The sequence below is a fragment of the Duganella sp. P38 genome (assembly GCF_050859475.1).
Classification (GTDB): domain Bacteria; phylum Pseudomonadota; class Gammaproteobacteria; order Burkholderiales; family Burkholderiaceae_D; genus Rugamonas.
Genome location: NZ_CP193936.1, coordinates 1 through 230,686 on the forward strand (window position 1 = coordinate 1; position 230,686 = coordinate 230,686).

Annotated in this window: 164 protein-coding genes, 6 tRNA genes, 9 rRNA genes, 12 pseudogenes, 1 riboswitch and 1 other annotated feature (1 of these 193 cut by a window edge); of the genes and pseudogenes, 67 read left to right on the plus strand and 124 right to left on the minus strand. The window is 62.4% G+C overall.

Annotated elements, in window-relative coordinates:
* Positions 1 to 9 precede the first annotated feature (9 nt).
* The 4 genes from rrf (ACRQ5J_RS00005) to ACRQ5J_RS00020 all read right to left on the minus strand — a co-directional run bounded on the left by rrf (ACRQ5J_RS00005) (position 10) and on the right by ACRQ5J_RS00020 (position 6,343).
* Positions 10 to 122: ribosomal RNA gene (gene rrf / locus ACRQ5J_RS00005) — 5S ribosomal RNA — on the minus strand.
* 158 nt (positions 123 to 280) lie between these two features.
* A 23S ribosomal RNA gene (locus ACRQ5J_RS00010) occupies positions 281 to 3,151 on the minus strand.
* 166 nt (positions 3,152 to 3,317) lie between these two features.
* Positions 3,318 to 4,851: ribosomal RNA gene (locus ACRQ5J_RS00015) — 16S ribosomal RNA — on the minus strand.
* The 16S, 23S and 5S rRNA genes sit together here, the layout of an rRNA operon.
* A 289-nt stretch (positions 4,852 to 5,140) precedes the next feature.
* A complete protein-coding gene (locus tag ACRQ5J_RS00020) occupies positions 5,141 to 6,343 on the minus strand; it encodes a YbfB/YjiJ family MFS transporter (RefSeq protein WP_432380582.1) in 1,203 nt (400 codons plus the stop codon).
* Between the two features lie 81 nt (positions 6,344 to 6,424).
* On the opposite strand from ACRQ5J_RS00020, the gene ACRQ5J_RS00025 reads away from it, so the two are divergent.
* Entirely contained in the window at positions 6,425 to 7,030 is a 606-nt protein-coding gene (locus ACRQ5J_RS00025) for a TetR/AcrR family transcriptional regulator (protein WP_432380583.1), read from the plus strand.
* Here the strand turns inward: ACRQ5J_RS00025 and ACRQ5J_RS00030 are convergent.
* Positions 7,020 to 7,292 (minus strand): SDR family NAD(P)-dependent oxidoreductase, encoded by a 273-nt coding sequence (locus ACRQ5J_RS00030; RefSeq protein ID WP_432380584.1) that lies wholly within the window; start codon positions 7,290 to 7,292, stop codon positions 7,020 to 7,022. The two genes, ACRQ5J_RS00025 and ACRQ5J_RS00030, sit on opposite strands and share 11 nt — an antisense overlap.
* Before the next feature lie 186 nt (positions 7,293 to 7,478).
* Here ACRQ5J_RS00030 and ACRQ5J_RS00035 point away from each other — a divergent pair, with 186 nt between their 5' ends.
* Entirely contained in the window at positions 7,479 to 8,375 is an 897-nt protein-coding gene (locus ACRQ5J_RS00035; RefSeq protein ID WP_432383552.1) for an AraC family transcriptional regulator, read from the plus strand.
* Here the strand turns inward: ACRQ5J_RS00035 and ACRQ5J_RS00040 are convergent.
* The 7 genes from ACRQ5J_RS00040 to ACRQ5J_RS00070 all read right to left on the minus strand — a co-directional run bounded on the left by ACRQ5J_RS00040 (position 8,361) and on the right by ACRQ5J_RS00070 (position 16,286).
* Positions 8,361 to 9,800 (minus strand): DUF3482 domain-containing protein, encoded by a 1,440-nt coding sequence (locus ACRQ5J_RS00040; protein WP_432380585.1) that lies wholly within the window; start codon positions 9,798 to 9,800, stop codon positions 8,361 to 8,363. The two genes, ACRQ5J_RS00035 and ACRQ5J_RS00040, sit on opposite strands and share 15 nt — an antisense overlap.
* Positions 9,797 to 11,161 carry a DUF2868 domain-containing protein gene (locus ACRQ5J_RS00045; RefSeq protein ID WP_432380586.1) on the minus strand — a complete coding sequence of 455 codons (1,365 nt, stop codon included), beginning with the start codon at positions 11,159 to 11,161 and terminating at the stop codon, positions 9,797 to 9,799. Before ACRQ5J_RS00045 ends, ACRQ5J_RS00040 begins: the two co-directional genes overlap by 4 nt.
* A gap of 61 nt (positions 11,162 to 11,222) precedes the next feature.
* Positions 11,223 to 11,335 (minus strand): 5S ribosomal RNA (gene rrf / locus ACRQ5J_RS00050).
* Positions 11,336 to 11,492: 157 nt separating this feature from the next.
* Positions 11,493 to 14,362, minus strand: a 23S ribosomal RNA gene (locus tag ACRQ5J_RS00055).
* Between the two features lie 169 nt (positions 14,363 to 14,531).
* Positions 14,532 to 14,607, minus strand: a tRNA-Ala gene (locus ACRQ5J_RS00060).
* A gap of 7 nt (positions 14,608 to 14,614) precedes the next feature.
* Positions 14,615 to 14,691: transfer RNA gene (locus ACRQ5J_RS00065), tRNA-Ile, on the minus strand.
* A 61-nt stretch (positions 14,692 to 14,752) separates the two neighbouring features.
* A 16S ribosomal RNA gene (locus tag ACRQ5J_RS00070) occupies positions 14,753 to 16,286 on the minus strand.
* Between the two features lie 295 nt (positions 16,287 to 16,581).
* Between ACRQ5J_RS00070 and ACRQ5J_RS00075 the strand changes: the two genes are divergently transcribed.
* Complete coding sequence (locus ACRQ5J_RS00075) at positions 16,582 to 17,946, plus strand: sodium-dependent transporter (RefSeq protein ID WP_432380587.1); 1,365 nt, start codon at positions 16,582 to 16,584, stop codon at positions 17,944 to 17,946.
* Positions 17,947 to 18,245: 299 nt separating this feature from the next.
* Here the strand turns inward: ACRQ5J_RS00075 and rrf (ACRQ5J_RS00080) are convergent.
* The 10 genes from rrf (ACRQ5J_RS00080) to ACRQ5J_RS00125 all read right to left on the minus strand — a co-directional run bounded on the left by rrf (ACRQ5J_RS00080) (position 18,246) and on the right by ACRQ5J_RS00125 (position 33,082).
* Positions 18,246 to 18,358, minus strand: a 5S ribosomal RNA gene (rrf, locus tag ACRQ5J_RS00080).
* A gap of 153 nt (positions 18,359 to 18,511) precedes the next feature.
* Positions 18,512 to 21,383: ribosomal RNA gene (locus ACRQ5J_RS00085) — 23S ribosomal RNA — on the minus strand.
* 195 nt (positions 21,384 to 21,578) lie between these two features.
* Positions 21,579 to 21,654, minus strand: a tRNA-Ala gene (locus ACRQ5J_RS00090).
* 7 nt (positions 21,655 to 21,661) lie between these two features.
* Positions 21,662 to 21,738, minus strand: a tRNA-Ile gene (locus ACRQ5J_RS00095).
* 62 nt (positions 21,739 to 21,800) lie between these two features.
* Positions 21,801 to 23,329, minus strand: a 16S ribosomal RNA gene (locus tag ACRQ5J_RS00100).
* A 247-nt stretch (positions 23,330 to 23,576) separates the two neighbouring features.
* Positions 23,577 to 24,332 (minus strand): DUF2135 domain-containing protein, encoded by a 756-nt coding sequence (locus ACRQ5J_RS00105; protein WP_432380588.1) that lies wholly within the window; start codon positions 24,330 to 24,332, stop codon positions 23,577 to 23,579.
* Positions 24,329 to 26,218: a DUF2300 domain-containing protein gene (locus ACRQ5J_RS00110; RefSeq protein WP_432380589.1), complete on the minus strand. Its 1,890-nt coding sequence runs from the start codon at positions 26,216 to 26,218 to the stop codon at positions 24,329 to 24,331. The genes ACRQ5J_RS00105 and ACRQ5J_RS00110 overlap by 4 nt, the downstream gene beginning before the upstream one ends.
* On the minus strand, positions 26,218 to 30,744 hold the full coding sequence (locus tag ACRQ5J_RS00115) for an alpha-2-macroglobulin family protein (protein ID WP_432380590.1): 4,527 nt from the start codon (positions 30,742 to 30,744) through the stop codon (positions 26,218 to 26,220). Before ACRQ5J_RS00115 ends, ACRQ5J_RS00110 begins: the two co-directional genes overlap by 1 nt.
* Complete coding sequence (locus ACRQ5J_RS00120; protein ID WP_432380591.1) at positions 30,741 to 31,496, minus strand: DUF1175 family protein; 756 nt, start codon at positions 31,494 to 31,496, stop codon at positions 30,741 to 30,743. The genes ACRQ5J_RS00115 and ACRQ5J_RS00120 overlap by 4 nt, the downstream gene beginning before the upstream one ends.
* A complete protein-coding gene (locus ACRQ5J_RS00125; protein WP_432380592.1) occupies positions 31,493 to 33,082 on the minus strand; it encodes a DUF2138 family protein in 1,590 nt (529 codons plus the stop codon). The genes ACRQ5J_RS00120 and ACRQ5J_RS00125 overlap by 4 nt, the downstream gene beginning before the upstream one ends.
* A 117-nt stretch (positions 33,083 to 33,199) precedes the next feature.
* On the opposite strand from ACRQ5J_RS00125, the gene ACRQ5J_RS00130 reads away from it, so the two are divergent.
* From ACRQ5J_RS00130 to ACRQ5J_RS00170, 9 genes and pseudogenes are all read left to right on the plus strand, one after another.
* On the plus strand, positions 33,200 to 34,681 hold the full coding sequence (locus ACRQ5J_RS00130) for a DUF4080 domain-containing protein (protein ID WP_432380593.1): 1,482 nt from the start codon (positions 33,200 to 33,202) through the stop codon (positions 34,679 to 34,681).
* 85 nt (positions 34,682 to 34,766) lie between these two features.
* Positions 34,767 to 35,879, plus strand: coding sequence for an MlaE family ABC transporter permease (locus ACRQ5J_RS00135; RefSeq protein WP_432380594.1), 1,113 nt, complete (start codon positions 34,767 to 34,769; stop codon positions 35,877 to 35,879).
* Between the two features lies 1 nt (position 35,880).
* On the plus strand, positions 35,881 to 36,723 hold the full coding sequence (locus ACRQ5J_RS00140; RefSeq protein WP_432380595.1) for an ABC transporter ATP-binding protein: 843 nt from the start codon (positions 35,881 to 35,883) through the stop codon (positions 36,721 to 36,723).
* A pseudogene (locus ACRQ5J_RS00145) lies at positions 36,723 to 37,662 on the plus strand (MlaD family protein). Before ACRQ5J_RS00140 ends, ACRQ5J_RS00145 begins: the two are co-directional and overlap by 1 nt.
* 42 nt (positions 37,663 to 37,704) lie before the next feature.
* The gene (locus tag ACRQ5J_RS00150; RefSeq protein ID WP_432383553.1) at positions 37,705 to 38,286 is read left to right on the plus strand and encodes an ABC-type transport auxiliary lipoprotein family protein; all 582 of its coding nucleotides are present in this window, start codon (positions 37,705 to 37,707) and stop codon (positions 38,284 to 38,286) included.
* Between the two features lie 161 nt (positions 38,287 to 38,447).
* On the plus strand, positions 38,448 to 39,563 hold the full coding sequence (locus tag ACRQ5J_RS00155; protein WP_432383554.1) for a VanZ family protein: 1,116 nt from the start codon (positions 38,448 to 38,450) through the stop codon (positions 39,561 to 39,563).
* A 27-nt stretch (positions 39,564 to 39,590) separates the two neighbouring features.
* Positions 39,591 to 39,908, plus strand: a complete 318-nt coding sequence (locus ACRQ5J_RS00160; protein WP_432380596.1) for a (2Fe-2S) ferredoxin domain-containing protein — start codon at positions 39,591 to 39,593, stop codon at positions 39,906 to 39,908.
* 4 nt (positions 39,909 to 39,912) lie between these two features.
* Positions 39,913 to 40,581: an alpha/beta hydrolase gene (locus ACRQ5J_RS00165; RefSeq protein ID WP_432380597.1), complete on the plus strand. Its 669-nt coding sequence runs from the start codon at positions 39,913 to 39,915 to the stop codon at positions 40,579 to 40,581.
* Positions 40,582 to 40,625: 44 nt separating this feature from the next.
* Complete coding sequence (locus ACRQ5J_RS00170; RefSeq protein ID WP_432380598.1) at positions 40,626 to 41,771, plus strand: D-alanyl-D-alanine carboxypeptidase family protein; 1,146 nt, start codon at positions 40,626 to 40,628, stop codon at positions 41,769 to 41,771.
* Between the two features lie 208 nt (positions 41,772 to 41,979).
* Here the strand turns inward: ACRQ5J_RS00170 and ACRQ5J_RS00175 are convergent, their stop codons facing one another.
* The gene (locus ACRQ5J_RS00175; RefSeq protein WP_432380599.1) at positions 41,980 to 43,251 is read right to left on the minus strand and encodes an EAL and HDOD domain-containing protein; all 1,272 of its coding nucleotides are present in this window, start codon (positions 43,249 to 43,251) and stop codon (positions 41,980 to 41,982) included.
* Positions 43,252 to 43,332: 81 nt separating this feature from the next.
* On the opposite strand from ACRQ5J_RS00175, the gene ACRQ5J_RS00180 reads away from it, so the two are divergent.
* Positions 43,333 to 44,244 (plus strand): aldo/keto reductase, encoded by a 912-nt coding sequence (locus ACRQ5J_RS00180; protein WP_432380600.1) that lies wholly within the window; start codon positions 43,333 to 43,335, stop codon positions 44,242 to 44,244.
* 6 nt (positions 44,245 to 44,250) lie between these two features.
* On the opposite strand, the gene pssA is transcribed toward ACRQ5J_RS00180, so the two are convergent.
* Complete coding sequence (gene pssA / locus ACRQ5J_RS00185; RefSeq protein ID WP_432380601.1) at positions 44,251 to 45,012, minus strand: CDP-diacylglycerol--serine O-phosphatidyltransferase; 762 nt, start codon at positions 45,010 to 45,012, stop codon at positions 44,251 to 44,253.
* A gap of 135 nt (positions 45,013 to 45,147) precedes the next feature.
* Here pssA and ACRQ5J_RS00190 point away from each other — a divergent pair, with 135 nt between their 5' ends.
* Together ACRQ5J_RS00190 and ACRQ5J_RS00195 are read left to right on the plus strand one after the other, a co-directional pair.
* The gene (locus tag ACRQ5J_RS00190) at positions 45,148 to 46,101 is read left to right on the plus strand and encodes a CAP domain-containing protein (protein WP_432380602.1); all 954 of its coding nucleotides are present in this window, start codon (positions 45,148 to 45,150) and stop codon (positions 46,099 to 46,101) included.
* Between the two features lie 49 nt (positions 46,102 to 46,150).
* Positions 46,151 to 46,774 carry an Hpt domain-containing protein gene (locus ACRQ5J_RS00195; RefSeq protein WP_432380603.1) on the plus strand — a complete coding sequence of 208 codons (624 nt, stop codon included), beginning with the start codon at positions 46,151 to 46,153 and terminating at the stop codon, positions 46,772 to 46,774.
* Between the two features lie 7 nt (positions 46,775 to 46,781).
* Here the strand turns inward: ACRQ5J_RS00195 and ACRQ5J_RS00200 are convergent, their stop codons facing one another.
* Together ACRQ5J_RS00200 and ACRQ5J_RS00205 are read right to left on the minus strand one after the other, a co-directional pair.
* Entirely contained in the window at positions 46,782 to 46,991 is a 210-nt protein-coding gene (locus ACRQ5J_RS00200; protein ID WP_432380604.1) for a hypothetical protein, read from the minus strand.
* Positions 46,992 to 47,031: 40 nt separating this feature from the next.
* The gene (locus tag ACRQ5J_RS00205) at positions 47,032 to 47,229 is read right to left on the minus strand and encodes a hypothetical protein (RefSeq protein ID WP_432380605.1); all 198 of its coding nucleotides are present in this window, start codon (positions 47,227 to 47,229) and stop codon (positions 47,032 to 47,034) included.
* A 29-nt stretch (positions 47,230 to 47,258) separates the two neighbouring features.
* Between ACRQ5J_RS00205 and ACRQ5J_RS00210 the strand changes: the two genes are divergently transcribed.
* Together ACRQ5J_RS00210 and ACRQ5J_RS00215 are read left to right on the plus strand one after the other, a co-directional pair.
* Entirely contained in the window at positions 47,259 to 48,239 is a 981-nt protein-coding gene (locus ACRQ5J_RS00210; protein WP_432380606.1) for a diguanylate cyclase, read from the plus strand.
* The gene (locus ACRQ5J_RS00215; RefSeq protein WP_432380607.1) at positions 48,236 to 49,171 is read left to right on the plus strand and encodes an SMP-30/gluconolactonase/LRE family protein; all 936 of its coding nucleotides are present in this window, start codon (positions 48,236 to 48,238) and stop codon (positions 49,169 to 49,171) included. The genes ACRQ5J_RS00210 and ACRQ5J_RS00215 overlap by 4 nt, the downstream gene beginning before the upstream one ends.
* Before the next feature lie 86 nt (positions 49,172 to 49,257).
* Here ACRQ5J_RS00215 and mnmE read toward each other — a convergent pair whose 3' ends face one another.
* The 5 genes from mnmE to rpmH form a co-directional block, all read right to left on the minus strand.
* Entirely contained in the window at positions 49,258 to 50,637 is a 1,380-nt protein-coding gene (gene mnmE / locus ACRQ5J_RS00220) for a tRNA uridine-5-carboxymethylaminomethyl(34) synthesis GTPase MnmE (RefSeq protein ID WP_432380608.1), read from the minus strand.
* A 67-nt stretch (positions 50,638 to 50,704) separates the two neighbouring features.
* A complete protein-coding gene (yidC, locus tag ACRQ5J_RS00225) occupies positions 50,705 to 52,468 on the minus strand; it encodes a membrane protein insertase YidC (protein ID WP_432380609.1) in 1,764 nt (587 codons plus the stop codon).
* 9 nt (positions 52,469 to 52,477) lie between these two features.
* A complete protein-coding gene (gene yidD, locus ACRQ5J_RS00230) occupies positions 52,478 to 52,753 on the minus strand; it encodes a membrane protein insertion efficiency factor YidD (protein WP_432380610.1) in 276 nt (91 codons plus the stop codon).
* Positions 52,750 to 53,187 carry a ribonuclease P protein component gene (gene rnpA, locus ACRQ5J_RS00235; protein ID WP_432383555.1) on the minus strand — a complete coding sequence of 146 codons (438 nt, stop codon included), beginning with the start codon at positions 53,185 to 53,187 and terminating at the stop codon, positions 52,750 to 52,752. The genes yidD and rnpA overlap by 4 nt, the downstream gene beginning before the upstream one ends.
* 36 nt (positions 53,188 to 53,223) lie before the next feature.
* Complete coding sequence (rpmH, locus tag ACRQ5J_RS00240) at positions 53,224 to 53,358, minus strand: 50S ribosomal protein L34 (RefSeq protein ID WP_040378179.1); 135 nt, start codon at positions 53,356 to 53,358, stop codon at positions 53,224 to 53,226.
* 389 nt (positions 53,359 to 53,747) lie between these two features.
* Here rpmH and dnaA point away from each other — a divergent pair, with 389 nt between their 5' ends.
* The 3 genes from dnaA (at position 53,748) to gyrB (ending at position 59,069) form a co-directional block, all read left to right on the plus strand.
* Entirely contained in the window at positions 53,748 to 55,151 is a 1,404-nt protein-coding gene (gene dnaA / locus ACRQ5J_RS00245) for a chromosomal replication initiator protein DnaA (protein ID WP_432380611.1), read from the plus strand.
* A gap of 189 nt (positions 55,152 to 55,340) precedes the next feature.
* Complete coding sequence (dnaN, locus tag ACRQ5J_RS00250) at positions 55,341 to 56,447, plus strand: DNA polymerase III subunit beta (protein WP_432380612.1); 1,107 nt, start codon at positions 55,341 to 55,343, stop codon at positions 56,445 to 56,447.
* Between the two features lie 129 nt (positions 56,448 to 56,576).
* On the plus strand, positions 56,577 to 59,069 hold the full coding sequence (gene gyrB / locus ACRQ5J_RS00255) for a DNA topoisomerase (ATP-hydrolyzing) subunit B (RefSeq protein ID WP_432380613.1): 2,493 nt from the start codon (positions 56,577 to 56,579) through the stop codon (positions 59,067 to 59,069).
* 528 nt (positions 59,070 to 59,597) lie between these two features.
* Here gyrB and ACRQ5J_RS00260 read toward each other — a convergent pair.
* The 24 genes and pseudogenes from ACRQ5J_RS00260 to ACRQ5J_RS00375 all read right to left on the minus strand — a co-directional run bounded on the left by ACRQ5J_RS00260 (position 59,598) and on the right by ACRQ5J_RS00375 (position 92,646).
* On the minus strand, positions 59,598 to 60,263 hold the full coding sequence (locus ACRQ5J_RS00260) for a hypothetical protein (protein ID WP_432380614.1): 666 nt from the start codon (positions 60,261 to 60,263) through the stop codon (positions 59,598 to 59,600).
* Between the two features lie 270 nt (positions 60,264 to 60,533).
* Positions 60,534 to 60,809 (minus strand): hypothetical protein, encoded by a 276-nt coding sequence (locus tag ACRQ5J_RS00265; protein ID WP_432380615.1) that lies wholly within the window; start codon positions 60,807 to 60,809, stop codon positions 60,534 to 60,536.
* 156 nt (positions 60,810 to 60,965) lie between these two features.
* Positions 60,966 to 62,264, minus strand: a complete 1,299-nt coding sequence (locus ACRQ5J_RS00270) for a hypothetical protein (RefSeq protein ID WP_432380616.1) — start codon at positions 62,262 to 62,264, stop codon at positions 60,966 to 60,968.
* Between the two features lie 473 nt (positions 62,265 to 62,737).
* Positions 62,738 to 68,689, minus strand: coding sequence for a CHC2 zinc finger domain-containing protein (locus tag ACRQ5J_RS00275; RefSeq protein WP_432380617.1), 5,952 nt, complete (start codon positions 68,687 to 68,689; stop codon positions 62,738 to 62,740).
* A 192-nt stretch (positions 68,690 to 68,881) separates the two neighbouring features.
* Positions 68,882 to 69,127: a helix-turn-helix domain-containing protein gene (locus ACRQ5J_RS00280; protein WP_432380618.1), complete on the minus strand. Its 246-nt coding sequence runs from the start codon at positions 69,125 to 69,127 to the stop codon at positions 68,882 to 68,884.
* 30 nt (positions 69,128 to 69,157) lie between these two features.
* Complete coding sequence (locus ACRQ5J_RS00285) at positions 69,158 to 69,679, minus strand: IS3 family transposase (RefSeq protein ID WP_432380619.1); 522 nt, start codon at positions 69,677 to 69,679, stop codon at positions 69,158 to 69,160.
* A gap of 57 nt (positions 69,680 to 69,736) precedes the next feature.
* Entirely contained in the window at positions 69,737 to 70,591 is an 855-nt protein-coding gene (gene mauJ, locus ACRQ5J_RS00290; RefSeq protein ID WP_432380620.1) for a methylamine utilization protein MauJ, read from the minus strand.
* A gap of 686 nt (positions 70,592 to 71,277) precedes the next feature.
* Positions 71,278 to 72,360 carry an HNH endonuclease gene (locus ACRQ5J_RS00295; protein ID WP_432380621.1) on the minus strand — a complete coding sequence of 361 codons (1,083 nt, stop codon included), beginning with the start codon at positions 72,358 to 72,360 and terminating at the stop codon, positions 71,278 to 71,280.
* Positions 72,360 to 73,946, minus strand: a pseudogene (locus ACRQ5J_RS00300) (restriction system-associated AAA family ATPase); the annotation flags it as partial. The gene ACRQ5J_RS00295 and the pseudogene ACRQ5J_RS00300, both read right to left, overlap by 1 nt.
* Before the next feature lie 199 nt (positions 73,947 to 74,145).
* Entirely contained in the window at positions 74,146 to 75,708 is a 1,563-nt protein-coding gene (locus ACRQ5J_RS00305) for a hypothetical protein (RefSeq protein WP_432380622.1), read from the minus strand.
* Positions 75,709 to 75,737: 29 nt separating this feature from the next.
* Positions 75,738 to 77,402: a type I restriction-modification system subunit M gene (locus ACRQ5J_RS00310; RefSeq protein ID WP_432380623.1), complete on the minus strand. Its 1,665-nt coding sequence runs from the start codon at positions 77,400 to 77,402 to the stop codon at positions 75,738 to 75,740.
* A 15-nt stretch (positions 77,403 to 77,417) separates the two neighbouring features.
* Positions 77,418 to 80,216: a DEAD/DEAH box helicase family protein gene (locus ACRQ5J_RS00315; protein WP_432380624.1), complete on the minus strand. Its 2,799-nt coding sequence runs from the start codon at positions 80,214 to 80,216 to the stop codon at positions 77,418 to 77,420.
* 68 nt (positions 80,217 to 80,284) lie between these two features.
* A complete protein-coding gene (locus ACRQ5J_RS00320) occupies positions 80,285 to 80,488 on the minus strand; it encodes a helix-turn-helix domain-containing protein (protein WP_432380625.1) in 204 nt (67 codons plus the stop codon).
* Between the two features lie 349 nt (positions 80,489 to 80,837).
* Positions 80,838 to 81,092: a hypothetical protein gene (locus ACRQ5J_RS00325; protein ID WP_432380626.1), complete on the minus strand. Its 255-nt coding sequence runs from the start codon at positions 81,090 to 81,092 to the stop codon at positions 80,838 to 80,840.
* Between the two features lie 126 nt (positions 81,093 to 81,218).
* A protein-coding gene (locus ACRQ5J_RS00330) for an IS3 family transposase (protein ID WP_432380627.1) occupies positions 81,219 to 82,465 on the minus strand; the annotation gives its coding sequence in 2 pieces (ribosomal slippage) (positions 81,219 to 82,177 and positions 82,177 to 82,465; 1,248 coding nt in all).
* Positions 82,071 to 82,187 (minus strand) — a sequence feature (AL1L pseudoknot). (Overlaps the previous gene by 117 nt.)
* 177 nt (positions 82,466 to 82,642) lie before the next feature.
* The gene (locus ACRQ5J_RS00335) at positions 82,643 to 83,605 is read right to left on the minus strand and encodes a T6SS immunity protein Tli4 family protein (RefSeq protein WP_432380629.1); all 963 of its coding nucleotides are present in this window, start codon (positions 83,603 to 83,605) and stop codon (positions 82,643 to 82,645) included.
* 110 nt (positions 83,606 to 83,715) lie between these two features.
* Positions 83,716 to 84,228 (minus strand): hypothetical protein, encoded by a 513-nt coding sequence (locus ACRQ5J_RS00340; protein ID WP_432380630.1) that lies wholly within the window; start codon positions 84,226 to 84,228, stop codon positions 83,716 to 83,718.
* 32 nt (positions 84,229 to 84,260) lie between these two features.
* The gene (locus tag ACRQ5J_RS00345) at positions 84,261 to 85,373 is read right to left on the minus strand and encodes an esterase/lipase family protein (protein ID WP_432380631.1); all 1,113 of its coding nucleotides are present in this window, start codon (positions 85,371 to 85,373) and stop codon (positions 84,261 to 84,263) included.
* Between the two features lie 18 nt (positions 85,374 to 85,391).
* Entirely contained in the window at positions 85,392 to 88,136 is a 2,745-nt protein-coding gene (locus ACRQ5J_RS00350; protein WP_432380632.1) for a type VI secretion system Vgr family protein, read from the minus strand.
* Positions 88,137 to 88,266: 130 nt separating this feature from the next.
* Positions 88,267 to 89,205, minus strand: a complete 939-nt coding sequence (tssG, locus tag ACRQ5J_RS00355) for a type VI secretion system baseplate subunit TssG (RefSeq protein WP_432380633.1) — start codon at positions 89,203 to 89,205, stop codon at positions 88,267 to 88,269.
* Positions 89,169 to 90,629, minus strand: a complete 1,461-nt coding sequence (gene tssF / locus ACRQ5J_RS00360; RefSeq protein WP_432380634.1) for a type VI secretion system baseplate subunit TssF — start codon at positions 90,627 to 90,629, stop codon at positions 89,169 to 89,171. The genes tssG and tssF overlap by 37 nt, the downstream gene beginning before the upstream one ends.
* On the minus strand, positions 90,584 to 91,000 hold the full coding sequence (locus ACRQ5J_RS00365; protein WP_432380635.1) for a type VI secretion system baseplate subunit TssF: 417 nt from the start codon (positions 90,998 to 91,000) through the stop codon (positions 90,584 to 90,586). The genes tssF and ACRQ5J_RS00365 overlap by 46 nt, the downstream gene beginning before the upstream one ends.
* Before the next feature lie 95 nt (positions 91,001 to 91,095).
* Positions 91,096 to 92,004 (minus strand): hypothetical protein, encoded by a 909-nt coding sequence (locus tag ACRQ5J_RS00370; protein ID WP_432380636.1) that lies wholly within the window; start codon positions 92,002 to 92,004, stop codon positions 91,096 to 91,098.
* Positions 92,005 to 92,097: 93 nt separating this feature from the next.
* On the minus strand, positions 92,098 to 92,646 hold the full coding sequence (locus tag ACRQ5J_RS00375; protein WP_432380637.1) for a type 1 glutamine amidotransferase domain-containing protein: 549 nt from the start codon (positions 92,644 to 92,646) through the stop codon (positions 92,098 to 92,100).
* Between the two features lie 129 nt (positions 92,647 to 92,775).
* Here ACRQ5J_RS00375 and ACRQ5J_RS00380 point away from each other — a divergent pair, with 129 nt between their 5' ends.
* The 3 genes from ACRQ5J_RS00380 to ACRQ5J_RS00390 all read left to right on the plus strand — a co-directional run bounded on the left by ACRQ5J_RS00380 (position 92,776) and on the right by ACRQ5J_RS00390 (position 94,772).
* Positions 92,776 to 93,468, plus strand: coding sequence for a substrate-binding periplasmic protein (locus ACRQ5J_RS00380; RefSeq protein WP_432380638.1), 693 nt, complete (start codon positions 92,776 to 92,778; stop codon positions 93,466 to 93,468).
* A gap of 213 nt (positions 93,469 to 93,681) precedes the next feature.
* The gene (locus ACRQ5J_RS00385; RefSeq protein WP_432380639.1) at positions 93,682 to 94,290 is read left to right on the plus strand and encodes an OmpW/AlkL family protein; all 609 of its coding nucleotides are present in this window, start codon (positions 93,682 to 93,684) and stop codon (positions 94,288 to 94,290) included.
* Positions 94,291 to 94,352: 62 nt separating this feature from the next.
* Entirely contained in the window at positions 94,353 to 94,772 is a 420-nt protein-coding gene (locus tag ACRQ5J_RS00390; protein ID WP_432380640.1) for a hypothetical protein, read from the plus strand.
* An 84-nt stretch (positions 94,773 to 94,856) separates the two neighbouring features.
* Here the strand turns inward: ACRQ5J_RS00390 and ACRQ5J_RS00395 are convergent, their stop codons facing one another.
* Complete coding sequence (locus tag ACRQ5J_RS00395) at positions 94,857 to 96,401, minus strand: methyl-accepting chemotaxis protein (protein ID WP_432380641.1); 1,545 nt, start codon at positions 96,399 to 96,401, stop codon at positions 94,857 to 94,859.
* A 233-nt stretch (positions 96,402 to 96,634) separates the two neighbouring features.
* Here ACRQ5J_RS00395 and ACRQ5J_RS00400 point away from each other — a divergent pair, with 233 nt between their 5' ends.
* On the plus strand, positions 96,635 to 98,281 hold the full coding sequence (locus tag ACRQ5J_RS00400; protein ID WP_432380642.1) for a M28 family peptidase: 1,647 nt from the start codon (positions 96,635 to 96,637) through the stop codon (positions 98,279 to 98,281).
* 9 nt (positions 98,282 to 98,290) lie between these two features.
* Here ACRQ5J_RS00400 and ACRQ5J_RS00405 read toward each other — a convergent pair whose 3' ends face one another.
* The 3 genes from ACRQ5J_RS00405 to nudC are packed head-to-tail and all read right to left on the minus strand — an operon-like array spanning position 98,291 to position 101,045.
* Positions 98,291 to 99,613 (minus strand): thioredoxin family protein, encoded by a 1,323-nt coding sequence (locus ACRQ5J_RS00405; protein ID WP_432380643.1) that lies wholly within the window; start codon positions 99,611 to 99,613, stop codon positions 98,291 to 98,293.
* A 4-nt stretch (positions 99,614 to 99,617) separates the two neighbouring features.
* Entirely contained in the window at positions 99,618 to 100,178 is a 561-nt protein-coding gene (gene folE / locus ACRQ5J_RS00410) for a GTP cyclohydrolase I FolE (protein ID WP_432380644.1), read from the minus strand.
* Between the two features lie 48 nt (positions 100,179 to 100,226).
* Positions 100,227 to 101,045, minus strand: a complete 819-nt coding sequence (gene nudC / locus ACRQ5J_RS00415) for an NAD(+) diphosphatase (RefSeq protein ID WP_432380645.1) — start codon at positions 101,043 to 101,045, stop codon at positions 100,227 to 100,229.
* 193 nt (positions 101,046 to 101,238) lie between these two features.
* Here nudC and ACRQ5J_RS00420 point away from each other — a divergent pair, with 193 nt between their 5' ends.
* The 6 genes from ACRQ5J_RS00420 (at position 101,239) to ACRQ5J_RS00445 (ending at position 108,713) form a co-directional block, all read left to right on the plus strand.
* Positions 101,239 to 104,442 carry a methyltransferase domain-containing protein gene (locus ACRQ5J_RS00420; RefSeq protein WP_432380646.1) on the plus strand — a complete coding sequence of 1,068 codons (3,204 nt, stop codon included), beginning with the start codon at positions 101,239 to 101,241 and terminating at the stop codon, positions 104,440 to 104,442.
* Between the two features lie 21 nt (positions 104,443 to 104,463).
* The gene (locus ACRQ5J_RS00425; protein WP_432380647.1) at positions 104,464 to 105,339 is read left to right on the plus strand and encodes a glycosyltransferase family 2 protein; all 876 of its coding nucleotides are present in this window, start codon (positions 104,464 to 104,466) and stop codon (positions 105,337 to 105,339) included.
* Positions 105,340 to 105,347: 8 nt separating this feature from the next.
* Positions 105,348 to 106,232, plus strand: a complete 885-nt coding sequence (locus ACRQ5J_RS00430) for a WxcM-like domain-containing protein (protein WP_432380648.1) — start codon at positions 105,348 to 105,350, stop codon at positions 106,230 to 106,232.
* On the plus strand, positions 106,229 to 107,347 hold the full coding sequence (locus ACRQ5J_RS00435; RefSeq protein WP_432380649.1) for a DegT/DnrJ/EryC1/StrS family aminotransferase: 1,119 nt from the start codon (positions 106,229 to 106,231) through the stop codon (positions 107,345 to 107,347). The genes ACRQ5J_RS00430 and ACRQ5J_RS00435 overlap by 4 nt, the downstream gene beginning before the upstream one ends.
* Positions 107,344 to 107,901: a GNAT family N-acetyltransferase gene (locus tag ACRQ5J_RS00440; RefSeq protein ID WP_432380650.1), complete on the plus strand. Its 558-nt coding sequence runs from the start codon at positions 107,344 to 107,346 to the stop codon at positions 107,899 to 107,901. The genes ACRQ5J_RS00435 and ACRQ5J_RS00440 overlap by 4 nt, the downstream gene beginning before the upstream one ends.
* Positions 107,902 to 108,059: 158 nt before the next feature.
* Entirely contained in the window at positions 108,060 to 108,713 is a 654-nt protein-coding gene (locus ACRQ5J_RS00445) for a hydrolase (protein WP_432379894.1), read from the plus strand.
* Positions 108,714 to 108,808: 95 nt separating this feature from the next.
* Here the strand turns inward: ACRQ5J_RS00445 and ACRQ5J_RS00450 are convergent, their stop codons facing one another.
* Complete coding sequence (locus ACRQ5J_RS00450; protein ID WP_432380651.1) at positions 108,809 to 109,213, minus strand: CBS domain-containing protein; 405 nt, start codon at positions 109,211 to 109,213, stop codon at positions 108,809 to 108,811.
* An 80-nt stretch (positions 109,214 to 109,293) separates the two neighbouring features.
* Between ACRQ5J_RS00450 and ACRQ5J_RS00455 the strand changes: the two genes are divergently transcribed.
* The 8 genes from ACRQ5J_RS00455 (at position 109,294) to ACRQ5J_RS00490 (ending at position 118,312) form a co-directional block, all read left to right on the plus strand.
* The gene (locus ACRQ5J_RS00455) at positions 109,294 to 112,122 is read left to right on the plus strand and encodes a glycosyltransferase (RefSeq protein WP_432380652.1); all 2,829 of its coding nucleotides are present in this window, start codon (positions 109,294 to 109,296) and stop codon (positions 112,120 to 112,122) included.
* 102 nt (positions 112,123 to 112,224) lie between these two features.
* On the plus strand, positions 112,225 to 112,998 hold the full coding sequence (gene rfbF / locus ACRQ5J_RS00460; RefSeq protein WP_432380654.1) for a glucose-1-phosphate cytidylyltransferase: 774 nt from the start codon (positions 112,225 to 112,227) through the stop codon (positions 112,996 to 112,998).
* Positions 112,995 to 114,188, plus strand: a complete 1,194-nt coding sequence (gene rfbG / locus ACRQ5J_RS00465) for a CDP-glucose 4,6-dehydratase (RefSeq protein WP_432383556.1) — start codon at positions 112,995 to 112,997, stop codon at positions 114,186 to 114,188. The genes rfbF and rfbG overlap by 4 nt, the downstream gene beginning before the upstream one ends.
* Before the next feature lie 129 nt (positions 114,189 to 114,317).
* The gene (gene rfbH / locus ACRQ5J_RS00470) at positions 114,318 to 115,409 is read left to right on the plus strand and encodes a lipopolysaccharide biosynthesis protein RfbH (protein WP_432383557.1); all 1,092 of its coding nucleotides are present in this window, start codon (positions 114,318 to 114,320) and stop codon (positions 115,407 to 115,409) included.
* Between the two features lie 4 nt (positions 115,410 to 115,413).
* Entirely contained in the window at positions 115,414 to 116,013 is a 600-nt protein-coding gene (locus tag ACRQ5J_RS00475; RefSeq protein ID WP_432380655.1) for a hypothetical protein, read from the plus strand.
* On the plus strand, positions 116,013 to 116,780 hold the full coding sequence (locus ACRQ5J_RS00480) for a hypothetical protein (protein ID WP_432380656.1): 768 nt from the start codon (positions 116,013 to 116,015) through the stop codon (positions 116,778 to 116,780). The genes ACRQ5J_RS00475 and ACRQ5J_RS00480 overlap by 1 nt, the downstream gene beginning before the upstream one ends.
* 6 nt (positions 116,781 to 116,786) lie before the next feature.
* Positions 116,787 to 117,374 (plus strand): dTDP-4-dehydrorhamnose 3,5-epimerase, encoded by a 588-nt coding sequence (rfbC, locus tag ACRQ5J_RS00485; RefSeq protein WP_432380657.1) that lies wholly within the window; start codon positions 116,787 to 116,789, stop codon positions 117,372 to 117,374.
* Positions 117,371 to 118,312 carry an NAD-dependent epimerase/dehydratase family protein gene (locus ACRQ5J_RS00490; RefSeq protein WP_432380658.1) on the plus strand — a complete coding sequence of 314 codons (942 nt, stop codon included), beginning with the start codon at positions 117,371 to 117,373 and terminating at the stop codon, positions 118,310 to 118,312. The genes rfbC and ACRQ5J_RS00490 overlap by 4 nt, the downstream gene beginning before the upstream one ends.
* A 97-nt stretch (positions 118,313 to 118,409) precedes the next feature.
* Here ACRQ5J_RS00490 and ACRQ5J_RS00495 read toward each other — a convergent pair whose 3' ends face one another.
* The 11 genes and pseudogenes from ACRQ5J_RS00495 to ACRQ5J_RS00545 all read right to left on the minus strand — a co-directional run bounded on the left by ACRQ5J_RS00495 (position 118,410) and on the right by ACRQ5J_RS00545 (position 140,435).
* Positions 118,410 to 119,195, minus strand: coding sequence for a glycosyltransferase family 2 protein (locus ACRQ5J_RS00495; protein WP_432380659.1), 786 nt, complete (start codon positions 119,193 to 119,195; stop codon positions 118,410 to 118,412).
* Positions 119,196 to 119,212: 17 nt separating this feature from the next.
* Positions 119,213 to 120,580, minus strand: a complete 1,368-nt coding sequence (locus ACRQ5J_RS00500) for an HlyD family type I secretion periplasmic adaptor subunit (RefSeq protein ID WP_432380660.1) — start codon at positions 120,578 to 120,580, stop codon at positions 119,213 to 119,215.
* Positions 120,553 to 122,703: a peptidase domain-containing ABC transporter gene (locus ACRQ5J_RS00505; protein ID WP_432380661.1), complete on the minus strand. Its 2,151-nt coding sequence runs from the start codon at positions 122,701 to 122,703 to the stop codon at positions 120,553 to 120,555. The genes ACRQ5J_RS00500 and ACRQ5J_RS00505 overlap by 28 nt, the downstream gene beginning before the upstream one ends.
* 189 nt (positions 122,704 to 122,892) lie before the next feature.
* Positions 122,893 to 129,213, minus strand: coding sequence for a heme utilization protein (locus ACRQ5J_RS00510; RefSeq protein ID WP_432380662.1), 6,321 nt, complete (start codon positions 129,211 to 129,213; stop codon positions 122,893 to 122,895).
* 717 nt (positions 129,214 to 129,930) lie between these two features.
* Complete coding sequence (locus ACRQ5J_RS00515; protein WP_432380663.1) at positions 129,931 to 130,317, minus strand: hypothetical protein; 387 nt, start codon at positions 130,315 to 130,317, stop codon at positions 129,931 to 129,933.
* A 162-nt stretch (positions 130,318 to 130,479) separates the two neighbouring features.
* The gene (locus tag ACRQ5J_RS00520; RefSeq protein ID WP_432378393.1) at positions 130,480 to 131,490 is read right to left on the minus strand and encodes an IS110 family transposase; all 1,011 of its coding nucleotides are present in this window, start codon (positions 131,488 to 131,490) and stop codon (positions 130,480 to 130,482) included.
* A 267-nt stretch (positions 131,491 to 131,757) separates the two neighbouring features.
* Positions 131,758 to 134,376 carry a polysaccharide deacetylase family protein gene (locus ACRQ5J_RS00525; protein WP_432380664.1) on the minus strand — a complete coding sequence of 873 codons (2,619 nt, stop codon included), beginning with the start codon at positions 134,374 to 134,376 and terminating at the stop codon, positions 131,758 to 131,760.
* A gap of 46 nt (positions 134,377 to 134,422) precedes the next feature.
* A pseudogene (locus ACRQ5J_RS00530) lies at positions 134,423 to 137,529 on the minus strand (efflux RND transporter permease subunit).
* A gap of 14 nt (positions 137,530 to 137,543) precedes the next feature.
* Positions 137,544 to 138,827, minus strand: a complete 1,284-nt coding sequence (locus tag ACRQ5J_RS00535; RefSeq protein WP_432380665.1) for an efflux RND transporter periplasmic adaptor subunit — start codon at positions 138,825 to 138,827, stop codon at positions 137,544 to 137,546.
* The gene (locus tag ACRQ5J_RS00540; RefSeq protein WP_432380666.1) at positions 138,820 to 140,040 is read right to left on the minus strand and encodes a TolC family protein; all 1,221 of its coding nucleotides are present in this window, start codon (positions 140,038 to 140,040) and stop codon (positions 138,820 to 138,822) included. The genes ACRQ5J_RS00535 and ACRQ5J_RS00540 overlap by 8 nt, the downstream gene beginning before the upstream one ends.
* A gap of 53 nt (positions 140,041 to 140,093) precedes the next feature.
* Positions 140,094 to 140,435, minus strand: coding sequence for a DUF2946 family protein (locus tag ACRQ5J_RS00545; protein ID WP_432380667.1), 342 nt, complete (start codon positions 140,433 to 140,435; stop codon positions 140,094 to 140,096).
* A gap of 155 nt (positions 140,436 to 140,590) precedes the next feature.
* On the opposite strand from ACRQ5J_RS00545, the gene ACRQ5J_RS00550 reads away from it, so the two are divergent.
* Complete coding sequence (locus ACRQ5J_RS00550; RefSeq protein ID WP_432380668.1) at positions 140,591 to 142,540, plus strand: phosphatase PAP2 family protein; 1,950 nt, start codon at positions 140,591 to 140,593, stop codon at positions 142,538 to 142,540.
* A 68-nt stretch (positions 142,541 to 142,608) separates the two neighbouring features.
* Positions 142,609 to 143,181, plus strand: coding sequence for a hypothetical protein (locus tag ACRQ5J_RS00555; RefSeq protein WP_432380669.1), 573 nt, complete (start codon positions 142,609 to 142,611; stop codon positions 143,179 to 143,181).
* A 42-nt stretch (positions 143,182 to 143,223) separates the two neighbouring features.
* On the opposite strand, the gene ACRQ5J_RS00560 is transcribed toward ACRQ5J_RS00555, so the two are convergent.
* Positions 143,224 to 144,234, minus strand: coding sequence for an IS110 family transposase (locus tag ACRQ5J_RS00560; protein ID WP_432380670.1), 1,011 nt, complete (start codon positions 144,232 to 144,234; stop codon positions 143,224 to 143,226).
* 176 nt (positions 144,235 to 144,410) lie between these two features.
* Between ACRQ5J_RS00560 and ACRQ5J_RS00565 the strand changes: the two are divergent.
* A pseudogene (locus ACRQ5J_RS00565) lies at positions 144,411 to 145,423 on the plus strand (IS110 family transposase).
* A 582-nt stretch (positions 145,424 to 146,005) separates the two neighbouring features.
* Here ACRQ5J_RS00565 and ACRQ5J_RS00570 read toward each other — a convergent pair.
* The 4 genes and pseudogenes from ACRQ5J_RS00570 to ACRQ5J_RS00585 all read right to left on the minus strand — a co-directional run bounded on the left by ACRQ5J_RS00570 (position 146,006) and on the right by ACRQ5J_RS00585 (position 149,745).
* Entirely contained in the window at positions 146,006 to 147,271 is a 1,266-nt protein-coding gene (locus tag ACRQ5J_RS00570) for a c-type cytochrome (protein ID WP_432383558.1), read from the minus strand.
* The gene (locus tag ACRQ5J_RS00575; RefSeq protein WP_432383559.1) at positions 147,268 to 147,768 is read right to left on the minus strand and encodes a GMC oxidoreductase; all 501 of its coding nucleotides are present in this window, start codon (positions 147,766 to 147,768) and stop codon (positions 147,268 to 147,270) included. Before ACRQ5J_RS00575 ends, ACRQ5J_RS00570 begins: the two co-directional genes overlap by 4 nt.
* Positions 147,769 to 148,072: 304 nt before the next feature.
* Positions 148,073 to 149,182: pseudogene (locus tag ACRQ5J_RS00580) on the minus strand (hypothetical protein); the annotation flags it as partial.
* On the minus strand, positions 149,071 to 149,745 hold the full coding sequence (locus tag ACRQ5J_RS00585) for a gluconate 2-dehydrogenase subunit 3 family protein (protein WP_432380671.1): 675 nt from the start codon (positions 149,743 to 149,745) through the stop codon (positions 149,071 to 149,073). The gene ACRQ5J_RS00585 and the pseudogene ACRQ5J_RS00580, both read right to left, overlap by 112 nt.
* A gap of 391 nt (positions 149,746 to 150,136) precedes the next feature.
* On the opposite strand from ACRQ5J_RS00585, the gene ACRQ5J_RS00590 reads away from it, so the two are divergent.
* A complete protein-coding gene (locus ACRQ5J_RS00590; RefSeq protein ID WP_432380672.1) occupies positions 150,137 to 150,619 on the plus strand; it encodes a DUF3016 domain-containing protein in 483 nt (160 codons plus the stop codon).
* A gap of 573 nt (positions 150,620 to 151,192) precedes the next feature.
* A complete protein-coding gene (locus ACRQ5J_RS00595; RefSeq protein WP_432380673.1) occupies positions 151,193 to 151,705 on the plus strand; it encodes a hypothetical protein in 513 nt (170 codons plus the stop codon).
* Positions 151,706 to 151,783: 78 nt separating this feature from the next.
* On the opposite strand, the gene ssb is transcribed toward ACRQ5J_RS00595, so the two are convergent.
* The 15 genes from ssb to ACRQ5J_RS00670 form a co-directional block, all read right to left on the minus strand.
* Positions 151,784 to 152,302, minus strand: coding sequence for a single-stranded DNA-binding protein (gene ssb, locus ACRQ5J_RS00600; RefSeq protein WP_432380674.1), 519 nt, complete (start codon positions 152,300 to 152,302; stop codon positions 151,784 to 151,786).
* A 94-nt stretch (positions 152,303 to 152,396) separates the two neighbouring features.
* A complete protein-coding gene (locus ACRQ5J_RS00605) occupies positions 152,397 to 152,744 on the minus strand; it encodes a (2Fe-2S) ferredoxin domain-containing protein (protein ID WP_432380675.1) in 348 nt (115 codons plus the stop codon).
* On the minus strand, positions 152,741 to 153,718 hold the full coding sequence (gene cobJ / locus ACRQ5J_RS00610; protein ID WP_432380676.1) for a precorrin-3B C(17)-methyltransferase: 978 nt from the start codon (positions 153,716 to 153,718) through the stop codon (positions 152,741 to 152,743). Before cobJ ends, ACRQ5J_RS00605 begins: the two co-directional genes overlap by 4 nt.
* Positions 153,715 to 154,122 (minus strand): cobalamin biosynthesis protein, encoded by a 408-nt coding sequence (locus ACRQ5J_RS00615; RefSeq protein WP_432380677.1) that lies wholly within the window; start codon positions 154,120 to 154,122, stop codon positions 153,715 to 153,717. The genes cobJ and ACRQ5J_RS00615 overlap by 4 nt, the downstream gene beginning before the upstream one ends.
* Positions 154,119 to 154,871, minus strand: coding sequence for a cobalamin biosynthesis central domain-containing protein (locus tag ACRQ5J_RS00620; RefSeq protein WP_432380678.1), 753 nt, complete (start codon positions 154,869 to 154,871; stop codon positions 154,119 to 154,121). The genes ACRQ5J_RS00615 and ACRQ5J_RS00620 overlap by 4 nt, the downstream gene beginning before the upstream one ends.
* On the minus strand, positions 154,868 to 155,665 hold the full coding sequence (gene cobI, locus ACRQ5J_RS00625) for a precorrin-2 C(20)-methyltransferase (protein WP_432380679.1): 798 nt from the start codon (positions 155,663 to 155,665) through the stop codon (positions 154,868 to 154,870). Before cobI ends, ACRQ5J_RS00620 begins: the two co-directional genes overlap by 4 nt.
* Positions 155,658 to 156,962, minus strand: a complete 1,305-nt coding sequence (gene cbiE, locus ACRQ5J_RS00630) for a precorrin-6y C5,15-methyltransferase (decarboxylating) subunit CbiE (protein WP_432380680.1) — start codon at positions 156,960 to 156,962, stop codon at positions 155,658 to 155,660. Before cbiE ends, cobI begins: the two co-directional genes overlap by 8 nt.
* Entirely contained in the window at positions 156,963 to 158,153 is a 1,191-nt protein-coding gene (locus ACRQ5J_RS00635) for a cobalt-precorrin-5B (C(1))-methyltransferase (protein ID WP_432380681.1), read from the minus strand.
* Positions 158,150 to 158,827: a precorrin-8X methylmutase gene (locus ACRQ5J_RS00640; RefSeq protein ID WP_432380682.1), complete on the minus strand. Its 678-nt coding sequence runs from the start codon at positions 158,825 to 158,827 to the stop codon at positions 158,150 to 158,152. The genes ACRQ5J_RS00635 and ACRQ5J_RS00640 overlap by 4 nt, the downstream gene beginning before the upstream one ends.
* The gene (locus tag ACRQ5J_RS00645; protein ID WP_432380683.1) at positions 158,824 to 159,927 is read right to left on the minus strand and encodes a sirohydrochlorin chelatase; all 1,104 of its coding nucleotides are present in this window, start codon (positions 159,925 to 159,927) and stop codon (positions 158,824 to 158,826) included. The genes ACRQ5J_RS00640 and ACRQ5J_RS00645 overlap by 4 nt, the downstream gene beginning before the upstream one ends.
* The gene (gene cobM, locus ACRQ5J_RS00650) at positions 159,924 to 160,709 is read right to left on the minus strand and encodes a precorrin-4 C(11)-methyltransferase (protein ID WP_432380684.1); all 786 of its coding nucleotides are present in this window, start codon (positions 160,707 to 160,709) and stop codon (positions 159,924 to 159,926) included. The genes ACRQ5J_RS00645 and cobM overlap by 4 nt, the downstream gene beginning before the upstream one ends.
* Complete coding sequence (locus ACRQ5J_RS00655; protein WP_432380685.1) at positions 160,706 to 161,560, minus strand: energy-coupling factor ABC transporter ATP-binding protein; 855 nt, start codon at positions 161,558 to 161,560, stop codon at positions 160,706 to 160,708. The genes cobM and ACRQ5J_RS00655 overlap by 4 nt, the downstream gene beginning before the upstream one ends.
* The gene (cbiQ, locus tag ACRQ5J_RS00660; RefSeq protein WP_432380686.1) at positions 161,557 to 162,291 is read right to left on the minus strand and encodes a cobalt ECF transporter T component CbiQ; all 735 of its coding nucleotides are present in this window, start codon (positions 162,289 to 162,291) and stop codon (positions 161,557 to 161,559) included. Before cbiQ ends, ACRQ5J_RS00655 begins: the two co-directional genes overlap by 4 nt.
* Entirely contained in the window at positions 162,281 to 162,784 is a 504-nt protein-coding gene (locus ACRQ5J_RS00665) for an energy-coupling factor ABC transporter substrate-binding protein (protein WP_432380687.1), read from the minus strand. Before ACRQ5J_RS00665 ends, cbiQ begins: the two co-directional genes overlap by 11 nt.
* Positions 162,781 to 163,464 (minus strand): energy-coupling factor ABC transporter permease, encoded by a 684-nt coding sequence (locus tag ACRQ5J_RS00670; RefSeq protein WP_432380688.1) that lies wholly within the window; start codon positions 163,462 to 163,464, stop codon positions 162,781 to 162,783. Before ACRQ5J_RS00670 ends, ACRQ5J_RS00665 begins: the two co-directional genes overlap by 4 nt.
* Before the next feature lie 112 nt (positions 163,465 to 163,576).
* A riboswitch (cobalamin riboswitch) is annotated at positions 163,577 to 163,766 on the minus strand.
* Between the two features lie 61 nt (positions 163,767 to 163,827).
* Here ACRQ5J_RS00670 and cobA point away from each other — a divergent pair.
* The 4 genes and pseudogenes from cobA (at position 163,828) to ACRQ5J_RS00690 (ending at position 169,287) form a co-directional block, all read left to right on the plus strand.
* A complete protein-coding gene (gene cobA / locus ACRQ5J_RS00675) occupies positions 163,828 to 164,547 on the plus strand; it encodes a uroporphyrinogen-III C-methyltransferase (RefSeq protein ID WP_432380689.1) in 720 nt (239 codons plus the stop codon).
* Positions 164,548 to 164,674: 127 nt separating this feature from the next.
* Positions 164,675 to 167,520 (plus strand): annotated as a pseudogene (gene uvrA, locus ACRQ5J_RS00680) (excinuclease ABC subunit UvrA).
* Between the two features lie 4 nt (positions 167,521 to 167,524).
* Positions 167,525 to 168,427: an AraC family transcriptional regulator gene (locus tag ACRQ5J_RS00685; protein ID WP_432380690.1), complete on the plus strand. Its 903-nt coding sequence runs from the start codon at positions 167,525 to 167,527 to the stop codon at positions 168,425 to 168,427.
* Positions 168,424 to 169,287 (plus strand): hypothetical protein, encoded by an 864-nt coding sequence (locus ACRQ5J_RS00690; RefSeq protein WP_432380691.1) that lies wholly within the window; start codon positions 168,424 to 168,426, stop codon positions 169,285 to 169,287. Before ACRQ5J_RS00685 ends, ACRQ5J_RS00690 begins: the two co-directional genes overlap by 4 nt.
* Here ACRQ5J_RS00690 and ACRQ5J_RS00695 read toward each other — a convergent pair.
* Entirely contained in the window at positions 169,235 to 170,107 is an 873-nt protein-coding gene (locus tag ACRQ5J_RS00695; protein ID WP_432380692.1) for a DUF1028 domain-containing protein, read from the minus strand. The genes ACRQ5J_RS00690 and ACRQ5J_RS00695 overlap by 53 nt on opposite strands.
* 132 nt (positions 170,108 to 170,239) lie before the next feature.
* On the opposite strand from ACRQ5J_RS00695, the gene ACRQ5J_RS00700 reads away from it, so the two are divergent.
* A complete protein-coding gene (locus ACRQ5J_RS00700; protein ID WP_432380693.1) occupies positions 170,240 to 171,673 on the plus strand; it encodes an aldehyde dehydrogenase family protein in 1,434 nt (477 codons plus the stop codon).
* A 3-nt stretch (positions 171,674 to 171,676) separates the two neighbouring features.
* Here ACRQ5J_RS00700 and ACRQ5J_RS00705 read toward each other — a convergent pair whose 3' ends face one another.
* From ACRQ5J_RS00705 to ACRQ5J_RS00720, 4 genes and pseudogenes are all read right to left on the minus strand, one after another.
* Positions 171,677 to 171,946 carry a hypothetical protein gene (locus ACRQ5J_RS00705; protein WP_432380694.1) on the minus strand — a complete coding sequence of 90 codons (270 nt, stop codon included), beginning with the start codon at positions 171,944 to 171,946 and terminating at the stop codon, positions 171,677 to 171,679.
* Positions 171,916 to 172,671: a hypothetical protein gene (locus tag ACRQ5J_RS00710; protein ID WP_432380695.1), complete on the minus strand. Its 756-nt coding sequence runs from the start codon at positions 172,669 to 172,671 to the stop codon at positions 171,916 to 171,918. The genes ACRQ5J_RS00705 and ACRQ5J_RS00710 overlap by 31 nt, the downstream gene beginning before the upstream one ends.
* A gap of 179 nt (positions 172,672 to 172,850) precedes the next feature.
* Positions 172,851 to 173,469, minus strand: a pseudogene (locus ACRQ5J_RS00715) (TetR/AcrR family transcriptional regulator).
* A gap of 94 nt (positions 173,470 to 173,563) precedes the next feature.
* Positions 173,564 to 175,429, minus strand: coding sequence for a phosphoenolpyruvate carboxykinase (GTP) (locus tag ACRQ5J_RS00720; protein ID WP_432380696.1), 1,866 nt, complete (start codon positions 175,427 to 175,429; stop codon positions 173,564 to 173,566).
* Between the two features lie 280 nt (positions 175,430 to 175,709).
* On the opposite strand from ACRQ5J_RS00720, the gene ACRQ5J_RS00725 reads away from it, so the two are divergent.
* Positions 175,710 to 176,714: a D-2-hydroxyacid dehydrogenase family protein gene (locus ACRQ5J_RS00725; RefSeq protein WP_432380697.1), complete on the plus strand. Its 1,005-nt coding sequence runs from the start codon at positions 175,710 to 175,712 to the stop codon at positions 176,712 to 176,714.
* Here ACRQ5J_RS00725 and ACRQ5J_RS00730 read toward each other — a convergent pair.
* Positions 176,671 to 177,438, minus strand: a complete 768-nt coding sequence (locus ACRQ5J_RS00730) for an L-asparaginase (protein WP_432380699.1) — start codon at positions 177,436 to 177,438, stop codon at positions 176,671 to 176,673. The two genes, ACRQ5J_RS00725 and ACRQ5J_RS00730, sit on opposite strands and share 44 nt — an antisense overlap.
* Positions 177,439 to 177,544: 106 nt before the next feature.
* Between ACRQ5J_RS00730 and ACRQ5J_RS00735 the strand changes: the two are divergent.
* Positions 177,545 to 178,029 (plus strand): annotated as a pseudogene (locus ACRQ5J_RS00735) (asparaginase domain-containing protein).
* A gap of 21 nt (positions 178,030 to 178,050) precedes the next feature.
* Here ACRQ5J_RS00735 and ACRQ5J_RS00740 read toward each other — a convergent pair.
* Both ACRQ5J_RS00740 and dinB read right to left on the minus strand, forming a co-directional pair.
* Positions 178,051 to 178,947, minus strand: coding sequence for a recombination-associated protein RdgC (locus ACRQ5J_RS00740; protein WP_432380700.1), 897 nt, complete (start codon positions 178,945 to 178,947; stop codon positions 178,051 to 178,053).
* Between the two features lie 69 nt (positions 178,948 to 179,016).
* On the minus strand, positions 179,017 to 180,165 hold the full coding sequence (gene dinB / locus ACRQ5J_RS00745) for a DNA polymerase IV (RefSeq protein WP_432380701.1): 1,149 nt from the start codon (positions 180,163 to 180,165) through the stop codon (positions 179,017 to 179,019).
* Positions 180,166 to 180,246: 81 nt separating this feature from the next.
* On the opposite strand from dinB, the gene ACRQ5J_RS00750 reads away from it, so the two are divergent.
* Positions 180,247 to 181,086, plus strand: a complete 840-nt coding sequence (locus ACRQ5J_RS00750; RefSeq protein ID WP_432380702.1) for a substrate-binding periplasmic protein — start codon at positions 180,247 to 180,249, stop codon at positions 181,084 to 181,086.
* Here the strand turns inward: ACRQ5J_RS00750 and ACRQ5J_RS00755 are convergent.
* Positions 181,083 to 182,345, minus strand: a complete 1,263-nt coding sequence (locus tag ACRQ5J_RS00755; protein WP_432380703.1) for an MFS transporter — start codon at positions 182,343 to 182,345, stop codon at positions 181,083 to 181,085. The genes ACRQ5J_RS00750 and ACRQ5J_RS00755 overlap by 4 nt on opposite strands.
* Before the next feature lie 124 nt (positions 182,346 to 182,469).
* On the opposite strand from ACRQ5J_RS00755, the gene ACRQ5J_RS00760 reads away from it, so the two are divergent.
* From ACRQ5J_RS00760 to ACRQ5J_RS00775, 4 genes are all read left to right on the plus strand, one after another.
* A tRNA-Val gene (locus ACRQ5J_RS00760) sits at positions 182,470 to 182,545 on the plus strand.
* A 19-nt stretch (positions 182,546 to 182,564) separates the two neighbouring features.
* A tRNA-Asp gene (locus ACRQ5J_RS00765) sits at positions 182,565 to 182,641 on the plus strand.
* A gap of 78 nt (positions 182,642 to 182,719) precedes the next feature.
* Positions 182,720 to 183,919 (plus strand): hypothetical protein, encoded by a 1,200-nt coding sequence (locus ACRQ5J_RS00770; protein ID WP_432380704.1) that lies wholly within the window; start codon positions 182,720 to 182,722, stop codon positions 183,917 to 183,919.
* Positions 183,910 to 184,515 (plus strand): ABC transporter ATP-binding protein, encoded by a 606-nt coding sequence (locus ACRQ5J_RS00775; protein ID WP_432380705.1) that lies wholly within the window; start codon positions 183,910 to 183,912, stop codon positions 184,513 to 184,515. Before ACRQ5J_RS00770 ends, ACRQ5J_RS00775 begins: the two co-directional genes overlap by 10 nt.
* On the opposite strand, the gene ACRQ5J_RS00780 is transcribed toward ACRQ5J_RS00775, so the two are convergent.
* The 11 genes and pseudogenes from ACRQ5J_RS00780 to ACRQ5J_RS00830 all read right to left on the minus strand — a co-directional run bounded on the left by ACRQ5J_RS00780 (position 184,512) and on the right by ACRQ5J_RS00830 (position 198,747).
* Complete coding sequence (locus ACRQ5J_RS00780) at positions 184,512 to 185,861, minus strand: aminotransferase class V-fold PLP-dependent enzyme (RefSeq protein WP_432380706.1); 1,350 nt, start codon at positions 185,859 to 185,861, stop codon at positions 184,512 to 184,514. The genes ACRQ5J_RS00775 and ACRQ5J_RS00780 overlap by 4 nt on opposite strands.
* Entirely contained in the window at positions 185,858 to 188,245 is a 2,388-nt protein-coding gene (locus tag ACRQ5J_RS00785) for a TonB-dependent receptor plug domain-containing protein (protein ID WP_432380707.1), read from the minus strand. Before ACRQ5J_RS00785 ends, ACRQ5J_RS00780 begins: the two co-directional genes overlap by 4 nt.
* Before the next feature lie 576 nt (positions 188,246 to 188,821).
* A complete protein-coding gene (gene ahpF, locus ACRQ5J_RS00790; protein ID WP_432380708.1) occupies positions 188,822 to 190,420 on the minus strand; it encodes an alkyl hydroperoxide reductase subunit F in 1,599 nt (532 codons plus the stop codon).
* 95 nt (positions 190,421 to 190,515) lie between these two features.
* Positions 190,516 to 191,079, minus strand: coding sequence for an alkyl hydroperoxide reductase subunit C (gene ahpC / locus ACRQ5J_RS00795; protein ID WP_432380709.1), 564 nt, complete (start codon positions 191,077 to 191,079; stop codon positions 190,516 to 190,518).
* Between the two features lie 86 nt (positions 191,080 to 191,165).
* Complete coding sequence (locus ACRQ5J_RS00800; protein WP_432380710.1) at positions 191,166 to 193,967, minus strand: EAL domain-containing protein; 2,802 nt, start codon at positions 193,965 to 193,967, stop codon at positions 191,166 to 191,168.
* 143 nt (positions 193,968 to 194,110) lie between these two features.
* A complete protein-coding gene (locus tag ACRQ5J_RS00805; protein WP_432383560.1) occupies positions 194,111 to 194,401 on the minus strand; it encodes a hypothetical protein in 291 nt (96 codons plus the stop codon).
* Positions 194,402 to 194,424: 23 nt separating this feature from the next.
* A pseudogene (locus ACRQ5J_RS00810) lies at positions 194,425 to 195,282 on the minus strand (RCC1 domain-containing protein); the annotation flags it as partial.
* On the minus strand, positions 195,209 to 195,571 hold the full coding sequence (locus ACRQ5J_RS00815; RefSeq protein ID WP_432380711.1) for a hypothetical protein: 363 nt from the start codon (positions 195,569 to 195,571) through the stop codon (positions 195,209 to 195,211). The pseudogene ACRQ5J_RS00810 and the gene ACRQ5J_RS00815, both read right to left, overlap by 74 nt.
* 185 nt (positions 195,572 to 195,756) lie before the next feature.
* Positions 195,757 to 198,090 carry a YgiQ family radical SAM protein gene (locus tag ACRQ5J_RS00820; RefSeq protein ID WP_432380712.1) on the minus strand — a complete coding sequence of 778 codons (2,334 nt, stop codon included), beginning with the start codon at positions 198,088 to 198,090 and terminating at the stop codon, positions 195,757 to 195,759.
* A gap of 163 nt (positions 198,091 to 198,253) precedes the next feature.
* Positions 198,254 to 198,529, minus strand: coding sequence for a DUF4404 family protein (locus ACRQ5J_RS00825; protein WP_432380713.1), 276 nt, complete (start codon positions 198,527 to 198,529; stop codon positions 198,254 to 198,256).
* A gap of 14 nt (positions 198,530 to 198,543) precedes the next feature.
* Positions 198,544 to 198,747 carry a VF530 family DNA-binding protein gene (locus ACRQ5J_RS00830; protein WP_432380714.1) on the minus strand — a complete coding sequence of 68 codons (204 nt, stop codon included), beginning with the start codon at positions 198,745 to 198,747 and terminating at the stop codon, positions 198,544 to 198,546.
* 170 nt (positions 198,748 to 198,917) lie between these two features.
* Between ACRQ5J_RS00830 and ACRQ5J_RS00835 the strand changes: the two genes are divergently transcribed.
* From ACRQ5J_RS00835 to ACRQ5J_RS00850, 4 genes are all read left to right on the plus strand, one after another.
* Positions 198,918 to 199,451 carry a PAAR domain-containing protein gene (locus ACRQ5J_RS00835; RefSeq protein ID WP_432380715.1) on the plus strand — a complete coding sequence of 178 codons (534 nt, stop codon included), beginning with the start codon at positions 198,918 to 198,920 and terminating at the stop codon, positions 199,449 to 199,451.
* Positions 199,444 to 200,655 (plus strand): hypothetical protein, encoded by a 1,212-nt coding sequence (locus tag ACRQ5J_RS00840; RefSeq protein WP_432380716.1) that lies wholly within the window; start codon positions 199,444 to 199,446, stop codon positions 200,653 to 200,655. The genes ACRQ5J_RS00835 and ACRQ5J_RS00840 overlap by 8 nt, the downstream gene beginning before the upstream one ends.
* A 190-nt stretch (positions 200,656 to 200,845) precedes the next feature.
* Complete coding sequence (locus tag ACRQ5J_RS00845) at positions 200,846 to 201,550, plus strand: hypothetical protein (RefSeq protein ID WP_432380717.1); 705 nt, start codon at positions 200,846 to 200,848, stop codon at positions 201,548 to 201,550.
* Positions 201,543 to 202,331, plus strand: coding sequence for a hypothetical protein (locus ACRQ5J_RS00850; protein WP_432380718.1), 789 nt, complete (start codon positions 201,543 to 201,545; stop codon positions 202,329 to 202,331). Before ACRQ5J_RS00845 ends, ACRQ5J_RS00850 begins: the two co-directional genes overlap by 8 nt.
* Before the next feature lie 4 nt (positions 202,332 to 202,335).
* Here the strand turns inward: ACRQ5J_RS00850 and ACRQ5J_RS00855 are convergent, their stop codons facing one another.
* The 3 genes from ACRQ5J_RS00855 to ACRQ5J_RS00865 form a co-directional block, all read right to left on the minus strand.
* Positions 202,336 to 204,462, minus strand: a complete 2,127-nt coding sequence (locus ACRQ5J_RS00855; RefSeq protein ID WP_432380719.1) for a M3 family metallopeptidase — start codon at positions 204,460 to 204,462, stop codon at positions 202,336 to 202,338.
* Between the two features lie 26 nt (positions 204,463 to 204,488).
* A complete protein-coding gene (locus tag ACRQ5J_RS00860) occupies positions 204,489 to 206,612 on the minus strand; it encodes a M3 family metallopeptidase (protein ID WP_432380720.1) in 2,124 nt (707 codons plus the stop codon).
* Between the two features lie 161 nt (positions 206,613 to 206,773).
* Complete coding sequence (locus tag ACRQ5J_RS00865) at positions 206,774 to 207,349, minus strand: TMEM175 family protein (RefSeq protein ID WP_432380721.1); 576 nt, start codon at positions 207,347 to 207,349, stop codon at positions 206,774 to 206,776.
* A gap of 182 nt (positions 207,350 to 207,531) precedes the next feature.
* Here ACRQ5J_RS00865 and ACRQ5J_RS00870 point away from each other — a divergent pair, with 182 nt between their 5' ends.
* Both ACRQ5J_RS00870 and ACRQ5J_RS00875 read left to right on the plus strand, forming a co-directional pair.
* Entirely contained in the window at positions 207,532 to 208,284 is a 753-nt protein-coding gene (locus tag ACRQ5J_RS00870) for a M48 family metalloprotease (protein WP_432380722.1), read from the plus strand.
* A 103-nt stretch (positions 208,285 to 208,387) separates the two neighbouring features.
* The gene (locus ACRQ5J_RS00875; RefSeq protein ID WP_432380723.1) at positions 208,388 to 210,064 is read left to right on the plus strand and encodes a TonB family protein; all 1,677 of its coding nucleotides are present in this window, start codon (positions 208,388 to 208,390) and stop codon (positions 210,062 to 210,064) included.
* Positions 210,065 to 210,069: 5 nt separating this feature from the next.
* Here the strand turns inward: ACRQ5J_RS00875 and ACRQ5J_RS00880 are convergent, their stop codons facing one another.
* Complete coding sequence (locus ACRQ5J_RS00880) at positions 210,070 to 210,519, minus strand: SRPBCC family protein (RefSeq protein WP_432380724.1); 450 nt, start codon at positions 210,517 to 210,519, stop codon at positions 210,070 to 210,072.
* 141 nt (positions 210,520 to 210,660) lie between these two features.
* On the opposite strand from ACRQ5J_RS00880, the gene ACRQ5J_RS00885 reads away from it, so the two are divergent.
* Positions 210,661 to 211,839 (plus strand): TonB family protein, encoded by a 1,179-nt coding sequence (locus tag ACRQ5J_RS00885; RefSeq protein WP_432380725.1) that lies wholly within the window; start codon positions 210,661 to 210,663, stop codon positions 211,837 to 211,839.
* On the opposite strand, the gene ACRQ5J_RS00890 is transcribed toward ACRQ5J_RS00885, so the two are convergent.
* Positions 211,836 to 212,975 carry a GGDEF domain-containing protein gene (locus ACRQ5J_RS00890; RefSeq protein WP_432380726.1) on the minus strand — a complete coding sequence of 380 codons (1,140 nt, stop codon included), beginning with the start codon at positions 212,973 to 212,975 and terminating at the stop codon, positions 211,836 to 211,838. The two genes, ACRQ5J_RS00885 and ACRQ5J_RS00890, sit on opposite strands and share 4 nt — an antisense overlap.
* 125 nt (positions 212,976 to 213,100) lie before the next feature.
* Here ACRQ5J_RS00890 and ACRQ5J_RS00895 point away from each other — a divergent pair.
* A pseudogene (locus tag ACRQ5J_RS00895) lies at positions 213,101 to 213,325 on the plus strand (heme-binding protein); the annotation flags it as partial.
* A 240-nt stretch (positions 213,326 to 213,565) separates the two neighbouring features.
* Here the strand turns inward: ACRQ5J_RS00895 and ACRQ5J_RS00900 are convergent.
* From ACRQ5J_RS00900 to ACRQ5J_RS00915, 4 genes and pseudogenes are all read right to left on the minus strand, one after another.
* Positions 213,566 to 213,718: a SlyX family protein gene (locus tag ACRQ5J_RS00900; protein WP_432383561.1), complete on the minus strand. Its 153-nt coding sequence runs from the start codon at positions 213,716 to 213,718 to the stop codon at positions 213,566 to 213,568.
* A 97-nt stretch (positions 213,719 to 213,815) separates the two neighbouring features.
* A complete protein-coding gene (locus tag ACRQ5J_RS00905; RefSeq protein WP_432380727.1) occupies positions 213,816 to 215,381 on the minus strand; it encodes a methyl-accepting chemotaxis protein in 1,566 nt (521 codons plus the stop codon).
* 17 nt (positions 215,382 to 215,398) lie between these two features.
* Positions 215,399 to 215,704 (minus strand): cache domain-containing protein, encoded by a 306-nt coding sequence (locus ACRQ5J_RS00910; protein WP_432380728.1) that lies wholly within the window; start codon positions 215,702 to 215,704, stop codon positions 215,399 to 215,401.
* 256 nt (positions 215,705 to 215,960) lie between these two features.
* Positions 215,961 to 218,031 (minus strand): annotated as a pseudogene (locus tag ACRQ5J_RS00915) (UvrD-helicase domain-containing protein).
* Positions 218,032 to 218,177: 146 nt separating this feature from the next.
* Here ACRQ5J_RS00915 and ACRQ5J_RS00920 point away from each other — a divergent pair.
* Positions 218,178 to 218,660 carry an SRPBCC family protein gene (locus ACRQ5J_RS00920; RefSeq protein WP_432380729.1) on the plus strand — a complete coding sequence of 161 codons (483 nt, stop codon included), beginning with the start codon at positions 218,178 to 218,180 and terminating at the stop codon, positions 218,658 to 218,660.
* Between the two features lie 295 nt (positions 218,661 to 218,955).
* Here the strand turns inward: ACRQ5J_RS00920 and ACRQ5J_RS00925 are convergent.
* Positions 218,956 to 219,789 (minus strand): annotated as a pseudogene (locus ACRQ5J_RS00925) (HD-GYP domain-containing protein); the annotation flags it as partial.
* A gap of 70 nt (positions 219,790 to 219,859) precedes the next feature.
* Positions 219,860 to 221,302, minus strand: a complete 1,443-nt coding sequence (locus ACRQ5J_RS00930; RefSeq protein WP_432380730.1) for a dihydrolipoyl dehydrogenase — start codon at positions 221,300 to 221,302, stop codon at positions 219,860 to 219,862.
* 91 nt (positions 221,303 to 221,393) lie between these two features.
* Between ACRQ5J_RS00930 and ACRQ5J_RS00935 the strand changes: the two genes are divergently transcribed.
* Positions 221,394 to 222,281 (plus strand): ArgP/LysG family DNA-binding transcriptional regulator, encoded by an 888-nt coding sequence (locus tag ACRQ5J_RS00935; protein WP_432380731.1) that lies wholly within the window; start codon positions 221,394 to 221,396, stop codon positions 222,279 to 222,281.
* 24 nt (positions 222,282 to 222,305) lie between these two features.
* Here ACRQ5J_RS00935 and ACRQ5J_RS00940 read toward each other — a convergent pair whose 3' ends face one another.
* Together ACRQ5J_RS00940 and hemE are read right to left on the minus strand one after the other, a co-directional pair.
* Complete coding sequence (locus ACRQ5J_RS00940; RefSeq protein WP_432380732.1) at positions 222,306 to 224,321, minus strand: primosomal protein N'; 2,016 nt, start codon at positions 224,319 to 224,321, stop codon at positions 222,306 to 222,308.
* A 733-nt stretch (positions 224,322 to 225,054) separates the two neighbouring features.
* A complete protein-coding gene (hemE, locus tag ACRQ5J_RS00945) occupies positions 225,055 to 226,140 on the minus strand; it encodes a uroporphyrinogen decarboxylase (protein WP_432380733.1) in 1,086 nt (361 codons plus the stop codon).
* Positions 226,141 to 226,268: 128 nt separating this feature from the next.
* Between hemE and ACRQ5J_RS00950 the strand changes: the two genes are divergently transcribed.
* The gene (locus tag ACRQ5J_RS00950; RefSeq protein ID WP_432380734.1) at positions 226,269 to 228,239 is read left to right on the plus strand and encodes a S9 family peptidase; all 1,971 of its coding nucleotides are present in this window, start codon (positions 226,269 to 226,271) and stop codon (positions 228,237 to 228,239) included.
* Positions 228,236 to 230,686 carry the 5' portion of a DEAD/DEAH box helicase gene (locus ACRQ5J_RS00955; RefSeq protein WP_432380735.1) on the plus strand. Its footprint extends 1,707 nt past the window's final position, so the window shows 2,451 of its 4,158 coding nt (coding positions 1-2,451); the start codon lies at positions 228,236 to 228,238; the stop codon falls past the right edge of the window. The genes ACRQ5J_RS00950 and ACRQ5J_RS00955 overlap by 4 nt, the downstream gene beginning before the upstream one ends.

Genomic DNA, 230,686 nt, shown 5'->3' on the forward strand with positions numbered 1-230,686 from the left:
TAATAACTAGCTTGACGATAACCTACTTTCACACTGGTTGCAGCACTATCATCGGCGTAGAGTCGTTTCACGGTCCTGTTCGGGATGGGAAGGGGTGGGACCGACTTACTATGGTCATCAAGCTTTGACTGGGAACAATCGGGAAGAAGTAAGGTGTGATGGGTCCCCGCCTTCGCGGGGACGACGATGCGTCGTCGTTCCCGCGCAGGCGGGAACCCAATTTCGTTTTATCAGAGTAGCACTCACCATCATAGTAAATGCGTATAACCGTCAAGGTTATAGGGACAAGCCGTACGGGCAATTAGTATCAGTTAGCTTAATGCATTACTGCACTTCCACACCTGACCTATCAACGTCCTGGTCTCGAACGACCCTTCAAAGAGCTCAAGGCTCTGGGAAATCTCATCTTAAGGCAAGTTTCCCGCTTAGATGCTTTCAGCGGTTATCTCTTCCAGACTTAGCTACCCGGCAATGCCACTGGCGTGACAACCGGTACACCAGAGGTCTGTCCACTCCGGTCCTCTCGTACTAGGAGCAGCCCCCTTCAAATTTCCAACGCCCACGGCAGATAGGGACCAAACTGTCTCACGACGTTTTAAACCCAGCTCACGTACCACTTTAAATGGCGAACAGCCATACCCTTGGGACCGGCTACAGCCCCAGGATGTGATGAGCCGACATCGAGGTGCCAAACTCCCCGTCGATATGAACTCTTGGGAGGAATCAGCCTGTTATCCCCAGAGTACCTTTTATCCGTTGAGCGATGGCCCTTCCATACAGAACCACCGGATCACTATGTCCTACTTTCGTACCTGCTCGACTTGTCGGTCTCGCAGTTAAGCACGCTTATGCCATTGCACTATTAGCACGATGTCCGACCGTACCTAGCGTACCTTCGAACTCCTCCGTTACACTTTAGGAGGAGACCGCCCCAGTCAAACTGCCTACCATGCACTGTCCCCGATCCGGATAACGGACCAAGGTTAGAACCTCAAATGAACCAGGGTGGTATTTCAAGGATGGCTCCATAGGAACTGGCGTCCCTACTTCAAAGCCTCCCACCTATCCTACACAGATTGATTCAAAGTCCAATGCAAAGCTACAGTAAAGGTTCATGGGGTCTTTCCGTCTAGCCGCGGGTAGATTGCATCATCACAAACACTTCAACTTCGCTGAGTCTCGGGAGGAGACAGTGTGGCCATCGTTACGCCATTCGTGCAGGTCGGAACTTACCCGACAAGGAATTTCGCTACCTTAGGACCGTTATAGTTACGGCCGCCGTTTACTGGGACTTCAATCAAGAGCTTGCACCCCATCATTTAATCTTCCAGCACCGGGCAGGCGTCACACCCTATACGTCCACTTTCGTGTTTGCAGAGTGCTGTGTTTTTATTAAACAGTCGCAGCCACCATTTTATTGCAACCTTTTCGCCCTATCACAGTAAAGTGACCAAGCTACCGAGGCGTACCTTTTCCCGAAGTTACGGTACCAATTTGCCGAGTTCCTTCTCCCGAGTTCTCTCAAGCGCCTTAGAATACTCATCTCGCCCACCTGTGTCGGTTTGCGGTACGGTCTCGTATGACTGAAGCTTAGAGGCTTTTCTTGGAACCACTTCCGATTGCTACGTGAACAAGTTCACTCGTCCCACTCCCTTGAATTACGTGCCCGGATTTGCCTAAGCACCTTCTATGAAGCAGAAACTGACTATTCCAACAGTCAGACAACCTTCCGCGATCCGTCCCCCCATCGCATCATACGACGGTGCAGGAATATTAACCTGCTTCCCATCAGCTACGCATCTCTGCCTCGCCTTAGGGGCCGACTCACCCTGCTCCGATGAACGTTGAACAGGAAACCTTGGGCTTACGGCGTGGGGGCTTTTCACCCCCATTATCGCTACTCATGTCAGCATTCGCACTTCTGATACCTCCAGCATCCTTTACAAGACACCTTCGCAGGCTTACAGAACGCTCTCCTACCATATCCTTGCGGATATCCGCAGCTTCGGTGACTGGCTTAGCCCCGTTACATCTTCCGCGCAGGACGACTCGATCAGTGAGCTATTACGCTTTCTTTAAATGATGGCTGCTTCTAAGCCAACATCCTGACTGTTTTAGCCTTCCCACTTCGTTTTCCACTTAGCCAATCTTTGGGACCTTAGCTGGCGGTCTGGGTTGTTTCCCTCTTGACGCCGGACGTTAGCACCCGACGTCTGTCTCCCAAGCTCGCACTCATCGGTATTCGGAGTTTGCAATGGTTTGGTAAGTCGCGATGACCCCCTAGCCATAACAGTGCTCTACCCCCGATGGTGATACTTGAGGCACTACCTAAATAGTTTTCGGAGAGAACCAGCTATTTCCAAGTTTGTTTAGCCTTTCACCCCTACCCACAGCTCATCCCCTAATTTTTCAACATTAGTGGGTTCGGACCTCCAGTGCGTGTTACCGCACCTTCATCCTGGCCATGAGTAGATCACTTGGTTTCGGGTCTACACCCAGCGACTATCGCCCTGTTCGGACTCGATTTCTCTACGGCTTCCCTATCCGGTTAACCTTGCCACTGAATGTAAGTCGCTGACCCATTATACAAAAGGTACGCAGTCACCCCTTGCGAGGCTCCTACTGTTTGTATGCACACGGTTTCAGGATCTATTTCACTCCCCTCCCGGGGTTCTTTTCGCCTTTCCCTCACGGTACTGGTTCACTATCGGTCGATTACGAGTATTTAGCCTTGGAGGATGGTCCCCCCATCTTCAGACAGGATTTCTCGTGTCCCGCCCTACTTGTCGTACGCTTAGTACCACCGGTCTGATTTCGTGTACGGGGCTATCACCCGCTATGGCTGCCATTTCCAGAGCATTCCACTATCAGTCCGACTATCACGTACAGGCTCTTCCCATTTCGCTCGCCACTACTTTGGGAATCTCGGTTGATTTATTTTCCTGCAGCTACTTAGATGTTTCAGTTCGCCGCGTTCGCTTCACACACCTATGTATTCAGTGGGTGATGACCCAGAGGGCCGGGTTTCCCCATTCGGAAATCTGCGGATCAAAGCTTGTTTGCTAGCTCCCCGCAGCTTATCGCAAGCTACTACGTCCTTCATCGCCTGTAATCGCCAAGGCATCCGCCATGTGCACTTATTCACTTGTCCCTATAACCTTGACGGCTATAGTTCTAAGCATTTACTACTATTGTGATGATGAGTTTTACTACCCTAAGTGTGTATTTCTACACGCTTAAATAAAACTTTACTTCTTCCAGATTGTTAAAGAACGGTACAGCAGATAAGTGTGAGCACTTGGAGCGTGCGACTCTAGAAAGGAGGTGATCCAGCCGCACCTTCCGATACGGCTACCTTGTTACGACTTCACCCCAGTCACGAATCCTACCGTGGTAAGCGCCCTCCTTACGGTTAAGCTACCTACTTCTGGTAAAACCCGCTCCCATGGTGTGACGGGCGGTGTGTACAAGACCCGGGAACGTATTCACCGCGACATGCTGATCCGCGATTACTAGCGATTCCAACTTCATGCAGTCGAGTTGCAGACTACAATCCGGACTACGATACACTTTCTGGGATTAGCTCCCCCTCGCGGGTTGGCGGCCCTCTGTATGTACCATTGTATGACGTGTGAAGCCCTACCCATAAGGGCCATGAGGACTTGACGTCATCCCCACCTTCCTCCGGTTTGTCACCGGCAGTCTCATTAGAGTGCTCTTGCGTAGCAACTAATGACAAGGGTTGCGCTCGTTGCGGGACTTAACCCAACATCTCACGACACGAGCTGACGACAGCCATGCAGCACCTGTGTAATGGTTCCCTTTCGGGCACTCCTCAATCTCTCAAGGATTCCATCCATGTCAAGGGTAGGTAAGGTTTTTCGCGTTGCATCGAATTAATCCACATCATCCACCGCTTGTGCGGGTCCCCGTCAATTCCTTTGAGTTTTAATCTTGCGACCGTACTCCCCAGGCGGTCTACTTCACGCGTTAGCTGCGTTACCAAGTCAATTAAGACCCGACAACTAGTAGACATCGTTTAGGGCGTGGACTACCAGGGTATCTAATCCTGTTTGCTCCCCACGCTTTCGTGCATGAGCGTCAGTTTTGACCCAGGGGGCTGCCTTCGCCATCGGTGTTCCTCCACATATCTACGCATTTCACTGCTACACGTGGAATTCTACCCCCTCTGCCAAACTCTAGCCTTGCAGTCACCAATGCCATTCCCAGGTTGAGCCCGGGGATTTCACATCAGTCTTACAAAACCGCCTGCGCACGCTTTACGCCCAGTAATTCCGATTAACGCTTGCACCCTACGTATTACCGCGGCTGCTGGCACGTAGTTAGCCGGTGCTTATTCTTCAGGTACCGTCATGAGCCGCAGATATTAGCCGCAGCCTTTTCTTCCCTGACAAAAGAGCTTTACAACCCGAAGGCCTTCTTCACTCACGCGGCATTGCTGGATCAGGGTTGCCCCCATTGTCCAAAATTCCCCACTGCTGCCTCCCGTAGGAGTCTGGACCGTGTCTCAGTTCCAGTGTGGCTGGTCGTCCTCTCAGACCAGCTACTGATCGATGCCTTGGTGGGCCTTTACCCCACCAACTAGCTAATCAGATATCGGCCGCTCCATGAGCATGAGGCCGCCAAGGCGGTCCCCCACTTTCTCCCTTAGGACGTATGCGGTATTAGCGTAACTTTCGCTACGTTATCCCCCACTCCTGGGTACGTTCCGATATATTACTCACCCGTTCGCCACTCGCCACCAGAGCAAGCTCCGTGCTGCCGTTCGACTTGCATGTGTAAGGCATGCCGCCAGCGTTCAATCTGAGCCAGGATCAAACTCTTTAGTTTAATCTCTGTTTGATGATCATTGCTGACCATGGTTCGCTCACTCAAAATACTGACAGTATTACTACTGTGTTATTTCTTGTTGAGCATTTAATGCTTTTTGTTGCAGCACCAAATGCCCACACTTATCGACTGTTAATTTTTAAAGATCGTTGTCTTGTGTTGCTTGCTGAAGAAGCGTTTTGTTCATCAGCACAGAAGCGAGATTATGAAGCATTTCGTTTATCTCGTCAACCCCTCGTTTTTTTCTGCATCGCTTTGTTAGTGATGCTGTGTTTCGCGAGGGGCAGAATCATACCAAGCCACCGGCTGGTTTGACAAGGGCTTTTTTCACGCCATCGGCCAGCAAGGCGATCAGCAGCGCGCCGGCGCCCATGCCCATCAGCAGGCGATAGTTGCCGCCGCTTTGCGTGAACACATAGGAATAGACATAGCCGGCCAGCGCCTGGAACATGGCAAACACCGTAGTCGCCTTGCTCCACACCACATTCTGCGCATGCACATCCCCCGGCAATATGCGCTGCACGCGGCCCAGCGTGATCGGCACGATGCCCGGCGGGAAGGAGCCGATTACCAGCGTCGCCGTCAACAGCAGCATATGATTGGTCGAGAACATCATCAGCGCGATCACTACCACCTGCAACCACATCGTCAGATGACTGGTCAGCGCCGGCCCGGCACGGTCGGACAGCGCGCCATACGCCATCGGCCCGATGCTCGCGCCGACGCCATACACGATCCAGAACAGCGAAGCGGTATGCGCGCCCCAACCCAGGCCGCGCGCCACGTAGTCGACCAGAAACACCATCATCGGCACCAGCCCCAGCGCCATCAGCGCGTATTGCAGGTACAGCAGATTGAGCTCGGCGCGCATCGATGCCCGCGCCGCCGCGCCCGGCTCCCCCTGCGGCACATGCGTATGCAGCGCATGCGGCCAGCACCGCCAGCTAGCCACGCTCAGCAACAGCGACAGCACGCCCAACCCCAGCCAGGTCGCCCGCATGCCCATGTCCAGCAGCAGCGGCACCACCGTGCCCGAGGCGGCAATGCCCAGGCCAACGCCAAGGAAGATGGCGCCGCTGGCCATGCCCTTGCGCTGCGCCGGCACGTGCGGCAACACCGTCATCGCCGCCAGCACCATGATGATGCCGCCTGAAACGCCCGACAGCAGGCGCCAGCCGAAGAACCAGCCGACCGACAGCGGGAAAGCACAGGCAAAGAATGCGGCCGAGGTCAGCAGCATCATGGCGCGCAGCGTCGGGCGGGCGCCATAGCGGCGCGCCGCCGGCCGCCCCGCCAGCGCACCGATCAGATAGCCGACCAGGTTGGCGGCGCCGAGATAAATCACATCGCTGGCGGCAAACCAGTGGGCGCCGATCATCGGCGGGATCAGCGGCGTATAGGCAAAGCGCGCCAGGCCAATGCCGACCAGGCTGGCGCATAGGCCGGCAAAAATAGCACGGGCGGTCATGCCGCGATCATCGGCGCTGGCCATGGCAACTCCTCAAAACTGTCATCATGTTTGACAGCATAGTCAAACTTGACAGACGTGTCAAACATGACGATAATTCTTGCCATGGCAGGCATAAAACAATTCAACGAAGACGATACGCTGGAACGGGCGATGCACGTGTTCTGGCGCCAGGGCTATGGCGCAACCTCCATGCCGGATCTGGCGAAAGCCACCGGCGTGCAGCGCGGCTCGCTGTATCACGCCTATGGCGACAAGCAGAACATTTTCCTGCTGGCGTTCGCCCGCTATCAACGGCACTATCTGGACATGGTGCGCAAGCACATGCAGCTGGACGACCCGGTGGCCGCGCTGCGTGCCTACTTCGCGTATGTGATCCGCTCGATGTCGGAGCCGGTGCCGCAGCTGGACGGCACGCCCTCAGCGCGCACGCGCGGCTGCCTGACCACCAAGATCGCCACCGATGAAACCGCGATGGACGAGCCGGTGCGCGTGGCGCTGCGCGGCATGCTGGAAGGATTGGCCGATGCGCTGGAGGAGCGCCTGTCGCAGCCGGACGCCAGGGACCGCCTGCGGCTGGCGCCAAAGGACGCCGCGCGCCTGCTGATGACCTTCACACGCGGCAATGTGGTGATGGAGCGTATTTACCAGGGCACCGAGCAATTAGAGGCGACGGCCGACCATATGATCGCACTGCTGTTCAAGCATTGATGATGACGTCGACGCGCTTGTGCACATCCTCGGCGAAGGCCAGGAACTCGCGCATCTCGTCCGGCTGATTCACATCCAGCGCAAACCATTCGGCCGAGCCGCCGGCCTGGCGGATTTCCGTCACCAGCGCATGCAGCTTGCTGGAGCGGCGCGCGCCCAGCACCACGTGATGGCCCTCGCCTGCCAGCTGACGGGCTGTCGCGGGTCCGCATCCCCGGCTGGCGCCGGCAATCAGAATTACTTTGCGATGAGCTTGAGTCATGATGCAGTCCTTTCCTGGCCATTAACACAGGCTGCATCTTACGGACGAATCGTCATGCTGCGAATGCACATGCCTATGTAGTTCTTGCCTAATCCTATGGATCGCATCGGCAATGGTAGCGATCCGCGCGTGAATCATGGATCATTCCTATTCATCACCGACAATAAGGAGTGCAGTGTGGACCGCATGATTGCCCTGCATATGCAGCTGGCGCGCACCGAAGGCTATACCGAAACCCTGGTGGACGACGTGCGCCTGACGCGCGCCAACCAGAGCGTGACCAAGTCGCCGGCGATGTACGATCCGTGCATCGCCATCGCGCTGCAGGGACGCAAGCGCACCTACTTCGGCAACGACATCCTGCAGTTCGACGCCGACCACTACCTGGTGGTGGCCGTGCCGATGCCGTTCACCGCCACCACCGAGGCGTCGGAGGAACATCCCTTCCTCGGCATCTCGGTGCGCATCGACCGCACCACGCTGGCCGACCTGATGTTCACCATCGACCAGACCGACAACGAAGTGTCCGCCATGCCCAAGGGCATGATGACCACGCGCATGGACGAACGCCTGCGCGAAACCGTGCTGCGCCTGCTGGAGGCGTTGAACTCGCCACTGGAAGCGAAAGTGCTGGGGCCGGGCATCGTACGCGAAATCTGCTACCGCGTGCTGATGGGCGAACAGGGCGCGGCGATGCGCGCGGCGCTGACCAGTCAGGGCCAGTTCGGCCGCATCGCCAAGGCGCTGCGCCGCATCCATGCCGACTACGCGGCCAGCATCGATGTCGGCATGCTGGCCGAGGAAGCCAATATGAGCGTGCCGGCCTTTCATGTGCACTTCAAGTCGGTCACGCACTGCTCGCCGATTCAGTATCTGAAGTCGGCGCGCCTGCACCAGGCGCGGCTGCTTATGGCGCGCAACGACATGACCGCGCAGGCCGCGTGCGCGCAGGTCGGTTACGAAAGCCCGTCGCAATTCAGCCGCGAGTTCAAGCGCTACTTCGGCCGCAGCCCGAGCGAGGAAGCCAACGCCATGCGCCGCTTCCTGCTGGTCAAGCCGGCCGAGGCCTCAAGACTGGTGTGAGCCAGGATACAGCTGTTCCAGCACCGCCGACATCATCTGCCGGACCAGCGGCTGCAACGGCGGCGCCTCCTGCAGGCGCGCCTGCTTCCACAATGCGGCCAGCGCGCCTTCATGCCGCGCCACCACCTGCTCCACCGCGCTTTGCCAGAACGCCGGCGCCTCGCCGTCGACAAAGCTGCCGCGACCACGCCCGAAGTGCGCCACCGCCAGATAGCGCAACAAGCCGGCCGCCACCAGCGTATGCATAAAGGCGTCGGAGAACTGCATGGTGGCCTGGTTGCGGTCGGTGCCGGAATTGAAGCCCCACGCTGCGCCGGCAAACGTCAGCGCGCCGGCCAGGCTGCCCAGGATGACGCCGCCGCCGAGCGTCAGGCCGCCGGCCATCAGGTCGGCTGAGAGGCCGGTAGCGGCGCCGGAAATCATTGCGCCCAGCAGGCCCGCCTGTGCCTTGTCGATCGGCGCGCGGACCGAGAAATGCTCGCGCACCTGCGCGTTGATCTCGGCGACGCCGGCCGGATCGAGCTGGTGCAGGACCAGCAGCTCACGCGTCATCTCGCCGGTGCGCAGGTTGAGCCGCGCGATCAGCTCGCCCATGGCCTGATCCTGCCGTTGCTGTTCGGCGTTTTTGCCGATGCCAACCACTTTCAGCGCCGACTTGATCAAGCTCTTGCCCTCGTCCGGCAACGCCTCGCTATCGCGCGCCGCTGCCAGCAAGTGCGCCGACAGCAGTTGCAGCGATTGCGCGTAGCGCTGCGCGTTGCGCGCCTGCCAGGCGGCGAGCAGGCGCGCATAGGCCGGCTGCTGTTGCGCGTCGAGCAATTCGGACAGGGCGTGATAAAACACCCGCTCGTGAACCCAGCTGCGGGCGAACGCATCCAGCGCAAGCACCTCGCGCACGGCAGGGTACTGGCGCAGGTAATCGCGCCAGCGCGCCTGGTCGGCCTGCTCTTCGGCCTGCGGGCGCGGGCGGCCGGTCTGGTTCAGGATCACCACCACCGGCTTGCCCAGCCATTCGAGAATCTTCATCTCGGCCGGCACATAGCCGGCGTCCTGCGGATCTTCCGCCGAATTCACCAGATAGAGCACGATGTCGGCGCTGTCGCGCGCCGCGCGCAACGCCTGTTGGCTCAGCCAGAACGGCCGATCCCGGTAGCGGTCCAGCACCTCGCGCAGAAACCAGCCGATCGGGTTGCCCGACTGCGCCAGGCGCTTTTGCAAGCGCACCGAATCGCCAAAGCCCGGCGTATCCCACAGCTGCAAAACATCGCCTTCCGGCGTGGTCAGCAAAGTGTGCGGTTCAGAGAGGATGGTGACGTGGGCGGCGTCGCGCACCTCGCCAACATCGACGCCCATCAGCGTACGCGCCAGCGTAGTCTTGCCGTTGTTAGTGTGGGAAATCAGCGCCAGTTGAATCGTCGCACTCATGCCGGCACCTGCAGGTTGACGACGCTGGCGGTGGTGCGGTGGAAGCGGCAGAACTCCTGCCACAGCGCGACGCGCTCGGCCAGGCGCTCGGGTCCCATGCGCTCCAGATACGCCGACTCATCCAGCAACACGGTCACGCCGCGCGGCAGCGCCTTCGACAGCGCATCGAGGAAGGCGCCGTGGTTTTCCTGCTCCGGCGTCGCGGTCAGGTTGAACAGCGCAGCGGTGCTCGTCACCTCGGCGTCGTCGCTGACCTGCGGCGCTTCGCCGTAGGCGGTGGACGGCCGCAGCATCAGTCTGCCCTGCTCGCCCAACATCTCTACCGCAAGCTGTTGCAGTCCGCGATGCCGCTGCTCGTCGATCGTGAAGCTGTATGGCAGCACGCGCAGCGTACCGCCTTGCGGCATGCCCATCGCATCCCTGAGCTTACGGAAATACGGCTGTTCCAGATCGAGCGGGAAATGGCGCATCAGTCGGGCCGCTCGCCATTGCGAGATGGCCGCCAGCAGCAGGCGCGGCGCGATCACCAGCAGCACAATCGTGGCCGCATACAGGTGCACCCAGCGCGCGCCGCCCGCCGCCGCCGTGGTTTGCGGGAAGCGCAGCGCTTCGATCTCCGCCAGTGTGAAGTCTTGCAGGTGCAGCAGCGCCGTGGCCGGCGCGAACAGTGTCGACAGCAGACTGTGCACCTGGCTGGCATCGAGGAACGTGCTTTCCCAGCCGGCCGCGTATTGCGACAGCAGGCCGCGCGCGTACAGCGAAGCGAGCGCGCCGGCGGCAAACGCGGCCGCACTCAGATGCACGCTGCGGCTCAGGCGCGCGGCGTTCAGCTTCGCACTAAGCTGCGACCACTCGCGCAGGAAGTCCATCACCGCCGTCGACAGCGCGGGCGGCAGTTTGCGCGGCGCCTTCAAACGGTGCGGCACGCGCGGGCGCGACGGAACAAACAGCCAGATCACCAGGCCCGCGTACACCAGCAGGTTCCAGCCGATAATCAACAACAAGGGCGCCGACAGCAAATCGACGCGGTGCGGATCGGTGATGCGGTCGAGGCCGGCGCCAAGCAGCAGGCCAATCAGCGGCAAGGCCCAGGCCAGCGGCTGCAATGGACTGCGTTGCTTGAGGAAGCCGGCAAACGTGGCATGGCGCTCGGCCAGGCGCTTGAGGATTTGTTCGGCACGCTGCTGAAGGAAATCGTCGCCGGTGGCTTCAGCCTTGCGGTCGGCGGCGCGCCACTGGGCCAGCTCGCGCGCGCTGCGGCTGGCATAAGTGCGATCGTCGTCGCTGAGGATTTCCTTGTTGTGATCGGCGGTCTCGATCGCGCGGACCAGCACGACGTCTCTTGCGGTGTGTTCGTTCATGCGAACGATTGTAAACGCAAAAAGGCCCGGTCACAGACCGGGCCTTCTCACTTAATAACTAGCTTGACGATAACCTACTTTCACACTGGTTGCAGCACTATCATCGGCGTAGAGTCGTTTCACGGTCCTGTTCGGGATGGGAAGGGGTGGGACCGACTTACTATGGTCATCAAGCTTTGACTGGGAACAATCGGGAAGAAGTAAGGTGCGATGGATCCCCGCCTTCGCGGGGACGACGATCCGTCGTCGTTCCCGCGCAGGCGGGAACCCAATTTGTTTTATCAGAGTAGCACTCACCATCATAGTAAATGCGTATAACCGTCAAGGTTATAGGGACAAGCCGTACGGGCAATTAGTATCAGTTAGCTTAATGCATTACTGCACTTCCACACCTGACCTATCAACGTCCTGGTCTCGAACGACCCTTCAAAGAGCTCAAGGCTCTGGGAAATCTCATCTTAAGGCAAGTTTCCCGCTTAGATGCTTTCAGCGGTTATCTCTTCCAGACTTAGCTACCCGGCAATGCCACTGGCGTGACAACCGGTACACCAGAGGTCTGTCCACTCCGGTCCTCTCGTACTAGGAGCAGCCCCCTTCAAATTTCCAACGCCCACGGCAGATAGGGACCAAACTGTCTCACGACGTTTTAAACCCAGCTCACGTACCACTTTAAATGGCGAACAGCCATACCCTTGGGACCGGCTACAGCCCCAGGATGTGATGAGCCGACATCGAGGTGCCAAACTCCCCGTCGATATGAACTCTTGGGAGGAATCAGCCTGTTATCCCCAGAGTACCTTTTATCCGTTGAGCGATGGCCCTTCCATACAGAACCACCGGATCACTATGTCCTACTTTCGTACCTGCTCGACTTGTCGGTCTCGCAGTTAAGCACGCTTATGCCATTGCACTATTAGCACGATGTCCGACCGTACCTAGCGTACCTTCGAACTCCTCCGTTACACTTTAGGAGGAGACCGCCCCAGTCAAACTGCCTACCATGCACTGTCCCCGATCCGGATAACGGACCAAGGTTAGAACCTCAAATGAACCAGGGTGGTATTTCAAGGATGGCTCCATAGGAACTGGCGTCCCTACTTCAAAGCCTCCCACCTATCCTACACAGATTGATTCAAAGTCCAATGCAAAGCTACAGTAAAGGTTCATGGGGTCTTTCCGTCTAGCCGCGGGTAGATTGCATCATCACAAACACTTCAACTTCGCTGAGTCTCGGGAGGAGACAGTGTGGCCATCGTTACGCCATTCGTGCAGGTCGGAACTTACCCGACAAGGAATTTCGCTACCTTAGGACCGTTATAGTTACGGCCGCCGTTTACTGGGACTTCAATCAAGAGCTTGCACCCCATCATTTAATCTTCCAGCACCGGGCAGGCGTCACACCCTATACGTCCACTTTCGTGTTTGCAGAGTGCTGTGTTTTTATTAAACAGTCGCAGCCACCATTTTATTGCAACCTTTTCGCCCTATCACAGTAAAGTGACCAAGCTACCGAGGCGTACCTTTTCCCGAAGTTACGGTACCAATTTGCCGAGTTCCTTCTCCCGAGTTCTCTCAAGCGCCTTAGAATACTCATCTCGCCCACCTGTGTCGGTTTGCGGTACGGTCTCGTATGACTGAAGCTTAGAGGCTTTTCTTGGAACCACTTCCGATTGCTACGTGAACAAGTTCACTCGTCCCACTCCCTTGAATTATGTGCCCGGATTTGCCTAAGCACCTTCTATGAAGCAGAAACTGACTATTCCAACAGTCAGACAACCTTCCGCGATCCGTCCCCCCATCGCATCATACGACGGTGCAGGAATATTAACCTGCTTCCCATCAGCTACGCATCTCTGCCTCGCCTTAGGGGCCGACTCACCCTGCTCCGATGAACGTTGAACAGGAAACCTTGGGCTTACGGCGTGGGGCTTTTCACCCCCATTATCGCTACTCATGTCAGCATTCGCACTTCTGATACCTCCAGCATCCTTTACAAGACACCTTCGCAGGCTTACAGAACGCTCTCCTACCATATCCTTGCGGATATCCGCAGCTTCGGTGACTGGCTTAGCCCCGTTACATCTTCCGCGCAGGACGACTCGATCAGTGAGCTATTACGCTTTCTTTAAATGATGGCTGCTTCTAAGCCAACATCCTGACTGTTTTAGCCTTCCCACTTCGTTTTCCACTTAGCCAATCTTTGGGACCTTAGCTGGCGGTCTGGGTTGTTTCCCTCTTGACGCCGGACGTTAGCACCCGACGTCTGTCTCCCAAGCTCGCACTCATCGGTATTCGGAGTTTGCAATGGTTTGGTAAGTCGCGATGACCCCCTAGCCATAACAGTGCTCTACCCCCGATGGTGATACTTGAGGCACTACCTAAATAGTTTTCGGAGAGAACCAGCTATTTCCAAGTTTGTTTAGCCTTTCACCCCTACCCACAGCTCATCCCCTAATTTTTCAACATTAGTGGGTTCGGACCTCCAGTGCGTGTTACCGCACCTTCATCCTGGCCATGAGTAGATCACTTGGTTTCGGGTCTACACCCAGCGACTATCGCCCTGTTCGGACTCGATTTCTCTACGGCTTCCCTATCCGGTTAACCTTGCCACTGAATGTAAGTCGCTGACCCATTATACAAAAGGTACGCAGTCACCCCTTGCGAGGCTCCTACTGTTTGTATGCACACGGTTTCAGGATCTATTTCACTCCCCTCCCGGGGTTCTTTTCGCCTTTCCCTCACGGTACTGGTTCACTATCGGTCGATTACGAGTATTTAGCCTTGGAGGATGGTCCCCCCATCTTCAGACAGGATTTCTCGTGTCCCGCCCTACTTGTCGTACGCTTAGTACCACCGGTCTGATTTCGTGTACGGGGCTATCACCCGCTATGGCCGCCATTTCCAGAGCGTTCCACTATCAGTCCGACTATCACGTACAGGCTCTTCCCATTTCGCTCGCCACTACTTTGGGAATCTCGGTTGATTTATTTTCCTGCAGCTACTTAGATGTTTCAGTTCGCCGCGTTCGCTTCACACACCTATGTATTCAGTGGGTGATGACCTAAAAGGCCGGGTTTCCCCATTCGGAAATCTGCGGATCAAAGCTTGTTTGCTAGCTCCCCGCAGCTTATCGCAAGCTACTACGTCCTTCATCGCCTGTAATCGCCAAGGCATCCGCCATGTGCACTTATTCACTTGTCCCTATAACCTTGACGGCTATAGTTCTAAGCATTTACTACTATTGTGATGATGAGTTTTACTACCCTAAGTGTGTATTTCTACACGCTTAAATAAAACTTTACTTCTTCCAGATTGTTAAAGAACGGTACTACTTTTACCTAAACACTGCTGCTTACGTAAAAACAGTAAGTGGTGGAGGATGACGGGATCGAACCGACGACCCCCTGCTTGCAAAGCAGGTGCTCTCCCAGCTGAGCTAATCCCCCAATGTCTTGGTGGGTCTGGTTGGGCTCGAACCAACGACCCCCGCGTTATCAACACGGTGCTCTAACCAGCTGAGCTACAGACCCTATGCTGTTCTCTAATCTCTTACAGTCGATAAGTGTGAGCGCTTAATGAAGCAAACTCTAGAAAGGAGGTGATCCAGCCGCACCTTCCGATACGGCTACCTTGTTACGACTTCACCCCAGTCACGAATCCTACCGTGGTAAGCGCCCTCCTTGCGGTTAAGCTACCTACTTCTGGTAAAACCCGCTCCCATGGTGTGACGGGCGGTGTGTACAAGACCCGGGAACGTATTCACCGCGACATGCTGATCCGCGATTACTAGCGATTCCAACTTCATGCAGTCGAGTTGCAGACTACAATCCGGACTACGATACACTTTCTGGGATTAGCTCCCCCTCGCGGGTTGGCGGCCCTCTGTATGTACCATTGTATGACGTGTGAAGCCCTACCCATAAGGGCCATGAGGACTTGACGTCATCCCCACCTTCCTCCGGTTTGTCACCGGCAGTCTCATTAGAGTGCTCTTGCGTAGCAACTAATGACAAGGGTTGCGCTCGTTGCGGGACTTAACCCAACATCTCACGACACGAGCTGACGACAGCCATGCAGCACCTGTGTAATGGTTCCCTTTCGGGCACTCCTCAATCTCTCAAGGATTCCATCCATGTCAAGGGTAGGTAAGGTTTTTCGCGTTGCATCGAATTAATCCACATCATCCACCGCTTGTGCGGGTCCCCGTCAATTCCTTTGAGTTTTAATCTTGCGACCGTACTCCCCAGGCGGTCTACTTCACGCGTTAGCTGCGTTACCAAGTCAATTAAGACCCGACAACTAGTAGACATCGTTTAGGGCGTGGACTACCAGGGTATCTAATCCTGTTTGCTCCCCACGCTTTCGTGCATGAGCGTCAGTTTTGACCCAGGGGGCTGCCTTCGCCATCGGTGTTCCTCCACATATCTACGCATTTCACTGCTACACGTGGAATTCTACCCCCTCTGCCAAACTCTAGCCTTGCAGTCACCAATGCCATTCCCAGGTTGAGCCCGGGGATTTCACATCAGTCTTACAAAACCGCCTGCGCACGCTTTACGCCCAGTAATTCCGATTAACGCTTGCACCCTACGTATTACCGCGGCTGCTGGCACGTAGTTAGCCGGTGCTTATTCTTCAGGTACCGTCATGAGCCGCAGATATTAGCCGCAGCCTTTTCTTCCCTGACAAAAGAGCTTTACAACCCGAAGGCCTTCTTCACTCACGCGGCATTGCTGGATCAGGGTTGCCCCCATTGTCCAAAATTCCCCACTGCTGCCTCCCGTAGGAGTCTGGACCGTGTCTCAGTTCCAGTGTGGCTGGTCGTCCTCTCAGACCAGCTACTGATCGATGCCTTGGTGGGCCTTTACCCCACCAACTAGCTAATCAGATATCGGCCGCTCCATGAGCATGAGGCCGCCAAGGCGGTCCCCCACTTTCTCCCTTAGGACGTATGCGGTATTAGCGTAACTTTCGCTACGTTATCCCCCACTCCTGGGTACGTTCCGATATATTACTCACCCGTTCGCCACTCGCCACCAGAGCAAGCTCCGTGCTGCCGTTCGACTTGCATGTGTAAGGCATGCCGCCAGCGTTCAATCTGAGCCAGGATCAAACTCTTTAGTTTAATCTCTGTTTGATGGCCATTGCTGACCATGGTTCGCTCACTCAAAATACTGACAGTATTACTACTGTGTTATTTCTTGTTGAGCATTTAATGCTTTTTGTTGCAGCATCAAACGCCCACATTTATCGACTGTAAATTCTTAAAGATCGTTGCGCTCGCCACTGTGTGGCTTGCTTGCTGCGAATCGTTGTGTCCGTCAGCGAAGAGATGAGATTATGCTGCACGGCATTCATTCCGTCAACCCTCTTTTTTCAACTGCTACAATCGCGTCCTCCAAAAACCTCAGCAAAATGCTATGAATAATAAGACGACAGGCCGCAGCGGCTTCAGTTCCAGCTTCGGCGTATTGGCCGCCACACTTGGTTCCGCGGTGGGGCTCGGTAATATATGGAAGTTCCCTTCTCTCACCGGCGCCAATGGCGGCGCCGGTTTCCTGCTGGTGTATCTACTGGCCACGCTGGCGATCGGCCTGCCGGTCATGATTGCCGAAATCACCCTGGGCCGCGCCGCCAAGGCCAACCCGATCACCACGCTGCAAACCCTGTCACCCAGGAAGAGCTTGCCGTGGTGGCTGGTCGGCGCCGGCGGCATGCTGGCGGCCTTCCTGATTCTGTCCTTCTATTCGGAGGTGGTGGCCTGGGTATTTGCCTATGTATTCAAGGCGATAGGGGGCAGCATCCTCAGCAGCGATCGCCAGGTGACGGAAGCCGCCTTTGGCGCGCTGATCGGCGACCCGCTGCAATCGCTGTTGTGGCAGTGGGGCGTGCTGGTGCTGATCGGCGGCATTTTGCTGATGGGCGTGACCAAGGGCATTGAAGGCATCACCAAGAAGCTGATGCCGGTGCTGTTCCTGTTGCTACTGCTGCTGTGCGCGGTCAGCCTGACGCTGCCCAAGGTGGCGGAAGGCATCGCTTTCCTGTTCAAGCCGGACTTTAGCAAGATTACTGCTGGCGTGATCCTGACCGCCATGGGCCTGGCGTTCTTCAAGCTGTCTCTGGGCATGGGAACGATGATGACCTATGGCTCCTACTTCCGCGATGATCAGAACATCCCAGCAACGACCGTGCGAGTGATGCTGGCCGATCTGTTTGTCTCCATGCTGGCCGGCATTGCCATCTTCCCTGCCGTGTTCAGTTTTGGCTTCGCGCCGTCAGCCGGGCCATCGCTGGTGTTCATCACCATTCCAGCGGTGTTCTCGCAAATTCCGGGCGGCCAGCTGCTGATGATTGCCTTCTTTGCGCTGGCGTCGGTGGCCGCGACCGGCGCCATGCTGTCAATGATGGAGGTGCCAGTGGTGATCCTGCACGAGCGCTTCGGCATGAGCCGCACCAAGGCGACCGTGCTGACTATCGCGGTGCTGGTGGTGATGGGTTCCAGCTGCGCGCTGACCAACAATGTACTGGCCGACTTCAAGCTGTTCGGCATGAATATATTCGATCTGTTCGATTTCGCTTCGTCCAACGTGCTGCTGCCGCTGGGCGGGATCGCCGTGGCCCTGTTCGTGGGCTGGGTGTGGGGGCGCGAGAATTTCCAGCGCGCCTTATCCAATCAGGGCGCGCTGCATAATGCAGCAGTCACGGGCGTGGTGTTTTTCCTGCTGCGCTACGTGTCGCCGCTGCTGATCCTGGTCGTGATGCTGAAAGGATTGGGCTTGTTCTGATGCGCGACCGGCGGCGCTGGCAATCGCTGGCGCCGCGCACCCTAACGCGCACGTGTACGGCCTGGCATTCCGCTGTGGCGGGCGGCCTCCTGATGCAAGCCTCAAGGGGGCGCGTAAGCCACCCCGATTCGCACAAACCTGGAAGTACGCGGTAAGGGCCCATGCCAGCGAGCCTGCCGCAGCGCGCCGAGCGTCGTCGCATCCAATGGCGTGGCCAACGCACTCATACGCGTGGCGATGAATCGCTCAAATGCAAAAAACCCCGCACAGTACGCTGAGCGGGGTTTTTCTAATAACTAGCTTAACGATAACCTACTTTCACACTGGTTGCAGCACTATCATCGGCGTAGAGTCGTTTCACGGTCCTGTTCGGGATGGGAAGGGGTGGGACCGACTTACTATGGTCATCAAGCTTTAACTTGTACTAGCATTCACGTCTTTCTCCGTGAAGCCATGAAATCTGGAAGACAGCATTATAAACGATTTATACCGTTTATCAAGTAATTGTTTAGGTAATGAGCGTAATCAACGCAACAATTCTAAAGCTATAACCTGCTAAGGTTATAGGGACAAGCCGTACGGGCAATTAGTATCAGTTAGCTTAATGCATTACTGCACTTCCACACCTGACCTATCAACGTCCTGGTCTCGAACGACCCTTCAAAGAGCTCAAGGCTCTGGGAAATCTCATCTTAAGGCAAGTTTCCCGCTTAGATGCTTTCAGCGGTTATCTCTTCCAGACTTAGCTACCCGGCAATGCCACTGGCGTGACAACCGGTACACCAGAGGTCTGTCCACTCCGGTCCTCTCGTACTAGGAGCAGCCCCCTTCAAATTTCCAACGCCCACGGCAGATAGGGACCAAACTGTCTCACGACGTTTTAAACCCAGCTCACGTACCACTTTAAATGGCGAACAGCCATACCCTTGGGACCGGCTACAGCCCCAGGATGTGATGAGCCGACATCGAGGTGCCAAACTCCCCCGTCGATATGAACTCTTGGGAGGAATCAGCCTGTTATCCCCAGAGTACCTTTTATCCGTTGAGCGATGGCCCTTCCATACAGAACCACCGGATCACTATGTCCTACTTTCGTACCTGCTCGACTTGTCGGTCTCGCAGTTAAGCACGCTTATGCCATTGCACTATTAGCACGATGTCCGACCGTACCTAGCGTACCTTCGAACTCCTCCGTTACACTTTAGGAGGAGACCGCCCCAGTCAAACTGCCTACCATGCACTGTCCCCGATCCGGATAACGGACCAAGGTTAGAACCTCAAATGAACCAGGGTGGTATTTCAAGGATGGCTCCACGCAGACTGGCGTCCACGCTTCAAAGCCTCCCACCTATCCTACACAGATTGATTCAAAGTCCAATGCAAAGCTACAGTAAAGGTTCATGGGGTCTTTCCGTCTAGCCGCGGGTAGATTGCATCATCACAAACACTTCAACTTCGCTGAGTCTCGGGAGGAGACAGTGTGGCCATCGTTACGCCATTCGTGCAGGTCGGAACTTACCCGACAAGGAATTTCGCTACCTTAGGACCGTTATAGTTACGGCCGCCGTTTACTGGGACTTCAATCAAGAGCTTGCACCCCATCATTTAATCTTCCAGCACCGGGCAGGCGTCACACCCTATACGTCCACTTTCGTGTTTGCAGAGTGCTGTGTTTTTATTAAACAGTCGCAGCCACCATTTTATTGCAACCTTTTCGCCCTATCACAGTAAAGTGACCAAGCTACCGAGGCGTACCTTTTCCCGAAGTTACGGTACCAATTTGCCGAGTTCCTTCTCCCGAGTTCTCTCAAGCGCCTTAGAATACTCATCTCGCCCACCTGTGTCGGTTTGCGGTACGGTCTCGTATGACTGAAGCTTAGAGGCTTTTCTTGGAACCACTTCCGATTGCTACGTGAACAAGTTCACTCGTCCCACTCCCTTGAATTACGTGCCCGGATTTGCCTAAGCACCTTCTATGAAGCAGAAACTGACTATTCCAACAGTCAGACAACCTTCCGCGATCCGTCCCCCCATCGCATCATACGACGGTGCAGGAATATTAACCTGCTTCCCATCAGCTACGCATCTCTGCCTCGCCTTAGGGGCCGACTCACCCTGCTCCGATGAACGTTGAACAGGAAACCTTGGGCTTACGGCGTGGGGGCTTTTCACCCCCATTATCGCTACTCATGTCAGCATTCGCACTTCTGATACCTCCAGCATCCTTTACAAGACACCTTCGCAGGCTTACAGAACGCTCTCCTACCATATCCTTGCGGATATCCGCAGCTTCGGTGACTGGCTTAGCCCCGTTACATCTTCCGCGCAGGACGACTCGATCAGTGAGCTATTACGCTTTCTTTAAATGATGGCTGCTTCTAAGCCAACATCCTGACTGTTTTAGCCTTCCCACTTCGTTTTCCACTTAGCCAATCTTTGGGACCTTAGCTGGCGGTCTGGGTTGTTTCCCTCTTGACGCCGGACGTTAGCACCCGACGTCTGTCTCCCAAGCTCGCACTCATCGGTATTCGGAGTTTGCAATGGTTTGGTAAGTCGCGATGACCCCCTAGCCATAACAGTGCTCTACCCCCGATGGTGATACTTGAGGCACTACCTAAATAGTTTTCGGAGAGAACCAGCTATTTCCAAGTTTGTTTAGCCTTTCACCCCTACCCACAGCTCATCCCCTAATTTTTCAACATTAGTGGGTTCGGACCTCCAGTGCGTGTTACCGCACCTTCATCCTGGCCATGAGTAGATCACTTGGTTTCGGGTCTACACCCAGCGACTATCGCCCTGTTCGGACTCGATTTCTCTACGGCTTCCCTATCCGGTTAACCTTGCCACTGAATGTAAGTCGCTGACCCATTATACAAAAGGTACGCAGTCACCCCTTACGAGGCTCCTACTGTTTGTATGCACACGGTTTCAGGATCTATTTCACTCCCCTCCCGGGGTTCTTTTCGCCTTTCCCTCACGGTACTGGTTCACTATCGGTCGATTACGAGTATTTAGCCTTGGAGGATGGTCCCCCCATCTTCAGACAGGATTTCTCGTGTCCCGCCCTACTTGTCGTACGCTTAGTACCACCGGTCTGATTTCGTGTACGGGGCTATCACCCGCTATGGCTGCCATTTCCAGAGCATTCCACTATCAGTCCGACTATCACGTACAGGCTCTTCCCATTTCGCTCGCCACTACTTTGGGAATCTCGGTTGATTTATTTTCCTGCAGCTACTTAGATGTTTCAGTTCGCCGCGTTCGCTTCACACACCTATGTATTCAGTGAGTGATGACCTAAAAGGCCGGGTTTCCCCATTCGGAAATCTGCGGATCAAAGCTTGTTTGCTAGCTCCCCGCAGCTTATCGCAAGCTACTACGTCCTTCATCGCCTGTAATCGCCAAGGCATCCGCCATGTGCACTTATTCACTTGTCCCTATAACGTTAGCTTCTCGCGACTAACGAGAAAGCGTTTATAGGTTAAGCATTATTGCTTGTTTGTTGATTTACAATCATTACCCATCCAAATGCGTATTTCTACATTTGGATCATAACAATTACTTTACTTCTTCCAGATTTTTAAAGAACGAGAACTACACTTACGAATAACTGCGCCATTCGTAAAGGCAGTTGGTGGAGGATGACGGGATCGAACCGACGACCCCCTGCTTGCAAAGCAGGTGCTCTCCCAGCTGAGCTAATCCCCCGATGTCTTGGTGGGTCTGGTTGGGCTCGAACCAACGACCCCCGCGTTATCAACACGGTGCTCTAACCAGCTGAGCTACAGACCCAATTGCTGTTCTCTAATCTCTTACAGTCGATAAGTGTGAGCGCTTAATGAAGCAAACTCTAGAAAGGAGGTGATCCAGCCGCACCTTCCGATACGGCTACCTTGTTACGACTTCACCCCAGTCACGAATCCTACCGTGGTAAGCGCCCTCCTTACGGTTAAGCTACCTACTTCTGGTAAAACCCGCTCCCATGGTGTGACGGGCGGTGTGTACAAGACCCGGGAACGTATTCACCGCGACATGCTGATCCGCGATTACTAGCGATTCCAACTTCATGCAGTCGAGTTGCAGACTACAATCCGGACTACGATACACTTTCTGGGATTAGCTCCCCCTCGCGGGTTGGCGGCCCTCTGTATGTACCATTGTATGACGTGTGAAGCCCTACCCATAAGGGCCATGAGGACTTGACGTCATCCCCACCTTCCTCCGGTTTGTCACCGGCAGTCTCATTAGAGTGCTCTTGCGTAGCAACTAATGACAAGGGTTGCGCTCGTTGCGGGACTTAACCCAACATCTCACGACACGAGCTGACGACAGCCATGCAGCACCTGTGTAATGGTTCCCTTTCGGGCACTCTCAAATCTCTCCGAGATTCCATCCATGTCAAGGGTAGGTAAGGTTTTTCGCGTTGCATCGAATTAATCCACATCATCCACCGCTTGTGCGGGTCCCCGTCAATTCCTTTGAGTTTTAATCTTGCGACCGTACTCCCCAGGCGGTCTACTTCACGCGTTAGCTGCGTTACCAAGTCAATTAAGACCCGACAACTAGTAGACATCGTTTAGGGCGTGGACTACCAGGGTATCTAATCCTGTTTGCTCCCCACGCTTTCGTGCATGAGCGTCAGTTTTGACCCAGGGGCTGCCTTCGCCATCGGTGTTCCTCCACATATCTACGCATTTCACTGCTACACGTGGAATTCTACCCCCTCTGCCAAACTCTAGCCTTGCAGTCACCAATGCCATTCCCAGGTTGAGCCCGGGGATTTCACATCAGTCTTACAAAACCGCCTGCGCACGCTTTACGCCCAGTAATTCCGATTAACGCTTGCACCCTACGTATTACCGCGGCTGCTGGCACGTAGTTAGCCGGTGCTTATTCTTCAGGTACCGTCATGAGCCGCAGATATTAGCCGCAGCCTTTTCTTCCCTGACAAAAGAGCTTTACAACCCGAAGGCCTTCTTCACTCACGCGGCATTGCTGGATCAGGGTTGCCCCCATTGTCCAAAATTCCCCACTGCTGCCTCCCGTAGGAGTCTGGACCGTGTCTCAGTTCCAGTGTGGCTGGTCGTCCTCTCAGACCAGCTACTGATCGATGCCTTGGTGGGCCTTTACCCCACCAACTAGCTAATCAGATATCGGCCGCTCCATGAGCATGAGGTCTTGCGATCCCCCACTTTCTCCCTTAGGACGTATGCGGTATTAGCGTAACTTTCGCTACGTTATCCCCCACTCCTGGGTACGTTCCGATATATTACTCACCCGTTCGCCACTCGCCACCAGAGCAAGCTCCGTGCTGCCGTTCGACTTGCATGTGTAAGGCATGCCGCCAGCGTTCAATCTGAGCCAGGATCAAACTCTTTAGTTTAATCTCTGTTTGATGGCCATTGCTGACCATGGTTCGCTCACTCAAAATACTGACAGTATTACTACTGTGTTATTTCTTGTTGAGCATTTAATGCTTTTTGTTGCAGCATCAAACGCCCACATTTATCGACTGTAAATTCTTAAAGATCGGGCCTTGCTTAACTGCTGCGAAGCGTTGTGTTCAGCAGCAGAGGAACGAGATTATGGGGGACGCTGCGCATCCCGTCAAGCCCTCGTGTTGTTCTTTCTTACGGAAAGACGAAAGACTTCACCAGCGTCAGTTCGCCGGCAGCGCGCATCGGCACCGGGAAGCTCTGCACTTTCTCGCGCGGCGTGCCTTCATTGGTGATGATCGAGATCCGCGCCACGGTCAGCGCCGAACTGTCCGCGCCGCTGCCGAAGTAATTGACGTAGACGTGGTAATTGCCCTTCGGCGGCGCCGCGCTCGAGTAAATCTCCGGTCCGTAGCCAGTGGTGACGTCGACATCCAGCGCCGAGCCATCCTTCAATACACGGTTGCCGTACCAGGCGTGACCGCCCTCGGGCGTGACCACGTGGAGGTCGAGGTCGGTGCCGGCACTGTCCCATGACAGCACCACGCGCAGCCGCGCCTGGGTCTTGCCCTGGTAACTGTCGACGAATTGCGTGCGGGCGCGGCTTTTACCATCCGGCGCGCGTACTTCGACGCTGTTGGAGCCGCTGCCAAATCCATAGGGCCGGGCAAACTGCCCGTCCGCCCCGACTTCCAGCGGCATGGCAACGCCGTTCACTACCAGGGTGGCTGGCTTGTCCTTCGGGCTGCCGGCGATGCGGCCGCGAATCTGCGCCGTTTCGCTCTGCCCCGGCTGCAGGTTGACCGAGGCGGCCGGGTAGTTGACCGGCTGTGAATACTGCTCCTGCGCGCCGGCCGAGTTGCGCCAGCCGCCCTTGGGCGCGTCGATGCTGACCTGGGCCTGCGCCCATGCCGATACCACAAATATAAATGGAGTCCAGCGCAGCTTCATGGTGAGAGTCTTTCCAGATTAATATCGATCAGCCGGCGCGCCAGGCGCTCGACGTAGTCTTCGTCCTGACCGCGCGGATGGCGCCGCAGGCCGAGGTGTAAATATTCATGGGCCAGCGTGATGCGGTCCTCGCGCGTGGCCAGCGGCCGCATGAAGATGCGGTTGCGCGCCTGCTCGGAATACGGCGCGCCGCTGGCCAGCGCGCAGACCAGCGGTGGCTGGGCCGGGGCTTCATAGCCATCTTCACGCAGCAGTACCCGCTGCCAGCGCGGCACGGCGGCGGCCAGCCAGGCTTCGTTTTGCGTCAGGCGCTGGCAGCGCACGCCGCTGTTGCCGGCCGTGCTGAGAGCGCCGCCGGGGTAGGCGTCGGCCAGCAGTTCGTCGTAGCGCTTGCCCTGGCGAGCGGCCGCCATCGCTTGCGTCCAGGCCAGCACGCCGGGGGCCGGCTGATCGCGGTGATAGCGCACCGGGACGCCATCGACGATCAGCTGATCGGTCCAGCGGGCGATGGCCAGCGCGGCCGGTGTCGCCGGGCTGGGGCTGACGCGCTGGGTGGCGCTGCTGTCGCTGATCTGCTGGCAGCCGGCGACGCTGGCGGCCTGCTGGTGCAGATAGGTGCGCGCGGCCACCGCCAGCGCTTTGGCGGCTTCCGGTTCGCTGGTGCCGGCTTCGCGGTCGAGTACGCGCGCCACGTATTCATTGTCGGCGAGGCGACCGCGCAGTTGCGGACGGCCGTCGGCGCCGGCCAGCAGTTGCAGCTCGCCGTTGCTGCGCAGGGCGAGGCTTTGGCCGTTTTCGAACCGGACGGCGTAGCGGCCGTTCAGCGATCCCGGTGTGGCCGGGCCGTTGGCGCCGCGCACGCTGCGGATCGGGTAGCGCTTGAAGTAGTCGACCATGACGCAGCCGTTGTCGCTGGCTTGCGCGGGCGGCAGGCTGGCGGCCAGGCGTGGCGCCCACTGTTGCAGGACCTTGCTGCTGCTGCCCAAGCCGCCGAACCAGACTGGCGTGCCGTCGGCCAGCCAGCCGGCGCCGCCGCCCAGCCGTTCGCGGCGGTTCTTGATGGTTTGGTGCCAGGAGTAGGTTTTGATGCGTAGCTGGCTACCGAACCAGCGGGCGGCGCCGGCGCCGCGTCCGTCCAGGACGACCCGCAGCAGGGCTGCTTCGGCGTCGGCGCGGCTGGCGGCGGGGATGCTGGCTAGCGCTTGCAGCAGGCTGTCGAGGCGGACCATGCGCTCGGGCGCCATTTGGTTGGGGTGGGCCAGCCACGCGAAGTCGCCCGCGGGCGTGGCGCCGAGGCGGCGGGTCCAGTAGTCGCGCCATGAGGCCGGGGCGATCATCAGGCGCTGCGGCGAGAAGAAGGGGCCGCAGGATTGGGCCAGGGCGATGTCGCGGCTGATTGTTTGGCCGGGGTCGCAGCAGTAGACCTCCTCCGGGTCGCGGCCGCCGCAACGGTAGTCGGGCATGGCGGTCTGGGTATCGGTGGCGTAGATGTAGACGAATAGTTTCCACAGGCTGGCCAGCGGCACCTGGCGGCTGGTGTCGAATGGTTGCGGTGCGGGGCCGCCCTGGCGCAACTGGGTGACGGTGACGTGACCGTCGCGCAGCCAGGCCACATCCAGCGAGGCGGCACGGGATGGCGCCGTCAGCGACAGGCCGAGCGCCCCGGCGGCCAGCATCAGGGCGCGGACGGACGGGCGGCACGACTGGCGGGGCCGCGGCACATCCGGCCCGGGGCGCATTTGGCCGGGACCGGACGAGGGCGCCGGGAAGGCTTCGGCTGGAAGCGCCGGGCAGGCTTCGGCCTGATGAGCCGAGCGGGCCTCGGCCGGCGGCGCAGGGCGGGACTCGATCGGCTGATGCGGGGCGCTGGGCGATGGGCGGCGCATTACTCTACCTTCAGCGTCCGGTTGGCTTTGCCGCCGCCTTCGAAGGCTTTCTGCTCCGGCTGGTACATGCGGTGGTAGCGGGTGGGCGGCAGCACGTAGCTGCCTTTCTGCGAAAAGCGCAGCAGGTGGCGCACCACCAGCTCGCCGCCAAGCGGGTCGATCGGCACCGCGTAGCCGTCGCGGCGCTCCGCGTGGCGCGCGCGTTCCAGCGCCAGCGGCTTGTCGCCCGCCAGCTTCATGCCCCAGGTGCTGGACTCGACCGCCGCGCCCGGCGGCAGCGCCACCTCAAGCAAACCGAAGCGATGGCGCGCGCCGGCCGCCGGCTTGAGCGTGATTTCATCGAGGTATAGCTCGTCGGTGCGCAGCGCCTCGCCTGGCTTGACCAGCTCGGTCGTGTAGCCGCCCTTGCCCTGTTTCATGCGCAGGATGCGGCGTTCGATGCCGACCGGCAGCGATGGCGCCTCGGCCACGCGGCTTTCGTATTGCACCACCGCCACCGTGCCGGCCGGCGCCGCGCCGCTCAGGCGCAACTGCTTAGGCAGCGATTTGGCATCGGCCCAGCGCCATAGCGGCTGGCCGCTGCGGCTTTCCTGCTTTTGCCAGCCGCCCTCCAGCGCCAGCGACGGCGCCTTGCCGAACGCGCCGCCACCGAGCTTCTTCTGCACCCACAGCAGCGTCATCGCCCGGTCCAGCGTCGGCTGTTCGGCGCTCACCGCAGCCAGCACCGCGTCGGCTTGCGCGGCCGGCACGTCGCCGTTCAGCATCAGCAAGGCCTGCGCCACCGGCGCTTTCGACGCGCGCAGCACTTGCCACGCCGCCGCCACCTGCTGCTGCAAGGCCGCCGTCAGCGCGACGCCGTTCTGGCCCGCCACCACGGCGGCCAGGCCGAGGGTGAGCGCCTGCGATTCCTGATCTTCGGCGCCGCCCAGCAGCAGGCTGCTGGTATCGTTGGCCGCGCGCGGCTTGCCGCCCAGCGTCAGGCCGGCAATATCCTCGACCAGGCCGGCGGCCAGTGTCTGCGTCGGCAAGCCCAGGTCGCGCGCCATCCACAGCACCAGTGCGCGCTCGATGGCAGAATCCTTGAGGCCATGCTCGCTGTACACGCCAAGCAGCCGCTGCCAGTGTTCCGGCGGCAGTTCAATGTGCAGCGCACGCGCGGCGTACCAGTCGGCGTAGTAGGCGTAGGCCGTCATCAGCGCGTTGCCCTGCGTGGCGTTGCCCCACCAGCCGAACACCGCGTCCGGACCAGCCATGTTGACCAACCGCAGGCGCTGCGCGCTCAGCATCGTCTGGATGCGTTCGAGCACCTGGCCGGCATCCGGCGCCACGCTTTGCAGCGCCAGCGTCAGCGGAATCAGGCGGCTGGCGGTCTGCTCGACGCAGCCATACGGGTAATCGATCAGATCGTCGGCAATGCGCGCGAACTGGCTGGACGCGCCCTGCGCAAACGCGACGCGGATATTGCGCGCATCGGCCGGCAGCGTGAGCGGCGTCTCGGCGCCGCCCAGCGCCAGCGTCTGCGAGCGCGGGCTGTTCCATGCTGCCGGCAGGGTTTGCACGCCGGTGTCGAGCGCGTCGACCAGCTTGCCGTTCTGCTTCAGCTCCAGCCGCAGCGCGCCGCCGCCGGCCGTCAGCGGGAACTCGACATAGTTGACGCCCGGCTTGGCCGTCAGCTTCTCGGTCTTCGGCTGCGCGCCGCCGGACAGCGTCACCTCCAGCGCCTGCGTGGCGTCGGTCTGGTTGAATACAGCCACCGACGCGCGCGGCGCATCGCCGGCGCGCAGCCAGTCTGGCGCCGTCCATTTGGCGTAGAAGCGCTTGTCCGAGCGCAGATAACCGGTGCGCTGGCCCACCCGCCCCTGCCCATCCATGGCGCGGCCGGTGATGCGCCAGCGGGTCAGCGCGTCCGGCATGGTGAAGCTGACGCGGGCGTTGCCGTCGGCGTCGGTTTTCAGCGACGGCGCCCAGAACGCGGTGTCGATATTGTCGCGACGCGGCCGCTCCAACACCTTGACGCCGCGCTCGTTGTAGTTGTGGCGCGCCGGCGCGCTGCCGCCGCGGCCCTGCGCCATGTCGTAGCTGATGAAGGACAGGCTGGCCGTGGTGCGCACATTATTACGGCGCGGATGGTAGAAGAACTCGCCGATCTCCGGCGCGATCTCCGGCTGCAACACATAAATCATTTCATCGACCACGCCCAGCGCCACCAGCGTGCTGACCGGCTTGCCGTCCAGCGTGGCCTTGACGTCCAGCGTCACCTTCTCGCCCGGCTGGTAGACCTCCTTGTCGGTCTTGAATTGCAGCGCGATGCGCGGCTCGATCACCTGGATGCCGGCGTTTTCAAACACGAAGTCACCATTGCGGGTATAGGCCACCGAGAACGTCATGTTCGGCCCATGCTCTGCCCTGACCGGAATGCGCACCCGCCACTGGCGCGGCGCCACGCGCTGGGCCTGATACCAGCCGGCGCCGCCGGCCATCAGCCCGTACTGCTCCACCTTGTCGCGCTCCAGCGTGAACAGCGCCTGGTCGATCTTCTCGGAGAAGGTGATCAGCGCCTCGGCGGTGTCGCCCGGACGATAGCGCGCGCGGTCCAGCACGATTTCGATGCTGCCCGGCGTGGTGGCCACGCCGTCGCCGCTGACCCAGTGGCTGGCGGCGGCCAGCAGGTTGCCGCGCTCGTCGCGCAGCGACAGCTGGTACGAGCCGGACGCCGGAAAGCTGACGTCCCAGCCCTTGGCGGCAGGATCGAAGGCGCCGCCGGTCCTGGTCTGCTTCTCCAGTTGCACCATTTCCCAGCGCACCGGCCGCACTGTCCCGGCGCCCTCGGCCACCAGGTCGAAGTGCACCTGCTGGCCCGGATCGGAGAACTGGCGCGCCGCCTTCAGCTGGTACATGGTGCTGGAACGCTCGATCATCAGCTCGCGCGTGGTTTTGACGCGGTAGGCGGCGCCGTCGGTCGCCAGCACGGTCAGGATGTAGCGCGCCGGGTCGGCGGCGGCCGGCAGCGTGAATGTGGCGTTGCCGCTGCCGTCGCTGAGCACTTCCTCGGTCTTCAGCGCCACCGGGAACAGGCCGCTGTAGCGCAGTTCGCCGTCCACCATGGTGTTCTGCTGGCTGCGCAGCGACAGCGTCATGCGCGCATTCCTGACCGGCTTGCCATCGGGATAACGCAGCGCGATGCTGCCGCTGACCGCCTCGCCGGTCTTGAATTCCGGCTTGGACGGTTGGACATTGATCTCGAAGTGCGGCTTCACGTACTCGGCCACGCGGAAGGCGGCGCCGTAGACGCCATCCTTGTAAGTGAAGCGCAGCTCGTAGCCGCCGCCGGTGGCGTTCTGCGGCAGGCGGAAGCGGGCGTCGGCGCCGGTTTCGGCGGACAATTGCAGCGTCTGCGACAGCAGCGGCGTGCCGTTGGGGTCGAGCACGGTCAGGACGACCGGCGCCACGACGGCCGGCTGCGATTCGCGCGCCGAGCGGAACTCGCGGCCCAGGAACTTGATGTTGACCTCGTCGCCGGGCCGGTACAGCGGACGGTCGGTGACCGCGTAGATCTTGGTGTTGTAGATTTCGCTGTCGTAGTAGAAGTTTTCCGAGACGAATACGCCGCCGTTGCGGTCCTCGCCCAGCACATAAGTGTGTTCCGGGCTGCCGCGCTCCAGCGTGGCGACGCCGTCGGCGCCGGTGGTGGCCGATTGCAGCACACCGATGCCGTCGGTCCACACGACGCTGGCGCCGGCCACGGCGGCGCTGTTGTCGCGGCGCGCCGCCCACACCAGCATCTGGCCGGGCGAGACCTTGGTCACGGCGATCGTGTCCGCGACGAACACCAGCGTGGTGGCGCGGTGTTCGCCGATGATGGCTTCGACCAGGTACAGGCCCGGCTTGCGCTTGCCAATCGGGATCATGATATTGCCGGCGCCCTGCCCGATGAATTCGCTGCTGGAACCCTCCAGCTTGACGCCCTTGGGCGGCGCGATCGCGCGCGCCTGCCAGATCGGGTAGCGGAAGCTGTCTACCATTTCCATGCCCTTGATCGGCTTGTACTGCGGATGGTTGGCAAACACCGTCGGCTTGCGGATCGCCGCGTTGGTGGCCAGTTGCGGCTGCTCCTTGGTCACGGTGCGGCGCGCATCGGCCGAGAACAGCTTGCGCCAGGCCAGGCGCGATTGCTTCCACCAACTGTCCCACAGGTAGCTCAGGGTATTGGCCAGGCCTTCGCCCTGATAATTGCCTTCCACCTGAATGCGGTGCAGGTTGCGCTGCTTTTTCAGGAAATCCATCGGCTCGGGCACGCGGTAGACCACGATGTCGGCGCCGGAATATGCTTCCAGGTTGGCCCGGGCCATGTCGCGTCCCGGCACCTCCAGCCGCACGCGGGCTTCGTCGGCGCTGCCGTAGCTGGCGTCCGACAGCAGGAAAAACGGTTCGCCCTTGAATGGGGTGTAATTGCTGGGCTCGCGCTCTTGCGCGGCGGCCTGGCCGGCCAGCGCCAGCGCCATCAGGCAGGTCAGCACGATCTTCATGACAGAAATGACAGCCGGAACACGCCGGCGAAATTGGGGTTGTGGGACGCAGGTTGCCACCGCGTGTCCTTCCAGGTCGTAAGTTGTTTGATATCGACGGTGCGCAGGCCGTTGTCTTGCGGCGTCACGCTGCCGGTGTGGTAAGCGATGCGGGCGCCCATCCAGACCATCAGGTGTTGCTCGTCGCCTTGGTCGTAGAACAGCAGGTCGCCGGGCAGGGCCTGGCTGATTTCGCGCGAGATGAAGCGGCTGTTGTGCTGTACCAGCGCCAGCGCGGTGACGAAGGCGCCTACCGTGCCGCCGGTTTGTACCCAGCGGTTGCGCAGGGCGGCTTGTTGCGCGCTCAGGTCCAGCTCGGGCGGCAGGCGGCGGTCGGTGCCGATGCCGTTGGCGCGCAGCCAGCGGGCGTCGTGCGTGGCCAGCGCTTCGTTGACGGCGAAGCGCACCAGGCCGGCGCAATCGCGGTGTGTCCAGCGCGGCGACGGGCCGCGCTCGATCTGCGCGTTGATGATGCGCAGCATCCAAGCCTGGAAAGCGCGGCTCTGCTGCTGCGACAGCCGTACCGGGCCGCCAGCGGACGCCACGCCGCCGCCCGCGCCTGCCGGCGGGGCGGGCCTTGCGCCATTCGCAGCATTCGCAGCATTCGCAGCATTCGCGGCTTCGGCGGCATTGCGCAGGGCCCAGGCGTACGGGGCGGCGCTGATGGCGGCGCCCGCCGCCAGTAGCCGCAGGCAGGTGCGGCGTGCTGTCATCGCTGCACCGCCTGCCATTCCAATTCTTCCCAGCCGGTGCCCTTGGCCGGCAGGCGCTTCAGCACCATGCGATAAGGAGGATATTTTTTCAGCGCGTCCAGGCGCGGTATTAAATGCGCGTCGGCGGCGCCGCGCAGCACCGGCTCGCTGCTGGCCGGCAGCGTGGCGAACGCCTCGCGCTGGATCAGTTGCGCCAGCGCTGCCGGGGCGATCAGGCCAACCGTATGGGCGGCGTCCGGCAACAGGTCGCCGGCGGCCGGCGCCTGCTTGCGGCGCACCGCCAGCACCTGGTCGACCAGCTTGCTGTCGGCAGAGAAGATCACCGCGTTGCCAGCCACCGCCAGCGCCGGCTTGGCCTCGCCCAGCCCTGTTGCCACGGTGCGCTCCCAGCGGGCGCCGCCGCCCTGCACGCTGGTCTGGCGCACAGCATCCTTGCCGCCGATGGCCGAGCCGAACAGGCTGCCGTACAAGGCGTCGCCGCCGGCTTGCGGCTGGCGCGTGGCGATGAACACCGGCGTATGCAGGCGCGACTGGCCATACCAGCAGGCCGCCGCCGGCCCTTGCAACTGCTCGCCCAGCGGCGTTACCGATTCCGGGGTCTTTCCGCTCATGAGCTTGAGCACCGGCTGCAACGCGGCCCAGTCCACCGGCACGGCGAAGCAGGCGGCCGGCGCGTTCGGCAGCGACGGCCACAGCGCGCTGTTGTCGTAGCCGCCCTTGGGCAGCTTGTCGGCGTTCAGCAGCACGCCGGATTGCCACGCCCCCTTGCTGAAATCGAAGCGCAGCGCCTCCAGCGCGCCAAAGAACGGCTGGTAGCCGAAGGAGAGGAAGTCCGCCTTGACGGCGATGCTGTGGCCGTCCGGCGCCTTCGGGTCGAGGTGGAACTGCGGGTGGAACGGCTGCTGCTTGCCAGCGTCGCCGGCGAGCAGGCTGGCGACGGTTTTCTCGGCCGTGTCGTCGCCGTCCCTGCCCTCCTTGCCGCCGTACAGCATGCCCGGATGCGACAGGACCACCAGCCGCTGGCCGTGCGCAGCGAACAGCAGCGTGCGCTGGTAGGCGTAGTTCAGCGCGTACACCGGCACCTTGTCGCCATCCACGCGCAGGCTGCCTGCGACGGTCATCTGCGTGTCCTTCAGCGCGATCTTGCCGGCTTCCTCCAGCAAGCGCGTCAGCTGGTTGCGCGAGACGGCGATGGCGTAGTGCTTGAGCGAACCGTCGGCGTCGCGCCACAACGCCACCTCGGCCGGCTGGTCCAGCACCATGCGCAGCAGCTGGTCGCCCCAGTTAAGCTCATGTTCATACGCGATGCGGCGCAAGCTGCCGTTCAGGCCCAGCCGGTCCTCGCTTTGCTCGTAGTAGAACAGGAATTCCTCGCGCAGCACGTCGCGCGCCAGCGGCACGGTCAAGAGGTCGCGCGGCAGGGTGGACAGGCTGGGCGTCCGGATCAGCGCATCGGGTTTGGACAAATCCAGCTTGAGGCTGTTGACCGGGCCCATGTGGCCCCAGCCGAAGGCGCGGTAAGCGATCACCAGCGCGGCCACCAGCCCGATACCGGCGAGCGATCTGACCAGCACTTTTTTATTCATGGATGGTTGCAAAGTTAGTAATTGGTTGTCAAATAGTAACATGGCAGCCGGCGCGCTACGAATGGGGCCGCCCAGGGACAGCGTAAAATAGCGGTTTCGCCATACTAAGTGTCTTTCATGTCCATCCTGCTGACCACGCTCAACGCCCGCTACACCCACGCTTCGCTGGGCTTGCGTTATCTGCTCGCCAACATGGGCGAGTTGCAGGAGCAGACGCGCATTCAGGAATTCGTCATCGGCGCCAAGGCCACCGAGATTGTCGAGCGCATCCTGTCGTACGCGCCGACGATCGTCGGTTTCGGCATCTATATCTGGAACGTCGAGGAAACCACCAAGGTCATCGCCATGCTCAAGCGCGTGGCGCCGCAGGTGGTGGTGGTGCTGGGCGGCCCCGAGGTGTCGCACGAGACCAACGAGCAGGAAGTGGTCAAGCTGGCCGATTATGTGATTACCGGCTGGGGCGACGTTACCTTCCCGAAGCTGTGCGGCGAAATCCTGCACGGCCCCAAGCCGCTGATGAAGGTGCACGCCGGCGTGCAGCCGCCGATGGCCGAAATCAAGCTGCCCTATTCGCTGTACACCGACGACGACATCAAGAACCGCACCTTGTACGTGGAGGCCTCGCGCGGGTGCCCGTTCAAGTGCGAGTTCTGCCTGTCCGCGCTGGACAAGACCGCCTGGCCGTTCGCGCTGGACAGCTTCCTGGCGGAGATGGAATCGCTGTACCAGCGCGGCGCCCGCCTGTTCAAGTTTGTCGACCGCACCTTTAACCTGAACATCAAGACCAGCCTGAAGATCATGCAGTTCTTCCTCGACAAGCTGGAAGCCAACCCGGACGACCCGGTCTACGCCCACTTCGAGCTGGTGCCGGACCACCTGCCGGATGCACTGAAAGAGGGCATTAGCAAGTTCCCGCCGGGCGCGCTGCAATTCGAGATCGGCATCCAGAGCTTCAACCCGGAGGTGCAGACCCTGGTGAGCCGCCGCCAGGACAACCAGAAGGCCGCCGACAACATCCGCTGGCTGACCACGCAGTCGCACGCCCACATGCACGTCGACCTGATCGCCGGCCTGCCCGGCGAAACGGTGGAAAGCTTCGCCGAAGGCTTCAACAAGCTGTGGGCGCTGGCGCCGCACGAGATCCAGTTCGGCATCCTCAAGCGCCTGCGCGGCACGCCGATCATCCGCCACACGCAGGAATACGGCATGGTGTACGACCCGTACGCGCCGTACACCATCCTGGCCAACCGCGATATCGACTTTGCAACCATGCAGCGACTGGTGCGCTTTGCCCGCTACTGGGACCTGGTAGCCAACTCGGGCCGCTTCGGCCATACGCTGCCGGTGCTGCTGGGCGAACAGCCATTCCAGCGTTTCATGGCGTTTGCCGATTGGCTGTACGCCAACACCGACGCCACCCACCGGATCGCGCTGGAACGGCTGGTGGCGATGGTGTCGCGCTACCTGCAAACGCTGGGCATGGGCCAGGCCGACGCCGACGCGCTGCTGGCCTCCGACTACAGCGGCGGCGCCAAAGCCAGGCCGGCGGCCGAGGCCACGCCGGCGCCGAAGCGCCAGGCGCGCCGCCTGGCCGCCTGACGGCATCTGCCTTAAGAGCGAGACAGCACACTCCAGACACAGGCTCTGGTAGCGGGCCGGGCCAATCTCCCTTAAACTGGAGGTTATGCCTACTGCTCAAGAGCCTACCCTGACCCTGAATGCCGGCGCCGTCGCCGCGACCGGCACATGGCGGGTCCACGCGCTGGCGCAAGGCAAGGCGATGGCCACCATCACCACTTTCCTCAAGGGTCTGAAAGATGGCAACGTCAAATGGGATTTGACGGCCATCGACAGCATGGACCACATCGGCGCGCAATTGTTCTGGAACGCCTGGGGCAAGAAACGCCCCGCCAGCCTGCAACTGCCGCCGGAACTGGAAGAATTCTTCAACCGCCTGGAAAGCACCGGCACGCTGGAACTGCCGCGCGCGCGCCAGCACCGCCTGACGCTGGTGATGAAGCTGGGCTTCGCGGTGCTGCTGTTCTTCGAACACATGACCGGCCTGCTGCGCCTGATCGGCCAGCTGGTGCTGGACGTGGGCCGCTTCATCCGCAACCCGATGCGCGGGCCGTGGAAGGAAATCTCCGCCAATATCTACCACGCCGGCTTCCAGGCGCTGGGCATCACGGCGCTGGTCGGCTTTCTGATCGGCGTGGTGTTCTCGTTCCTGTCGGCGCAGCAGCTGCGCAACTTCGGCGGCGACATCTTTTTGGTCAACCTGCTCGGCATGAGCATCATCCGCGAACTGGGGCCGCTGCTGGCGGCGATCCTGGTGGCCGGCCGCTCGGGCTCCTCGATCACCGCGCAGCTGGGCGTGATGCGCGTGACCGAGGAACTCGACGCCATGCTGGTGATGGGCATCTCGCACGGCTTCCGCCTGATCATGCCCAAGGTGCTGGCCCTGGCCATCGCCATGCCATTGCTGGTGATCTGGACCGATACCATCGCGCTGCTGGGCGGCATGCTGTCGGCGCAGCTGGAGCTGAACCTGTCGCCGCAATACTTCCTGCTCAAGCTGCCGGAGGCGGTGCCGCTGGCAAACTACATGATCGGCATCGGCAAGGGCGTGGTGTTCGGCATGCTGATCGCGCTGGTGTCCTGCCATTTCGGCCTGCGCATCAAGCCCAACACCGAGAGCCTGGGGCGCGGCACCACCACCTCGGTGGTGACGGCGATTACCGCCGTGATCCTGGCCGACGCGGTGTTCGCCATCGTCTTCAGCGGCGTGGGGTTCTGACATGAGCGAACAAATCAGCACCTGCGGCCCCGGCACCGGCGAACTGACGCTGGACGGCAGCGTACCGGTGGTCGAGATCACCGGCCTGTGGACCAAATACGGCCGCACCGTCGTCCACCAGGACCTGAACATGGAAATCGAACAGGGCGAGATCATGTCCATCGTCGGCGGCTCCGGCACCGGCAAGACCACGCTGGTGCGGCAGATGCTCGGCCTGGAGCGCCCGGCGCGCGGCTGCGTGCGGGTGTTCGGCGAGGACATCAGCGAGATCGATTCCGACCAGCTGCAGCAGCTGCGCAATCACTGGGGCATGCTGTTCCAGCAGGGCGCGCTGTATTCGGCGCTGACCGTGTTCGAGAACATCGCCCAGCCGATGCGCGAGCTGCAGGCGCTGCCGGAAGAGCTGATCCGCGACGCCGTGCTGCTAAAAATGAATATGGTCGGCCTGGGGCCGGAGCACGCCAACAAGATGCCGTCCGACCTGTCCGGCGGCATGGTCAAGCGCGTGGCGCTGGCGCGCGCGCTGGCGCTGGAGCCGAAGCTGCTGTTCCTCGACGAGCCGACCGCCGGCCTCGATCCCGACCTGTCGGAGGCCTTCGTCACGCTGATCAAATCGCTGCACCGCGAGCTGGGGCTGACCGTGGTGATGGTCACGCACGACCTCGATACGCTGTTCGCGCTGTCGACCCGCATCGCGGTGCTGGCGGAAAAACACGTGATCGCGCTCGGCCCGTTGCAAGACCTGCTGAAAGTCGATCACCCGTTCATCAAGGAATTCTTTCTCGGCGACCGCGGCCGCCGCGCGCTGGAAGCGCTTGAAGAAAAAACGTCAACGGAGAAATGATGGAAAACCGTTCCCACGCCCTTACCACCGGCTTCTTTACGATCACACTGCTGGTCGCGGCCATTCTGTACGGCCTTTGGTTCAACCGCGACCGCGAGGAGCGCATCCCGTATGTGATCGCCACCGCGCAGTCGATCCCCGGCCTCAATCCGCAGGCGCCGATCCGCTATCGCGGGCTGGAGGTGGGGCGCGTCGGCAGCATCGCTTTCGACAAACAGGTGGCCGGGCAGATTCTGGTGACGCTGAACATCAATACCGATGCGCCGATCACCACCACCACCTTCGCCTCGCTCGGCTACCAGGGCGTGACCGGCATCGCCTTCATCGCGCTGGACGACGACAAGGTCGGCTCGCCGCTGCTGCGCTCGTCGGCCGGGCAGCCGGCCCGCATTCCGCTGCGCCAGGGCTTCTTCGACCAGCTGGAAAAACGCGGCAAGGAAATCCTGTCGCAGACCGAGGAAGTGACGCGCCGCCTGAACGACCTGCTCAGCGACGAGAACCGCAAGACCATCCTCGGCGCGTTCGAGGATGTCAGCGAGACGGCGCAGAAGTACCGCGACATCCCGGAGCAGCTGCAACCGACCATCGACAAGCTGCCGGCGCTGGCCAGCGAGGCGCAAAAGACGCTCAATTCGGTCAATGCCCTGGCCACCGACGTCAACCGCCTGACCACCGGCCTGCAGGCGCCGGGCGGGCCGATCGACCGCATCACCACGCAGGTGGAGCGCATCGGCGGTTCGGTCGACGCCGTGGCCGGCGGGCTGGAGCTCGATACGCTGCCGCAGGTCAATTCGCTGTCGGACGACACGCGCGCATCGATGCGCGCGCTGCGCCGTACCATGAACAAGATTAACGACCGTCCGCAGAGCCTGATCTTCGGCGCGCACTGGCATTCCGCCCGGCCCCGGCGAAGAAGGTTTTGCCGCTCCGACCAAATAAGAGGACTACGAGATGATGAGCCACACCATCCGTCATGGAATCATGATCGCCGCCGCCGCGCTGGCACTGGCCGGCTGCGCCAGCAAGGGCACGCCGACCTCGCACTACGACTTCGGTCCGCTACCGGCCGCCGCGCCGGCGGGCAGCGCCAGCGGCGTCGGCCCGGTGATCGTTGCGGACGTGACCGGGCCGGCGGCGCTGGATTCGGAACGCATGCACTACCGGCTGCTGTACGCCGATGCGCGCCAGCAGCGGCCGTATGCTTACAACCAGTGGACCAGCACGCCGTTGCAGCTGCTGACCCAGCGCTTCAAGACGCGGCTGTCGCAGGCCGGCGTGCAGGTGCTGTCGACCACCGACGCCGCCGCCAGCGCTACCGTGCTGCGCGTGGAGGTGGAGGAGTTCGCGCAGAACTTCGATACCGCCACCAGCAGCCAGGGCGTGGTGCGGGTGCGGGCCTCGGTGTTCCGCAATCACAAGCTGGTCGATCAGAAGACGTTTAGCAGTAGCGCAGCAGCGCCAAGCGCGGATGCCGCCGGCGGCGCCCGTGCCCTGGCCGACGCCAGCGACGCGGTAGCGGCCGGCCTGCTCACCTGGCTGGCGGCCCTGCCGCCGTCGGCATGACGGAAAACACGCCGGCGCCTTCGCCGGCGCCCAGCCCGTCCGATCCAGCGCCGGCGTCCACCGCCGTGCCTGGCCCGGCCGCCCCGTCGTCGATGCCAACCGCGGCGCCGGCAACAGCCAGGCGCAAGGGCGGCAAGCCCGGCAGGGTGCCGATCGCGCCGATGACCCGCACCTCGCCGATCACGCTGGCGGCGCTGCTGGCCTATCTGTTCCTGATCATCTACGCCAGCTGGTTCCCGTTCTCGGGCTGGCACAACCAGGGCCTGTCGCCATTCATCTTCCTGGAAACCACGAAGATGCCGCGCTACTGGACGCTGTTCGACGCCATCACCAACGTCATCGGCTACATCCCGCTTGGCACGCTGATCGTCTACGCGCTCTACCCGCGCGTCAAAAACTTCTGGGCGCTGCTGCTGGCCATCGCCGGCGGCGCGCTGGTGTCCGGCACCATGGAAGCGGTGCAAACCTTCCTGCCCACCCGCGTCTCCTCCAACCTCGACTTCTACACCAATGCCGCCGGCTGCGCCCTCGGCGGCCTGATCGGCGTACTGACCGTGCGCCGCCTGCTCGACCAAAGCCAGCTGCAACGCCTGCGCCAGGCCTGGTTCGCGCCGCACGCCAGCCAGGGCCTGGTGCTGCTGGCGCTGTGGCCACTGGCGCAGATCTACCCGCAAAACTTCCTCTACGGCCTGGGCCAGCTGCTGCCCATCCTGTCGGACTGGCTGTCGCAACTGCTGGACATGGACGTCGACCTCGGCAACCTGATCCGCCCCGACGTCGAACTGACCGTCGAACAATACTGGCTGTCGGAAACCATCATCACCGCCTGCGGCATGGTCGGCGCCGGCCTCACCCTGCTGTGCCTGCTGCGCAAGCCGTCGCCGCGCGGCCTGCTGGTGGCCGCCATGATCGCCGCCTCGGTGCTGGTCAAGGGCCTGGCCACGGCGCTACTGTTCTCGCCGGAAAACGCCTTCGTCTGGGTCACGCCCGGCGCCCAGGGCGGCTTCTTGATCGGCGCCATCATGCTGGCCGGTCTGGCCTACGCGCCCCACGTGGCGCAGCGGCGCCTGGCCATCACCACCCTGCTGCTGGGCCTGGCGATCATCAACACCACGCCGGCCAACCCGTATTTCGTGGCCACTTTGCAAACATGGGTGCAGGGCAAGTTCCTGAATTTCAACGGCGCAGCGCAGTTCCTCTCGCTGCTGTGGCCGTTCTTCGCGGTCTGGTTCCTGTGGCTGCCGTCCCACAAGCTGAACGCCGCCAAGGTATCATAGCGGCTACGATTTCCAGGAGGATCAGCCATGAGCGACCAACCCTACTATAAACACCACGTCTTTTTCTGCATGAACAAGCGTGACGACGGCCGCAACAGCTGCGGCGACCATGGCGCGGAAATCGCGCAAAAGCACGCCAAGAAGCGCTGCAAGGAACTCGACATGTACGGCAAGGGCGAGGTGCGCATCAACCAGGCCGGCTGCCTGAACCGCTGCGAGGAAGGCCCGCTGCTGGTGATCTACCCGGAAGGCACCTGGTACACCTACGTCGACACGACCGACATCGATGAAATCATCGACCGCCACCTGGCCAAGGGCGAAATTGTGGAACGTCTGAAAATCTGAACCTATGAACAAAAGCGAAAAATTTACCCTGGCCGGCGGCGCCGGCCACATGGAAGGCATCCTCGATTATCCGAAGGATGACGCCGCGCCGCGCGGCATTGCGCTGGTGGCCCACCCGCACCCGCTGTACGGCGGCACCATGGACAATAAGGTGGCGGTGACGCTGATGCGCACCTTCGTCGGCCTCGGCTACGTGGTGGCGCGCATCAACTTCCGCGGCGTCGGCCAGTCCGAGGGCGTGCACGACCACGGCCAGGGCGAAACCGACGACATGGCCGTGCTGCACCAGTGGATGACGGAAAAATTCCCCGGCCTGCCGGTGGCGCTGTCGGGCTTCTCGTTCGGCACCTATGTGCAATCGCAGCTGGCGCAGCGCCTGGCAGCGGCCGGCAAGCCGGCCGAGCGCCTGGTGCTGGTCGGCGCGGCCGCCAAGAAATGGCAGATGGCCGATGTCCCGGCCGACACCATCCTGATCCACGGCGAGCAGGACGAAACCATCCCGCTGACCGACGTGCTGGACTGGCTGCGCCCGCAGGACATTCCGGTGGTGGTGATCCCCGGCGCCGACCACTTTTTCCACCGCAAGCTCGGCCACATCAAGAGCTGGGTCACGCAGCTGTGGGGCGGCGCTGGCTTAATCGAGGCTGAAACGGACACCGCAAGTGCCGACTAAGCAACTATAATCATCCGGCTTTTAACTTTTACACCCCAGATCCCATGAAGAAAATTATCGCGGCTTTGGCCACCAGTGTGATGTTGATGACCTCGGCCGTAGCGCAAACGCTGCCGGCCCCGAACATCGCCGCCAAGTCCTGGCTGCTGCTGGACGCGACCAGCGGCCAGATTATCGCTTCGCAGGACCCGAACGCCCGCATCGAGCCGGCGTCGCTGACCAAGATCATGACCGCCTACGTGACCTTCGGCGCGCTGCGCGACAAGAAGATCACGCTGAACCAGATGGTCAACGTGTCGACCAAGGCCTGGAAGGTGGACGCCTCCAGCTCGAAGATGTTCATCGACCCGGCCACGCCGGTCAGCATCAACGACCTGCTGTACGGCCTGATGGTGCAGTCGGGTAACGACGCCGCCGTGGCGCTGGCCGAGGCGGTGGCGGGCGACGAATCGGCCTTCGTGGTGCTAATGAACAAGGAAGCCCAGCGCCTGGGCCTGACCTCGACCCACTTCGCCAATCCGCACGGCCTGCCGTCGCCGGAAAACTATTCGACCGCGCAGGACCTGTCGCAACTGGCGCAGCACGTGATCCGCGACTTCCCCGAGTTCTACAAGATCGACTCGGTGAAGAGCTTCACCTACAACAAGATCACCCAGCAGAACCGCAACCGCCTGCTGTGGCTGGACCCGACCGTGGACGGCATGAAGACCGGCCACACCGAAGCGGCCGGCTACTGCATGATCGCCTCGGCCAAGCGGCCCAACGGCGCCGGCGAGCGCCGCCTGATTTCGGTGGTGCTGGGCACGGCCTCGGACCAGGTGCGCACGCAGGAAAGCCAGAAGCTGCTGAACTGGGGCTTCCAGAACTTCGACACCGTCAAGCTGTACTCGAAAGGCCAGCCGATCGCGACGCCGGAAATCTGGAAGGGCTCGAAGAACGCGGTCAAGATCGGCTTCGCGCAGGACGTGATGGTGACCGTGCCGAAGGGTGTGGCCGGCAAGATGAAGCCTGCGCTGGAGCGCAAGGACCCGCTGGTGGCTCCGCTGGCCGAGAACAGCCGCGTGGGCACGCTGAAGATGGTGGTCGATGGCAAGCCGATGCTGGAGTTGCCGGTGGTGGCGCTGGAGACGGTGGAGCAGGCGTCGATCTTCGGCCGCGCGTGGGATTCGATTCGTCTCTGGCTGAAATAATTCTCCCTCCCGCCCCGTCATTCCCGCGCAGGCGGGAATCCATAGAACGCATGCTAAGCATGGATTCCCGCCTACGCGGGAATGACGGGGGGACGGCGGTGACGGGGTGACGGGGTGACGGGGTGACGGTGGTGACGGCGGTACGGCAGTAAGGTGGTAACGGCGATGACAGCCGTTGCAGTGCTGACAAGCACGACCGCTATAACACTCACTCGGCGCCGGTATGCCGCAACGCCCCCTGCGCCCACTCAAAGGCCGCCTGCCCCACCTGCGGCAGGCAGTCGACATCAATCCCCTGCTGCGCCGCAATCTCCAATGCCGGCGCGACCTTATCCCGCTGCAACAGCAGCACCATCGTCAGATACGGGCTGTAGACGCCCTCCCTGCCCAGCAACACATCGCGGATATCATCCGACAGATGCATCTTGCCGACCAGCTTATCCATCGGCACGCCCAGCAACACATCAAACAGCGACAGCAGGCCCACCAGGAACAGCTCATCGCGCCGCGCCTGCGGCAGCGTGCTGCACGTTTCCAGGAAACGCGCGCGCGTCAGGGCGATTTCCAGCAGCGACTCGTCACGCTCCTTGTTGGCGCCGCCGCCGAGACGGAACATCGATACCGTCAGCCCGCGATACAGCTGATTCCGCCCAAGCACCATGAAGGCCTGCTGCAGGCTGGTCACCTTGGTGGCCTGGCCGTTGGCCGGCGCGTTCGCCCATTGCAGCACCTGGAAAGTCATGCCCGGATCGCGCTTGGCCACCTCGATCATGGCCGGCAACTCCGCATCGGTGCGCAGCAAGTTGAGCAGTTCAATCGAGGTCATGCGGCTTTGATCGATGCGCGCGTCCGGATCGACATGGTCGGTCGTGGTCAGGAACGGTCCCATGAAGTAGCTGGCGCCCCACGACAGCAGCATGCGCTGCTCGTCCCAGGTGTCGACGCCGTCCACCACCAGCTTCAGGTTCGGATGGTGCAGGTGCAGCTGCTTGCACAGCGCCTGGAATTCGGTCAGCGGGTGGTCGCTCAGCGATAGCAGCGCCAGATGGGCCGAGGCCAGCAACGCGGCATCGCCGTTGAGCGGCGCACCGCGCACGGCGATCTGGCTGCCGGCCGCGCGCAGTGCGGCGGCGGCATCGGCGGCATCGGCGGCATCATGGTCCAGCAGGAAAACGGTGTGCGGCGCCAGCAGCGGCAGGTGCAGGCCAGCGGCCACGGCGGCGGCGCTGACCGGCACCAGCGCGATGCGCTCCTGCGCCAGCTCCGGCACCTGCGCCACGGCCAGCGCTTCGAGCAACAGCGACTCGGGCGCGACGGCGGCAAAGCGGTAGCCCGCCAGGCGCTGGCGTTTATCGATGATTTCGGCACGGGTGATGAGGGCGGCGGACTGGTCGGGCGCGGCCGCAGCGGTCCGGCTGGCGTCGCCGGCCGGCGTGGCGCCAGGTTCTGGCTTCGACTTCAGAAACGACAAAAATCCCACGTTGATCTCTCCGTTCGGTCTGGCAGACGTGACGATCATACTATAATTCTTGCCTTACATTTACGCTTGGAAAGTATGCTCATGACCGACCTGTCCTGCCCTTCCCTCGTCACTTACCAAGGCGGCCTGAAGCTGTCGCGCATCGTCGCCGGCATGTGGCGGATGAACGAGTGGAACCTGACGCCGCAGCAGCGCGTCGAGTGGATCGAGCAGGCGCTGGCCATGGGCGTCACCAGCTTCGACCACGCCGACATCTACGGCGGCTACGGCGTCGAAGCCACCTTCGGCGCGGCGCTGGCCTTGCAGCCTTCGCTGCGTGACCAGATGCAGATCGTCAGCAAATGCGGCATCAAGCTGATCTCGGCGGCACGCCCGGAGCACACCATCCAGCACTATGACACCAGCGCCAGCCACATCATCGCCTCGGCCGAGAACTCGCTGCGCCAGCTGGGCACCGACCACCTCGACCTGCTGCTGATCCACCGCCCGGACCCGCTGATGAATGTCGATGAAATCGCCGGCGCCTTCGCGCGCCTGCGCCAGGAGGGCAAGGTCAAGCACTTCGGCGTGTCCAACTTCAGCCGCCACCAGTTCGAAAGCCTGAACCGCCGCATCGCGCTGGCCACCAACCAGGTGGAATTTTCGCCGCTGCACGTGGCGCCGATGTTCGACGAAACCTTCGACGGCCTGCAGGACCTGGGCGTGGCGCCGATGATCTGGTCACCGCTGGCCGGCGGCCGCCTGTTCAGCAGCGATGACGCCGCCGGCGTGCGCGTGCGCGCGGCGATCCAGCAGGTGGCCGACGAGTTGCAGCGCCCGTTCGGCGCCGTGGTGTTCGCGTGGATCATGCAACTGCCATGCCGCCCGGCGCCGCTGACCGGCTCGGGCCGCATCGCGGCGGTGAAGGAAGCGGTGGAGGCGACCCAGTTCAGCCTGAGCCGCAGCCAGTGGTTCGAGATCCTGCGCGCGGCGCGCGGCCACGAAGTCGCCTGACGCCGCTTAGTCGTCGTCGCCGTAAACGACCGGCGGCGCGATGCCCTTCCAGCCGGCCTTCCACGCCGCGTTCAGCGCCAGCGTGCCGGCGATGTAGACCAGGAAGAACAGCACAAAGTACACCACCTGCAACCAGGCCAGCAGGCCCAGGTTAATCAGCAGCACCACCAGCGCGCCCCAGCTCTTTTTCTGCTTGGAGCTCGGGAAGCGCACGGTGGACACCATCAGCGTGCCGACCACGAACAGCAGCAGCACGATCAGGCTGCCGTTGAGCACCGACGTCGCCGGCTCCGGCCACGCCACCACCACCGACGCCACGCAGGCCGCGCCGGCCGTGATCGGCATGCCGACGAAATAGCGCGGGTCGGTGCGCCCGACATTCACATTGAAGCGCGCCAGCCGCAGCGCGCCGCAGGCCACAAAGAAGAAGCTGGCCATGCCGCCCAGGCGCAGCAGCGTCGGCTGGTCCAGGCCCAGCTTCTGGAAGCCCCAGCAGTACAACAGCAGGCCCGGCGCGCAGCCGAAGTTCATCACGTCGGCGATCGAATCGAGCTGCATGCCGAATTCGGACTGGGTATTGGTGGCGCGCGCAACAAAGCCGTCCAGCGCGTCGAACACGCCGGCCAGCACCAGCAGCATGGCAGCCAGGCGATAGTCGACGGCCACGCCCTCGGTGGCATTGTCGACCGAAATGACGATGCTGCCGAAGCCGCACGCAATCGACATCAGGGTGACGATGCTGGGCAAGGCGAATTTGGCGCGCTGCATGCGCTGGCGGTGTAATGGCTTCAAAACTGGTGCAATCCCAAAGAAACGGCAAGCTTACCATTTTTAGCACGCTCCTAACGCGTGCTGCGCGTTTGAAAAAGGCTTACAATCAGCAACATTCCCGAGGAGGTCAAGATGGAAAAATGGCGCTTATCCCTGGCCGGCCTGGCGGCTGCGGCCTTGCTGACCGCTTGCGGCGGCGGCGGTGGCAGTAACGACAGCAGCGGCGTCACCGGCCCGACCACCACCACGCCGGCGCCGACGCAGGAAGCCGGCGCCCCCACGCTGACCGGCAACAACGCCACCGACGGCTTCAACTGGATCAACTACCGGCGCGCCCAGGTCGGCGTGGCGGTGCTCGCGCGCAACAGCCGCATCGACGCGGCGGCGCAGGGCCATTCGGACTACCAGCGCCTGAATAATGTGATCTCCCATGAACAGACGCAGGGCAATCCCGGATTCACCGGCGTCCACCTGGTCGACCGCCTGACCGCCGCCAGCTACGCGCTGAACGCGCCCTATGCGGCCGGCGAGGTCATCTCGGCCACCACCAATACCTCGGGCTTTTACCAGGCCGAGGAACTGATCACCGCGATTTTCCACCGCTACGTGATTTTCGACCCGATTTTCCGTGAAATCGGCGCCGGCTCGGCCACCGTCAGCGGCGGCTACACCTATTTCACCGCCGACTTCGGCGCCAGCGGCGGCTACAACACGCTGGGGCGCGGCCGCATCGTCACTTATCCGATCGGCAACCAGACTGGCGTACCGGTCAACTTTTTCAGCGACACCGAAGCGCCCGACCCGGTGCCGAACCAGAACCAGGTCGGCTACCCGATCAGCGTGCACGCCGACAGCAGCGGCAACGACACGGTGGCGGTGCAGAACTTCACCGTGAAGCCGCGCGGCGGCGCGGCGCTGACCACGCGCCTGCTCAGCTATGCGGCCGGCACCAACAACAATGTGCGCAACGCCGCCGCCATCATCCCGCTGGCGCCGCTGGCGGCCAACACCACCTACGACGTCAGCTTCAGCGGCACTGTGGCCGGTACGGCGGTCACGCGCGATTGGTCGTTCACCACCAAATAAGGGCCAGGTCTGGTATGGTAGCGGCTCCATCCATTCGTCCCCGCGCACGATGACCTCCACCAGTTCGTCCGTTCCGGCGGCTCCCGCCGGGGGCCACATTCTGCAAGTGGAAACCGGCCTGCAGCAGCTGATGGGCGACCGCGCGCTGTACCTGCAGATCCTGCGCCGCTTCCGCCAGCGCTATCCGGACAGCGGCTGCCGGGCGCGGGCGGCCTTCGACAACGGCGAGGCGGGCCAGGCGCAGCGCATCGTCCACACGCTCAAGGGCGCGGCCGGCATGATCGGCGCGCAACAGGTCTACCTGCTGGCGGCGCAGCTGGAACCGCTGTGCGCCGGGCCGGCGTCGGCCTGGTCGGCGCCGCTGGCGCAGCTGGAGCTGGCCCTGCGCGGCCTGATCGCGGCCATCGACGCGCTGCTCGACGGCGATCCGCTGCAAGCCCTGGCGACCAGTCCGCAGCCGGCGGCGGCCATCGTGCCGGAAACGCGGATGCTGTTGCAGCACACGGCGCGGCTGCTCGATGAAGGGGACGGCGCGGCGATCGACGTGCTGGAGCAATCGGCCACGGTGCTGGCGCAAAGCCTGGGGATGGAAGTGTTTCAGGAAGTGACGGAAGCGGCGCACCAGTTCGACTTCGAGACGGCGCTGGCGGCGCTGCAGGCGGCAAGGGAGTGACGGCCGGCTAGCGCGTGTATTCCTTCTCTTCGTCAAAGGCGTCGGCGCATTCCTTGTCGCAAAAGCGCCGCACATTGTCCAGCGGCTTTTCGCAATACCAGCAGGCGCCCTTGGGCGGCAGCATATGGCGCGCGCGCACTGGCGGCGCGGGTGTCGCGACGGCCGAGGGCGGCCTGCCGGCGCCGTCCTCCGGAATGCTCTCTTGTATCGGGTCCACGATCCTCTCCTTCCAGGCAAAGCTGAGCTAAGTTGCAAGGTTACTTCAGCGGAATTGCCGCGAACATGAGATTTCTCAACGGTTGCATGACACCGCGCATCCGTTTGCGACAATCAATAATAGCAGGAGAAACGTGGCCACCACATCCACCGCCGAGGCTGTTTGAGGCGATATATTTTTCAATGAAAAAGGGGGAAACGATAGTTGATGCAAGCTGCGTGGCACGCCTTATAATCATGATTACACCTTCCCATCAGGAACGCACGCATGTCTGAACCCGGCACCTCCCCGTCCACCTCCCCGCTGTCCGCGCGCGTGCTCGGACTGGCGCAACTGGGATTGATCGTCATCGACGCCCACCACCACATCGTCATGTGGAACCAATGGATGGCCAGCCGCTCCGGCCGCTCCTCGCAGCGCGTGCTGGGCCAGGACCTGTTCGACCTGTACGGCGAGCTGCGCGGGCAGCGGCTGGAGCAGGCGGTGCTGAGCGCGATGCAGAGCAACCTGCCGCAGCAGCTGTCGCCGGCGCTGAACCCGTCGCCGTTCCCGCTGTATCCGGCCGGCAGCTGGGGCGGCGAGCGCGTCGAGCAGCAGGTCTCGGTGACGCCGTTCAACGAGGGCAAGGAACGCTACTGCCTGATCGAAGTGAGCGACATCAGCAGCATCGTCGGCCGCGAGCGCCAGCTGCGCAGCCAGGCCGAGCAGCTTCGGGCGCAATCGTATGTCGACGGCCTGACCGGCATCGCCAACCGCCGCCACTTCGACGTCGCGCTGGACCGCGAGCTGCGGCGCGCGGCGCGCCAGGACGGCCAGTTGTCGCTGCTGCTGATGGACATCGACTCGTTCAAGGCCTACAACGACCACTTCGGCCACCAGCAGGGCGACGCCTGCCTGACGCTGGTGGCGGAAGCCTTTGCCGCCGGCTTGCAGCGGCCGGCCGACCTGGCCGCGCGCTACGGCGGCGAGGAATTCGCGGCGGTGCTGCCGGACACCAGCACCGAACAGGCGGCGCTGGTGGCGGAAGCGATCCGCGCCCGCATCGCCGGGCTCAAGCTCAAGCACGCGCCGGCGGCCACCCGGCCGCACGTCACCATGAGCATCGGCGTGGCCAGCTTCGACAAAGACCACCTGGCCGACGCCGCCGCCATGCTGGCGGCCGCCGACAGCTGTTTGTATGCGGCCAAGAAGGCCGGGCGCGACTGCGTCATCATCCATCGACCACCCCACCAGGAGAATGCAGCATGAAGTTCCGTCACGCCTTGACTCTGGCGGCCGTGCTGGCCGCGCCGCAGGCCTTCTCCGCCACCGCCGCCTGCAGCGGCCAGGCGCCGTCGGGCGAGCTGACGGCCAGCCGCATCGCCGCCGCCAACAGCACCCGCGCCGAGCCGGGCCTGTACGAAGGGCCGGTATGGATCAAGGACACGCTGTACTTCTCGGACTTCAGCTTCGGGCCGGGCTTCCCGTCGCGCATCCTCAAGCTGGACGCCAGCGGCAAGGTCAGCGTGGCGATCGACGACAGCGGCAGCAACGGCCTGGCGACCGATGGCGCCGGCAACATCCTGGCGGCCACGCACAAATTCAAATCGGTGTCGCTGTACACGCTGGACGGCAAGCGCAGCGACGTGGTCGGCAAGTTCGAGGGCAAGGTCTTCAACTCGCCGAACGACATGGCGCTGGCGGCCGACGGCACGCTGTACTTCAGCGACCCGGACTTCCAGCGCGCGGCCGCGCCGGGCGGGCAGGACAAGACGCGCGTCTACCGCGTCGGCGGCGACGGCAAGATCACGGTGGTGGACGACACGCTGAAGAATCCGAACGGCGTATCGCTGTCGCCGAAGGACGATGTGCTGTACGTCAACGGCATGGTGGGCGAGCACGGCGTGTTGCGCGCCTACCCGATCGTCAACGGCGTGCCGCAGCAAGGCAAGGACCTGGTAGAGAAGCTGGGTGTTCCCGACGGCATGGCGATCGACTGCCAGGGCAACATCTACGTCACCGAGCACACGGACAAGCGGCTGCGGGTCTTCACGCCGGCGGGCAAGCAGATCGCCACGATCAAGGTCGACGCCAACGTCACCAACGCCGCCTTCGGTGGCGCCGACGGCAAGACGCTCTACATCACCGGCGCCGGCGCCCTCTGGCAAATCAAGCTCGACGTCACCGGCGCCCCGTACTAAACCCGGGGTCAGGTCTGACATTCGCACACGGGCTCAACTGCTACGCAGTTGAGCCCGTGTGCGAATGTCAGACCTGACCCCGGATTTTATTTGCCGATGCAGAAGCGGCTGAAGATGACGCCGAGCAGGTCGTCGGAGGAGAAGGCGCCGGTGATGCTGGAGAGCTGCACTTGCGCCAGCCGCAGTTCTTCGGCAAACAGGTCGAGCGACTGGTCGCTTTGCGCGGCGTGCTCGCCAGCCCGCGCCAGGTGCGCGCCGGCGTTCTTCAGCGCGATCAGGTGGCGCTCGCGCGCCAGGTATAACGATTCGCCCGTCTGCTGCCAGCCGGCGATGCGCAGCAGTTCCTGGCGCAACAGGTCGATGCCGACATGGTCGTGCGCCGACAGGTAGATGTGGGTGGCGTCCGCCATCGCGTCCACCGCCGGCTTGTGGCCCGACAGGTCGATTTTGTTCCAGATGCGCAGCACCGGCACGCCTTGCGGGAAGGCGGCAGTGATGTTTTCGTCGGCGCGCGACGGACCGTGGTCGGCGTCCAGCAGGTGCAGGATGACGTCCGCCTTGCCGACCTCGCCCCAGGTGCGCTCGATGCCGATGCGCTCCACCACGTCCACCGCTTCTTCCGGCGCGCGGATGCCGGCCGTGTCGATGATGTTGAGCGGGATGCCTTCGATCTGGATGGTTTCGGTGACCTTGTCGCGCGTGGTGCCGGCGATCGGCGTGACGATGGCGACGTCATTGCCCGCCAGCGCGTTCAGCAGCGAGGACTTGCCGACGTTCGGCTGGCCGACCAGCACCACGTTCAGCCCTTCGCGCAGCAGCGCACCCTGCGCCGCCTGCCTGAATACCTGCTCCAGCGCGTCCACGATGCCCTTCAGTTGCCCACGCGCGTCGGATTTTTCCAGGAAGTCGATTTCTTCTTCCGGGAAATCCAGCGTCGCCTCGACCAGCATGCGCAGGTTGGTGACGCTGCCCACCAGCGTGTTGACCGTCTTCGAGAACGCGCCCGACAACGATTGCGACGCCGATCTGGCGGCCGCCTCGGTCGAGGCGTCGATCAGGTCAGCCACGGCCTCGGCTTGCGCCAGGTCGAGCTTGTCGTTGAGGTAGGCGCGGCGCGTGAATTCGCCCGGCTCGGCCAACCGCAACCCCAGCGCCTCGCCCGCTTCGAGCACGCGCTGCAACAGCATTTGCAGCACGATCGGGCCGCCGTGGCCTTGCAGTTCCAGTACGTCTTCGCCGGTGTACGAGTGCGGCCCCTTGAACCAGATGGCGATGCCCTGGTCGATGATGGCGCCGTCGGCCTGCTTGAACGGGATGTAGGTGGCGTGGCGCGGCTTCAGCGCCTCGGCGCCGAACAGCGCGGCGATCAGCGCTTGCAGGTTTTTGCCGGAGGCGCGCACCACGCCGATGCCGCCGCGTCCGGGCGCGGTGGCGATGGCGGCGATAGGAGAGGAATCAATATTCATGGGGACATTGTATTAGATAAAAAAAGCCCGCGATCAACGCGGGCTTTTTAGCCACAGCCTGAGGCCGTTAAGCCTTGGCCGGCTCGGCGGGCGTGCCGAATTTCTTGGTAATCACATACTGTTGACCGATCGACAGGATGTTGTTGACCACCCAGTACAGCACCAGGCCGGACGGGAAGAAGAAGAACATCACCGAGAACGCCAGCGGCATGAACAGCATCATCTTGGCCTGCATCGGGTCGGCCGGCGCCGGATTGAGCTTGGTGGTGATGTACATCGAGATCGCGTACAGCACCGGCAGAATCGCGTACGGATCATGCTGGGCCAGGTCGGTGATCCAGCCGATCCACGGCGCGCCGCGGATTTCCACCGCCGATTGCAGCACGTAGTACAGCGCGATGAACACCGGCATCTGCACCAGGATCGGCAGGCAGCCGCCCAGCGGGTTGATCTTCTCTTTCTTGTACAGCTCCATCGTGGCCTGGTTCATCTTGGCCGGGTCGCCCTTGTAACGCTCGCGGATTTCCTGCATCTTCGGCGTCACCAGCTTGACCTTGGCCATGCTGCGGTAGCCAGCCGCCGACAGCGGGAAGAACAGCAGCTTGATCAGGATGGTGAAGGCGATAATCGTCCAGCCCCAGTTGCCCAGCACGCCATGGATGTGCTCGATGACCCAGAACATCGGCTTGGCGATCATCGCCAGCCAGCCGTAGTCGCGCACCAGCTCCAGGCCCGGCGAGACTTTTTCCAGCAGCTGCGCTTCCTGCGGACCGGAGAACAGCTTGGCGTCGTTCGTCACGGTGGCGCCCGGCGCAATGGTGCCCAGCGGCTGCTTGATGCTGATGCCGTAGACGTTGGTGCTGATCTTCTCGGTGGTGATGTCATGCATCAGCTTAGGCTGCGGAATGAAGGCCGAGACGAAGAAGTGCTGCGAAATCGCGATCCAGCCGTTGTCGGCCTTGGTGGCGTGGTCCTGCAGCATCGGCTTGCCGGTCTTGTCGGCTTCCTGCGCGGCCTTCTCGATCTTCTCGAACTGCAGCTTCTCGTAGCGCTTCTCGTCCGTGTACATGGTCGGGCCGGTGTAGCTGCTGTTGAAGAACGAGTCGCCGGCCGGCTTGTTGCCGTCGTGCGCCAGTTGCAGGTACAGCTGCGGCGACACCGGCGCGCTGCCGGTGTTGGTGACGTCGTGGCGCACGTCCACCACGTAGTCGCCGCGCTTGAAGGTGAAGGTCTTGGTCAGCTTGACGCCGCCCGATTCCGATTCCAGCACCAGTTGCACCTGGTTGGCGTCGTTCAGCATGCGCGGACCGGGCTTGGCCACGAAGCCGCTGGTGTGGTTGGGCAGGTTGTTCGGCTCGCCGATCAGGCCGGTGCGGCCCAGATAGGTCTTGCCGGTGCCGGCGTCAACGTCGAACAGCACGATGTTCTTGCTGTTGTCGCCCGGCTTGCACCAGTCGAACAGGCCGAAGCAGCCGCCGAACCAGCCCGGATGGCCGTTTTCCTTGTACTTCAGCAGTTCCAGGCGACGGATCACGCCGCCCTGGGTGTCGATGTCGGCGCGGATCACGTCGGTGGTGATGGTGATGCGCTCGGCCTTGAACGGCGCCGCTTCCGGCGCACCGCCGGCGGCAACCGCTCCCGGCACGGCGGCAGCCGCGCTGGCGGCGGCTGGGGCCGGCACATCGGATTTCTTCGCCTCGGGCGCCTTGGCCGCCGGCGGCGGCGGCGCGAACATCGATGGATGGCCGTTCGAGACTTGCCAGTTGTTCCACAGAACAAACAGCGACACCGCAAACACGATCCACAGGATAGTACGTTTATTGATATCCATTAGGTATTTTCAGGAGTGGTTGCAACCGCAAGCGGTCGATGAGGAATTCGTTTTGCCGTCGGCCGGCGGCGCCGCGCCGGGCACCGGATCGTAGCCGCCCGGATGCCACGGATGGCAACGGCACAAGCGCCTGGCCGTCAGCCAGCTGCCCCTGGCGGCGCCATGGGCTTGCAGCGCTTCCAGCGCATAGTCCGAGCAGCTCGGATAAAAGCGGCAGCTCGGCGTCATCATCGGCCTGATGGCCAGCTGATAAAAGCGCAGCAGGAAGCGGAGCACGGTTTTCATGGCGCCCCAGATGGCGACGGCGCCGCCGGAGGCAAGCCCGGCTTGCCGGAGAATTTGGCCTGCGCGGCGAACAGGCGTGCCAATTCCACCCGCAAAGCCGCTTTCAGCTTCGAGGTGGTGGCGGGGCCGTCCTTGCTGTTGACCGGCCGCGCCAGGCGCACCACGCAATCGATGGGCGGCAGGCCGGTGGTCCGGAACAGCTCGCGGGTAACGCGCTTGATGGTGTTGCGGGTGACGGCGCGCGGCGCAAAGCGCTTGGCCACCACGACGCCCAGCCGCGCATGCGGCAGTTGGTTCAGACGGGTGTAAAGCACGAAGTGCGCGCTTTTCTGGCTGGGGCGCAAACGAAAAACGGATGAAAATTCATCCGTTTTAACGATACGCCGAGCGCGCGCGAAGTCGTGTGAACCCTCGCCTGTCGAGCCGCTTGCAATGCAGCTGTCCACGCGATCAGCTAACAAGAGTTTGGCTTATACGGCCAGACGCTTGCGGCCTTTGGCGCGGCGTGCGTTCAGCACCTGGCGGCCACCACGGGTAGCCATGCGTGCGCGGAAGCCGTGGGTACGCTTACGGCGTACAACGGAAGGTTGGTAAGTACGTTTCATGTTGGTCTCGCTTAAAGCAGAAAAAAATGCAAAATCGGGTCAGACGGCCCGTCAGTTTTTGGTGCCAATGACACTTCGCGCACCCATGCCAACGCTATCCGGCACAAGCTGGGTCCATCTCATCGCCCGCTAAATCCCTGCTACTCCATATTAACGTCTATGTGAATAAACAAGGAATACGGGCGGGGAACCCTGAATTATCAGCATTTCGGCCCTGCTTGTCAACAACCAACTGCCCCGCCCCGGCGCCCCCGCCACGTCGCCCACGCGAAAAAATCCTGGCGCGCCTGTGGATAACTTAGGCGGACGAGAGTAGAATAGCGCGTTACGTGTGAAAAACTTCCAAGTTGCCCACACCCTTATACAGCAAGAACACAGACAGTCGATTCATGGAAAATTTCTGGCAGACCTGCTCCGCCCAGCTGGAGCTGGAGCTGACGCCGCAACAATTCAGCGCTTGGATCAAGCCGCTTATCCCCCTCGATTACGAGGCGGGCAAGCTGCGCGTGGCCGCGCCCAACCGCTTCAAGCTCGATTGGGTCAAGACCCAGTTCGCCAGCCGCATCACGGCGCTGGCCTGCCAGTACTGGGAGCAGCCGACCGAAGTGCAGTTCGTGCTCGACCCGCGCCTGAACGCGCCGAAGAAGCCGGTGGCCACGGTGGCGCCGGTGCCGGACATCAATGGCGGCGCGCCCAGCAACAACGCGCGCCTGGCGGACCAGCAACCGCCGTCGGTGCCGGAAATGCCGGCCTCGGCCCAGCCGCGCCGCGAGCAGAGCCGCATCAACACCGACCTCACCTTCGACAGCTTCGTCACTGGTAAGGCCAACCAGCTGGCGCGCGCGGCCGCGATCCAGGTGGCCAACAACCCGGGCGTGTCGTACAACCCGCTGTTCTTCTACGGCGGCGTCGGCCTCGGCAAGACCCACTTGATCCACGCCATCGGCAACCAGGTGATGGCCGACCAGCCGGGCGCGCGCATCCGCTACATCCACGCCGAGCAATATGTGCGCGACGTGGTGACGGCCTACCAGCGCAAGGGCTTCGACGACTTCAAGCATTACTACCACTCGCTGGACATGCTGCTGATCGACGATATTCAATTCTTCGGCGGCAAGAGCCGCACGCAGGAGGAGTTTTTCTACGCGTTTGAAGCGCTGATCGCCGCCAAGAAGCAGATCATCATCACCTCGGACACCTATCCGAAGGAAATCACCGGCATGGACGACCGCCTGATCTCGCGCTTCGACTCCGGCCTGACGGTGGCCATCGAGCCGCCGGAGCTGGAAATGCGGGTGGCGATTCTGCTCAAGAAAGCCAAGCAGGAAGGCGTGACCTTCTCCGACGACGTCGCCTTCTTCGTGGCCAAGCACCTGCGCTCCAACGTGCGCGAGCTGGAAGGCGCGCTGCGCAAGATCCTGGCCTATTCGCGCTTCCACGGCAAGGACATCACGATCGACATCGTCAAGGAAGCGCTGAAGGATTTGCTGTCGGTGCAGAACCGCCAGATTTCGGTGGAAAACATCCAGAAGACCGTGGCCGATTTCTTCAACATCAAGGTGGCGGACATGTATTCGAAGCGGCGGCCGGCCAACATCGCCCGCCCGCGCCAGATCGCCATGTACCTGGCCAAGGAACTGACGCAGAAATCGCTGCCGGAAATCGGCGAGCTGTTCGGCGGACGCGACCACACCACCGTGCTGCACGCGGTGCGCAAGATCGCGCTCGACCGCACCAAGAACCCGGAATGCAACCACGAGCTGCACGTGCTGGAACAAACCTTGAAGGGTTGAGCGCCGCCCGTCACTGCCACGCGGGCGGCAGGCCATGCGCAGGGTCCATGGGTTCCCGCCGGCGCGGGAACGACGCTGCGGAAGGCTGGCGGCGGGCGTGGTTTGGCTTTATCATTTAGTCAAACCTGTCCGCCTGCTCACAAGGCAAAAAGTATTGAAACAACGTTAAATTTTTACTGAGGATAATCTATGCAATTGGTCAAAACCACCCGAGATACGCTACTCCGGCCACTGCAGATCGTGAGCGGTATTGTCGAGCGTCGGCACACTATGCCGATTCTGGCCAATATCCTCATCCGCAAAGAGGGCGAGAGCGTATCCTTCCTGTCGACCGACACCGAGGTCCAGATCACCACCAACGCCGAGATCGGCTCCGGCGCGGAAGTGGCCGGCACCACGGTGGCCGCGCGCAAGCTGCTCGACATCCTGCGCGCGCTGCCGGAATCGGGCGACGTCACGATCACGCTGCAAAACAAGCGCCTGGCGGTGCAATCGGGCAAATCGCGCTTCGCGCTGCAAACGCTGGCGGCCGAGGAATTCCCGACCGTGCAGCAGGCCGACAGCTACAGCGCCTCGGTCACGCTGCCGCAGAAAACCCTGAAGCACCTGTTCAACATGGTGCACTTCTCGATGGCGCAGCAGGACATCCGCTACTACCTGAACGGCCTGCTGCTGGTCCTGGACGGCAACAACGTCATCGCCGTGGCCACCGACGGCCACCGCCTGGCGTTCTGCCAGGTAGAGACCGAGCAGTCGTTCGCGCGCCAGGAAGTCATCATCCCGCGCAAGACCATCATCGAACTGCAGCGCCTGCTGGAAGAAAACGACGAGCCGGTGCAGCTGGACATCGCCGCCAACCAGGTCAAGCTGACCTTTGCCGACATCGAGCTGATCTCGAAGCTGGTGGAAGGCAAGTTCCCCGACTACACGCGGGTGATCCCGAAGGGCTACAAGAACGAATTCATCATCGGTCGCGATGAGCTGCTGCGCTCGCTGCAGCGCGCGGCCATCATGACCAGCGACAAATTCAAGGGCGTGCGCTGCATCATCACGCCGGGCGTCATGAAGATCAGCTCGACCAACGCCGACCAGGAAGAGGCGGTCGAGGAACTGGAAATCGACTACGGCGGCGACAGCGTCGACATCGGCTTCAACGTCACCTACCTGCTGGACGTGCTCAACAACCTGAAATGCGAGCAGGTCAACGTCGCGCTGGGCGACTCCAACTCGTCGGCGCTGATCTCGATCCCGGACAATGCCGACTTCAAGTACGTCGTCATGCCGATGCGCATTTAAGCCCCGCCGTCGTCGTTCCGGCGCAGGCCGGAACCCATAGAACGCATGCTCAGCATGGCCCGCGGCGGCGGACCGTCCGCCTCCGCCGGCATGACGTAGTAGACAATCGATATATTCAGAAAGCAGCACATGTCCGAAGAGAACGCAGCACCAGTAGCAAAGAACGAAGAATACGGCGCCTCCTCGATCCAGATCCTGGAGGGTCTGGAAGCGGTCCGCAAACGTCCCGGCATGTACATCGGCGACACCTCCGACGGCACCGGCCTGCACCACCTGGTGTTCGAGGTGCTGGACAACTCGATCGACGAGGCGCTGGCCGGCTACTGCTCGGAAATCCACGTCACCATCCACTCGGACAACTCGATCTCGATCACCGACAACGGCCGCGGCATCCCGGTCGGCCTGAAGATGGACGACAAGCACGAGCCGAAGCGCTCGGCGGCTGAAATCGTGCTGACCGAGCTGCACGCCGGCGGCAAGTTCGACCAGAACTCGTACAAGGTCTCGGGCGGCCTGCACGGCGTCGGCGTCTCGTGCGTCAACGCGCTGTCCAAGCTGCTGCGCGTGACCATCCGCCGCGACGGCAAGGTGCACCAGATGGAATTTGCGCGCGGCGTCGCGCAGAACCGCGAAATCGAAATGCGCGACGGCGTGGCCGTCTCGCCGATCAAGGTCATCGGCGAAACCGACAAGCGCGGCACCGACGTCCACTTCTGGGCCGACGAGGAAATCTTCACCCACGTCGAATTCCACTACGAGATCCTGGCCAAGCGCATCCGCGAGCTGTCGTTCCTGAATAACGGCGTCAACATCAAGCTGACCGACCAGCGCACCGGCAAGGAAGAAATCTTCGCCTTCGAGGGCGGCACCCGCGGCTTCGTCGAATACATCAACAAGGCCAAGACCGTGCTGCACCCGACCGTGTTCCAGGCCACCGGCGAGCGCCAGTCGGACCAGGGCACCAATATCTCGGTCGACGTCTCGATGCAGTGGAACGACGCCTACAACGAACAGGTGCTGTGCTTCACCAACAACATCCCGCAGCGCGACGGCGGCACCCACCTGACCGGCCTGCGCGCGGCGATGACCCGCGTCATCAACAAATACATCGAAGAGAACGACTTCGCCAAGAAAGCCAAGGTCGAAGTCTCCGGCGACGACATGCGCGAGGGCCTGACCTGCGTGCTGTCGGTGAAAGTGCCGGAGCCGAAGTTCTCGTCGCAGACCAAGGACAAGCTGGTGTCGTCCGAAGTGCGTGGCCCGGTCGAGGAAATCGTCGCCAAGACGCTGGCCGACTACCTGCAGGAAAAACCGAACGACGCCAAAATCATCTGCGGCAAGATCGTCGAAGCGGCGCGCGCGCGCGAAGCGGCCCGCAAGGCGCGCGACCTGACCCGCCGCAAGGGCGTCATGGACGGCCTCGGCCTGTCGTCGAAGCTGGCCGACTGCCAGGAACGCGACCCGGCGCTGTGCGAACTGTACATCGTCGAGGGTGACTCCGCCGGCGGCTCGGCCAAGCAAGGCCGCGACCGCAAATTCCAGGCCATCCTGCCGCTGCGCGGTAAAGTGCTGAACGTGGAAAAGGCGCGCTTTGAAAAGATGCTGTCGTCGGAACAGATCACCACGCTGATCGCCACGCTCGGCACCTCGATCGGCCCGGACGAATTCAACGTCGAAAAGCTGCGCTACCACCGCATCATCATCATGACCGATGCGGACGTCGACGGCGCCCACATCCGCACCCTGCTGCTGACGCTGTTCTACCGCCAGATGCCGGAGCTGGTCGAGCGCGGCCACGTCTACATCGCCCAGCCGCCGCTGTACAAGGTCAAGGCCGGCCGCGACGAGCGCTACCTGAAGGACGACGCCGAGGAAGCCACCTACATGATGAACGTGGCGCTCAACACCGCCGCGCTGACGCCGCGCGAAGGCGCCGACGTCATCCAGGGCGAAGCGCTGAGCGAGCTGGTGCGCCAGTTCAACCTGTCCAACGTCATCATGACGCGTTTGACGCGCGTGATCGACCGCGCCGCGCTGACCGCCATCATGACCGGCGTACAGCTCGACCTGAGCACGCAGGACGCGGCCGAAGCCTCGGCCCGCGCGCTGGCCGACAACATCAACGACATCAGCGTCAAGGTCAGCGTGCGTTCGGACGAACTGAACGAACAGCACCTGCTGTGGATCGAGCGCATGCACCACGGTAACGTCAAAGTCAGCTCGATCGACGCCGACTTCGTGCAAAGCGCCGACTACCGCGTGCTGGCCGAAGCGGCCGCCACCTTCAGCGGCCTGATCGGCCCCGGCGCCTTCGTGCGCCGCGGCGAAGGCGAGCGCACCAAGGAATCGGCCGTGACCGACTTCCACCAGGCGATGCAATGGTTGCGGGACGAATCGGAACGCGTGGTATCGAAACAGCGCTACAAAGGTCTGGGCGAGATGAACCCGGAACAGCTGTGGGAAACCACCATGGACCCGACCGTGCGCCGTTTGCTGAAGGTGCAGATCGAGGACGCGATTGCTGCGGACCAGATCTTTACCACACTGATGGGGGATGATGTGGAACCGCGCCGGGCGTTCATTGAGACCAATGCGCTGCGTGCCGGAAATATCGACGTTTAAAGCGTCTAGATGCAATCGTAGGGCGCCAAAGTATTTGCAACTGGCGCCACAATTCTGCGACTAGAAACCTCTAGTTAGTGCGACTGGCCTCTTATTTTCGCTGAAGTGGGGCATGAAAACCACGCGGAGTTACTGAGTAACTGGCGACATGAAGATTGAAAATCCTTGTGTCGCTGGTTCGATTCCGCCCGGCCACCAAGAACATCCTTGACGAAACGCCGATCCATGCAGACCGGCGTTTTTCTTATTGGACTTCGCAGTCCTCGTGTCCGGTCTATTACCAGTTCGCTTCCCGCAATACCGCCTAACCGACCAAATCGTCCAAACGTCCATGCCAGCTTCCTACTCAATGGTTAGATCCCAGCGGTAGTGCTATTAAAATTGGTTCGCCACACTATTCCGTTTTGGAACACCTTTGACAAGCATGGAATAGCGTTGAAGTCCATCAAGCACTTTTTCGACCAAGCTAGCATCTTCGAGAGTCAATCAGCGTAGCGAAACATTCTTATTGATAAATTACGCGCATAATTAGAAGGTCAGCCGTGGAGGCTTGGGCTTGAAGTTTTGACGTTCCAACCATGTTTTGAGGTCAACGAGAGAGTTGAATTCTAAGAACTCCAGTTGATGTGAGTCGGGATTATCCAAAAGAAGTTCAATAGGATCGTTATCTTCTTCAATCATTTTAAGCCATTGAACATAACTCTTAAAAGAGTAAAAATTATCGCCAAGTGATTGGTCAAGAAAATCATTCATGATGCTATCAGCGCTCAATCGAGATGTCTTATTGGCAGAGTTTTTGAGCAGGTTAACATCAGGTCCGAATATATCCTTATTGCAAATCTCTGGATAATACTGATTAAAAGACATGGTTCGGGCACCATTCTTAACGGTCCAGGCGATATAGTGACATCTAAGGCTTCTTGCACGTATTTCTGAATCCGCGTCTAGTTTTAGACACATCTTCTTACGGCGATGCTTAGTCCCCTCGGTTTTAAGTCCGTCCACCTCAAACTTAAATTCCACTAGCATAAACCGGCTGCTGTCAGTAAAAAGATAGTCTGACCCGAGCTCTACGTCCTGTCCGTCCAATGAACATTTGGTCACCGATCTACCTCTTGCAAGTGCATTCACCTTAAATCGATTTGAAAAACCGTCGATTATTGATTGCTCATGTTTTTTTCTAATCTTCTTCATGTTCTGGTGCGTTTAGATCTGATTGCAAAGAAATCGCAAAAATATTCTTAAAAATACTACAATTCCAATCCTTTATTGTGAAAATTTCCTTTATGAAATTAACACAAATGGCTTATGTCTTCACCGTCCTTCAAGTTCTTGACGCCTACGACAGAGGACGCGGACAGCGATGCTTTGAGTTTTTTTCCATGTGCTGATAGTACCCTTCGATTCGCCATATTTAGCAGACTGCGGTTATCGGCGAATGGCAGCTCCGGTCGATGGCCGGAGCTATGCAGGCCGCCAAATAGCCTCAAATTCTTGCGACGAAATTGTGGTGTAACCTGCCTCTGATAAATCGATGGGTTTATCGCTCAGTCCGCCGTATTCGTCCTGCACATGCTGCTTACCATAGCACAGGAGCATGCCAGAATCGTATTGCTCAATTTGACGAAGTACACCACTGTTATCATCAACCTCGAAATACCACCATGAAACGCCCCAAGCATCATGCTCATCGCCGCGAGGTTCGTTCCAGTATCGTTTAACGTAGGTCGGCATATTCAATTGGGATCATAAGGCAGCTACTACTCGTGGCCGGTTATCATCGGTCAAGGTAAAAGTTTCGTGTGATTGGACGTCCGCCCCCCAATTCTTGCAAATGTATTGGCGCTGGCGGAAAAATCCTAAATCAGGACTCAGAGGTTTGTGCCCACGGTGGAATTAATATATTTGGAAGTTTATTGTCAGTTGGACTAAGATCCACAGGCAGCCAATCGATAAGCGTAGGGGGCTGCCAAAAAATGGCATAGCTCTCCAGTTTCTATTCCAGCACTCAAGCCTGCTGCCCCACGCTGAAGGCTCGGAGAAAAAACCGGCCATCGTATTTGCCTCATCGATTAGTTTTTTCTGATCAATCAGCATCTGGTTAGGATCAACTAAGTCTGCAGAGGTGACCTGACCCAAGTGGCTTCTAATTTTTGCAAACGAATCTGCAACCTCCTTTATTTCAACTATGCCCGTGGCTTTTTTTAGTGCTCCTGAACTAACGGATTTAAAAGATGGAAAACCACCATTTCCGCTTGAATAGGAGTCTTTAAGTTTCTTTAAATCGACCATTTCTACCACTGGAAGATGCGCTACTAATTGCACAGGAATAGGTAATGCTTGAGGCCTTGGCTTACCCTCATTCATATAGATTGGGTCGATATCTGCAATAACTATTGCTTGTTCTCGCTTAGTTAACGCATCCTCGGGACGGTTGTAATATATTCCCCTTGACCATCCAGAGTACGGAGTCGCACTTAAAAGATGCCCGGGCTTATCTCGGGTCGCAGACCAGCTGCTTTTGGCAATTATGCAACTTCCACCACCAGATAGCCCAGCTTTCACACTGCCTAATACAGCAGCGCAGAATACAGTAGTCAATCCAGCTGCAAGCAGTCCAGATTGTCCGTAAATCCAATAGTCGGCAGATCGGGTGGTGCAAGCCGGGACGACTAATATGCTCCGGCGATCAACTCGATCATCAAGTTTAAGCGCACTGGTCAATTTCTGAATATCCGATACAACAGGGTCTCCTGTCGTCCCGTAGCCAAAGCGTTGGCGAAGCGATTTGTATTCGCTTCTGATTGTCTCGTGATTAACCGGATGGGTAGACGCAAAAAGTTCAGAACAGATTAATTCAGCCATCCGGTCAACTGGTCTAATAGTTTGAGCGATCGAGACTACCTGCCGTACATCTAGTGGCGTAGCACCAACGGCTTTTCTTGCTTTTTCAACGGCCGACACGAAGCCCTCGAGGCTCGCTAGTGGAGCCCAATCTTCGCCAGACGGATTTATGAATTCGCTCATGGCCATTGAGTGGAATTTTTTCCGTCGACTGAACACACCTACTGCACCTTGAACATTTGGAATAGGTTGAAGCAACGTAATGAATGCCGATTTCTCCATTGACCGGCCATTAGGGCCAAATACCCTCTGCGCATCTGCCTCACCAAATATCTTGTCAAATTGCTGCATAAAATGCAGGTCTCGGGGAGTGCCGTGTAAGCGATAAGTTCCTGCGACAACTGATAACCTCGCCTCGGGTAGGCTCGTTAGCCTATCTCTCAACCATTCAACTGTATCGGGCCTAACGCTGTATTCCGGTAGGACTAAGACATCAACATCGAAATCGTGACAAGACTTAATTGCCGCCTCGATTAGTCTTCGACGCCTGTGCTCATTCCAGCTTGGAACTAACTCGGATCGGTCCCATTGATTCTCCAATCCATCCTTACACAAGCTCGCCTTTGCCTGCTGTGCTAAAGAGAAGGTACTAGGCGACGCCTCTTTTCTTTTTCGTGCAGAGACCATGCTCGCTATGGTAGTTCCACATACCGAATCAATATCAATTTGATTGCAGAACAATCCGTCAATCGCATCAGGGAATCCTGCATCAACGATGGGGTGATAGTAGGAGTCATCCACCCGGAACTGAAATATCGCAAACCTCACATGTCCAGGATTTTTTCCCTGCGGCGCCCGCGCCACTCCTGCTCTTGCAAGTTGCGGAATTTTCTGAAACTTTCCTCAGGAGTATCCTCCTCCGTAACGGGATCATCCTCGCTTTCTTTTCTGTTTGTTTCCCCTGCGGATCGAGTCGCATCCTCGCCCGATTTATTTGTATCGGTATGTGACTTCGCAGATTTGGTCAATCCAGCCAAGTCATCTTCACGGGGTGAGACCTCGCCCGGATTAACCATCTCTGGAACTTCATTTGGCTCTCCAGCACTAATGGGCTTGACAGCGTCAACAGGTTCTTGAACAACTGTAGGTGGCACCAATGGAAAAGCAGATACCCCACCTTGCATCCCCGCCGTTTTAGCAAAAGTCTCCCCCAAAACAGAGACCCCTATTAACTTGCCGTCTCGATTCGTAGTCTCCGTCCAGACACGTTTATTAGCATCGGCCTCATCAATCTCCACATGACGGTCTCTTCCCACTTGGTCAATTAGTCCGCGAGACAGGGACCATTGCCTTCCGCCTTCGTCAGTGAACCACTTCGCTTGAGGCGGAAGGCCCCATGTATGAGATTTGCAATTGCGGACCCTGTATCCCAGAATATTTTGAATGTTGGCTAGTAGCGTCATCGCGGATTCGAACGTAGCCTCATCGACGATGGTTTCTATGCATAGGTGAGCATCGAATGGCCATTTGTCGTCGTCCAGCTCGCTATCTGGACATGCTTTACCAAGTTGCTGGGCTAGCTCGGTCATGGATGCTTTGAAACGTTCGGAATCCTGAACTGCCACCATCGGCATAGCATCGCTCGCCCCATATAAATTTAGCTGACTATTAAACAACACTAGCCATCCTAACGGCGTGATTTTTGCTGTGCTCGCAAGTCGGCCTTTTGGCGTGAGTGCTTCCCTGAACAGGGCTCCGATGTTGACGTCTTCGTTTTCGATTACCAACACGGGATCATCAATTTGCCACTCAATTGGCACTTCGACCTCAGCAGCGGGAGAAGCATCTCCAGCGAGGTAAATCTCAAAAACAAGGGCTCGAATCCAAGCGGATAGAGCGGTTATTCGCACAGAGCGACGCAATGCGCTCCAAGCATACTTGGAGGCAGGTGGAACTTCCTGTGGCAAGACTGACTCTAGCAAAGCAAGTCTCTTGTCGAAAAGCCGCCATGCTGCGACGACTCTCCGCTCCACCCCATAAACGGATTCTGTCGGCGCTAGCTCTGGTAGGGCCTCTAACTGCCTAGCATTAAGGCGAGCAAAGACTGCAGGAGCAAGCTTACTTAGCATTGCTCCCGAAACACCGGAACGTGATCCATCGCTATAGCCATCATTCTGCAAGCGCATTGCCACCGTTTCGGCCTCTACCGACAGCAAGAATTGCACTTCTTCAGCACAGTTGCCAGTGGACGGAAAACTGCGAAGTAACAAGATGGCTCGATTAGTTGACCCTGTAAGATGCGGCCGCTCTGGGTGCGGCAGTCCTGGTGCTGCTGGCTGACCTTCCCCTCGTAAGCGACCAAGAAGACGCGAAAGGACATATTGGGCAGTATTAATGTTGAGAGATTGCCCTTGTTGTTCAAGTGCTTGGAATCTCTCTAGTTCATCTATCATCCCTAAGGCGTCTGTAACCGCGTATCCGATTCGCCAGAGTCGCGCGTCCGCTAACGGAACCTCATGCGCGCGTAATCGACCTTTCCCATCGCGTGCAAATGCGAACTTCGCCAAATGTGCTCGAGGAACAACAGGACCGAATAAGCCAAAAGTCGGATCGACATTTGAGCTGTCCTCAGCCCAATCTGACGCGCAAATGTAAGGCCATGCCGGAACAAATTCCATAGGCGCAATTTTGTCCGATCCATCGACCTCATGTTCAAGGTCATAATTTATCCTTGCCAGTCCATCAAAGCAGTCAGCAGCCCAGCGAAGCTCCTTATGTCCAAATGATGTTGTTTTAGTAGGTTGACGGTTTCGAACCTTTCGGGCGACGCTTTCCCAAGCAGATTTTCGACCGGCTAATCCTGTGTTTGCGATCGGAACCGATAACTCATTCCAATTCGCAGGCACAGGTTCACAGATTTCTCGGGTAGCTACTCGATAATCGATGTCCGGAGGAAGTTGGCTTTTAATGAATATTTGGCTAATTGACTTCAAATGTACTTCATCAATCCCATCCGGATTTTTCAAAACAAGATGGGAAAGGGGAATCCCGGGCAGTGCTGGCAACGGAACTCCCAAGTCACCGAGCAAATGAAGACGACGCTTCAAGCAATGTATCAGGGCGTCGACGCGACAAACCGCGACCAGAGCAGCGAGTGCGTCGAGTCGAAGTTCCAGCATCACTATTTCATGTTCGGAAAGCTCTGGTTTCCAGAGATTTAAGAGGCGGAAAAAATGAGAGTTTCCTGCAACTGCCGAAGCCGTTAAAGGTGCAATCAATTTCCCTCTGATGTTTTCCAGAGGGTCCTGTTCATCGTTCCACTCCCTCCCAAGAAGCACAATCGCTTCATGGAGCCAAAGGAAAAGAGGACGCAGAGGAGAGCTGTAATCCAAGCGGTTTCCGACATTGGCCGATATCTCTAGCGTGGAAGTTGCGCCATCGGCATCAGTAAGCCATGCCCGAGTGAGAGATGCCGATAATTCGTTTGAAGTTAAGCCTAGCTGAGAATAAAGCTCTTCTGACAGCGCGGATATAGCCACGCCTCGATGCATTTGCCGAGCAATCCAACGAACGCAGACAGCCCTCTGCACAAACATTCGGCGCAGCTGTCTAATACCTTTACCCGCATCTGCAGGGGCCTCTACATGTGGGGTAACAAACTCAGTGAAAAATCCGCTAAGCATCGTTAGCTTAGAAAGCGCACCGATGATGGTTTTTCGAGAGGTCTCGGCTGCCAAGGACAGGTTACGATCATAAACATAAGCACTACGGAGAAGTTGCTCGAGACCGTCCAACGCGTACAAACTAGGATCGAGCCAAGGGCATAAATCTACCTTCATCTTTGGTGCCAGCCGTTCCGTCACCTCCCGCCACATCGTCCAATATGATGCCCAAACCTCTTGTACAGCCAAAGGCTCTAGCTTCGCGGCCGCATACCAGATCCATCGGGCGGCCTTAGAGATCTCAGCCGGCCGCAAGTCATGTGCATTAAGAGCTGTAAAGATCTGCGCTTTAATATCCTCGACATCAGCTTCGTATAAACGACGATCACTTAGTAAGACTAACGCACTAGTCCTTTGAACTGGATCGGACCAAGTCTCAAATCCTGCTTCACCATCGCCCAATGATAGCAATCCAATTTCCGGCGTCGGCCCCGAGCCAATCAACGCTTTTCCTTCGGTAAGAAGGGCGTTGAACTCTTCTGGAGTCATCTTAGGTGCGAGCTCTCCTTTGGGGATCGCTTCAAGCCGAAGTCGCGTGCAAGCATCCTCAACAGCAGTACGCAACTCTTCAAGGATTTGAGGGGAGTCGGCAATTAGAAAAATATCATCCACGTAGCGTGCGTAGCCAGCTCGCGTCAAACCATCCTCTGAATTGATTTTACTCAAAACTTTGCGTAACTCAGAGTCCAGAGGGAATAATGCAACTGTCGCTAGCCATGCGGATAATATCGGACCTTGTGGAATTCCAATTTGCTCCTCCGATTTCGTAATTCGCCCGGTGTCAGGATGGTAATATTGGAATCCAAAGCTCTGTTCGCAAAACCAGTCAACTACGGCACCCGCAAGATTGTGACGATTTTTACTAAATGATGGCGCGAACTCATCAATGCGTTCAATTCGCGTCAAGCGATCTATAGCCTCGTTTAAAGGTGACTGCAATGCAGATTTTACGACTGATTGGTACAGCCGATCATAGTATCGCTTTAGGTCCAGACGGATTGCATAAACTTCTTCGAATCCATTGGCTGTCCTTCGCAGATTCGTAATGAAATCGCGCCAGCATTCAATATAAGGTCTGAACATACCTTGATTAGAAGCAGTTGATCTTCCTTCTAGGACATCCATATCAATCTGATATGCAAAACTAAGTGTTTGTGAAGTTACACCGGCCTTTCCATTTTCTGCCGTAGTGCGTGTCACTCCTTTCCCACGATAAAATCGAACGGCTGGAATACTAAGGCTGTAGCAGTCTTCTTCGTTTAAAACATCAAATCGCTCAGTTAGCGTTTCAGACAGCATATACTGTTGAAGAACTAAATCCTCGGGACACGGCATAGCTTTAAGTCGCGGATTTTGCTTCTCAAAGTCACGCGCAACAAAGACTGCATCAAATGGCTCCAACGGTTCAAATGTGGGTTCTTGAAGTCGTTCCCGCAGTCCCACGTTAAATGCAGTCGCTCCTGCCTCAAGTCTTCGCCATGCAGCTTCATCCGTAGGAACTTCCCCGCGATCAGCGCCCGACTTAGCAAGAATACGCGCGACGTTCAGGCGTGAAGCCTCATCGGCAATGAACTCTTCCCCATAGACCTCTTTAAGTGCATCAGGAAGCTTAGCATTTGAATTGCGCAATGACAGGATATCAAGATACCAGCCAGATTCGTAGGCCTTGCCAAATTGCTGACCAGCATTTAACAGGAAATTGGCTTCGGACGCGCTTCGAGCAAGGCCCATTGCCGAACGATATCGAACTCCTAACGATATATTTTTCCAATAATCGTCGGATAAAATATCATCAACAGAATGTTGATTGCCAATTTTTACTGCAACTACGGGCAGTGCTGTTGGATGAGAGGAGTCACGAATAAATTCTTCGTTCCAAGCTGTATCGAGCGCAGAAATTAACGAATCAGGATCTTTATCTTCACCGGTAGTGACGCCAAGCGCATCCAATTTCAGTTTGTTTGGCCATATAAAATCAGCATCAAAGCCTTCTTCTGCTAGCGCAATAGCAAGTTTTGAACTTCCTTTGAGGCCAGCCTTATCTCGATCGAGGAAGATATGAATAATCAAGTCACCAACAGGTGCAGCGGCATCTGCTATGCGTCGTAATTGCTCTATTTGTTCTTTAGACGCCTGTGCGCCCAAAATAGAAACTGCTGGATATCCCAAGGACTCCAGCCTCAACGCATCTACGAGCCCCTCACAAACAAAAATTTCTTTACGCTTCCGCTCCTGAAGTAGTGCTAGTGCAATGTTACCTCGATATAGTACCGCTCCCTTTGCAAAGCCTGGACTGTAAAGATACTTCGGGACGTCTTTCTTAACCTCACTTGCCGCTCGGCCCGCGAAACCAATAACCTTTCCCTCCAAGGAATGAATAGGAAAAATAATGCGCGAATCAAAGAAGAAATCTCTAAGGCGAGGTTGATCAGAAGAGAAGAGTTGATCAGGTCTTGATGCACTCTTGACCCGCCTAACTAGGCCAATTTCCTCGAGCATCGCAGTTTCGATACGCATCTGTCCTGCTTCTGCATTGGAAGGGTGTACAGCGTTCGTTAAGGTCTGGGCAATTGCATAAGAAAGTCCAGCTTGGGCCGCAATTTCCGATGACAAATTTCGTGACCGAAGCCAAGTCGCAAGTTGATCAGCATCATTATTTTTGAGATACAGCGCACTTGCGAATTCGAAAGCTGACTGTTTGGAGCCGTCCCATGTTGCGCGCCCGTTGCTACGGCGCGGCCGTTTGCTTTGTGGAAGACCAAACGCACTTCTTAGCCATTCAGCGGCATCTCCAAATGAACAATTTCGGACATGACGTACCATGTCGAAAACATCACCATCAGCACCGCATACAAAACAGTGATGATGTGGAGGACGAGAGTCCCAATTATCGTAGAGTACTAGTGATGGATCACTATCATCGTGAAAAGGACATAGGCATCGAAAATTTGCCCCTCGGCGGACGACTGCGATACCAAGTGCTTCTGCGACACTTGATGGCCTTGCCGTTTGTAATATTTCGTCGATCGAGCTCCGGTCCACATCTCTTACCATTTTGATCTTCCTAGCCTTGGAAATTGCCGCGTTGCAACTTATCAAGTATGCGCCAGCTCCACTTAGTACACTGCCTTAAGTGTCGATCGTCAGGGCATATAAGTGTCAGCGGCAGTTATAGTGTCTAAACTATACGTGACGTGACACTAGGAAATATCACCAATTATCACAAATGTATTGAAAGTACTTGTGCTACCCCTTGGCAAGCTTCACTATTGCCGCACGTTTACGAATTCCCGTCCGGTGAAAAGCGATGATCAGCTCAGCAAGCTGATCGTCTTCTGCATAAAAATACGCAGCGGGCACGTTTAACACTTCGGCCAGCCGTATAGCAATGAGAAAATCCGCCTTATGGACGCCCAATTCATATCGGTTGATACGTGTGCTGGCAACAAATCGATCCAATCCTGCTGCTATGCCAAGCGCCTTCTGGGACATGCTGTAATGACCCAGCGAAATCTGCTCAACTTACGCGGCTAATGCAAAAGTAGCCGCCGGGGTTTGCATCCGCAGTGCCTGGTGTGGACGCTTGTGGTTGTAAAACTGAATCCAGTCGCCGATCACCCGGCTGGCGTGCTGCAAAGTCTCGAAACGATGCCGGTGCGTGCATTGTTCCTTCAAAGTTCGGATTACCCGCTCCACCATCCCATTTTGCTGCGGGCAGTGCGGCGTGATGAACTCCTGCTTGAGGCCATAGCCACGCACCAAGGCCGTGAAGCTGCGGCTGGTGAAAACCAGGCCGTTGTCGCTGCGCAGCAGGAACGGCGCCGGCACACGGCCCAGCGTGCCAAAGCGGGCAATCAGAGCATGTTCCAGCGCGCTGGAGGCGGTGCAGGCCTTGCCGCTGCGCGACAGATGCCAGCCCAGCAGTTCTCGGGTGTGGCAGTCGATCACCAAGGCCAAGGTCGCCCAGCCATCCTTGCCCGCCCAGATCCGGCACATGTCCGTTGACCAACGCTCGTTGGGCGCCTGCGCCACGGAAGGCGTCATAGAATATTCCCTAATTTTTGAACAGCGTTGGCCTGCACTTAGCTTTAACGGTAGTTTCTATCTGCTCTCGTACGGTTTGTAGACGATGCGGCCGTCTTCTTGAACTACCTTTTGCAACAAATCAGACTCAAGGGATTTATCGCTACCTAATCGCTCCCAGTAAGAGCTATCAGAAAGAACGCCCAGCTCTTTCTCAATAAACAATGCAGCAAGTTCTTTCACTAGTCTGAGATCGTCTTCCATCCGACGTCTGTCTACATAACTGTCAGGATTTACCAATGGCGTGCCGTGCGCGTGTGCAACCGCACAACGCCCCGCTTCGTACAAGTACTTTCCAACATCCGGCTCGCGCTTTTGTAAGTCCCTCAACCGTTCGAGAGCAGGCGGATATTGGATGGCATGAAGGTGCGAATTGATCCAAGCCGTCTGTGCCTTACCGCCGCCATGAACTATATTCAAAACCTTGAAGTAGCTGAGAAAAGCAAACGGCAAGGAATTTACCGATAGACCTTCGCGGAATAAACCGAGGGCCAAGTCGGCGTCACGGCCTTGCGCTGCAGGCAGGTAGATTAAATCCCAAGGCCGAACTTGTGCCCATCCTGAACTAGGGAAATAGCCTTGACCGAGTCGCCCAGGCCTGTCGGGAAAATTGGACCCGCTGGAAAATAACTCGACCGCGCCTCCGTTATTAGACCATGCAAGGCGGCTAAGGAACCTACTCGCGACTGTGCCACCCACCTCGAATGAAACGCCGTTCGGATCAAATACAGATACGGTAGCTGCCAGTTCCATTTCTTCTGGTACTCCGCCTCGACGAGGCTGGAGCACTAGTGTATGGCCTTCGAAAGGAATTTCGATAAGACTATTTGGCCAAGAAAATTTAGGGCACACAGCAAGATCAAACCATTTCATAACGCACCATATTTGTAGTTCTTTAGAATCAAGTGCAACTGCCGCATTCATATCATGAACTGGCGGCCATCAGGATAGCCGATCTCCTTCGAACCCCAGCTATTTGGTACGCCACCACGAGTTCTGCAAGCTGGTCATCCTCCGTATAGAAGTACGAATTCGTCTTTCACGGCGCTCCGTGACGCGTGTCCATGAAGTGAACTAACGGGCTGCTGCATTAAGCTTTCGTGTGAGTGAGTCCCGTAACCTTGGCAGGCTGATGACATCTCCCTGATGTATAACATTCACTACAGGAGCCAGCTCATCGGGGTGGGCAGCGAAGTATCGGTCAGCACACGCCATCAAGGTTTTTGACTCGAAGGGAAAGCTCGACTGCATCACCATCGCGGCGACACGAAAGATATTGGCCTCTCTACCATTTTCGGCATCAATAGGCACATCGACAGATCGCGCTGCTAGCACACATCGATCCAACATAAGTGCTTCGCGGTCACGGGGGTTCATGGCGCGCCCCTTGAATCATTGGATAGATTTACAGCGGAATCAACTGCTCCTTGCCGATGGTTCAAATTGCAAACAGGGCGGGCAATCCTGACGCTGTGGTCAGGATAATTGCCACTCCTGTCAGAAATGCAGCCCGGCGATTCAATCTGCTCGATTCAGATGCCGCAGTTAGTGGAAGGCCTTTATAGAGCACCAACCTTTTTGCAAGCGTCGAGAAAAGATTTTTTAAGAAAATTGCACTCAGCGTACGGACGGTTCTGCGCCTGCCGTGCCAATGTTGTTAGAAACTCAGCAGTGTCTCGGCCATCTTCTTTCCATTCGTCCAGCACCTGCGTTAGCCAGTACTTGCCATCATTTTCTCCACACAGCTTCGCCTTGTAGCGCTCTTCAATGCCATATATATCCTTCCACGTATCGATTTGTTCGGTGACGGCCGCTGGGCCAAACTGCAGGGTGATTTCTTCCGGTGTGAGCTTCGCGATATCTGCTTGATGCAATGTGACTTGCAACTCAATGACATGTGGTGCTTTTGCGTACGGGTAGAAAACCGCACGGCGATAAACAGCTCCAGCGGGATCTTTTGGCATGTAGGCAGGATCCTTGCTGGTCTTGTAGCTGCTGTTGCAGTGATGACAGGCCGGGACAAGGTTGCGAAAGTTAATAGAGTTAAACGGATACAGTGCCTTGGGCAAATAGTGGTCGTAAGCCTCGCGCTTGCTGTTGTATTCGCCTAGTAGATCGTTGATGCCACAAAACGGGCATTTCCCAGCCTTATTGGTTTGCACGAAGGTCTGGTAGTGGTCGTCGATATCACCGATCTTGGCGCGCAACGCGGCGAGCCCTAGAAGAGATTGCGAGTACAAGTCCTTGAAGAATGTGCCGAGCTGGTTGGCGAGGTTCATGTGATTAACAGCAATGTCGGTGTACCGGGCAAGATGGATTGCCTGGTCATTAGCGCACACCTTTTCCAGATCGTTATTGCCCTGGTACCACTGTTTGAATTGATTAATTTCTTGAGGTGAGAGTGATGCAAAGAGGTCGTAGATTACCTTCACGTCTTTGTAAAAGGCCTTCCCGCGCTCTGCCGCTTGTGCAGAAAATCCGAATTCGACCATGACCTCCTGCAGATCCTGATTACCCTTAAACAGATCCGGGTGGAAAACTAAACCAATCGGAGCTTTGCACCAAACCTCATGAAATATGAAGTCGATGAATGCTTGCATTTTTTCCATCTGGTGCGGCACATAGGTGTAGGGAAACAGCATTAGACCTGTTCCTCCTTATTGCCTGGCAGATCACGGTCGAGGATGGCCTTGATCAGCAGCACTTTCTCCACCGAGTCGCCGAGCTGGTGGTGAATCTCCGTGATCAACGATTCTTTGTCTGTGGTGCCTTGTTCAAAACGCGCTCGTAACGCCTCCAACAAGCCCTGTGCATAGCCGCCCATGGTTTCGCGTTTGCCGAAGGTACTCATGGTGATCTTGTTGATCGAGGCGCCGAGCGTGTTGTAGTCCGGTCGGCTGATGCTGACCGCGCCATTCTCCTTGTCCTTCGCGAACACCAGCACCTTGTCCGGCTTGCTGTCCGAGATCAGGAAGGGCGTGTGGGTGGTGATCAGCATCTCCTGCGCGAACTCGCCGTCGCCGGGCAGGCATTGACGTAGGCGACTGATGAAGTTGGCGCGCCAGTCGGGGTTGAAGTGTGTTTCGGGTTCGTCAAGCAGTAACAGGCTGTTGGTATTGCGGAACAGCAAGCACAGGCCAAGACTGTGCAACAACTGGTGCTCGCCATCCGACAGCGCTTTGAGAAGCATAGGCTTCTCAACGCCTTGCTTGGTGAAATAGAAATGCTTAATGCGCATGACACGCTCGTCGGATGCGAGGGTCGGCACTGTCTCGCTGACGTAGTGACTGGTCGAGGTGTAGAGATCCGATTTCAGGGCCTCGCTGACCGGATACAAATTCAGCGCCAACAGAACTTGCAACGCCTGGAACAAGGCTAGAGGCGAATCATCGAAGTTGGCACGGAAGGCTTGCTTGGTGTGGTCGTTGACCCAGTAATCAAGGGTGAGGGTATCTGATGCTTCATCTTGAAAATGCAGCGTGGCGCAACGCTTGAGCTTCTCGATGATGGAAGTACTTTTTGTACGCTCATTCGCCTCTAAGCCTTGCAGTAGCTTGAGCCGATAGTCTCCGGTGGCCGTGTCAAGATAGATCGAATCGGTATCCTCAAAGCGCCCATCCTCTAGCTCCGTGGGCAAGATGTAGTCGCCCGACGTGAACGCAGTCACTTGGTGACGCGTAACGGGAATACTCCGCCGCAAGATAATGCGAAATTCCTTCAGCTCATCAATGCCCATGTCCTCGCGGAAGGGCTGCAAGGTAGCCTCGTCCTGAAATAGTAAATTGCACAGTAGGATGGCCTGGCTAAAGCCACTGTCTAGGTAGGCCAACCGGGTTTCCGGGTAGCCCGGATAAGGCAACTGCTTGGCGAGTGCGCTCCAGTATTCGTCGAACTGCACGAAACGCATCTTGAAGAAAGGCAGACTCAGAATTTCGTTCTCGCCCGACGAATAGCCAAGCACATACTGCGGTAAGAGGATATCGGCATAGCCGCCATCGAATGCTTGATAGGGGTCGGTTTCAAATTCATTTTGGTTTGCCCATTGAAGACGTACAGATTCACCGGGCTTTTTCCAGACGTACACACCCGCCCAAAGCGGGCTGTCCGAGCCTCTATATTCCGGAGGTACCTGGATCATGTAATCCAATTCAAACGCCACCGGAGATAGATCCAGCTTCTCGCTTTGCAAGGCCTCAGGCAAAAAACTACGACGCACACGTAGTACTTCAAGCTGAAAAAAATCGCCGCCAGCACTTCAAGCAAATTGGACTTACCGCTACCGTTGGGACCTACGCAAACGAAAGGTGCAAATCCTTCTGGTTTCGTCATCTCCTCCTGAAAAGACCACTCCGTGCGAAAGTGGTGCTCAAAACCACAGGGCAGGCTGCGAAAGCCTGCCGGATCAGTAATCTTTAGACGGACGAGTTTCATGCTTTCGCAACCCTCAACTCAATGACGTTACCAAAAACGGGCTCTCCGTTATCGTCTTGCCCCGAAATATTTCTGGATTGCTGAAAGCGTCCAGACTGCAGCGCCTTGAAAACCCAGTCCTTGATGTGATCATAGTCTTTGGCGTTCAGCGAAAAATCGCCATCCGGGTGCAATTCGGCGATGCGTATTTGTACAGCAGCGACAAACTGCTCTACGGAAAGTACGACACCACGCAATTGACCAAGGTAGGCCTCTAGCCAATGTTCGAGAAGCGGTTTGAGTTGCTCTCGGTCTTGGAGCGCGCGCAGCAACAAGTTCGTCTCAGGCAGGTTTATTGCCAATGCTGCAGCTGGCAAGGGAACCGCGACGCTAGCCGCTGCCTCCACTTCCGCAGCTGGGCTGTCCGGAATTGGTACACGTGACAAGTCCAGTTCGCCTTTGAATGCCCGTTGGCTCAGCGCGCCATAGAGAGATTCCAGATCGGTGAGGCTTTGCTGGTAACGGGATTTAATGCCTTCTACTTTTTCGACAACAGCCGAAAACTGATTTTGGAGATCAATGGGTGGGCGAATAATTATTAGCTTCTCAATGACACCTTGATTGATTTTATACGCTCCATTGGTAGTTCTGGCATTATTCTCAATTTGTTGCCGTATAAACTTGGTTTTCCAGAGCGCTTCAAGAAACGATCTATCTATGGTATCGGGCTGAATTGAAACCGCGATTATGGTGTCAGGGAAAATTACGTCAGTTGATATCGACGGGAAAAAGCATCCTTTTCCTACCAAGCTGAGATTTCCGTTCCCCCGACACAAAAGAAAATCATTCGGCGTCGGGAAGTATTTTGGATGAATTTGTGAAAAAGCGTCTTCCTTGTAAATCTCTTTGAAGGAGTCCCCTGTGATCGCTGACAACGTATAAACGCGGCCTTTATGAGTTCCTGTGTTTGATGGCGACAATCCATTCCGCATGCTCGAAATGATCGCCAAAAATTCAGGCCTCTCCCATCCCTTTTCGTTCTGCACCGGGTCGCCAAACATCTCCAGAAACACGCTCTTGAGCAGGTCGTCGAGTTGTTGCAGGTGTTGTTTTCGTTGGACGATTAACCCTTCCACTTTGCCGAGCAGATGGGCAATGCGGATTTGGTCATCGAGGGGCGGAAACGGGATTTCCAGGTTGAGAAAATCCGTCTTTGTTAGACGGCGCCGTCGCGCAACGGCGCCCTGCATGCGGGTGGCGTACGAACTCCTTGCCTGCGACGACCGCAAATAGCGCTCAAGGTAGGGGATATGGCAATCTGCTTTTCTTTGCAGTTTCCAGATGTCATAAGCTGGACTGACGATTCCTGCTGGATATTTCGTCTGAAAGCCGAGAACACCTTCATCGATCGGGAAGCCGACAACCAATTCATTCTTGTATGCGATGCGATAGTTCGAGGCGTCCGAACTGGCAATGCGCTTCTTGAATTTGTCTGCTTGGTCGACCAATCCATGCTTCATAGTGATTGAAAGCACAGGCAAGTTTTGATCACCAGCTCGGTCGCGGCCTGACTGTTCCAAGATTTCACTAAGAGGTCTGTGAGCCCAATTCATCCCACCATCCCCTTTAACTCAAGCAATTCACGCACGATGCCGCTTTGCACCTTGGCGAGTTCCGACTCATCCACATCGCCCACCTCTGCCTGAATCAGCCGATCCAGGATCACACTTGGCGCGTCGTAGTGCACCTCATTAAACACATCAGTTTTGTAGCGGGAGAGTGAGAGGTCGAAGTTGTTTTTCTCGTCCGCGATCTCAGCGCGCGGCACCATGAAACATTTCGCCGTGCGATCGGTGCAGGCGCCCGGATTACGGGCGTGGTATTTGACGACAACGTCTTGAAGATCGCCGTTGCCATCCTGCTTCGTGCGCTTGTCGTCCAGCGAATAGCCGTCGGCGGACATTTCGTAGAACCAGACATGGTCGGTGGCGGGCTGGGCGACCTTATCCTTCGGGCCCCAGACTTTGGTGAATAGCAAGATGGCGGTGCTGACCCCCGCATAGGGTTTGAACACGCCGCTTGGCATGGTGATCACTGCCTTAAGATCGCAGCGTTCCACCAGCAGTTGGCGTAGGGTTCTGAAAGCACCACTGGAGCCGAACAGCACCCCTTGTGGCACGATCACGCCGGCAGTGCCGCCTTTCTTAAGTAAGCGGTAGATGTTCTCGATAAACAGCAGCTCGGTTTTGGTGGTTCCCAGTTGCAGATTTTCGTTGATGTCGCCCTTGTCGATGCTGCCGGTGAAGGGCGGGTTTGCCATTACGATGTCGTATTCGGATTCCTCGGAGTAACTCTTGCTGAGCGTGTCTTTGTAGTCGATGTGCGGGTCGTCGATGCCGTGCATCATCAAATTCATCAGCCCCAGACGCACCATGGTAGCGTCGATATCGTAGCCAAACAGGGAGCTGGTCAGAATGGCTTGCGCCTTTTCGGTGAGCGCGGCGGCGACCGAGGTGCGCACGAAGCCGTCTTCATCGGGCGTGAGGTCTTTGGTGCCCGCCTTGATAGCGAGTTGAGTGACGATGTACTGATAGGCACCGAGCAGGAAGCCGCCTGAGCCACAGGCCGGGTCAGCGATTTTGTTGCCCAGTTGCGGCTGCACTAGATCGGCCATCAGCTTGATGATGTGGCGCGGCGTGCGGAACTGGCCATTTTTTCCGGCGGTGGCTATCTCCGACAGCAGCATTTCATAGACGTCGCCCTGGATGTCCTGAAAGGCCTGCCCATTCTCGCGGGAGTCGCGCTCCATCACCTCGAAGATCTCGTCGATAGTCTTCACCGCCTCCACCAGCAGCGCCGGTTTGGGGATGATAAACACGGCGTTCTTCATGTGGTGGGTGAAGTTGGACTCCGTACCGTTCAGGTCCTTGAGGAAGGGGAACACCTTGCTCTGCACATGCTGCAGCATCTCTTCGGCCTGCATTCGTTTGAATTCGCTCCAACGCAGGGTGCGCTTGTCGATGGCGAATTTTTCGGGCGCCTGCTGGCTGCGGTACTCGGGCGGAATCCAGCTGCCTTCGAATTTGGAAGTGTACTTGTCTCCCGTCCATTCGGCATCGGCCTGGCGTTTTTGGTCCAGCGCATCGAGCCGTTTCAAGAACAGCAGATAAGTGATCTGCTCGATGGCAGTGAGTGGGTTGCTGATGCCGCCACTCCAGAATTTATTCCAGAGTTGGTCAATTTTGCTTTTAAGTTCGGGGTTATTTTGCAGCATGGGATGCGATATTTCTTAGGCGGCCAACCGTTCGGTCAGCTGCAGGATTTCGTTGATTTCGGTCGGACTGAACACACCGCGGATTCCTTGCGGGTGGATGACCGTAAAGGGAGCGTTGATTAAGTCCTTTTTCTCCACCTTTTCACGTTCGATGATGAAGTTCTTCAACAGGTTGAGAAAATCCATCTGTCGGCTGCTAAGCGTGGTGTGGACGCGGATAAATCGATCGAAGGCGGCGCTAACTTCGTCAGGAAAACTCTTTAGCAGTTCAATGCCCAAGATGTGCCGAATGAACTGGATGAGGTGCGCCTTTCGATTTTTATAGACTTGGCGGAGCAGGCCTTCAGTGATGTGCGGGTGTTCTTCGTGCAAGAGTTCGGCCAGTTCGTCGGCCTCCGTCGCGCTAACTAGTTCACCGTTCTTAATCCTTTGCAACACCGGGTTGTGCTCTGTCAATGCGGTAATCAAGGACTCAACCATCTCACGATAGCGCGTGATGCTGACCGCTTCATGTTGCGGGCCGAATTCAACCCACTCTTTGTTATGCACTTCATCGGCCAGGTCGAGATGAGTTTGCTCTTGGCCGGTTTTTTGCTCGCGGAATTTCATCAATGGGCCGAGCTTGACTACCATATCATCGTATGAATCTTCGTCGGCCCTAGTCCAATAGTGGCTAGTTTGCGCGGCACGAATCAATACCTCCTCATGCTTCACGAAACTTACCGAAAGCGGTAACTCGCTGATCTGCTCGATGATGCCCGCCTTGAGGGCATCAGCTTTTTCCTTGTCTTCGAGCAGGACGGTAAGCGAGTATTCCAGCAAGTCACGCTCGAAGCGCATTGCTTTGAAGTCGGCGTCTGATACGGTGCGGAATAAGGGTTTAATTTCGGCGCGTAAGAATTCTAACCTGTCCTGGCTGAGGCTGCCCCAGAAGTTTTCGTCTTGCAGCCGTGCTAGCGCGGCGGCGGCTTCTCTGATTACCACTGATTCTTTGGGTAATGTAGCTATTTGCAGGCGGAGCTTATCGATTTCACGGTTGGCAATCTCGTCATGGCCGCTGTCTTGGGCCTTTTCGATCTTGTCGAGCCGCAAGCCGACCAACCGCACTGGCAGCGGCAGTTGGTGTTTGAGCTCCTTCCCCTTCGGGTTTAGCTTGAAGTACTCGAAGTTATCCCAACAATCAAGAATCAGAAACACGTCTTTCTCAAGGCACCATGGCTTAGGCTTGCTGGTTTCCAATAAACGAGTTCCGCGCCCAACCATCTGCCAGAATTTGGTGTAGGAATAGACCGGTTTAGCGAACACGAGATTGACGATCTCGCGGACGTCAATGCCGGTATCCAGCATGTCAACGCTGATAGCGATACGTGGCATGTCGTTATTCGTGAACTGATCGAGCAAGCCGCCCTTGCCATAGACGCGCGGGTCGTCCGACACGAGGACCTTGGCCAGTTCGCCATGGTATTGCGGATAAAGTTTATCGAAAACTTCTTCAACGCGCCGAGCGTGAGCCTTTGTGGCGCAGAAGAAGATAGTCTTGCCCGGCAACACGCCATTGGCGTCCTTGATTGCTTCCTCCATGAATTCGCGGACGATCAGGGTGTTGGTGCCTTTATTTATCACCTGCTTTTCGAGCTGTGAACCTTCAAAATTAATTTCTTCGACCTCTTTGCCTTGCAAGATCAACTTCTTCTGATCTTCTAGCGAGATGGTCCGCTTACTAATGCCTTCCATCTGGAACTTGGTCTGAATTTTCATGACCTGGAAGTTGCAAAGGTAAGGAGGTACATTGTTCACCGCTTCTTCAAATGTGTAGGCAAAGGTCGGCAGCCCGTCTTCGCAATGAAAAAGCTGGAAGGTGTTGTGATCGATGATGTTCGTCGGCGTGGCTGTCAGACCGAGTGTGATGGTCTTGAAGTAGTCCAGGACCTCACCGAAGGTGTTGTAGATCGACCGATGGCTCTCGTCAACAACGATGAAGTCGAAGAAGTGAGGCGATAGGTTCTGCGCATCATCACGGATGATGTTGAGCATCGTGGGATATGTGGCAACGTAAATGCGGCGGTCTGTGGCGAGCAATTTTTCACCAACATTGGGCCAGCGCGGCTCATTCGGCATGTGCTCTTTAAATGCGGCCAGCGCCTGCTCACGTAGAGCAATGCGGTCGACAAGAAACAGAACTCTTTCTGCGTGGCCAGCGCGCATTAGAGCATCGACCATCGCTATACAAGTCCGGGTCTTTCCTGTGCCAGTAGCCATTACAAGCAAGAAGTCGCGCTTCTTCTGTTCTATACCCTCGAGCACCGAACGGATGGCACGGATCTGGTAGTCGCGTCCGGCGATGGAGGTGTTGATGAACTCTTGAGTCAGTGGCTTCCGGTTGCGACGGATGTAAGCAAAGCGCTGCAAATCATCGAGCGTGGGATAGCCGATAACCTTTCGCGGCGGTGCGTTCTCTAGGTCCCAAAAATAGAGATCATGTCCATTGGTATAAAAGCAAAAAGGTAGCTCACCACCTAGTTGCTTCTTAAGGTTGTAACAATACTGTTTTGCCTGCTCGCGGCCGATGGCCGCATCGCGGCTGGTTTTCTTTGCTTCGATTACTGCCAAAGGTTTACGGTCTTTGCCAAGCAGCACATAGTCGCTGAACTGGTGCCCCTCATAGGGTGTACGTGGTTTAGCTACACCTTCTGGAAGAGGCGAGAGAATGTCAAATTCCTCGACAACTTGAGTAGGGTCTTTGACATTCCAACCCGCTTGGTACAGCTGCCTGTCGATTAATTCAGATCTAGTTTGTGCCTCAGATTTGGTCATCGGTTATTATTCCCCAAGGCGCAAAAAGGCGCGCGCAGGTCAAGCACATGCGCTTTTTTTGTTTGCATTCACTTTTCCTCGTGCCGGCGTTCGACGTTTTCATCGGCTCCGCCGGCACGCACCCATTCATCGACTTCGGCGCGTTGAAATTTCCACAAACGTCCGACGCGGTGCGCCGGCAAGCCTTTACGGTCGATCCAGCGATAGATCGAGTCTCTTGTGACGCCCAAGTGTTCGGCGATCTGTTCCACAGAAATCCACGATTCACTCATAGAATAATTCCAAACATCTCAAGGATCAGTGGCATAAAGTCGGAAAGAATCGCAAAGGGCGTACTGTATCATCAAAAAGACTGGTGAGCCAAATTATAATAGCAAAACATTAAGTAAATTATTCCTTAGTTTTAGACCTTCCAGTCTACTAAGTTCGCGGATTGGCGTGGCTTCGTCATTTTCCAGGCCGTCCAGTATCGCCTTCAGATTTGCCAATTGATCTCGAACTTCCCGAAATCATTTATAGAATTTAATCAGCTAACTACACAGAGTTCGTAGAACAGGCGTTATGTCCAATTAAAGGCGCACCCAATCAATCACCCACTTGCACCGTTTTATTGGGCGCGTATCATGCCCTGATCGCCTGCAGCGCAATACCGCGGAGATCACCATGCCCACCGCCACCATCGACCACACCACTTTTATCAAACTCACCGAGGCCGACGTGGTACGCCAGGTCCAGGCCATTGGCCGGTCGGCCGGCTGGGAAATTCCTATACAACAATATGGGCTTCGCCGATGCAATGGGATCTGTGTAACTGAACAACTGCGTCTCGTAAAAACAACACCCCCACATCGCGTCATTTTCCAGCACGTAACGCACGTCCTGGAATGCAAAATACCTTCCTGTATCCCGACGATACCCGCTGATCCGCAGCGGGTACTTGTCCGTTTATACCTCTATACACGGCATTGCCCCCCTCTTCTCGCAATGAATCACCCCGGAAATTTAGGAGGCCGATTGGTGTGAGTCAGGCGAAATAACCTGCTCGGAAAGTTGTCGGTAGTAGTTTGCCTCAGCTTCGGCCGGCGGTATATAGCCAAGCGGTTTGAGCAACCGATGATGATTGAACCAGGTCACCCACTCTAGCGTCGCCAGCTCGACGGCCGCGCGCGTCTTCCAGGGAGCACGGCGATGTATCAGTTCTGCCTTGTACAGCCCGTTAATGGTCTCGGCCAACGCATTATCATAACTGTCGCCCTTACTTCCCACAGAAGGCTCAACTCCAGCTTCTGCCAGGCGCTCACTGTAGCGAATGGAGACGTATTGCGAGCCCCTGTCGCTATGATGAATCAAGGCGTCATCACGTTCTGGTTGGCGTGCGTACAGCGCCTGTTCCAAGGCATCCAGAACGAAGTCGGTGCGCATGGAGCTGCTGACGCGCCAGCCCACGATACGCCGGGCAAAGACATCAATCACAAAGGCCACATAGACAAAGCCTTGCCAAGTCGAGACGTAGGTGAAGTCGGACACCCACAGTTGATTGGGTCGTTGTGCCTTGAACTGGCGGTTGACCCGGTCCAGCGGGCAAGGTGCGGCCGCATTGCCGATCGTGGTCTTCACGACCTTGCCCCGCATCACGCCGCGCAGGCCGGCGCGGCGCATCAAGCGCTCAACGGTGCAGCGGGCAACTTCGGTGCCTTCGCGCCGCAGTTGGCGCCAGACCTTTTCGGCACCATAGACCTGCATGTTGGCTTGCCAGACGCGTTCAATTTGAGAGGCCAGCACCTCGTCACTCTTCGCACGATTGCTGCGAAAAGCGGGATTGCACCGCTGCGCGGCGTAACGCCAGTAGCCGGACGGGGCGACTTGCAGGACTTTGCAAATCGACTCGACCCCATACGCTTGGCGGTGCTGGTCGATGAACTGTCTCACGATTTGAAGCGACGGTCGAGCTCCGCCTGGGCGAAAAACGCGCTCGCCAGACGCAGGATTTCATTCGCCTTGCGTAGCTCCTTGTTCTCGCGCTCCAGCGCCTTGAGGCGCTCGCTTTCGGCCGTTGTGGTGCCTTCACGCTGGCCCGTGTCACGCTCACGCTGGCGCACCCAACGGCGCAGAGTTTCGGAGGTACAGCCTATCTTGGCTGCGATGGACGTGATGGCCGCCCACTGCGACTCGTACTCGCTGCCGGCCTCTTGGACCATGCGCACGGCGCGCTCCATCACTTCGGGGGAATATCGGACTGATTTTTTCATGGTGACTCCATTTTCTCAAATGTTGGAGCCTCCTTCAAACCCGGGGCGATTCACTAACGACAAATTGGGGAGCACCGCTTTCGATAACTTTACCGCCGTGTGATGTAGTGTCACCTACTCGGATTATGTTTGCCATCCCTCGCTCCAGTTTTTTAAATTTGTCGTCGGTTCGTGCTTTCACTGGTTTTTCGAGGATGCTGTGGTACCTGATTCGGATATAGGTCGGACGCGCAGACTAGCCGACGTCTTTTCCCAAAGCGCGAGGACCTCTACATCGGACAAGCTGGAGTTTACGGGTCTTCCAGGTTGACCGTGTCCCGTACTTAATTCAAGCGTGAGTAGTGGGCGATATACGTTATCCGTTGTATTCAAGGATTCCCACATGAAGTCATGCAGCACACTGCCGTTGGGCTCATCTACGCGGTCCATGACTTCTCCACCCGGAACGCCAGCGAGCGTTCTCGGACCTTCTCGCAATGTATGAAACCGGCTTCTGTATTCATTCTTGACCGTGTTTTCCGCGTCGCGCTGTAAATATGGCGTTTGAGGAGCAACGCCCGCAAGGGTGCTGAGCGCGATAGCGAGATCAGGATGTTCCTTCAGCCCGACAAACATTGATGTGTATTCAGAGTCATCGGGGGCCAACGGCTCGGTTAAGAATGCGTTCTCCAGGCAGAAACCGGACTGCATCGGAATTTCATCTTTCTTTCTCCAACGAAGCTGCCCGATTATTCTCTCTAGCTCTTGGACGTCAGTATCGTAGCGAATCTTAGAGTAGAAACTGTAGGTGACATCGTGTGAACGCGCGAAAGCACGGATAGCAACAACCTGGCTCTCTTTCCTAACACCTCCAGGAAACATCTCAAGCCACATCCTGTCATACACAAATATACGTGCTTGAACATTCTGATTCTTTATCTCCCGCACCTGCTCCAGAGATACGTGCCCTCTCTCATTTTTTCCGGTTTTGTGTTTGGCTTCTTCTTCCGCGAGTCGAGCAAAGAATTCCTCATCCGCTTCGATCCAGGATGAAATATCCCATCCTGATAACGAGGCTCCTCGATACGAAACTATCGCGTTCTCAGGAACATCAATCAAGAACCGGCCAACACACATCGTCTTCATTTGCATGATTTTCATGAGGTGCTCCGTTTCTTTCCGCTTTTCATCGCGCCATGCGCAATTAAATACAAATGCACAGCAAATAAATGTGCATACCAAAACAAACAGCCGACGATTAAGGAGGTTTTTCATACATCTTGCATCAGCTTGACAATAAGGTGTCGAGTTAAAGCAAGCATGTCTGAGTTGCTGTAACTACCTTGGTGGGAATAACCTTGGGTAGCAAATACTTGCTTTACCTTCCCGGCTGGAGCGATGCCTGACTGATAAGGAACAGTTCCGTCCCCATGAACGTCCTGCACTGAAGGAGTTACCTCGACAAAGATACCGTTTTGTAACTGAATTCGTCTGCCACCGCCCACGAGATAGCCGGCCAACCGCGCCTTCTTTATCATTGACTCGGTAAGGTTAGAAAATCTTGTGGTCAGTTTCCATCGAAAGCTACCATAGGAAAGCTGAGTGTGATCCGCTCCATAAAAGACATAGGTCTTGGGATGGTAATTGTCTTTCAAAATTTCACAGTGAAATTTCCTTGCTTGACGAACTGCTTCTATAACTCTTTCTTGGACGTTTCCTCGATATGTCTTCGCAGGATCAGCAAATGCCAGATCGATTAAGCGATACCAGGAATCGAAGTTCATATACAGCTCATACGGATCCGCACAAGAAAGATTTATAAAAGCCGGTTTTTTTGATCGTCTACTGATTGAGCAAACAACCAAGGTTTAGGATAGAGATGATTGGGTAGTAATTCGAGAGGACCCGCAGCGGTAGCAAGTACTGGCATCGTCTCCGCAATAGTTAGCCCGGCAATTTCTGCAAATTTTTCAGTGCCGATATTCGCCAACATGGAGTTGCTAGGGCTGCTGGTTTCGGTCCCGCAGGCGAGACGTCGAAAGCATACGGGAGCGCCGAGTGCCGGCATAACACCGTGCACGACTCCAGCGATCAACTGCGGAATCTTTTGCGCGCATGCTCGTGCTACCAAGCCCCCCATCGAGTGCGTCACCAGAAGAACAGCATCGCACTCCCTCTTCTTACTTTTCCAGTATGCGATGATCGTTTCGATTCTGCTCTGCAGTGATTTGGCCGATACCTCATTCGATTTCAGCCAGTTGTAGCCGAAGCCGTACACGGGATAATGGAATTGCGAAAATTTCTTTAGTTCTTCGTCCGTTAAAGGCGCCCCTGTCCCTTCAGAACTTACACCCCATTTCGCCCTGTCGTAGCCATTCACACGAACCCAGTCACCATCTAGAAAGGTATTGCTGCCGACGAATCGATAAGTTCTGTTCAAACTCTTTTGCAATGTCACAAGCAGCAATCCATAGCTCGAAAGATGGATTTCTCCCCAGCCCCGTTGCCTGGCTATATTTTCGTCCCACACAGAACCGTCAGTCGATACACCAAGCGGGATCGCGCCATTAGGATCAACCTCTAGCGTGTCTCCATCAAGTATCTTTTGCCGAACAGTTGGGCTTCGCGCTTTCCATTTTTTTGCTTCACCGAGGCCCTCACCCACTCCATTAGGAGGGCGCCATGCCTCCTCTCCCGGATTCAGTTCTTTGTTTTTCTTATCAGCAGGATTCGTGTTCGCCCGCAAGTTACTACCCATAATTCCGGCGATAACAATTACCGGCATTACTTTCGTTGGAGGTATGCCAACAGCACCTCTCGTGTTGTTTGCCTTCGGTGAAAGCTGAGATACTGCACGTAGATTGCCTTCGTGGTCCTCATACGAGGGAACTGGCCGCGTCGGCTCACTGCGGTTTGGTGATGTGGCCATAATGGGTTTCCTTCCTGACTACGCTTCTTCGGGATAGATCAGTACTTCAATCTCACCAAATTCCTGAGCGGTCGCGATTTCTGTTCGCCCTTGGCTGTCTGTCGTTCCCTCAATATTTCGCCCATCGGGTAGCGTCAGTTTGTAACGACGCCCTTTTGCAGGCTCGCCAGTTTGGGCGTGATAGAGCACAATCCTTTCGTCGGTTTCAATGGAAGTGCTTGGGAATCTAATCTCACTGGGACTCCCGTCGCCGCCGCTCGTATGCAAGAACTTGGAAGATTTGATGGTGTGGGTGCCTTTACTCTGCTGCGTAATGGCGCCGCCACCGTAGTTCACCTGAGCGCCTTTACTTACCAATTTGATCTCCGGGGACTGGAGTTCTAAGCCCTGACCTGCGGTGATGCAAATCTTTCCGGTAGCAGTGATATTGATGTCGCCACGGTGTGCCTGAAGCAGTACGTTTCCGCTGGCGGCAATCAGCTTCATGCCAAGCGCATGAGCAAAGACGCTTACCCCCTTAACGGCTCGAATAAATATATTCTTCCCCGATGAGAGATTCGTATCGCCCGAGCCAAGAATGTCTACTTTCGACTGGGCGCCTATCAGGATATTGTTCTCGCTTATGAGAAGCATTCCTTGTGCCGCATGCGCACCGAGAATCGCTTGCTGGGAACCAGCCTTCCAGTTCTTTAGCTTATCTATTAGTTCGGAAAGATGCGGTATCTCTGCATCATCGGAAGAGTGGGTTTGAGCTACCGTAGCCAGCTGGCTGGCTATGCTGTTAAGTAGATCTGCGACCCCAATCAGATCATCCCGCTCTAAATGCTCATCTCGTGTTGCATGCGTCGATAAAAGTATTCCGTTACTAGCTCGAATAGCTATCGACTCCGTGCTAGTTAGTTCAGCCCCCTCGCCACGCTTTTTTCCGGTCCCATCTGCTCTTGAAGACGTGAGAAATCCTAAATTGAGCTGGGCTTGTGCGTGATCGCTTGCCAGCTGTGCGCTGATCTGACCTTCCGTATCATCCAGCCGCAACTGGTTCGCACGGCCGCCGTTGATTTCGCGGCTTTTGATGCCGGAGAGGTAGCGGTTGCCGGGCAGGTCACCGGCGCTGCTGAGAGCCGCTGGCATCCCTTCCTGGTTGTAGAGCTGGCCGACGATGACGGGTTTGTCGGGGTCGCCGCCGAGAAAGGCGACCAGCACTTCTGTACCGATGCGCGGCAGGCCGATGGCGCCGCACTGCTTGAAGGACCCGGGGCCGTTGCCGGCCCAGTTGGAGGCGACGCGCACCCACGCGGAATCGGTTTGCGTGTCCGATGCGCCGGCGCCGGCCGCTTCTTCATGGTCTTCCACGCGCGTGCCGGGGAAGCGGATTTTGACGCGTCCCAGCTGGTCGCAGTGCACCTCCTCGCCTTCCGGGCCAACTACAACAGCGCTTTGCATCTGAGTTTGCGGCAGGTCGGTGCGCGCGTCGTAAGTCGGCACGATGGTTACCCCGCGCCGTACGGCGCTGAATTGGATGTGCATGCGAATCGGGCCGCTCGCAACTTTGTCGATCATGTCCCTCTGCATCAGCAGTTCTTGCGCGCTAACCATCCAGCGGCTGCGGATGAACAGGCGTTCCACGCGCGCAGCCAGGTCTTTCGTCAAGTTGCTCTGCGCCGTCACTTGCAAAGCAGTGACGACGAAGTCGCGATCCTCGGGAGAATGGTCGTCCACTTCCGGGTGTTCGCTCAGCGTAAAGTATTCGCCGGCGCACAGGTCACGCACGCTGCCTTCGCCATGGAAGCATTTCGATTCGTAGTCGTGCCGGCTCATGCGCAGCTGGCCGAGGCGGAACAGATCCTCATTATCGTCGCCGGCGTGCGGCGATAGGATCTGATAGTCGTCCAGGCTGGCGGCCAGTTCGTTGCCGCTGATGCCTTGGTCGATGCCGCTGCTGGCTTCCACCCTCATAAAGTCCCGTCCCTGCGTATTCATGTAGTCCCAGCTGTGACGCGTAACCGTGCCCGGTTGCAGGCTGCGCACCGCGCTCCAGGCGGTGATGGTGTCGCGTTCCTCGGTGGCGCTGTCGCGGTGGTAGCGAATGGTGCCGGCGGCGTTCTGGCGCAGACTGTCGGCGTTATTGAACAGCACCAGCGTGTGGCTACCGCCGTCGGCGCGGATGTACCAACCAATGCCGCGCCGTTTCAGCAGACGGCGGATGAAGGCGGCGTCCGACTCGTTGTACTGCATGGTGAACTCGCGCTTGGGATACGTACGCTGGTTGAAGGTATCGTCGGTTTCGTGCTTGAAGCAGGTGCCGAGCACCGGGCTTTTCTGCCGCCACTCGTTGAGGATGCGCTGGACGATTTCCACCTCGTCCATATTGCGGAACACGCGCATGTTGGTGCGCTTTTCCAGAATAGCCAGAGCGTCGCGCAGCACCAGTTGGTAGCTGGCCAGGCCGCCATCGCTGTCGCCGGAACTGGCTTCGGTGACGATGCCGCACACAGCGCGCACGCCACCACGGTCGGTGACGAACTCCAGTACCGCCGGCACGGCGATCAGCTGCTTCAGCGGCAGCTGGGCGTTGGCCGAGACGCACAGCACGCAGTATTCGATGCCGCCGCAGATGCTCTCGGTGCCGTACACGCGCTGCGGTAGCAGCATGTCGTCATTGGCGCCACCCGGCAGGTCGAGACGCAGACGCAGTGGCCGATTGTCGGTTACCAGTTCCTTGGCCAGGGTCATGAAGCTGAAAAAGTCGCTGTCGCTTTCCACATTCGCTCCTTGCTACGTAACAGATGAGGTGAGCTTCACATGGTGTCACTATGCGATGATTATTTTTTGAGTTTGCACAACTACCGGGCTCGCCACGTGCAAAAACTGACGGCGCCTGCATGGGCCTATCTTAGCTGTGCAGCAGGTACATCAATTCGTCATGGTCGCGCGTGGCCGTCCCGCTTTGCAGGCGTGTGTTCACGCCCAAGCGAATGTCAGCGCCCAGTTGCGCGTCTTGCGTGTCTTGCGCTCGCTGCGTCAGATGCACTTCCCATGTCATGCCGATACCGCAGTGCAGCTTGAGCATGGCCTCCAGCCGCACTGCGGCCGACTGGCCGGGCAGGAAGCATTGGTAGCACGCCCTGTCCAGTGGACCGATACGCAGGCGTACCCGCGCGTCGTAGCTGTAGATGCGGCTGCCGAGCATGACGCCGCCATCCAGGTCGACATTGGCCTGGCCCAGCCGCGCCTGGTCTTCGGGCGGCAACGAGGTCCATTCGCCCACCAGCTGTTCCACCCGCACCGGCACGCCAAAATATTCGCTATACATGCCGGCGATCTGCGGTGCGCTGACGGTGCGGCTTCGTATTTGCATGGCGTAACGGGCCAGCGTTTCGCGGTCGATGGCGCCGTCGTTCGCTGGCATGCCGGCCAGTGCAGTCAGCATCTCCAGGTATGCCGTCTCCGCGCATGCGGGCCGGTTGCGCGCCCAGGCCTGATAGAACATTTCCACCGGCCGGTGTGAGATTACGTCGAGAAAGGCGCGCGGGCCGCCGTCGTGGCGCTCCTTTTCGTGACGGCCGATGCGCTCCGAGTAGTGCAGCGGCAGCACGCCCTGGCTGCCCAGCAGGCCGATGAAGGCCGGCGTCACGCGTACGGTGTGGCTGTCGGCGCTGAGATTTTCGATCTGGTGCGAGGCATAGCTCAGCGCCAGACGGTTGCGGAAACGCGTGAGGTCCGGTCGCCATTGCGCCACCAGCCGCACCGCCTGGAAGAATTCGAAGCGCTGCGGGTCGGCTTGCAGTTGGCCGATTACGCCAACGTCAGCGCGCCGTTGCGTGGTGGGCATCGCAGCAACTCCTTTCCGCTAACGTGGGACAGCACCACCAGTTGCGTAAAGCTGTTCAGGTGCACGTGCAATGCGAACAGATGATCCAGTATCTGCGCGAACGCGTGGATGCCGGTGCCGGCGTAGGCTTCTTCGTCCAGCGATACCTGCACTTCGATGCCGCGCAGGTAGGCGTTGCCTTGCGCCTGGCGTATCCATGCGGTGGCGGAACGATAACCGAGCGCCTTCACGCCGTCGATCATCCGTTGCGCAACCATGCTGTCCTGCTGCGCGTAGAGCCGCAGCATGGTAGTCAACGCCGGCAGCCCTTCCTGCGTCAACGAGCGGTGGTTGAGGGCCAGATGGGCGATCAAGCCCCACTGCCGTCCACCTTCGCTGGACAGACGATGCGATAGCGTCGGCCGCTGCAGCATGCGGATCGGGTAATTGCCGATCGGACTTTCCGTGCTGAGGTCGCCGCCGGCGCGCCCGTATTGCAGACTGCGCGGCAGATTGCGATTGGTGCAGGTGAGGCGTACCGAGGCCGTACCGTCGTCGCTGCGCAGCGGCGAGAAGTCGCGGTCCACCAGCGATAGCGTGTGTTCGTGACCGGCGCTCATCAGGTCTTCGCGCTGCGCCAGCCAGTAATGGCTTTTGCGGCTTTCCGTTTCACTGTGGCGCAGCGAGTACCAGGGGAAGAAGTCCGTCACCGCGCTGCCATCCTGCGTCTTGCGCACCATCTGCACGCTGTCGATGCTGTAGATGTCGCAGGCGTGGCCAGGCATTTCGTCTGCCATCAGCGGGTAGCTGCTGCGCGTGTGGGTGACGCGGATCGGCGTGGCCGGCTGCGGGAACAGATTGACGATCGGTGTGCAGCCCAGCAGCAGGTTGTCTGCGTCGAGCGTGCGCAGAATGCGCGCGGCCGGGGTGTCCGGACGCACGTCGCGCAGCAGCAGGCGCAGGGTGAGCTGGGCGCAGCCTTCCGGTGCGGCAGCGGTCAGCGCGGCGAGGTCGATGTCGACGAAGTCGAATTTCTCCGGGAAGGCGAAGTATTCGCTCAGCAGGCGGTAGGCGCCATGTTCGGACGGCGCGGCCGGCAGCAGCGCTTCTTCCGCGGTGAGGCCGGCGGCTTGCAGCGGCAGGCGTTCCAGCATCCGCCACTGGCCGTCCGCCTCAACACAGGCGCAGGCGGTGTGCAGGAAGATGGCGTCGCGCAGGGCGGCCCGCAGCGAGGCTTCGCCGTCGATGTAGACGCGCAGCGTGGGCAACGCCAGTGCGGCCAGGCTGCGCGTGGCGCCGGTGCAGGCGATGCGGATGCTGATGGCGGAACCGGCGTCCGCCGGCAACGACAGTGTCGGCGGCGTTTGTGGATACGGCTCAAAGCCGGCCGCGCCGATGCTCACCGGCGCCACCACCGTGTCGTACACGGTGCGGAAGCGGCACACCACCGCCCCTGCCCCAGCGCCTTCAGCATGGCGCCGCGCGGCAGCACGCTGACGCTGCTGATTTCAGTGGCGCGCGCGCCGCTGGTGTCGATGCGGGCGATCGAGCAGGAAGGAATCGGCCGCAGGAAGTGCGGGTACAACATGCACAGCAGGGCTTCGGTGAAGTGGGTGTAGCCGTCGTCCAGCAGCCGCGCCACGCGCGCGTTGAGGAAGGCAGCGGATTGGATCAGCCGTTCGACGTGGGGGTCGGCGCAGCTTTCGCCGCGCATTTGCAGGCTGCCGGCCAGCTTGGGATAGCGCTCCGCAAACTCGGCGCCGGCGCGCCGCAGCATGCTGAGCTCGCGCTCATAATAGGGCAGCAGTTTTTCCATCGACGACATCCCCCGGGGAACGACGGCCCGCGAAACGGGCCGCGCAAGTCCCCGATGATGTCACGATGGTCGGGCTGCTTATTGCGCTTGCGCAATCAGTTGGTGAGGCGTTCCCAGCCGTGCTTCACGGCGTCCTTGAACTTGTCCCAGCTCGATTGCGGCTGCTTGCTTTCCCAGCCGGCGCGCAGTTCCGGTTCAACGTCGTTCCATTCCTTGTCGCGGTAGCCGGGGTTGCCCTTCATCGATTCGCCGTAGCGGTAGGCCGGGTCGAATTCCTGGTAGGTGCCGCCGGTGTAGGTTTTCTCCCAGTGCGAGCGGAAGTAGTCGTCGTCGGCCTGCTCGTTGCCGGTCAGGATGTCGATGCTGTCCTGGTTGATGCCGGCATCGCGCGGGTAGATGCGCATGCCGCTGCGCTGCACGGTGTTCTGGATGTCGGCCACCGCCTCGGCGGCCGGCGCGACGGTGCCGGCCGCGACGCTGCCGCGTTGCAGCGATCCCGGCGCCAGCACCACCTGTTCGGAACGCGCGAACACCACCGCGTCCTCGCGCGGGCGGATGCCGTGCTGCTCCGGCGCGGCCTGCTGCGCGCCGACGCTGGTTTGCAGCAGGCCGGTGCCGCTGCGCAGCACGTCCGCGCCCCAGCCGCTGGCGCGCCACATCGATTCGTGCTCGTCGATGTCGATCGGGTTGAAGTCGTCGATGATGTCGGCCGCGCGCTCGGCCTCCTCCAGCGTGGCGGTGTGCAGCGACAGCACCGTGTGGCCGCGGTTCAGCGCTTCGGCGTAGACGTGCTGGTCGGCGTGGTCGCGGCCGACCAGCTCGCTGAACATCTGCTTGACGTTGCCGAGGATGGAGGCGTCGTCGTTGATGCGGGCGGTGCCGGCCACGCTGCCGGAATCATGGATCTCGATACTTGCATTGTCGAAGCCATTCTGCAGCAGCTCGTTCTTGGCGTGGGTGGCTTCGGCACGGGTTTCAAATACGGCGGCAAGGGTATGGGTCATGGTGATCTCCTGTGTTTTAGACGCATGAGGTCGGTGCTGGTTTGAGTCTACATAAGGCCTGTACAGTCCAGCGCTCGCTTGCTACTGGGAAATTCAAGCCGCTTGCAGCGCTTGCTTCAGGGCCTGGTTGAAGGCCGGGATGTCATCCGGCTTGCGGCTGGTGATCAGCTTACCATCAGCCACCACTTCCTGGTCGCGCCAGGCGGCGCCGGCGTTGTGCAGGTCCTGCTGCAGCGACGGCCAGCTGGTGATCTGCTTGCCCTTGACCAGGCCGGCGTCGATCAGCGTCCACGGGCCATGGCAGATGGCGGCGATCGGCTTGTTCTCGCGGCCGAATTCGCGGATGAAGCCGATGGCTGCGCTGTGCAGGCGCAGCGTGTCCGGGTTGGCCACGCCGCCGGGCAGCACCAGCGCGTCGAAGTCGCCCGGGCGGGCGTCGCGCACGTCCAGCTCCACGGTGAACTGGTCGGCCGGGTCCAGGTGGTTGAAGCCCTGCACTTGTTCGCCCTTGGCCTTGACCGACACCAGCGTGACCTTGGCGCCCTGCTGTTCGAGGAAGGCGCGCGGCCCGGTGTACTCCACCTGTTCCACGCCGTCGGTCATCAATACTGCGATGTGCTTCTGTTGCAACTCCTTCGTCATCGTCACTCTCCATGCTAGTAATCCAGGAGTGACAGGGTGCCATATGCGCCCGGGCCTGCATGTGCGGGGCCCAACATACAGCGGCTATAATGCGGCATGCACTCCCGATCCTGCCTTCTTAGCGCCGCCGTGTGGGCGTTGTCCGCCTCCGCGCTCGCCGGTCCCGGCGAGCTGGTGATGCTGGCCCCGCTCGACCAGGCAATGCCGATCGCGCGCATCCAGAATGGCGCCATCAGCGGCGGCATCGTCAAGGATTTCGGCGACGTGCTGGCGCAGCGCCTGGGCCGCCGTCCGGTGTACCTGAATGCGGACACGCCGGACGTGAGGCCGGCGCTGGGCAGCGGCCGCGCCGACGCCATGTGCTATGTGATGCCGTTCTGGATCGATGGCGACTACAACTGGAGTCCGCCGCTGTTTCCGGACGCCGAGATGATCGCCGCCCGCAAGGACATGCCGCACCTGCGCTCGCTGAAGGATTTGCGCGATCAGCCCATCGGCACGGTGGCCGGCTACAAGTACCAGCGCGTGGAGCTGGTGCTGGGCAAGCGCTTCCGGCGCGTGGACGCGGTCAATATGGAGGCCAACATCCAGCAGATGGCGAGCGGCAAGGTGCCGTACACGATGATCAGCGAGGCCACGCTCAATTACCTGCACCGCACCACGCCGGCAATGAAGGTGCGGCCGGACCTGGTGTTCTCGGCCTATAAGGCGCAGTGCGCGTTTTCGCAGAAATCCAAAATTCCTTTCGACGAGGTGAGCCGCGCCATCGACACGTTGCTCAAGGACGGCAGCATCGACCAGATCCTGGCGCGCTACCGCTAGCCCGGCGTGTCGGCCAGATGTTGCGGGCCCTGTTGATCACCTATTCCCCTTCCGGCGCGCCGGCGTGCACCGGCGTTGAGGACGTCGACGCGGGCCACACGACCACCGCGCGCTTTTACAGTTTGAAAGTTTTGACCTGGATCAATGTTTTTACTGCGCTGCATCAATAGACTTTCCCGTGTTACTTAACGACGACAAAGAGGGGAAGTAAAAATGAGCAAGTCCGTAGCAGCAGTATTAGCAGCCCTGACCCTGATGAGCGGTAACGTGCTGGCGCAAGAAAGCCCATGGCTGGTGCGCGTGCGTGCCGTGCATATCGATCCGGCCGACAAATCCGATCCGGTGGGCGGCGTCGGCGCATCCGACCGCATCCACGTCAAGGACAAAACCATTCCGGAAGTGGACATCAGCTACTTCTTCACCAAGAACATCGCCACCGAGCTGATCCTGACCTACCCGCAGAAGCACGACGTCACGCTGGACGGCGCCAAGATCGGCTCGATCAAGCACCTGCCGCCGACGCTGACGGTGCAGTACCACTTCGCGCCGGACGCCACCATCCGTCCGTATGTCGGCGCCGGCGTCAACTACACCACCTTCTCCAAAGTCAAGCTGCTCGACGGCGCGGCCAGCCTCGAACACGACAGCGTCGGCCTGGCGTTGCAGGCGGGCGTCGACTTCGCCATCGACAAGAACTGGTCGATCAACCTGGACGTGAAAAAGGTGCAGATCCGCAGCGACGTGCTGATCGGCGGCGCCAAGGCCAGCCGCGTCAAGGTCGACCCGGTACTGCTGGGCGTGGGCGTGGGCTACCGCTTCTGAGATGACGATTCCCGCGGGGCAGCTATAATGTTCGCAAACAGATAGCCACCCACGGGAATCCCATGCGCAAGATCCTGATCGTCCTGATGCCTTTGCTGCTGGCCGCCTGCGTGGACGACACTGCGTCGTACTACGCCGACGGGCCGGTGGGCAACCACGCGCTGACCATCCACCGCGTGCAAAAACATTTCTGGAGCAAGGAAAGCCGGGTCGAGCTGATCATGCAGCGGCTGCCGGACTGCCTGCGCCGTGTCGAGCTCAGCGAAATGCCGGCCGACGAGGTGGAAATCGAACTGCTGTCCGGCGGCGACAACGTCTGGACGCTGCGCGCGGGCGACGAGCTGTGGCAAGTGGAAACGCAAACCTGCACCATGTACCCCGACGTCAAGGGCGACGGTGGCGAGCTGATGGGCGTGTTCCGTCCCGACGGCAACAAATTCGTCTACGAAGCCGCCGTCTACGAAACCGTCCCGGCGCAATAATCCGGGGTCAGGTCTGACAAACGCACACGGGCTCAACTGCTGCGCAGTTGAGCCCGTGTGCGTTTGTCAGACCTGACCCCGGATTTACGTGCGGAAGCGGGCTACCAGCGTGGCCAGCATGGCGGCTTGCTCCTGCATGCTGCCGGCCGCAGCGGCGGCTTGCTCTACCAGCGCGGCGTTCTGCTGCGTCACCGAGTCCATTTCCGTGATCGCCATGTTGACGTGGCCGATGCCCGTGCTTTGCTCGCCCGAGGCGTCGGTGATCGCCTGCATGATCTGCGTGACGCGCGAGACGCTGGCCACCACCTGGTCCATCGTCGTGCCGGCCTCGGCCACCAGGGCGCTGCCGTTGCTGATGCTGTCGACCGAGGCGTTGATCAGCTCCTTGATTTCCTTGGCCGCCGCCGCCGAGCGCTGCGCCAGGTTGCGCACTTCCGACGCCACCACCGCGAAGCCGCGCCCCTGCTCGCCGGCGCGCGCCGCTTCCACCGCCGCGTTCAAGGCCAGGATGTTGGTCTGGAAGGCGATGCCGTCGATCACGCTGATGATGTCGACAATGCGCGTGGCCGAGGCGTTGATGGTGTCCATCGTCTGCACCACCTGCGACACCACCTTGCCGCCGCGCGCCGCCACTTCCGAGGCCGACTGCACCAGCTGGTTGGCCTGCACCGCGTTGGCGGCGTTCTGGTTGACGGTCGAGGTCAGCTCTTCCATCGACGCGGCCGTCTCTTCCAGCGAGCTGGCCTGCGATTCGGTGCGCGCCGACAGGTCCAGGTTGCCGGTGGCGATTTCGCCCGAGGCGGTGGCGATGGTGTCGGCGCTGCGGCGGATCTCGCCGATGGTGTCGGCCAGCCGCTGCTGCATCACCTTGACCGAGTGCAGGATGCTGCCCTGGTCGGCCGCGTGGGTGTGCACCTGAACGCTGAGGTCGCCATCGGCGATCTTCTGCGTGATCTCGCTCACGTATTCCGGCGCGCCGCCGATGGTATGGCGCAGGCTCTTGTTGACCAGGCTGACGATCACCCACAGCAGCGCGCACACCAGCGCCAGCCAGCCGGCCGACTTCAGCAGCGAGTCGCGGAAGGCGATGTCGATGTCGTCGGTGTAGACGCCGGTGGTCAGGTCCCAGTTCCACGGCGCGTAGCGGACCACGCGGCTGAGCTTGGGCACGGGCTCGGTCGATCCCGGCCGCGACCAGTAATAGCTGACGAAGCCGCCGCCCTCGGGCAGGCCGCCGGTGGCGGCGATGGCGCGGTAGACGTAAGTGCCTTTCGGGTCCTTCAGATCGACCAGGTCCTTGTTGTTGTTTTCCGGCTTGATCGGATGCATGATCGACAGCGTGCCGCTGCTGATCGTGAAGTAGCCGTCCTTGCCATAGCGCAGCAGCTTGATGATCTCGATCGCCTGGCGCTGCGCCTCTTCCTTGCTCAGCTTGCCGGCGGCGGCGCGCTCGCCGAATTGCTTGACGATGTTGAGCGCCATGTCGTCCACATGGCGCAAGTCATTTTGCCGTTCCTCGAGCCGCACATTGCGGGTCTGGATGGTTTCAAACAGGAAAATCGCGGTAATACACAGCAGGCTGCAGATCAGGGGTATCCACAGCTTTTGCTGAAACGACAACTTGTTCATGGTGCCAGTCTCCGTACTTGTCTTGTGGAAACCAGCATACGCGCAAAGGCCCTTGCACGCTGAAAGAAATTTCAGAGCTGTGGTTTATCTACCAAAACAAAGCGATCTCTACAGCAACAATGCGCGCCGAGCGCCGTGAAAATGTGTCCACAGGCAACAAAATTGTGTCACAATGGTAGTTTAAATATTAACAAACGTTCACCCATATGAAATCGCTATGGTCAGGTGTCATCTTGGCAAGCTGGGCCGCGACGGCGCTGGCGGCCCAGCCCAAGCTCGACGGCGCGGCGCTGCTGGAACAGATCGGCACGCTGGCGTCGGACGCGTTCGAAGGCCGCGCGCCCGGCACCCGCGGCGAAGCGCTGACCCTGGACTACCTGCAACAGCAATTCAAGCAACTCGGGCTGGAACCGGGCAATCCGGACGGCACGTATTTGCAGGCGGTGCCGCTGGTCGGCATCTCCAGCCACCCGACGCTGAGCTACAGCAAGGACGGCGTGGCGACGCCGCTGAAGTTCGGCGACGACTACATCGCCTGGACCGCGCGCGCCGAGCAGCAACTGGAGGTGGCCGACTCCGAGCTGGTGTTTGTCGGCTACGGTGTGCAGGCGCCGGAATTCCAGTGGGACGACTACAAGGGCGCCGACCTCAAGGGTAAAACGCTGGTCATGCTGATCAACGACCCGCCGCTGCCCGACCCGAAGCGCCCGAAGCAGCTCGACGCCAAGGTCTTCGGCGGCAACGCCGTCAGCTGGTACGGGCGCTGGAACTACAAGCTCGAGATCGCCGCCCGGCGCGGCGCGGCCGGCGTGCTGATCGTCCACGAAACCCGGGCGGCCGGCTACCCGTACGAGATGGTGGTCAACAGCTGGGGCCGCGAAAACTTCGCGCTGCGCGACAACCCGCCGCCGTACCAGCCGCCGGTGGCCGGCTGGCTGCAACAGGAGCGCGCCGGCGCGCTGTTCAAGGCGGCCGGGCTGGACTTCGCGCAGCTGAAGCAGCAGGCGCTGTCGCGCGACTTCAGGCCGCTGCCGCTGGGCCTGAAGCTGCACGTGGCCATGGTCAACGCCGTGCGCGAGCTGCCGTCGCACAACGTGGTGGCGCGCATCCCCGGCGCCGACCCGCTGCTGAAGGACGAGGTGGTGGTCTACACGGCGCACTGGGACCACTTCGGCATCGACGAAACGCTGCCCGGCCCGCGCACCCAGCAAATCTTCCACGGCGCGGTGGACAACGCCAGCGGCGTCGCCGCGCTCTTGCAGATCGCCAAGGCCTATAAGGCGCTGCCGGCGCCGCCCAAGCGCAGCATCGTGTTTGTCGCCACCACGGCGCAGGAGCGCGGGCTGCTGGGCGCGCAATACTATGTGCGCCATCCGCTCTATCCGATCAGCAAGACGGTCCTCAACATCAACATCGACGGCATGAACCTGTGGGGCCGCACGCGCGATGTCGAGCTCAGCGGCATGGGCAAATCCACTGCGGACGAGCTGGTCAAGGCGGCGGCCGCCGCGCAGGGCGCGTGCTCAAGCCGGACAGCAACATCAGCTACGGCAGCTACTACCGTGGCGACCAGCTGGAATTTGCGCGCGCCGGCGTCCCGACGATCTACCTGCGCAGCAGCTCCAACAAGCAGCTGTACTACACGGCGCACCACTTCCACACGGTGCACGACATCGTGCAGCCGACGTGGAACACGGCCGGCGCGCTGGAAGACATCAGCCTGTTATTCCAGGCCGGCTACCAGGCCGCGCAAGCCAGGGAAGCGCCGAAGTGGAAACAAGGCGCCGAGTTCCAGCGGCACTAATCCGGGGTCAGGTCTGACATTCGCACACGGGCTCAACTGCGAAGCAGTTGAGCCCGTGTGCGAATGTCAGACCTGACCCCGGAGGTTAGATGGCGGCGGCGAGGGCGGCGGTGTGGGGGCCGGCCAGCGTGGCCAGCTTCGGGGCCAGCTTTTGCAGCTGGCCGAGGTTGCGCTGCTGGCGGGCGTCGGCGCCCGCCGCGCGCACGTCGGCCAGCAACCCTTGCGCGGCTTGCTCGATGCGCTCGCTGTCCTGCGGCGCCAGCTCGATCAGGCTGCCCAGGTAGGTGACGCCCCATTGCAGCCGCGTCGCCGGGCCGACCGACGCCGCCCATGCTTTGCCGTACCAGTCCAGCACGGCAGAGGTGTCGCCACGCCGCCTGGCGGCCGCCGCCAGGCTGAGCATGAAGTAGTACGGCGAATGCGAACGCGGCAGTTCGGCCAGCAGCACTTGCTCGGCCTGCGCCGGCAGGCCGGCGTCGTTCAGCGCGCTGACGGCGGTATTGACCAGCGTGTGCCGTTCGTACGGGTCGGTGGACCCGGCCAGCGCCTGCTCCACCTGGTCGCGCACCTGCGCCTGCAGGCCGTGCGCCGGCGCCAGCAGGCGCGCCAGCCGCATTTGCAGCCGCACCGCCATCAGCCGGTCCGCTGCGCCGAGCCAGAAGTCGTCGGCCCATTGCGCCGCCACGCCGCCCAGCGCGGCCGCCAGTTCTTCGCGCCGGCTGGCGATTTTGATCAGGTTCAGGCCGCTGTTGTTGAAGAGGTCCATATTGGCGCGCGCCAGCCGGGCGTCGGCCAGCACCGCCAGCAACATGGCCGCGTCAGCCGTGCCGGCCGCCAGCTGCGCGTGCAGGCCGAGCCGCGCGGCGGCGTCCGCATGGGCGCCGCCGGCGGCGGTTGCCAGCGCCGCCAGCGTCAGGGCCAGCGGGCGCGTGCCCAGCAGCTTGCCTTCGTCGGTGTCCCATGCGTAGTGCGCCAGCAGCGACCATTCGTCGCCGCTCAGCGGCCGCGATGCGCTCAGCGCGGCGTCGAGGGCGGCCGACGCCGAGGAGCCGGCCGCGTGCACCGCCAGCGCGGTGGCGAAGGCGGCCACGAACAGTTCGCCATCGAGCTCGCACGGCAGGCGCGTGATTTCGCCGCCGTCCGGCGCGTACAGCACTAGCGTCGGGTAGCTGCGCAGCCGGTATCGCGCGGCCAGCGCCTGGGCGCCGGCGCTGTCGCCGTCGAGCTGGTAGCACAGCACCGCGGCCGACCTGGCGACGAATTCGTCGCGCGCGAAAATCTCCGCCTTGACGCGGTTGCACGGCGGGCACCAGGCCGCGCCCCAGTACAGGAATAGCGGGCGCTGCTGCGCCCGGGCCTGTGCGAAGGCGGCGTCAAGGCCGCCGCTCAGCCACGCGATCGCCGCCATCGCCTCAGTCCCTGGCCAGCGCCAGGAATTCGGTGCGCATGGCCAGGTTCGGCTGCAGCTCGCCCAGCATGGCCGAGGTGACCGTTTCCTCGCCCGGCGTGCGGATGCCGCGGCTTTCCATGCACAAGTGACGGCATTTGACGATGACGCCGACCGCCTTCGGTTCCAGCACTTCCATCAGCGCGTTGGCGATCTGCATGGTCATGCGCTCCTGCACCTGCAGGCGCTTGGCGAAGCAGTCGACCAGCCGGGTCAGCTTGGACAGGCCGACAATCTTGCCGTTCGGAATATAGCCGATGGTGGCCTTGCCGAAGAACGGCGCCAGGTGGTGTTCACAATGGCTGTACACCGGAATATTGCGCACGATAATGAACTCGTTGTATTGCTCCGCGCCATCCTCGAACGCTTTCAGCAGCGTCGCCGGGTCTTGCCCGTAGCCCGAGGTCCAGTGCTGCCACGCCTTGGCCACGCGCGCCGGCGTTTCCAGCAGGCCCGGACGGTCCGGGTCTTCGCCGATGCTGGCGATCAGGCGGCGCCAGTCGTTTTCCGTAAATTCTTGAGACATGATAAAACCTTTTTAAAAATTGCCCGACAGTATATCGGACCTGGCCGCCTACCGCTTGGGCCGGTGGGCCGCGATCAGCCTGGCCGCCACCGACACCGGCACCGGCGGCTCCGGCCAGTCGTCGTCCGGGCCGAACCAGCGGGCGTCGGCGATTTCCTCCGGCTGCACGCGGATTTCGCCGGCCAGGTAGTCGGCCGTGAAGGCGATCATCAGCGAATGCGGGAACGGCCACGACTGGCTGGCAAAGTACTGCAGGTTGTGCACTTTCAAGCCGACCTCCTCGTACACTTCGCGGTGGATGGCTTCCTCGATCGATTCGCCGGCCTCCAGGAAGCCGGCCAGCGCCGTGTAGCGCTTGTACGGCGAGTTGGTGTGCATGGCCAGCAGCACCTGCTCGCCCTTGCGCACCAGCACCATCATCGCCGGCGAGATGCGCGGGTAGGCGCTGTGCCCGCAATTCGGGCACTGGTAGCAGCGCTCGCCCTCAAGCAGTTGCAGCGCGGTGGCGCAGACGCCGCAGTAGCGGTGCGTGCGCGCCCATTCCACCAGCTGCGCGGCACGCCCGGCCAGGCCGAGCAAGCCGTCGTCCAGCGCGCCGAACAGCGAACGCAGGCCGTGGTAGCCGAATTCGGGTCCCGGCAGCGCCGGCGCCTCCAGCCACGCCGCCTGGTAATACCGCCCGTCCCAATGGCCGAGCGGATGGATGTGCTGCGGCGGAATGCGCAGCACGGCGAGCGCCGCCGCCTGCGGCAAGGCCAGCCCGTCGTTGCGCAAAAGCAACTGGCCGCGATGAAAAACAAAGGTCAGCGGATCGGCCTCAGCCTGCGGCCGGATCGACGGGATAAAGGTAGCGGGCGTTTGCAGCATGGCGTGACAAGCAAGAAGAAATGCGATGCGGAATCTTACCGCCTTTCCCCGGCCGGCGTTCAATCCGGGCCCGGTTCCGCCAACCGTGCACGGGTTCGGGTACGTTTGGCAGATCTGCCCCCGGTTTTGTTGCCCTCGGCTGGCGACAAAAAGGTATCATAGGGACCGGACTGAAACCACTTTTACGCTTGCTATGACCGCTCAAGTTCCCGCAGCACCCGTCCCCAACGATAACAGCCCGCTGGGCACCGTCATGGGCCTGGCCGTCAAGGGCCAGCTGTCGATCGCCGACCTGTTCGGCGCGGCCGCCGTGCTGCAGGAGAGTGGCCAGCTGCCCGCCGCCGTCGCGCTGTACCGCGCCTGGATCGAGCACACGCCGTCGCCGCTGTTGTACGCGGCCTGCTTCAACCTGGCCGTGGTGCTGTCGAACGCCGGCGACGACGTTGGCGCCGAGGCGGCGCTGCGCAAGGCGATGGCGCAGAATCCGAACTTCATCGAGGCGCGCCTGAACCTCGGCACGCTGCTGGAACGCACCGGCCGCCCGGACGAGGCGCTGGCCATGTGGCACAGCATCCTCAACGATCCGATCGAGCCGGACGTCAAGTCCAACCAGACCCTGCACGTGCAGACGCTGAACAACCTCGGCCGCCTGCTGGAAATCCAGAAGCGCTACCCGGAGGCCGAGGCCATGCTGGCCACCAGCCTGCGCGTCGATCCGCAACAGGCCAATGTGATGACGCACTGGGTGCACCTGCGCCAGAAGCAGTGCGAGTGGCCGGTGTACAGCGGCCTGGAGAACATCTCGCTGGCCACCATGATGGAAGGCACCTCGGCGCTGGCCATGCTGAGCGCCTCGGCCGACCCGGCCCAGCAGCTGGCCGCCGCCCGCCGCTTCGTCAACGAAAAGATCAACGCCGCCGTGGCGCCGCTGACCGGCCAGCACGGCTACGGCCACCAGCGCCTGCGCATCGGCTACCTGTCGTCAGACTTCTGCTCGCACGCGGTGTCCATCCTCACCGCCGAACTGTACGAGCTGCACGACCGCAGCAAGTTCGAGGTCTACGCCTTCAGCTGGAGCCGCGAGGACGGCTCGCCGATCCGCGCCCGCGTGGTCAAGGCCATGGACCACTACATCCGCATCGACAAGATGAGCGACGAGCAGGCCGCCCGCACCATCCGCGCCCACGAAATCGACATCCTGGTCGACCTGCACGGCCTGACGCTGGGCGCGCGGCCGCAGATCATCGCCTACCGCCCGGCGCCGGTGCAGCTGACCTACCTCGGCTTCCCCGGCAGCACCGCGCTGCCCGGCATCGATTACGTCATCGCCGACGAGTTCCTGATCACGCCGGAAATGGAACCGTTCTTCACCGAGAAGCCGCTGCGCCTGCCGGACTGCTTCCAGATCAACGACCGCCAGCGCGCCATCGCGCCGACGCCAACGCGCGCCTCGGTCAACCTGCCGGACGAGGCCTTCGTGTTCTGCTCGTTCAACAACAACTTCAAGTTCACGCCAGACCTGTTTGCCGTCTGGATGAACATCCTGCGCCGCGTGCCGGACTCGGTGCTGTGGCTGGTGGCCGACTATCCGGAGGTGCGCGAGAACCTGTACCGCCACGCCGAACAGGCCGGCATCGACCGCAAGCGCCTGATCTTCAACAGCCGCGCCGTGCCGGCCGAGTACCTGGCGCGCTACCAGCTGGCCGACCTGTTCCTCGACACCTTCCCGTTCAACGCCGGCACCACCGCCAGCGACGCGCTGTGGGCCGGCCTGCCGCTGCTGACCTGCGCCGGCCAGACCTTCTCGTCGCGCATGGCCGGCAGCCTGCTGCGCGCGGTCGACCTGCCGCAGCTGATCACCTACAACTTCGCCGACTACGAGGAAAAGGCGGTCGAGCTGGCCAACCACCCGCAGCGCATCGCCGCCATGAAGCGCCAGCTGGTGGCCAACCGCCTGACTTGCGCGCTGTTCGACAGCCCGCGCTTCGTGCGCAATATGGAGGCGGCGTTGCAGAAAGTGGCCAGGCCGGCGGCGCCGCGCCTGGCCGCGCCGGCGCACGCGGTGCGCCCGCCAGAGCCGTCCGAGCAGGCGCCGCAGGCGGTGCGCATCGACCAGATTCCGATCGTCACCGTGTCCTACAACGCGCCCGACCTGATCGAGGCGCTGCTGCGCACCCTGCGCCAGTTCTACAGCAACCGCGTGTACATCATCGACGGCTCCAACCCGGACGTGGCGGAAAACATCCGCGCCATCACCGACAGCTTCGACAACGTCGAGTTCATCCCGTTCGGCTACAACATCCACCACGGCCCCGGCCTGGCCTGGGCCATCAACCACCTCGGCCTGTCGGGCGAGGTGCTGTTCCTCGATTCGGACGTCGAGATCGTCAACCCCGGCTTCCTGGAGGCGCTGCATGCGGAGCTGCAGCCGGGCATGTACGGCGTCGGCAGCACCCAGCCGGTCAACGAACAGGGCTACGACCGCCCGGACGGCAACATCAACTACCTGCACCCGGCCTGCATGCTGGTCAACATCGAGGTGATGCGCCAGTGGCCGCTGCCGATCAAGCACGGCGCGCCGATGATCCACACCATGCTGGCCCTGAACCACAGCAACAACACCCATCTGTTCAAGCACATCGCCTGGGTGCGCAGCGATTTCGAGGGCGACAAGACGCCGCACTACATCAAGCACCCGTGGCAGGGCACGGTGCGCCGCACCGGCGGCTACCATTACGACCTGCCCAACAGCACCGCCGTCAACACCGACCTGCTGCACTTCATGCCGCCCGAGGCGCGCAAGATCGTCGAAGTCGGCTGCCGCGACGGCGCCTTCGCCAAGGCCTACCGGCAGCGCAACCCGATCTGCAACTACACCGGCATCGAGGCCGACCCGGCGCTGGTGCAGGCGGCGCGGCCGCATTGCGACTTCGTTTTCAACAGCACGCTGGAACAGGCCGGCCCGGACTTCTGGGACCACGTGCGCAACGCCGACACCTGGGTGCTGGACGAGGCGCTCGAGCAGCTCGACGATCCGTGGCGCCTGCTGCAAAAAATCCGCACCAATATCGCGCCCGGCGGCAAGCTGGTGGCCACCATCCGCAACTTCCAGCACTGGAGCCTGCAGGCGCGCCTCAACGCCGGCGACCTGCGCTACGGCACCCAGGGCATGGACCTGGCGCGCAAGCGCGTGTTTACGCGCGGCGCCATGCTGGAGATGTTCCAGCTGGCCGGCTTCCAGATCAGCGGCGGCAGCGCCCGCATCATCGACGAGCCGGCACGCGAGAAATACCTGCCGGCGATCCGCATGATGGCCGGCGCCAGCGGCATCGATCCGGTGGTGGCGGTCGAGGACGCGCTGCCGTGGCAATACATCGTGACCGCGGTTGCGGCCTAACCTTCAGGAGCTTACCCGCCCATGAATCTTCCCTTAGTCAGCATCGTCATCCCGTCGTACAAGCCGGCGCATTTCGAGATGTGCTTGCGCTCGGCCATCGGCCAGACCTACCCGAACACCGAGATCCTGGTCAGCGACAATTGCCCGACCGAGGAAATCAAGGCCATCTGCCAGCGCTTCCCCGGCGTCATCTACCAGCGCTCCAGCGTGCTGCGCGAGCAGAACGTGATTTCGGCCTTCTATTCCGGCAAGGGCGAATTCATCAAGCCGCTGTACGACGACGACCTGCTGCACCCGTTCTGCATCGAGCGCATGGTGGCGGCGTTCCAGGCCTCGCCCGACGTGCAGCTGGCGTTCTCGGCCTCGCAGGTGATCGACATCGCCAATATGCGGGTCGAGTCGCGCCGCGCGTTCGAGGCCAGCGGCGTCATGTCCGGCATCGACATGCACCGCTACATGGTGCTCAACCTGCGCAACCACATCGGCGAGCTGACCACGGTGATGTTCCGCCGCGCCCGCCTGTGGGAACTGGGCTGGCACAAGCTGTTCGTGCGCGGCAGCCACGACTTCACCAAGGGCCTGGCCGACATCGCCAGCTACATCAACTTCACCGAGAACGGCTCGGTGTTCTATGTCGATGAAGAACTGAGCTATTTCCGCCACGACCAGCGGCTGCAATCGAATTCCAACGCCCACTCGAACCCCTTCTTCGGCAACAACTTCTCCGACTACATCGACCTGGCGGTCTCGGCCCACGAAACCCAGGCCATCACCACCGAAGAGCTGATCGGGCTGCACGAGACGCTGGTGTCGGTCAACCAGCGCCTGGGCGGCGTGTTCCCGCAGATGGGCGAGGCGTTCGCGCGCTACACCGCCTACCGCGCACAACTGCTGTGAGGACCGCCATGGCGCATGCCCAGACCGCCCAATTGCACGCCGGCGCCGTGGTGGCGCACAGCGCCGTCCTCGGCGACTTCGTGGTCGCCTACGCCGGCGCCGAGGTCGGCGAACACTGCCGCGTGCGCGGCTACACCCAGCTGTGGCCGGGCGTGAAGCTGGAAGCCGGCGCCGAGCTCGGCCCCAACGTCACGCTGGAGGCGCCCGATGACGGCGCCGCGGCCGGCATCGTCATCGGCCCGGACGCGCGCGTCGGCGCCGGCGCGCTGATCTGCTGCGGCGTGCGCCTCGGCCAGGGCGCCGTGGTGGCGGCCGGCGCCGTGGTGGCGCAGAACGTGCCGCCCTACGCCATCGTCAGCGGCTCGCCGGCGCGCATCACCGACTATGTGCAGAACGTCAGCGGCGCCCCGGTGCTGGACTGGCACCAGCGCGCCACCTTCCCCGACCAGCCGTCGGTGGTGCCGCTGGGCGTGGGCGGCGTCACGCTGCACCGCTTCAAGTTCCTGCAGGACCCGCGCGGCGACCTGTCGGTCGGCGAATTCGAAAAGGAAATCCCGTTCCTGCCGAAGCGCTACTTCCTGGTCATGAACGTGCCCAGCGACAAGACCCGCGGCGAGCACGCGCACCGCGAATGCCATCAGTTCCTGATCTGCGTCAAAGGCAGTTGCGCGGTGGTGGTGGTGGACGACCTGGAGCAACGCTGCGAAGTGCAGCTCGACTCGCCCGACGTCGGCGTCTACCTGCCGCCGATGACCTGGGGCATCCAGTACAAATATTCCAGCGATGCCGTGTTGATGGTATTCGCTTCCCATTACTACGCGGCCGACGACTACATCCGCGACTACGACGAGTTTGTCGCCGAGAAGCGCGGCGCCTCGCAGGAGCAAGCATGAGCATTCCCTTTCTGGACCTGAAGGCCATCAACCTGACGCAACAGGACGACATCGAACGGGCGCTGCTGCGCGTGCTGCATGCCGGCTGGTACGTGCTGGGCAAGGAGGTGGAAACCTTCGAACAAGCGTTCGCCGCGTATTGCGGCACCAGGCACGCGATCGGCGTGGCCAACGGCCTGGACGCCATCTTTCTGCTGCTGAAGGCCTACGACATCGGCCCCGGCGACGAAGTCATCGTGCCGAGCAACACCTACATCGCCACCTGGCTGGCCGCCTCGCACTGCGGCGCCACGCCGGTGCCGGTGGAGCCGGTCGAGGGCACCTACAACCTCGACCCGGCGCGGGTGGCGGCCGCCATCACGCCGCGCACGCGCGCCATCATCCCGGTGCACCTGTACGGCCAGGCGGCCGACATGGACCCGCTGATGGCGCTGGCGCGCGAGCACGACCTCAAGGTGATCGAGGACGGCGCGCAGGCGCATGGCGCGCTGTACCACGGCCGCAAGGTCGGTGCGCTGGGCCACGCGGCCGCGTTCAGCTTCTATCCGGGCAAGAACCTGGGCGCGCTCGGCGACGCCGGCGGCATCACCACCGACGACGACGCGCTGGCGCTCAAGCTGCGCACGCTGCGCAACTACGGCTCGCAGAAGAAGTATCACAACGAAGTGGCCGGTTTCAACTCGCGCCTCGATGAATTGCAGGCGGCCGTGCTGTCGGCCAAGCTGCCGGCGCTGGACGGCCAGAACCGCGCCCGCGCGGCAGTCGCGGCCATCTACAACGAAGGCCTGGCCGGCATTCCCGCGCTGCGCCTGCCCGAAGTGCCGTCCTGGGCAGTACCGGTATGGCATCTGTACGTGGTGCGTCACGCGCAGCGCGACAAGCTGGCGGCTAAACTGGCCGAGGCCGGCGTCGGCACGCTGGTGCACTACCCGCTGCCGCCGCATCTGCAACCGGCGTATGCCGGGCTGGGCATTGCCGAAGGCGCGTTGCCGATCTCGGAAGCCATCCACCGCGAAGTGCTGAGCCTGCCGATGGGGCCGACCGTCACGGTCGACCAGGCGCAGCAGGTGGTGGCGGCGGTGCGCGCCGCCGTGGCCGCGCTGGAATCCGCATGAGCGCGCCGCGCTACGTCAAACCCAAAGCGGTGCGCGGCAACAAGCTGGTGTTCCGCGACGCCACCGTCGACGACGCCGAGTTCATCCTCTCGCTGCGCACCGACGCCAGCAAGAACCGCTACCTGTCGGCCACCTCGTCGGACGTGCAGCAGCAGCGCGACTGGCTGGCGCGCTACGCGGCCGATGACAACCAGATCTACTTCATCATCTGCGCGCTGGACGGCCGCCCGGTCGGCACCGTGCGGCTGTACGACCAGCAGGGCGACTCGTTCTGCTGGGGCTCGTGGATCAAGAGCGATGACGCGCCGGGCGGCTTCGGCATTGAATCGGCGCTGATCATCTACGCCTACGCGCTGCAACTGGGCTTCCAGCGCGCGCACTTCCAGGTCAGCAAGGGCAATGACGGCGTCATCAGCTTCCACCAGCGCTTCGGCGCGGTGGAGACGGCTGAGAATGATGTCGAATTCCACTACGAGATGAGCAACGCCGCCATCCACGGCGCGCTGGCGCAATACCGCAAGTTCCTGCCGGACGGCATTCAGGTCGAATTCTAGGCCGGTTTCCCATATTCGAAAATTTCGATGATAAAGCGGAAATTTTTCCGCTTTTTGAATGCATTGTGCTCCCGCATAATGCATTCCATCAGCGCGACGCACACAGCAAACAGCGCTAAACACTAAATCGAAATTTTTGAATCTCAGGAGAATATATTATGCCGACCGCCATCGCCCAACCAGGTAAAACCCTGCTGAACCCAGCCAACCACACGCTGATCATGATCGACCACCAATCGCAGATGGCGTTTGCCACCAAGTCGATCGATCCGGTCCAGCTGCGCAACAACGTCGCGCTGGTATCGAAAGCGGCCAAGGAATTCAAGGTGCCGACGATTCTGACCACGGTGGCGGAAAAATCGTTCTCGGGCCCGATGTTCAACGAAATCAAGCAAGTGTTCCCGAACGAAGCGGCGATCGACCGCACCAGCATGAACACTTGGGAAGATCCGCGCATCGCCGAGCGCGTCAACGCCATCGGCAAGGACAAAATCGTGCTGGCCGGTCTGTGGACCTCGGTCTGCATCGTTGGCCCGGCGCTGTCGGCCCTCGACCAGGGCTTTGAAGTGTACGTCATCACCGACGCCAGCGGCGACATCTCGGACGAAGCGCACGAGCGCGCCGTCGAGCGCATGATCCAGGCTGGCGCCCGCCCGATGACCTCGCTGCAATACCTGCTGGAACTGCAACGCGACTGGGCCCGTGGCGAAACCTACGACGAAACGGTGGCCACCGCGATCGCTAACGGCGGCGGCTATGGCCTGGGCCTGATCTACGCCAAGACCATGTTCAACGCCTCCGAAGGCCACTAAGCACCCCCGTCGTTCCCGCGCAGGCGGGAACCCATGCTGACCTGGCTTGACAGGCGTTCCATGGGTTCCCGCCTGCGCGGGAACGACGTAAGGCATCACGACTCTTCGTCGGAATGGCGGCTATGGAGGCTGCGCAGGATATCGCGCCAGCTAAGGATGCCCACCAGGCGGTCGTCATCGCTGAGGATAGGGATGCACGAGATCGGATGCTCGGTGAACAACTCGATCGCCGCGTCCACCGTCGCGTCCTCGCGCAAAAACTTCGGCTTGCGCGACATGATCTGGTGCACCCGCTTGTTCAGCGTGGCCGTGTCCTTGTACGACTCGGTGCTGGTGCCGATATTCGGGCTCAGCGCCTTGAACAGGTCGCGGTCCGATACCACGCCCAGCAACTCGCCGTTCTCCAGCGCCAGCAGGTGGTGGAACTTGCTGTGATCAAAGATTTCTTTGACCAGCGCAAGCGTGTCATCCAAGCCCACGGTGACCACGTTGCGGCTCATGATGTTCTTAACCAGCATAATATTTTGAGCTTTATTGTCGGAAGATTGAATCCTAGACGGATTCGGCCGACAATACCAGCATGAGCTCCAGCCATCCCAGCGATGAATCGCACCTGCAGGAACTGAACCGGGCCCTGGCCGCCAATGAGTTGACCCAGGCGGCCAAGGTGGCGTTTGTGCTGGCCAAACGCGGCGCGCTGCCGATCATGCAACTGATCGGGCTGGCCGGGCTGATGGGCCACGCCGGCCAGGCCGCCCGCGCCGCCGAGCTGTATCACCTGTGGCTGCGCTGCACCGAGTCGCCGCTGCTGTTTGCCGCCTGGTATAACCTGGGCGTGCTGCAAATCCAGGCCGACGAACAGCAGGAGGCCGAGCAGTCGCTGCGCGCCGCGCTGGCCATCAAGCCCGATTTCATCGACGCCCGCATGATGCTGGGCACCTTGCAGGAGCGCCTGCGCCAGCACGAGGCCGCGCTGGCCACCTGGCGCCTGGCGCTGGCGCAGATCGATCCCGACCATCCAGCAAGCCGGCCGCAACAGATCAAGGCGCTCAACAGCGTGGCGCGCGTGGCGGCGCTGCGCAAGCATTATCCCGAGGCCGAGGACGCTTGCGCCCGCAGCCTGCTGCTGGACCCGCAACAGCCGGAGATCGCCGCCCAGTGGATCAGCCTGCGCCAGCAGCAGTGCGCGTGGCCGGTGTGCGCGCCGCTGCCCGGCCTGGCCGAGGCCGACCTGAGCCAGAACGCGTCGGCCGCCTCGGCGCTCTGCATCAGCGACGACCCGGACCAGCAACTGGCCGCCGCCCGCCGCCATCCGGTCAACCAGGCCGCGCCGCCGGCGCCGCTGGCGGACGAGCTCGGCTATGCGCACCGCAAGCTGCGCATCGGCTACCTGTCGTCCGACTTCAGCAGCCACGCCGCCCGCCTGACGGCCGAGCTTTACGGGCTGCACCAGCGCGCGCAGTTTGAAATCTACGGCTTCAGCTGGAACGAGGAAGACCGCAGCGGGCTGCGCGCCCGCATCGCGCCGCAGATGGACCACCATATCCGCCTGACGGTGATGAGCGACCTGCAGGCGGCGCAAACCATCCGCGCCCACGAGATCGACATCCTGGTCGACCTGCACGGCCTTGGCGCCGGGGGCCGGCCCGGCATCCTGGCGCACCGCGCCGCGCCGGTGCAGATTGGCTGGCTCGGCCATCCCGGCAGCAGCGCCATGGCGGCGCTCGACTACGTGCTGGCCGACGCCTTCGTGCTGCCGCCGGAACTGGCCGCCAGCGTCAGCGAACGCCCGCTGTACCTGCCCGATTGCGTGCAGATCCACGACCGCCGCCGCGCCGTCGGCCCCGCGCCCACGCGCGCCAGCTGCGGCCTGCCGGACGAAGCCTTCGTGTTTTGCTGCTTCAACAGCAGCCGCAAGCTGGCGCCGGCGCAGTTCGCCGGCTGGATGCGCATTCTCAGGCGCGCGCCGGACAGCGTGCTGTGGCTGGCCGCCGACAGCGAACCGGTGCGCGACAACCTGCGCGTGGCGGCGCTGCGCCACGGCGTCGCCAGCGAGCGGCTGGTGTTCGCGCCGCGCGTGCCGCAGGCCGATTACCTGGCGCGCCTGCAACTGGCCGACCTGTGCCTGGACACGCTGCCGTTCAGCGGCGGCGCGGCCGGCGCCGACGCGCTGTGGGCCGGCGTGCCATTGCTGACGCGGGCTGGCAGCAGCTACGCGGCGCGGCTGGGCGGCAGCCTGCTGCACGCCATCGGCCTGCCGGAACTGGTGACGCGCAGCGCCAAGGCGTACGAGGACAAGGCGGTGCGGCTGGCCGGCAAGCCGGAGGAACTGGCGCGCCTGCGCCGCCGGCTGGCGAAAAACCGCGACCGCAAGCCGCTGTTCGATACGCCGCGCCTGGTACGCGAGCTGGAGCAGCTGTACCTGCAAGTGGCGCGCGGCGCGCTCCAGCAACACCACGCCGCCACCACGCCGGACGTCAGCCTGCCGCTGGTCAGCATCCTGATCCCGACCGGCGACCACGATGACGCCGACCTGCTGGAGCATACCGTCCGCAGCGCGCTCGGCCAGCACTATGGCCGCTGCGAAGTCATCGTCAGCGACAGCGGCGGCAACGACGTCCGCCGCCGCAAGCTGGCCCGGCTGCTCTCGGCCTCTCCGAACTTGCGCTACAACCGCGCCCCCACGCTGGGCGCCGAGGACAACCTCGACCATTGCCTGACCTTGGCGCTGGGCGAGTTCATCGCCGTCGCCCCGGCCGGCGACCTGCTGCACGCCGACAAAATCGGCAAGATGCTGCATTACTACCAGGCCTATCCCGGCATCGGCCTGGTGGCGTGCTGGCGCCAGCCGGTGGACGACCAGGGCCGGCCGCTGCCCGGCGCGCCGCTGCTGCCGGCCGAAACGGCGGTCAGCGGCGCTTCGCTGGCGGCGGTGCTATTGACCAATGAGCGCGGCGCCGGCGACGCGCTGTGCCAGCCGGCCAGCCTGTTGCTGCGGCGCGAACAGTTGGGCGCGTCCTTCGGCCACTACCAGGGCCGGCGCTACCGCCATCTGGCCGGCGTCGCCACCGCGCTGGCGGCGTTGGCCGGGCGCGAATGCGCCTATCTGCCGGCCCCGCTGTCGACCTTCCAGCTGGCGCCGCCGGCGCCGTCGAGCGGCGCGGCGCGGCTGGCCGAACAGCTGGCGGTGGCGCTGGAAAGGTTAAACCTGTTGTATGAGGCCCACACCCGGCAATACTTCCTCACCGACGCCCATCAATTCAAGGGACTGTTGGCGGCGCGCCTGTCGGCGCTGGGCGCGCTGGTGCAGCAACACTACCCGCAACTGGCGGCGGGCGATCCGCAACAGGCCGAAATCGTCGAGCAAGCGCTGCGACAGGGTTATCACATGCTACTTGCTGGTTCCTGAACAATTTCAGGCCCCAAAAGCCCTGTTCTTTTCGTTTAGAATACAACGGCAATGGCTGACAATGCAGTCTGCGAGCGCACTCACCATCAATCCGGAGACAGCATGAAAGCAGTGATTTTGGCAGGCGGCCTGGGCACGAGACTCAGCGAAGAAACCACCGTCAAGCCGAAACCGATGGTCGAGATCGGCGGCAAGCCGATCCTGTGGCACATCATGAAGAGCTACTCTGCTCACGGCATCAACGATTTCGTCATCTGCTGCGGCTACCGCGGCTACATCATCAAGGAATTCTTCGCCAACTACTTCCTGCACACCTCGGACGTGACGTTCGACCTGCAGGCGAACAGCATGGAAGTGCACGAGCGCCACGCCGAACCATGGCGCGTGACGCTGATCGACACCGGCGCCGACAGCATGACCGGCGGCCGCCTGAAGCGCGTGCGCGAGCACCTGAAGCACGAGGAAGCGTTCTGCTTCACCTACGGCGACGGCGTGGCCGACATCGACATCAGCGCCTCGATCGCCTTCCACAAGGCGCACGGCAAGCTGGCCACCATGTCGGCCGTGCAGCCGCCGGGCCGCTTCGGCGCCATCGACTACGAAGGCCAGCGCATCGTCAGCTTCAAGGAAAAACCGCAGGGCGACGGCGCCTGGATCAACGGCGGCTACTTCGTGCTGTCGCCGAAGGTGATCGACTATATCGACGCCGACAGCACCATCTGGGAAAAGGAGCCGATGGAAGGCCTGGCGCGCGACAACCAGATGGACGCCTGGTTCCACCACGGCTTCTGGCAACCGATGGACACGCTGCGCGACAAAATCCACCTGGAAGACCTGTGGGAAAGCGGCAAGGCGCCGTGGAAGAAGTGGCCATGAAGCCGGCGTTCTGGCAAGGCAAGCGCGTTTTCCTGACCGGCCACACGGGTTTCAAGGGCAGCTGGCTCAGCCTGTGGCTGCAACAGCTGGGCGCGCACGTCACCGGCTATGCGCTGCCGGCGCCCAGCCAGCCGTCGCTGTTCGACGTGGCCCGGGTCGGCGCCGGCATGACCTCGATCATCGGCGACATCCGCGATGGCGCGGCGCTGCAACAGGCGCTGCACGAGGCCCGGCCGGAGATCGTCATCCACATGGCGGCGCAGGCGCTGGTGCGCTACTCGTACGCCAATCCGGTCGAAACCTACGCCACCAATGTCATGGGCCTGGTCAACTTCTTTGAAGCGGTGCGCACCACGCCCGGCATCAAGGCGGTGGTCAACGTCACCAGCGACAAGTGCTACGAGAACAAGGAATGGGCCTGGGGCTACCGTGAAAACGAAGCCTTCGGCGGCTACGACCCGTACAGCAACAGCAAGGCCTGCGCCGAACTGGTCACGGCCGGCTACCGTTCATCGTTCTTCAACCCGGAAAAATACGCCGAACACGGCGTGGCGCTGGCCTCGGGCCGCGCCGGCAACGTCATCGGCGGCGGCGACTGGGCCGAAGACCGCCTGATCCCCGACATGGTGCGCGCCATTGCCGCCGGCAAGCCGGTGCGCATCCGCAGCCCGCACGCGATCCGCCCGTGGCAGCACGTGCTGGAGCCGCTGTCGGGCTACCTGGCGCTGGCCGAGCATTTGTACGAGCACGGCGCGGCCTTCGCCGAAGGCTTCAACTTCGGTCCGCACGATATCGACGCCCGCCCGGTCGACTGGATCATCGAACGCCTGTGCCAGAGCTGGGGCGACGGCGCCGCCTGGGAACTGGACAATGCGCCACAGCCGCACGAAGCGCACTACCTCAAGCTGGACTGCTCCAAGGCGCGCGCGCGCCTGCAATGGCAGCCGCGCTGGCACCTCGGCCACACCATCGACCAGATCGTCGGCTGGCACCAGGCGCAAATGCGCGGCGCCGACATGCGCGCGCTGACGCTGGCACAAATCGACACCTATCAAAACACCGCCCCCTCGGCACCACCTAAGGCAGCAATCATGAGTCAAACCAAAGAACAACTCCGCGAACAGATCCTCAAGCTGGTGGCCGAATACGGCGCGCTGGCCAGCGTGCCCAAGCCTTTGAGCCCGGCGTGACCGTGATTCCGCCGGCCGGCAAGGTGGTCGGCGCACCGGAAATGGCACTGATGGTCGAGGCCTCGCTGGACGCCCTGGCTGACCACCGGCCGCTTCAACGACCAGTTCGAGGCCAAACTGGCCAAGCTGATCGGCGTCGACTTCCTGATCACGGTCAACTCCGGCTCGTCGGCCAACCTGGTCGCCTTCAGCGCGCTGACCTCGCCCAAGCTGGGCGCGCGCGCGATCCAGCAGGGCGACGAGGTGATCGGCGTGGCGGCCGGCTTCCCCACCACCGTCAACCCGATCATCCAGTTCGGCGCGGTGCCGGTGTTTGTCGACGTCGAGCTGGGCACCTACAACATCGACGTCAGCAAGCTGGAAGCGGCGATCTCGCCCAAGACCAAGGCCATCATGCTGGCCCACACGCTGGGCAACCCGTACAACCTGGACGCGATCACCGCCATCTGCAAGAAATACAATCTGTGGCTGATCGAGGACTGCTGCGACGCGCTCGGCTCGACCTACCACGGCAAGATGGTCGGCACCTTCGGCGACATCGGCACCATGTCGTTCTACCCGGCGCACCACATCACCATGGGCGAAGGCGGCGCGGTGTTCACCAACAACGCGGAGCTGAAAGCCATTGCCGAATCGTTCCGCGACTGGGGCCGCGACTGCTACTGCCCGCCCGGCAAGGACAACACCTGCGGCAAGCGCTTCTGCCAGTGCTTCGGCACGCTGCCGCCCGGCTACGACCACAAGTACACCTACAGCCACCTCGGCTACAACCTGAAGATCACCGACATGCAAGCCGCCTGCGGCCTGGCGCAGATCGACCGCGCGGCCGGGTTCATCCAGTCGCGCAAGGACAACTTCGCCTACCTGAGGGACCGCCTGAAATCGTGCGAGGAATTCCTGATCCTGCCGGAAGCCACCGAGCACTCGGACCCGTCGTGGTTCGGTTTCCCGATGACGCTGAAGCCGGAAGCCAATATCGCCCGCGTCGACCTGCTGACCTATCTGGACCAGCACAAGATCGGCACCCGTTTGCTGTTCGCCGGCAACCTGGTGCGCCAGCCGTACATGCAAGGCCGTAATTTCCGCGTCTCCGGCGAGCTGACCAACACCGACCGCGTGATGAACGACACCTTCTGGGTCGGCGTCTATCCGGGCCTGGACCGCGCAATGCTGGACTTCGTGGTCGACAAGCTGGAAGCCTTCTTCGGCGTCAATTTCTAACACCATGCATTCTTACGTCGAACCCTTCCGCTCGGTCCTGCCGCCGAACGCGCGCCTGCTGGTACAGGCCGGCGCCAACGACGGCGCGCTGGTGCGCGACTACCGCGCGCTGTATCCGGCCTCCTGTACGCTGGTGGTGGAGGCCGACCCGGCGCGCGCGCAGCAGGCGCGCGACTACGCCGAGCGCGTCTACCTGGCCGACCTCGACACCGCGGGCGCGGCCTTCTACAAGCAGCTGGAATGGGCCGACGGCTGGTACTTCGACGCCACGCTGGAACAGTACGCCAACCCGCTGCACGTATTGCAGCAGGTGCGCAAGGTGATCCAGGTCGACGCCAGCATTGTCGCCCGCGTCGCCAACCGCAACTACTGGGAGGCACCGGCCACGCCGGCGCGCCATGCCTGGTCGCTCGACGAGATGCTGGCGGTGTTCCAGTACGCCGGCTTCCGTGTCGTCAGCGGCGTGCTGCTGAACCCGGCGGCGCTGCCGCCCGCCATCGAGGCCGGCCTGCGCCAGCAGGCCGCCGCCAGCGGCGTGGCGCCGGAAACGCTGCTGGACGCCGCCCAGCCATCCCATTACCTGATCAAGGCCGTCCCCGCGTGATGAACGAGAAACCGCTCTTTTACTGCATCGCCCACGCGCCGTTCAACTGGCAGATGCCCGACTTCATGACCATGCTCGGTTCCGGCGATTACGTGCCGGAAAACGGGCTGGCGATGAGCAAGCTGCTGTCGCCGGAAGAGGCGGCGCGCAACCGCTACCTGGGCGAGTACCTGGCGATGTTCGAAATCCGCCGCCAGCTGATCGCCAGCAAGGCCGAGGGCTTCGTCGGCTTTTGCCACTACCGCCGCTTCGCGCTGACCGAGCCGATCGGCGTGCTGACCGGCTTCAACTATCACGCCCATCCGGACATGCTGGCGCAAGTCAAGCCGGAGCATTTCTATGGCGACGGCAAAACGCCGATCGTGCCGATTTCGGTATCGTTCGCAGGCAGCGTGCTGCGTCAGTACGATGCGCATGCCTTTACGCGCGACCTGCTGATGTTTTTCGGCGACGCAATCGACTGCGGCGTCATCACCAACCGCGAAGCGGCCGAGTTCCTCAGCAACCCGTCGTTCATCACGGCGCCGACCGTGGCCTACATCCCGGTACAGTGGTTTGTGGAAATCGTGCACGACCTGGAACTGGTGATGTCGCGCTACTTCCGCCATCACTATGTGCACCGCCCCGGCTATGCCGACCGCAGCATGGCCTTCAGCTGCGAGCGCCTGCAAGCTTTCCTGCTGGCCAAGCGCATCGCCGCGTGGGGCCCGGACAAGGTCATCGCCCGCGCGCTGGTGCGACTGGACGAATCCTACGCGCGGACCTGAGCCATCATGAAGATCGTTGCCACCGCCATACCCGGCTGTTTCCAGATCATCACCGACATCCGCCGCGACGATCGCGGCAGCTTCGTCAAGGTCTTCCACCAGGACATTTTCCGCGAGCATGGCCTGGCGACCGACTTTGCCGAGGAATACTATTCAACCTCGCAGCGCGGCGTGATCCGTGGCCTGCACTTCCAGACGCCGCCGCATGACCACGCCAAGCTGGTGTACTGCACGCAAGGCGCGGTGCTGGACGCTGCGCTCGATCTGCGGCGCGGCTCGCCGGCCTACGGCCAGCACATCACGCTCGAACTGAGCGCCGAGAACGGCCACATGCTGTACCTGCCGGCCGGCCTGGCGCACGGTTTCTGCTCGCTGACCGAGCTATCGCTGATGACGTACAAGGTCACCACCACCTACGCGCCGCACAACGACGGCGGCGTGCTGTGGAATTCGGCCGGCATCGCCTGGCCGGTGCAGGAGCCGGTCATGTCGCCGCGCGACCGCACCTTCCCCACGCTGGCGGAGTTCGACTCGCCGTTCGTGTTCGATGCGGCGACGACGCCTGCCGCTGCGGACGCCGGAGCCGGCGCATGAGCGGCGCGCAGGCCGAGGCAACTGCCGGCGCGCCGCCAGGCGCGGCCGCCAATGCTAAACCGCGCCGCGCGCTGGTCACTGGCGCCTCCGGCTTCGTCGGCGCCGCGCTGACGCGCAGGCTGCTGGCCGACGGTTGGGAGGTGCACCTGCTGCTGCGCGCAAGCTCGGCCGCCGACGCCCTGCCGCCGCAAGCCCACGTCCACCGCCTCGACGGCAGCACGCTGCAACTGCTCGACATCATGCGCGCCGCCGCGCCGGACGTGGTGTTCCATCTGGCCTCGCTGTTCCTGGCGGCCCACAAGCCGGAAGACGTCGAGCGCCTGGTCAACGCCAACCTGCTGTTCGGCACCCAGCTGGTGGAAGCCATGGCTGCCTGCGGGGTGAAAAAACTGGTCAACACTGGCACGTCCTGGGAACACTACGAGGACCATCCCTACAATCCGGTCTGTTTGTACGCTGCCACCAAGGCTGCCTTCACCGCGCTGCTGCACTTTTACACCGAGGTGCACCAGCTGCGCGTGGTCACGCTCAAGCTGTTTGACACCTATGGCGCCGGCGACACGCGGCCCAAGGTGCTCAATCTGCTCAAGCGGGTGGCCAACGAGGGCACCTCGCTCGGCATGTCGCCCGGCGGGCAGCTGGTGGACCTGGTGTATATCGATGATGTGCTGGACGCCTTCGTGCTGGCCGCCGGGCAGCTGGACACGCAGGCCAACGCCATCGAGGAATACGGCGTGTCCAGCGGCAAGCCGCTGCCGCTGAAGGATATCGCCGCGCTGTATGCGCGGGTCAGCGGCAAGCCGTTGAATATCGAATGGGGCGGCCGCCCGTACCGCGAGCGCGAGGTGATGGTGCCGTGGCACAGCTATCGCAGCGTGCCGGGGTGGCAGCCGAAAGTGGCGCTGGCCGAAGGCCTGGCCCTATTCCACAACACCTGACCCTCGTCGTTCCCGCGCAGGCGGGAACCCATGCTGAGTATCATGCACGCGCTCCATGGATTCCCGCCTGCGCGGGAATGACGGGGGGGGGCGGGGATCAGCAGTGGGCCAGGTCCACCACCACGCCGGCGCTCGCCATCAGCGCCTGCCGCGCGCGGCGCGTCTGCTCGTTCGGCGCGGGATGCTTGCGGTACAGTTGCAGCATCACCTCAACAATCTTGTCATCGCGCGAATTACCACGACGCATATTCTCCGGCGCCGTCGCCGCACTCTTGTGGATCACCACGCCGTCAGTATCGAAATGCACCAACTGCCGGCCATGCATCGCCGCCAGCAGGAAGTCCCAATCTTCATAAATAATCAGGCCGGCCTCGTTGCGCACGCCGCGCAGCACATCGCTGCGATAAGCGATGCAGCTATTCGGAATGCGGTTGCGCACGTACACGCTATCGAACGTCACATCGGCAATCGACACCTTCTGCCCACCCGGCAGCGGCGCCGGCGGAAACACCGTGCGGTCCTCGTTCTGCACATGGAAATCGTGAAACAGCAGCGCCGGCTTATCGACCAGCAGCCGCGCCTTCAGCAGGGCCAGATGGTCCGGGCGATAGGTATCGTCGTCGTCGAGGAACAGGATGTATTCGCCATCGGCAATCGCCAGCCCCAGGTTGCGGCTGGCCGCCGGCCCCGGCACGCCGGTGCCGCGCAGCACATAGTCGAAGCGCTTGTCGAGCTGGGTCAGCTGCTGGTACGGCGGCAGATAGCCCGGCGTGTCGGACACCACCACCACCTTGAAATCCTGGCAGGTCTGCGCGATCAGCGACTCCAGCGTGCGCGTCAGCAGCAGCGGCCGGTCATGGGTAGGGATGATAATGGTAAACAACAGTACGACTCCCGTAATCAAGGTTCGCGTATCGATTCGTCCAGCGCCCGTGTCAGCGGGAACAGCAGGTAGGACATCACCGTGCGGTGGCCAACGACGATCTCGGCCGTCACCGTCATGCCCGGCAGCAGGCGGGCGCCGGCCGGCACCTTGCGCAGCTGGCCGGTGTACGGAATCCGGCTCAGGTAGTAGGCGTCGGTGCCGCCGCCGCTTTTCTCGCTGTTCTCGCGCTTGAACGAATCCTGGCTGATGAAGCGTACCTTGCCTTCCAACATGCCATGTTCCTGGAACGAAAACGCATCGACCTTGATATGCGCGTTCAGGCCCGGCTTGATGCGGCCGATGTCGAGCGAATCGATCTGCACTTCCGCCTCCAGCTCGGCGCCCAGCGGCACCAGCGTGAACAGCGGCTCGGCCTCGCGCACGATGGAGCCGACCGACAGCTTGCCGATCTCCAGCACCACCGCATCGGCCGGCGCCACCATCTGCACCGCCTTGGCGCGCTTGTCGGCCTTGGCCAGCTGCTCGCTGATGCTGTCGCGTTCGCGGCTGGCGCTCAGCAGGTCTTCCATCGACTTTTGCCGCCAGCTGCGCTCGAAGGCGGCGCGCTCGGCTTCGAGCGAGGCCAGCTCGCGCGTCATCTCGATCGCCTTGTTTTTTTGCAGGTCCATGTCGCGCTCGACTTCGAGGCGGCGGTCGCGCGCTTCCAGCAAGTGCATCTTGGCGCCAAACTGCTCGGCCATCAGCTGCTCCTGCATCGCTTCCACCTCGCGCAGCGACTTCACGCGCTGCGCCAGGATGCCCTGGTCGTGCTTGTTGGTTTCCAGGCTGGCGCGCAGGCGCGCGATGTTCTGCTCCATCTTGCTCTTCTGCGCCTGGTAGTTGGCCTTGCGCTCGCTCGACAGCTGCGCCTGCAACTGGGCGTCGTCGCTGGAGCCGGCGCCCGGTTCGGTGCCCGGCTTGCCGCTGATTTCGGAACGCAGGCCCGAGGCCTGCGTGTCCAGCGACTCCAGCCGCTGGCGCAGCTGGCTTTCATCGGCTGCGGTGAAGGTCGGGTCCAGCGTGGCCAGCAGCTGGCCCTTCTTGACGATCTGGCCGACGCGCACGTCGATGCTCTGGATGATCGAGGTGTCGAGCGGCTGCACCACGATGTTCGGCAGCGGATTGACCAGCTTGCCATGGGCGATGATGATCTTGTCCACCGGCGACACCGAGGCCCAGACGATGAAGAATACGAAGGCGGCCAGCAGCAAGTGCAGCGTCAGCCGCACGGACTTCGGCAGCGGATTGCGCTCGATGGCGTCCGCATCCGGCAGGAAGTCGATTTCGGTCTCGTCCTTCTTGCCGCGCTTGAAGTTTAAAGGTGACTTGTTTGCTGGTTCCATAAGTGCTGGTATGTTTCGCTACGGGTAAGCAGTTCTTCGTGACGGCCGGAATCGACCAGCGTGCCCTGGTGCATGACCATGATGCGGTCGGCATTGACCAGCGTCGACAGGCGGTGCGAAATCATCACCACCGTGCGGCCCACCGCGATCTTCGACAGGTTGCTGATGAAGATGGCTTCGGATTCCGGGTCCAGCGCCGAGGCGGCCTCGTCGAGGATCAGGATACGCGGCCGCGCCACCAGCGTGCGCGCGATAGACAGGCGCTGCTTCTGCCCGCCCGAGAGGTTGGTGGCGTTTTCCTCCAGCACAGTATCGTAGCCCTGCGGCAAGCGCTCGATGAACTCGTCGGCGCCGGCGGCCTGCGCGGCCGCCACCAGTTCCTCGAACGTGGCGTCGGGCTTGGTGACGGAGAGGTTCTCGCGCACCGTGCCGCGGAACAGGAAGTTCTCCTGCAGCACCACGCCGATCTGGCGCCGCAGGTGCGGCAGCTCGATCTCGCGGGCGTCGATGCCGTCAAAGCGCACCAAGCCCTCCTGCAGCGGATACAGGCCCTGGATCAGCTTGGTCAGCGTGGTCTTGCCGGAGCCGGAACGGCCGACGATGCCCACCACCATCCCCTGCTGGATCGTGAACGAGGCCTTGTTCAGCGCCAGGTTCTGCGCGCCCGGATAGCGGAACACCACGTTGTCGAACTTGATCTCGCCCTGCAGCACCGGCCGCAGGCCGTTGGCGCCCGGGCGGCCTTCCGGCGCGCGGTTCATCACCTCGCCCAGCATGCGCACCGACAGCGCGGTCTCCTGGTATTCGTTGACCAGGCCGACGATGGAAATCAAGGGCTGCGTCACGCGGCCGGACAGCATCTGGAAGGCGATCAGCGCGCCGACCGTCAGCGTGCTGTCGAACACGTCGGCGGCGCCGACGATGATCAGCGTCACCGGCATCAGCTTGCCGAGGAAATCGGTCAGCGAATTGCCGGCGATGGAAATCTGGCCGACGCGGAAGTGCATGGTGATCGCCTCGGCCGAGCGCTGGTCCCAGATGCGCCGCTGCGACGGCTCGATCGCCAGCGCCTTGACCGTGCGCATGCCGTGGATGGTTTCCACCAGCATGCCCTGGCGCTGGCCTTCGGCCGTGTACAGCGCGTTCAGGCGGCGCTGGAAGGTCGGCACCATGGCCAGCACGATGCCGCCGATCATGGCGGCAAACAGCAGCACGATCATGGTCAGCTTGAACGAGTAGCTGAACAGGATGGGAATGAACACCACCAGCGCGATCAGGTCGAGGCCGGTCATGAACAGGCGGCCGGTGAGGAAGTTGCGGATCTTTTCCAGCTGCTGCATGTGGCGCGTGACCACGCCAGCGCTGGTGGTTTCGAAAAAGTCGATCGGCAGCGACAGCAGGTGGGCGAACACGCGGCGCGTCGGCCGCATGTCGATCTTGTTGGAGGCGGCCAGCGTCAGCGTCTGGCGCAGGAAACCGAAGGTGGAGTCGAACACCAGCGCGGCGACGATGCCCACGCCCAGCACCTGCAAGGTGGTCACGCTCTGGTGCGTCAGCACCTTGTCGATCACCAGCTGGAAAAAGATCGGCGAGGCCAGCGCCAGCAACTGCATGGCGATGGCGGCGATGAAGATGTCGCGGAACGCCGCCTTCTGCTTCAGAATTTCCGGAATGAACCAGCGCAGGCCGAACGGCTGGTTGGGATCGGTCAGCCTGTGCTGGCGTTTGACGAAGATGACGTCGCCGGGCCAGCGCTTCTCGAACGCGCTGCGCGGCACCATCACCACCTGCGCGTGGGCGCCGGCCGGATTGAGCACCGCCACCTGGTCTTCGGCGCCGTCCGCGCCCGGCTTGACGCCGACGATGATGATCATATTGCCGTCGATCAGGCGCGCCATGATCGGGAACACGCCGCCCTGCGCCATCAGGCGCGACCAGGTCAGCTTGTCGGCCTTGGCTTTCAAACCGATATCCGAGGCGATGCGCAGCAGCGCGCCGGTGCTCGGTTCCTCCGCCCGCAAGGCGTTTTCATCGATGATCCGCTCAGGGTTGATTTGCAGGCCATGATGCTGCGCGATGGCAGTCAGACACTGAATCGCGGTATGGGGGAATTTATCTTGCATAAGCCTGTAAAGGTGAAAGCTTGCATTCGCGCACTATGGTGCCAGCGTTGGGATTCTAACCCAGCACCACCGTTCGCTGCGCCTTTTCTGTTGTAGAAAAACAAGTGCTTTCACCCTGCTGTTCGACAGCTCAAAAAAAACGGCAAGGCCCGCAGGCCTTGCCGTTGTTGACGCTAGTGCGCGCGCGGCTTACTTGGCAGCCAGGAAGCCTTGACCGTGGTTGCCACCGAGCAGCGCTTTCAGGCGCTGGGTGTCTTCGGTCGACGCCTGGTTGGACGCGGCGGTCAGCTGGTTGTCGTAGTTGCCGATGGCGCTGGCCAGGGCAGCCACCGAGGCGTTGGTTGCGCCCGGCACTTCCAGCTTGGCGGCGGCCGGCGCCGACGCTGCTGCGTTGAAGCTCGACAAGGCACCCGACAGGCTGCTAACCGAGCTGGTCAGCGAAGTCGAGGTGCTGTTCACCGCGAACCAGACGTCGGCTGCCGCGTGGGTCGCGCCATCGGCCGTCTCGAAGGTCGAGGTCAGGCCAATGGTGTTGCCATTGTTCTTGGTGCCATCGACCGCGACGTTGTTCAGGTTCAGCTTGGTGATGCCGAGGTCGCTGAGCGACTTCAGTTCGTCCGCGCTGCTGATGCCGTCGCCGTTGCCGTCAACCCACACTTGCAGTTTGCTGAAGGCGCCGTCGTTGGCGTCGATCACGCCGTCGCCGTTGGCGTCCAGTTCGGCCAGGGCCTCGTAGCCGTTCGACGCTTTCGAGCCGTTGGCCAGCGTGGTGCCGGTGCCGAACAGTTCGCTACCGTCGTTGATGCTGCCGTCGCCGTTGCGATCCAGTACCAGCAGGCCATCGCCGCCGCCGATCCAGCCGGCTTGTTCCTTGGTGCCGTCGGCATCGAGGTCGAAGCTGACGCCGTTATTGGCGGCCACGGTGGTGATGCCGTCGCCTTTCAGGTCCAGCACGATCGGCGAGATGCCGTGGGTCGCGTTGAACAGGGCATTGGCCTGGTCGGTGCTCATCGCCTGAACCTGGGTCGACGTCAGCGCATTGCCTTGTGCCGAGCTCAGGTTCTTGATCTGGCCGGTGGTCAGCGCCACGATCTGCTTGGTGGTCAGTTGCACCAGTTGCTGCGTGCTCAGCGCCTTGAACGAGGCGGTGGCCAGCGCTTGCAGGTCGGACGTTTCCAGTGCCACGATGCTGGCGGTGGACAGGGCACGCAGCTGGTTGCTGCTCAGTGCGTTCAACTGGTTGCTCGACAGCGCCACGACCTGATTGGTGGTCAGGCCGGCGGCGATGGCCGCGGTGCTCAGTGCGGCCACCTGGCTGGTGCTCAGCGCCACGATCTGGTCGGTCGTCAGCGCGGCCACCTGGGTGGTGCGCAGGGCAGCCACCGACGAGGTTTTCAGCGCGCCGAGGTCGGCCGTTTCAATCGCGGTCACCGAGGCGTTGCTCAGGGCGCTCACTTGCGCGCTGCTCAGCGTGCCGACCTGGTTGGAGCTCAGGGCGACGATCTGCGCGGTGGTCAGGCCGTTGGCCACTTGCGAGGTGGTCAGCGCGGCGATGTTGTTGGTCGACAGGTTGTTCACCTGGTTGGTCGTCAGCGCCTTCAGCTGGTTGGTGCTCAGCGCGGCGATGGCGGCGGTCTTCAACACGTTCAGGTCGGCCGTTTCCAGGTTGGCGACGGCGGTGGTCGACAGCGCCGCGATTTGCTGCGAGTTCAACGCGGCAGCTTGCGTGGTGGTGAAGGCGGCCACCTGGTCGCTGTTGAGGGCGGCGAAGGACGCGGTGCTCAGCGCAACGGCCTGGTTGGTGGTCAGCGCCGCCACTTGCGCGGTCTTCAGCGCGGCGATCTGGGCGGTTTTCAGGCCAACGATGCCGGCGGTGCTGATGCCACCGATGTCAGCGGTCTCGATGGCGCCAACGCTGGCGGTCGAGAAGGAGCTGATCTGCGCGGTGGTCAGCGCGCCGAATTGCTGCGAGGTCAGCGCGACAACCTGGTCGGTGGTCAGGCCGTTGGCAATGGCGGCGGTGCTCAGCACGGACAGCTGCGCGGTGGCCAGGCCGTTGACTTGCGCGGTTTTCAGCGCGCCCAGCTGGGTCGAGGTCAGCGCCGAGAACGAGCTGGTCTTGATCGAGGCGATGTCAGCGGTTTCCAGCGCGCCCACCGAATTCGTGCTCAGCGCAGCGACTTGCGCGCTGGTCAGCGCATTGGCTTCGGCGGTGGTCAGGGCGACGACCTGGTTGGTGGTCAGGGCCTTGATCTGATTGGTGGTCAGGCCGGCGATGGCAGCGGTTTTCAGCGCGGCAAAGTCGGCGGTTTCCATCGCGGCAATCGCGTTGGTCGACAGCGCGGCCACTTGTTGCGTGGTCAGCGCGGCAGCCTGGTTGGTGGTCAGCGCGACCACCGCGTCGGTGCTGAGGACAGCCGCCGAAGCGGTGGTCAGGGCAACGATCTGGTTGGTGGTCAGCGTAGCAACCTGGCCGGTTTTCAGCGCGGCCAGCTGCGCCGATTTCAGCGCGGCGATGCCGGCGGTGGTGATGCCGCCGATGTCGGCCGTCTCGATGGCGGCGATGCCGTTGGTCGAGATAGCGCCGATCTGCGCGGTGGTCAGCGAGGCGAACTGCTGCGAGGTCAGTGCGACAACCTGGTCGGTGGTCAGGCCGTTGGCGATGGCGGCGGTGCTCAGCACGGACAGCTGTGCGGTGGCCAGGCCGTTGACTTGTGCGGTCTTCAGCGCGCCCACTTGTGCGGCGGTCAGGGCCGAGAACGAAGCGGTCTTGATCGCGGCGATGTCGGCGGTTTCCAGCGCGCCAACAGCGTCGGTGGCCAGCGCTGCTACTTGCGCGCTGGTCAGCGCATTGGCTTCAGCGGTGGTCAGGGCGACGACCTGGTTGGTGGTCAGCGCCTTGATCTGGCCGGTCGACAGGCCGGCGATGGCGGCAGTCTTCAGCGCGGCAAAGTCGGCGGTTTCCATCGCAGCGATGGCGTTGGTCGACAGCGCGGCCACTTGTTGCGTGGTCAGCGCGGCAGCCTGGTTGGTGGTCAGCGCGACAACCGCGTCGGTGCTCAGGCCGGACACCGAAGCGGTGGTCAGGGCAACGATCTGGTTGGTCGACAGCGAAGCAACCTGGCCGGTTTTCAGCGCGGCCAGCTGGGCCGATTTCAGCGCGGCGATGCCGGCGGTGGTGATGCCGCCGATGTCGGCCGTCTCGATGGCGGCGATGCCGCTGGTCGAGATAGCGCCGATCTGCGCGGTGGTCAGCGAAGCGAACTGCTGCGAGGTCAGCGCGACAACCTGGTCGGTGGTCAGGCCGTTGGCGATGGCGGCGGTGCTCAGAACGGACAGCTGTGCGGTGGCCAGGCCGTTGACCTGTGCAGTCTTCAGCGCGCCCACTTGCGCGGCGGTCAGGGCCGAGAACGAAGCGGTCTTGATCGCGGCGATGTCAGCGGTTTCCAGCGCGCCCACCGAATTCGTGCTCAGCGCAGCGACTTGCGCGCTGGTCAGCGCATTGGCTTCGGCGGTGGTCAGGGCGACGACCTGGTTGGTGGTCAGCGCCTTGATCTGATTGGTGGTCAGGCCGGCAATGGCGGCGGTTTTCAGCGCGGCAAAGTCGGCGGTTTCCATCGCGGCAATCGCGTTGGTCGACAGCGCGGCCACTTGTTGCGTGGTCAGCGCGGCAGCCTGGTTGGTAGTCAGTGCGACAACCGCGTCGGTGCTTAGGCCGGACACCGAAGCGGTGGTCAGGGCGACGACCTGGTTGGTGGTCAGCGAAGCAACCTGACCGGTTTTCAGCGCGGCCAGCTGCGCCGATTTCAGCGCGGCGATGCCGGCGGTGCTGATGCCGCCGATGTCGGCCGTCTCGATGGCGGCGATGCCGTTGGTCGAGATAGCGCCGATCTGCGCGGTGGTCAGCGAAGCGAACTGCTGCGAGGTCAGTGCGACAACCTGGTCGGTGGTCAGGCCGTTGGCGATGGCGGCGGTGCTCAGCACGGACAGCTGTGCGGTGGCCAGGCCGTTGACTTGTGCGGTCTTCAGCGCGCCCACTTGTGCGGCGGTCAGGGCCGAGAACGAAGCGGTCTTGATCGCGGCGATGTCGGCGGTTTCCAGCGCGCCAACAGCGTCGGTGGCCAGCGCTGCTACTTGCGCGCTGGTCAGCGCATTGGCTTCAGCGGTGGTCAGGGCGACGACCTGGTTGGTGGTCAGCGCCTTGATCTGGCCGGTCGACAGGCCGGCGATGGCGGCAGTCTTCAGCGCGGCAAAATCAGCGGTTTCCATCGCAGCAATCGCGTTGGTCGACAGCGCGGCCACTTGTTGCGTGGTCAGCGCGGCAGCCTGGTTGGTGGTCAGCGCGACAACCGAATCGGTGCCCAGGCCGGCGATGCCGGCGGTGGTCAGCGCAACGATCTGGTTGGTCGACAGCGTGGCGACCTGGCCGGTTTTCAGCGCGGCCAGCTGCGCCGATTTCAGCGCGGCGATGCCGGCGGTGGTGATGCCGCCGATGTCGGCCGTCTCGATGGCAGCGATGCTGGCGTTCGAGAAGGCGCTGATTTGCGCGGTGGTCAGGGCAGCGAGTTGTTGCGAGGTCAGCGCGACAACCTGGTCGGTGCTCAGGCCGTTGGCGATGGCCGAGGTGCTCAGCGACGCCAGTTGTGCGGTGGCCAGACCGTTGACTTGCGCGGTCTTCAGGGCGGCAACCTGGCTCGACGTCAGTGCGGCGAACGAAGCGGTCTTGATCGCGGCGATGTCAGCGGTTTCCAGCGCGGCCACCGAATTGGTGCTCAGCGCGGCAACCTGGGCGCTGGTCAGCGCGGTCGCTTCGGCGGTGGTCAGGGCGACCACCTGGTTGGTGGTCAGGGCCTTGATCTGATTGGTGGTCAGGCCGGCGATGGCGGCGGTCTTCAGCGCGGCAAAATCGGCGGTTTCCATCGCGGCAATCGCGTTGGTCGACAGCGCGGCAACTTGTTGCGTGGTCAGTGCGGCGGCCTGGTTGGTGGTCAGCGCAACGACAGCGTCGGTGCTCAGGACAGCGGCCGAAGCGGTGGTCAGGGCGACGACCTGGTTGGTGGTCAGCGAAGCGACCTGGCCGGTCGTCAGCGCGCCCAGCTGGGCCGATTTCAGCGCGGCGATGCCCGCCGTGGTGATGCCGCCGATGTCGGCGGTTTCAATGGCAGCGATGCTGGCGGTGGCGAAGGCGCCCAGTTGCGCGGTGGTCAGCGCGGCGAATTGTTGGGACGTCAGCGCCACCACCTGGTTGGTGGTCAGGCCGGTAGCGATGGCGGCGGTGCTCAGCGAAGCCAGTTGCGCGGTGGCCAGGCCGTTGACTTGCGCGGTCTTCAGCGCGCCCAGCTGGTTCGAGGTCAGTGCCGAGAACGAGGCGGTCTTGATGGCGGCGATGTCGGCGGTTTCCAGCGCGCCAACGGCGTCGGTGGTCAGCGCGGCCACTTGCGCGCTGGTCAGCGCGGTGGCTTCGGCGGTGGTCAGGGCGACGACCTGGTTGGTGGTCAGGGCCTTGACCTGATTGGTCGACAGGGCGGCGATGGCGGCGGTCTTCAGTGCGGCAAAGTCGGCGGTCTCCAGCGCGGCGATGGCGTTGGTCGACAGCGCGGCAACTTGCTGCGTGGTCAGCGCGGCAGCCTGGCTGGTGGTCAGCGCAACGACGCCGTCGGTGCTCAGGCCGGCCAGCGAGGCGGTGGCCAGCGCCACCACCTGGTTGGACGACAGCGTGGCGACCTGGCCGGTGGTCAGCGCGGCGACCTGACCCGATTTCAGCGCGGCGATGCCGGCAGTAGTAATGCCGCCGATGTCGGCGGTCTGGATGGCGGCCACGCTGGCGCTCGAAAGGGCGCCCACTTGCGCGGTGGTCAGCGCGGAGAATTGCTGCGAGCTCAGCGCGACAACCTGGTTGGTGGTCAAGCCGTTGGCGATATTCGCGGTGCTCAGCGCCACCAACTGGCTTGACGCCAGCGACTGCACTTGGTTGGTGGTCAGCGCGGAAACCTGGGTCGAGGTCAGGCCAGCCACGGAGGCGGTTTTCAGGGCGTTCAGGTCGGCGGTTTCCAGCGCGACGATCTGGTTCGTGCTCAGCGACGACAGTTGCGCGCTGGTCAGCGCGGCGGCACTGGCGGTGGTCAGGGCCACGACCTGGTTGGTGGTCAGCGCCTTGACCTGGCTGGTCGACAGGGCGGCGATGGCGGCGGTTTTCAGCGCGGCGAAATCAGCGGTTTCCAGTGCCACCAGGCCATCGGTGGTCAGCGCGGCGACTTGCTGGGTCGCCAGCGCGGCGGCCTGGTTAGTGCTCAGCGAAACGATCTGGTCGCTGCTCAGCACACGGATCTGGTTGGTGTTCAGGCCACCGATGGCATTGGTGCTCAGCGCGCCGATGTCACGGGTGCTCAAGCCTTTCAGGGAGGTGGTGGTGATGGCGCCGATCTGGAGCGAGCTGAACACAGCTGCTTGCTGCGTGGTGAACGCACCGATCTGGTCCGAGCTCAGCGACGCCATATCGGCCGTCGTCAACGCACCGATTTGTTGTGTAGTCAGACCAGCAATCTGGTCCGTAGTAAAGTTTGACGGAGGGACAGCCATTTGTATTTCTCCTGAAAGGCGCTGATATCGATTTTTTGTGCAAAAAGCGGCGGCGACACCTTGATACGTCGCTTCCGAATTCTCTATTAAGCGGCCTGACGGCCGTCCTGAAGTGCTGCTGCGTTACTGGTGTTGCCGAGTCGACGCATATCATTCTTAACGTCAACAAAGTTGCGGACTTTAGTAAACTGCGTTCAGCCTTATTTCTTTTTTACAACTAGTTAAAATTAACAGTTACACAGTATTGTGACGCAGCGTTTTTTGGGTGCGCATGAAACCTGTTTACGTAGAAGGCGACCAAAGCAAATCTTCCACTAAGCAAACATATTCCCGTGAGTGAAGTTTATCTGCGGCCTCGGTTGCGCGTGCTAAGTGACTGAATTAACTTGATATTCACTTAAGCCAAGCATGCCGCACAGCAATAAATATGGGGTCTACGGTCGCTCAGTATAGCTCAGCTAATTGCCCTTAAGAATTTATTTCGGCGCCTGTCTCATGCTTGCAACCATTTCCATAGTCAATATTTTCAGCACACTAAATCTGAAAATTCATTCAGGTTAGTAATAAGAAAATGTAAATTATCGTAGTAGAACGGCACGCTTCACTGTGCACCACGCGTATGACAAGGGAATGACGCAGGGCAACTAGTTATCTGGAAGCGAGGCGGCGGCGCCAGACCAGCAGCGCGATGGTGACGCCCAACAGCAACAGCGCCAGCACATTCAGCACCACCACTGCCTGCTTAAATTGCAACACCAAGCCAATGCTGACGCCAGCCTTGACGCTAAAGCCGGTGCCGGCGAAGGGGAAATAGCTGACCGACTGGACAGCGTAATACGGCAGTGCGGCCCACAGCCCGGCCGGGTGGCGGCGCAGCGACAGCACGGCGGCGACAAAGCCCAGCATCGCCGTGCCGAACGCCACGGTGGCGGTTTGCCCGTCGAGCGGCTCGCCGAGCAGGCCGAGGCTGACGGCCAGCGCCAGTCCGCTATTTAACAAAAGGACCCTGGCGGCCCATTTATCCACTGCCTGCATCATCGCTCGTCACCGCACGTTTAAATGGCGCCGGCGGCCGTCAGACGGCGCCCGGCGGCGCGGCCAGCGCGCGCCGCTGATTGTAACCGCAAGGCAAGTGACAAAGTAAGCGCCGGCATGTGCCCGCAAGTGCGGACATATCGCACGACTGGCAATCCGGGGTCAGATACCGTCTTGAATAGCAAGCCCTTTTGAAAGGTAATTGGCGTCAAAGGGCTTGCCGGTACGAATGACACCGTAGATGAGATGCACGAGCTTATGCATCACGGCGCCGATCACGGCTTTTTTCGCCATGCCATTATTCGCCAGGCGCTGGGCAAACTGGTGTAGTAGCGGGTTGTGGCGGCTTGCCACCATGCCGGGCATATAAAGCGCGGCGCGCATTGAGGTGCTGCCCTTGCGGCTGATGGTGGTGCGCCCCCGAAGCGAGGTTCCTGAGCTGCGCTGGCGTGGCGTCACGCCGAGAAATGCCGCCAAGGCCTTCGCGTTGCCGAAGCGCCGAATGTCGCCCAACTGGCCCAAGATGCGAGCTGCGGTGGTGTTACCAATGCCTGGAATACTGGTGATGAGCTGCGCGTCGTGCTTGAGGCCGGGATGGCGGTCGATGTGGTCATCCACGTCGTCTTCCAGTTGCTTGATCTCGGTGTCAAACCAGGCAATGAGCAAGCGCGCGTGCTCAGCCACCTCGCCCATGCCGCTGGCCTCATAGCTTTCCAGCCGGTTGCGTTCCTGCTGGCGCATATCCTTCAGAGCCAGTATCCGCTGCGACCACGCACGCAACTGACGTTGCTCCAGCGGAGCGGGCGCCCACGTTGCCGGCGCCATCGCCGCGCAGTAACGTGCGATCAATGCTGCGTCCGCCTTGTCGGTTTTATTGCGCAGGTTCTCGCTCTGGCCAAAGCCCTTGATGCAGCCCGGATTGACTACGCTCACGGCAAGCCCGGCATCATAAAGCGTGGTCGCCACCTCCTCGAAATACACACCGGTCGCTTCCATGCAGACCCGTAATGCCGCCTTGGGTAACTTGGTCTTGTCCAGCCATTCCAAGAGCACCTGATGGCCTGCGGCAGAGTTATCTATGACCTTGCTCTTGATCTTGCCGTTCACTAGCAGGGCCACGTCGAGCTTTTTCTTGCCGACATCGATCCCCACGATTGCTGTTGAGCTATCCATTTTTGACCTCTCTCGTATGCGGGCTTACGCGCGAGGCGATGACCCAAGATACCGTTCGGACTTTTAAAATGAAACAGGCAGGGGCACCAATCTGACCCACGGGCTCAATGGCCCAAATTCTGATCGGCATCACCCTGCCTGACCACCTCCGTCACTTTATCCGATGATGGGGCGGTATGCTCAATATACGAGGTCTGACATTCGCACACGGGCTCAACTGCGCAGCAGTTGAGCCGTGTGCAATGTCAGACCTGACCCGGATTGGGGTTACAGCTTTTTCAGCTGTTCGCGGGCGTAGGCGGCGCTTGGGTGGTTGGGCGCCAGTTCGAGGAAGCTGGCGTAGGCTTTGCGCGCCTTGTCGGCGTCCGCCTGCTTCATCCGCGCGTCGCCCAGATTGAGATAGGCGATCGCGCGCGAGGCGTCGATCTGCACCGTGTTTTCAAACCAGCGCGCCGCTTCGGCGTATTTTTCCTGCTTGTAATAGACGAAGCCGAGGTTGTTGGCGGCCAGGCCGAAGTCGGGACGGTATTTCAACGCTTCGGTGAACGCCGCTTCCGCTTGCGCGTATTGCTTCTCTTTGTAGAGCTGCAAACCCCTGTCGTTGGCCCGCTGCGCCAGCTGGCGCGCCGAGGCGTCCACCGGCTTCGGCGCGGCGATTTTTTGCTCGCCGCCTTGCAGGTTTTTGATGACCACCGTGTTGCCGTCGGCCTGCTGGCTGCGGCCCGTGTCGAGCTTGCTGTTGAGGGCGATGGCGTCGGCCGGCAGCTGCGCCGATTGCGCGCTGAGGAATTCCGCCTCCACCGGCAACTGGAAGACGAATTCGCCGCCCTCCGAACCCGGCAGGCTGCCGAACGCCGGCGTCTGCTGCGAGACGCTGGAAACCGCCGGCGCCACATACGCGGCCAGTTCGGTGGCGGTGATCAGGCCGTCGCCGTTGAGGTCGGCCTTGCCGTTGAGCGCCTGTAACAAGGTCCAGGTGAATACCGAGTGCCCGCCCGGGCCGCCGTCGGCCACCATCTGGTCGGCGCCGCCGGCCGTCAGCATTTGCCGGCCGATGCGGCGCGCATTGTCGCGCAGGAAGGCGTTGCTGCCGCCGCCGCGCGTGAGGCCGAGGCCGCTGTAGCAGGCGTCCATGACGAAGAAGACGTGCTTGGCGTTGAGGCTTTCGGCGATGTTTTGCAGGTCGGTCATCGGGATGGCGTCGACGCCGACTTGCTGCGGATCGGAATCGGCCGGGATGATGTAGCCAAGATTGCGCCCCGACGATAGCTGGCGCGTGGCGCCATGGCCGGCAAAGAACACGAAGATGCGGTCATCCTTTTTGAGCCTGGCCTCGGCCAGCTTGTCGTGGAAGACCGCCAGGATGTTGTTGCGGGTGGCCTCGCCGTTGGTCAGCGTGAATACGCGCTCGCTGTCGAAGCCGAATTTGCCGACCAGCGTTTCGCGGATCGCCTTGGCGTCCTGCACCGCGTATTGCAGTTTCGGCCATTTCTGATAATCGTTGATGCCGATTACCACCGCGTAGCTGTTGGCGTAGCCGGTGCTGACGGCGAGCTTTTCCGGCTCCGGCTGCTTGGAGCCCTTGGCCACCCTGAAGTCCGTGCCGTCCCAGCCGGCGAAGCTGTAGCCGTCGGCGATCAGCTTGTCCAGCACCATCGGCAGCGCCTTGACGCTGCGGTCGTGGATGTCGTGGAACAGGATGATGCCGCGCTGCTCCTTGTTGAGCGTGGTCAGCACGCGGTTGGCGATCGAGCTCGGCACCGGATCGGCCCAGTCCATCGAGTCGACATTCCACATCACCGAGCGCAGCCCCAGCTTGGACAGCACCGCCATGCCCTCGGCGTTGCGCGCGCCGTACGGGAAGCGGAACAGCGGCGAGCGGCGCTCATCGGCCGCCTTCAGCGCGTTGTCTGCGTTGGCGATTTCGCCGTACAGCTTGTCGCCGGTCTGCTTCGACAGCAGCGCGTGGCTGTAGCTGTGGTTGCCGACCGCGTGGCCGGCGTCGATCAGCCGCTTGCTTTCGCCCTTGTAGCGGCTGACGTTCTGGCCGACCTCGAAGAATACGCCCGGCACGTTGTACTGCTTGAGGATGGCGGCGATTTCCTCGGTGTAGCTGCCATGCGGACCGTCGTCGAAGGTCAGCACCACGGTTTTCGGCGGCAACCCGGTGCCGAAGATTTCCTTGGCCGGCGCGGCGGCCGGCGGTTCCGGATACGGCACGATCACGCCGTAGTCCTTCATGATCTGCTCGCGGCTGTACAGCTTGCGCAGATGGGCGATGTAGTCTTCCCACTTTTCACGCTTGGGCGTGATGGCGCGCGCGTCGAAGCGCGAGAAGATGTCGCTGATTTCTTTGTCGTACTGCTTTTCGATATCTTCCAGCGCCGCCAGGTCTTCGCTGACGCGCTTGTGCAGCTTGATGGCCGGCAGCGTCTGGTCGGCCGCCGCCAGCTTTTGCAGCTCCAGCAGCACTTCGCGGAACGCCAGCCGGTCGGCGTCGAACAAGCCCTCCGCCGATTCGATGTACGACAGCAGCGCATCGGCGGCCGCGTCGCGCTGGGCCGGCGGCAGCGCCTGCGTCTGCGCCAGCAGCGGCTGGATGCGCGCCAGCCGCTCCAGATTCTCGTGGAATAGCGACTGGCCGACCTGGTTGGCGGCCTTGCGCTCGGTGTCGCTCAGGCTCTTTTCATCGGCCAGCAGCACGATGACCTTGCGGTAATTGGCCAGCAGCGCCTGCAATTCGGGCACGATGGCGGGCGCCGTGGCAGCGTTGGCGGCGCTCTGGGCCGCCGCCGGCGCTGCGGCTGGCGTGCCGCGCAGCACCACATAAGCGCCGCCGGCGGCCAGTGCGGCCACCACGGCCGCAATCATCAACTTGGATTTCATCAGCAATTCTTTAAAGCAATGGAATCCGCATTCTATGACAGATTTGCTAACGCCGTACCAGGCGATACAGCAGCGGCAGCACCAGCAACGTCAGCGCGGTCGATGACAGGATGCCGCCGATGACCACCGTGGCCAGCGGCCGCTGCACTTCGGCGCCGGTGCCGGTGGCGATCGCCATCGGGATAAAGCCGAGCGAGGCCACCAGCGCCGTCATCAGCACCGGCCGCAAACGCGACAGGGCGCCCTCGCGGATGGCCTGCTCGACGCTGCGGCCCTCCTCGCGCAGCTTGCGGATGGCGGAGATCAGCACCAGCCCGTTCAGCACCGCCACGCCGGACAGCGCGATAAAGCCCACCGCCGCCGATATCGACAGCGGTATGCCGCGCAGCGCCAATGCCGCCAGCCCGCCGGTCAGCGCAAACGGAATGCCGCTGAACACCAGTAGCCCGTCCTTCAGATTGCCGAACATGGCGAACAGCAGCAGCATCACCAGCGCCAGCGCCGCCGGCACCACGATCTTCAGCCGCTGCGATGCCGATTGCAGCTGCTCGAACTGCCCGCCCCAGGCGGTCCAGTAGCCAGCCGGGATCTTCACGTCCCGCAGCTTCTGCTCCGCCTCGGCAACGAAGGAGCCGATATCGCGCCCGCGCACATTGGCGCTGATGACGATGCGGCGCTTGCCGTTCTCGCGGCTGATCTGGTTCGGTCCCGGCGCCACGTTGAACGTCGCCACCTCCCCCAGCGGGATGAAATGCGTGCCGCCTTCCTTGCCGCCGCCGGGCAACGGCAGCGGCAAGCGCCGCATCGCCTCCAGATCGCCGCGCAGCGCTTCCGGCAGCCGCACCACGATGTCGAAGCGGCGGTCGCCCTCGAACATGGTGCCGGCTTCCTTGCCACCCACCGCCGTCGCCACCACGTCCTGCACGTCGATGACGTTGAGGCCATAGCGCGCTGTCCTGGCGCGGTCGATATCGACGGTCAGCACCGGCAGGCCGCTGGTCTGCTCGACCTTCACTTCCTGCGCGCCCGCCACCTTGCCCAGCATCGCCGCGATACGCGCGGCCGTGGCGTTGAGCACCTCGTCGTCATCGCCAAACAGCTTGACCGCGACATCGCTGCGCACACCCGAGATCAGCTCATTGAAGCGCAGCTGGATCGGCTGCGAGAATTCATACGCGTTGCCGGGTAACTGATCGACCGTGTGCTGTATCGCCGCCAGCAGTTCCGCGCGCGTGCGGCGCGGCCTGGGCCACTGCGCTTCCGGCTTGAGCATGATGTAGCCGTCCGAGATATTCGGCGGCATCGGGTCGGAGGCGATTTCCGCTGTGCCGGTGCGCGCGAACACGCGCTCTATCTCGGGGAACTTGCGCATCAGCGTCAGCTCGATCTGCTTCTGCATCTCCACCGATTGCGTCAGGCTGGTGCCGGGAATGCGCAAGGTCTGCATGGCGATGTCCCCCTCGTTCAGCGACGGTATGAATTCGCTGCCCATGCGCGTCGCCAGCAGCAGCGACAGCGCGACCGTGATGCCGGCAAAGCTCAGCACCACCGGCGCGTTGGCCAGCGCGCGTTCCAGCAGCGCCCCATACCAGCCGTGGATGCGGCGCGTCTCCTTTTCCACCACGTTATCGCCGATGAACAGCGCCACCGCCGCCGGAATGAAGGTGATCGACAGGATCATCGCCCCCGCCAGCGCCATCACCACCGTCAGCGCCATCGGATGGAACATGCGGCCTTCCACGCCGGTCAGCGCGAAGATCGGCAGGTACACCACCATGATGATCAACTGCCCGAACAGCAGCGGCCTGCGCGACTCTTTTGCCGCCGCGAAGACTTCCTCGAACTTCTCCGCGCGCGTCAGCGGACGTCCCAGCGCGGCCTGGGCATGCGCCAGCCGCCGCACGCAGCTTTCGACGATGACCACAGCGCCATCGACGATGATGCCGAAATCCAGCGCGCCAAGACTCAGCAGATTGGCGCTGACCTGGTACGCCACCATGCCGCTGAACGTGAACAGCATCGACAGCGGTATCACCATGGCGGTGATGACCGCCGCGCGCAGGTTGCCAAGGAAGATGAACAGCACGGCGATCACCAGCACCGCCCCTTCCAGCAGGTTGCGCTTGACCGTGCCGATGGCCTTGTCCACCAGCGCCGTGCGGTCGTAGACGGTGATCGCCACCACGCCCGGCGGCAGGCTGCGGTTGATGACGGCCATCTGCTTGTCCACCGCCTGCGAGACGGCGCGGCTGTTCTGCCCTATCAGCATGAAGACGGTGCCGAGCACCACCTCGCGCCCGTTCTCGGTGGCGGCGCCGGTGCGCAGTTCGCGGCCGATATCGACATCAGCCACATCGCGCACGCGCACCGGCACGCCGTCGGCGGTGCGCAGCACGATGTTGCGGATATCTTCCAGCGAGCGCACCTGGCCCGGCGCGCGTACCAGCAGCTGTTCGCCGCGCTTTTCGATGTAGCCTGCGCCGGCGTTGCCGTTGTTGCGGTCCAGCGCCGTCACCACGTCCTGCAAGGTCAGGCCATATGAGGCCAGGCGTTGCGGTTGCGGCGCCACCTGGTATTCCTTGGCGTAGCCGCCGATGGAGTTGATCTCGGTGACGCCCGGTACGTTGCGCAGCTGCGGCTTGACGATCCAGTCCTGGATTTCGCGCAGGTCGGTCGGCGTGTAGGGGCGCCGTCGGCTTTCTTCGCATCCGGCCTGGCCTCCACGGTCCACAGGTAGATTTCTCCGAGGCCGGTGGAAATCGGCCCCATGGACGGCGTTACGCCAGCCGGCAGCTGGCCGCGCGCCTCCTGCAATCGCTCACTGACCATCTGCCGCGCGAAGTAGATGTCGGTGCCGTCCTTGAAGACGACGGTGATCTGCGACAGGCCATAGCGCGACAGGGAGCGCGTTTGCTCAAGGCGCGGCAGACCGGCCAGCACCGTCTCCAGCGGGAACGTCACGCGCTGCTCGGTCTCCAGCGGCGAGTAGCCGGGCGCCGAGGTGTTGATCTGCACCTGCACGTTGGTGATGTCCGGCACGGCGTCGATGGGCAGCTTGTTGTAGCTGTAGATGCCCAGCGCCGCCATCGCGGCGACCATCAGCAGGACCAGCCAGCGCTGATCGATGGCGTAGCGGATGATACGTTCAAACATGATCGCCTCCCGCGTTAGTGCGCATGCTCGGCACTACCCTTGCCCAGTTCCGCCTTCAGCACGAAGCTGTTGGCGGAAGCGTAGGTGGCGCCAGCCGGCACGCCTTGCAGGATTTCGGTCAGCTTGCCGTCGCTGCGGCCGAGCGTGACCGGCTGCACGACAAAGCCCTTGGCGTTGCGCACGAAGATGGCTGGTTGGCCGTCCACCGTCTGCACCGCGCCGGCGGCCACCGTGACGGCGGCCGCACTGAGGCCCGATTGCACGTCGACGTTGACGAACAGGCCCGGACGCCATGCCCGTTCCGGATTGGACAAGGCCACGCGAGCGTTGGCGGTGCGGGTCTGTTCGCCCAGCAGCGCGCCGACGTAGGTGATCTTGCCGCTGGCCTGCGCGTCGAAGGCGCTGGCGCGCACGATGACGGTTTCGCCGACGCGCACGCGGTTCAGGTCTTGCGGCGGCACGGCGAAATCGGCCAGCACGGTGGACAGGTCGGAGATGGTGAAGACGTTGGCGTCCTCCTTGATCGCTTCGCCGAGGGCGAGGTGCTTTTCCATCACCACGCCGTCGAACGGGGCGCGCAGTTCCAGCTGATTGAGCTTTGCGCCCGCCGCCGCCCCCGCGCCCAGAACGCTGAGCTTCTGTTTGGCGTTCTGCACGGCGATCTCGGCTTCGTTCATCGCCTGTTTGGCTTGCAGGTAGTCCTGTTCGGCGGAGATTTTGTCTTGCCACAGTTTGCGTTCGCGTTCCAGCGTGGTGCTGGCCAGCGCCAGCCGACGTTGCGCGGACAGCAGTTCGCTGCGCTGTTCGGACAGCGCGCTGCTGGCCAGCACCGCCAGCAGCTGCCCGCGCTTGACGGTTTCGCCCAGCTCCGCATGCACCGCGATCACCACGCCGGCCAGCTTGGGCACGACGTGCGCGGTACGGTCTTCATTGAAGCGGATTTCGCCCGGCAGCGTGAGGATGGTGCTGATGTCCGCCGGCCCGGCCTTCGCCAGCGTGATTCCCGCCGCCGCAATCTGCGCCTCGTTCAGCAGCACGGCGTCCAGTGCGCCGTCTGCATGCGCGGCGCCTGCCTGCGCTTTACCCTCGCCTGACGCACGTCCCGCCACGCCATCCGCGGCGCCATCCGCCGCCACCCCGGCATGGCGGCCGGCGCTGCCGATCCCGCGATTGTCCGCGCCGTGGCCATGGCCATCATCGCCATGCGCGTCGCCGCCGCGCGGCTTGAGGATGAGCGCCGCCAGCAGCAACGCAACTAGCGCCATGACGGCGATGGTGATTTTCTGCTTCTTACTCATGTTCCGCTCCCAGGATGCGCGAGATGGCGGCTTGCGCGCGATGCGCATCGGCCAACGTGGTGAGGTAGTGCGACTGCGCCTGCAACAGCGTGCGCTGCGCATCCAGCACATCGAGGAAACCGAACTTGCCATACTCGAAACCGGTGCTGGCCGCCTCGTAAGCGCTCTGCGCGCCCGGCAGAATCTCCTCCTGCAAAGCCAACGCCTGCGCGCGCGCCGCCGTGTACTCCTCGCGCGCCTGCACCAGCTCCGCCTCCAGCCGGGCCGCCGCCGCCGCCACGCCGTCGCGCGCCTTGTCCACCTGCCGCGCCGTCGCCAGCACCGCCCCCTGATTGCGATCGAACAGTGGCAACGGCAGCGACACGCCAAACACCGCCTGCGTGCGCCCCAGCTCCTCCGAACGCTTGCTGCCGATGTTCAGCGCCACGTCCGGCGAGCGACGCGACAGCTCCACCTTGGCCAGCGCCTGCCGGTGCTCCAGCTCCGCGCGCGCCACCTGTAGCGCCGGCGCCTGTTCCAGCAACGCGCGCTGCGACGCCAGCGGCGGCAGCTCCGGCAGCGCGGCTATCTCGCCGGACACCGACTCGAAGCGCGGCGCCGGATTGCCCCACAACGACGCCAGCCTGGCGCGCGCCGTCACCAGCGTGGCATGCGCCCGGATCAGGTCCAGCTTCACCGTGGACGCGGCCACCTGCGCGCGCGTCTCCTCCACCGGCGACACCTTGCCCGCCACCACCCGTCGCCCGGTGGCGCTGGCCGCGCGCAAGGCCAGCGCGGACGCCTGCTGGGCCAGGCGCAACTGCTCCTGCGCCGCCAGCACCGCGAACCACGCCGCCGCCGTCTCCGCGCGCACCTCGGCGCGGCGTTGCGTCAACAACGCCGCCACGCCATCGCGGCCACGCTGCGCAGCCTGCACGCGCGCCGCGCGCTTGCCGCCCAGTTCCAGCGGCTGACTCAATTGAATGGTGGTTTCACGCGTATCGCGCCGCGTATCGACGCGCTCCATGGACAGCGCAGGATTGGGCAGCAGGCCGGCTTGCCGCACCATGCCGTCCTCGGCCAGCAGATCATGGCGCGCCGCCGCCAGTTCGGGATGGGCGCCGTCCGCCAGCGCCAGCGCCGCCGCCAGCGTCAAAGGCACGGACGGCTCGACCACGGCCTGCGCGCACGCAGGCACCGCCGCCAGCCATAGCGGCAATAACAATTTATACATCGAATTCTCCGGTTATCAGGACAGGAATTCGACGAGACATGAAAGGAAAAGGATCAGGCCTCGCCGCGCTCAGGCAACGAAGAACCAGTCGGGCCGCGGCGGCCCGTCGGCAATGTAGGAGTGGTAATGCAGCGCGCCCGGCGGCGCGGATCGACGGCCGGCGCCGCCGTGAGCACCGCCTCGGCAAAAGGCGCCGAGGCCTGCACCGCGTGGTGGCACACCTCGCAATCGCCATGCTTGGACAGCTTGCCGCCGTCCTCGTCACCGGCTTGCGCCTGGTGTTCATGGCCGTGGTGGCCGAAATGCGCGACCTTGCTCGCCTCATGCTGGCAATAGACGGCCGCCATCGACCAGGAATACTGGATCGGCAAAATCGTCAGCAGCAGGATGAGCATGATTTTTTTCACCCGGCTATTGTAGCAGCCATCAGCTTTTTGACGTCAGCCATAATATTTTGGGCTGGAAGCGCTGCCAGCGGCGGTGCGTAACAAGCTTGTCATATCCACTAATTACTCTATGGCCTTTTTCCAACTGACCAACGGATAACGACATGCACCTCCTCCCCGCCCGCCCCCTGATCCTGGCCCTGAGCATCGCCGCCGCGCTGAGCGCCTGCGGTGGCTCCGACCATGAAGAAGCGCTGGTCATCCCCGCCGCGCCGGCCGACCAGGGCGCGGCGGAAGTGGTGGCCGTGCCAGCGGCCACCGCCTTCGTCGACACCGCCGCCACCAACGTGCGCGGCGACGCCCGCTACGCCACGCTGGCCACCAACGCCGGCGTGCGCGTGCTGGGCGGCATGCTTGCCATCTGGAAGCCGCTGACCGAAATCGTCGACGCCGGCGTCACCGCCCCGGCGGTGGACGGCTTCCCGGCCGTGACTGCATCGACCTGGACCGGCGTGCCAAACGACGGCACGCCGGACGGCACCGTGCTCAACGCGGCCATCCACCAGGCCAATATCGACTACGTGGTCAAGGCCACCAGCAACCGCAGCGCCGAGCAGGCCGTGCAAGCCTACCTCGACGACCGCCGTGGCAAGGCCTACAGCATCAGCGACGGCATGGGCCCGCTGACCACCGCCTGGCGCGCAGCGACCCAGCAGACCACCACCATCACCGAGGTGGCGGCCGACGCCACCACCAAGGCCTACAACGACGGCGGCAACAACACCGGCGTGGCCGGCAGCGCCAACGCCAGCTTCGGCAACGTGGTCGACCTGACCAACCTGATCGGCAACAACGCCTCGACCGAGCCGGCCAAGCGCTTCTACAAATACGCCCGTCCGTACCGCTGGAGCACCAGCGTGCAGCTGCTGCCGGCGCTGGTGCCGGCCAAGAGCGCGACCCCGGCCACCGACGGCGGCTTCACCAGCGGCCACTCGGCCGAGGCGACCCGCGTCGCGGTGGCCATGGCCTACGCCGTGCCGGAGCGCTATCAGGAAATGCTGAGCCGCGGCCTGGAGCTGGGCGAGATGCGCATCATCGCCGGCATGCACTCGCCGCTGGACGTGCTGAGCGGCCGCATCCTGGGCCAGGCCAGCGCCGCCGCCAACCTGGCCGATCCGGCCAACGCCGCCAAGAAAGCCGCCGCCGTCGCCCAGGCGCACACCACGCTGATGGCCGCCACCAACACCACCGCCGACACCTTTGCCAGCTACGCGCAATCCGGCACCAAGGCCAACGACCGCTTCTCGGACTACGCCACCAACAAGGCCAACTACCTGCGCCGCAGCACCTACGGCTTCCCGCAGATCGCCGCCGCCAACGCGCCGGCCGTGGTGCCGAAGGGCGCCGAGGTGCTGCTGGAAACCCGCCAGCCCTACCTGACCGACGCCCAGCGCCGCGTGGTGCTGAAAACCACCGCGCTGCCGTCGGGCTACCCGGTGATGGACGATGCTGAAGGCTGGGGCCGCCTGAACCTGTTCGCGGCCGCCGACGGCTACGCCGCGTTCAGCGGCAACGTCACCATCGTCATGGATGCAGCCAAGGGCGGCTTCAATGCGGTGGATCGCTGGCGCAACGACATCAGCGGCTCCGGCAAGCTGGTCAAGCAAGGCACGGGCACGCTGAAGCTGGTCGGCGCCAACAGCTGGACCGGCGGCACCGAGCTGAGCGCGGGCACCTTGCAGGGCGACTCGGTGGCGGCCTTCGGCGCCGGCGACGTCTACAACAGCGGCGGCACGCTGGTGGCCAACGCCCCGGCTGCGCTCAAGCTGGCCGGCAAGTACACGCAGCTGGCCGGCAGCACCACGCTGGAGCTCGACATCGGCGCCGCGGCGGCCGGCAGCCAGGGCACGCTGGCCGTGAACGGCACCGCCACCATCGCCGGCGGCACGCTGCGCATCAAGTTCGCCAACGGCTACAAGCCGAAGGCGGGCGACGTGCTGAACGTGATCAGCGCCGGTAGCCTCAAGGGCAAGTTCAGCACCATCACCGTGGACGGCTTCAGCAACGTCACCGCCAACTACAGCGCCAACGGGCTGACGCTGACGCTGGGCTAAGCGGCACAGCGGCACAGCGGCGCGTCGGCGATGTATGATGGCAACATCGTCCATCTGCCGATCGCGCCATGAACCAAGCTGAACTCGATCTCTTCAACGACAAGCTCGACGCCCACGCCAAGGAAGTGGAGCGCTTTCACGGCGAGGTGGCCAACGTCACGCGGCAGATCGCCAACTGCGACAAGCTGGTGCGGCTGGCAAATACCGGCCTGAGCCAGATCGACCACAAGATCGCCGAAGCGGTGCGGGTCAGCGCCGAAGCGCGCGCGATTGCCGACGAAGCTGGCGCGCAGGCCAGCGCGGCGGCCACCACCGCCACCCAGGCGGCCGTCGGCGCCATGGTCGCGCAGCTGCAGGACGCCACCGAGGCGGCGCGCAAGACCAGCCTGTCGCTGAACATCCTGCAATTCAAGACCGGCGGCTGGATCGCCGTCTACACGGTGCTGGTCCTGCTATGCTGCCTGGCCACCGGCGCGCTCACCAGCTGGGCGCTGCGCGGCAACGCGCTGACGCCGGAACAAGCGCACTATGTCGAACTGGGCAAGGCGCACGAAGCGCTGCTGGCCAACGCCAGCGATCGTGAACTGAAGCAGATCACCGCCATCCGCAACCGTCCGCCGAAAAAGGATCAGGACAAATAAATGTAATCGTTGCGCCGCCGCGCCTCTAAAACAAATCCGGGGTCAGATACCGTCTTGAATAGCAAGCCCTTTTGAAAGGTAATTGGCGTCAAAGGGCTTGCCGGTACGAATGACACCGTAGATGAGATGCACGAGCTTATGCATCACGGCGCCGATCACGGCTTTTTTCGCCATGCCATTATTCGCCAGGCGCTGGGCAAACTGGTGTAGTAGCGGGTTGTGGCGGCTTGCCACCATGCCGGGCATATAAAGCGCGGCGCGCATTGAGGTGCTGCCCTTGCGGCTGATGGTGGTGCGCCCCCGAAGCGAGGTTCCTGAGCTGCGCTGGCGTGGCGTCACGCCGAGAAATGCCGCCAAGGCCTTCGCGTTGCCGAAGCGCCGAATGTCGCCCAACTGGCCCAAGATGCGAGCTGCGGTGGTGTTACCAATGCCTGGAATACTGGTGATGAGCTGCGCGTCGTGCTTGAGGCCGGGATGGCGGTCGATGTGGTCATCCACGTCGTCTTCCAGTTGCTTGATCTCGGTGTCAAACCAGGCAATGAGCAAGCGCGCGTGCTCAGCCACCTCGCCCATGCCGCTGGCCTCATAGCTTTCCAGCCGGTTGCGTTCCTGCTGGCGCATATCCTTCAGAGCCAGTATCCGCTGCGACCACGCACGCAACTGACGTTGCTCCAGCGGAGCGGGCGCCCACGTTGCCGGCGCCATCGCCGCGCAGTAACGTGCGATCAATGCTGCGTCCGCCTTGTCGGTTTTATTGCGCAGGTTCTCGCTCTGGCCAAAGCCCTTGATGCAGCCCGGATTGACTACGCTCACGGCAAGCCCGGCATCATAAAGCGTGGTCGCCACCTCCTCGAAATACACACCGGTCGCTTCCATGCAGACCCGTAATGCCGCCTTGGGTAACTTGGTCTTGTCCAGCCATTCCAAGAGCAGCTGATGGCCTGCGGCAGAGTTATCTATGACCTTGCTCTTGATCTTGCCGTTCACTAGCAGGGCCACGTCGAGCTTTTTCTTGCCGACATCGATCCCCACGATTGCTGTTGAGCTATCCATTTTTGACCTCTCTCGTATGCGGGCTTACGCGCGAGGCGATGACCCAAGATACCGTTCGGACTTTTAAAATGAAACAGGCAGGGGCACCAATCTGATAATCATCTAGCCGTCCTCCCTCCGGCCAAGCCGAGGAATAAAGTCACGGTACGAATCCGAACTTTATCAAGGAGGACGTCATGTTATTTTGTGGCATTGATCTTCATTCCAACAACTGCCTTGTCGTCGTCTCCGACGACAACGACAAGGTCGTGTACTCCAAGCGCTTACCCAACGATCTGGCAACCATCTGCGCAGCGCTCAGTCCGTATCAGCAGGAGTTATTCGGTGTGGTCGTGGAGTCCACGTACAACTGGTACTGGTTGGTTGACGGCTTAGTGGCAGCTGGATACTCGCTCCACCTAGCGAACACCACTGCGATAAAACAATATGATGGTCTCAAGCATCGCGGTGATGAATCCGATGCCCGTCATCTGGCTCACATCCTCCGTCTCGGGCTACTGCCCGAAGGCTACATCATGCCTCAACCTGTTCGCGCCGTTCGGGACTTAGCTCGTAAGCGTATGCAGTTAGTCCAGCAACGCACAACCCAGCTCGTGTCCATACAAACCTGTTTGATGCAGCAAACAGGTAGCGCAGTCGCCGGCAAGGATATCAAGCGACTGACCTGCGCCATTGTCGATGACATGTCATTAGATCCGGGCACGACACTCGGTATCAAAGCGAATCTTTTCGTACTTCAGGCGCTTCAAAAGCAGATCGATATAGTTGAAGAAGTTTTGGCTGCATACTGTCACGGCAATCCAGAATACAAATTGCTAACCAGCGTGGCAGGAATTGGCCCCATCCTCGCAACGATCATTCTTCTTGAGACCGGAGAGATCGAGCGTTTTGCTGATGCTGGCAACTATGCATCGTACTGCCGGTGCGTCAGCAGTGCGCATATCTCGAATGGAAAAAGAAAGGAGAAGGCAACACCAAGAACGGTAACCGTTACTTGGCATGGGCCTACGTCGAGGCAGCTAATTTTGCCATCCGCTATTGCGAGCCCGCCCGTAAATTCCATCAGCGGAAAAAAGCGAAGCGGAACAACGTTGTCGCCATCAAAGCGGTGGCGCATAAGCTGGCCCGCGCCTGCTTTCACATGTTAAAAACCGGAGAGAGATTTTCCATCGAACGCTGTTTTACGTAGATTGGCAACGGCCGGCAAGCCATAACGTGGGTTGGATATGAAGCCAGGAATCTGATTGGATGCCGCGCTGTCTGCCATCACCTTTGAGTAGGAAATGAGTCGCCCGGATTGTGAGCCACAAAGGTCTGGAGCCGCTTAGCGGTAGCCATGAAACTGTCCTAATCAATTGGACGCAAGACGGTACCGAGATGCTTCTGGGGCGGTAAAAACTGCCAGGGCAGCAGCCGCTTCGCTATCTGCTGCTTGATCCATATGGGTGACTGGTGCGATTCACGCAACCAGCTAACGAAGCACAGGGTGCGGTGTTAGAGATGTCGGCAAAGGTGATGGCTAAGTTATTGAAGTTGATCGCGAGGTATGCGAGGAAAGCATTCGCGCTCTTGACTGTGGACGGCTAATGGGTGACCCACGGGCTCAATGGCCCAAATTCTGATCGGCATCACCCTGCCTGACCACCTCCGTCACTTTATCCGATGATGGGGCGGTATGCTCAATATACGAGGTCTGACATTCGCACACGGGCTCAACTGCTACGGAGTTGAGCCCGTGTGCGAATGTCAGACCTGACCCCGGATTGCGAGCTTAGTGGGCGGCTTTGGCGCGGATTTTGGCGACGTCGCGTTCCGAGACGCTGCCGGCGCTGTTGGTCCAGCCTTGACGCAGGAACGTGGCCAGCGTGGCGACTTCGGCGTCGCTGAGGCGGCGCGCGAAGCCTGGCATGACCAGGATCGACGGCGCTTTCTCGGTCGACGGCGTGCGCGCACCGTGCAGGATGACGTTGACCAGCGCCGTCGGATTGTCGGCGTTGATGACCGTGGCGCCGTCCAGCTCAGGGAAGACGCGCGACGCTCCTTTGCCGTTCACGAAGTGACAGGCCGAGCAGTTGTCGAGGTACAGGCGCTCACCCAGCGACAGGTTGACGGCGGCGGTCAGCTTGCGCGCGGTCTCATCCTTGCCCTGCGGCTTGACGGCCGGACTGCGCGGCGGCGCCGGCGGCAAGGCCTTGAGGTAGGCGGCAATCGCGCTCAGGTCGTCTTCTCGCAGGTGCGAGGTGCTGTGCTCGACCACGGCCGTCATTTCACCGGCTACCGCCGAACCGTGGTTGCGGCCCGTCTGCAGGTAGTCGACGATCTGCGCCTCGCTCCAGCGCGGCATGCCGCGCAGCGAGGGCACCGGCCAGTCGTTCAGCTCGCCACCGGCGAGGAAGGCCGACTGGCCGCTGTTGCTGGCCTTCTCGTTCATCGCGAAGCCACGCGGCGTGTGGCAGCTGGAGCAGTGCCCCAGCCCTTCGACCAGGTAGGCGCCCTGCTTGACCTTGTCGCTCCAGCCGGCTTGCGCGACGAACGGCTTGGTGTCGGCGAAGAAGTAGTTCCACACGCCCATGCCCCAGCGCATATTGAACGGGAAGCTCATCTTGGTCGGCGGCGGCGTGTAGTCGGACGCTTTGACGCCCGCCTGGAAGAAGGCGTACAGCGCCTTCATGTCGGCGTCGCTGACCTTGGCGTAGCTGGTGTACGGCATGGCCGGGTACAGGTGCGTGCCATCGGGCTTGACGCCCTTGCGCACGGCGTCGGCGAATTGCTGCTCGGTGTAGGCGCCGATGCCTTTCTGCTTGTCCGGCGTGATGTTGGTCGAGTAGATGATGCCGTGACCGCTATCGATGGCCAGGCCGCCGGCAAACGCCGGCTTGCCCTGCGCGCTGTGGCAGGCGATACAGTCGCCGGCGCGCGCCAGGTATTCGCCGCGCTGGATCAGCGCCGGGTCCGGCGCCGCGTGGGCCACGTTGACGGCCGCGCCGGCCAGCGCCAGCACCGTGGTGGTCAGGAATTGCGTCAGTTTGTTCATCATGCTTGCACCAGCGGGCCAGGGTTTTTCAGGTATTGCTTCTTGATCGCTTCGGCGGCGAACAGCGTGATGGCGCCGATGGTCGCGGTCGGATTGGCCTGGAAGTTCTGCGGGAACGCGTTGCCGCCCGGTACGAACACATTGTGCACGTCCCACGATTGCAGGTAGCGGTTCAGCGCCGAGTCGCGCGGCGAATCGCCCATGATGGCGCCGCCCACGTTGTGGGTCGACACGTACTTGGTGATGTCCCAGTGCGAATCGAGCGACAGGAAGTTTTCGTTGATATGGTCCGGGCCCAGTTCCTTGGCGATGCCGAGCACGATGTCGCGCAGGTAGCGTTGCAGCTTCAGCTCGTTCTGGCGCCAGTCGAAGGTCATGCGCAGCAGCGGCTGACCCCATGGGTCCTTGTAGTTCGGGTCCAGATCCAGGTGGTGGCCGCGGTAGGACATGCAGGTGGTGGTGATGCCGATCTTCATCGAACGGCCATACCAGTCGACCATGCCTTCTTTCCAGCCCCTTGCCCCAGCCCGGCGTGCCCTTCGGCAGCGCGGTGCCGATCGGCGCGCCGGTCGCCTGCGAGCTGTGGATCTTGGCGCCGCCGATGAAGCCGAGCTTGATGCCGTCTTCAAAGTTGCCTGGCGAGATGTCGTTGAACATTTCGCCGGTGGCGCCGGCGGTAGCGAACGGGTTGAAGTGCTTGTCCTTGAAGAACAAGGTGGCGTCGCCGTTGCTGAGGAAGGCGTAGTTGCGGCCGATGGTGCCGGTCTCGGTCAGCGGGTTGTAGATCTGGCCGATGCCCGACAACATCATCAGGCGCACGTTGGCGAACTGGAAGCTCGACAGGATGACGATCTTGGCCGGCTGGAACACTTCATTCTTGTTCTCGTCGACGTAGGTGACGCCCTTGGCGGTCTTCTTGTCGGCGTGCAGGTCGACGCGGATGACGTTGGCGTTGGTGCGCATGCTGAAGTTCGGCATGCGCTTGACCACGTCCAGAATCGTCGTCTGCGGCGAGGCCTTGGAGTAGTTCAGGCATGGGTACTTGGAGCAGTAGCCGCAGTAGTTGCACGGCGCCAGCTGCGCGCCGTACGGGTTGGTCCAGGCCTGCGAGACGTTGGCCGACGGGTTAGGGAACGGGTGGTAACCCATCTTCTTGGCGGTCTCGGCAAACAGCGAGCTGTTGTAGGTGTCGTGCAGCGCCGGCAGCGGGTACGGGCTGGAGCGCGGGCCTTCGAACGGATCGCCGCCCGGCTGGATCACGCCTTTCAGGTTGCCGGTGTTGCCGGACAGGCCGCAGATCTTGTCGAACTTGTCGAAATACGGTTCGATCTCGTCCCAGGTGAACGGGAAGTCCTTGATGCGCATGTCCGGATCGAGCGTGCCGCGCTTGTAGGCGTGGTCGGCGTAGGTCTTGAGCTTGATGTCGGTGGTGGTCGGACGGATCAGCACGCCGGTCCAGTGCAGGCCGGAGCCGCCGACGCCGGTGCCGGGCGCAAACGCGCCCCACTTGCGGGTCGGCAGCGCGGTTTCGCTGTCGTTGTAGCGCACCGTCAGCGCCGCTTCGCGCGGGGTGGCGAAGACTTTGTTCTTGATCGCGTAGGCGTACTGGTCGGCTGGTTTCGGGTAGGCGAAATCTTCCGGCGGACGGTCCGGGCCGCGTTCCAGCGCGCGCACTTTCAGACCTTCCTTGGCCAGTTCGATGGCCATGATCGAGCCGGCCCAACCGAGGCCGACGATGACGACGTCGACTTCGTCGTTAGTAATGTTTGCCATGATGTTCTTTCTGTTTTTAAGCGCCGCTGTTAAGCGCGTTTGCCGCTGACGCTGACGGGACCCAACGGATACTTCACGTTGTGCGTGTCCACCCATTCGGTGAAGGCAGCGCGGGCGCCCGGGAAGCCGATCGCCACCCATGCCTTCATGTCCTTGTTGCCGCCGTACATAGGGTCGGCCAGGTAGCCGTTCTTGGCGTCGCCCAGCAGCTGGTTGAAGAACGACGACGCCTTCAGCGCCGGCTCGCCCAGGTCGGCAAAGCTGATCTCGTTCTTTTGCAGCGCGGTCAGCAGGCCATCCTTGTCGGCGTCCGACAGTTGCTCGAACTGCTTGCCGTGCTTTTGCTTGGCGTACTGCTGGGCCAGCTTGATGCCGGCCCGGTAGTTCTGCTGCGGCGTCATCGTGCCTTGGAAGCCCAGCGTCGGCGCCGGATTTTCCGGGTGCGGGCCGTCCATATAGACGTCATCGCCGAGGCCGTTGTGCAACTGCTGGTCGATAAACACCGGCACATTGGTTTCCAGCGCGCCGGGACCGCGGCCTTCGGCCGGGATCAGGCGGTCGCAGGCGGCCAGAATGAACTGCCATTCGGGCGCCGAGAAAAACACCGGCTGGTACTGGTTGAGCTGGACGTTTTCCAGGCCGTCGGCATGCGCCTGACGGACCAGAGGGATGGATGCGATGGGAACGGCCGCTGCGGTGGCCATGAGAATAGTCCGTCGCGAGGGACTGAATTTGCCTGAGGACATAGGTAGCGAATTTTGAGTTTTGGGGAGGGAGACACCCGTAAGCAAGAGGCTGCAGCGGGCGGTAAAACTTGATCTAGCGCAAAAACTGAAAACAGTTTAAAGCAGTTTTATTACATCGTCAAACTATTCATTGATAAATAGACGGCCTGACCACGCAACAATTGGCCTGACCAATTTCGGCCGAGACTATACCAGAATGTAGCGAGAATGACAGTGTGCCGACTACTTACGTAGGGATAGGCGTGGACTCATGCCAAAGCGGGATGGCGGCATATGGCCCGCCGTGGCGCGGCGCCGGACAGATAGCGTATAGTCATGCAGAATATCCTACGCACGAGAGAGAGCAGCCATGAAAACGCCCGCACTGAAAGTTGCCGCCGCTACCATGCTGGCGCTCGCCGCAGCCGGCGCCAGCGCCGAGGCCAACGTCACCTATATCAACACGGCCGAGATGACCGACGTGCCGCGGCATTACAAGGATCTGGAGACGATGGAATTCACCTTCACCGAACTGCTGAAACAGCTGTCCGGGCAACTGCCAGCCGGCCAGGTGCTGAAGGTGGAATTCCTGGACATCGACCTGGCGGGCGACGTTTTCCCACGCGTGCCGGTACGCGACATCCGCGTCACCAAAGGCCAGGCCGACTGGCCGCGCATCCATCTGCGCTACAGCATCGAGCAGGATGGCAAGGTGATCCGCAGCGGCGAGAAAAAACTGGCCGATCCGAATTACCAGCAGGGCATCAATATGTACAACCAGGATCTATACGCCTATGAAAAGCAGATGCTCGACACGTGGTTCCGTAAAGAGATCCTGCCAGCGAAGCCCTAGTGATGTAAGCACATGGCGAATTCATCCTCCCGATCCCTTGATTACGTCGACGCCATTGAAGAAATGAAATGGCCTGAACTTCGTGCACTTTGGATAAAGATTAAAGATGGCAATACACCCGGCTGGGATCCTGGGAAGGCTTTGGAACATCTAATCGTACGTGCTTTCAGGCTTTCCAAGCTGGATGCGGAGTACCCCTACGATGTCCCCCCGGCGGCAAACCGCTTGAGCAAATTGATGGCGTCATTTACTTTGAGGGACTGGTCTTTCTCGTTGAAAGCAAAGACACGAAGAGTGAAGACATCTCCGCGATTGCCAAGTTAAAAATGCAATTGGATCGTCGCCCAGCAACAGTCTTCGGTATGATTTTTCTGACAGGCCCTCTGACAATGCCAGCTATCGAACTGACTTCAATTACCCCGCCTCATCGCATTCTGCTCTGGCAGACACAGGACATTGAAGCCGCAATAAAGGCAAAAAATTTCCGGGCTGCGTTACAGCAAAAATATCGTAAGCTCTGTCGATATGGATTGATCGATGGTTCGTCTCACTGGCGTGATTTGGAGGTATGAGATGCAGACCGAAACTGCCCTGATATTTGTGGTTGAGGGTGCAAATGATGCCATGTTGCTCCGTAAAGTATTGCAACTGTGCATACCTGGCCTATCATCCCGCTTCTTTGCAGCGCAAGGCAAGATGATGCTAGCCTCGGTAGCGCGCAATATTGCAGCAGAACTCGGTAGTCCAATCATGGTGGTGGGCGATACAGACTCCCCCGACCAAGTCGAGGCTCAGCGCTTTAGAAACGATCAACTCGAAGCGCTGTCGATGCTTTTGCCACCAAATCTTGTTGATGCCTTCGCTTTCTCACCTGATCTCGATCACGTTGTTGCTGAAGCTATGCAGATAGAAATTGCAGCATCCAAGCATAAGAAGATTCAAGCGCTGGAACAGGCCGTCAGCCAGGCTTCCGCAGAACAGCTGCGCGCAGATAAGCAGTTGGGACAATTTCTACAGGCAGTCGAACGACTATGGGCAGTAATTGCGCCGGAACAGCAAACTCTCATCGAGCCAGCTGCAGTTTGATGACATGAGAACGTAAAAAAAGCGGAGCTAACTCAATAGCTCCGCTTTAGTTTCTTGCGCGGCGTGGTCTATTCGATATTAGAACGGAATATCGTCATCCATATCCGAGAAGTTCGGCGCTGGACGTGGGGCCGGGCGTGGTGCCGGGGCCGGTGGCGCCATTTGCGGACGCGGGGCCGGGGCCTGGCGCTGTGGTGGGGCTTCGTAGCCACCGCCGCCGTAGCCGCCGCCATCGTCCATGTTGTCGCCGCCGCCCATGCCGGAACGGCCGCCCAGCATCTGCATGTTTTCCGCGATGATGTCGGTTGCGTATTTCTCTACGCCGTCCTTGTCGGTGTACTTACGGGTCTGCAGGCGGCCTTCAACGTAGACCGACGAACCTTTCTTCAGGTACTGGCCGACGATTTCCGCCAAGCGGCCGAAGAACGAAATACGGTGCCACTCGGTCTGCTCTTTCTGCTCGCCGGTGTTGCGGTCTTTCGATTTGTACGAGGTCGCCACCGCGATGTTGGCGATCGCATCACCGCTAGGCATGTAGCGAATTTCCGGATCGCGACCCAGGTTGCCGACGATGATGACTTTGTTAACTGATGCCATTTTATTAAAACTCCAATGTGTTCGGCGAAAGTAGAAGTTTAGCTCACTTTTGCCCTGATACCCCCGGATTTCGTGCGCGCCGTCTTGCGAAAGCTCAAACGTCCGCCTCGCCAGCCTGGTGGAACACCAGATCCTCGACCTTCTTGCCGTTGCACAGGTGGCTGTCGATGATGCGGTCCATATTCTCCGGCGTGACGTTGTAGTACCACGTGCCGTCCGGCTGCACGCACATCACCGGCCCGCCCTTGCAGGCGGCAAAGCAGCTGACACGGCTGCGCTTGACCCGCAACGGCCCTTCGTTCAGGCCGGCGGCCTTGAACTTGTCGCCCAGGCTGTCGAACAGCGCCTGCGAAGCGCCGTCCTGGCTGCAACGCGGGCCGGTGCAGATCAGGATGTGGCGGTAATAGTTGCCGATTTTCGGCTTGACGACCGGTTCGCTCATGCTTCGCCCTCCTCGCTGGCGACAGCCTCGGCTTCCACCGGTTCCGCCAAGGTGTCGCGGATGTAGTCGGCCGGCAGGCGATGCCGCGCCGCCAGCGTGTCGATGCTGTCGCCGGCCGCGTGCTCGGCTTGCAGCGTTTCCAGCCAGCCCAGCAGGCCGGTCGACAGCGAGCGGCCCGCCTTCTCGCCTTCGCGCGTGGCGCCGCCCTCTTCCATGTCGTACTTGTTGGCGTAGCCGCGCGGCGTCACCATCAGGCCGTGGCGCACGAAGGTGTTGCTGTTGCCGATCAGGACGGTGCTGAGCATACCGATGTCGGATTCAGCCATCGCATCGAGCGTGGTGAAGACGATGTTCTGGCGACGCCGATAGCCGCTCTTGACGATGGCCACCGGCGTGTCCGGACGGCGGTGGCGCAGGAACAAACGCTGCGCCTCGACGATCTGGCGCGTGCGGCGGCCGCTTTTCGGGTTGTACAGCGCGACGACGAAATCGGCCATGGCCACCGCGTCCAGGCGGCGCGCGATGGTCGGCCATGGCGTCAGCAAGTCGGACAGCGAGATGGCGCAGAAGTCGTGCGTCAGCGGCGCGCCGACCAGCGCGGCGCAGCTGTTCAGCGCCGACGCGCCGGGGATGATTTCAACCTGCACCGCGTCGTCCGGCGTCCAGCCGGCCTGGAACAGCACCTCGTAGGTCGGTCCGGCCATGCCGTACACGCCGGCGTCGCCCGACGAAATCAGCGCCACCTTCTTGCCGGCGCGCGCCGCTTCCAGCGCGCTGACGGCGCGGTCCAGTTCTTCGGTCATCGATTTGCGGATGATCTCCTTGCCTTCGATGAGGTCCGCCACCAGCTTGATGTAAGTGACGTAACCGATGACGACGTCCGATTCCGCGATGGCGTCGCGCGCGCGTTGGGTCATGTGTTCAACCGCGCCCGGGCCGATCCCGACCAGCATGATTTTTCCTGCTTCGCTCATGGTGTTTTCCTTGCGATGGAGATGGTGGCGTTGCGGCCATCGGCTCCTTTGAGTTTATGTTTTTCGACGACCAACGCGGTCATCGGCGTATCCGGTCCTGCGGCCAGCAGCGCCGCCGCTTCACTCACCGACGGCGTGCCGGTGTATTTGCGCACCGTCTCCGACGGATGCGGCACGTCCACCGCCGCCAGTTCGTGCGCTTCGTAGAAGTGCAGCGGCCAGCCGTTTTCCTCGGCCAGCGCCAGCAGCGCCACTTCGTCCTTCTTTAGCGTGATGCTGGCGGCGGCCACCACCTGGTCGGCGCGCGCGCCGGCTGCGGTCAATGCCGCTTGCAGCGCCTCGCGCACGGTTTCCAGCAGCACGCCGCGGTCGCAGCCCAGGCCTACGGTGAACTGTGCGCTCATGCTTCCACTGGCGGGCGATACACCACCAGGCGCTCTTTCAACGCGTCCCAGCGCTCGGCCGGCACGTCGGCGTGCGTCACCCACAGCAGCGCGGCGTAGCGGTCCAGCGGCACTTCATCGAAACGCGTGAAGCGGTGGATGTTTTCCGGCAGCGGCGTCGGGCGCGTCCACCAATCCGGGCTGCCGGCTTCCTGCACGAAGGCGATTGCTTCGCCGTTGACCACGTGCGCGGACACGCGCGTGATGTTGATCTTCGGCGCCTCCACCTTCCAGCCGAGGTGGCGTCCCAGGATATCGACCGGAATCGTGCGGCCAACGTCCGACGCGGTGGTCAGCACCGGCGCCGCGCCAAGCAGGTCGGCCACGCGCTCGCTCCATTCGTTGGCGCCGCCGACGTGACCGGACAGCACGGGAATCACGTACTGGCCGGCGTCATCGACGACGATGATGCCCGGGTCTTCGTCCTTGCTGCGCAGGTGCGGCGCGATCAGGCGCACCACGGCGCCCAGCGAGACGAAGAAGATGATCTGGTCATAGCCTTCAAACAGCGGCGCGATTTCGTCGCGCAGCGCGCCGTCGTAGGCGCGCACGGTGTTGCTGGCCTGCGCGAAGGTGGCGGCGAATTTGGCCGACGTGCAGATGTCCGCTTCCGGCAGGTCGGCGGCCAGGCGCGCCGCCTGCGCGGCGCCGTGCTTGGTGATGGCGACCAGGCATACGCGCGGTGCCGGCTGATGGGTGATGGTGCTCATGCGGTCTCCAGAGGTAAAGGTTGCGGGCTGTCCTTGCGCAGGCAGCCCTTGATGCGTTCACCGCGAATGCGGTGCGGGTGTTTGATAATCAGCAGCGACAGGTAGCTCACCTTGGTGCCGCGCAGTTCAAGAATGTCGTTGCCGCTGTAGCGGCGTTCGTCCGGCGCGCCGACACGTTCGATGAAGTGGGCGCCGGCCAGCAGGTCGCGGCGCTCCATCCAGCCGATCAGGTCATCGAGGATGGGCTTCACTTTCATCAGCACCAGCGTGTCGAAGTCCGGCAGCAGGCGGTCCACCGCGCTGACGCCATAGGCGGCGGGCACGATGGCGACCGTGTCGTCCTGTTCGGAGAACGGTACCGGCACCTGCGCGCAAGCCGCCGTGAACGAATTGACGCCGGCGATGATCCTGGTCGGCACTTGCGCGTCGATGGCGTTGACGGTGCGCGCCAGGTGGCCGAAGGTGGCGTAGGTGCTGGCGTCCCCTTCAACGAGGAACAGCACGTCCCGGCCCTCGTTCAGCCATGGCAGAACGGTTTCGGCGGCCTTCAGCCATGCGCGGCCCAGCTTCTCGCCGTCGTGCGTCATCGGGAACAGCAGCTGCGTATGATGCTCCGGCGGCGCAACGCCGGCGCGCTGCACGATGTCGAAAGCGTAGCTTGGCGTCTTGCCGCTGCGCGCCGGGTAGACCCAGATGGTGTCGCGGCGTTGCAGCGCTTCCCACGCTGCGCGCGTGATCAGGCCAGGGTCGCCGGGGCCGAGCGAGATGCCCCAAAGTGTTCCGGGCTTATTCATCGCCGGCCTCCCTGCGCGCGCAGACGATCCATACCGGATTTTCGGCGGCCATGCGGTGCATATGCAGTATCGGCTTGCTGCGCGCCGCTTGCAGTTGCAGCACGTCCCAGCTGACGCCTTCCATCGCTTGCAGCGTGGCGGTAGCGGTGGCCAGATTTTCCAGCGTGACGAAATTCATTACCAGCGTGCCGTTCGGGCGCAGGCGCTGGATGATGCCGTCGATAAGCCCCGCCAGCTCGCCGCCGGAACCGCCGATGAACACCGCGTCAGGATCGGGCCACGCGTCCAGCCCTTCCGGCGCCTTGCCGAGGAACAGGCTATAGTTGCTGACGCCGAAGGCGGCATGATTCTGGCCGGCGATGGTGTAATCGGCTTCGTTCTTTTCGGTGGCATAGACGTGGCCTTGCGGGCACAGTCGCGCCGCCTCCAGGCCCACGGAGCCGGAACCGGCGCCGATGTCCCACACCACGCTGTCCGCGCGCAGCTGCATGCGCGCCAGGCTAACGGCGCGCACTTCCTGTTTAGTGATCAGGCCTTTCTCGGGCTGGCGTTGCGCGAACTCGGCGTCGGCCAGGCCAAAACGCACCGGGCGCGTGGCGGGCGTAACGCGCCACAGCAGTACCACGTTCAGCGCGGCGAACTTCATTCCGGCCGCGTGTTGCGGCGTCAGTTCGGCCAGCACGCGCTCTTCCGGTTGCAGCAGGTTTTCCGCCACCGCCATCAGGAACTCGTCGCCCAGGCCTTCAGCCAGCAGCAGGCGCGCGATGCGATCTGGCGAATTGTCAGGACTGGTCAGTATCAACAGGCGCGCATGCTGGCGCGCGGCCTGCGCCAGTGCGTACATGCCGTGCGCCGGCGTCGCGCCGCGCTGCCATTCGCCGGCGTCCTTGGCGTGGACGGAGACGATGCGCGCATCCTGCCATGCGAGGCCGATGCGCGCGCAGGCCAGCTGCAACGTCGAGAGGTTGGGCAGGATGTCCAGCGCGTCCACGCACAGGTGCTGCGCCAGATAGGGGGCTATGCCATGGCATAGCGGGTCGCCGGTGGCCAGCACCACGCAGGACAGATTGTCGGTGCGCGCGGCGCGCACCCATTCCGGTACTTCTTTCAGCTTGCCGGTGAGGTCATGGCGCACGGCGCCTTCCTTGAACTCGCGTTCCAGCAGCGCCAGCGTGCGCGCGCCGCCGATGATGACGTCCGCGTTGCGCAGCAGCGCCAGCGCGGTGCCGCTCAAGCTGGCGATGCCGTCATCGAGCACGCCGATCACGCGGCAGGGGTTGGGGTCTTTGATATTCATTCAGGCCTCTGGGAGATGATCTATGCCGACGCGGCCAGCGCTGGCGGGACGTTCTTGCGGGTCGGCGGGTGCGGACCAGACATCGGCCACCTGTACGCCGCTGAAATCGCACACCAGCACACGTAGCTGGAACTTGCGGCCGTAGCGGTCCGGCGCGGTGAGCGTGTCGATGGCGGCTTGCGCCAGCGCGTGGTGGAAGGCGTCGCCGAGGCCGCGTTCCACCATCAGCTCCGCGCCGAAGCGCGCGGTTTCGGCGGCGGCCATGGCGGCGCAATCCTCTTCGCTGGCGCCAATGCGGCGGCCGATTTCGGCCACCAGGTCGGTATCGACTTCGCTGCGGTTGGCGTGGGTGATGGTTTCGCCTTGCGCGATCTTGGTCAGCTTGCCGACCATGACGGCCATCACCACCAGCTGTATGCCCTGCGCCACCACTTCATCCAGCGCATAGCGCAGGAAGTCGCCCATCTGCACGAAGCAGGCGGCCGGCAGTTCCGGGCGCTCGGCGCGCAGCGTGGTCATGGCGAAGGTTTCGGTGCGTCCTCCGGTGGTCAGCGCCACCAGGTTATGGCCGGAGGTGGCCGCCACCTGGATGCCCTGCACGACGCTGGCGCGCCATGCGGCCGTGGAATACGGTTTGACGATGCCCGTGGTGCCAAGGATGCTGATGCCGCCCAGGATGCCGAGTCGCGCGTTGGTGGTCTTCTTTGCCATCACCTGCCCATCCGGCACGCTGACAGTGACTTCGACGCCGTGTTGCGCCAGCAGCTCGGGCGCGGCTTCGCGCAGGTTGTCGGCGATGTTCTTGCGCGGGACAGGATTGATGGCCGGACCGCCGACTTCGAGGCCCAGGCCTTTCATGGTGACCGTGCCAACGCCGTCGCCTGCCACGTAAGTGACCTCGCCGGCCTGGCCTGGCAGCAGGCGCAGGTCGACGGTCATGTGGGCGCCGTCGGTGCAGTCAGGGTCATCGCCGGCGAATTTGATGACCATGGCGTGTGCGTGGTGCTGGTCGCATTGTCCGTCGTGGATGGCGAACGTCACCCGGCTGCCGTTGGGCAGCAGGCTTTCGATTTCTTCCGGCACGCGGCCATGGGCGAGGCCCAGCACCGCCGCACGCGCGGCAGCGGCGGCACAGGCGCCGGTGGTGAAACCGGTACGGGTGCCTTTTTCGGCAGCCGTTTTTTCCTTCATGGCTGGGCCTTCTGACGGGCTTCGGCCAGCGACAGCAGCGCGTGCAATGCGGCGACCACCAGCGTGGAGCCGCCTTTGCGGCCACGGATGACGATCCATGGCACTTCGGTGAGTTCGGCCATCAGGTCTTTGGATTCGGCGGCGGAGACGAAGCCCACCGGCATGCCAACCACCAGTGCCGGCTTGACGCCTTCTTCGCGAATCAGGCGTACCAGCTCGATCAATGCGGTGGGGGCATTGCCGATGCCGACGATGGCGCCGTTCAGCAGGCCTTTGCGGTGGGCTTTGCGCATCGCCTGTACGGCACGCGTGGTGTCTTCGGCTTTGGCGGTTTCGATGACGTCGGCGTCGCTGATAAACTGGTGCGTTTTCATGCCGAAGTGGCCGAGGCGTGGTTGCGAGAGGCCGGAGCAGATCATCTCCACGTCGGCTACCACTGGGGTGCCGCCTTTGAGCATCGCGCTGATGCCGGCTTCCACTGCGTCTGCATGGAAGTCGGTCAGGCCATTGAAGTCGAAGTCGGCGTTGGCGTGGATCATGCGGCGCACGATGGGCCATTGGCCTTCGGTATAGGCGTGCGGGCCGACTTCGGCGTCGATGATGGCGAAGCTGTCATGCTCGATGACCTGACCGGCGCGGGTGAGTTGCTCGGTAACGGTGTTCACGGTGCTCATGCTGGCTGGCCTTTCGCGTGGTCGTGGTCATGGTGATGCGCGTGGTCGTGGTCGTGGCCATGCGCGTGACCATGGGCATGATCGTGGCCGTGTGCGTGGTCATGGGCGTGGTCGTGCCCGTGCGCGTGGTCATGGGCGTGGCCGTGTGCATGGTCGTGTACGTGCGCGTGGTCGTGCCCGTGCGCGTGGTCGTGCGCTTGCGCGTGGTCGTGCGCTTGCGCGGCATCGCCATGGGCGTGGCCGTGATCGTGCGTGTGGGCGTGCGAGTGGCCGTGGCCAAGATCGTGGGCGATTTCGCGATAACTGCAACCGTCGCACGGCAGGCGGCTATCCGGCACGCCGGCGCGCAGGTCTTCCACGCGCTGGTCCATCAGCTCGAAGATTTCCTTCTCAAAGCCGAAATGCTCGCCGCAGGCAAAGCGCATCTGCGGATACTGCACGCGCAGATGCTCCACCTGGCGGTGAATACGCTGCATCAGCGTACCAGTGTAGAGATAATACGGCAGCACCACAACCTGGCGCATGCCCAGCAGCACATGGCGCTGCACAACCTTCTCCAGGCGCGGCCAGGTAATGCCGGTGAACGCCAGGTCCACCAGCTCATGATCGCCCTCCTCCATCAGCCAGCGCGCCATCTTGGCCATTTCGCCATTGGCGCCGCGGTCCGACGAGCCGCGGCCCAGCACCACCACGCCGGTGGTGGTTGGATCAGGCATGTCCAGTGAATTCATCAACTTGCGCAGGCGGCGCTTCAGGATAGCCAGGATAGGATCGCAGGCCGTCAGATGCGGCGCCAGCAGGATCTCAGTCTGCGGGCAAGCGGCGCGCGCCTGCTCGATCGCTTCAGGAATCTCCATCTTCACGTGGCCGGCCGCGTTCAGGATCAGCGGCACCACCAGCACGCGGCTGGACGTCTGCGCGGCCTTCAGCAACGCGGCGTTCATCTCCGGCGGTGCGAATTCGATGAAGCATAACTCAATGCGCCAGTCCGGGCGACGCGCGCGCCACTGCTCGGTGAATTCGCGGATCTCCTGATTGCCGGAATCCTCGCGGGAACCATGGCCGACAATCAGGATGGTGTCGAAGTTAGCTGGGTTCATGCGGTCGCCTTTCTGAAACGATGGGTAAATGTTGGGTCATACAATTTGGAGCGCGCCAGGGTTTCCCAATGCAGCGCGCCCAGTGTGGGGCTGGCGACGATCATCGCCTGGCTCGCAATGCCGGCCTCCCGGCATTTCTGTTTGATGTCCGCCAGCGTGCCGCGAACGATTTTCTGCTCGCCCGGCCAACTGGCCTTGTGCACCACCATCATTGGCGCGTCTTCCGGCCAGCCGGCGGCGCGCAGGGCGGTTTCCACCTTGTGCATCAGCGTGATCGACAGGAAGATGCAGATGGTGGTGCGGTGCGCGGCCAGGCTGGCCAGGTCTTCGCCTTCCGGCATCGGCGTACGGCCTTCAACGCGCGTGAGGATGACGGTTTGCGTCACTTCCGGCAGCGTCATGGATTCGCCGGCGGCGGCCATCGAGGCCATGGCGGACGATACGCCCGGCACCACGGCCCATTCGATGCCGGCGTCGGTCAGCGGGCGCGCCAGCTCGATCAGCGCGCCATACAGTGCCGGGTCGCCGGTTTGCAGGCGCACCACGGTGGCGTGGCGGCTGGCCTGGTCGATCAACCAGGCGGTCATGTCTTCCAGCGTCATGTCCTTGGAGTCGCGGATGGCGCAGCCGGGCGGCGCGTACAGCGTGACGGCGCGGTCGACCAGGGAACCGGCGAACAGCACGGCGCCAGCCTGCGACAGCAGCTTCTGACCTTTGACAGTGATGAGTTCCGGGTCGCCGGGGCCGGCGCCGACGAACCAGATTTTTCCGAGGGTGGTCATGCGGTGGTTACTCCTGATTGTTTGAGTGCGCGCAGTTGTTCGAGCAGCGCGTCGATGCTGCGCGGCGCCGGGCCGCCTGGCAGCACGCCGAGGGCCACCAGTTCCGCGTGCAGCGCGAACGCGGCCGGCGGGCGCTGGCCGGCGGCGCGCAATGTTCCTGCTTGCGCGGCCAGTTGCTGCGCAGGGCCCGAGGCGATGCAGCGGCCGGCGGACATGATGTGAATATCGTCGGCCCAGCGCAATGCGAAGTCGATGTCGTGCGTGGACAGCAGCACCGTCACGCCGCGCGCCGCGAGCCGGTCGAGCAGTACGGCGAGTTCTTCCTGCATTGGCGCGTCGAGGCCTGCCATGGGTTCGTCCAGCAGCAGCACCTCCGGTTCCATGGCCAGGACGCCGGCAATGCAGACGCGCTTTTTCTGGCCGAAGCTTAGTTGGTGCACCGCACGGCGGGCATGGGCGCGCAAGCCTACCGCATCCAGTGCGGTAGCAACGCGCTGGCGCACCTCTTCGTCGGGCAGGCCGAGGTTCAGCGGGCCGAAGGAAACGTCTTCTTCGACCAGTGCGGAGAACAGTTGCCGGTCCGGGTTCTGGAACACCAGGCCTACGCGGCTGCGCAGCGTGGTCAGGCCGTTGCGGCTGTAGTCGAATGGCTGGCCATCATAGTGCAGCGTGCCGGCGTGGGGGCGCAGCAGGCCGTTGAGGTGCTGGAGTACCGTGGTCTTGCCGGCGCCGTTGGCGCCCAGCAGGGCGTAGCGGCGGCCGCGTTGCAGCGTGAGGCCGCACTCTTGCAGGCCGATGCTGCCGTCAGGGTAGGTGTGGCTGACGGCGCGCAGTTCTAGCAGCGCGCTCACAGGCGATCTCCTGCCGCGATGGCGAACATGATGCAGCCGGCCAGCGCGGCGATGGCTTGCTGGCGTGGCGCTTGCGGGTAGGCGGCAGGCAGGAAGCGCAGCGTGCCCTGGTAGGCGCGGGCGTCGGCGGCGCTTTGCAGCGCGGCGGCGCGCTGCCAGACCTGGACTGCCATCTGGCCGGCCAGCAGGCCGGTGGAGCGCCAGGCGTGTTTCCAGCTGCGGTAGCCCAGGCGCGAGGCTTGCGCGGTGACGCTTTCATCCCACGCCTGGCGCAGCACGAACAGCATGCGGTAGCAAAGGACCATCAGGTCGAGCAGCAGTTCGGGCGTATGCAGTCGGCGCAACAGCGCGAGCAGGTGCGGCAGCGGCGTGGTGAGGATGAGGCCCAGCAGCGCGGCCAGCATGGCCAGCGAGCGCAGGGCGGTGTGCTGGATGGTCGGCAGCATGGCTGCGGTCCAGTGCCAGCGGCCGTTTTCGTCGGGGCCGACCAGCATGGTCAGGCAGGAGAGCAGCAGGAAGCCCAGCGGCGGCAGAGCCACGGCGAGGTAGCTGCGCAGCGGCACGCGGGCGGCCAGCAGCGCGGTCAGCATCAGGATGGCGGCCAGCGTGGCCAGCGCCGCCGGGCTTTGGGCGAGCCAGGACGCGACGATGCCGGCGGCTGCGAACAGCGCCTTCGCCGACGGTGCGACATCGCGCCACCGGCTCGCATAAGCCGTCGCTTCAATCAGCACGGCGGTCCTGTGGAAGCGCTGCGGCGCCGACGTCGTGCAACGTGTCCGGTGCTACCGCCAACACGGACGCGGACGCGACGCCAGCTGCGGCGCGGGCGTCGTGCAATGTGTCCGGCGCTGCCGCCAACGTGGACGCGACGCCAGCCGCGCCGGACGCGACGGCCGGGCCGGCAGCGCTGGCGCCGCGCGCGGAGGCGCGGTCGCGGGCGACGGACAGGCCGAGCCAGAAGCCGATGACGCCGGCGCCAATGGCCGCCTGCAACGCGAACAGCAGCGAGGCGATTTCGCCGCTGGCCGGCTCGAACACCGGCGCGAACCACGGCTCGTAGCCCGGTGCGATGTCGCCGATGGCTTGCTGCGCGCGCTCGTCCGCACCGCCAAAGATCGAAGGCGCCTCCGCGCCCGGCGCGGCAGGCGGCGCGCTGACGTACAACAGCGGTAGCACGGTGATCAGCACCACACCGATGGCCAGCATCCAGTTACGCACCTTCATGCGGCCTCCTTGCGTGCGCCGATCGCCATTACCGGCAGCGCGCGCAGTTCGTGCGCATTGAAACGCACCATGGCATTCACCACCAGCACCGTCAGCAGACCTTCACTGATCGCGATCGGCACCTGCGTCAAGGCGAAAATGCCGGCGAACTTGGCGAACGACACGCCAAAGCCGCCCACCGCCGCCGGAAACGCCAGCGCCAGTTGCACGGAGGTGGTCACATACGTCGCCAGATCGCCCAGCGCCGCAGCCAGGAACACCGACACGGAACGCGACAAGCCCATGCCGCCGGCCGCGCGCAGCACGCCGTAGGACACGAATGGCCCGACGATCGCCATCGAAAACACATTCGCGCCCAAGGTGGTCAGGCCGCCGTGCGCCAGCAACAGCGCCTGGAACAGCAGCACCACAAAGCCCACCGGCACCATGGCGGCGGGGCCGAACAGGGCCGCACCGAGGCCAACCCCGGTGGGATGCGAACAACTGCCCGTCACCGACGGCAGCTTTAATGCGGAGAGCAGAAACGCGAACGCCGCCGCCACGCCCAGCAGCATGCGCCGTTCAGGATGGACTCGCAGGTCGCGGCCGATGGAGCGCAAGCCCCAGGCCAGAAAAGGCAAGGAAGCGGCTGCCCACCCCATTGCGTGCACGGGCGGCAAAAAGCCTTCCATGATGTGCATTCGAAACCTCCCGTCGAATGGTCTATACGGACACCAGGCGGGAGAGCGGAAGGACGGTCGACGGGAAGAAGGATGCAGAGAGCCGGTCGACAGCGGCTTCCCCACCCCGGGAATGATGCTGACTTTTTGGGCCGGTATTCTGGCTCGCCTTCGTCCTTCTCCGCGTCTTCCCGCGATTTTTCGCAGTGACATGATGACGGAGTTGTCTGGCTTACAGCAGCGGGGGCTGCACCGGATTTGAACCGGTTTCCCGTTTAACGCCATCCCTGAAGGATACGGCGCACCCAAGGATCGCATCTTACACTAGCCCCAAATGCGTGCCAAGCCGGTATCATGCGTCCTGTAACGTAAAAAAGGACGGGTATGACGGCGCTGGGGAAAGTGTATTTGATCGGAGCAGGACCGGGGGCGGTGGACCTGATCACCGTGCGCGGTGCGCGTCTGCTGGGCGAGGCCGAAGTGGTGCTGTATGACGCGCTGGTCACGCCGGAGATGCTGGCCCTGTGCGCGCAGGCCGAGCTGATTTCGGTCGGCAAGCGCTCCGGCCAGCGCTCGACCGCGCAAACCGTCATCAACCAGCAGCTGGTCGAATGCGCGCAGCGCTATCAGCGCGTGGTGCGCCTCAAGGGCGGCGACCCGATGCTGTTCGGCCGCGCCGACGAGGAGCTGCGCGCGCTGGAGGCGGAAGGCATCGAGGTCGAAATCGTCCCCGGCATCACCACCGCGCTGGCGGCGGCGGCGGCCACCAGGCAGCCGCTCACGCGGCGCGGCATTGCGCGCAGCGTTGCCTTTTTCACATCCAGCACCGCGCCCGGCGAACCGGATCATCCGGCGCTGCCGGCAACCGACACGCTGGTGCAGTACATGGGCGGGCGCGAGGCCGCCGCCACCGCCGCGCGCCTGCTGGCCGAGGGCCGCCGGCCGGACCTGCCGGTGGTGGTGGTGGAAAACTGCAGCCGCGCCGACCAGCGCATTGTGCGTCTGACACTGACCGGCCTGGCCAACGGCCTGGATGACGCGCAAGGCCCGGTGCTGGTGATGATCGGTGAAGCATTGCAGCAACGCCCGCAGCAGCCGAGTTGAAACGGCGCAAGAAAATACTGGTATTATATACAGTGTAGCGCGCCGCCTGCACGATCCATTCCAGCGTCCGGCGCGAGAATTCAAACCCGGCTATAGTGACGGGTTGACTCTAAAGGCCAAAAATCCCATGGAACAGATCCGCATTCGCGGCGCACGCACGCACAACCTGAAAAACATCAATCTTGACCTGCCACGCAACAAGCTGATTGTCATCACCGGCCTGTCCGGCTCCGGCAAATCGTCGCTGGCGTTCGACACGCTGTACGCGGAAGGCCAGCGCCGCTATGTGGAATCGCTGTCGGCCTACGCCCGCCAGTTCCTGCAACTGATGGAAAAGCCGGACGTGGACCTGATCGAAGGCCTGTCGCCGGCCATCTCGATCGAGCAGAAAGCCACCTCGCACAACCCGCGTTCGACGGTCGGCACCGTGACCGAGATTCACGACTATCTGCGCCTGCTGTACGCGCGCGTCGGCACGCCCTACTGCATCAACCACCCGGACCAGGCGCTGGCCGCGCAAACCGTGTCGCAGATGGTGGATGCGGTGCTGGCCCTGCCGGCCGACACCAAGCTGATGATCCTGGCGCCGGTGGTGGCCAACCGCAAGGGCGAACACGCCGACCTGTTCGAGGCGATGCAGGCGCAGGGCTTCGTGCGCTTCCGTGTACAAAGCGGCACGCATGACGCAAAAATCTATGAAGTCGACGACCTGCCGAAGCTGAAGAAAACCGAGAAGCACACCATCGACGTGGTGATCGACCGCGTCAAGGTCAGCGCCGACATCAAGCAGCGCCTGGCCGAAAGCTTCGAGACCGGGCTGCGCCTGGCCGACGGCCGCGCGGTCGCGCTGGAAATGGATAGTGGAACGGAACACGTCTACTCCAACAAGTTCGCCTGCAACACCTGCGGCTACTCGCTGCAGGAGCTGGAGCCGCGCCTGTTCTCCTTCAATAACCCGATGGGCGCCTGCCCGGAATGCGACGGCCTCGGTCACATCGAATTCTTCGATCCGAAGCGCATCGTCGCCTTCCCGAATCTGTCGCTGGCCTCCGGCGCGGTGAAAGGGTGGGACCGCCGCAACCAGTTCTACTTCTCGATGCTGTCCAACCTGGCGGCGTTCTACGAATTCGACCTGGATGTGCCGTTTGAAAAACTGCCGAAGGCCGCACAGGAAGCGGTGCTGCACGGCTCCGGCAAAACGTCGATCCCGTTCACCTACATCAATGAGCGCGGCCGCACCGTGGTCAAGGAACACACTTTCGAAGGTGTGGTCAACAACCTGGCGCGCCGCTACCGCGAAACCGATTCGATGGCGGTGAAAGAGGAACTGGCGAAGTTCATCAACGAGAAAAATGCCCGTCGTGCGAAGGCGCGCGCCTGCGCGTGGAAGCACGCTACGTCAAGGTCGGCAGCGGCAAGCAGGAACGCGCGATCTACGAGATCGCCGAGAAGCCGCTGCGCGAAACGCTGTCGTTCTTCGAGCAGCTCAAGCTGCGCGGCGCGAAGAAGGAGATCGCCGACCGCGTGGTGAAAGAGATCATCTCGCGCCTGCAATTCCTCAACAACGTCGGCCTGGATTACCTGTCGCTGGACCGCAGCGCCGATACGCTGTCGGGCGGCGAGGCGCAGCGTATTCGCCTGGCGTCGCAGATCGGCTCCGGCCTGACCGGCGTGATGTACGTGCTCGATGAACCGTCGATCGGCCTGCACCAGCGCGACAACGACCGCCTGATCGACACGCTGAAGCACCTGCGCGACATCGGCAACAGCGTGCTGGTGGTGGAGCACGACGAAGACGCGATCCGCACCGCCGACTACATCGTCGACATGGGGCCGGGCGCCGGCGTGCATGGCGGCGATGTCATCGCGGCCGGTTCGCTGAAGGACATCCTGAAGAACAAGAAATCGCTGACCGCCCAGTACCTGAGCGGCACGCGCAAGATCGAAGTGCCGAAGAAGCGCCACGTCGCCGATCCTGACAAGCAGCTGGTGATCAGCGGCGCCACCGGCAACAACCTGAAAAAAGTCACGCTGAAGCTGCCGGTCGGCCTGATGACCTGCGTGACCGGCGTTTCCGGCTCCGGCAAGTCGACGCTGATCAACGACACGCTGTTCCCTGCCCTGTCGCGCCACCTGTATGGCTCGCAGACCGAACCGGCGCCGCACGATTCGATCTCCGGCCTGGAGCACTTCGACAAGGTGATCTCGGTCGACCAGGCGCCGATCGGCCGCACGCCGCGCTCGAATCCTGCCACCTACACCGGCCTGTTCACGCCGATCCGCGAACTGTTCTCCACCGTGCCGACCGCGAAAGAGCGCGGCTACAGTGCCGGCCGATTCTCGTTCAACGTCAAGGGCGGCCGCTGCGAGGCATGCCAGGGCGACGGCGTGCTGAAAGTGGAAATGCACTTCCTGCCGGACGTCTACGTGCCGTGCGACGTCTGCCACGGCAAGCGCTATAACCGCGAAACGCTGGAAGTGCAGTACAAGGGCAAGAACATCACCGAAATCCTCGACATGACGGTGGAAGACGCGCACGAGTTCTTCAAGCCGGTGCCGCTGATCGCGCGCAAGCTGCATACGCTGCTGGACGTGGGCCTGGGCTACATCAAGCTCGGTCAGAGCGCGACCACGCTGTCGGGCGGCGAGGCGCAGCGCGTCAAGCTGTCGCTGGAGCTGTCCAAGCGCGACACCGGCCGCACGCTGTACATCCTGGACGAGCCGACCACCGGCCTGCACTTCCACGATATCGACCTGCTGCTGAAGGTGATCCACCGCCTGCGCGACCAGGGCAACACGCTGGTCATCATCGAGCACAATCTCGATGTGATCAAAACCGCCGACTGGATCGCCGACCTGGGTCCGGAAGGCGGCGCCGGCGGCGGCCAGATCATCGCCAGCGGCTCGCCGGAAGACGTGGCGAAGAACCCTGCCAGCGTCACCGGCAAATACCTGGTGCCGCTGCTGAAGTAAGGTCATGAAGCGCGACCTCGCCCCCACGCGGCTCGATCACATGATCGACATCGTCCGGCAGCATGCGCTGGACGAGCAGCGGGTGGCGACGGCGATTCCGTTCTTATCGCTGCTGCGCTCTTCGCATCCGACAGCGGTGACGAAGGGCGTGCTCAAGCCGTCGTGCTGCGTGATCTTGCAGGGCCAGAAGCGCGTGCACCTGGCCGGCGACGTGCTCGATTACGGTCCCGGCGAATACCTGGTGGTATCGGTCGACATGCCGGCCTCCGGCCACATCGTCAACGCCACGCCGGACAAGCCCTATCTGCTGCTAAACATCGAACTCGATCCGGCGGAAATCGCCGCCATCGTGCTGGAAGCGCAAGTCGCCATCGACTCGGCGCAGCCGGTGCGCGGCGCCTTCGTCGGCAAAACCGACGACGCCTTGCAGGAAACCTTGTACCAGCTGGTGCGCCTGCTGCAAGCGCCGGCGGCGGAAGCGGCCTTCCTGGCGGTGGGCCTGAAGCGCGAAATCATCTACCGCATGCTGAACGGCCCTTACGGCCGCCAGCTGTATCAGAACGTGGTGCTGGACCAGCAGGACCGCGGCATCAGCAAGGCCATCGCCTGGCTCAAGCAGCGCTACGATCAGCCGGTGCGCGTCGAAGACCTGGCGCAGGCCACCAATATGAGCGTCTCCAGCCTGCACCACCGCTTCAAGGCGGTGACCACGATGGGGCCGATGCAGTACCAAAAACAACTGCGGCTGCAACAGGCGCGCGCATTGCTGCTGAACGGCGATGTCGACGCCACCACCGCCGCCTATCAAGTCGGTTACGAAAGCGCATCGCAATTCAGCCGCGAATACCGCCGCCTGTTCGGCGCACCACCTATGCAAGACATCAAGAAACTCCGGAACGCACCATGAACTTCAATAAGAAACGCCTGCTGCCATTGGGCGTGTGTATATTTGCCTTCGCCATGGTGGCGCTGATGGCGGACCGGCAGTGGTCCGAAAAGCAGCAGCAGCTCGACCTGATCACCGATTTCTACAAGGACCACCTGTCGCGGCCGGACCAGCGGCAGGCCAGCCAGGTGCCGCCGGGGACCTTCTATTCGGCGGAACTGGAGGCGCTGGTCGATGCCAACAGCCAGTTGTGCTACGCGCTGTCGCGCGGCGACGATATCTGCGGCTACGGCGCCGACGGCGACGTTTTCCTCGATACGCAGGAAGTGTCGCCCAGCCTCGACTTCGAGCGCGCCGGCTTCAAGGTGGAGCGCGTGGCCGACAACGTGGTCGAGGCCAGCTTCAACGTCTATCCAGACATGGGCAGCGCGTATGAACGGCAGATCCGCTACACCCTGGTCCAGGAGGAAAACAAGGGCTGGCGCGTGAACGATATGCACTTCGCGCAGGGCCGCTCGATGCGCGAGGAACTCCAGCAAGAGAACGAGGCCGTGCTGGCCCGCGCGCGTGACCTCAACGACAGCGCCGGCTGGGTCTACAACTACCTGAGCAACGCCGACATGCTGGACCGCGCCGTGCGCTTCATCGACTTCCCGGTGCAGGTGTGCGACCAATACGGCATCTGCGCCGCCATGAAGCGCGACGATCCGCGCCTGTTGCAGGCGCTCGACGTGCTGGCCGACCGCAAAACCGACCTGGCCATACTGCCCAGGGCAAACCAGATCGAGCCGGCCGATGGCAAGGTGGTGGCGATCGGCGCGCTGGACTTCACTTTCCGCAACCGCGCGTGGTGGGTGACCAGGATAGACCTGCGGCGCTAGCCAGCCCCTTGGCGCGGATCAGGATACGCTCCCAGCCCTGGCTGCGGCATCGCGCTTCCGCCAGCGAGGCCTGCGCCTCCGCCTTCAGTCCTTTGCGCACCAGATGCTCGGCGCGCACCACCGCTTGCAGCGCGTAGTGGCGCTCCACCAGCGCGCGCAGGTCCTTCACCGGCTCGCGGGCCGCGTCCACGCGCAAATCGATATCCTGAAAGTCGCCGTCCACCGTGCGCACCAGCAGCGCGGCGGACATCTTGCCGCTGCGTTGACCGCCGGCGCGTTCGCCCGCTTCCAGCGCGGCCATCAGCCGCTCTCCCAGGCTGCCTTTGGCGGCGCCATACGCGCGCCGCATCTCCGCCAGCACGCGCTCGCCCGCCAGGCCATTGCCCTGCACCGCGTAGCCTTCGCCATGCAGCGCACCGGCCCAGCTGGCGGCTTGCGCGTTGGCGCCGGTGTAGGTGGCGCTCAGGCCACCGGCGGACACCATGCCGACCTGCCGTTCGGCGATGCTGCCGCCATCGAAATTGCCGTCGCCGTCCAGCAGCTTCTGCACCGCCTGCGCCGGCGCCACGCCCGAGGCCAGCAGCGCCAGCCCTTTCGGCCCATAGGACGGATTGGTTTCAAACTGCGTCACCAGCGCGCCCACGCGCGCCTGCGCATAGGGCACCGTGGCGCCGACCGCCAGGTTGTTGGTGGCCACCGCGACGCCGCAATTGCCGTCGCGGTCGCAGGCGGCGATGGAGTAGGTGGCTGCCGCCGGCGCTGCGGCCAGCAGCAGGGCTGCGGCAAGCAGGCCGGCGCGGATGTTGGCGAGTGTTGTCATGTCTGCCCAGGTTGAAACATTAAAAACAGTAATGTAATGCAGAATCAGGCAAGCTTGCTGCAGCAATCCCACTGACGCCGCAGCGCGCGGCTTCCTAGAATGGCTGCATCCCCTTCTCATTCAGGAGCAGCCATGTACAGCATCGATCAAGTCTACATCAACGGCCAGTTCGTCACGCCGCACGGCGAGGAGCTGTTCGACCTTGTCAACCCGACCACCGGCCAGCTGGCGGGCCAGGTGCGCCTGGGCGACGCCGAGGATGCGCGGCGCGCCATCGCCGCCGCCAAGGCGGCCTTCCCGGCCTTCTCGCGCACCAGCAAGGCGGAGCGCGGCGCCATGCTGGAACGCCTGCACGCGGCGGTGCTGGCGCGCGCCGACGATGCCGCCGCCGCGCTGGTGGAGGAATACGGCGGCCCGCTCAACACCAGCGTGGCCCGCTCGCGCTACACCGCCCGGATGTTCCTCGATGTGAAGCAGGTGATGGAGGATCACGCCTTCGAGAAAACCGTCAACACCGCCACGGTCAAGCTGGAACCGGTGGGCGTGGTCGGCATCATCACGCCATGGAATTCGAGCGCCTGGTTCATCGCCAACAAGGTGGCGACGGCGATCGCCGCCGGCTGCACGGTGGTGGTCAAGCCGAGCGAATTGAGCGCGCGGCAGAACCAGATCCTGATCGAATCCTTCCACGCGGCCGGGCTGCCGCCGGGCGTGGTCAACATCGTCAACGGCCGTGGCGACGTGGTGGGCGCGGAACTGAGCACGCATCCGGACATCACCAAGATTTCCTTCACCGGCTCGACGCCGGTGGGCAAGCAGATTGCCCGCCTCGGCGTCGACACCATGAAGCGCGTGACGCTGGAACTGGGCGGCAAAAGCGCCAACGTGATCCTCGACGACGCCGATTTCGCCAGGGCGATTCCGACCGCGGTGGCGGCCTGCTACATGAACAACGGCCAGGCGTGCATCGCCGGCGCCCGCCTGCTGGTGCCGGCGCACCGTCTGGAGGAAGCCAAGGCGCTGGCCAAGGCGGCGGCGGAAGCGGTGGTGGTGGGCGACCCGCGCGAGGCGGCGGTGTCGCTCGGGCCGATCGTCACGCAGAAGCAGTATGAACGCGTGCAGCGCTACATCGCCATCGGCATCGAGGAAGGCGCGGAACTGCTCACCGGAGGCCTGGGCCGCCCGGCGGGACTGGAAGCCGGCTACTTCGTCAGGCCGACCGTGTTTGCCGGTGTCACGCCGGCGATGACCATCGCCAGAGAGGAAATCTTCGGCCCGGTGCTGTCCATCCTCAGCTACGAGACGGAACAGGAAGCGATCGCCATCGCCAACGACACGCCGTATGGCTTGCAGGCCTACGTCAGTTCCACCGACCTGGCGCGCGCCAACCGCGTGGCGGACCAGCTGGTGGCGGGCCGGGTGCACATCAACGGCATCCACGATGACCTGATCGCGCCGTTCGGCGGCTTCAAGCAATCGGGCATCGGCCGCGAGTTCGGTCCCTACGGGCTGGAAGCCTATCTCGAACCGAAGGCCATCCTCGGCGCGGCGGCGCAGTACCGTTAGACGTCAGGCGATCTCGTTATCGGTGGTGGCAAAGTCGCGCAAGCCGGTGTGCAGCGGCTCCGCGCGCAGCGGAGCGACCGGCAGGCCGGCGCCGCCGTCGGCCAGGCGGCGCACCTTGTCCACCATGTGCAGCGTGGCCGCTGGCGCATGCTCGCTATCGAGGATGGCCTCCATGATGCGCAGCATGATCCACGGATCGATATCCTCGCGGCGCGCGGCGGCGTCTTCCGGCGCCACCGTCTTCACGCGGAAGTGGTAATGGCCGTCCAGCACCAGCCGCCGCGCCACCTGGTACAGGTACTGGGCATCGGCGCGCGCGCGCGCGGCTTGATGAAATTGAAGGTCGGCAGCGCCTGGCGCGGCACGTCATGCAGCACGGCCGCCTGCCAGATATCGTTGGGCGCCATGGCGTAGGGATGGTGCGGATCGTAGCGCTCGCGCATGCGCACCAGCACATCGCGCGACATCAGCGCGCTGGCGCCGCTGACGAAGGTGAGGCCGGCGAAGGCTTCCGGCGCGTTCAGGCGGCCCAGCGGGCCGGCGAAACAATCGACCGGCGCGAGCTGGTCCAGCACCGTGCACAGGCCGCGAAAATCCACCACCGAGGTAATCGTTGTCTGGTACAGGAAGAACGGCCCGTCGCGCGTGCGCAGCAGGTAGTCCTGCACCAGCACCTGGCGATATATCCAGCGCGCGTTTTCCGATTGCGACCACACGCCGCTGTTGCTGTAGCCGGCCTCGCCCGCGAAGCCGGCGCCGATGCCGACCAGCAGGTCGTGGCCGTCGGACATGACCTCGCCGCGCTTCAGCCGCTCCGACCAGCGCACGAAGATCACTTCGATGCCGGGAAAGTGGCTGATGTAAAACTGCCACAGCGCCCGCGCGTGGCGGAACACCGGCAACTCGTCGCCGTAGCCGATGGCGACCACCAGGTCGGGCCGCGTGGTCCGGGCGATGCGTGCCAGCAGGCGGTCGTTGTCGTGGGCGCTGTTTTCCATGGCGCCGAGTGTAAACTAAAACAGCATGAAATCGTCGTTGTTATTCGGCAGCGAACGCAAGGTGCGGCTGAACGGGCGGCACAACAGGTACAACAGCACGAGCAGCAGGAAGGTGATGGTTTTCATGGCCGGTCCTTTTCGCACATGTGTGCGAAATTAGTGTAAATAAAAGGGCGAACTTATTCCAGGTCGTTGAAACTCTTGTAGGTCGAGATCAGGCGGCTGAAGGCGCGCTGCATGTGGCGGTGCGCCTGGGCGTCGCGCAGGAAGCGGGTGTCGTGGATCAGGCCGAAAATCAGGCTGTAGATTTCGTAGACCAGCTGGCCGGCGTCGGTATCGGGCCGCAGCTGGCCCAGCGCCACCGCCTGCGCTATGGTCTTGCGCAGCGAGGCGCGCCAGTGCGTCGGTGCCTTGTTGCAGCCGGTCGCGCAGCGGGCCTTGCTGGTCGTCGAACTCGAAGGCGCCGGCGCTGTACAGGCAGGAGTTGCGCAGGCCCTCGTCGGCCACCCGGCGCGACCAGGCGTGGACCTGGGCGATCAGGCGCGGCAGGCCCTTGGACTGTTGCAGCGACGGCAAGAAGATTGCCTCGGCAAAGCGGCGGTCGTACTCGTCCAGCACCGCCGCCTGCAAGGCCTCCAGCGAGCCGACGCGCGAAAACACGCCGCTCTTGCTGATGCCGGTGCGCTTGGCCAGTTCGCCAAGCGACAGCTTGCCGATGCCGTCGGTGGCCGCCATGTCGAGGGCGGCGTCGAGAATGGCGGCGTAGGTGGCTTCGCTCTTGGCGGTCAGGGTATCCATGGACTGAACTTTAGCACACCTGTGCGAAACCACAAGCAAAAAAACGGCGCGTATCGCTACGCGCCGTTTTCGCTGCTCAGGTCTGGCGATGTTTTTATCGTGCCAAACGTTTCTCCAGGTCGGCTTTCACCGCCTTGAGTTCTTCTGGCAGGTGGTAGGCCAGCTTGGTGAACAGTTCCTCGTGCAGCTTCAGTTCCTCGCGCCATGCATCCTTGTCGATCGAGGTGATGGTTTCGAATTCCTCCGGCGAGAACGGAATGCCGTCCCACTTCAGGTCGCCGAAGCGCGGCGTCGTGCCGAAGATGTTTTCAACGCCGCCCGCTTCGCCCTCGATGCGCTCGAGCATCCACTTCAGCACGCGCATATTGTCGCCGAAGCCAGGCCAGACGAAGTGGCCCTGCTCGTCGGTGCGGAACCAGTTGACGCAGAAGATTTTCGGCAGCACGGCGCCGTCGATCCTGGCCACTTTCTCGCCCAGGTTCAGCCAGTGCTGGAAGTAGTCGCTCATGTTGTAGCCGATGAACGGCAGCATGGCGAACGGGTCGCGGCGCACCACGCCCATCTGGCCGGCGGCGGCGGCGGTGGTTTCCGAACCCATGGTCGCGGCCATGTACACGCCTTCCACCCAGTTGCGCGCCTCGGTCACCAGCGGCACGGTGGTCGAGCGGCGGCCGCCGAAGATGAAGGCCGAGATCGGCACGCCGGCCGGATCGTCCCAGGCCGGGTCGATCACCGGGTTCTGCGTGGCCGGCACGGTGAAGCGGGCGTTCGGATGCGCGGCCTTGCAGGTCGACTCCGGCGTCCAGTCATTGCCCTGCCAGTCGATCAGGTGCTGCGGCGCCGGCTTGCTCAGGCCCTCCCACCAGACGTCGCCGTCATCGGTCAGCGCCACGTTGGTGAAGATGGCGTTCTCGCGCAGCGAGGCCATGCAGTTGTAGTTGGTCTTTTCGTTGGTGCCAGGGGCAACGCCGAAGTAACCGGCTTCCGGGTTGATGGCGTACAGCTTGCCGTCGGCGCCCGGCTTGATCCAGGCGATGTCGTCGCCGATGGTGGTGATCTTCCAGCCGTTGAAGCTTTCCGGCGGGATCAGCATGGCGAAGTTGGTCTTGCCGCAGGCCGAAGGGAAGGCCGCCGCCACGTAGTGCTTTTTGCCTTCGGGCGATTCCACGCCGAGGATCAGCATGTGTTCGGCCAGCCAGCCGGCGCCGCCGTTCTGCGCATCCTGATGGCCCATGTTGGAGGCGATGCGCAGCGCGAAGCACTTCTTGCCCAGCAGCGCGTTGCCGCCGTAGCCGGAGCCGTAGGACCAGATTTCGCGGGTTTCAGGGTAGTGCACGATGTACTTGGTGGCGTTGCACGGCCAGGCCACGTCCTTCTGGCCGGCCTTCAGCGGCGCGCCGACGGTGTGCACGCATGGCACGAACTCGCCGTCCTCGCCCAGCACGTCGTAGACGGCCTTGCCCATGCGCGTCATGGTGCGCATATTGACCGCCACGTAGGGCGAGTCCGACAGCTCGACGCCGATGTGGGCGATCGGCGAGCCCAGCGGACCCATCGAGAACGGCACCACGTACATGGTGCGGCCGGCCATGCAGCCGTCGAACAGCGGATGCAAGGTGGCGCGCATTTCGGCCGGGTCCATCCAGTTGTTGGTCGGGCCGGCCTGTTCCCTGGTGGAGGAGCAGATGAAGGTGCGGTCTTCGACGCGGGCGACGTCGGTCGGGTCGGAGCAGGCCAGGTAGGAATTCGGGCGCTTTTCCTGATTCAGCTTTTTCATGGTGCCGGCGGCAACCATTTCCGCGCACAGGCGGTCATACTCTTCCTGCGAGCCGTCGCACCAGTAGATGCGGTCCGGCTTGGTCAGGGCGGCGATCTCCGCCACCCAATTGATGAGCTTTTGCTGTTTGATGTAAGCTGGGGCGTTCAATGGTGCAACGCCACCCATCAAGGGCTGATTCATGGTACCTCCAATGATAAAAGAATTCTGTGGCGGCAGATCGTCGGCAGCTTGTGGCTGGTCGCTCAGAGGCCCATTCGAAATGGGTCGGCGGTCATAACGGCGGTCGTGGCGCGGCCCGGTTCTGGTCGTCGGGCTCTGTTTTTCGGCCGATTGTACACCCGTCAAAAGGTGTTCCATACAAAAATGTAGGAGAATTAGTTGAGTAAAGTAGTAAGCTATTCAGCTAATCCCGCAGGGCGTTATTTCCCTACGAAATTTCTTAAAAAATCGTTCATCTTCCATGAAAATCGCAATACTTGACGATTACCAAAACGCAACTCCCGGTCTGAAATGCTTCGAGTTGTTGGCTGGCCACGACGTAAAAGTTTTCAACAGTACAACGCGCGGACTCGGCCAGCTGGCCATCCGGCTGCAGCCGTATGACGCGCTGGTGCTGATCCGCGAACGCACGGCCTTCAGCCAGGCGCTGCTGTCGAAACTGCCGAACCTGAAGCTGATCTCGCAGACCGGCAGGCTGGCCGGCCATGTCGACGTGGCCGCCGCCACCGCGCTGGGGATCGCGGTGGCCGAAGGCGTCGGCGCGCCGGCCGCGCCGGCCGAGCTGACGTGGGCGCTGATCCTGGCGGCGGCGCGCAAGATCGTGCCGTATGCGAACAATCTGAAGGATGGCCTGTGGCAGACGGCGTCCATCAATCCGGCGCTGAACGGCCTGGGCTTCGTGCTCAGGGGCCGCACCTTGGGCATCTGGGGCTATGGCAAGATCGGCCAGCTGGTGGCCGGCTATGGCCGCGCCTTCGGCATGGACGTGCTGGTGTGGGGCAGCCAGGCCAGCCGCGAACGGGCGCTGGCCGACGGCTACCAGGCGGCGGCGTCGCGCGCGGCTTTCTTCGAGCAGGCCCATGTGCTGAGCCTGCATCTGCGGCTGAACGACGCCACCCGCGGCATCGTCACCGCCGGCGACCTGGCGCGCATGCGGCCGGATGCGCTGTTCGTCAACACCAGCCGGGCCGAACTGGTGCAGCCGGAGGCGCTGGAGCAGGCCTTGCAGCAGGGCCGTCCCGGCCAGGCGGCGCTCGACGTGTACACCTCGGAACCGCTGGCGGCAGATTCACCGCTGCTGCGCATCCCGACCGTGCTGGCGACGCCGCACCTGGGCTACGTCGAGCAGGACAGCTACGAGCTGTACTTCCGCCACGCGTTCCAGAACGTGGTGGACTTCGCCCATGGCGCGCCGGCCAACATCAATAATCCAGACTACGTTCGTCAGGCACGCCGGTCAGATTGACGCGCGGCGCCGGCATCGCGTGCACCTTGCTCCACAGGCCGGCCCAGCCGGGCGGCCACGTGATGACCGGCCCGGCGTACGGCGGCAGCGCGGCGCGCACCGGGATCACCGGCACCGGCGGCATCTCGGTCAGCGGGGCGCCGTCGGGGCGCTGCATGTCCAGGCTGTACATATAGCCGGGCAGCAGGGCGTCGCAGACGCTGGCGAACCAGGCGCTGTGATCCTCGTCGCGGCCCAGCGCCTGCGCCAGGCCTTGCGGATCGAACCTGGCCAGCGCGTGGATCAGCTCCTCGGTGGTGGCGCCGGGCGTATCGCCCCAACCCATGACCGGATTGCTGTTGTAGTCGGCGCCCGAGCCATACCAGCCCTCGCGCCACGGGCGCTGCATCCAGTCGCGCTGGCCGGTAAACAGATGCCAGCGCCAGTGCAGGCCGGACGGCTTGGGCCACGAGTACAGGTACAGCTTCTGATAGCCGGCCTGGTGCAGCTCGCGCACCACCGCCATCAGGCGCGCGTGCGGCATGCGGTCGGGCGGCGCGCGGCGGAACAGGATGGCCTCGCCATCGGCGAACTGCACCTCGTCGGACGACAGGTTCAGGTCGAGCGTGCGCGACTCGTTGCCGAAGCGGGCGGAGATCCAGCCGGTCAACAGATTAACCGTGGTAATCACGCCGTAGCCGCGGTGGCGGTGGAAAATAACGGTGCCGGGAGCGAGGGCTTTCATGGACGGACAGCGGACAAAGAAACCAGTGTAGACATAGTACGCCCAAGTTTCCAGTGCCGGCGTTTAGGTTATGATGCACATCATTTCAATCGCTTAAGCTTTTATCATGACCCTGCGCATCCTCGCCACCGGCGGCACCTTCGACAAACACTACAACGAACTGAACGGCACCCTGGGCTTTGCCGACAGCCACGTGCCGGACCTGCTCAAGCGTTGCCGCCTGACCATCGACGTGGCGCTGGAACAGCTGCCGCTGATGGATTCGCTGGACATGGTGGACGCCGACCGCGCACGCATCCTGGCCGCGTGCGCCGCGGCGGCGGAAAAAGCCATCGTCATCATCCACGGCACCGACACCATGCCGCAGACGGCGCAGGTGCTGGGCCCGGCCAACCTCGGCAAGACCATCGTGCTGACCGGCGCCATGATCCCTTACGAAATCGCCAACTCGGACGCCCTGTTCAACCTCGGCTTCGCGGCCGGCGTGGCGCAAACCCTGCCGGCCGGCGTCTACGTCGCCATGAACGGCAAAATCTTCGCCTGGGACAACGTCCAGAAAACAAAGCGGCTGGAGTATTCCAGCCGCTGTAAGCACTACCGGGCGCGGCCGGCTTAGGCTTTGGCCTCGCCGCCCAGGGCTTCGACCACGTCGGCCATCAGCTTGGACAGTTCGCCGGTCATCAGCATGAAGTCGCCGTCGAAGCGCTCGTCGTCGTTGCGCACGCCGGCGTCTTTTTCATCGAGCACGTCGAGCGGCTTGACGCCCTTGATCGCCAGCGATTCGGTCAGCACGAAGGAGATTTTGCTGTCCCACGTCATCGCCAGACGCGTGCATTGCTTGCCGGCCGCGATGTGGCGGCGGATTTCCTCCGGGTCCAGCGAGTGCTTGACGTAACGTACCGCCGCCTTGCTTTCGCCCGTGGCGCGCAGCTCGGTGTCCATGTCGACCGTGAAGCCGGCCGGCGCCTCGTCCGTTTGCAGCCATTCGGTCATCACGCCCACCGGCGAGCGCTGCACGCGCAGGCTTTCCAGCGGCATGCGGTCGACCGCCTTCAGCAGCAGCTTGATGACTTCGTCCGCCTTGGCCGGCGAGGCGGCGTCCACCACCAGCCAGCCGTTGACCGGGTCGATCCAGGTCCAGACGTTGCCGCGGATCGAGAAGGCGCGCGGCAGCAGCTCGTCGGCCACGCGTTCCTTCAGTTCTTTCATGGCTTTCTTGCCGGGCGCGAAGCCCTGGGCTTCTTCCATCTCGGCCGCGCGCGCCTTGGCCACCTGGTTGATGACCGAATTCGGCAGCAGTTTTTTCTCGGTGCCGAGCACGATCAGCATTTGCTTGTTGACCACGTGGACCAGGCCGCCGTTGGGACGCGGCTTGTCCCAGCCCTGGCGCAGCAGTTCGTTGCTGCTGGCCGGCGTGAAGGCGTTCGAGCTCAGCGCTTCTTCGAGTTGTTCGGGGGTGTAGGCCCAAGGGGCCGGCAGACGGTAAATCTGTAGATTCTTGAACCACATAAAGTTGACAGGCCTTGTTTCGATAATTGCAAAAAGAGCGCCATTTTACACGCTGGCGGACCGCCGGTCTCAGGCAAACAGATCGCCTTGCACCGGTTGTCGCGCGCGCGCCATGGCGCCCGGCGGTTCGAGCGTGCTGGCGCGCACGCCCAGCAGGCGCAGCTTGCGTTGCAGCGGCACCCGTTTCAAACATTCCCGCGCCGCCTGCAGAATGGCGGCGGCGTCCGCCACCGGCTGCGGCAGCGTCACATTGCGGCTGACGATCTGGAAATCGTCATAGCGCAGCTTGATGCTGATGGTGCGGCTGACGTAGCCCTTGCGCTTGAGGTCGTCCTCCAGCCGTTCGCACAGCTTGACCAGGATGGCCGACAGCGCCTCGCGGTCCTGGCGCGCGTGCAGGTCGCGCTCGAAGGTGGTTTCGCGCGAGATCGACTTGCTTTCGCGGCTGGTCGAGATGCCGCGCTCGTCGATGCCCTGCGCCACCCGCGCCAGCCACCCGGCGTAATGCGCGCCGAAGTAATCCTGCAGCAAGCCTTGATCGGCCCGCGCCAGCTGGCCGACCGTCTCGATGCCCAGCGCGGCCAGCTTGGCCGTGGCCTTGGGGCCGATGCCGTTGACCTTGCGCACATTCAGCGGCCAGATGCGCGCCGGGATGTCGTCGAAGCCCAGCACCGTCAGGCCGTCCGGCTTTTCCAGGTCGGAGCAGATTTTCGACAGCAGCTTGTTGGGCGTGACGCCGATCGAGCAGGTCAGGCCGGTGGCGTCGTGCACCGCCTGCTTGATGCGCTGCCCCAGCGCGCGCGTTTCGCCATCCACATGGGTCAGGTCGACGAAGATTTCGTCGATGCCGCGGTCCTCGATGTCCGGCGCAATGCCGGCCACGGCGTCCTTGAACAGCCGCGAATAATGGCGGTAGGCGTCAAAGTTGGCCGGCAGCAGGATCGCGTCCGGCGCCAGCTTGGCCGCCTTCATCATGCCCATCGCCGAACCGACGCCGAAGGCGCGCGCCTCATAGGTCGCTGTGGTAATCACGCCACGGCCGACATAGTCGCGCAAGCGCTTGAAGGCGTAGGAGCCGTCCGCGCGCCGCTCGGGATCGTAGCCGCGCCCGCCGATCACCACCGGCTGCCCGCGCAGCTGCGGATAGCGCAACAGCTCGACCGACGCGAAGAACGCGTCCATGTCGATATGGGCGATGCGGCGGTCGGTTGCAGCCATGGCGCGGCGAAATTACTGTAAATAAACACAGTATCCCCGGAAAGCGGCCAGCGCGCAAGTTGTCAGTGTTACACTCAATCCATGAGCCCGCGCCTGACCACTGTTTTGTTCGCTTCATGGCTGACGCTTGCCGCCGCCCAGGCGGCGCAGCGCGAGGCCGATTGTCCGCCGGCGGTCGTGGGCGTCAGCGACCTGGGCTATTCCTCGTATCTGGACGGCGGCGCCATCCGCGGCAGCAATATCGATGTGCTGGACGAGGTGCAGAAACGCAGCGGCTGCAAGCTCGAGGTGCGCTGGCTGCCGCGCAGCCGCCTGTACGCGCTTTTCTTCAACCACGAGTTGCAGATGACCGGCGCTGCGCTGCGCACGCCCGAACGCGACCGCTACGGCACCTGGCTGCCCTACACCTACACTCACTTCGAACTGGTGCTGCTGAACCAGCACGCCGGCAAGTTCCGCAGCCTGGCCGAATTTGTCGAGCGCAGCAACGCACGGCTGAACATCACGCGCGGCATTTCCTATGCGCCGCAGGTGCAGGTGCAGCTGGACCGCCTGCAGCAACTGGGCCGGCTGGAATACGTCAACGATTACAGCGTGGTGTTCCGCAAGATCCAGGCCGGCCGCGCCGACGGCACGTTCGCGCCGCCCACCATCCACATGCTGATGCAGCGCCAGTTCGGCATGGGCGACAAGCTGAGCGCGCTGACCGTGGCCGAATCGCCGCGCGCGATGGTGGGGCTGTATGTGTCGCACAAGGTGCCGGCGGCCGCGCTGCAACGCTATGCCGACGCGCTGCGCACCATCGTGGCCGACGGCACCATGCAGAAGCTGTACGAACGCTACCTGGGCGTGGACACCGCGCGCCGCCTGTTCCACGACGGCACCCGCGACATCCTCGATGCGCTGCCGCCGCCGCGCTAGCGCGCTTTGACCGACGCCACCACCAGCACCGCGCCGGCCAGCAGGCTGGCGGCAATCAGGTACATGCCGGCGGCGGTACTGTGGGTGGCGTCGCCGATGGCGCCCACCAGGTAGGGCGCGACAAAGCCGGCCAGGTTGCCGATCGAGTTGATCATGGCGATGCCGGCTGCCGCCGCAGCGCCGCCCAGCAGCGCCGTCGGCAGGCTCCAGAAGATCGGGAAGGTGCTGAGGATGCCGGCCGTGGCCACGCTCAGCGCCGCCAGCGCGATGGCCGTGTTGCCGCTGTAAAGCGTCGCCACCACCAGGCCCGATGCGCCGGCCAGCGCGGCGCACGCCGTATGCCAGCGCCGTTCGCCGCTGCGGTCCGAATGCCGCGCCGCCAGCACCATCGCCACCGCTGCCACGCAATAGGGCACGGCCGACAGCAGGCCGATATCGAACACATCGGTGACGCCGCTGTTCCTGATCAGCTGCGGCAGCCAGAAGCTGACGCCGTACAAGCCCATCACGCACAAAAAGTAGACCAGCGCCAGCAGCCACACCGTGCCGCTGCGGAAGACCTGCGCCAGCGGCATGTGCCGCTGCTGCGCGCGGTCGGCAGCGATGGCGCCTTCCAGCGCCAGCTTCTCTTCGTCGTTGAGCCAGCGCGCGGCGCGGATGCCGTCGTCGAGGTAGAACAGGGTCCAGATGCCGATCGCCACCGATGGCAGCCCTTCGAGCAGGAACAGCCACTGCCAGCCGTTCCAGCCATTGACGCCGGCGAAGCTTTTCATGATCCAGCCCGACAGCGGCCCGCCGACCACGCCGGCCACCGCCACGCCGCTCATGAACACCGCCACCATGCGCGCGCGCCGCTGTGCCGGGAACCAGTAGGTCAGGTACAGGATGATGCCGGGGAAGAAGCCGGCCTCCGCCGCGCCCAGCAGGAAGCGCAGCACGTAGAAGGTGGCGACGCTGTCGGTGAACATCAGCGCCGACGAGATCAGCCCCCAGCTGATCATGATGCGGGCGATCCAGACGCGCGCGCCGGTACGCGTCATCAACAGATTCGAGGGCACCTCGAAAATGAAGTAGCCGATGAAGAAGATGCCGGCGCCGACGCCATACACGGCGTCGCTGAATTGCAGGTCGGCCTGCATCTGCAATTTGGCGAAGCCGACGTTGACCCGGTCCAGGTAGGCGGCCACGAAGCACAGGAACAGGAAAGGCATCAGCCGCCAGCTGACCCGCTGGTACAGTTTGTCGAGGTTATCGTTCATCAGCAGAACATAGCAGGGAAAAACAATTTTCTAAATAATTTTCAAAAACCCTTGCGGAAGTGAATCTGGCTCCTATAGAATACGGCCTCGTTCAGCAGTTGTGACAAACGCTGATAAGTTTTCTGGGTGCTTAGCTCAGTTGGTAGAGCGGCGCCCTTACAAGGCGTAGGTCGGGAGTTCGACCCTCTCAGCACCCACCAGATAACTTAAAAACGAATTGGAGCGGTAGTTCAGTTGGTTAGAATACCGGCCTGTCACGCCGGGGGTCGCGGGTTCGAGCCCCGTCCGCTCCGCCAATATTCCGAAAGAGGCCCGATGTTCGCATCGGGCCTTTTTCATTTCCGCCTCAGTATTCCGATGTATGCTGACTGGCAATGAAAACCTCCTACCTTCGCTTTCGGCTCCGGCTGGCGCGGCATGCGCTGTTGCAGTTTTCGGTCAGTCTTGGCAGTTCGCTTGAATACATCCTGCTTGGCTTCGCGCCGGTGCTGTTTGGCTTGCTGGCCTGCATCGCCCTGCCCGGGCTGTTCGCGGCCACGCTGCCATGGCCGCAGGCGCTGGGACTGTTTGGCGGCCAGACGCTGCTGGCCAGCGCGCCGGTGTGGCTGCTGCGCAAGCGCCTGCATCCGGCGGCCGTGCTGATGTGGAGCGGGCCCTTGCCTGTGCCGCCGCGCGCGCGCTGGCTGGCCGATGCGGCGGTGGCGGCAATGATCGTCGGGCCGCTGGGTCTGGCCTACGCGATCTCCACCGGTATCTGGCTCTACCAGTGGCCGGACTGGCTAAGTCCCGTCGCGCCGCAGGCGTTGCTGCTGACGGCGGCCTCGCTGCTGCTGGCGTGGCTGCTGTCGACACTCACGCTGGCCCACCGCGCGCGCATGCCCGCCGCCCGCCCGCCCCGCCGTCGCCGCCCGGCGCCAACCATCTATCGCCCCTCGCGCCCGGCGCGCGCAGCCGCCCGCAACGCCTCCGGCACCCGGGCCGACCTTACCGCTGCGCAAAATGCCGCGCTGGCCACGCCCGCCGCTGCGGCAGATGCCAGCGCGGCAGGCTTGGCCACGCTTGGGTATTTCTGGAGGCAGCTATTCTGGCTCCCTTTCTGGCGCGCGGAAAACGTGGTCGGCATCCAGCAGACCCTGCTACTGGCAGGCGCCATCGCCAGCATCGGCGTATGGCTATGGCATCCGCCCCTCGTCCCGCCGGCACTATGGGGCGCCTGCGCCGCGCTAACCACGATGTTGCTGACCGACCGTGGCGATAAAGCCGTTGCCGAACAAATCGCCTTGCTGCGCCCGACCACCGCCTGCTGGCCGCTCGACACCGCGCAGCTGTACCGCCTGGCCATCCTGTTCACACTGCTGCCGGCCGCCTGCGTGCTAGCCTGGTTCGCCGCCCTCACACTGGGCCGCGATGCCGGCGGCTATAGCCAAACCGTCGCCACCGTCTGGCTCTGCTGCGCCGCCATTGCGCAAGTGGCCGTGGTGGCGCTGCGCGGCCTCAGCACGCGCGGGCGCGTGGGCCTGGTCATCGGCGCCATCCTCATCCTGACCGCAATCGGAAGCGAACTATGGAATTAAGAATCGAACAGCTGACCTTCGAATACGCCACCCATCCGCTGTTCCGCCAATTCAGCCTGATGCTGGGCGCCGGCGTCACCTGGCTGCGCGGCGAAAACGGCGCCGGCAAGACCACGCTGCTGAAACTGGCCGGCGGCGCGCTTGCGCCGCACGGCGGCCACATCTGGCTGGACGACCTCGAATTGCAGGTGCAGCCGCTGGCCTACCGCCTGCGCTGCTACTACTGCGGCGGCGACACGCCACAACTGCCATGGCTGAGCGTGCGCGAAATCCTCGACCTGCACGTCGGCCTCTACCCCGGCACCAACGCCGGACAGCTCAACGCGCAACTGCAAGCCTTCCATCTGCTGCCGACGCTGGACCAACCGGTCACCACGCTGTCGCTGGGCCAGCACAAGAAGATGCAACTGGCGCTGGCCCTGTCACTGCCGGTGAGCCTGCTGCTGATGGACGAACCCTTCAACGGACTCGATGCAGATGCGGTAGCCTACCTGCGCCAGCAGCTCGCCGCGCCGGAACGGCTGGCCAGCCAGGCCATCCTGCTGACCAGCCACCTCGACCCGCAACTGCCGCTAGCGCAAACGGTGCAGCTTTAAGCGGCGATCTTGCGCAGCGCGGCGCCCAGGCGGTCCACCTCGGCCTCCGAGGTGAAGATCGACGGCGTCGCGCGCACGCAAGCGCCAGCCGCCAGGCCGTCACGTTCGACGGTGAAGATACCGTGTTCCTTCAGCAGCCGGCGCGCCAGCGCCACGTTGTCGGCTATCGACGTGCGGCCACGCAGACGGAACGACGCGATCGCGCTGCACAGCCGTGGATCATCCGACGCCAGCAGCTGCAGACCCGGCACGTCGCGCACCGCGTCCAGCCAGCGAGCGCGCAATCTTGCCAGGCGCGCCTGTTTGTACGCGACGCCTACCTGTTCATGCAGGTCGAGCGCCAGCGGCAGGGTCAGATATGCGGCAAAATTGAAGGTTCCTGTATGTACCCGCGTGCGGATATCGTCGCCCTCCTGCTCGCCCAGGTATGGATCGATATCGCGCACCCGCCCCTTGCGGATGTAGACCGCACCGACGCCGATCGGCGCGCCGATCCACTTGTGCAGGTTGATGCCGACAAAGTCCGCCTGCAGATCGGGAATCCGCATATCGAGCTGTCCGAAGCCGTGCGCCGTGTCGACGATGGCGTCGATGCCGCGCTCGCGCGCCATGCGGCTGATCTCCGCCACCGGCAGCACCATGCCGTTGCGGTGGTTGACGTGGGTGAGCAGCATCATTTTCAGCTTCGGGTAGCGCGCCATGGCCTGCGCATAGCTGTCGATCACCGACTGGTAGGTGACAGGCTCCGGCATGGCGATGCGCACCACTTCCACGCCACGCCGCTGTTTCAGCCAGTGCATGACGGTGAGCATATTGTCGTAGTCGATATCGGCGCACAGCACCGCATCGCCCGGCCGCAGCCGGTTGTAACCGCTGATCAGGATCTGCAATGCCTCGGTGGCGCCGCGCGTGAACACAATTTCATCCTGCGCCACACCCAGCGCCTGCGCCGCGCGGCGCCGCAACGCGCCGAAGGCCGGCGGAAACTGCGTGCGGCCGTAGAACGAGTTGCCGCGATTGACTTCCTCCACGTGCCGTTCATACGCCGCCAGCACCGGGCGCGACATCGATCCCCAGAAGGCGTTGTCCAGCATGGTGACTTCGTTGGTGATGTCGTACTGCGCGGCGATCTGGCGCCAGTATGCCTCATCCGCCGCCACCTGCTGCGGCGTGCCCGCCGGGCGCGCCGGCAGCGAGGCGATGGCAGCGACCGAGGAAGCAGGTGCCGGTCCCGGTGCGGGCGCCGCTGCGGCGCGCGCTGCCGGCGACGCCAGCGTGGCGGGGACCAGCGGCAGCAGGGCGCCGGCCTTCAGCCACGCGCGGCGTTGCGGATCCGCTGCGCTCAAAACTTCACCGTGTATTCGAGGAACAGGTTGCGGCCGTCGGTATCATACGGCGCATTGCGCGAATAGATCAGGCCACGGCTGGCTTGAAACACCGCTTCGTCCGGATACTTGTTCAGCACATTGTCGACGCCAAAGCGCAACGACTGCTTCTCGCCCAGCTTGACGCTGGCGGCCAGGTCCAGGAAACGCATCGCACCAAAGCGCTGGAAGATATCGCCAGTGGCGTTGCCAGTGCTGTCCGTCCACGCGCCGTAATAGCGCACGCGCGCCAGTGCACTCCACCCGCCCTGATCGTAGGCCGCGCTGAAGGTCGCCTTCTGCTTTGGCAGACGCTCTTCAAATACCACACGCTGGCTCTCGTTGGTGACGATGGTGGACCTGCCGCCATCGATGCTGGTTTTGTTGTAGTTGTAGGCCGCCGTCAGATTCAGCTTGCCGGCGCCGACGCGGCTCAGCGAGCTGCCCACCACATCGATACCCTTGGTGGTGGTATCGAAGTCATTGGTAAAGTAGGTGACCGACGTATAGCGCAGCGGATTAGGCACACCGGCCGGCACCGCGAACGACGCAGAGGTGCTGAAGCGGTCGCTCAGCTTGATGCGATAGGCATCCACCGACCCGGACAAACCGGCGCTGTTTTTCCATGTCAGCCCCAGCGACAGATTCTTCGACTTTTCCGGTTGCAGCGGCTTGGCGCCCAGCGCCACCGCCAGCGGGTCCTTGTTCGCCAGACGGCCGGTGGTGAATACCAGCAGCGTCTTGGTGTCCAGGCCCTGGCTGGTGCTGTTGGTGTTGAGCTGGCCCGGCGTTGGCGCGCGGAAGCCGGTCGAGTACGAGCCGCGCAACGCGAAGTCCGGCGTCACCTCGAAGCGCGCGGACAGCTTGCCATTGACGGTATTGCCGAACTCCGAGAAATCCTCGTAACGCAGCGCCGCGCCTATCGACGCCCGCTTGCTCAGCGGGACCTCGATATCGGCATAGGCCGCATAGCTGTCCTGATCCCATTTGCCGGCCTGGATATCGCTGAAGCCGGGCGCACCGTTGGAATTGGCGTCCAGGCCCGCCGAAGCGCCCGGCCCCACCGCATACGATGCCGGATCGCCCGCCCTCACCGCGTAACTCTCGTTGCGGTATTCCGCGCCGAAGGCCACATTGACCGGCTGCGACAGGCCGGCCACATTCCACTCATAAGTGAAGTTGGCGTTGACCAGTTTTTCTTCCTGCGTCAGGCGGCCAAGATTGAACGAGGTCGGGCTGTTCGGGCCGAGCGAGGCGTTGATCGAGTTGTGCAGGCCATAATCGATGGCGTTGCGGCCGTACGAGGCGCTGACGTCCCAGCCCAGTGCGGCGTTGAACTGGCCGCGCAGGCCGGCCAGCAGCTGCATGTCGTTCTGCTTGTTGGTGTACTGCGGACTGAAGCCCAGCGGGAAAATGCTGCGCACATCCCAGCCGGGAAACACGGCGGTCTGCTTGTAGACCGAGGTGCTGGTATCCGGATTGCGCCAGTTGAAGTCCGACGTGCCGTCGCTGTGCGCGAACAGGCCGTAGCTGTAGGCCGTCATGTCGCCGCCCAGGTCCCAGCTGGCGTTGAAGCCGGCGCGCTGGCTTTCCAGCTCCGGCTGGCCCCAGCGCTGCACCGGGTTCGGCACCTTCAATTCCGGATGCGCGGCCTGGAAGGCGATGGCGTCCGGACGCTGGCGCGTGCGCGAGGTCGGATCGGATTGCGCGGCCTCCGCAAACAGCGTCACGCGCGCGTTCTCGCCGAGCATGAAGCCGTACCTGGCGCGCAGCTCGTTGGACTTGCCGTCTCCCTCGCTGTACTGGCCGTGCTGGGCGCTGATTTCGCCGCCCAGGCTATCGTCGAGAATGATGTTGATGACGCCGGCAATCGCATCCGAGCCATACTGCGCCGAGGCGCCATCGCGCAGCACCTCGATGCGCTTGATGGCGCTGGTCGGAATCTGCGCCAGGTCCGGCGCCTGCGCGCCGCGCGCGCCGAGCAGGGCGCTGCGATGGAAGCGGCGGCCGTTGACCAGCACCAGCGTCTGATCCGGCGACAGGCCGCGCAGGGTGGCGGGGCGGACGAACACCTGGCCGTCGGCCATCGGCAGGCGCTGCACCACATACGACGGCACCAGCTGCGCCAGCACATCGTTCAGGTCGGACGATTCCACCGCGCCGATTTCCTCGCGGGTGAACACATCGACCGGCGCCAGCGTATCGAACTGGGTGCGGTTGCTGGCGCGGGTGCCGGTGACGATGACCGACTGCTGCGCGTCGGCGCTGACGGCTGCTGCTGCGGAGGTATTCTGGGCGTGGGCGCTACTCAGCGCCTGGCAGGCGCACAACAGCGCTGCCGCGCTGGCAATTTGGCTACGTTTCATATTCGCTACTCTGGTGGTTGTGGAAGTGGCGAGCAGTAGCTTACTGATGCAGTGTTTCAGGGGTATGACCAGGCGGCGCAGGTCAAGTGTGTGACGCTTCCGATGATCGGCGCGCTGCTGTCGTGTCTACCGGACGAACAGCAAGGGCCGCTTAACGAGGGGGAATCTCCGCTCCACGTCTTTCCCGCGCAGGCGGGAACCCATGCTGAGCTTGCACACGCAGTATGGATTCCCGCCTGCGCGGGAATGACGGGGGTGGCTTCGAACGCTAACTCACCTGACAGCGCGTGCTGGATCTCGCTGAGCCAATACAAACGCCTCACCGTTTTGTTACGCGGTCAGTGCGTGTTTCTCTGCCGTTGCTTCGTGTAGAGTTTGATGCGTCTGGGGATCGCGGCGCTGCTGTCTTGTTTATCTGACGGATAAGCAAGGGCCGATTGACGAGGGGGAGTCTCCGCCCCCGTCGTTCCCGCGCAGGCGGGAACCCATGCTGAGCTTGCACACGCAGTATGGATTCCCGCCTGCGCGGGAATGACGGGGGGGCCGCCGGTACACGCAGGCCCCACCATCTTTTTGTTACGCGGTCAGCGCGTGTTTCTCTGCCGCTTCTTCCACCACTTCGGAGTCGTCCGAGCGGATCAGGTGATCGAAGGCCGACAGCGCGGCCTTGGCGCCTTCGCCGGTGGCGATGATGATCTGCTTGTACGGCACCGTCGTCACGTCGCCGGCGGCGAACACGCCCGGCACCGAGGTCTGGCCGCGCGCATCGACTTCGATCTCGCCGTGACGCGACAGCGCCACCGTACCCTTCAGCCACTCGGTGTTCGGCACCAGGCCGATCTGCACGAACACGCCTTCCAGCTCCACCTTGTGCGACTCGTTGGTGTTGCGGTCGGTGTAGCTCAGCGCGGTCACTTTCTTGCCGTCGCCATGGATCTCGGTGGTTTGCGCCGACGTGATCACCTTCACGTTCGGCAGGCTGCGCAGCTTGCGCTGCAACACCGCGTCGGCCCGCAGCTCGGCGCCGAACTCGATCAGCGTGACATGGCTGACGATGCCGGCCAGGTCAATCGCCGCCTCGACACCCGAGTTGCCGCCGCCGATCACCGACACGCGCTTGCCCTTGAACAGCGGGCCGTCGCAGTGCGGGCAGTAAGCCACGCCATGGTTGCGGTATTCCTTCTCGCCCGGCACGTTGATCTCGCGCCAGCGGGCGCCGGTCGCCAGGATCACCGACTTGGCTTTCAGCACCGCGCCCGAGGCGGTCTGCACTTCGATCTGCTTGCCAACCTGCACCAGCTTGCTGGCGCGCTGGGTGTTCATGATGTCGACCTCGTAGGCCTTGACGTGCTGCTCCAGCGCCACGGCAAACTTCGGACCGTCGGTTTCCTTGACCGAGATGAAGTTCTCGATCGCCAGCGTATCGAGCACCTGGCCGCCGAAACGCTCGGCCAGCACACCGGTGCGGATGCCTTTGCGGGCGGCGTACACGGCCGCCGCGGCGCCGGCAGGGCCACCGCCGACGATCAGCACGTCGAACACTTCTTTCTTGCTCAGCTCGGCGGCGGCGCGCACGCTGGCGTTGGTGTCCAGCTTGGCGAGGATTTCCTCGACCGAGGTGCGGCCCTGGCCGAAGTGCTGGCCGTTCAGGAACATCATCGGCACGGCCATTATCTGGCGCTCTTCGACTTCCTTGGCGAACAGGCCGCCGTCGATGGTGGTGACCTTGATGCGTGGGTTAATCACCGACATGGCGTTGAGCGCCTGCACCACGTCCGGGCAGTTATGGCAGGTCAGCGACATGAAGGTTTCGAATTCGTAATCGCCATCCAGGTTGCGGATTTGCTCGATCACGGCTTCGTCGAATTTGATGGTGTGGCCGCCCACTTGCAGCAGCGCCAGCACCAGCGAGGTAAATTCGTGGCCCATCGGAATGGCGGCGAAACGCACGCCAATCGCGGAACCGGCACGGTTGATGCTGAACGATGGCGTACGCACGCCCGCCTCGGTGCGCTCGACCAGCGAGATCTTGTCGCTCAACTCGGCAATTTCGAGGAGCAGTTCTTTCATCTCACGGGCTTTGGCGCTGTCATCGAGAGAAGCGACCAGCTCCAGTGGGTGGACCACTTTTTCCAGGTAGGCTTTCAACTGGGTTTTGAGGGTTGCGTCCAACATGATTTGATTCCTTTACAAATATTTAGGCGTATGCCGGGCCGGACGCCCGGTCCGGCATCGCGGTAACTACTTGTTTGCTGCTTTGTCGAACAAGATTAGATCTTGCCAACCAGGTCCAGCGATGGGGTCAGGGTAGCTGCACCCTCGGTCCATTTCGCTGGGCACACCTGGCCTGGGTGCTCGGCCACGTATTTCGCTGCTTTGACTTTGCGCAGCAGTTCGGTGGCGTCGCGGCCGATGCCGTTGTCATGCACTTCCAGCACTTTGATCTGGCCTTCCGGATTGATGACGAAGGTGCCGCGCAGTGCCAGGCCTTCTTCTTCGATCATCACTTCGAAGTTACGCGACAGGGTGCCGGTTGGGTCGCCGATCAGCGGGTAGTTCACTTTCTTGATCGCGTCCGAGGTGTCGTGCCATGCTTTGTGCGCGAAGTGGGTGTCGGTCGACACGCCGTACACTTCCACGCCCAGCTTGGCGAATTCAGGTTGCTGCTCGGCCAGGTCTTCCAGTTCGGTTGGGCACACGAAGGTGAAGTCGGCTGGGTAGAACATCAGAACGGACCACTTGCCTTTCAGGGTCTCGTCGCTCACGTCGATGAATTTACCTGCGTGGTATGCGGTGGCCTTGAATGGTTTGATTTGGGTATTGATCAGGGACATTGTGGTTTCCTCGTTGGGTTGTGAATCATTGAGACGCCAGTGTAAGCGTTTTTAGCTCATTTGCAAAATTGATTGTTCCAATAGTTTCAATTGGATTTGACTATCGATGATGCGGACGGCATAGCATTATCGCGCAGGAAGACGTCGAACTCGGCGGCCGGCATCGGCTTGGCAAACAGATAACCCTGGCCGTAGTCGCAGCCGGCGGCGGCCAGCAGGTCGCGCTGTTCGGGCGTTTCGACGCCCTCGGCGATCACCTTCAGGTCGAGCTTGTGGGCCATGACGATGATGGCCTCGGACAAGGCCATGTCGCTGGAGTCGGGCGCCAGGTTGCGGGTGAAGGAACGGTCGATTTTCAGGTAATCGATGTCGAACTTCTTCAGGTAGGACAGCGACGAATAGCCGGTGCCGAAATCGTCCAGCGCGACCTGGATGCCGGCGTCGCGCAATTGCAGCAGGCGGTTGCTGACCGCGCTGCTGGCGTCCAGCAGCAGGCCCTCGGTGATCTCCACCACCAGCGACTGGCCCGGCAGCGCCAGCGATTGCAGATGCTCCAGCCAGCACTGGTAGGAGCCGCCCTCGCGCTGGAATTCCAGCGGCGACTGGTTCAGGCTGATCTGGAAGTCCGGGTAATGCTGGCGCCGCCAGCACGCCACCCAGCGCGCCGATTCGCGGAACACCCATTCGCCGATATCGATGATCAGCCCGCTCGCCTCGGCCAGCGGAATGAATTCCAGCGGGCTGACCAGGCCGCGCTGCGGATGGTTCCAGCGGATCAGCGCCTCGGCCTTGTGGATGGCGCCGCTGGCCAGGTGGACGATGGGCTGGAAGTACAGCTCGAACTGCTGGCCCTTGAGCGCGCCGCGCAGGTCGTTGGTCAGGCGCATGCGGTTGATCGCCGCCACCTGCAAGGTCGGCGTGAAATAGCTGTAGCGGTTGCGGCCGGCGCCCTTGGCGGCGTACATCGCCTGGTCGGCGTGCTTGAGCAGGTCGTCGATGTCGAGCGCGTCATCGGGGAACAGCGTGATGCCGATGCTTGCCGAGACAAAGGCCTGCTCCTGGCCGAGGTCGAACGGCTGGCGCAGGCGGTCGAGGATGGCCTGGGCGATGCGCTCGACGTGGTCCGGCGTGTCCAGCTCGGTGAGGATGACGGTAAACTCGTCGCCGCCCAGCCGCGCCACCGTGTCCGACTTGCGCACGCAGGCGCCGATGCGGCGCGCGGCGTCGATCAGCAGTATGTCGCCCTGGTGGTGGCCGAGCGTGTCGTTGACTTCCTTGAAATGGTCGAGGTCGATGAACAGGATCGCCAGGCGCGACTTGTCGCGCCGACTCTTGAGCATGTCGTGCGCCAGCCGGTCGAGGAACATGCGGCGGTTGGGCAGCTGGGTCAGCGTGTCGAAATTGGCCTGCTGCCAGATCAGCTGCTCGTTCTGCTTCTTGGCGGTGACGTCCTCGATCATGCACAAATGGTGCGGATGGCTGCCGGCCTCGGCCTCGATGGCGTTGACCGACACGTCGATCCACGCCACGCTGCCGTCCGGCTTGAACAGGCGGCTGACGGTCTTGAAGCTGCTGATCTGCTGCGTGCTCAGCAGCGCCATCTGCGCCTTGATCTGCACGATATCGTCCGGGTGACCGACGTCGAGCCAGTGCAGCGCCCGCAGCTCGTGCTGCGAACGCCCCAGTATCTCCTGGTAACGTGCATTGATGTCGCGGTATTCATACGTGACCGAATCGATCAGCGCGATCCCCAGCGGGGACGCCTCGAACATCGTGCGAAAGCGCTGCTCGCCGGTGCGGATCGCTTCCAGCGCCCGCTTGCGCTCGCGCGCCAGCCGGCTGAAATGGATGGCCGCGCCCAGCACCAGCAGCACCGCCACACCGCCCAGCGCGCGGTACAGCCAGGCCAGGCTGCCGGGCGTGCTGTCGAGGCGGTACATAAAGCCGTCGAAGACGGCGTTGCCCGGCATCATGCCGAGGCCGGCGTAAACCTCGGCAATGTGGCGCCAGCGGTCCGGGTTCATATAGCCGATTTCCACCAGCACCGGCTGCACCAGCGGCACCATCTGGCGCGCCTCGTACAGCAGGTGCTGGCGGTCGCTGCGGCGCGAGTACTTGCTCAGGATGATGTCGGCCATCTGCTCCTGGTGGCTCATCGCCCATTGCCAGCCGCGCATGCTGGCGGTGCGGAAGGCGCGCACCCGCTCCGGATGGTCGCGGATTTCCTGCTCGCTGGTGAACAGGTTGTCGCCGTAGAAATCGATGCCGACCGAGCGCGGGCTGTAGATATCGTAGGGGAAACCGAGCCGGTCGAAGGTGTCCGGCTCGTTGGTGGTGTAGACCGCCATGGCGTCGACCTTGCCGTTGATCAGGTCGTCCGGATTGAAGCTGTGCTCGACGCGCTGGAAGCTGCTGGGCGGTACGCCCTCCTTGGTCAGGAAGGCCAGCAGTTCATCGGCGTTGCCGAGTTCATCGTTGAGGGTGCCGATCATCGCCCGCTTGCCGATCAGGCGGCGGAGGTCGGCGTCGCCGCCGGTCTGGCGCATCGCCAGCGCATACGGCGAATGCTGGAAGATCACGCCCAGCACCACCACCGGCTTGCCGGCCATGCGCGCCAGCAGCAGACTGCTGCTGCCGGTGCCGTATTCGGCCTTGCCGGCAATGACGTCGCGCTCGGGCGCATTGCCATCCGCGCCTTCGAGGATGCGCACCTCCAGACCGGCTTCCTTGTAGTAACCCAGCTGCTGCGCCGCGTAGTAGCCGGCAAACTGGAACTGGTGGACATGCTTGAGTTGCAGCGTGACTTTCTCCAGCGCCATGGCCGGCGCCGCAACCCACAGCAGGGCGGCGAGGCACAGTGGGACAAGGGCGTGGAAACGGAAAGTCACGGTTTTCCTGGGACGGTCTGCACTGGCTCTAGTGTAGCCGCTTCCCTCCCTGCAGCCGTGCTTTACGCTTAGCGTGGCGTACAAAAAGCAACGGACGGCCCGGCTTGCGCCCGCCATCCGTGACAGCCTGCTGGCGTGGCCGCTTAGTAGGCGATGCTCACCGGCGCCGACGACAAGGTATTGCTGCCGTTGCCCAGCTGGCCGTCGGCATTGCGGCCCCAGGTCCACAGTGAGCCGTCATTGCGCAGCGCGGCGCTATGGGCGGCGCCGGCGCTGACCGCGCGCCAGATCTGCAAACTGCCCACCTGGACCGGCAGCGCGCTCTCGGTGCCGCCATTGCCCAGCTGGCCCTCGGCGTTGGAACCCCACGACCACAGCGTACCGTTTTTTGCACGCCGATGGTGTGGCTGGCGCCGGCGGCGACCTGGGCCCAGTCGCCCGACGTGCCGATCTGCACCGGCGCGGCTTGCGCCGCCATGCTGCCGTTGCCGAGCTGGCCGACGTCATTGGCGCCCCACGCATACAGCGTGCCGTCGGTGCGGATCGCCAGCGAGTGCGCGGCGCCGCCGGCCACCCACAGCCAGGTGCTGGTGCTGCCGCCGACCTGCACCGGCGTGCTGACGCCGGCGGTGGTGACGGTGCCGTTGCCGACCTGGCCGGCGTCGTTGGCGCCCCAGCTCCACAGCGTCTGGCCGGTCGACTGGATGCCCAGGCTATGGTCGCCGGCGGCGGCCACCGCGTTCCAGCCCAGCGTGCCGATGCGGGTCGGCACGCGCTTGTCGATCAGCGTGCCGTCGCCCAGCTGGCCGGCGTAGTTGGCGCCCCAGGCCCACAGCGACGTGGTGCCGGCAGTGGCGCCGCTGGAGGCCGAGGTCTGCAGCGCCAGCACGTGCGCCTTGCCGGCCGCCACCGCGGTCCAGGTCTTCAGCGTGCCGACCTGCTTCGGCGCCGCGCTATTGGTCTGGGAGCCGTCGCCCAGCTGGCCGTTGGCGTTGTAGCCCCAGGCCCACAGCGTGCCGTCGGTGCGGACCGCTACCACAAACTGGTCGCCCACCGCCACCTGCTTCCACAGCGTACTGTTGCCGGACACGGTCACCGGCGCGTTGCTCGACACGCTGCTGCTGTCGCCCAGCTGGCCCTGGATGTTGGAACCCCAGCTGTAAAGCTTGCCGTCGGCCTTGAGGCCGATGGTCTGGTTGCCGCCGGCGCCGATCTGGGTCCACGGCGCGATGACGGTCAGGTCAAAGCTGCCGGACACATTGTCGGCGGCGAGGGTGGCGGTAATGGTTTCCTTGCCCACGCCCTTGGCGCTCACCAGTGCCGCTGGCGGCCACGCTCGCCACGGTGGCGGCGCCGGACTTGGTGGCCCAGGTCAGGCCGGGCACGGCCTTGGTGCTGCCGTCCGAATAGGTGCCGGTGGCGGTGAGCTGCTGGGTAGTGTTGACGTTGATGGTGCTTTTATCACTGGTAATGGCGATGCTTTTCAGCGTCACGGCGGCCGGCGTGCCACCACCACCACTGTCGCCACCGCCACCGCCGCCACAGGCGGCCAATGCGGCGAACAGCGGCGCCAGCAACAGGGAAGAAAATTTGAAGTTTTTCATAAGCGTCCTGTTCACAGAAAAGGTCTGCGGAGCAAACAGTGTAGCCCCGCCATTCGGCTGTACATCACATGAGCAGGACTGGATTATCCCATCTTATCAAGTCGATACACCTATTTGACAACATTTCTCCGGGCAGCGGACGAAAAAAGCACCCCGCAGGGTGCTCTCTGGCTTTTCCGCCAAGCTTACTTTCTGCCGCGCGGCGCGCTGGCGGCGGGGCGGCCCGGGTTGCCGCCTTTGACCGGCGCCGGCGCCTTTTTCACCTTGATGGTGTCGAGGATAGACGGCTTGGCCTTGGTTTCGACCGTCTGGCGCGCCGTCAGCGAGCCGGTCAGCGCGTTCGGCTTGCCGCGGCTGCCGGCCACCGGCATGCCACGGCCGGCGCCGCGCTTGCTTTCGCCCGGCGCCATCATCGGCATCGCCCGCTTGCCCTGCGAGGCCTTGAAGTTTTCCTCGCCCACCACGTATGGCGGGATCAGGTGGCGCTCGCCGGTGCCGATCAGGTCGGCGCGGCCCATGCGGCGCAGCGCGTCGCGCAGGATCGGCCAGTTCTTCGGATCGTAGTAGCGCAGGAAAGCCTTCTGCGCCTGGCGCTGCTTGAGGCTGCGCGGCGTGAACACTTCCTCCGAATCCTCGGTGACCTTGTGCAGCGGGTTGCGGCGCGAATGGTACATGGCGCTGGCCATGGCCATCGGCGTCGGCATGAAGGTCTGCACCTGGTCGAGGCGGAAGTTGTTCTTCTTCAGCCACAGGGCCAGGCTCAGCATGTCCTCGTCGGTGGCGCCCGGGTGGGCGGCAATGAAGTACGGAATCAGGTACTGCTTCTTGCCGGCCTCCAGCGAATACTTCTCGAACAGCGCCTTGAACTCGTCGTAGGCGCCGATGCCCGGCTTCATCATCTTGCTCAGCACATTGGTTTCGGTGTGCTCGGGCGCGATCTTCAGCAGGCCGCCGACGTGGTGGGTCACCAGCTCCTTGACGTACTCGGGCGAGCGCACCGCCAGGTCGTAGCGCAGGCCGGACTGGATCAGGATTTTCTTGATGCCGGGGATCTCGCGCGCGCGGCGATACAGCTTGATCAGCGGATTGTGGTTGGTGCCGAGGTTGACGCAGATCGACGGATACACGCACGACAGGCGGCGGCAGGTCTGCTCGATTTCCTTGTCCTTGCACGACAGCCGGTACATATTCGCGGTCGGGCCGCCGAGGTCGGAAATGATGCCGGTGAAGCCCTTGGTCTTGTCGCGGATGTGCTCGATCTCGCGCAGGATCGACGGCTCCGAACGGCTCTGGATGATGCGGCCCTCGTGCTCGGTGATCGAGCAGAAGGTGCAGCCGCCGAAGCAGCCGCGCATGATGTTGACCGAGAAGCGTATCATTTCCCAGGCCGGGATGTTGGCGTCGCCGTAGCTCGGGTGCGGGCCGCGGGCGTAGTTCATGTCGTAGACGTTGTCCATCTCGTCCATCTGCAGCGGCAGCGGCGGCGGGTTCATCCACACATCGCGGTCGCCATGGCCCTGCACCAGCGCGCGCGCGTTGCCGGGATTGGACTCCAGGTGGAACACGCGCGAGGCGTGCGCGTACATGATCGGGTCATTGGCCACGGTCTCGAACGACGGCAGGCGCACCACGGTCTTGTGGTGCTTTTCCAGTTCCATCGCGCGCCGCTCTTCGCGGCTCATGATGCGGATCGGCTTGACCACCTCGGCTGGCGGCGGCGGCGCGGCCGGCGCGGCGGCGGCGGCGGCCTTGGTCGGCTCGACCATGGCCGGATTGACTTCGGCGGCCGGCTTGTCGCTGCCGGTGGCGCAGGTCGGCGAGTTCGGCTCGACCATCAGGTACGGGTCGATATGCTTGTCGATCTTGCCCGGCGTGTCGACGCGGGTGCTGTTGTGCACGCCCCATTCCTCGCCCGGCATCCAGCCGGACGGCACCAGGAAGGCGGTGCCGCGCAGGTCGCGGATATTCTTGATGTTCTCGCCATCGGCCATGCGCCGGGTCAGGTCGACCAGCGCGCGCTCGGCGTTGCCGAAGATCAGCATGTCGGCCTTGGACTCGAACAGCACCGAGCGGCGCACCTTGTCCGACCAGTAATCGTAGTGGGCGATGCGGCGCAGCGAGGCCTCGATCGAACCGATCACCACCGGAATGCCGGGATAGGCTTCACGGCAGCGCTGGGCGTAGACGGTGACGGCGCGGTCGGGACGCTTGTTCGGCTCGCCGTTGGGCGTGTAGGCGTCGTCCGAACGCGGCTTGCGGTCGGCCGTGTAGCGGTTGACCATCGAGTCCATATTGCCGGCGGTCACGCCGTAGTACAGGCGCGGCTTGCCCAGCGCGCGGAAGGCGTCGGCCGACTGCCAGTCCGGCTGGGCGATGATGCCGACGCGGTAGCCTTGCGCCTCCAGCAGGCGGCCGACCAGCGCCATGCCGAAGCTCGGATGGTCGATATAGGCGTCGCCGGTCACCAGGATGACGTCGCACTCGTCCCAGCCGAGCACATCCATCTCTTGACGGGACATCGGCAGGAAAGGCGCAGTCGCAGCGCGGGCAGACCGTTTCGGGACGGCCGCAAATAAATTAGTTGGGGGATTCATGGGGCGGTATTGTACCGGAATCGCCCCTGCTCCGCTCATGGGTGTTTGAAAAAATTCTTTTACTTTTCAAACACTTGGAGAAACAATGTCAAATTCCCATGTTTGACAGGATGGTGCCCAGCTCGCGCAGCCCGGATTCCAGCTTCGGGTGCTTGACGGCGAACTTGGCCGACAGTTCCTGGCTGCGCTCGGCCAGGCCATAGGTGGTGGACTCGCCGGGCGCCGGCTCCTGGCCGCGTTCGAGCAGCGCGTTGATATCGCCGTTCAGCTGCCGCAGCAGGTCCTGCAATTCCTCATCGATCGGACCGGCATCGGCCAGGTTGGCGTGCAGGTTCTTGAGCGAGGCTTTCAGTTGGGTGTCCATAGTATTTCCCAGTTCTAAAATTTGGTGGCCAGGTACAGTTCTTCGACCTGCGTCCGGGCCCACGGCGTCTTGCGCAGGAACTTCAGGCTGGACTTGATGCTCGGATCGCTACGGAAACAGTTGATATCGATCCGCCGGGCCAGTTGCTCCCAGCCGTAATACGCGTGCAGACGGGTCACAATCGCTTCCAGCGTCACGCCGTGCAGTTGGTTGTTCATAAGCTTACTCGGTGAAATCGGCGGGCCGGTTGGCGCCGCAGGAACCATTCTACACACATCAAGCCAGAAACCAGTGTGATGCTTAACGCAAGCTTATGATTTGAGCAAAATCAGCGCCGCGCCGCCGCCCCGGCAGTACATTGGCCTCTTTTATTCGCACGGAGAAAGCCATGCTGCGCGCAGTGATCTGCAAGGGCGACCCGACCTCGCACGGCGGAAAAGTCCTGGAAGGCAACGAACTGGTCACCACCAACGGCCGCGCCGTGGCGCAGCAAGGCCACATGACGCTGTGCCCGCAATGCAAAGGCAGCTATCCGATCATCGAAGGCGTGGGCAACCACAGCTACGCCGGCGTCAACACGGCCGTGGACGGCATGAAAACCGCCTGCGGCGCCAGGCTGATCGCCACACAGCAGCAGATGCTGATCGACGATGGCGGCGGCAGCAGCGGCGCAGCTGTCGCCCCGGAAGCAACTGCGGCCGGTGTTGCTGCCACTACCGCAGCCAGCCAATACAGCGGCGCCTTCCGCGCCGTCGACGAGCAAACCGGCCAGCCGGTCGGCGGCCTGCCCTATCGCATCGAACTGTCCGACGGAAGCACCCTGCGCGGCGTGACGGATAGCGACGGCAACACCGAGCGCGTCAGCAGTAACGATCCGGCAACCGCAAAGCTGTACTGGGAAGCGGAGGCCAACGATGAGTGAAGCAGCCACCTGCACCCTGGCGTCCAGGCCTGACGTCACCGTTGTACGCATTTGTGCACGGCGAAACATCTGCTATGAATTCAACACATCAGCGTCTGGGCAAAGAAATCTACAAATACCTTACCTTGTTATCGTAAATGGCGAAGTACAAAACCCACGCCGGATACGCACACTCGGCAACAGTCGGAAGATCAACTTGGTAGTCGATGCCGGAAGCAAGGTTGCTCTTTATTTGAACAGCGATGTCCATCCAGACCACAGAAAAAATCCGGTGTATGAAGTTACCGCGAGCGAACACGATGCACTCATAAAAATTACCGAAGTGATGGGACGGATCAATCACATCACCGCAGTGGTAGGTGTCGCCACAATGCGCGTATCAAACGGGCCGGATAAACCCCCGGTTGCTCACTATCAGGCGAGGTTGACGGGCGACATATGGATGAGCGTATCTCATCGCTATTCGGAATCGGAGGCGAACGCACTACTGCCAGAGGGCACTAGTGAGGTGGTTCGTGAAGCGGTCTGCAGTATCTATCGCGGTCTCAGGGTAGAACGCCTGCGGATACCTCTTGGAAGTGAAACGGCCTCCAGCACCGGCATGTTGGTGGTTCATTTTCAGAGGGCGCGGAATGCGGAGGAAAATATCGTTCGTGTTTCTTTGCTCACTGATGTATTGCCGAGAACACATCCCTGCGCTTTTGCTGCACTTTTCAGTGAAGCGCGCGCAGTCGGCGTGACCGAAATGCTGGTTACTTCGACCTGGCGCCCGATGTTCGGTTCGATTTTACATAGGGCAGGCTTAAGTTTGGACATTGCGAGCATACGCAATTCCGATGGCGAAATTAAGATTAATCGCGAAGGACTTATCGAGCCAGGCCGTTCACACAACCCTAACATCACTGATCGCGAGAAGGCGTTATATGAAGAATACAAAGTATTAGATCGAGCGGCACAAAGCGCACCAAGGGACAGGAGAAAGCGGGAAAATGCAAACGAAGGAGAAAAAAATGGGAAAAAGAAGTCGATAGCAATCAGCCAAGACTTATGCGCGAACTTCGAAAAAGACTCGCCAATCATCAGTCAGTCAGCCAAATCTTCGACCCCTGGTATATGGAATCAGATACGGCTCGGCAGCGCGACCCGGTGGTCAACAAACAAGCGAGCCAAAATGAAACTACCCATGACAATCATCTCCATCTGACAATTCGTGAGCCAAATATTTATGAATAGTTTGCATGCCCTGATGATGGCGGTGGCAACAACCATTCCGATTGGTGCACAGCCTTCTCCTGACGTAGTTGCAGCTGCGCGCGAACCGAGCAAAGAACCTTGGGAAATCCGGTACGTGTTATTCGTGGCACCGACCAAAATAATGCGTGAGCAGAAGAACCGTGGCACGGCGTCTCAACGCACAGATCTCAAAAAATCCTGAATTGCTTTACCTGAGCGCACAGGCCTTAATCGCTCAGTCCAGTACGATTGGTTCAGTCGCTACAGCCCCCATCCACTTCGATAACCAAGGTCATGTGCTGAACGTAAGCCGCCTGTCCCGGTTCACAGGACGGCGTACCAAATTCGACCGCATGATTCTATTAGATACATCAAGCCCCCCGCCGCGCCAGCTCTACCATGTAGCTGACTGGACTGAAACTCACCTTGGCCCCTCTTTGTGCACACTGCTTGATTCAAGACGCTATGAGCAAGACAAAGACTTCACGAAGAAAGGTAATTTCGGCTGCAAAGAATGGGGCCGACAGCTATACGACAGCAGCCGGCCTTATATAGACGTAACAACCTACACTGCGACAGGAAACTTCATCGGTCAATTCATGGGCTGGGCAAGAATAGTCGATGCTCCCAAGCCCATCATCGGCATGCAGGACAATACCTGGATGTGTCTCCATGAATGTCCAGCTGGCGAGACACCAGGGGTGATTAAAAACATCAAGACATGGACCAGCAAGCACGGCTACGCGATCCCCGTTCCTCCCGCATTTCAACCAGAGTATCCCGATAAGAACTACGACGACGAAACCTACTGCGAAAGTAGTCAGGAGATACCGCAGCTAATGACACACGCCATAATGTATGAATAAAACTTCGCTCATTTTCGTGCCGCTATTTATACCTCTGGCTGCCTATGCTAGCTCACCATCGGAGAGCGTGAATGCATGGGAGGTACGGTATGTTCTGATTACGGATTCTGTGCGCGGCTTTCAGCAAAGCGCTTCGCTTGCGAGCGCAGAAAATCGCGAAGCTCTGCAACTGCATAACGGTTCACCACCCCTTAACGCTGCAGTGCTGTTCAAACCTACTGCCGTATTCAACAAAAGGGTAGCCGTAGCTCTGATTGAATTTGATCGTAATGGCCACGTTATTGGCCACGACGCGCTGGCCGGTTTCAGCGGAAGGCACGGTGCTTACACTACACTCGTCTTGTTCAAGGACAAACCCTACTACTTTGCAGACTGGTACGTCGAGCCGGAACCAAGTCACTTTATGCCGGCGCTATGCACCCAGCGCGACTACTGGCGTTACACTCGTCCATGGAACTACGAATCAGCCGACGGCGGCTTTGGCTGCCGCGAATGGACAGCCCAGCTTTATCGGAAGGAACGTCCCTATATCGATGTAACGACATATGGCAATCGTCGTAATTTTATCGGTAAATTTATAGGCTGGGCAAGATTTGAGGATGCACCGAAACCGGTGATCGGGAGCAGTGGCAAGACATGGCTATGCCTGCACGACTGCCCCGCTGGCGAAAAGCCGGGCATCATTCCGGACATCCGTGCGTGGACGCGCAAGCATGGCTTCCCGGTGCCGGTTGCTCCGGCCATACAGCCGGAGTATCCCAACACGGAAACCGAAGACTGAGCGATTACTTCTCAGTCAGGCCGCGGCGTTCCAGCAGCGGTTCGATCTTGGCGTCGCGGCCGCGGAAGTTGCGGTACATTTCCATCGCGTCCATGGTGCCGCCTTTCGACAGCAGCATCTTGCGGAAATAGTCGCCGTTCTTGCGCGTCATGCCGCCGTTTTCGTTGAACCATTCCACCGCGTCGGCGTCCAGCTTCTCGGCCCACAGGTAGCCATAGTAACCGGCCGAGTAGCCGCCGGCGAAGGTGTGCGAGAAATAGGTGGTGCGGTAGCGCGGCGGCACCGGCGCGTAATCGACGCCCGCTTCCTTCAACGCGGCCGCCTCAAAGCCCAATACGTCGGTCGGGATCTGCGATACGCCCAGCTGGTGCCATTTCTGGTCCAGGATCGATGCCGCCAGGTACTCGGTGGTGCGGAAGCCTTCGTTGAACTTCTTCGAAGCGACCACTTTGTCCAGCAGCTCTTTCGGAATCGGTGCGCCGGTTTGATAGTGCTTAGCGTAGTTGGCCAGCACCGCCGGATTGACCGACCACATTTCGTTGACCTGCGACGGGAATTCGACGTAGTCGCGCGGCACGCGGGTGCCGGCGAAGCGCGGGTATTTCACGTTGGAGAACATGCCGTGCAGTGCGTGGCCGAATTCGTGGAACAGCGTGCGCAGTTCGTCGAAGGTCAGCAGCGTCGGCTCGCCGTCGGCCGGCTTTGGAATGTTGAGGTGATTCGCCACCACCGGGTGGGTGCCCATCAGCGACGATTGCGATACGTAGGCGTTCATCCACGCGCCGCCACGCTTGTTGGAACGGGCGTAGAAGTCGGCGATGAAGATGGCCAGCTGCTTGCCGTCGGCGTCGAAGACGTCGAACACGCGCACGTCCGGGTTATACACCGGCAGGTCCTTGCGCTCCTTGAACGACAGGCCGTACACCTGGTTGGCGGCGAAGAACACGCCGTTGGTCAGCACGCTGTTGAGCTCAAAGTATGGACGCAGTTCGTTCTGGTCGAAGTTGAAGCGCTCGGCCTTGACCTTGTCGCTGTAGAAGGCCCAGTCGTGCGCGGCCAGCTGGAAGCCTCCGTTGGCCTTGTCGATGGCCTGCTGGATTTCCGCGCCTTCTTTTTTGGCGTTGCTGACGGCCGGCTTGGCCAGTTCGCCCAGCAGCTTGTTGACGGCGGTGGTGTCGTGCGCGGTCTGGTCTTCCAGCGAGTAGGCGGCGAAGTTCGGGTAGCCCATCAGCGCGGCCTTCTCGGCGCGTAGCTTGACGGTGTCCAGCACCACCTGGGTGTTGTCGAATTTGCCGCCATGGCTGCCGCGCGCCAGCGACAGCGCCATCAGCTTTTCGCGCACCGCGCGGTTGGTCAGCACCGACAGGCTGGCCTGGCCGGTGGTGTTCACCACCGGGATCAGGAATTTGCCTTGCAGGCCTTTGGCGGCGGCGGCCTTGGCGGCGGCGTCGATCGCCTTGTCCGACATGCCGGCCAGTTCTTCGCGGGTGTCGACCACCAGCGCCGAGGCGTTGGCTTCTTCCAGCACGTTCTGCGCGAAGGTGGTTTGCAGCTTCGCCAGTTCGGCGTTCATCGATTTCAGCTTGGCCTTGTCGGCGTCCGACAGCTGCGCGCCGGCGCGCACGAAGTCGGTGTGGTAGCGCTCCAGCAGGTACTTGGACTCGGCGTCCAGGTGCAGCTTGTCGCGCTTGTCGTACAGTGATTTGATGCGGGCGTACAGTTTGCCGTTCAGGCGGATGGCGTCGCTGTGTGCCGCCAGCTTCGGCGACAGTTCGCGCTCCAGCGCCTTGAAGGTGTCGTTGGTGTTGGCGCCCGACAGGTTGCCGAACACGCTCGATACACGCGACAGCAGCTGGCCCGACTTCTCCATCGCGACGATGGTGTTGTCGAAGGTGGCCGGCTTCTTGTTGTTGGCGATGGCTTCGATTTCCGCCGCCTGCTGGCGCATGCCTTCCTCGAAGGCCGGCGCGTAGTCCTCGTTCTTGATCTTGTCGAACGGCGGATAGTTGAACGGCAGGCTGCTGACTTTGGCGAACGGGTTCGATGCGGGCAGCATCGAGGCCGGCTCCGCGTGGGCGACGCTGAATACCGCCGCTACGCTGGCGGCCAGGATGATGTTGGTGTGGTTCATTCGATTATCCTTATAAACTGTTTATATTAATTCAGGCCACGGCGTTCCAGCAGCGGTTCGATCACAGGATCGCGGCCACGGAAGTTGCGGAACAGGTTCATGGCGTCATCGGTGCCGCCGCGCGACAGCAGCTTGGCGCGGAACCAGTCGCCGTTCTTGCGTTGCAGGCCGCCGTTTTCCTTGAACCATTCGACGGTGTCGGCGTCCAGCTTTTCCGACCACAGGTAGGCGTAGTAGCCGGCCGAGTAGCCGCCCGAGAAGCTGTGCGAGAAGTAGGTGGTGCGGTAGCGCGGCGGCACCGGCGCGAAGTCGACGCCCATGTCCTTCAGCGACTTGGCCTCAAAGCCCAACACGTCGGTCGGGATCTGCGCTGGCGTCAGCTGGTGCCAGCGCTGGTCCAGCAGCGAGGCGGCCAGGTATTCGGTGGTCATGAAACCCTGGTTGAATTTCTTCGACGCGATCACCTTGTCCAGCAGTTCCTTCGGCATCGGCGCGCCGGTCTTGTAATGCTTGGCGTAGTTGGCCAGCACTTCAGGCCACACCGCCCACATTTCGTTGACCTGCGACGGATACTCGACGAAGTCGCGCGGCACGCTGGTGCCGGAGAAGCGCGGGTACTTCACATTGGAGAACATGCCGTGCAGCGCGTGGCCGAATTCGTGGAAGGCGGTCTTCACTTCGTCGTAAGTCAGCAGCGTCGGCTCGCCGGCCGGCGGCTTCGGAATATTCAGGTGATTGGCCACCACCGAGTGGGTGCCCAGCAACGAAGATTGCGACACGTATTCGTTCATCCAAGCGCCGCCCTGCTTGTTGGAGCGCGCGTACATATCGGCCAGGAAGATGGCCAGCTGTTTGCCGTCGGCGTCGAACACGTCGAACACGCGCACGTCCGGGTTGTACACCGGCAGGTCCTTGCGCTCCTTGAACGAGATGCCATACAGCTTGTTGGCCGCGTAGAAGACGCCGTTGATCAGCACATTATCCAGCTCGAAGTAGGGCTTCAGCTGGTTCTCGTCGAAGGCGAAGCGCTGGGCGCGCACCTTGTCGGTGTAGTAGGCCCAGTCGGCGGCGCCGATCTGGAAACCGCCTTTTTCAGCATCCACCACCGCCTGCAGGTCGGCCGCTTCCTTCTTCGCGTTGTTGACGGCCGGCTTGGCCAGCTCGCCCAGCAGCTTGTTGACCGCCGCGGTGTCGTGCGCGGTCTGGTCTTCCAGCGAATAGGCGGCGAAGTTGGCGTAGCCCAGCAGCGTGGCCTTCTCGGCGCGCGCCTTGGCGATCTTCAGCACCAGCTCGCGGTTGTCGTATTCGCCGCCATGGCTGCCGCGCGCCAGCGACAGCGCCATCAGCTTTTCGCGCACGGCGCGGTTGGTCAGTTCCGCCAGCGGCGGCTGGCCCGAGGTGTTGACCACGGCAACGAAGAATTTGCCGTCCAGGCCTTTGGCCTTGGCCGCTGCGGCAGCGGCGTCGATGGCGGCGTCGCTCATGCCGGCCAGGTCGGCGCGGTTGTCGACCACCAGGCCGGAGGCGTTGGTTTCCTTCAGCACGTTCTGGGTGAAGGCGGTTTGCAGCTTGGCGATGTCGCCGTTCAGCGCTTTCAGTTTGGTCTTGTCGGCGGCCGACAGATTGGCGCCGGCGCGCACAAAGTCGGTATGGTAGCGTTCCAGCAGGTGCCTGGATTCGGCGTCCAGCTTCAGCGCGTCGCGCTTGTCGTACAGCGACTTGACGCGCGCCCACAGTTTTGGATTGAGGTAGATGGCGTCGGCATGCGCGGCCAGCTTCGGCGACATTTCGCTGTCGACGGCGTCCAGCTTGTCGTTGGTGTTGGCGCCTTGCAGGTTGCCGAAGATGGTTTGCACGCGGATCAGCAGCGCGCCGGATTTTTCCATCGCCACGATGGTGTTGTCGAAGCTCGGCGCGGCCTGGTTATTGGCGATGGCGTCGATTTCCTTCAGCTGCTGGCGCATGCCTTCGTTGAAGGCCGGGATGAAGTGCTCGTCCTTGATCTTGTCGAATGCCGGATAGTGGAACGGCAGCGTGCTGACGGTGGCCAGCGGATTGCCGGCCAGCGGGGCGGCCGGCGCGGCCAGGACGGTTTGCGAAAATGCCACGCCCAGGGCGGCGGCAACAACAAGCAGATGAGGACGGGTCATGAAGCGCTCTTTCTCTATGGTTCAGCATGAAGCGTCAGATCATAGCAGCGCGACACGGCGACCGTCACTGGCAAAAAATGCTGCACTGCACATTCTTGGAATCAGCAGGTGTTTTCCGAAGAATACTTTGCGACAGCAGCGATTTCCGTCAAATCCTCGTGTCAGCGCTTGAACAGCGCTTCGATGCGGCGCTCCGGCAGAAACCACAGGAAGGCCACCAGCACGTACAGGCTGAACGAAATCCAGACGTGCACGAAGGCGGTGAAAATGGCCAGCAGGTACAGGGCCACGGACGCATACCCCTTGCGCTCCTTGGCCAGCGCCACGGTGATGACGGCGTCGCTCGGATTGCAGACGATCAGCGCCTTCTCCAGCAAGGTGTAGGCGATGGCCGACATGAACAGCACGCCGCCGTACAGCGCCACCGTCAGCGGCGCGAAGTCGTTTTCGCCCATCCAGCCGGTAGTAAACGGCACCAGCGACAGCCAGAACAGCAGATGCAGATTGGCCCACAGCACGCGGCCATCGACCACCGACGAAGCGGTCAGCATGTGGTGGTGGTTATTCCAGAAGATGCCGACATACACAAAGCTCAGCACATAGCCGCACAACACCGGCAGCACCGATTCCAGCGCCGCCAGGTCGGCCCCGTGCGGCGCCTTCAGCTCCAGCACCATGATGGTAATGATGATCGCGATGACGCCATCGCTAAACGCTTCCAACCGGTTTTTGCCCATCTGTTTATTCCTCCTGTGCGCAGCACTGTAAGCGATTCACGTCATCCGCGCCTGATTCATTAGGGAGACTGGGGCCCGGTTGACTTTTCTTAAAGTTGCCGGAAAAGAACGTCACTATGATTTCCTCACGGAACTGTCCGTGTTCCGCCACCGAAAAACCCTACCATTGAGGAGCGACATTCATGATATCCCTGTCCAAATCCCTGCTGGTCAGCGCGGCGCTGAGCTGCTCAGTCGCCGGCGCGGCCGATCTCGGCGTGCTGGCCAATTCGGCCGGCCTGGCGATCAAGGCCGCCACGCTGAGCGACGGCGAAGTGGTCGACCTGGCCCGCAAATCCTGCGCCGCGCTGGACCAGAGCAACAAGGTCGCCGCGCCGGGCAGCAAGTATGCGAAACGCCTGGCCACCGCGTTGAAACCGCTGAAAATGAGCAAGTTCAATGGCCGTCCGCTGGACGCCAAGGTCTATCTGGTCAGCGACGTCAACGCCTTCGCCATGGACAACGGCTGCATCCGCGTCTTCTCCGGCCTGATGGACATCATGAACGACGACGAACTGCGCGCCGTGGTCGGCCACGAAATCGGCCACGTGGCGCTGGGCCACTCGAAGAAATCGCTGCAAACGGCCTACAGCCTGCAAGCGGCGCGCAGCGCGGTGGGCACCGTCAGCGCCACGGCCGCCACGCTGAGCCAGTCCGAGCTGGGCAACCTGGGGCAGAAATTCATCGAGGCGCAGTTCTCGCAGTCGCAGGAAACCGACGCCGACGACCAGTCGTACAACCTGCTGTACAAGCAAAAACTGTCGCGCACCGGGCTGGTGACGCTGTTCCAGAAACTGGCCACGCTGGAAGGGCCGGGGCACAGCATGTTCAGCTCGCATCCGTCGTCGCCGGACCGTGCGCAGCGCATTCAGACGCGCATCGACCGGGACCACTAGGCGTGCGCCCATCGGTCCGGCCTGCCCAGCGCGGCCCGCCGAAACGGCACGACCGGGCGCCAACATTACCAGTTCGATAGCTTGCATTTTTGCATTGGACAAATTGCAAATTCCGCCATATTCTGGTTTTTTTAACGGAATATCGGGAAATCATGTTGCGCCATCTTGCTGCTCCTTTGCTCCTCGCCGTCCTGGCGCCATCGCTCGCCGCCGCCGACACCGGCCGCGTCGCGGCGGTGGCCGATTTTCCAGCTGCGCCAAGCCGGAATGGCCGAAAGAGGCGCTGCGCAAGGAGCAGAGCGGCAAGGTCACGCTGAGTTTCCTGATCGGCGTCGACGGCGGCGTCAACGACGCCAGGGTGGTCGGCTCCAGCGGCTATCCGCTGCTGGACGAGGCCGCGCGGGACGGCATCCGCAAGTGCAAGTTCAAGCCTGCCACCGTCAACGGCGTGCCGCAGGAAGGCTGGCAGATGATGCAGTATGTATGGACGCTGTCGCCGGCCGCGCCAGGCATCCCGCCCGCCCCGCGTGCGCCCAGCCCGCACCTGGCGGCCGCGCTGGCCGGCGACCGCGACGCGCTGTTCACGCTGGCGCAGGACTACGGCAAGGGCACGGCCGACGAGATCGCCGACGTCAACCGCATGCTGCAAGCGCTGGCGGTCAGCACCGCCGCCGCCCAGTTCGAGATGGCCAGCCGCCTGTATCAGGGACGCGGCGCCCCGCTGAGCCGTTCGGAAGCGCTGTCGTTTTATCGCCAGTCCGCCGACGCCGGCTTCGCGCCGGCGCAGGAGCGCATCGGCGCCTTTCTCGATTACGGCACCATGGGCATGCAGCGCGACAGCAAGGCCGCGCTGGACTGGTACCTGAAGGCGGCCGCGCAAAACGAGCACGCGGCGGAAAACGCCATCGGCGTGATCTACCACAACGCCCGCACCGGCCAGCGCGACTACGCCAAGGCCGCCGAGTGGTACGCCAAGGCGGTCGCCGGCAACAACACCTGGGGCCAGGCCAACCTGGGCCGGCTCTACATGCGCGGCCAGGGCGTCGAGAAAAACCCGGCGGAGGCGCTGCGCCTGCTGCACCTGGCCGCCGACAAAAACAATCATGCCGCCGAGCTGGACCTGGCGCTGATGTACTTCAACGGTCTCGGCGTCGATGCCGACGACGCCACCGCGATCCGCTTCCTGCGCCGCGCGGCGGCCGGCGGCGACGCCAACGCCCAGGTGCGGCTGGCCGGCGCGCTGACCTACGGCGTGCACATGCCGGTCAACCTGGCCGAGGCCGTCGGCTGGCTGCGCAAGGCGGCCGACAGCGGCAATGGGGCCGGCCTGAGCAACCTGGGCCACGCCTACGAGACCGGTCGCGGCGTCGAGCAGAACTACGCCACCGCGCGCGGCCTGTACCTGCAAGCGGCCGCCAAGGAAAACGGCAACGCCGAGGCGGCGCTGGGCGGCCTGTTGGAACAGGGCCGGGGCGGCGAACCCGATATCGGCCGGGCAGTGACGCTGTACCAGTCCGCCATCCGCCACAACAATGCGGACGGCATGGCGCGCATGGCCCGCCTGCAGGAGTCCGGCCAGGGGGTCGAGCAGAACCAGGCCGAAGCGCGCGCGCTGTACGAACGCGCCGCCGGCCTCGACCACGCGGGCGCGATGCGGCGCCTGGCCAAGGCCTACCAGAACGGCGAGCTGGGCCTGGAAGCGGACGCCGCCAGGGCGCAGCAATGGCAGCAGCGGGCCGCCGAGCGCAGCGCCCGGCAGAACAACCCGTTCAAGATCTGACACGGCTATTCGTCGCGGATTTCCGCCTCCACCAGCTGCGCCAGCAGAACCAGCGATTCCTGCCAGCCGAGGTAGCACGCCTCGGCCGGGATGACGGCGGGAATACCCTCCTGCACCACGTGCATTTCGACGCCGCAGAACACGGTGCGCAGCGTGACGGTGGTTTGCATCCGGCCCGGCAGATTGGGATCGTCGAACTGGGCCGTGTAGCGCAGCTTCTCGCCCGGCGCCAGTTCCAGATATTCGCCGCCGAAGGCATGGCTGGCGCCGGTGCTGAAGTTGGTGAACGACATGCGGTAGGCGCCGCCCACGCGCGCCTCCAGCTGATGCACTTTGCCGGTGAAGCCGTGCGGCGGCAGCCATTTGGCCAGCGCGTCCGGATCGAGAAAAGCACGGTAGACGCGCTCGGCGCTGGACTTGAGCACGCGTTGCAGTTGCACGGTATTGGTCGTCATGGTCGATTCCCCCTCCTAAAAATGTCGCCCCGCAGGAACGACGAGGGTAGCCAAATACAGCTTCGCTGGCAAGGTGGACAAATTATCTTTTTCTTAATATGATCAACGGTCTTTCACCTGCGTCCATCTACCATGCGTTGCTTGTTAATCCTGCTTCCCCTATTTGCCTTCATTACAGCTGATGCTGCCGAGGTTAGAACAGCGGCCCTGGTCAATTTCAATACCTGTGCCAAGCCGGAATGGCCAAAGGAAGCACTGCGCGAGGAAGAAAGCGGGACGGTTCACATGAAATTCCTCATCGACGAAGAGGGCAAGGTCCTCGACAGCTTGGTCCAGACATCGAGCGGCTCAAGCTTGCTGGATGACGCGGCAATAAACGGCATTCGGAGCTGTGCGTTCACGCCGGCCACCCTCAACGGCGTAGCGGTCAGGGGATGGCAGAAAATGCAGTATGTCTGGTCGCTGGAAACCGATGAACTGGTGCGCAAGACAAAAGAGGAAGCGGTCAAATATCGCGCAGCGGCGATAGAAGGAGACGCTGCAGCGCTGTATCAACTGGCGCAGCTATTCCGGAACAGGATAGTCTTCCCGTTTGACAATGAAAAGTACATGCAGCTGTTGCGCATGTCCGCCGACCGCTCCCACCCCGAGGCCGAGTATGAGTTGGGCGCCAACTACAACTCCGGGGTGATACTGGGGAAAGACCCAAGCCAGGCCCTGGCTTGGTACCAGCGAGCCGCCGATCATGGTCATCCTTCGGCGCAATATCGCCTGGGCGACTACTACGAGTCCGGCACCAGCGTGCGGCAAGATCTGGCACAGGCGGCGTCATGGTATCGCTTGGCTGCGGAGCAAGGCGAGCCTGCCGCTGAATTAGCGATGGGGCGGTTGCACGAAACCGGTCAAGTGGTGGAGCGCAGTGCCGAGCAGGCCGGCGTGTGGTATCGCAAAGCGGCCGACGCGGGCAACACCGAAGCAGCTTATCGCCTGGCCAGGCTGTATTTGCAAGCCAACGACACCAGCCATGCGGTGCTGTGGTTTACTGTCGCAGCGAAAGACCGGGTTGGGCAGGCTGAGGCCGCGTTAGCAAATCTATATTTCACCGGCGCGGGCGTGCCGCAAAGTGATGAGCAGGGGCTGAAATACCTGTACCGTGCCGCGAACGCCGGCGATGCGCCAGCAATGCGGCAACTGGGGCTGATGCTGTCACAAGGCCTGCGCACCGCGGCCGACACCCAACAGGGCAAGCTCTGGCTGGACAAGGCGGAGCGATTGGGCTCCCCCGCGCAGCCAGGGGACATTGTTCGTTTTCAACCTTAGGCCAGGCTGGCCTCCAGCGCCTGGTCATCCAGCGTGCGGTTGCGGCCGAGCATTTTGGCGCTGTACAGCAGCGAGTCGGCGCGGCGCAGCATGGCTTCGACTGTGTCGCGCTGGTCCAGCAGCACGGCGATGCCGGCGCTGTAGGTCAGCGGCACGCCCAGCTCGCGCGGGCCGGCTTCGGCCAGCCAGGCGCGCAGGCGCTGGTCGTAGGCGCGGATGGCGGCCAGGTCGGCGTCGCGCTTGAGCACGCTGAACTCCTCGCCGCCGTAGCGGCATACCAGGTTGCGCTTGCCGCCGACGGCCGCCATGCCGTCGACGAACAGCTTGAGCGCGCGGTCGCCGGCCTCGTGGCCGTAGGTGTCGTTGATTTCCTTGAAGTGGTCGAGGTCGAGCAGCATGGTGCACAGCGGCTGCCGGCCGCGCTGGCTCTCGGCCACCACCGCCGTAGCGCGCTCCATCCAGGCGCGGCGGTTGAGGGCGCCGGTGATGCCGTCGGTGCAGGCCTGGCGCGCCAGTTCGCGCTCGGCCTCGTCGCGGTGCGCCAGCAGGATGCCGACCAGCGACATCACCACCGTCACATTGGTGGCCAGCGCGAACAGCACATTGGCCGGATGCGGCGTGAAGAAGGTCGGGAAGAGCTCGGTGTAAAAAGCGCCCAGCACGCCGCGCGCGGCGGTCACCGCCATCTGCACCAGCAGCGAGGCCACCAGCAGCCAGCGCCAGCGGCCGACCGCGATCGCGGTCGGGCGGCACAGCGCCACCACCACGATCGCCACCTGCAAGGTCAGCAGCCCATTGGCCCAGCCGACGCGGAACGGGTAGCTGCCGAAGCCGATGCAGTAGCCGGCCGTCATCAGCACCGCGATCACGGCCGGCGCGCGCGCCACCGCCGCGCGGCCGCACCACAGGTCGAAGGCGATGGCGCTGTAGGTCAGGCCGCCGGCGATGCCGCCCATGGCCAGCGTCGACAGCACGCGGTCGAGGGTGGAACCGGGCGTGACCAGGCCGGACGCCATCAGCAACACCCAGCCCAGCGTTTGCAGCAGGATGCCGATCTGCGCCATGCGGGCGGCGCGGTTGATCTTGCCCATCACCGCCAACAGCGCGGCGGCGATCGCCAGCAGGTTGAGCGTCATGGCTATGAGCAAAGAAGCAACATCGAGATGCATAGGGGCGGGCGAAAAAGGGGGAAGGGATGCAGTATAGCAAGCTCGACTCGGCTACACTCTGAACTTACCTTGTTTAACGATTGGAAGCCCGCATGGAAAACTACGCCGAGTTGCTGGAAACGCTGACGCAGCAGGAGAAAGAATTGCAGTTCACCGCCTTCGGCAGCGACACCGCGCTGGCGCTGGGGCTGAAGATTGTCGAGCTGGCCAAGGCGCGGGACAAAAGCATCACGGTCAACATCACGATCAACGGCAAGGTGCTGTTCCACCACGCCATGCAGGGCGCGTCGGCCGACCAGGCCGAATGGATACGCCGCAAGAACAATGTGGTGGCGCGCTTTGGCCGCTGCTCGTTCTACGTCGGCATCGACCACAAGCACCGTGGCGTGGTGTTCGAGGACATCAAGTACCTGCCGCCGGCGAGACTACGCGGCCAACGGCGGCGCCTTCCCGATCGCCATCCGGCACAGCGGCATCATCGGCACCGTCACCGTCTCCGGCCTGCGCCAGGCCGAAGACCACGCGCTGGCCGTCGAAGCGCTGCGCGCGCTGCTGGTTTAGTAGTGCGGCGGGCGTTCGTGGGGCAGCTGGGCGCCGCCGTTGTTCTGGGCGGCGTTGCGCACGTGCTGGGCCAGCGACGCGCACAGCTGTTCCAGCTTGTCGATCTGCCGCTGTTGCTCGTGAATGCGCTGGCTCAGCGAGTCCACCATGTCTTCGGCGTAGGCCAGTTTGATTTCGATGTTGATGAAGCGGTCTTCGGTCTCGCCCACGGCATGCTCCCGGTCAGAAAGCGGGCATTGTAACGCCTTATCCGGCCGGCGGCCGCAACGCCGGCGCGGCCGCCGCCGCCACGCCCGGCAGCTGGAAGCGCCCCACCACCTGCAACAGATCGAGCGCCTGGTCGCGCATGCTTTGCGCGGCCGCCGCCGACTGCTCCACCAGCGCGGCGTTGCGCTGGGTCAGGTCGTCCATCTCGGTGATGGCGGTATTGATGCCTTCGATGCCGCTGGTCTGGCGCTGGCTGGCCATGGTGATGTCGTTCATGATCTCGGTCACGTGGCGCACCGAGGCGACGATGTTGTCCATGGTCTGGCCGGCGGTGTCGACCAGGCGGCTGCCGTCCTCCACCTTGGCGACCGCATCCTCGATCAGTTCCTTGATCTCGCGCGCCGCCTGCGCCGAGCGCTGCGCCAGCCCGCGCACCTCGGTCGCCACCACCGCGAAGCCGCGCCCCTGCTCGCCGGCGCGCGCCGCCTCCACCGCCGCGTTCAGGGCCAGGATATTGGTCTGGAACGCGATCGCATCGATCACGCCGATGATGTCCACCACGCGGCTGGAGCTGGCCTTGATCGAGGCCATGGTCTGCACCACCTGCCCCACCACCTGGCCGCCCTGCAAGGCGACGTCGGAGGCCGACACCACCAGCTGGTTGGCCTGCAGCGCGTGGCCGGCGTTCTCGCGCACGGCGCCGGTCAGCGTCTGCATCGAGGCGGCGGTCTGCTGCAGCGAGTGGGCTTGCGACTCGGTGCGCTGCGACAGGGCCATATTGCCCTGCGCGATCTCGCCGGCCTCCTCGGTGATGGTGCTGCCGGCGCGGCGGATGTCGCCCAGCAGCGTGGTCCAGTTGTCGACCACGGTGTCGAGCCGGCGCGCCAGCACGCCGATCTCGTCGTCGCAATCGACCTGCACCCGGGTGACCAGGTCGCCGGCGGCCAGCCGTTCGGCGGCGGTGCAGGTGGCGGCGATCGGCCCCAGCACCGAACGCGTCAGCCAGCTGGTCAGCGCCAGCAGGGCGGCGAAACCGCCGACCATGGTGACCAGCGTGATCCAGTTGGCGCGTTGGCCGGCGCCCTTGCCTTCCTGTAGCGCGGCATCGGTCTGGCGGTTCAGGTTGTCCACCACGCGGGCCAGCAGCGCGCGCACCTGCTGGTAGCGGGCGTCGGCGTCCTGCATCGCGGCCACGCCGGTGTTCGGGTCCATCGACGCCAGGTCCAGCGCCTGCGCCACGCTGCCGCGATATTGCTGCACCAGCGGCAGCGCCTGCGCCGCCTCGGCCGCGCCGGGCAGCGCCTTCAACTTGTCCAGTTCGGCGCCGATGGCGCTCAGGCCGGAGTTGGCCTGGGCGCCGTATTTTTTCAGCTCTTCCTCGCTCAGGCTGCCGGCGATGGCGATGCGCGCATAGGTGGCCGCATGCAACTGGCCCAGCGCGATGCTCTGCTGGCTGGCCAGTTGCAGCGCCGCGAACGTGACGTCCTTCAGGTCCTGCAGGCGCCGCTCGTTGGCGTGCATCGAGAAATACGACAGGCCGCCCAGGCACAGCAGGCAAGCCAGCGCGGCGGCCGGAACGATCAGCAGTTTATGCGCGATCTTCACGCTGCGCCCCGCCCCGGTTACAGGTAGATGCCGCCGCACACCACGGTATCGCTGAGCTTCTCGCAATACATCTGCTTGGGTTCGATTTTCTTGGTTTCGGGATTGGTGAATTTATAGTCCTGCCAGAAGCTGGGCTTGGCCTTGGCCATGTCCATGCGCTCCTTGACGAAGGCCTTGCCGTCGATGTCCTTGAGCTCGATCAGGTTCTTGCCCACCATCTTGGGATTGCTGCCGTGCGCCAGCACCGTTGCCGTCCAGCTTGTACACCACGATGTACAGGTCGCGGTCGACGAACTGCGCGGCCTTGCCGGTGAAGTCGGCATAGGCCTTGGCGTCGCCGGCGCCCTTGATGTGGGCGACCGCCTTCCTGACCATCGCCTCGGCGTCGGCGCGGCTGGCGCCGCCATCGGCGGCATGCGAGGACAGGCTGCAGGCGAACGCGGCGGCGGCAAACAGGGCACGGGTCTTCATGTCTCTCTCCGTTCTGATGAGGGTGTCGCGTTTATAGTATCCCGACAGAAACGAGGATGCACGTGCGCACGGTGGCGGACGGCTCTTCCGCGCAACAGTAGCAAGGTGCTAGGCAGCCGGCTTGGGCGTGGCCAGCAGTTCCTTCATGCGCGCCAGGCGCTCCTTCGGCGTCAGCACCTCGGACTCCATCGGCACGGCCGTGCCCTCGTCGAGCTTCATTTCCTTGATAAAGCGCGACGGGTCGCAGTGCACCTGCTCGCCGGCGCGCTTGCGTTTCTTGCACCAGGTGATGTGCAGCGTGCGCTGCGCGCGCGTGATGCCGACGTACATCAGCCGCCGTTCCTCCTGCACCCGCGCGGCGATCGATTCGGCCGGCGCGTCGGCGTCGCCCTTGTGCGGCAGGATGCCTTCCTCGCAGCCGACCAGGAACACGTGCGGATACTCCAGCCCCTTGGACGCGTGCAGGGTCGACATGCGCACCGCGTCCGGGTCCTCGTCCTGGCCTTCCAGCATCGACATCAGCGCCACCATCTGCGTCAGCTCCAGCACGTTCTTTTCCTCGCCGTCGCGGTCCTTGCCGCCGCGCCCGCGGTCCTTCAGCCAGTTGACGAATTCCAGCACGTTCTGCCACTTGCTCTGGGCCGCGCGCTCGTCGAACATATCGTATAAATAGTTTTCATAATTGATCGCCTCCAGCAAATCGTCCAGCACCTGGGCGGCGTTGTCGCCGCTGCCCGACGGGCCGGGGCGGCTGGCGCGCGACTCCAGGTTGTTGATGAAGTTGCAGAAGTCGCGCAGCGGATTCAGTTGGCGGTCGGTCAGCAGGCCCTCGATGCCGCCCTTGAACACCGCCTCGAACAGCGAGCATTGCCACTGGCCCGAGAAGGTGCCCAGCGTTTCCATGGTCGACTGGCCGACGCCGCGGCGCGGCGTGGTCACGGCGCGGATGAAGGCCGGGTCGTCGTCGGTGTTGGCCAGCAGCCGCAGGTAGCTGATGATGTCCTTGATCTCGGCCTTGTCGAAGAACGACTGGCCGCCGGAAATCGTGTACGGAATCCGTTCCTTGCGCAGGGCCTGCTCGATGATGCGCGCCTGGTGGTTGCCGCGGTACAGGATGGCGTAGTCCGACCACTTGTTCTTGCGCGTGAAATGGTCGACCGAAATCAGCATCGCCACCTGGTCGGCCTCGGCGTCGTCGGTCGGCATCGAGGTCACCTGGATCGGCTCGCCCAGGCCGTGTTCGGACCACAGCGATTTCTCGAACAGCTTGGGATTGTTGCCGATCACCGCGTTGGCGGCCTGCAGGATGCGCGTGGTCGAGCGGTAGTTCTGTTCCAGCTTGATCACTTCCAGGTCCGGGAAGTCGGTCTGCAAGGTCTTCAGGTTTTCCACCGACGCGCCGCGCCACGCGTAGATGGCCTGGTCGTCGTCGCCGACGGCGGTAGAACATCGGCTTCTTGCCGACGCCGGTGACCATCAGCTTGACCAGCTCGTACTGGCAGGTGTTGGTGTCCTGGTACTCGTCCATCAGCAGGTAGCGCAGGCGCCGCTGCCACTTGTCGCGCACCGGATCGTTGTTGCGGAACAGCTCCACCGGCAGGCGGATCAGATCGTCGAAATCGACCGCCTGGTAGGCCGACAGCGTGGCCACGTAGCTGGCGTAGACGCGCGCCGACTGCGCCTCGTCCTCGTCCTTGGCCTGGTTCAGCGCGACCACCGGGTCGACCAGGCCGTTCTTCCACAGCGAGATGTCGGTCTGGATGCGCCGCACGATCTGTTTATCGGTGGTAATGGCCAGGTCCTGGATCAGCGAGCCGCAATCGTCGCTGTCCATGATGGAAAAGCGGTCCTTGAGGCCGACGCCGTTGGCCTCCTGGCGCAGGATTTTCACGCCCAGCGAGTGAAAGGTCGACACCGTCAGCTGCTTGGCCTGCTTGGGCTGCTTGAGCAGCTTGGCGATGCGTTCCTGCATCTCCAGCGCCGCCTTGTTGGTGAAGGTCAGCGCCGCGATGGTGCGCGGATCGTAGCCGCGGTCCTCGATCAGGTGGGCGATCTTCTGCGTGATGACGCGCGTTTTGCCCGAGCCGGCCCCTGCCAGGACCAGGCATGGACCATCCAGGTAGGTGACAGCCTGGCTCTGGGGCAAATTAAGGCCGAAAACGGGAACTTTGGTGGACATCGGGCGAGGGCTAGTAAAACGGACAAACAGCCCCACATTGTACCAGTCACAGCGGCCGGCACTGATATGCCGCAGGTAGCGGTGCTGACAATACGCTAACATGCGGAGATCGTGGCTTCCCGCCTCACCTTATACTGGTTGCAATCATGAAATTTGAACACTTAATCGAAGTCAACGATCCACTCAACCCGCTGATCGATGCGCTCAGCGTCAAGCAAGTCTGGGCCGGCCTGGTGCTGCGCGCCGAGTCGCCCAAGCTGTTCGTGCCGCACCTGGACGAGGCCATCATCGACGAGCGCAGCGACAACGGCTTCCGCCGCCGCCTGCGCTACGGCGAGCTGGTGGTGGAGGACCGGGTCGAGCTGGAGCCGATGCGCCAGGTGCGCTACCGCGTGGCCGCGCAGCAGGACATCGCCGAGTCCAGCCTGACCATGACCATCGAGCAGCCGACCGAGGACACGCTGTTCGTGCGCTTCCAGTACGAGGACAGCCACGACGCCGCCACCGACCAGGCCAACGCCATGTACGACGAGTTCCGCCGCTCGGCCTACGTCGAGTCCGACATCGACACCATCGGCATGCTGCGCGAGCTGGCCCAGCAGGGCCGCCTCGACGCCATGCTGAACTAGGCCAGCGCCGCGCGGCCCACACCTGCGCCATGCGCAGCGGCGGGGCGTGCAGCGCGGCCACCTGGGCGTTGGTCAGCGCCTCGCGGATCGCGTGCAGCGCGTTGCGGGTGTCGCGTTGCAGGAACACGTCCAGCGGCGCGCCGCGCGGCCCGATCACCGATTCCACATGCGGCGTGGTCGATTGCAGGCCGCGCCGCGACACCACGCCCACCTCGCCGTTGATCATGCGCACCCAGGTGCCGATCGGATAGATCCCCAGCTCGCGAATCACCAGCGACACCAGGTTGGTGTCCAGCGTGGTACGGGCCTCCAGCAGCATGTCGCGCAGCGCGCCGTTGGGCGTCATCACCGGCCGGTAGCTGCGCTCGGACACGCGCGCGCAATAGCGGTCGGCCAGCGCCACCAGCTTGGACAGCAACGGAATCTGCGCGCCGACCCTGGCGGCGGGATAGCCGCTGCCATCCTCGCTCTCGTGATGGTGCAGCACGCATTGCAGCCAGGCGTCGTCGTTGACGCCGGCCTGGCGCAGCAGATGGACGCTGCGTTCCGGATGCGCCAGCAGGCGCGCGCGGTCGTCGCGGTCGAGCGGGGCGGCGCTGTCGTGCCAGCGCTGGTGATGGGGCAGCATGCCGGCGTTCATCGTCAGCGCGGCCAGCGTGGCCGTCATGATGTCGTTGCGCGAACGCTGGCGGGCGCGCGCCAGCAGCACCGCGATCACCGCCGTGTTGACGCTGTGCCGCGCCGCATGCGGCGCCGCCTGCTGGTTGTGCAGCACGCTGGCGGTGGCGATGTCGGCGTCGATCTCGATGGCGGCGTGCACCATCAGCGCGATGTCCTCCAGCTTGCGCAGGAAGTCGGGCGGCACATGGCCCTGCGCCAGCACCTGCAGCAGCGTATGCAGTTCCAGATAGGCGGCGTTCAGCTTGCGCAGCACCGACGGCGGCTGCGGCGCGGTGTCCGGCGGCGCGCCGTCTGCAAACACGCCGCGCTCGACCAGATAGGCGATCTGGTTGGCGCTGGCGATCATGTGTCCCTTGCGAACCAGCAAAGCGCCATTTTCACCGTAGACATCCCACGGCAGCAGCATGCCCAGCTTCAAATCGGCCGCAGTCACTTTACGTATGTTCATGGGGGCGAAGCATACGGCGTTTGGCGCGGCGCCGTGGATCTTTTTGTATCTGTGATCCTACAATAACAATCTATGGCGCCGGCGTGCAATCGACGCAAGGACAGTCGTGCGCAGGCTCGTTTTCCAGGTGGTGCGCCAGGTCGCGCAGCGCCGTGCGCACGCCCTCTTCCACCACCGGATGGTAGAACGGCATGTCCAGCATGGCGTCCACCGTCAGCCCGGCCTGCACTGCCCAGGACAACAGGTGGCCGATGTTTTCCGCGCGCGGCCCGATCATCTCGGCGCCGAGGAAGCGCCCGCTCTTGTATTCGGCGTAGACGCGCAGCATGCCCTTGTTTTGCAGCATCACGCGGCTGCGGCCCTGGTTGTGGAACGACACCTTGCCCACCGCGAAGCGGCCGGCGTGCGTGACGCACAACTCGCCATAGCTGCTGCCCATGGTGGCGATCTGCGGCTCGGAAAAGCTGATGCCGAGCGGCGTGCGGCGCAGGCCCGGCCTGACGTCCGGATGGCGCGCGGCGTTCTCGCCGGCGATGCGGCCATGGTCGGCCGCTTCCGCCAGTTGCGGGCGTTCGTCGTTGGCGTCGCCGGCGATGAAGATGGCGCTGTCGCCGCACTGCATGGTTTGCTTGTCATAGACAGGAACGCCGTGATGGTCGCGCTGGAGGCCGGTGTTTTCCAACCCCAGCTTGTGCACATTCGGCCGCCGGCCGACGGCCGACAGCAGGTAATCGAAGTGCTCGGTGTGCTGGTCGCCGTTGGCGTCCTCGCTGGTAATCGCCAGGCCGTCGCCCTGCTTTGCCACTTTCGCCACCTTGGTTTTGAAGCGCACGTCTAGTTCCTCCAGCAACACGCCGCGCGCCACGTCCAGCACCTCCGGGTCGCTCAGCTGCGCCACGCTGCCGCCGCGGCCGAAGATGGTCACGCGCACGCCCAGCCGGTGCAATGCCTGGCCCAGCTCCAGGCCGATGACGCCGGTGCCGGCCACCGCCACCGACTGCGGCAGGTCGTCCCAGTCAAACACCTGGTCGCTGGTGATGACGCGCTCGCCGGCGGCGCGCCACTCGTCCGGCACGATGGGCGTGGAGCCGGTGGCGATGACGAAGCGTTCCGCCTCCACCAGCGTGTGCTCGCCGATCTGCAAGCGGGTCGGGCTGAGGAAGCGCGCGTGGCCGTGCAGCTTGTCCTCGGCCGGGTAGCTGTCGACGCCCTCGACCACGAAGCCGACAAAGCGGTCGCGCTCGCTGCGCACGCGCGCCATCACCGCCTTGCCGTCGATGCGCGCGCCGCCCGGGTGCACGCCGAAGCCGGGCGCGATGTGCAGCATGTGCGCGGCGTCGGCGGCCGAAATGAGCAGCTTGCTCGGCATGCAGCCGACGCGCGCGCACGTGGTGCCGTAGACATTGCTTTCGATAAGCAGCGTTTGCTTGCCGCCGGCCTTGGCGGCGCGATAGCCGGTCATGCCGGCGGTGCCTGCGCCGATGACGGCGACTTCAGTGCGTATGGTTTTCATGGGAATAAGTTTACCCCGGATTTCGTGTTTTACTTCGGCGCCAATCAGTATTAGTATTGCTTATCGTTTTCAAATTTTATAAGCTTGACTTATGGATAATCTGGATTACCGCGCGCTGGCCGTGCTCGATGCCGTGGTCAGCCAGGGCAGCTTCGAAAAGGCCGCCATGGCGCTGGGCATCAGCCAGTCCGCCGTATCCCAGCGCATCAAGGCGCTGGAGGATGCGGCCGGCCGGCTGCTGATCGTGCGCGGCCAGCCGGCCGTGCCGACCGGGCTGGGGCAGCGGCTGGTGTCCCATCACCGCAACGTCAAGCTGATGGAGGCGGCGCTCGATATCGACCTGGGCAACCAGGTCAGCATGCCGGAAATCGCGCTGGCGGTGGACGCGGCCAGCATGGCGACCTGGTTCCCGCTGAGCCTGCAACCGCTGCTGTCGCCGCCGCGCTGCCAGCTGAACGTGCAGCAGGCAACGACCGAGATGGCCTTGCACCTGGTGCGCGAGGGCAGCGTGTTCGCTTGCGTGGCGGCCGGGCCGTCCGAGGCGCAGGCCAACGGGCCGCAGGTGACGCCGCTGGGCCGCATGCGCTACGTGTGCGTGGCCACCAGGGCGTTTGCCGGGCATTGGTTCGGCGACGGCTTTTCGCCCGAGGCGGCGCGGCTGGCGCCGGCCGTGGTCTGCGACCGCGACATGATGTCCGGCTTCCTGCAGGCGGCGCTGGCGTTGCGCGGCCCGTATCCGCAGCACACGCTGCCGCTGTCGGCGGCGGCCAGCGAGTGCGTGTTCGGCGGCCTGGCCTATGGCTTGCTGCCGTGGCCGCTGGTGTCGGCGGCGCTCAACGATGAGCGCCTGGTCGATCTGGCGCCGGGGCAGTTTGTCGACGTGCCGCTGAACTGGCATGCGTGGAACCTGGACACGCCGTTCACCCGCGCGCTGTCCGAGCACATCATCGCCACCGCCAGGCGCCACCTGCTGCCCTGACGTCGCGCCGTTCGGCGCCCGGCCTCAGATGTCGAGCGGATCGACTTCCAGCGACCATTTGACGCGGCTTTTCATCTCGCGCAGCACCTGCATCCACGCCTTGAGGAAAGCCTGCAACGCCGGCCGTGACGGCGACTCCACCAGCAACTGCGCGCGGTCGACGTTATGCACGCGCGTCATGGTCATCGGAATCGGATCGTTAATCGTGATGCCCGGATGTTGCATGCAGTCGCGCGCCATGCTCAGGAACTCGATCGCCGTCGCCAGCTCGCGCGCCTCCGCCCGCAGCAGCGCCTGGAACAGATACGGCGGCAACGCCGCCTGCTCGCGCTCCTCCAGCAAGGCCGACGCGAAGTGATCGTAATCGTGGTGCACCACCGCCCCGTACAACGGGTGCTGCGGGTAGCGCGTCTGGATCAGCACCTCGCTCGGAATGCCGGCCCGTCCGGCGCGGCCGGCCACCTGCATCAGCTGCGCAAACAGCCGTTCGCTGGCGCGGTAGTCCTGCGAAAACAGCGCCGTATCGGGGTTCATGATGCCCACCAGCGTCAGCCGCTTGAAGTCGTGCCCCTTGGCGACCATCTGCGTGCCGACCAGGATATCCACCTCGCCCCGGTGCACGGTATCGAAAGCCTGCTGCGCGCTGCCCTTCCTGCGCGTCGAATCGGCGTCGATGCGCAGCACGCGCGCCTCCGGGAACATGGCCTGCAAGCCTTCCTCCACGCGCTGCGTGCCGCGTCCCAGCGGCTGCAGGTCGACGTCGCCACAGGTCGGGCAGTGGCGCGGGATGCGCATCTCCAGGCTGCAATGGTGACAGCGCAGCCGGTGTTCGGGACGATGCAGCACCATGAACGAGGTGCAGCGCGTGCACTCGCTGACCCAGCCGCACGACTCGCAGCTGATCACCGGCGCATAGCCACGCCGGTTGAGGAACAGCAGCGACTGCTCGCCGCGCTCGATGCGCTGGCGGATCGCCGCCACCAGCTGCGCGGTCAGGCCGTCCTTCGGCTTGTCGCGCTCCATGTCGATCAGCTTCACCTGCGGCAGCACGGCGTTCTGCACCGCGCGTTCGCGCAGTTCCAGCTTGCGGTAGCGGCCCGACTGCGCGTGGTGCCAGGTTTCCAGCGACGGCGTGGCCGAGCCCAGCACGATCGGAATCTGCAATTGCCAGGCGCGCCACACGGCCAGGTCGCGCGCCGAGTAGCGCAAGCCTTCCTGCTGCTTGTACGACGGATCGTGCTCCTCGTCGATGACGATCAGCTTCAGCTGCGGCAGCGACGACAGGATCGCCAGCCGCGTCCCCAGCACGATGCGCGCCTTGCCCTGGTGCGCGGCCAGCCAGTGCAGCATGCGCTCGCCCTCGGACAGGCTGCTGTGCAAGGTCGCCAGCATCACCCCGGGGAAGCGCGCGCGGATATTGCCTTCGAGCTGGGGCGTGAGGTTAATCTCGGGCACCAGGATCAGGATCTGCCCTTGCGGCTCGCGCGCCAGCACTTGCGCACAGGCTTGCAGGTAGACTTCGGTCTTGCCGCTGCCGGTCACGCCGTACAGCAGCGCCGGCGTGAAGCCCTGGGCGCCGCCGATAAAGTCCGCCGCCTGCTGCTGCTGCGGGTTCAGCGCCGGCATATTGGCCGGCGTGGCGTCGTGCCGGTCTTCCAGCTTGGCCAGCTTTTTCAGCGCCCGGTCGAGCGCCACCGTGGTCAGCACGCGCAGGTTCTTCGGCAGGCCCGGCAGCGCCACCTCGCCCAGCGGACGCTGATAGTAATCGGCGGCAAAGCCGGCCAGCGCCAGCCACTTCTGCGACAGCGGGGACAGCTGGCTGCGCACCGCCAGCGCGTCTTTCAACTTATCCGCCGGCACCGCGGTGTCATCGGCCACGCCGACGATCAGGCCCACCACCTCGCGCCGCGCAAACGGCACCAGCGCCAGCTGGCCGATGTGCGGCCGTTCGGCCTCCTCACATTGCCAGCGGTAATCAAAAACCGCGTTGAGCGGCGTATCAATGGCGATTTGCAGGTAGCACGGGCGTGGATTATTCATGCTGCAACCTGCAAATTTATCGATGCTGTATGTATCCACAGTTTCTGTGGATAACTTTGTGGACAATGGAATCTTAATCCCCGGAAAGCTGTGACATCCAAGTTGGTATCGTCGAAAACCGGCCGAAAATTCAAAATTTTTTCTCTTTAAAATCAGTTACTTGGAAAACTCTTCCTAGAGGGCCGAAATTCCACGTCGCTCGGCTCCGGCTGTGCATAAGTGAAGTATTTAGGCGGCTTTTTGCCTGCAAATCAAGCGTTTTTTTGCCGGATTTGACGATGTTGCGCAGCACAAGCGTACCAAATTTTATGCTTATGCTCACACCAAGCTTTGCGACTTGATAACATCGTTGGCAAGCCTGACATTTTTGCCTAAAAATCGTGCAACGCAGCATAATCCTAATGCAAAACAGCAACATTAAGGCTAAGTCACGGTTTACTAAGTCATTTTATTTCTTGTCCACAGTTTTTGTGGATAACTTTGTGGAAAATGAAGAAATAAAGCCGATCACGCCTGACCGCGGGGTTTACGACTGCCCCGGCACGCCCCTCTGAGCCGACAAAATTTACATTAAAAATCAATGGCTTGCAATACGCCCAAGGGCTAGCCAAAAGCCGCTGCCTATTATTTCCGCAGCAGAAAAAATTGTGCATAAGTCGGGTTGAATGGTCCGTTAGCACCAATGAAAAAGGGCACGTCCCCGAGGAGACGTGCCCCTTGTTCAACACCGTACTCAGGACGCGCGCTGCGCCTTGCTATAGCTGTGCACCGCTTCCACCATGGCCGCCACATTCTCCGGCGGCGTGAACTGCGAAATGCCGTGGCCCAGGTTGAACACGTGGCCGCTGCCATCGGCGTCCGGCTTGCCGAACGCGTCCAGCACCTTGTGGACTTCGGCGGTGATCTGTTGCGGGCTGGCGAACAGGATGGCCGGGTCGAGGTTGCCCTGCAGCGCAACCTTGTGGCCGACCAGCGCGCGCGCCTTGGCCAGGTTGGCGGTCCAGTCCAGGCCCACGGCATCGGCGCCGCTGTCGGCGATCTGCTCGATCCAGTGGCCGCCGCCCTTGGTGAAGACGATGGCCGGGATTTTCACGCCGTCTTTTTCGCGCTTCAGCAGCGACACCACCTGGCGCATGTATTTGAGCGAAAACTCCTGGTAGGCGCCATCGGCCAGCGCGCCGCCCCACGAGTCGAAGATCATCACCGCTTGCGCGCCGGCGTCGATCTGGGCGTTCAGGTACTCGGCCACCGACTGGGCGTTGACTTCCAGTATGCGGTGCATCAGGTCCGGGCGGTTGTACAGCATCTTCTTGATGGTGTGGAACTCGCGCGAGCCTTCGCCTTCCACCATGTAGCAGGCCAGCGTCCACGGGCTGCCGGAGAAGCCGATCAGCGGCACGCGGCCATTGAGCTCGGTGCGGATCTGGGTCACGGCCTTGAACACATAGTCCAGCGAGCCTGGCTCCGGCTGGCGCAGCGCCAGCACGTCGGCTTCGGTTTTCAGCGGACGCTCGAATTTCGGGCCTTCGCCTTCGACGAAGTGCAGCCCCAGGCCCATCGCGTCCGGCACCGTCAGGATGTCGGAGAACAGGATGGCGGCGTCCAGCGGGAAGCGCTCCAGCGGCTGGATCGTGACTTCGGTGGCGTAGTCCGGATTGGTGGCCAGGCCCATGAAGGAACCGGCTTGGGCGCGCGTGGCGCGGTATTCCGGCAGATATCTTCCGGCCTGGCGCATCAGCCACACGGGCGTGTAGTCGGTGGGCTGGCGCAGCAACGCGCGCAGGAAGGTGTCGTTCTTGAGCGGAGCAAATTGTGGCATGGAAGGCAATGTAGGGACGTTCAAAGCGGCTATTATCGCATCCCACGTCGCTTTTCCGCTTTTAAGCAATGTCCGCAGCGGGGGCTCCCCGGTACAATGCTGCGCATGGACCTTTCTGGAGCTGCCTTATGACCTCTTCCGTACCTGTCACCATCGCGCCCTATGGCGCCTGGCCGTCGACCATCAGCGCCGCGCGCGTGGCGGCGGGGGCGACGCCGCTGTCGTCGCTGCTGCTGGGCGGGGCCGATGACAGCGATATCTTCTGGCTGGCCGGGCGGGCGGCGGAGGCGGGGCGCAACACGCTGCTGCGCTATCACGGCGCGGCCACCGGCGAGCTGACGGCGGCGCCGTTCAATGTGCGCTCGCGCGTGCATGAATACGGCGGTGGGGCGTATGCGGTGGATGGCGAGACGGTGTATTTCACGCATTTCAAGGACAATCTCGTCTACCGCCTGGCGCCGGGCGGCGCGCCGGTGGCAATCACGCAGGCCGGCAAGCAGCGCTTCGCCGATTTTGCCGTCGACCGCAGGCGCAACCGCCTGATCGCCGTGCGCGAGCTGCACGGTGATGACGAGCACGCACAAGCAAGCAACACCATCTGCGCGATCAGCCTCGGCGCGACGGCGGATGCCCGCGGCGGCGCGGCAGCGGACGGCGAGGCGGACGGCGCGGGCAGGGAGACGGTGCTGGTGCAGGGCGCGGACTTTTATTCGTCGCCGCGCGTATCGCCGGACGGCCGTTCGCTGACCTGGCTGAGCTGGGACCATCCGCGCATGCCATGGCAAGGCACCACGCTCTGGCTGGCCGATTTCAACGACGATGGCTCGCTGTCAACGCCAACACGCATCGCCGGCGGCGACGAGGAATCGATCTGCCAGCCCGAATGGTCGCCCGACAACCTGCTGCACTTCGTCTCCGACCGCAGCGGCTGGTGGAACCTCTACCGTCTGTGCGCAGACCGCCAGCGCATCGAAGGCCTGTGCCCGATGGAAGCCGAATTCGCCTCCCCGCACTGGACCTTCGGCAACAGCATGTACGGCTTCCGCTCGGCCAGCGAAATCATCTGCACCTACATCGACAAGGGCGTCAGCCGCCTGGCGCGCCTGCTGCCCGCCAGCGGCAAGCTGGAAGCGATCGCCAATCCCTATGAAGAAATCCGCGAGCTGCGCGTCGGTCATGGCTACATCGCCATGCTGGCCGGCGGGCCGGCGATCCCGCTGGAACTGGCGCGCATCGACTTTACCGAGGAGGGCGTCGAAATCCTCGCCCAGTCGATCGAAGACCTGCCGGACGAAGCCGACCTGTCCATCCCGGCCAGCATCAGCTACCCGAGCGCCAACGGCCGCACCGCGCACGCCTTCTACTACCCGCCGCGCAACAAGGACGTGCAGGCGCCCGCAGGCAGCAAGCCGCCGGTCATCACCATCAGCCACGGCGGCCCGACCGGCATGACGGTCAACACGCTGAACCTGAAGATCCAGTACTGGACCAGCCGCGGCTTCGGCGTGCTCGATGTGAACTACGGCGGCAGCACCGGTTTCGGCCGCGCCTACCGCGACCTGCTCAAGGGCCAATGGGGCGTGGTCGACGTTGAAGACTGCGTGGCCGGCGCCCAGGCGCTGGTGGCGCGCGGCCTGGCCGACGGCGAGCGCCTGATCATCCGTGGCGGCAGCGCCGGCGGCCTGACCACGCTGTGCGCGCTGACCTTCCACGACGTCTTCAAGGCCGGCGCCAGCTACTACGGTGTCTCCGACCTGAAAGGCCTGGACCAGGACTCGCACAAGTTCGAGTCGCACTACAACGAATACCTGATCGCGCCGAAAGCCCAGGCGGACGCCATCTACGCCCAGCGCTCGCCGATCAACCACACCGACAAGCTGTCGCGGCCGATGATCTTCTTCCAGGGCCTGGACGACAAGGTGGTGCCGCCGCAGCAATCGCAGATGATGGTCGACGCGCTGAAAAAGCGCGGCATCCCGGTCGAATACGTCGAGCTGGAAGGCGAGGGCCACGGCTTCCGCAAGGCCGAAAACATCATCCGCACGCTGGAAGCGGAACTGCACTTCTACCAAAACATCTTTAAGCTGAACCACGCATGACCGATCCCAAGCTGCTCGCGGAATTCGACGCGCTGCCGTTCAATGAAAAAATGATCCTCGCGCTGCTTGCCCTGATCGGCGAGCCGACCGGGCGCACGCAGATTCTCGATCACCTGAAACATGCGCGCATCGAGAGGGATAACGACGGCAACCTGTACACCGTCGCCACGCTGGACGACTCGATGTCCAGGCTGGAACGGCTGGCCTTCATCAGCGTGGTGACGGGGCGCGGCTTTATCTGCAATCCGAAACTGCGCTGGCCGGCGATCCGTTCCGCCATCGGCACCCACGCGATGGAAGACCTGTGCGCGGCTTACGCCGAACTGGTGCCGCTGCGCCAGACCTGGAACAGCATGGAGCCGCGCAGCTACCGCGCCGGCATGGCGCGCCTGCGCATGGGCCTTCTGCGCGGCCATGGTCCGCAACAGATCCAGCAGGTGCTGGCGTTCTGCCTGGGCAGCTACGAGGCGGCGCAGCTGCATCCTATCGTCGACATCTTCGGCCGCCCGTTCGAGCCGGGCATGATCATGCTGGTCAACCCGCTGCTGCAGGACGACGTGCTGGCGGTGCTGCAGCAGCACGCGCAGCACGAACCGGCCAGCGCGCCGGCCATCCGCGAATACTGCGAGATGCACCTGCAGCGCCGCCACGGCGACGTCAACGCCGAACTGCGCGTGGCGATGGCCGAAGACGCGCTGCTGTGCGGCCGCCTCGACGACGCCAAGCGCTACCTCGAACGCACGGCCGGCGCGCAAAGCCAGTACCTGGCCAGCGTGATCGTGCTGCTGCGCGGCGCCGCCAGCGCCGCCATCACCGGCTTCGACGCCGCGCTGAAGACGCTGCGCCGCGACAGCGGCAAGCGCAAGCAGCTGTTCACCGGTATGGGCCAGCACCTGTACCTGCTGGCGGCGCTGCGCAGCGGCGACACGCGCCACCTGAAGGCCGCCGACAGCTACCTGGAAATCGCCGTCAGGCTGCCGAAGAACCACGACAGCCCGGTGCACCAGCAGATCGACATGCTGCGCCAGATCCGCGCCGGCATCATGCCGGTGGAGGCGGTGTCGAAACTGCCGTGGGAACCGGCGCTGCTCACGCAGATGTTCCAGTACCTGCTGTACTTCTGGCTGTCGCTGCCGGAACTGCAGCAGCGCAAGGAGCAGCTGCAGGAACTGGTACAACAGGCCGAGCGCCATGGCTATATGTTCATCGCCGGCCAGGCCGCCGCGCTGCTCGGCCAGATGGGCGATGCGCAAATGCAGACGCACGCCCAGGCGCTGCGCTCGCGCTACGGCTTCCCCGACCTGAGCACCTGGTTCGAGCGGCAGGAAGGCTGGCAGCGCCAGCTGACCGCGCTGATCAACCTGCACCAGCCATCGGCCGCCGAAGCGGCCGGCAGCTCGCGCCTGGTGTGGCTGCTGACCTACGATCCGCGCCACGGCCTGACCGACATCACGCCGGTGGAACAGAAGCGCGATGGGCGCGGCCTGTGGAGCAAGGGCCGCGCCGTGGGCCTGAAGCGGCTGCGCTTCGAGTCGGAGCAGTTCAACTTCCTGACGCCGCAGGACATCCGGGCGTCGGAGGCGATCTCCGTCGCGCATCGCGGCTACCAGTCCTCCGGCCTGGCCTACGAAATCGATCCGCAGCGCGCCGCGCCGGTGCTGGTTGGCCACCCGCTGCTGTTCTGGTCCGACCTGCCGGACATGCGCGTGGAAATGCTGGCCGGCGAGCCGGAACTGCTGGTCAAGCGTAGTCCCGGCAACCTGGAACTGCGCCTGCAACCGGCGATCCCGGACGATAACTCGGCGGTGGTCATCAGCAAGGAGACGCCGACCCGCCTGCGCGTGGTGAACATCCTCGAAGAACACCGCAAGATCGCCGCCATCGTCGGCGATGCGCTCAATGTGCCGGCGCATGCCGAGGAACAGGTGCTGTCGGCGATCAGCGCCATCTCGTCGCTGGTGACGGTGCAGTCGGACATCGGCGGCGCCGCGCCGGACATGGAACAGATGGCGGCCGACACGCGCCTGCACCTGCACCTGCTGCCCTACCAGCATGGCCTGAAGATGCAGATCCTGGTGCGCCCGCTGGTCAACGGCGCCTACTACAAGCCGGGCGACGGCGCCGACAGCGTGATCGCCGACATCGGCGGCAAGCCGGTGCAGGCGCGCCGCAAGCTGATCGACGAGCGCGATGCGGAGCGCGACCTGATCGCCAGATGCCCGGTGCTGGAATCGGCCGAACAGGAACACGGCGAGTGGCTGCTGGGCCAACCGGCGCTGTGCCTGCAACTGCTGGTGGAGTTGCAGGAGCTGGACCCGGCCAGCATCGTCATCGCCTGGCCGGAGGGCGAGAGCTTCCGCGTGACCAGCAAGGTGGAAACCAAGCAGCTGCGCCTTGCCATCAAGAGCAACAAGGACTGGTTTGCCGCCAGCGGCGGGCTGCAGGTC

Bases quoted from the DNA above. Each gene is read 5' to 3' on its own strand.
- ACRQ5J_RS00665 (WP_432380687.1), bottom strand. From the start codon at position 162,784: ATGAAGGTGCGTAACTGGATGCTGGCCATCGGTGTGGTGCTGATCACC.
- ACRQ5J_RS00950 (WP_432380734.1), top strand. From the start codon at position 226,269: ATGACCTCTTCCGTACCTGTCACCATCGCGCCCTATGGCGCCTGGCCG.
- cbiE (WP_432380680.1), bottom strand. From the start codon at position 156,962: ATGAATATCAAAGACCCCAACCCCTGCCGCGTGATCGGCGTGCTCGAT.
- ACRQ5J_RS00020 (WP_432380582.1), bottom strand. From the start codon at position 6,343: ATGGCCAGCGCCGATGATCGCGGCATGACCGCCCGTGCTATTTTTGCC.
- ACRQ5J_RS00815 (WP_432380711.1), bottom strand. From the start codon at position 195,571: ATGAAAAACTTCAAATTTTCTTCCCTGTTGCTGGCGCCGCTGTTCGCC.
- ACRQ5J_RS00585 (WP_432380671.1), bottom strand. From the start codon at position 149,745: ATGGCCACCGCAGCGGCCGTTCCCATCGCATCCATCCCTCTGGTCCGT.
- ACRQ5J_RS00190 (WP_432380602.1), top strand. From the start codon at position 45,148: ATGGAAAAATGGCGCTTATCCCTGGCCGGCCTGGCGGCTGCGGCCTTG.
- ahpF (WP_432380708.1), bottom strand. From the start codon at position 190,420: ATGTTGGACGCAACCCTCAAAACCCAGTTGAAAGCCTACCTGGAAAAA.
- ACRQ5J_RS00935 (WP_432380731.1), top strand. From the start codon at position 221,394: ATGGATAATCTGGATTACCGCGCGCTGGCCGTGCTCGATGCCGTGGTC.
- ACRQ5J_RS00500 (WP_432380660.1), bottom strand. From the start codon at position 120,580: ATGGAACCAGCAAACAAGTCACCTTTAAACTTCAAGCGCGGCAAGAAG.
- ACRQ5J_RS00075 (WP_432380587.1), top strand. From the start codon at position 16,582: ATGAATAATAAGACGACAGGCCGCAGCGGCTTCAGTTCCAGCTTCGGC.
- ACRQ5J_RS00770 (WP_432380704.1), top strand. From the start codon at position 182,720: ATGAAAACCTCCTACCTTCGCTTTCGGCTCCGGCTGGCGCGGCATGCG.
- ACRQ5J_RS00450 (WP_432380651.1), bottom strand. From the start codon at position 109,213: ATGAGCCGCAACGTGGTCACCGTGGGCTTGGATGACACGCTTGCGCTG.
- ACRQ5J_RS00605 (WP_432380675.1), bottom strand. From the start codon at position 152,744: ATGAGCGAACCGGTCGTCAAGCCGAAAATCGGCAACTATTACCGCCAC.
- ACRQ5J_RS00270 (WP_432380616.1), bottom strand. From the start codon at position 62,264: ATGCAGCAATTTGACAAGATATTTGGTGAGGCAGATGCGCAGAGGGTA.
- ACRQ5J_RS00310 (WP_432380623.1), bottom strand. From the start codon at position 77,402: ATGCTGCAAAATAACCCCGAACTTAAAAGCAAAATTGACCAACTCTGG.
- ACRQ5J_RS00615 (WP_432380677.1), bottom strand. From the start codon at position 154,122: ATGAGCGCACAGTTCACCGTAGGCCTGGGCTGCGACCGCGGCGTGCTG.
- ACRQ5J_RS00860 (WP_432380720.1), bottom strand. From the start codon at position 206,612: ATGACCCGTCCTCATCTGCTTGTTGTTGCCGCCGCCCTGGGCGTGGCA.
- ACRQ5J_RS00125 (WP_432380592.1), bottom strand. From the start codon at position 33,082: ATGAATAAAAAAGTGCTGGTCAGATCGCTCGCCGGTATCGGGCTGGTG.
- ACRQ5J_RS00435 (WP_432380649.1), top strand. From the start codon at position 106,229: ATGAGCATTCCCTTTCTGGACCTGAAGGCCATCAACCTGACGCAACAG.
- ACRQ5J_RS00880 (WP_432380724.1), bottom strand. From the start codon at position 210,519: ATGACGACCAATACCGTGCAACTGCAACGCGTGCTCAAGTCCAGCGCC.
- ACRQ5J_RS00035 (WP_432383552.1), top strand. From the start codon at position 7,479: ATGATTGCCCTGCATATGCAGCTGGCGCGCACCGAAGGCTATACCGAA.
- ACRQ5J_RS00835 (WP_432380715.1), top strand. From the start codon at position 198,918: ATGCTGCGCGCAGTGATCTGCAAGGGCGACCCGACCTCGCACGGCGGA.
- ACRQ5J_RS00740 (WP_432380700.1), bottom strand. From the start codon at position 178,947: ATGTGGTTCAAGAATCTACAGATTTACCGTCTGCCGGCCCCTTGGGCC.
- dnaA (WP_432380611.1), top strand. From the start codon at position 53,748: ATGGAAAATTTCTGGCAGACCTGCTCCGCCCAGCTGGAGCTGGAGCTG.
- ACRQ5J_RS00455 (WP_432380652.1), top strand. From the start codon at position 109,294: ATGAGCTCCAGCCATCCCAGCGATGAATCGCACCTGCAGGAACTGAAC.
- ACRQ5J_RS00900 (WP_432383561.1), bottom strand. From the start codon at position 213,718: ATGGTGGACTCGCTGAGCCAGCGCATTCACGAGCAACAGCGGCAGATC.
- ACRQ5J_RS00155 (WP_432383554.1), top strand. From the start codon at position 38,448: ATGACCCGCACCTCGCCGATCACGCTGGCGGCGCTGCTGGCCTATCTG.
- ACRQ5J_RS00720 (WP_432380696.1), bottom strand. From the start codon at position 175,429: ATGAATCAGCCCTTGATGGGTGGCGTTGCACCATTGAACGCCCCAGCT.
- ACRQ5J_RS00405 (WP_432380643.1), bottom strand. From the start codon at position 99,613: ATGGCGGCGATCGCGTGGCTGAGCGGCGGCCTTGACGCCGCCTTCGCA.
- ACRQ5J_RS00850 (WP_432380718.1), top strand. From the start codon at position 201,543: ATGAATAAAACTTCGCTCATTTTCGTGCCGCTATTTATACCTCTGGCT.
- ACRQ5J_RS00520 (WP_432378393.1), bottom strand. From the start codon at position 131,490: ATGGATAGCTCAACAGCAATCGTGGGGATCGATGTCGGCAAGAAAAAG.
- gyrB (WP_432380613.1), top strand. From the start codon at position 56,577: ATGTCCGAAGAGAACGCAGCACCAGTAGCAAAGAACGAAGAATACGGC.
- ACRQ5J_RS00475 (WP_432380655.1), top strand. From the start codon at position 115,414: ATGCATTCTTACGTCGAACCCTTCCGCTCGGTCCTGCCGCCGAACGCG.
- ACRQ5J_RS00930 (WP_432380730.1), bottom strand. From the start codon at position 221,302: ATGAAAACCATACGCACTGAAGTCGCCGTCATCGGCGCAGGCACCGCC.
- ACRQ5J_RS00165 (WP_432380597.1), top strand. From the start codon at position 39,913: ATGAACAAAAGCGAAAAATTTACCCTGGCCGGCGGCGCCGGCCACATG.
- ACRQ5J_RS00045 (WP_432380586.1), bottom strand. From the start codon at position 11,161: ATGAACGAACACACCGCAAGAGACGTCGTGCTGGTCCGCGCGATCGAG.
- ACRQ5J_RS00830 (WP_432380714.1), bottom strand. From the start codon at position 198,747: ATGAACAACCAACTGCACGGCGTGACGCTGGAAGCGATTGTGACCCGT.
- ACRQ5J_RS00525 (WP_432380664.1), bottom strand. From the start codon at position 134,376: ATGAAATCCAAGTTGATGATTGCGGCCGTGGTGGCCGCACTGGCCGCC.
- ACRQ5J_RS00480 (WP_432380656.1), top strand. From the start codon at position 116,013: ATGAACGAGAAACCGCTCTTTTACTGCATCGCCCACGCGCCGTTCAAC.
- ACRQ5J_RS00375 (WP_432380637.1), bottom strand. From the start codon at position 92,646: ATGACGAAGGAGTTGCAACAGAAGCACATCGCAGTATTGATGACCGAC.
- ACRQ5J_RS00870 (WP_432380722.1), top strand. From the start codon at position 207,532: ATGATATCCCTGTCCAAATCCCTGCTGGTCAGCGCGGCGCTGAGCTGC.
- nudC (WP_432380645.1), bottom strand. From the start codon at position 101,045: ATGCTGCAAACGCCCGCTACCTTTATCCCGTCGATCCGGCCGCAGGCT.
- ACRQ5J_RS00710 (WP_432380695.1), bottom strand. From the start codon at position 172,671: ATGGAAAACAGCGCCCACGACAACGACCGCCTGCTGGCACGCATCGCC.
- ACRQ5J_RS00295 (WP_432380621.1), bottom strand. From the start codon at position 72,360: ATGCTGTTTCCCTACACCTATGTGCCGCACCAGATGGAAAAAATGCAA.
- dnaN (WP_432380612.1), top strand. From the start codon at position 55,341: ATGCAATTGGTCAAAACCACCCGAGATACGCTACTCCGGCCACTGCAG.
- ACRQ5J_RS00700 (WP_432380693.1), top strand. From the start codon at position 170,240: ATGTACAGCATCGATCAAGTCTACATCAACGGCCAGTTCGTCACGCCG.
- ACRQ5J_RS00425 (WP_432380647.1), top strand. From the start codon at position 104,464: ATGAATCTTCCCTTAGTCAGCATCGTCATCCCGTCGTACAAGCCGGCG.
- ACRQ5J_RS00025 (WP_432380583.1), top strand. From the start codon at position 6,425: ATGGCAGGCATAAAACAATTCAACGAAGACGATACGCTGGAACGGGCG.
- cobM (WP_432380684.1), bottom strand. From the start codon at position 160,709: ATGACCACCCTCGGAAAAATCTGGTTCGTCGGCGCCGGCCCCGGCGAC.
- ACRQ5J_RS00785 (WP_432380707.1), bottom strand. From the start codon at position 188,245: ATGAAACGTAGCCAAATTGCCAGCGCGGCAGCGCTGTTGTGCGCCTGC.
- cobI (WP_432380679.1), bottom strand. From the start codon at position 155,665: ATGAATAAGCCCGGAACACTTTGGGGCATCTCGCTCGGCCCCGGCGAC.
- ACRQ5J_RS00275 (WP_432380617.1), bottom strand. From the start codon at position 68,689: ATGGTAAGAGATGTGGACCGGAGCTCGATCGACGAAATATTACAAACG.
- ACRQ5J_RS00030 (WP_432380584.1), bottom strand. From the start codon at position 7,292: ATGACTCAAGCTCATCGCAAAGTAATTCTGATTGCCGGCGCCAGCCGG.
- mauJ (WP_432380620.1), bottom strand. From the start codon at position 70,591: ATGAAATGGTTTGATCTTGCTGTGTGCCCTAAATTTTCTTGGCCAAAT.
- hemE (WP_432380733.1), bottom strand. From the start codon at position 226,140: ATGCCACAATTTGCTCCGCTCAAGAACGACACCTTCCTGCGCGCGTTG.
- ACRQ5J_RS00575 (WP_432383559.1), bottom strand. From the start codon at position 147,768: ATGGTCGACTGGTATGGCCGTTCGATGAAGATCGGCATCACCACCACC.
- ACRQ5J_RS00445 (WP_432379894.1), top strand. From the start codon at position 108,060: ATGCCGACCGCCATCGCCCAACCAGGTAAAACCCTGCTGAACCCAGCC.
- ACRQ5J_RS00505 (WP_432380661.1), bottom strand. From the start codon at position 122,703: ATGCAAGATAAATTCCCCCATACCGCGATTCAGTGTCTGACTGCCATC.
- rpmH (WP_040378179.1), bottom strand. From the start codon at position 53,358: ATGAAACGTACTTACCAACCTTCCGTTGTACGCCGTAAGCGTACCCAC.
- ACRQ5J_RS00855 (WP_432380719.1), bottom strand. From the start codon at position 204,462: ATGAACCACACCAACATCATCCTGGCCGCCAGCGTAGCGGCGGTATTC.
- ACRQ5J_RS00105 (WP_432380588.1), bottom strand. From the start codon at position 24,332: ATGAAGCTGCGCTGGACTCCATTTATATTTGTGGTATCGGCATGGGCG.
- ACRQ5J_RS00210 (WP_432380606.1), top strand. From the start codon at position 47,259: ATGTCTGAACCCGGCACCTCCCCGTCCACCTCCCCGCTGTCCGCGCGC.
- ACRQ5J_RS00890 (WP_432380726.1), bottom strand. From the start codon at position 212,975: ATGACGCTCAACCTGCTGGCGATCGCCGCCGCGCTGTTGGCGGTGATG.
- ahpC (WP_432380709.1), bottom strand. From the start codon at position 191,079: ATGTCCCTGATCAATACCCAAATCAAACCATTCAAGGCCACCGCATAC.
- ACRQ5J_RS00215 (WP_432380607.1), top strand. From the start codon at position 48,236: ATGAAGTTCCGTCACGCCTTGACTCTGGCGGCCGTGCTGGCCGCGCCG.
- ACRQ5J_RS00755 (WP_432380703.1), bottom strand. From the start codon at position 182,345: ATGAACGATAACCTCGACAAACTGTACCAGCGGGTCAGCTGGCGGCTG.
- ACRQ5J_RS00335 (WP_432380629.1), bottom strand. From the start codon at position 83,605: ATGAAAATCATGCAAATGAAGACGATGTGTGTTGGCCGGTTCTTGATT.
- ACRQ5J_RS00160 (WP_432380596.1), top strand. From the start codon at position 39,591: ATGAGCGACCAACCCTACTATAAACACCACGTCTTTTTCTGCATGAAC.
- ACRQ5J_RS00135 (WP_432380594.1), top strand. From the start codon at position 34,767: ATGCCTACTGCTCAAGAGCCTACCCTGACCCTGAATGCCGGCGCCGTC.
- cobA (WP_432380689.1), top strand. From the start codon at position 163,828: ATGACGGCGCTGGGGAAAGTGTATTTGATCGGAGCAGGACCGGGGGCG.
- ACRQ5J_RS00645 (WP_432380683.1), bottom strand. From the start codon at position 159,927: ATGAACCCAGCTAACTTCGACACCATCCTGATTGTCGGCCATGGTTCC.
- ACRQ5J_RS00920 (WP_432380729.1), top strand. From the start codon at position 218,178: ATGAAATTTGAACACTTAATCGAAGTCAACGATCCACTCAACCCGCTG.
- ACRQ5J_RS00670 (WP_432380688.1), bottom strand. From the start codon at position 163,464: ATGCACATCATGGAAGGCTTTTTGCCGCCCGTGCACGCAATGGGGTGG.
- ACRQ5J_RS00590 (WP_432380672.1), top strand. From the start codon at position 150,137: ATGAAAACGCCCGCACTGAAAGTTGCCGCCGCTACCATGCTGGCGCTC.
- ACRQ5J_RS00280 (WP_432380618.1), bottom strand. From the start codon at position 69,127: ATGTCCCAGAAGGCGCTTGGCATAGCAGCAGGATTGGATCGATTTGTT.
- ACRQ5J_RS00365 (WP_432380635.1), bottom strand. From the start codon at position 91,000: ATGGAAAAACTGCTGCCCTATTATGAGCGCGAGCTCAGCATGCTGCGG.
- ssb (WP_432380674.1), bottom strand. From the start codon at position 152,302: ATGGCATCAGTTAACAAAGTCATCATCGTCGGCAACCTGGGTCGCGAT.
- ACRQ5J_RS00775 (WP_432380705.1), top strand. From the start codon at position 183,910: ATGGAATTAAGAATCGAACAGCTGACCTTCGAATACGCCACCCATCCG.
- ACRQ5J_RS00535 (WP_432380665.1), bottom strand. From the start codon at position 138,827: ATGAGTAAGAAGCAGAAAATCACCATCGCCGTCATGGCGCTAGTTGCG.
- ACRQ5J_RS00490 (WP_432380658.1), top strand. From the start codon at position 117,371: ATGAGCGGCGCGCAGGCCGAGGCAACTGCCGGCGCGCCGCCAGGCGCG.
- ACRQ5J_RS00910 (WP_432380728.1), bottom strand. From the start codon at position 215,704: ATGCCGACTTCACCGGCAAGGCCGCGCAGTTCGTCGACCGCGACCTGT.
- ACRQ5J_RS00570 (WP_432383558.1), bottom strand. From the start codon at position 147,271: ATGATGAACAAACTGACGCAATTCCTGACCACCACGGTGCTGGCGCTG.
- ACRQ5J_RS00440 (WP_432380650.1), top strand. From the start codon at position 107,344: ATGAGCGCGCCGCGCTACGTCAAACCCAAAGCGGTGCGCGGCAACAAG.
- ACRQ5J_RS00560 (WP_432380670.1), bottom strand. From the start codon at position 144,234: ATGGATAGCTCAACAGCAATCGTGGGGATCGATGTCGGCAAGAAAAAG.
- ACRQ5J_RS00725 (WP_432380697.1), top strand. From the start codon at position 175,710: ATGAAAATCGCAATACTTGACGATTACCAAAACGCAACTCCCGGTCTG.
- ACRQ5J_RS00345 (WP_432380631.1), bottom strand. From the start codon at position 85,373: ATGGCCACATCACCAAACCGCAGTGAGCCGACGCGGCCAGTTCCCTCG.
- ACRQ5J_RS00685 (WP_432380690.1), top strand. From the start codon at position 167,525: ATGAAGCGCGACCTCGCCCCCACGCGGCTCGATCACATGATCGACATC.
- ACRQ5J_RS00260 (WP_432380614.1), bottom strand. From the start codon at position 60,263: ATGAAGAAGATTAGAAAAAAACATGAGCAATCAATAATCGACGGTTTT.
- ACRQ5J_RS00690 (WP_432380691.1), top strand. From the start codon at position 168,424: ATGAACTTCAATAAGAAACGCCTGCTGCCATTGGGCGTGTGTATATTT.
- ACRQ5J_RS00390 (WP_432380640.1), top strand. From the start codon at position 94,353: ATGCGCAAGATCCTGATCGTCCTGATGCCTTTGCTGCTGGCCGCCTGC.
- mnmE (WP_432380608.1), bottom strand. From the start codon at position 50,637: ATGAATATTGATTCCTCTCCTATCGCCGCCATCGCCACCGCGCCCGGA.
- ACRQ5J_RS00340 (WP_432380630.1), bottom strand. From the start codon at position 84,228: ATGAACTTCGATTCCTGGTATCGCTTAATCGATCTGGCATTTGCTGAT.
- ACRQ5J_RS00820 (WP_432380712.1), bottom strand. From the start codon at position 198,090: ATGTCCCGTCAAGAGATGGATGTGCTCGGCTGGGACGAGTGCGACGTC.
- ACRQ5J_RS00130 (WP_432380593.1), top strand. From the start codon at position 33,200: ATGTCCATCCTGCTGACCACGCTCAACGCCCGCTACACCCACGCTTCG.
- rfbF (WP_432380654.1), top strand. From the start codon at position 112,225: ATGAAAGCAGTGATTTTGGCAGGCGGCCTGGGCACGAGACTCAGCGAA.
- ACRQ5J_RS00370 (WP_432380636.1), bottom strand. From the start codon at position 92,004: ATGACCCATACCCTTGCCGCCGTATTTGAAACCCGTGCCGAAGCCACC.
- ACRQ5J_RS00940 (WP_432380732.1), bottom strand. From the start codon at position 224,321: ATGAATAATCCACGCCCGTGCTACCTGCAAATCGCCATTGATACGCCG.
- ACRQ5J_RS00865 (WP_432380721.1), bottom strand. From the start codon at position 207,349: ATGGGCAAAAACCGGTTGGAAGCGTTTAGCGATGGCGTCATCGCGATC.
- dinB (WP_432380701.1), bottom strand. From the start codon at position 180,165: ATGGCTGCAACCGACCGCCGCATCGCCCATATCGACATGGACGCGTTC.
- rfbC (WP_432380657.1), top strand. From the start codon at position 116,787: ATGAAGATCGTTGCCACCGCCATACCCGGCTGTTTCCAGATCATCACC.
- rfbG (WP_432383556.1), top strand. From the start codon at position 112,995: ATGAAGCCGGCGTTCTGGCAAGGCAAGCGCGTTTTCCTGACCGGCCAC.
- folE (WP_432380644.1), bottom strand. From the start codon at position 100,178: ATGTCTCAAGAATTTACGGAAAACGACTGGCGCCGCCTGATCGCCAGC.
- ACRQ5J_RS00825 (WP_432380713.1), bottom strand. From the start codon at position 198,529: ATGGACACCCAACTGAAAGCCTCGCTCAAGAACCTGCACGCCAACCTG.
- ACRQ5J_RS00515 (WP_432380663.1), bottom strand. From the start codon at position 130,317: ATGCAGGCAGTGGATAAATGGGCCGCCAGGGTCCTTTTGTTAAATAGC.
- ACRQ5J_RS00550 (WP_432380668.1), top strand. From the start codon at position 140,591: ATGCACCTCCTCCCCGCCCGCCCCCTGATCCTGGCCCTGAGCATCGCC.
- ACRQ5J_RS00170 (WP_432380598.1), top strand. From the start codon at position 40,626: ATGAAGAAAATTATCGCGGCTTTGGCCACCAGTGTGATGTTGATGACC.
- ACRQ5J_RS00140 (WP_432380595.1), top strand. From the start codon at position 35,881: ATGAGCGAACAAATCAGCACCTGCGGCCCCGGCACCGGCGAACTGACG.
- ACRQ5J_RS00540 (WP_432380666.1), bottom strand. From the start codon at position 140,040: ATGTATAAATTGTTATTGCCGCTATGGCTGGCGGCGGTGCCTGCGTGC.
- ACRQ5J_RS00640 (WP_432380682.1), bottom strand. From the start codon at position 158,827: ATGAGCACCGTGAACACCGTTACCGAGCAACTCACCCGCGCCGGTCAG.
- ACRQ5J_RS00285 (WP_432380619.1), bottom strand. From the start codon at position 69,679: ATGACGCCTTCCGTGGCGCAGGCGCCCAACGAGCGTTGGTCAACGGAC.
- ACRQ5J_RS00395 (WP_432380641.1), bottom strand. From the start codon at position 96,401: ATGAACAAGTTGTCGTTTCAGCAAAAGCTGTGGATACCCCTGATCTGC.
- yidC (WP_432380609.1), bottom strand. From the start codon at position 52,468: ATGGATATCAATAAACGTACTATCCTGTGGATCGTGTTTGCGGTGTCG.
- ACRQ5J_RS00420 (WP_432380646.1), top strand. From the start codon at position 101,239: ATGACCGCTCAAGTTCCCGCAGCACCCGTCCCCAACGATAACAGCCCG.
- ACRQ5J_RS00115 (WP_432380590.1), bottom strand. From the start codon at position 30,744: ATGAAGATCGTGCTGACCTGCCTGATGGCGCTGGCGCTGGCCGGCCAG.
- ACRQ5J_RS00150 (WP_432383553.1), top strand. From the start codon at position 37,705: ATGATCGCCGCCGCCGCGCTGGCACTGGCCGGCTGCGCCAGCAAGGGC.
- ACRQ5J_RS00840 (WP_432380716.1), top strand. From the start codon at position 199,444: ATGAGTGAAGCAGCCACCTGCACCCTGGCGTCCAGGCCTGACGTCACC.
- cobJ (WP_432380676.1), bottom strand. From the start codon at position 153,718: ATGAGCGAAGCAGGAAAAATCATGCTGGTCGGGATCGGCCCGGGCGCG.
- yidD (WP_432380610.1), bottom strand. From the start codon at position 52,753: ATGAAAACCGTGCTCCGCTTCCTGCTGCGCTTTTATCAGCTGGCCATC.
- ACRQ5J_RS00430 (WP_432380648.1), top strand. From the start codon at position 105,348: ATGGCGCATGCCCAGACCGCCCAATTGCACGCCGGCGCCGTGGTGGCG.
- ACRQ5J_RS00730 (WP_432380699.1), bottom strand. From the start codon at position 177,438: ATGAAAGCCCTCGCTCCCGGCACCGTTATTTTCCACCGCCACCGCGGC.
- ACRQ5J_RS00750 (WP_432380702.1), top strand. From the start codon at position 180,247: ATGAGCCCGCGCCTGACCACTGTTTTGTTCGCTTCATGGCTGACGCTT.
- pssA (WP_432380601.1), bottom strand. From the start codon at position 45,012: ATGCAGCGCGCCAAATTCGCCTTGCCCAGCATCGTCACCCTGATGTCG.
- ACRQ5J_RS00695 (WP_432380692.1), bottom strand. From the start codon at position 170,107: ATGACAACACTCGCCAACATCCGCGCCGGCCTGCTTGCCGCAGCCCTG.
- ACRQ5J_RS00620 (WP_432380678.1), bottom strand. From the start codon at position 154,871: ATGAGCACCATCACCCATCAGCCGGCACCGCGCGTATGCCTGGTCGCC.
- ACRQ5J_RS00545 (WP_432380667.1), bottom strand. From the start codon at position 140,435: ATGCTCATCCTGCTGCTGACGATTTTGCCGATCCAGTATTCCTGGTCG.
- ACRQ5J_RS00180 (WP_432380600.1), top strand. From the start codon at position 43,333: ATGACCGACCTGTCCTGCCCTTCCCTCGTCACTTACCAAGGCGGCCTG.
- ACRQ5J_RS00595 (WP_432380673.1), top strand. From the start codon at position 151,193: ATGCAGACCGAAACTGCCCTGATATTTGTGGTTGAGGGTGCAAATGAT.
- ACRQ5J_RS00205 (WP_432380605.1), bottom strand. From the start codon at position 47,229: ATGATTATAAGGCGTGCCACGCAGCTTGCATCAACTATCGTTTCCCCC.
- ACRQ5J_RS00320 (WP_432380625.1), bottom strand. From the start codon at position 80,488: ATGAGTGAATCGTGGATTTCTGTGGAACAGATCGCCGAACACTTGGGC.
- ACRQ5J_RS00110 (WP_432380589.1), bottom strand. From the start codon at position 26,218: ATGCGCCGCCCATCGCCCAGCGCCCCGCATCAGCCGATCGAGTCCCGC.
- ACRQ5J_RS00195 (WP_432380603.1), top strand. From the start codon at position 46,151: ATGACCTCCACCAGTTCGTCCGTTCCGGCGGCTCCCGCCGGGGGCCAC.
- ACRQ5J_RS00120 (WP_432380591.1), bottom strand. From the start codon at position 31,496: ATGACAGCACGCCGCACCTGCCTGCGGCTACTGGCGGCGGGCGCCGCC.
- tssG (WP_432380633.1), bottom strand. From the start codon at position 89,205: ATGCCCACCACGCAACGGCGCGCTGACGTTGGCGTAATCGGCCAACTG.
- ACRQ5J_RS00040 (WP_432380585.1), bottom strand. From the start codon at position 9,800: ATGAGTGCGACGATTCAACTGGCGCTGATTTCCCACACTAACAACGGC.
- ACRQ5J_RS00385 (WP_432380639.1), top strand. From the start codon at position 93,682: ATGAGCAAGTCCGTAGCAGCAGTATTAGCAGCCCTGACCCTGATGAGC.
- ACRQ5J_RS00635 (WP_432380681.1), bottom strand. From the start codon at position 158,153: ATGAAGGAAAAAACGGCTGCCGAAAAAGGCACCCGTACCGGTTTCACC.
- ACRQ5J_RS00555 (WP_432380669.1), top strand. From the start codon at position 142,609: ATGAACCAAGCTGAACTCGATCTCTTCAACGACAAGCTCGACGCCCAC.
- ACRQ5J_RS00315 (WP_432380624.1), bottom strand. From the start codon at position 80,216: ATGACCAAATCTGAGGCACAAACTAGATCTGAATTAATCGACAGGCAG.